This is a genomic window from Stutzerimonas sp. KH-1 (assembly GCF_054483855.1).
Window position 1 is genome coordinate 1062077 of record NZ_CM137011.1, and the last position, 228148, is coordinate 1290224.

At 64.0% G+C, this 228148-nt stretch carries 203 protein-coding genes and 2 tRNA genes (2 of these 205 cut by a window edge); 121 read left to right on the plus strand and 84 right to left on the minus strand.

The window, feature by feature from the left end; genetic code table 11:
* From ACX1DW_RS05210 to ACX1DW_RS05225, 4 genes are all read left to right on the plus strand, one after another.
* A protein-coding gene (locus ACX1DW_RS05210) for an SPOR domain-containing protein (RefSeq protein ID WP_458993382.1) crosses the window boundary here: on the plus strand, window positions 1-341 show its 3' portion. It extends 274 nt beyond the left edge of the window; 341 of the gene's 615 nt are visible here — the last part of the coding sequence; its start codon lies off the left edge, out of view; its stop codon occupies window positions 339-341.
* Between the two features lie 97 nt (window positions 342-438).
* Window positions 439-984, plus strand: coding sequence for a CvpA family protein (locus tag ACX1DW_RS05215; RefSeq protein ID WP_458992935.1), 546 nt, complete (start codon window positions 439-441; stop codon window positions 982-984).
* Between the two features lie 68 nt (window positions 985-1052).
* Entirely contained in the window at window positions 1053-2558 is a 1506-nt protein-coding gene (gene purF / locus ACX1DW_RS05220) for an amidophosphoribosyltransferase (RefSeq protein ID WP_102841363.1), read from the plus strand.
* A gap of 42 nt (window positions 2559-2600) precedes the next feature.
* Entirely contained in the window at window positions 2601-3812 is a 1212-nt protein-coding gene (locus ACX1DW_RS05225; protein ID WP_458992936.1) for an O-succinylhomoserine sulfhydrylase, read from the plus strand.
* 97 nt (window positions 3813-3909) lie between these two features.
* On the opposite strand, the gene gspD is transcribed toward ACX1DW_RS05225, so the two are convergent.
* Window positions 3910-5850 carry a type II secretion system secretin GspD gene (gene gspD, locus ACX1DW_RS05230; RefSeq protein WP_458992937.1) on the minus strand — a complete coding sequence of 647 codons (1941 nt, stop codon included), beginning with the start codon at window positions 5848-5850 and terminating at the stop codon, window positions 3910-3912.
* Window positions 5851-5853: 3 nt separating this feature from the next.
* A complete protein-coding gene (locus ACX1DW_RS05235; protein WP_458992938.1) occupies window positions 5854-6489 on the minus strand; it encodes a type II secretion system protein N in 636 nt (211 codons plus the stop codon).
* A 254-nt stretch (window positions 6490-6743) separates the two neighbouring features.
* Here ACX1DW_RS05235 and ACX1DW_RS05240 point away from each other — a divergent pair.
* The 5 genes from ACX1DW_RS05240 to ACX1DW_RS05260 all read left to right on the plus strand — a co-directional run bounded on the left by ACX1DW_RS05240 (window position 6744) and on the right by ACX1DW_RS05260 (window position 9115).
* Window positions 6744-6819 (plus strand) — tRNA-Val (locus ACX1DW_RS05240).
* Between the two features lie 37 nt (window positions 6820-6856).
* Window positions 6857-6933 (plus strand) — tRNA-Asp (locus tag ACX1DW_RS05245).
* A 625-nt stretch (window positions 6934-7558) separates the two neighbouring features.
* Complete coding sequence (locus ACX1DW_RS05250) at window positions 7559-8101, plus strand: c-type cytochrome (protein WP_458992939.1); 543 nt, start codon at window positions 7559-7561, stop codon at window positions 8099-8101.
* A gap of 13 nt (window positions 8102-8114) precedes the next feature.
* Window positions 8115-8570, plus strand: a complete 456-nt coding sequence (locus ACX1DW_RS05255; protein WP_458993383.1) for a DUF305 domain-containing protein — start codon at window positions 8115-8117, stop codon at window positions 8568-8570.
* Window positions 8570-9115 (plus strand): hypothetical protein, encoded by a 546-nt coding sequence (locus ACX1DW_RS05260; protein ID WP_458992940.1) that lies wholly within the window; start codon window positions 8570-8572, stop codon window positions 9113-9115. Before ACX1DW_RS05255 ends, ACX1DW_RS05260 begins: the two co-directional genes overlap by 1 nt.
* Before the next feature lie 131 nt (window positions 9116-9246).
* Here the strand turns inward: ACX1DW_RS05260 and ACX1DW_RS05265 are convergent, their stop codons facing one another.
* Both ACX1DW_RS05265 and fdhF read right to left on the minus strand, forming a co-directional pair.
* Window positions 9247-9729, minus strand: a complete 483-nt coding sequence (locus tag ACX1DW_RS05265; protein ID WP_102841357.1) for a DUF1641 domain-containing protein — start codon at window positions 9727-9729, stop codon at window positions 9247-9249.
* Window positions 9729-12692: a formate dehydrogenase subunit alpha gene (gene fdhF, locus ACX1DW_RS05270; RefSeq protein ID WP_458992941.1), complete on the minus strand. Its 2964-nt coding sequence runs from the start codon at window positions 12690-12692 to the stop codon at window positions 9729-9731. Before fdhF ends, ACX1DW_RS05265 begins: the two co-directional genes overlap by 1 nt.
* Before the next feature lie 260 nt (window positions 12693-12952).
* Between fdhF and ACX1DW_RS05275 the strand changes: the two genes are divergently transcribed.
* The 12 genes from ACX1DW_RS05275 to ACX1DW_RS05330 are packed head-to-tail and all read left to right on the plus strand — an operon-like array spanning window position 12953 to window position 24780.
* Window positions 12953-13609 carry a cytochrome c3 family protein gene (locus ACX1DW_RS05275; protein WP_161612493.1) on the plus strand — a complete coding sequence of 219 codons (657 nt, stop codon included), beginning with the start codon at window positions 12953-12955 and terminating at the stop codon, window positions 13607-13609.
* Window positions 13610-13612: 3 nt separating this feature from the next.
* Window positions 13613-16573 (plus strand): TAT-variant-translocated molybdopterin oxidoreductase, encoded by a 2961-nt coding sequence (locus ACX1DW_RS05280; protein ID WP_458992942.1) that lies wholly within the window; start codon window positions 13613-13615, stop codon window positions 16571-16573.
* Entirely contained in the window at window positions 16570-17958 is a 1389-nt protein-coding gene (nrfD, locus tag ACX1DW_RS05285; protein ID WP_458992943.1) for an NrfD/PsrC family molybdoenzyme membrane anchor subunit, read from the plus strand. Before ACX1DW_RS05280 ends, nrfD begins: the two co-directional genes overlap by 4 nt.
* Window positions 17951-18478 carry a quinol:electron acceptor oxidoreductase subunit ActD gene (locus ACX1DW_RS05290; RefSeq protein WP_458992944.1) on the plus strand — a complete coding sequence of 176 codons (528 nt, stop codon included), beginning with the start codon at window positions 17951-17953 and terminating at the stop codon, window positions 18476-18478. The genes nrfD and ACX1DW_RS05290 overlap by 8 nt, the downstream gene beginning before the upstream one ends.
* Entirely contained in the window at window positions 18475-19038 is a 564-nt protein-coding gene (locus tag ACX1DW_RS05295; protein ID WP_458992945.1) for a c-type cytochrome, read from the plus strand. Before ACX1DW_RS05290 ends, ACX1DW_RS05295 begins: the two co-directional genes overlap by 4 nt.
* Window positions 19035-20036, plus strand: coding sequence for a hypothetical protein (locus ACX1DW_RS05300; protein ID WP_458992946.1), 1002 nt, complete (start codon window positions 19035-19037; stop codon window positions 20034-20036). The genes ACX1DW_RS05295 and ACX1DW_RS05300 overlap by 4 nt, the downstream gene beginning before the upstream one ends.
* The gene (locus ACX1DW_RS05305; RefSeq protein ID WP_125869496.1) at window positions 20033-20464 is read left to right on the plus strand and encodes a hypothetical protein; all 432 of its coding nucleotides are present in this window, start codon (window positions 20033-20035) and stop codon (window positions 20462-20464) included. The genes ACX1DW_RS05300 and ACX1DW_RS05305 overlap by 4 nt, the downstream gene beginning before the upstream one ends.
* On the plus strand, window positions 20461-21264 hold the full coding sequence (locus tag ACX1DW_RS05310; RefSeq protein ID WP_458992947.1) for an SCO family protein: 804 nt from the start codon (window positions 20461-20463) through the stop codon (window positions 21262-21264). The genes ACX1DW_RS05305 and ACX1DW_RS05310 overlap by 4 nt, the downstream gene beginning before the upstream one ends.
* Window positions 21257-22258, plus strand: a complete 1002-nt coding sequence (coxB, locus tag ACX1DW_RS05315) for a cytochrome c oxidase subunit II (RefSeq protein WP_458992948.1) — start codon at window positions 21257-21259, stop codon at window positions 22256-22258. The genes ACX1DW_RS05310 and coxB (ACX1DW_RS05315) overlap by 8 nt, the downstream gene beginning before the upstream one ends.
* A complete protein-coding gene (locus ACX1DW_RS05320) occupies window positions 22255-23880 on the plus strand; it encodes a cytochrome c oxidase subunit I (RefSeq protein ID WP_133456939.1) in 1626 nt (541 codons plus the stop codon). Before coxB (ACX1DW_RS05315) ends, ACX1DW_RS05320 begins: the two co-directional genes overlap by 4 nt.
* Window positions 23867-24514, plus strand: coding sequence for a cytochrome c oxidase subunit 3 (locus ACX1DW_RS05325; RefSeq protein ID WP_458992949.1), 648 nt, complete (start codon window positions 23867-23869; stop codon window positions 24512-24514). The genes ACX1DW_RS05320 and ACX1DW_RS05325 overlap by 14 nt, the downstream gene beginning before the upstream one ends.
* Window positions 24511-24780, plus strand: coding sequence for a hypothetical protein (locus ACX1DW_RS05330; RefSeq protein ID WP_110777372.1), 270 nt, complete (start codon window positions 24511-24513; stop codon window positions 24778-24780). Before ACX1DW_RS05325 ends, ACX1DW_RS05330 begins: the two co-directional genes overlap by 4 nt.
* Window positions 24781-24914: 134 nt before the next feature.
* Here ACX1DW_RS05330 and ACX1DW_RS05335 read toward each other — a convergent pair whose 3' ends face one another.
* The 12 genes from ACX1DW_RS05335 to ACX1DW_RS05390 all read right to left on the minus strand — a co-directional run bounded on the left by ACX1DW_RS05335 (window position 24915) and on the right by ACX1DW_RS05390 (window position 37129).
* On the minus strand, window positions 24915-25277 hold the full coding sequence (locus tag ACX1DW_RS05335; protein WP_458992950.1) for a hypothetical protein: 363 nt from the start codon (window positions 25275-25277) through the stop codon (window positions 24915-24917).
* A gap of 35 nt (window positions 25278-25312) precedes the next feature.
* The gene (locus ACX1DW_RS05340; RefSeq protein ID WP_110777369.1) at window positions 25313-25669 is read right to left on the minus strand and encodes a hypothetical protein; all 357 of its coding nucleotides are present in this window, start codon (window positions 25667-25669) and stop codon (window positions 25313-25315) included.
* 52 nt (window positions 25670-25721) lie between these two features.
* The gene (locus tag ACX1DW_RS05345; RefSeq protein ID WP_458992951.1) at window positions 25722-26927 is read right to left on the minus strand and encodes a hypothetical protein; all 1206 of its coding nucleotides are present in this window, start codon (window positions 26925-26927) and stop codon (window positions 25722-25724) included.
* Between the two features lie 113 nt (window positions 26928-27040).
* Window positions 27041-29533, minus strand: coding sequence for an outer membrane beta-barrel protein (locus tag ACX1DW_RS05350; RefSeq protein ID WP_458992952.1), 2493 nt, complete (start codon window positions 29531-29533; stop codon window positions 27041-27043).
* A 419-nt stretch (window positions 29534-29952) separates the two neighbouring features.
* Complete coding sequence (locus ACX1DW_RS05355; protein WP_458992953.1) at window positions 29953-30504, minus strand: cytochrome b; 552 nt, start codon at window positions 30502-30504, stop codon at window positions 29953-29955.
* Between the two features lie 200 nt (window positions 30505-30704).
* Window positions 30705-32138, minus strand: a complete 1434-nt coding sequence (locus ACX1DW_RS05360; protein ID WP_458992954.1) for an ATP-binding protein — start codon at window positions 32136-32138, stop codon at window positions 30705-30707.
* Complete coding sequence (locus ACX1DW_RS05365; protein WP_156246027.1) at window positions 32132-32791, minus strand: response regulator; 660 nt, start codon at window positions 32789-32791, stop codon at window positions 32132-32134. Before ACX1DW_RS05365 ends, ACX1DW_RS05360 begins: the two co-directional genes overlap by 7 nt.
* Window positions 32792-32853: 62 nt before the next feature.
* Window positions 32854-33504 carry a tetratricopeptide repeat protein gene (locus ACX1DW_RS05370; RefSeq protein ID WP_458992955.1) on the minus strand — a complete coding sequence of 217 codons (651 nt, stop codon included), beginning with the start codon at window positions 33502-33504 and terminating at the stop codon, window positions 32854-32856.
* Window positions 33501-34337, minus strand: coding sequence for an SDR family oxidoreductase (locus ACX1DW_RS05375; RefSeq protein WP_133456949.1), 837 nt, complete (start codon window positions 34335-34337; stop codon window positions 33501-33503). The genes ACX1DW_RS05370 and ACX1DW_RS05375 overlap by 4 nt, the downstream gene beginning before the upstream one ends.
* Window positions 34324-34995: a TenA family transcriptional regulator gene (locus ACX1DW_RS05380; protein WP_458992956.1), complete on the minus strand. Its 672-nt coding sequence runs from the start codon at window positions 34993-34995 to the stop codon at window positions 34324-34326. Before ACX1DW_RS05380 ends, ACX1DW_RS05375 begins: the two co-directional genes overlap by 14 nt.
* Window positions 34996-35010: 15 nt before the next feature.
* The gene (locus ACX1DW_RS05385) at window positions 35011-36456 is read right to left on the minus strand and encodes an AMP-binding protein (RefSeq protein WP_458992957.1); all 1446 of its coding nucleotides are present in this window, start codon (window positions 36454-36456) and stop codon (window positions 35011-35013) included.
* Window positions 36440-37129: a thermostable hemolysin gene (locus tag ACX1DW_RS05390; protein WP_458992958.1), complete on the minus strand. Its 690-nt coding sequence runs from the start codon at window positions 37127-37129 to the stop codon at window positions 36440-36442. Before ACX1DW_RS05390 ends, ACX1DW_RS05385 begins: the two co-directional genes overlap by 17 nt.
* A gap of 237 nt (window positions 37130-37366) precedes the next feature.
* On the opposite strand from ACX1DW_RS05390, the gene ACX1DW_RS05395 reads away from it, so the two are divergent.
* On the plus strand, window positions 37367-38317 hold the full coding sequence (locus ACX1DW_RS05395; RefSeq protein WP_458992959.1) for an SdiA-regulated domain-containing protein: 951 nt from the start codon (window positions 37367-37369) through the stop codon (window positions 38315-38317).
* 204 nt (window positions 38318-38521) lie between these two features.
* A complete protein-coding gene (locus ACX1DW_RS05400; protein WP_458993384.1) occupies window positions 38522-38893 on the plus strand; it encodes a hypothetical protein in 372 nt (123 codons plus the stop codon).
* Window positions 38894-38951: 58 nt separating this feature from the next.
* Here ACX1DW_RS05400 and ACX1DW_RS05405 read toward each other — a convergent pair whose 3' ends face one another.
* Both ACX1DW_RS05405 and ACX1DW_RS05410 read right to left on the minus strand, forming a co-directional pair.
* Window positions 38952-39686: a phosphatase PAP2 family protein gene (locus ACX1DW_RS05405; protein ID WP_208218183.1), complete on the minus strand. Its 735-nt coding sequence runs from the start codon at window positions 39684-39686 to the stop codon at window positions 38952-38954.
* Between the two features lie 38 nt (window positions 39687-39724).
* A complete protein-coding gene (locus ACX1DW_RS05410; RefSeq protein WP_458992960.1) occupies window positions 39725-41683 on the minus strand; it encodes an LTA synthase family protein in 1959 nt (652 codons plus the stop codon).
* Between the two features lie 103 nt (window positions 41684-41786).
* Here ACX1DW_RS05410 and ACX1DW_RS05415 point away from each other — a divergent pair, with 103 nt between their 5' ends.
* The 5 genes from ACX1DW_RS05415 (at window position 41787) to ACX1DW_RS05435 (ending at window position 47670) form a co-directional block, all read left to right on the plus strand.
* Window positions 41787-42470, plus strand: a complete 684-nt coding sequence (locus ACX1DW_RS05415) for a response regulator transcription factor (RefSeq protein WP_208218186.1) — start codon at window positions 41787-41789, stop codon at window positions 42468-42470.
* Window positions 42460-43728 carry a sensor histidine kinase gene (locus tag ACX1DW_RS05420; protein WP_458992961.1) on the plus strand — a complete coding sequence of 423 codons (1269 nt, stop codon included), beginning with the start codon at window positions 42460-42462 and terminating at the stop codon, window positions 43726-43728. The genes ACX1DW_RS05415 and ACX1DW_RS05420 overlap by 11 nt, the downstream gene beginning before the upstream one ends.
* Window positions 43729-43809: 81 nt before the next feature.
* Window positions 43810-44487, plus strand: coding sequence for a class I SAM-dependent methyltransferase (locus ACX1DW_RS05425; protein ID WP_208218190.1), 678 nt, complete (start codon window positions 43810-43812; stop codon window positions 44485-44487).
* Between the two features lie 2 nt (window positions 44488-44489).
* On the plus strand, window positions 44490-45209 hold the full coding sequence (locus ACX1DW_RS05430; RefSeq protein ID WP_458992962.1) for a lipopolysaccharide kinase InaA family protein: 720 nt from the start codon (window positions 44490-44492) through the stop codon (window positions 45207-45209).
* Between the two features lie 325 nt (window positions 45210-45534).
* Window positions 45535-47670, plus strand: coding sequence for a putative bifunctional diguanylate cyclase/phosphodiesterase (locus ACX1DW_RS05435; protein WP_458992963.1), 2136 nt, complete (start codon window positions 45535-45537; stop codon window positions 47668-47670).
* A gap of 11 nt (window positions 47671-47681) precedes the next feature.
* On the opposite strand, the gene ACX1DW_RS05440 is transcribed toward ACX1DW_RS05435, so the two are convergent.
* Together ACX1DW_RS05440 and ACX1DW_RS05445 are read right to left on the minus strand one after the other, a co-directional pair.
* On the minus strand, window positions 47682-48014 hold the full coding sequence (locus tag ACX1DW_RS05440; protein WP_200594243.1) for a protealysin inhibitor emfourin: 333 nt from the start codon (window positions 48012-48014) through the stop codon (window positions 47682-47684).
* 9 nt (window positions 48015-48023) lie between these two features.
* The gene (locus ACX1DW_RS05445; protein ID WP_458992964.1) at window positions 48024-49067 is read right to left on the minus strand and encodes a M4 family metallopeptidase; all 1044 of its coding nucleotides are present in this window, start codon (window positions 49065-49067) and stop codon (window positions 48024-48026) included.
* A gap of 197 nt (window positions 49068-49264) precedes the next feature.
* Here ACX1DW_RS05445 and ACX1DW_RS05450 point away from each other — a divergent pair, with 197 nt between their 5' ends.
* Genes ACX1DW_RS05450 through ACX1DW_RS05460 form a run of 3 tightly spaced genes read left to right on the plus strand, consistent with a single transcriptional unit; the run spans window position 49265 to window position 51879 of the window.
* Entirely contained in the window at window positions 49265-50704 is a 1440-nt protein-coding gene (locus ACX1DW_RS05450; RefSeq protein WP_458992965.1) for a cytochrome ubiquinol oxidase subunit I, read from the plus strand.
* A gap of 3 nt (window positions 50705-50707) precedes the next feature.
* Entirely contained in the window at window positions 50708-51715 is a 1008-nt protein-coding gene (gene cydB, locus ACX1DW_RS05455) for a cytochrome d ubiquinol oxidase subunit II (RefSeq protein ID WP_102841329.1), read from the plus strand.
* Window positions 51715-51879: a DUF2474 domain-containing protein gene (locus ACX1DW_RS05460; RefSeq protein WP_458992966.1), complete on the plus strand. Its 165-nt coding sequence runs from the start codon at window positions 51715-51717 to the stop codon at window positions 51877-51879. Before cydB ends, ACX1DW_RS05460 begins: the two co-directional genes overlap by 1 nt.
* Before the next feature lie 306 nt (window positions 51880-52185).
* Here the strand turns inward: ACX1DW_RS05460 and ACX1DW_RS05465 are convergent, their stop codons facing one another.
* Both ACX1DW_RS05465 and ACX1DW_RS05470 read right to left on the minus strand, forming a co-directional pair.
* Entirely contained in the window at window positions 52186-53223 is a 1038-nt protein-coding gene (locus ACX1DW_RS05465; protein WP_063543447.1) for an AraC family transcriptional regulator, read from the minus strand.
* Window positions 53220-54233 carry a carbon-nitrogen hydrolase family protein gene (locus ACX1DW_RS05470; RefSeq protein WP_458992967.1) on the minus strand — a complete coding sequence of 338 codons (1014 nt, stop codon included), beginning with the start codon at window positions 54231-54233 and terminating at the stop codon, window positions 53220-53222. Before ACX1DW_RS05470 ends, ACX1DW_RS05465 begins: the two co-directional genes overlap by 4 nt.
* 191 nt (window positions 54234-54424) lie before the next feature.
* Between ACX1DW_RS05470 and ACX1DW_RS05475 the strand changes: the two genes are divergently transcribed.
* The 5 genes from ACX1DW_RS05475 to ACX1DW_RS05495 all read left to right on the plus strand — a co-directional run bounded on the left by ACX1DW_RS05475 (window position 54425) and on the right by ACX1DW_RS05495 (window position 60538).
* A complete protein-coding gene (locus tag ACX1DW_RS05475; RefSeq protein ID WP_458992968.1) occupies window positions 54425-56455 on the plus strand; it encodes an oxidoreductase in 2031 nt (676 codons plus the stop codon).
* Window positions 56456-56492: 37 nt separating this feature from the next.
* Window positions 56493-56915: a nuclear transport factor 2 family protein gene (locus ACX1DW_RS05480; RefSeq protein WP_110777341.1), complete on the plus strand. Its 423-nt coding sequence runs from the start codon at window positions 56493-56495 to the stop codon at window positions 56913-56915.
* A 195-nt stretch (window positions 56916-57110) separates the two neighbouring features.
* Window positions 57111-58469 (plus strand): chromosome partitioning protein ParA, encoded by a 1359-nt coding sequence (locus ACX1DW_RS05485; protein ID WP_125869472.1) that lies wholly within the window; start codon window positions 57111-57113, stop codon window positions 58467-58469.
* Window positions 58470-58474: 5 nt separating this feature from the next.
* Window positions 58475-59422, plus strand: coding sequence for a 1-aminocyclopropane-1-carboxylate deaminase/D-cysteine desulfhydrase (locus tag ACX1DW_RS05490; protein WP_458992969.1), 948 nt, complete (start codon window positions 58475-58477; stop codon window positions 59420-59422).
* Window positions 59423-59440: 18 nt separating this feature from the next.
* The gene (locus ACX1DW_RS05495; RefSeq protein ID WP_458992970.1) at window positions 59441-60538 is read left to right on the plus strand and encodes a cyclic nucleotide-binding domain-containing protein; all 1098 of its coding nucleotides are present in this window, start codon (window positions 59441-59443) and stop codon (window positions 60536-60538) included.
* Window positions 60539-60542: 4 nt separating this feature from the next.
* Here the strand turns inward: ACX1DW_RS05495 and ACX1DW_RS05500 are convergent, their stop codons facing one another.
* Entirely contained in the window at window positions 60543-61937 is a 1395-nt protein-coding gene (locus ACX1DW_RS05500; protein ID WP_458992971.1) for an MATE family efflux transporter, read from the minus strand.
* A gap of 121 nt (window positions 61938-62058) precedes the next feature.
* Between ACX1DW_RS05500 and pdxB the strand changes: the two genes are divergently transcribed.
* From pdxB to ACX1DW_RS05540, 8 genes are all read left to right on the plus strand, one after another.
* Window positions 62059-63204: a 4-phosphoerythronate dehydrogenase PdxB gene (gene pdxB, locus ACX1DW_RS05505; protein ID WP_200594223.1), complete on the plus strand. Its 1146-nt coding sequence runs from the start codon at window positions 62059-62061 to the stop codon at window positions 63202-63204.
* Window positions 63205-63291: 87 nt separating this feature from the next.
* Complete coding sequence (gene dnaX, locus ACX1DW_RS05510) at window positions 63292-65316, plus strand: DNA polymerase III subunit gamma/tau (protein WP_213918236.1); 2025 nt, start codon at window positions 63292-63294, stop codon at window positions 65314-65316.
* 19 nt (window positions 65317-65335) lie between these two features.
* Window positions 65336-65662 (plus strand): YbaB/EbfC family nucleoid-associated protein, encoded by a 327-nt coding sequence (locus tag ACX1DW_RS05515; RefSeq protein WP_008567825.1) that lies wholly within the window; start codon window positions 65336-65338, stop codon window positions 65660-65662.
* 80 nt (window positions 65663-65742) lie between these two features.
* Complete coding sequence (recR, locus tag ACX1DW_RS05520; RefSeq protein ID WP_102841319.1) at window positions 65743-66342, plus strand: recombination mediator RecR; 600 nt, start codon at window positions 65743-65745, stop codon at window positions 66340-66342.
* 145 nt (window positions 66343-66487) lie between these two features.
* Window positions 66488-67477, plus strand: coding sequence for an ABC transporter substrate-binding protein (locus tag ACX1DW_RS05525; protein WP_063543425.1), 990 nt, complete (start codon window positions 66488-66490; stop codon window positions 67475-67477).
* Between the two features lie 100 nt (window positions 67478-67577).
* Entirely contained in the window at window positions 67578-68324 is a 747-nt protein-coding gene (locus ACX1DW_RS05530; RefSeq protein WP_102841318.1) for an ABC transporter ATP-binding protein, read from the plus strand.
* A complete protein-coding gene (locus ACX1DW_RS05535; protein WP_102841317.1) occupies window positions 68321-69094 on the plus strand; it encodes an ABC transporter permease in 774 nt (257 codons plus the stop codon). The genes ACX1DW_RS05530 and ACX1DW_RS05535 overlap by 4 nt, the downstream gene beginning before the upstream one ends.
* A 9-nt stretch (window positions 69095-69103) precedes the next feature.
* A complete protein-coding gene (locus ACX1DW_RS05540; protein ID WP_458992972.1) occupies window positions 69104-69805 on the plus strand; it encodes a type 2 periplasmic-binding domain-containing protein in 702 nt (233 codons plus the stop codon).
* A 29-nt stretch (window positions 69806-69834) separates the two neighbouring features.
* Here ACX1DW_RS05540 and ACX1DW_RS05545 read toward each other — a convergent pair whose 3' ends face one another.
* The 4 genes from ACX1DW_RS05545 to hemN all read right to left on the minus strand — a co-directional run bounded on the left by ACX1DW_RS05545 (window position 69835) and on the right by hemN (window position 73278).
* The gene (locus tag ACX1DW_RS05545; protein WP_458992973.1) at window positions 69835-70443 is read right to left on the minus strand and encodes an SCO family protein; all 609 of its coding nucleotides are present in this window, start codon (window positions 70441-70443) and stop codon (window positions 69835-69837) included.
* 28 nt (window positions 70444-70471) lie between these two features.
* Window positions 70472-71020 (minus strand): adenine phosphoribosyltransferase, encoded by a 549-nt coding sequence (locus tag ACX1DW_RS05550; RefSeq protein ID WP_063543415.1) that lies wholly within the window; start codon window positions 71018-71020, stop codon window positions 70472-70474.
* Window positions 71021-71048: 28 nt separating this feature from the next.
* Entirely contained in the window at window positions 71049-71783 is a 735-nt protein-coding gene (gene fnr / locus ACX1DW_RS05555) for a fumarate/nitrate reduction transcriptional regulator Fnr (protein WP_003301790.1), read from the minus strand.
* A 112-nt stretch (window positions 71784-71895) separates the two neighbouring features.
* On the minus strand, window positions 71896-73278 hold the full coding sequence (gene hemN / locus ACX1DW_RS05560; protein ID WP_458992974.1) for an oxygen-independent coproporphyrinogen III oxidase: 1383 nt from the start codon (window positions 73276-73278) through the stop codon (window positions 71896-71898).
* A gap of 203 nt (window positions 73279-73481) precedes the next feature.
* Here hemN and nadE point away from each other — a divergent pair, with 203 nt between their 5' ends.
* Window positions 73482-74306, plus strand: a complete 825-nt coding sequence (gene nadE, locus ACX1DW_RS05565; RefSeq protein WP_102841313.1) for an ammonia-dependent NAD(+) synthetase — start codon at window positions 73482-73484, stop codon at window positions 74304-74306.
* Window positions 74307-74323: 17 nt separating this feature from the next.
* Here nadE and ACX1DW_RS05570 read toward each other — a convergent pair whose 3' ends face one another.
* From ACX1DW_RS05570 to ccoN (ACX1DW_RS05625), 12 genes are all read right to left on the minus strand, one after another.
* The gene (locus tag ACX1DW_RS05570; protein WP_458992975.1) at window positions 74324-75040 is read right to left on the minus strand and encodes a sulfite exporter TauE/SafE family protein; all 717 of its coding nucleotides are present in this window, start codon (window positions 75038-75040) and stop codon (window positions 74324-74326) included.
* Entirely contained in the window at window positions 75033-75245 is a 213-nt protein-coding gene (gene ccoS, locus ACX1DW_RS05575; RefSeq protein WP_063543407.1) for a cbb3-type cytochrome oxidase assembly protein CcoS, read from the minus strand. The genes ACX1DW_RS05570 and ccoS overlap by 8 nt, the downstream gene beginning before the upstream one ends.
* A gap of 92 nt (window positions 75246-75337) precedes the next feature.
* The gene (locus tag ACX1DW_RS05580) at window positions 75338-77752 is read right to left on the minus strand and encodes a heavy metal translocating P-type ATPase (protein WP_458992976.1); all 2415 of its coding nucleotides are present in this window, start codon (window positions 77750-77752) and stop codon (window positions 75338-75340) included.
* A gap of 7 nt (window positions 77753-77759) precedes the next feature.
* Window positions 77760-78260 carry a FixH family protein gene (locus ACX1DW_RS05585; RefSeq protein WP_133456978.1) on the minus strand — a complete coding sequence of 167 codons (501 nt, stop codon included), beginning with the start codon at window positions 78258-78260 and terminating at the stop codon, window positions 77760-77762.
* A gap of 12 nt (window positions 78261-78272) precedes the next feature.
* Entirely contained in the window at window positions 78273-79685 is a 1413-nt protein-coding gene (gene ccoG / locus ACX1DW_RS05590) for a cytochrome c oxidase accessory protein CcoG (protein ID WP_110777320.1), read from the minus strand.
* Between the two features lie 137 nt (window positions 79686-79822).
* Entirely contained in the window at window positions 79823-80740 is a 918-nt protein-coding gene (ccoP, locus tag ACX1DW_RS05595; protein WP_102841308.1) for a cytochrome-c oxidase, cbb3-type subunit III, read from the minus strand.
* The gene (locus ACX1DW_RS05600) at window positions 80741-80926 is read right to left on the minus strand and encodes a CcoQ/FixQ family Cbb3-type cytochrome c oxidase assembly chaperone (RefSeq protein ID WP_003301805.1); all 186 of its coding nucleotides are present in this window, start codon (window positions 80924-80926) and stop codon (window positions 80741-80743) included.
* Window positions 80927-80932: 6 nt separating this feature from the next.
* Window positions 80933-81544, minus strand: coding sequence for a cytochrome-c oxidase, cbb3-type subunit II (ccoO, locus tag ACX1DW_RS05605; protein WP_063543403.1), 612 nt, complete (start codon window positions 81542-81544; stop codon window positions 80933-80935).
* Window positions 81545-81556: 12 nt separating this feature from the next.
* On the minus strand, window positions 81557-82984 hold the full coding sequence (gene ccoN, locus ACX1DW_RS05610) for a cytochrome-c oxidase, cbb3-type subunit I (protein ID WP_110777315.1): 1428 nt from the start codon (window positions 82982-82984) through the stop codon (window positions 81557-81559).
* Window positions 82985-83336: 352 nt separating this feature from the next.
* Entirely contained in the window at window positions 83337-84272 is a 936-nt protein-coding gene (gene ccoP, locus ACX1DW_RS05615) for a cytochrome-c oxidase, cbb3-type subunit III (RefSeq protein ID WP_133456979.1), read from the minus strand.
* 92 nt (window positions 84273-84364) lie between these two features.
* Window positions 84365-84976: a cytochrome-c oxidase, cbb3-type subunit II gene (ccoO, locus tag ACX1DW_RS05620; protein WP_102841306.1), complete on the minus strand. Its 612-nt coding sequence runs from the start codon at window positions 84974-84976 to the stop codon at window positions 84365-84367.
* Between the two features lie 13 nt (window positions 84977-84989).
* Entirely contained in the window at window positions 84990-86414 is a 1425-nt protein-coding gene (ccoN, locus tag ACX1DW_RS05625; protein WP_110777313.1) for a cytochrome-c oxidase, cbb3-type subunit I, read from the minus strand.
* Window positions 86415-86476: 62 nt separating this feature from the next.
* Between ccoN (ACX1DW_RS05625) and ACX1DW_RS05630 the strand changes: the two genes are divergently transcribed.
* On the plus strand, window positions 86477-87163 hold the full coding sequence (locus tag ACX1DW_RS05630; protein ID WP_458992977.1) for an alpha/beta family hydrolase: 687 nt from the start codon (window positions 86477-86479) through the stop codon (window positions 87161-87163).
* Between the two features lie 50 nt (window positions 87164-87213).
* Here the strand turns inward: ACX1DW_RS05630 and ACX1DW_RS05635 are convergent, their stop codons facing one another.
* A complete protein-coding gene (locus tag ACX1DW_RS05635; RefSeq protein WP_133456981.1) occupies window positions 87214-88782 on the minus strand; it encodes a methyl-accepting chemotaxis protein in 1569 nt (522 codons plus the stop codon).
* Between the two features lie 358 nt (window positions 88783-89140).
* Window positions 89141-91816: an aconitate hydratase AcnA gene (gene acnA, locus ACX1DW_RS05640; protein ID WP_458992978.1), complete on the minus strand. Its 2676-nt coding sequence runs from the start codon at window positions 91814-91816 to the stop codon at window positions 89141-89143.
* 174 nt (window positions 91817-91990) lie between these two features.
* Here acnA and rlmM point away from each other — a divergent pair, with 174 nt between their 5' ends.
* Entirely contained in the window at window positions 91991-93040 is a 1050-nt protein-coding gene (rlmM, locus tag ACX1DW_RS05645; RefSeq protein WP_230724942.1) for a 23S rRNA (cytidine(2498)-2'-O)-methyltransferase RlmM, read from the plus strand.
* 72 nt (window positions 93041-93112) lie between these two features.
* The gene (gene tusA, locus ACX1DW_RS05650) at window positions 93113-93364 is read left to right on the plus strand and encodes a sulfurtransferase TusA (protein WP_063543387.1); all 252 of its coding nucleotides are present in this window, start codon (window positions 93113-93115) and stop codon (window positions 93362-93364) included.
* A 29-nt stretch (window positions 93365-93393) separates the two neighbouring features.
* On the opposite strand, the gene ACX1DW_RS05655 is transcribed toward tusA, so the two are convergent.
* From ACX1DW_RS05655 to coxB (ACX1DW_RS05670), 4 genes are read right to left on the minus strand one after another with little or no spacing between them, the layout of a single operon-like run.
* On the minus strand, window positions 93394-94197 hold the full coding sequence (locus ACX1DW_RS05655) for a cytochrome c oxidase assembly protein (RefSeq protein ID WP_110778998.1): 804 nt from the start codon (window positions 94195-94197) through the stop codon (window positions 93394-93396).
* A gap of 41 nt (window positions 94198-94238) precedes the next feature.
* Window positions 94239-94598: a hypothetical protein gene (locus ACX1DW_RS05660; RefSeq protein ID WP_063543383.1), complete on the minus strand. Its 360-nt coding sequence runs from the start codon at window positions 94596-94598 to the stop codon at window positions 94239-94241.
* Complete coding sequence (gene ctaD, locus ACX1DW_RS05665) at window positions 94598-97126, minus strand: cytochrome c oxidase subunit I (protein WP_133456985.1); 2529 nt, start codon at window positions 97124-97126, stop codon at window positions 94598-94600. The genes ACX1DW_RS05660 and ctaD overlap by 1 nt, the downstream gene beginning before the upstream one ends.
* Window positions 97123-98013 (minus strand): cytochrome c oxidase subunit II, encoded by an 891-nt coding sequence (gene coxB, locus ACX1DW_RS05670; protein ID WP_208218228.1) that lies wholly within the window; start codon window positions 98011-98013, stop codon window positions 97123-97125. Before coxB (ACX1DW_RS05670) ends, ctaD begins: the two co-directional genes overlap by 4 nt.
* Before the next feature lie 147 nt (window positions 98014-98160).
* Here coxB (ACX1DW_RS05670) and ACX1DW_RS05675 point away from each other — a divergent pair, with 147 nt between their 5' ends.
* Window positions 98161-98640: a DUF2231 domain-containing protein gene (locus ACX1DW_RS05675; protein ID WP_003301826.1), complete on the plus strand. Its 480-nt coding sequence runs from the start codon at window positions 98161-98163 to the stop codon at window positions 98638-98640.
* A 102-nt stretch (window positions 98641-98742) separates the two neighbouring features.
* On the opposite strand, the gene ACX1DW_RS05680 is transcribed toward ACX1DW_RS05675, so the two are convergent.
* On the minus strand, window positions 98743-99156 hold the full coding sequence (locus ACX1DW_RS05680) for a CopD family protein (protein WP_102841297.1): 414 nt from the start codon (window positions 99154-99156) through the stop codon (window positions 98743-98745).
* A 118-nt stretch (window positions 99157-99274) separates the two neighbouring features.
* Window positions 99275-100126, minus strand: a complete 852-nt coding sequence (locus ACX1DW_RS05685) for an ion transporter (RefSeq protein ID WP_161612419.1) — start codon at window positions 100124-100126, stop codon at window positions 99275-99277.
* 189 nt (window positions 100127-100315) lie between these two features.
* On the opposite strand from ACX1DW_RS05685, the gene moaA reads away from it, so the two are divergent.
* The 9 genes from moaA (at window position 100316) to ACX1DW_RS05730 (ending at window position 113076) form a co-directional block, all read left to right on the plus strand.
* The gene (gene moaA, locus ACX1DW_RS05690) at window positions 100316-101311 is read left to right on the plus strand and encodes a GTP 3',8-cyclase MoaA (protein ID WP_125886587.1); all 996 of its coding nucleotides are present in this window, start codon (window positions 100316-100318) and stop codon (window positions 101309-101311) included.
* 234 nt (window positions 101312-101545) lie between these two features.
* Window positions 101546-105034 (plus strand): chromosome segregation protein SMC, encoded by a 3489-nt coding sequence (smc, locus tag ACX1DW_RS05695; RefSeq protein ID WP_458992979.1) that lies wholly within the window; start codon window positions 101546-101548, stop codon window positions 105032-105034.
* Between the two features lie 182 nt (window positions 105035-105216).
* Window positions 105217-106050, plus strand: coding sequence for a cell division protein ZipA (gene zipA / locus ACX1DW_RS05700; RefSeq protein ID WP_458992980.1), 834 nt, complete (start codon window positions 105217-105219; stop codon window positions 106048-106050).
* Between the two features lie 289 nt (window positions 106051-106339).
* On the plus strand, window positions 106340-108715 hold the full coding sequence (gene ligA / locus ACX1DW_RS05705; protein WP_458992981.1) for an NAD-dependent DNA ligase LigA: 2376 nt from the start codon (window positions 106340-106342) through the stop codon (window positions 108713-108715).
* 403 nt (window positions 108716-109118) lie between these two features.
* Window positions 109119-110306, plus strand: coding sequence for a flagellin (locus ACX1DW_RS05710; protein ID WP_458992982.1), 1188 nt, complete (start codon window positions 109119-109121; stop codon window positions 110304-110306).
* 77 nt (window positions 110307-110383) lie between these two features.
* Window positions 110384-110743 (plus strand): flagellar protein FlaG, encoded by a 360-nt coding sequence (locus ACX1DW_RS05715; RefSeq protein ID WP_458992983.1) that lies wholly within the window; start codon window positions 110384-110386, stop codon window positions 110741-110743.
* A 66-nt stretch (window positions 110744-110809) separates the two neighbouring features.
* Window positions 110810-112228, plus strand: coding sequence for a flagellar filament capping protein FliD (gene fliD, locus ACX1DW_RS05720; RefSeq protein WP_458992984.1), 1419 nt, complete (start codon window positions 110810-110812; stop codon window positions 112226-112228).
* 121 nt (window positions 112229-112349) lie between these two features.
* Window positions 112350-112736: a flagellar export chaperone FliS gene (gene fliS / locus ACX1DW_RS05725; RefSeq protein ID WP_458992985.1), complete on the plus strand. Its 387-nt coding sequence runs from the start codon at window positions 112350-112352 to the stop codon at window positions 112734-112736.
* A 46-nt stretch (window positions 112737-112782) separates the two neighbouring features.
* Window positions 112783-113076 carry a flagellar protein FliT gene (locus ACX1DW_RS05730; RefSeq protein ID WP_458993385.1) on the plus strand — a complete coding sequence of 98 codons (294 nt, stop codon included), beginning with the start codon at window positions 112783-112785 and terminating at the stop codon, window positions 113074-113076.
* A 123-nt stretch (window positions 113077-113199) separates the two neighbouring features.
* Here ACX1DW_RS05730 and ppnP read toward each other — a convergent pair whose 3' ends face one another.
* Together ppnP and ACX1DW_RS05740 are read right to left on the minus strand one after the other, a co-directional pair.
* Window positions 113200-113481 (minus strand): pyrimidine/purine nucleoside phosphorylase, encoded by a 282-nt coding sequence (gene ppnP / locus ACX1DW_RS05735; protein ID WP_102841286.1) that lies wholly within the window; start codon window positions 113479-113481, stop codon window positions 113200-113202.
* 76 nt (window positions 113482-113557) lie between these two features.
* Window positions 113558-113899: a DMT family protein gene (locus tag ACX1DW_RS05740; RefSeq protein ID WP_267932701.1), complete on the minus strand. Its 342-nt coding sequence runs from the start codon at window positions 113897-113899 to the stop codon at window positions 113558-113560.
* Between the two features lie 129 nt (window positions 113900-114028).
* Between ACX1DW_RS05740 and ACX1DW_RS05745 the strand changes: the two genes are divergently transcribed.
* Complete coding sequence (locus ACX1DW_RS05745; protein WP_247655434.1) at window positions 114029-114280, plus strand: YkgJ family cysteine cluster protein; 252 nt, start codon at window positions 114029-114031, stop codon at window positions 114278-114280.
* Window positions 114281-114419: 139 nt separating this feature from the next.
* Here the strand turns inward: ACX1DW_RS05745 and gltA are convergent, their stop codons facing one another.
* Window positions 114420-115691, minus strand: a complete 1272-nt coding sequence (gene gltA, locus ACX1DW_RS05750; protein WP_017245263.1) for a citrate synthase — start codon at window positions 115689-115691, stop codon at window positions 114420-114422.
* A gap of 360 nt (window positions 115692-116051) precedes the next feature.
* On the opposite strand from gltA, the gene sdhC reads away from it, so the two are divergent.
* The 16 genes from sdhC to htpG all read left to right on the plus strand — a co-directional run bounded on the left by sdhC (window position 116052) and on the right by htpG (window position 134314).
* Window positions 116052-116426 (plus strand): succinate dehydrogenase, cytochrome b556 subunit, encoded by a 375-nt coding sequence (gene sdhC, locus ACX1DW_RS05755; RefSeq protein WP_037000587.1) that lies wholly within the window; start codon window positions 116052-116054, stop codon window positions 116424-116426.
* Window positions 116420-116788, plus strand: a complete 369-nt coding sequence (gene sdhD, locus ACX1DW_RS05760) for a succinate dehydrogenase, hydrophobic membrane anchor protein (RefSeq protein WP_003302393.1) — start codon at window positions 116420-116422, stop codon at window positions 116786-116788. The genes sdhC and sdhD overlap by 7 nt, the downstream gene beginning before the upstream one ends.
* Window positions 116789-116791: 3 nt before the next feature.
* Window positions 116792-118564: a succinate dehydrogenase flavoprotein subunit gene (sdhA, locus tag ACX1DW_RS05765; RefSeq protein ID WP_013982596.1), complete on the plus strand. Its 1773-nt coding sequence runs from the start codon at window positions 116792-116794 to the stop codon at window positions 118562-118564.
* Window positions 118565-118574: 10 nt separating this feature from the next.
* Window positions 118575-119279 (plus strand): succinate dehydrogenase iron-sulfur subunit, encoded by a 705-nt coding sequence (locus tag ACX1DW_RS05770; RefSeq protein ID WP_013982597.1) that lies wholly within the window; start codon window positions 118575-118577, stop codon window positions 119277-119279.
* Between the two features lie 292 nt (window positions 119280-119571).
* Window positions 119572-122403 (plus strand): 2-oxoglutarate dehydrogenase E1 component, encoded by a 2832-nt coding sequence (locus tag ACX1DW_RS05775; RefSeq protein ID WP_063543357.1) that lies wholly within the window; start codon window positions 119572-119574, stop codon window positions 122401-122403.
* Window positions 122404-122474: 71 nt separating this feature from the next.
* Window positions 122475-123698, plus strand: coding sequence for a 2-oxoglutarate dehydrogenase complex dihydrolipoyllysine-residue succinyltransferase (gene odhB, locus ACX1DW_RS05780; RefSeq protein ID WP_063543355.1), 1224 nt, complete (start codon window positions 122475-122477; stop codon window positions 123696-123698).
* 94 nt (window positions 123699-123792) lie between these two features.
* Window positions 123793-125229: a dihydrolipoyl dehydrogenase gene (gene lpdA / locus ACX1DW_RS05785; RefSeq protein WP_063543353.1), complete on the plus strand. Its 1437-nt coding sequence runs from the start codon at window positions 123793-123795 to the stop codon at window positions 125227-125229.
* A 193-nt stretch (window positions 125230-125422) separates the two neighbouring features.
* Window positions 125423-126589 carry an ADP-forming succinate--CoA ligase subunit beta gene (sucC, locus tag ACX1DW_RS05790; RefSeq protein WP_003294782.1) on the plus strand — a complete coding sequence of 389 codons (1167 nt, stop codon included), beginning with the start codon at window positions 125423-125425 and terminating at the stop codon, window positions 126587-126589.
* A complete protein-coding gene (gene sucD / locus ACX1DW_RS05795) occupies window positions 126589-127473 on the plus strand; it encodes a succinate--CoA ligase subunit alpha (RefSeq protein ID WP_161612432.1) in 885 nt (294 codons plus the stop codon). The genes sucC and sucD overlap by 1 nt, the downstream gene beginning before the upstream one ends.
* A 228-nt stretch (window positions 127474-127701) precedes the next feature.
* The gene (locus ACX1DW_RS05800) at window positions 127702-127866 is read left to right on the plus strand and encodes a hypothetical protein (protein ID WP_156245983.1); all 165 of its coding nucleotides are present in this window, start codon (window positions 127702-127704) and stop codon (window positions 127864-127866) included.
* Window positions 127863-129185: a branched-chain amino acid transport system II carrier protein gene (brnQ, locus tag ACX1DW_RS05805; protein ID WP_102841279.1), complete on the plus strand. Its 1323-nt coding sequence runs from the start codon at window positions 127863-127865 to the stop codon at window positions 129183-129185. Before ACX1DW_RS05800 ends, brnQ begins: the two co-directional genes overlap by 4 nt.
* A gap of 98 nt (window positions 129186-129283) precedes the next feature.
* Entirely contained in the window at window positions 129284-130009 is a 726-nt protein-coding gene (locus ACX1DW_RS05810) for a DUF599 domain-containing protein (RefSeq protein ID WP_063543347.1), read from the plus strand.
* A 57-nt stretch (window positions 130010-130066) separates the two neighbouring features.
* Window positions 130067-130528 carry a PaaI family thioesterase gene (locus ACX1DW_RS05815; RefSeq protein WP_102841278.1) on the plus strand — a complete coding sequence of 154 codons (462 nt, stop codon included), beginning with the start codon at window positions 130067-130069 and terminating at the stop codon, window positions 130526-130528.
* Window positions 130525-130968, plus strand: coding sequence for a PaaI family thioesterase (locus tag ACX1DW_RS05820; RefSeq protein WP_063543343.1), 444 nt, complete (start codon window positions 130525-130527; stop codon window positions 130966-130968). The genes ACX1DW_RS05815 and ACX1DW_RS05820 overlap by 4 nt, the downstream gene beginning before the upstream one ends.
* Before the next feature lie 68 nt (window positions 130969-131036).
* Window positions 131037-132275, plus strand: a complete 1239-nt coding sequence (locus tag ACX1DW_RS05825) for an MFS transporter (protein WP_102841276.1) — start codon at window positions 131037-131039, stop codon at window positions 132273-132275.
* A 119-nt stretch (window positions 132276-132394) separates the two neighbouring features.
* Window positions 132395-134314, plus strand: a complete 1920-nt coding sequence (gene htpG, locus ACX1DW_RS05830) for a molecular chaperone HtpG (protein WP_208218247.1) — start codon at window positions 132395-132397, stop codon at window positions 134312-134314.
* A 59-nt stretch (window positions 134315-134373) separates the two neighbouring features.
* Here the strand turns inward: htpG and ACX1DW_RS05835 are convergent, their stop codons facing one another.
* Window positions 134374-134808, minus strand: a complete 435-nt coding sequence (locus tag ACX1DW_RS05835) for an OsmC family protein (RefSeq protein ID WP_063543339.1) — start codon at window positions 134806-134808, stop codon at window positions 134374-134376.
* A 330-nt stretch (window positions 134809-135138) separates the two neighbouring features.
* Here ACX1DW_RS05835 and ACX1DW_RS05840 point away from each other — a divergent pair, with 330 nt between their 5' ends.
* From ACX1DW_RS05840 to sstT, 4 genes are all read left to right on the plus strand, one after another.
* The gene (locus tag ACX1DW_RS05840; protein ID WP_458992986.1) at window positions 135139-136032 is read left to right on the plus strand and encodes an amidohydrolase family protein; all 894 of its coding nucleotides are present in this window, start codon (window positions 135139-135141) and stop codon (window positions 136030-136032) included.
* 66 nt (window positions 136033-136098) lie between these two features.
* Complete coding sequence (locus ACX1DW_RS05845) at window positions 136099-136572, plus strand: DUF3859 domain-containing protein (RefSeq protein ID WP_458992987.1); 474 nt, start codon at window positions 136099-136101, stop codon at window positions 136570-136572.
* Between the two features lie 307 nt (window positions 136573-136879).
* Window positions 136880-138487, plus strand: a complete 1608-nt coding sequence (locus tag ACX1DW_RS05850; RefSeq protein ID WP_458993386.1) for a methyl-accepting chemotaxis protein — start codon at window positions 136880-136882, stop codon at window positions 138485-138487.
* A 177-nt stretch (window positions 138488-138664) separates the two neighbouring features.
* The gene (gene sstT, locus ACX1DW_RS05855) at window positions 138665-139903 is read left to right on the plus strand and encodes a serine/threonine transporter SstT (RefSeq protein WP_125921235.1); all 1239 of its coding nucleotides are present in this window, start codon (window positions 138665-138667) and stop codon (window positions 139901-139903) included.
* Window positions 139904-139970: 67 nt separating this feature from the next.
* Here sstT and fabB read toward each other — a convergent pair whose 3' ends face one another.
* On the minus strand, window positions 139971-141188 hold the full coding sequence (fabB, locus tag ACX1DW_RS05860; RefSeq protein ID WP_011913036.1) for a beta-ketoacyl-ACP synthase I: 1218 nt from the start codon (window positions 141186-141188) through the stop codon (window positions 139971-139973).
* An 11-nt stretch (window positions 141189-141199) separates the two neighbouring features.
* The gene (gene fabA, locus ACX1DW_RS05865) at window positions 141200-141715 is read right to left on the minus strand and encodes a 3-hydroxyacyl-[acyl-carrier-protein] dehydratase FabA (protein ID WP_003285418.1); all 516 of its coding nucleotides are present in this window, start codon (window positions 141713-141715) and stop codon (window positions 141200-141202) included.
* Between the two features lie 410 nt (window positions 141716-142125).
* Here fabA and ACX1DW_RS05870 point away from each other — a divergent pair, with 410 nt between their 5' ends.
* The 8 genes from ACX1DW_RS05870 (at window position 142126) to ACX1DW_RS05905 (ending at window position 148430) form a co-directional block, all read left to right on the plus strand.
* The gene (locus ACX1DW_RS05870; protein ID WP_156245976.1) at window positions 142126-143148 is read left to right on the plus strand and encodes an NAD(P)H-dependent glycerol-3-phosphate dehydrogenase; all 1023 of its coding nucleotides are present in this window, start codon (window positions 142126-142128) and stop codon (window positions 143146-143148) included.
* A 20-nt stretch (window positions 143149-143168) separates the two neighbouring features.
* Window positions 143169-143516, plus strand: a complete 348-nt coding sequence (locus ACX1DW_RS05875) for a DUF4389 domain-containing protein (RefSeq protein WP_049339644.1) — start codon at window positions 143169-143171, stop codon at window positions 143514-143516.
* Window positions 143513-143971: a phosphohistidine phosphatase SixA gene (gene sixA, locus ACX1DW_RS05880; RefSeq protein WP_063543327.1), complete on the plus strand. Its 459-nt coding sequence runs from the start codon at window positions 143513-143515 to the stop codon at window positions 143969-143971. The genes ACX1DW_RS05875 and sixA overlap by 4 nt, the downstream gene beginning before the upstream one ends.
* A 70-nt stretch (window positions 143972-144041) precedes the next feature.
* Entirely contained in the window at window positions 144042-144473 is a 432-nt protein-coding gene (locus tag ACX1DW_RS05885; RefSeq protein WP_049339648.1) for a hotdog fold thioesterase, read from the plus strand.
* Between the two features lie 131 nt (window positions 144474-144604).
* Window positions 144605-145417 carry an alpha/beta fold hydrolase gene (locus ACX1DW_RS05890; protein ID WP_156245974.1) on the plus strand — a complete coding sequence of 271 codons (813 nt, stop codon included), beginning with the start codon at window positions 144605-144607 and terminating at the stop codon, window positions 145415-145417.
* The gene (locus tag ACX1DW_RS05895; RefSeq protein WP_458992988.1) at window positions 145414-146271 is read left to right on the plus strand and encodes an alpha/beta hydrolase; all 858 of its coding nucleotides are present in this window, start codon (window positions 145414-145416) and stop codon (window positions 146269-146271) included. Before ACX1DW_RS05890 ends, ACX1DW_RS05895 begins: the two co-directional genes overlap by 4 nt.
* A gap of 196 nt (window positions 146272-146467) precedes the next feature.
* On the plus strand, window positions 146468-147271 hold the full coding sequence (locus tag ACX1DW_RS05900; RefSeq protein WP_049339651.1) for a DUF4892 domain-containing protein: 804 nt from the start codon (window positions 146468-146470) through the stop codon (window positions 147269-147271).
* An 85-nt stretch (window positions 147272-147356) separates the two neighbouring features.
* Complete coding sequence (locus ACX1DW_RS05905) at window positions 147357-148430, plus strand: AI-2E family transporter (RefSeq protein ID WP_458992989.1); 1074 nt, start codon at window positions 147357-147359, stop codon at window positions 148428-148430.
* Window positions 148431-148464: 34 nt separating this feature from the next.
* On the opposite strand, the gene ACX1DW_RS05910 is transcribed toward ACX1DW_RS05905, so the two are convergent.
* Window positions 148465-149454 carry a patatin-like phospholipase family protein gene (locus tag ACX1DW_RS05910; protein ID WP_125876869.1) on the minus strand — a complete coding sequence of 330 codons (990 nt, stop codon included), beginning with the start codon at window positions 149452-149454 and terminating at the stop codon, window positions 148465-148467.
* Window positions 149455-149636: 182 nt separating this feature from the next.
* Between ACX1DW_RS05910 and selD the strand changes: the two genes are divergently transcribed.
* The 7 genes from selD to ACX1DW_RS05945 all read left to right on the plus strand — a co-directional run bounded on the left by selD (window position 149637) and on the right by ACX1DW_RS05945 (window position 157187).
* Window positions 149637-150671 (plus strand): selenide, water dikinase SelD, encoded by a 1035-nt coding sequence (gene selD / locus ACX1DW_RS05915; protein WP_458992990.1) that lies wholly within the window; start codon window positions 149637-149639, stop codon window positions 150669-150671.
* A complete protein-coding gene (gene mnmH / locus ACX1DW_RS05920) occupies window positions 150671-151777 on the plus strand; it encodes a tRNA 2-selenouridine(34) synthase MnmH (protein ID WP_458992991.1) in 1107 nt (368 codons plus the stop codon). Before selD ends, mnmH begins: the two co-directional genes overlap by 1 nt.
* 28 nt (window positions 151778-151805) lie before the next feature.
* Window positions 151806-152084 (plus strand): hypothetical protein, encoded by a 279-nt coding sequence (locus ACX1DW_RS05925; protein ID WP_011913049.1) that lies wholly within the window; start codon window positions 151806-151808, stop codon window positions 152082-152084.
* Between the two features lie 271 nt (window positions 152085-152355).
* Window positions 152356-153273 carry an AAA family ATPase gene (locus ACX1DW_RS05930; RefSeq protein ID WP_102841263.1) on the plus strand — a complete coding sequence of 306 codons (918 nt, stop codon included), beginning with the start codon at window positions 152356-152358 and terminating at the stop codon, window positions 153271-153273.
* 34 nt (window positions 153274-153307) lie between these two features.
* The gene (locus ACX1DW_RS05935; protein WP_133457023.1) at window positions 153308-154270 is read left to right on the plus strand and encodes a DUF58 domain-containing protein; all 963 of its coding nucleotides are present in this window, start codon (window positions 153308-153310) and stop codon (window positions 154268-154270) included.
* Entirely contained in the window at window positions 154267-156267 is a 2001-nt protein-coding gene (locus tag ACX1DW_RS05940) for a transglutaminase TgpA family protein (protein ID WP_458992992.1), read from the plus strand. Before ACX1DW_RS05935 ends, ACX1DW_RS05940 begins: the two co-directional genes overlap by 4 nt.
* A gap of 122 nt (window positions 156268-156389) precedes the next feature.
* A complete protein-coding gene (locus tag ACX1DW_RS05945; RefSeq protein ID WP_063543307.1) occupies window positions 156390-157187 on the plus strand; it encodes an acyl-CoA thioesterase in 798 nt (265 codons plus the stop codon).
* A 60-nt stretch (window positions 157188-157247) separates the two neighbouring features.
* On the opposite strand, the gene ACX1DW_RS05950 is transcribed toward ACX1DW_RS05945, so the two are convergent.
* Window positions 157248-158354 (minus strand): glutaredoxin family protein, encoded by a 1107-nt coding sequence (locus ACX1DW_RS05950; protein WP_458992993.1) that lies wholly within the window; start codon window positions 158352-158354, stop codon window positions 157248-157250.
* 249 nt (window positions 158355-158603) lie between these two features.
* Here ACX1DW_RS05950 and ACX1DW_RS05955 point away from each other — a divergent pair, with 249 nt between their 5' ends.
* The 9 genes from ACX1DW_RS05955 to ACX1DW_RS05995 all read left to right on the plus strand — a co-directional run bounded on the left by ACX1DW_RS05955 (window position 158604) and on the right by ACX1DW_RS05995 (window position 167537).
* Entirely contained in the window at window positions 158604-159059 is a 456-nt protein-coding gene (locus tag ACX1DW_RS05955; protein ID WP_063543303.1) for a hypothetical protein, read from the plus strand.
* Between the two features lie 60 nt (window positions 159060-159119).
* Entirely contained in the window at window positions 159120-159557 is a 438-nt protein-coding gene (locus tag ACX1DW_RS05960) for a YqaA family protein (RefSeq protein WP_011913057.1), read from the plus strand.
* Between the two features lie 67 nt (window positions 159558-159624).
* On the plus strand, window positions 159625-160683 hold the full coding sequence (locus ACX1DW_RS05965; protein WP_458992994.1) for an AraC family transcriptional regulator: 1059 nt from the start codon (window positions 159625-159627) through the stop codon (window positions 160681-160683).
* A gap of 276 nt (window positions 160684-160959) precedes the next feature.
* The gene (locus tag ACX1DW_RS05970; RefSeq protein ID WP_267932721.1) at window positions 160960-161727 is read left to right on the plus strand and encodes an SDR family NAD(P)-dependent oxidoreductase; all 768 of its coding nucleotides are present in this window, start codon (window positions 160960-160962) and stop codon (window positions 161725-161727) included.
* An 11-nt stretch (window positions 161728-161738) separates the two neighbouring features.
* Window positions 161739-162923, plus strand: a complete 1185-nt coding sequence (locus ACX1DW_RS05975; protein WP_458992995.1) for an acetyl-CoA C-acyltransferase — start codon at window positions 161739-161741, stop codon at window positions 162921-162923.
* A 10-nt stretch (window positions 162924-162933) separates the two neighbouring features.
* The gene (locus ACX1DW_RS05980; protein WP_458992996.1) at window positions 162934-164073 is read left to right on the plus strand and encodes an acyl-CoA dehydrogenase; all 1140 of its coding nucleotides are present in this window, start codon (window positions 162934-162936) and stop codon (window positions 164071-164073) included.
* Window positions 164074-164200: 127 nt separating this feature from the next.
* Window positions 164201-165820, plus strand: a complete 1620-nt coding sequence (locus tag ACX1DW_RS05985; protein ID WP_458993387.1) for a long-chain fatty acid--CoA ligase — start codon at window positions 164201-164203, stop codon at window positions 165818-165820.
* A 74-nt stretch (window positions 165821-165894) separates the two neighbouring features.
* Window positions 165895-166977 (plus strand): CaiB/BaiF CoA transferase family protein, encoded by a 1083-nt coding sequence (locus ACX1DW_RS05990; RefSeq protein WP_458992997.1) that lies wholly within the window; start codon window positions 165895-165897, stop codon window positions 166975-166977.
* Window positions 166978-167318: 341 nt separating this feature from the next.
* Entirely contained in the window at window positions 167319-167537 is a 219-nt protein-coding gene (locus ACX1DW_RS05995; RefSeq protein WP_458992998.1) for a hypothetical protein, read from the plus strand.
* An 866-nt stretch (window positions 167538-168403) separates the two neighbouring features.
* Here the strand turns inward: ACX1DW_RS05995 and ACX1DW_RS06000 are convergent.
* The 5 genes from ACX1DW_RS06000 to ACX1DW_RS06020 are packed head-to-tail and all read right to left on the minus strand — an operon-like array spanning window position 168404 to window position 173950.
* Window positions 168404-169555 (minus strand): acyl-CoA dehydrogenase family protein, encoded by a 1152-nt coding sequence (locus ACX1DW_RS06000; protein WP_044315572.1) that lies wholly within the window; start codon window positions 169553-169555, stop codon window positions 168404-168406.
* A 38-nt stretch (window positions 169556-169593) separates the two neighbouring features.
* Window positions 169594-170688, minus strand: coding sequence for an enoyl-CoA hydratase/isomerase family protein (locus ACX1DW_RS06005; protein WP_458992999.1), 1095 nt, complete (start codon window positions 170686-170688; stop codon window positions 169594-169596).
* Window positions 170689-170690: 2 nt separating this feature from the next.
* Entirely contained in the window at window positions 170691-171581 is an 891-nt protein-coding gene (mmsB, locus tag ACX1DW_RS06010) for a 3-hydroxyisobutyrate dehydrogenase (protein WP_458993000.1), read from the minus strand.
* A gap of 36 nt (window positions 171582-171617) precedes the next feature.
* Window positions 171618-172391: an enoyl-CoA hydratase gene (locus ACX1DW_RS06015; RefSeq protein ID WP_313474059.1), complete on the minus strand. Its 774-nt coding sequence runs from the start codon at window positions 172389-172391 to the stop codon at window positions 171618-171620.
* Between the two features lie 47 nt (window positions 172392-172438).
* Complete coding sequence (locus ACX1DW_RS06020; protein ID WP_458993001.1) at window positions 172439-173950, minus strand: CoA-acylating methylmalonate-semialdehyde dehydrogenase; 1512 nt, start codon at window positions 173948-173950, stop codon at window positions 172439-172441.
* Window positions 173951-174107: 157 nt separating this feature from the next.
* Between ACX1DW_RS06020 and ACX1DW_RS06025 the strand changes: the two genes are divergently transcribed.
* Window positions 174108-174998 (plus strand): LysR family transcriptional regulator, encoded by an 891-nt coding sequence (locus tag ACX1DW_RS06025; protein ID WP_126189007.1) that lies wholly within the window; start codon window positions 174108-174110, stop codon window positions 174996-174998.
* A gap of 118 nt (window positions 174999-175116) precedes the next feature.
* Here ACX1DW_RS06025 and ACX1DW_RS06030 read toward each other — a convergent pair whose 3' ends face one another.
* The 4 genes from ACX1DW_RS06030 to ACX1DW_RS06045 all read right to left on the minus strand — a co-directional run bounded on the left by ACX1DW_RS06030 (window position 175117) and on the right by ACX1DW_RS06045 (window position 182515).
* Complete coding sequence (locus ACX1DW_RS06030; protein ID WP_208218289.1) at window positions 175117-175470, minus strand: YgaP family membrane protein; 354 nt, start codon at window positions 175468-175470, stop codon at window positions 175117-175119.
* A gap of 66 nt (window positions 175471-175536) precedes the next feature.
* Complete coding sequence (glgP, locus tag ACX1DW_RS06035) at window positions 175537-178047, minus strand: alpha-glucan family phosphorylase (protein ID WP_267932730.1); 2511 nt, start codon at window positions 178045-178047, stop codon at window positions 175537-175539.
* Between the two features lie 71 nt (window positions 178048-178118).
* The gene (locus tag ACX1DW_RS06040) at window positions 178119-179216 is read right to left on the minus strand and encodes an endonuclease/exonuclease/phosphatase family protein (RefSeq protein ID WP_267932731.1); all 1098 of its coding nucleotides are present in this window, start codon (window positions 179214-179216) and stop codon (window positions 178119-178121) included.
* Between the two features lie 179 nt (window positions 179217-179395).
* A complete protein-coding gene (locus tag ACX1DW_RS06045) occupies window positions 179396-182515 on the minus strand; it encodes a transglycosylase domain-containing protein (protein ID WP_267932732.1) in 3120 nt (1039 codons plus the stop codon).
* A gap of 192 nt (window positions 182516-182707) precedes the next feature.
* Here ACX1DW_RS06045 and ACX1DW_RS06050 point away from each other — a divergent pair, with 192 nt between their 5' ends.
* The 3 genes from ACX1DW_RS06050 (at window position 182708) to ACX1DW_RS06060 (ending at window position 184626) form a co-directional block, all read left to right on the plus strand.
* On the plus strand, window positions 182708-183505 hold the full coding sequence (locus tag ACX1DW_RS06050) for an AraC family transcriptional regulator (protein ID WP_267932733.1): 798 nt from the start codon (window positions 182708-182710) through the stop codon (window positions 183503-183505).
* A gap of 195 nt (window positions 183506-183700) precedes the next feature.
* The gene (locus tag ACX1DW_RS06055) at window positions 183701-184318 is read left to right on the plus strand and encodes an AzlC family ABC transporter permease (protein WP_458993388.1); all 618 of its coding nucleotides are present in this window, start codon (window positions 183701-183703) and stop codon (window positions 184316-184318) included.
* Window positions 184315-184626, plus strand: a complete 312-nt coding sequence (locus tag ACX1DW_RS06060; protein WP_063543273.1) for a hypothetical protein — start codon at window positions 184315-184317, stop codon at window positions 184624-184626. Before ACX1DW_RS06055 ends, ACX1DW_RS06060 begins: the two co-directional genes overlap by 4 nt.
* Window positions 184627-184631: 5 nt before the next feature.
* Here ACX1DW_RS06060 and ACX1DW_RS06065 read toward each other — a convergent pair whose 3' ends face one another.
* Entirely contained in the window at window positions 184632-185306 is a 675-nt protein-coding gene (locus tag ACX1DW_RS06065) for a TIGR04211 family SH3 domain-containing protein (protein ID WP_102841241.1), read from the minus strand.
* 451 nt (window positions 185307-185757) lie between these two features.
* On the opposite strand from ACX1DW_RS06065, the gene ACX1DW_RS06070 reads away from it, so the two are divergent.
* The 4 genes from ACX1DW_RS06070 (at window position 185758) to ACX1DW_RS06085 (ending at window position 190826) form a co-directional block, all read left to right on the plus strand.
* Window positions 185758-188163 carry a PAS domain-containing protein gene (locus ACX1DW_RS06070; RefSeq protein WP_458993389.1) on the plus strand — a complete coding sequence of 802 codons (2406 nt, stop codon included), beginning with the start codon at window positions 185758-185760 and terminating at the stop codon, window positions 188161-188163.
* 131 nt (window positions 188164-188294) lie between these two features.
* Window positions 188295-189623 (plus strand): TrkH family potassium uptake protein, encoded by a 1329-nt coding sequence (locus tag ACX1DW_RS06075; RefSeq protein ID WP_152481224.1) that lies wholly within the window; start codon window positions 188295-188297, stop codon window positions 189621-189623.
* A complete protein-coding gene (locus ACX1DW_RS06080; RefSeq protein WP_152481225.1) occupies window positions 189613-190317 on the plus strand; it encodes a potassium channel family protein in 705 nt (234 codons plus the stop codon). The genes ACX1DW_RS06075 and ACX1DW_RS06080 overlap by 11 nt, the downstream gene beginning before the upstream one ends.
* A 119-nt stretch (window positions 190318-190436) precedes the next feature.
* Entirely contained in the window at window positions 190437-190826 is a 390-nt protein-coding gene (locus tag ACX1DW_RS06085) for a GFA family protein (protein ID WP_017244987.1), read from the plus strand.
* Window positions 190827-190829: 3 nt separating this feature from the next.
* Here the strand turns inward: ACX1DW_RS06085 and ACX1DW_RS06090 are convergent, their stop codons facing one another.
* The 5 genes from ACX1DW_RS06090 to ACX1DW_RS06110 form a co-directional block, all read right to left on the minus strand.
* Window positions 190830-193178 carry an FdhF/YdeP family oxidoreductase gene (locus ACX1DW_RS06090; protein WP_152481226.1) on the minus strand — a complete coding sequence of 783 codons (2349 nt, stop codon included), beginning with the start codon at window positions 193176-193178 and terminating at the stop codon, window positions 190830-190832.
* On the minus strand, window positions 193175-193972 hold the full coding sequence (gene fdhD, locus ACX1DW_RS06095) for a formate dehydrogenase accessory sulfurtransferase FdhD (RefSeq protein WP_267932734.1): 798 nt from the start codon (window positions 193970-193972) through the stop codon (window positions 193175-193177). Before fdhD ends, ACX1DW_RS06090 begins: the two co-directional genes overlap by 4 nt.
* A 107-nt stretch (window positions 193973-194079) precedes the next feature.
* On the minus strand, window positions 194080-194967 hold the full coding sequence (locus ACX1DW_RS06100; RefSeq protein ID WP_267932735.1) for a LysR family transcriptional regulator: 888 nt from the start codon (window positions 194965-194967) through the stop codon (window positions 194080-194082).
* Between the two features lie 50 nt (window positions 194968-195017).
* Window positions 195018-196055: an AraC family transcriptional regulator gene (locus tag ACX1DW_RS06105; protein ID WP_267932736.1), complete on the minus strand. Its 1038-nt coding sequence runs from the start codon at window positions 196053-196055 to the stop codon at window positions 195018-195020.
* Window positions 196056-196062: 7 nt separating this feature from the next.
* Window positions 196063-196977, minus strand: coding sequence for a GGDEF domain-containing protein (locus ACX1DW_RS06110; RefSeq protein WP_014596579.1), 915 nt, complete (start codon window positions 196975-196977; stop codon window positions 196063-196065).
* Window positions 196978-198021: 1044 nt separating this feature from the next.
* Here ACX1DW_RS06110 and ACX1DW_RS06115 point away from each other — a divergent pair.
* The 7 genes from ACX1DW_RS06115 (at window position 198022) to ACX1DW_RS06145 (ending at window position 208830) form a co-directional block, all read left to right on the plus strand.
* Complete coding sequence (locus tag ACX1DW_RS06115; protein WP_267932737.1) at window positions 198022-200505, plus strand: TonB-dependent receptor; 2484 nt, start codon at window positions 198022-198024, stop codon at window positions 200503-200505.
* A gap of 76 nt (window positions 200506-200581) precedes the next feature.
* Window positions 200582-202498, plus strand: a complete 1917-nt coding sequence (locus ACX1DW_RS06120) for a phytase (RefSeq protein WP_267932738.1) — start codon at window positions 200582-200584, stop codon at window positions 202496-202498.
* A 69-nt stretch (window positions 202499-202567) separates the two neighbouring features.
* Window positions 202568-203281: a protein TolQ gene (gene tolQ / locus ACX1DW_RS06125; protein ID WP_267932739.1), complete on the plus strand. Its 714-nt coding sequence runs from the start codon at window positions 202568-202570 to the stop codon at window positions 203279-203281.
* Between the two features lie 11 nt (window positions 203282-203292).
* On the plus strand, window positions 203293-203754 hold the full coding sequence (gene tolR / locus ACX1DW_RS06130) for a protein TolR (protein ID WP_267932740.1): 462 nt from the start codon (window positions 203293-203295) through the stop codon (window positions 203752-203754).
* Window positions 203754-204563: an energy transducer TonB gene (locus tag ACX1DW_RS06135; protein WP_267932741.1), complete on the plus strand. Its 810-nt coding sequence runs from the start codon at window positions 203754-203756 to the stop codon at window positions 204561-204563. Before tolR ends, ACX1DW_RS06135 begins: the two co-directional genes overlap by 1 nt.
* Window positions 204564-204591: 28 nt before the next feature.
* The gene (locus ACX1DW_RS06140; RefSeq protein WP_267932742.1) at window positions 204592-206553 is read left to right on the plus strand and encodes a PhoX family protein; all 1962 of its coding nucleotides are present in this window, start codon (window positions 204592-204594) and stop codon (window positions 206551-206553) included.
* Between the two features lie 312 nt (window positions 206554-206865).
* Entirely contained in the window at window positions 206866-208830 is a 1965-nt protein-coding gene (locus ACX1DW_RS06145; RefSeq protein ID WP_458993002.1) for a UvrD-helicase domain-containing protein, read from the plus strand.
* Here the strand turns inward: ACX1DW_RS06145 and ACX1DW_RS06150 are convergent.
* From ACX1DW_RS06150 to ACX1DW_RS06170, 5 genes are all read right to left on the minus strand, one after another.
* Window positions 208827-210548, minus strand: coding sequence for a protein kinase domain-containing protein (locus tag ACX1DW_RS06150; protein ID WP_458993003.1), 1722 nt, complete (start codon window positions 210546-210548; stop codon window positions 208827-208829). The two genes, ACX1DW_RS06145 and ACX1DW_RS06150, sit on opposite strands and share 4 nt — an antisense overlap.
* Before the next feature lie 59 nt (window positions 210549-210607).
* Window positions 210608-211420 carry a formate/nitrite transporter family protein gene (locus tag ACX1DW_RS06155; protein WP_102841223.1) on the minus strand — a complete coding sequence of 271 codons (813 nt, stop codon included), beginning with the start codon at window positions 211418-211420 and terminating at the stop codon, window positions 210608-210610.
* A 69-nt stretch (window positions 211421-211489) separates the two neighbouring features.
* The gene (gene nirD / locus ACX1DW_RS06160; protein ID WP_054094951.1) at window positions 211490-211873 is read right to left on the minus strand and encodes a nitrite reductase small subunit NirD; all 384 of its coding nucleotides are present in this window, start codon (window positions 211871-211873) and stop codon (window positions 211490-211492) included.
* On the minus strand, window positions 211873-214431 hold the full coding sequence (gene nirB / locus ACX1DW_RS06165; RefSeq protein ID WP_458993004.1) for a nitrite reductase large subunit NirB: 2559 nt from the start codon (window positions 214429-214431) through the stop codon (window positions 211873-211875). Before nirB ends, nirD begins: the two co-directional genes overlap by 1 nt.
* A 388-nt stretch (window positions 214432-214819) precedes the next feature.
* Window positions 214820-215578: an SIR2 family NAD-dependent protein deacylase gene (locus tag ACX1DW_RS06170; protein ID WP_267932747.1), complete on the minus strand. Its 759-nt coding sequence runs from the start codon at window positions 215576-215578 to the stop codon at window positions 214820-214822.
* Window positions 215579-215893: 315 nt separating this feature from the next.
* Between ACX1DW_RS06170 and ACX1DW_RS06175 the strand changes: the two genes are divergently transcribed.
* Window positions 215894-217222: an oxygen-independent coproporphyrinogen III oxidase gene (locus ACX1DW_RS06175; RefSeq protein WP_458993005.1), complete on the plus strand. Its 1329-nt coding sequence runs from the start codon at window positions 215894-215896 to the stop codon at window positions 217220-217222.
* Window positions 217223-217230: 8 nt separating this feature from the next.
* On the opposite strand, the gene ACX1DW_RS06180 is transcribed toward ACX1DW_RS06175, so the two are convergent.
* Genes ACX1DW_RS06180 through ACX1DW_RS06220 form a run of 9 tightly spaced genes read right to left on the minus strand, consistent with a single transcriptional unit; the run spans window position 217231 to window position 226607 of the window.
* Window positions 217231-218727 carry a methyl-accepting chemotaxis protein gene (locus tag ACX1DW_RS06180; RefSeq protein ID WP_458993006.1) on the minus strand — a complete coding sequence of 499 codons (1497 nt, stop codon included), beginning with the start codon at window positions 218725-218727 and terminating at the stop codon, window positions 217231-217233.
* A gap of 28 nt (window positions 218728-218755) precedes the next feature.
* Window positions 218756-220045 carry a class I SAM-dependent methyltransferase gene (locus ACX1DW_RS06185; protein WP_458993007.1) on the minus strand — a complete coding sequence of 430 codons (1290 nt, stop codon included), beginning with the start codon at window positions 220043-220045 and terminating at the stop codon, window positions 218756-218758.
* The gene (locus ACX1DW_RS06190; RefSeq protein ID WP_458993008.1) at window positions 220032-220847 is read right to left on the minus strand and encodes a DUF1365 domain-containing protein; all 816 of its coding nucleotides are present in this window, start codon (window positions 220845-220847) and stop codon (window positions 220032-220034) included. Before ACX1DW_RS06190 ends, ACX1DW_RS06185 begins: the two co-directional genes overlap by 14 nt.
* A complete protein-coding gene (locus tag ACX1DW_RS06195) occupies window positions 220844-222091 on the minus strand; it encodes an NAD(P)/FAD-dependent oxidoreductase (protein WP_458993009.1) in 1248 nt (415 codons plus the stop codon). Before ACX1DW_RS06195 ends, ACX1DW_RS06190 begins: the two co-directional genes overlap by 4 nt.
* Window positions 222092-222093: 2 nt before the next feature.
* The gene (locus ACX1DW_RS06200; RefSeq protein WP_200599695.1) at window positions 222094-222861 is read right to left on the minus strand and encodes an SDR family NAD(P)-dependent oxidoreductase; all 768 of its coding nucleotides are present in this window, start codon (window positions 222859-222861) and stop codon (window positions 222094-222096) included.
* On the minus strand, window positions 222858-223286 hold the full coding sequence (locus ACX1DW_RS06205) for a nuclear transport factor 2 family protein (RefSeq protein WP_458993010.1): 429 nt from the start codon (window positions 223284-223286) through the stop codon (window positions 222858-222860). Before ACX1DW_RS06205 ends, ACX1DW_RS06200 begins: the two co-directional genes overlap by 4 nt.
* Entirely contained in the window at window positions 223283-224713 is a 1431-nt protein-coding gene (phrB, locus tag ACX1DW_RS06210; protein WP_458993011.1) for a deoxyribodipyrimidine photo-lyase, read from the minus strand. Before phrB ends, ACX1DW_RS06205 begins: the two co-directional genes overlap by 4 nt.
* On the minus strand, window positions 224710-225645 hold the full coding sequence (locus tag ACX1DW_RS06215) for a MerR family transcriptional regulator (protein ID WP_458993012.1): 936 nt from the start codon (window positions 225643-225645) through the stop codon (window positions 224710-224712). Before ACX1DW_RS06215 ends, phrB begins: the two co-directional genes overlap by 4 nt.
* A 2-nt stretch (window positions 225646-225647) precedes the next feature.
* A complete protein-coding gene (locus ACX1DW_RS06220; RefSeq protein WP_458993013.1) occupies window positions 225648-226607 on the minus strand; it encodes a YbgA family protein in 960 nt (319 codons plus the stop codon).
* A gap of 315 nt (window positions 226608-226922) precedes the next feature.
* On the opposite strand from ACX1DW_RS06220, the gene ACX1DW_RS06225 reads away from it, so the two are divergent.
* Together ACX1DW_RS06225 and hemH are read left to right on the plus strand one after the other, a co-directional pair.
* A complete protein-coding gene (locus tag ACX1DW_RS06225; RefSeq protein ID WP_102841209.1) occupies window positions 226923-227825 on the plus strand; it encodes a TIGR01777 family oxidoreductase in 903 nt (300 codons plus the stop codon).
* A gap of 82 nt (window positions 227826-227907) precedes the next feature.
* Window positions 227908-228148 carry the beginning of a ferrochelatase gene (gene hemH, locus ACX1DW_RS06230; RefSeq protein WP_208218342.1) on the plus strand. 785 nt of this gene lie beyond the right edge of the window, so the window shows 241 of its 1026 coding nt (coding positions 1-241); it begins with the start codon at window positions 227908-227910; its stop codon lies beyond the right edge, outside the window.

The window sequence follows — 228148 nt, forward strand, 5'->3', positions numbered from 1 at the left end:
CTCCGGTCGAGCCGCTTGCTCCGGCTGATCCTGCTCCGGCTCCTGCGCCAGCGGCACCAGCGGAGCCGCAGAAGCCGGAGCCGCGGCTGGACAACAATAACCTGCCGGTCAGCTGGTCGATTCAGCTGGCAAGCCTATCCAATCGCGCGAGTGCGGAAAGCCTGCAGCAGACGTTGCGTTCGCAAGGCTACAACGCCTATATCCGCACCGCTGACGGGATGAATCGCGTCTTCGTCGGGCCGCTGGTTGAGCGCAGCGAGGCGAACCGCCTTCGCGATGTGCTGCAGCGTCAGCAGAAACTCGATGGCTTCGTGGTGCGCTTCAAGCCCGAAGAGGGTTGACCTGTAGGGCCGCCTGTCGCCGTTTGATCGGTGTCGCGATCAGCACACCAGCGTTGACGCAACCAGTGCGTACCCGTGGCGCCTGCGCTCTGCTAAAATGCGCGGCCTTTCCCCCTTTGTAGAAGACATCGTGGCATTCACCTGGGTCGATTGGACCATCATTGCCGTCATCGCTGTTTCCAGTCTGATCAGTCTCAAGCGTGGTTTCGTCAAGGAAGCGCTATCGCTGGTCACCTGGATCATTGCCGGCGTGATCGCCTGGATGTTCGGCGGCGCCTTGTCTCACCATCTGGCCGAGTTCATCAGCACGCCCTCGGTGCAGGTTATCGCAGCGTGTGCCCTGTTGTTCGTGGCGACCCTGCTGGTGGGCGCGCTGGTGAATTTCCTGATCGGCGAGCTGATCAGGGTGACGGGGCTGTCAGGGACCGATCGTTTTCTCGGAATGGTATTTGGCGCCGCGCGAGGTGGTCTGTTGGTGGTGGTGCTAGCAGGGCTGCTCAGCCTGGCGCCGGTCCAGCAGGATGCCTGGTGGCGCGAATCGGCATTGCTGCCGCATTTTCTACTGATCGCCGATTGGTCGAAGAACCTGATTCTCGGGTTCAGCGGCCAGTGGGTCGCCGGTTCGCTCAACCCGGCCGGTTGAGTATTTTTCCCGGATGCTCGGTCTGCCTGCGCATTCGGCCAGCTTGTAATAACTGAGGGGTTCCTTGCATGTGTGGCATTGTCGGCATCGTCGGTAAGTCGAACGTCAATCAGGCGCTGTATGACGCGCTTACCGTACTGCAGCACCGCGGCCAGGATGCAGCCGGTATCGTGACCAGCCACGACGGTCGCCTGTTTCTGCGCAAGGACAACGGCCTGGTGCGCGATGTATTCCAGCAGCGCCACATGCAGCGCCTGGTTGGCAACATGGGCATCGGCCATATCCGTTACCCCACAGCCGGCAGCTCCAGTTCGGCCGAAGCCCAGCCGTTCTATGTAAACTCGCCGTACGGCATCACCCTGGCGCACAACGGCAACCTCACCAATGTCGACCAGCTGACCAAGGAGATCTACGAGTCGGATCTGCGCCACGTGAACACCAGCTCAGATTCCGAGGTGCTGCTCAACGTGTTCGCCCACGAACTGGCCGTGCGCGGCAAGCTGCAGCCGACCGAAGAAGACGTCTTCGCCGCCGTTAGCAAGGTTCACGAGCGCTGCCGCGGTGGTTACGCGGTGGTGGCGATGGTGACCGGTTATGGCATCGTCGGTTTCCGCGACCCGAATGCGATTCGCCCAATCGTTTTCGGCCAGCGCCACACCGACGAAGGCGTCGAGTACATGATCGCTTCGGAAAGCGTGTCACTCGATGTGCTCGGCTTCACCCTGATTCGCGACCTGGCGCCGGGTGAGGCGGTGTACATCACCACTGACGGCAAGCTGTTCACCCGCCAGTGCGCGGACGCGCCGAAGCTCGCGCCATGCATCTTCGAGTACGTCTATCTGGCGCGTTCCGACTCCCTGATGGACGGCGTTTCGGTGTACAAGGCGCGTCTGCGCATGGGCGAGAAGCTCGCCGACAAGATCCTGCGCGAGCGTCCCGATCACGACATCGATGTGGTCATTCCGATTCCGGACACCAGCCGCACCGCGGCGCTGGAGCTGGCCAACCGGCTCGGCGTGAAATTCCGCGAAGGATTCGTCAAGAACCGCTACATCGGCCGTACTTTCATCATGCCCGGCCAGGCTGCACGCAAGAAGTCGGTGCGCCAGAAGCTTAATGCCATCGATCTGGAGTTTCGTGGCAAGAACGTCATGCTGGTGGACGATTCCATCGTGCGTGGGACCACCTGCAAGCAGATCATCCAGATGGCCCGCGAAGCCGGGGCGAAGAATGTCTACTTCTGCTCGGCGGCGCCGGCGGTGCGCTACCCCAACGTCTACGGCATCGACATGCCCAGTGCCCACGAGCTGATCGCGCACAACCGCACCACCGAGGAAGTGGCCGAACTGATCGGTGCCGACTGGCTGGTCTACCAGGATCTGGAGGATCTGATCGATGCGGTAGGCGGCGGCAAGGTCAAGATCGAGAACTTCGATTGCGCAGTGTTCGACGGCAACTACATCACAGGCGATATCGACGAGGCCTACCTGCAGAAGATCGAGCAGGCACGCAACGATCTGAGCAAGGCCAAGACCAATGCGGTCAGCGCGATCATCGATCTGTACAACAATTGATCCATGCCGGTGCGGCAAAGCTGCGCCGGCTGAGGCAAGACTATGACCATTGAATGGGAAGCCGGACGGCTCGATAGCGATCTCGAAGGGGTCGGACTCGATACTCTCGCAGTGCGCGCTGGCCAGCGCCGCACGCCGGAGGCCGAGCATGGTGAGCCGTTGTTCTTCACCTCCAGTTACGTGTTTCGCAGCGCCGCCGACGCGGCTGCTCGCTTCGCCGGCGATGTGCCGGGCAACGTCTACTCGCGCTACACCAATCCGACCGTACGGGCATTCGAGGAGCGTATCGCCGCGCTGGAGGGCGCCGAGCAGGCCGTCGCCACCGCTTCCGGGATGGCAGCGATCCTCGCCACCGTGATGAGCCTATGTTCGGCTAGTGACCATGTACTGGTTTCGCGCAGCGTGTTCGGCGCCACCGTCTCGCTGTTCGAGAAGTACTTCAAGCGCTTCGGTGTACAGGTCGATTACGTGCCGCTCACCGATTTCGCTGCATGGGAATCCGCCTTCAAGGAAAACACCAGGCTGGTGTTCGTAGAATCGCCATCCAATCCGCTGGCTGAGCTGGTGGATATCGCTGCGTTGGCGGAACTCTGCCATGACAAGGGCGCCATGTTGGCAGTGGATAATTGCTTCTGCACGCCGGTGCTGCAGCAGCCGCTGAAACTGGGGGCCGATATCGTCATCCACTCGGCGACCAAGTACATCGACGGCCAGGGCCGCTGCCTTGGCGGTGTGGTTGCGGGGCGCAGCGAGCAGATGAAGGAAATCGTCGGCTTTCTGCGCACGGCCGGGCCGACGCTCAGCCCGTTCAATGCCTGGGTGTTTCTCAAGGGCCTGGAAACCCTACGCCTGCGCATGCAGGCCCATTGTGCCAGCGCTCAGATACTGGCCGAATGGCTGGAACAGCAGCCGGGCGTCGAGCGGGTGTTCTACGCTGGCCTGCCGAGCCATCCACAGCACGAGCTGGCCAAGCGCCAGCAGAAGGGCTTCGGCGCGGTGCTGAGTTTCGAAGTGACCGGAGGCAAGGCGGGCGCCTGGCGATTCATCGACGCCACCCGGCTGATCTCGATCACTGCCAACCTGGGCGACAGCAAGACCACCATCACCCATCCCGGCTCGACCACCCATGGTCGCCTGTCGGCCGAGGATCGCGCGACCGCGGGCATCAGTGACAGCCTGATCCGCGTTGCGGTGGGGCTGGAGGACGTGGACGATCTCAAGGCCGACCTGGCCCGCGGGTTGGCTGCACTCTGAGCCACCGCACCATCCCATGGCGGCGCCGTTCGACTGCCGCTGTGGGGTTGGTTGCCTCATCCCCTGCTGAACACGCAACGCCGCCAGGTGCCGTCGTTTACTGACGTAGATCGATGGCCGGTGCGGGCTCGCCTCGGCCATCGAACAGCTGCGTAGGATTGGCCGGAAGGATGGTCGGACTGGCCGAATCGGTCTCGATCACCCGGATATCGCTGTACTTCTTCCCGGACAGCGCGGCGAGCCCGGCGCGATCGCGTATCACCGTCGGCCGCAGGAAGACCATCAGGTTGCGTTTGACGTGAGTCTCCTGCGTGGAGCGGAATAGCGCGCCGAGGAGGGGGATATCACCGAGCAGCGGTACCTTGGCGTTGGTGCGTGTCACGTCGTCCTGGATCAGGCCCCCAAGGACGATAACCTGGCCATCCTCGGCGAGGATGGTGCTCTTGATCGAGCGCTTGTTGGTCACCAGATCGACGGCCTGTGCCGTCAAACTAGCACTCGGGGCGATGGACGATATTTCCTGCTCGATCTGCAGGCGCAGGGTGGCCCCCTCGTTGATGTGCGGTGTGACCTTGAGCGTCACACCGATGTCCTGGCGCTCGATGGTGGTGAACGGGTTGTTCGCTCCAGCCGAGTCGGTGGTGTAGGAGCCGGTCTGGAATGGCACGTTCTGGCCGACCAGGATCTCCGCTTCCTGGTTGTCGAGGGTCAGCAGGCTGGGTGTCGACAGCAGATTGCTCTTGCTGTTGGAGGACAGTGCGGTGATCAGGGCACCAAAACTGCGCGTACCGACGCCGATGATCGCGCCGTCTGGCAGCTCGCTGGGGATTTCGTTCTCATTGATCGCATTCAATACGCTTCCGACCGAAATGCCGGTGTTGCCGAAGCTTACGCCGCCGGCGCCGCCAGTACTGCCGCGGGCGTCAATGGCCCACTGCACGCCGAGCGCATCGGTGATGTCGCCCGAGACTTCGACGATGGCCGCCTCGACCATGACTTGCGCGCGCGGAACGTCCAGCTGCCTGACGATGCTTTCCAGTGTACCGATCAGCTCGGGATCGGCCAGCAGTACCAGCGCATTCAGGCTTTCGTCGGCACGAATCAGGATGTTCTGCGACCGCCCGGTGCCGCCGCCAGCCTCGCCAGTGTCCGGGTTCTGCAGGCCTTCGGAGATGTCGCCAAGTGTTTCGGCAAGGGATTTCGCATCGTTGTGGCGCAAGCGGATGACGCGAGTATTGGCCGAACGGGTGGCTGGCGTGTCGAGTGACTGAGCCAGTGCGGCGAGTTTGCCCCGTGCCTCGCGTGGGCCGATGAAGATCAGTCGATTGGTGCGCGAATCGGCAATGATCTGCACGCCCGGTGCACTTTTCGCTTCGCCACGGATCATCGCATTACGTAGGACTTCGGCAATATCGACCGCCCAGCCATGGCGCAGGTTGAGCACGCTGTAGTCGTTGCTTTCGGCCTGGTCGAGCTGGTCCACCAGATCCTGTATGCGCGCGATATTGGCGCTGCGATCGCTGATGATCAGCGCGTTGGCCGATGAAACGGCTGCGAGATGGCCGTACTGCGGAACCAGTGGGCGGATCAGGGGAATCAGCTCGGCGGCGGAGGTGTGTTGCACCTGGATTACCCGGGTCTCCAACTGGTCGCCGCCGGTCGGCCCACCGCCGGCTTCCGCCTTGGCTTCGGCGTTCGGTATGACCCGCGCGACATCACCTTGAGTCAGTACGCTGAATCCATGCGTCGCCATTACCGAAAGGAACAGCTGATAGACCTCGCTCAGCGACAGGGTCGCATTGGATACCACGCTGACCTGGCCCTTCACTCGCGGATCGACGATGAACGTCTGGCCACTGAGCTGGCTGATCTGATCAATGAACGCGCGGATGTCGGCGTCCTTGAGGTTGATGGTCCAGCCGTCTTGCTGATTCGGACTCGGTTCGATACCCGGTTCGGCTGCGATCAAGGGCAGCGGGGCGGCCAGCAGGCCGGTGGCTAGCAGGGCAAGCAGTGAGCGCGAGAAAGGCTTCGGCATCGGTCAATCGTCTTCCATGGGCTGGTCGTTGGAGGGTGCGGCGTCAGGCTGGATGACGGCTTCTTCCAGCTGCTGGCGCAGGGCGTCCATCTGTTGCTGCATCAGCTGCGACTCGTCCGTCGCGAGTTCGCCATTGGCTGTTTCTTCCTGATAGGTTGGCTCATTCGGAACGTAGGCAGGCGATCGAGTTTCGGGAAAATGCAGCACCTCTACGGTACCGTTGCGCAGCAATTCCACATGGTTGGGATAGACCTTATGCAGGGTCACGCCATCCTGCAGGTCCTGTCCCTGCCAGTACAGCTTCGGTGGCTGCCCATCGACCTGGACGATGGCGCTCGATCGCTCTGGCTCGATGTGCACGAAGCTGCCACGCAGGGTGAAACCGCTGGCGGCTGCCGAAGGCGCATAGGCGTCGGAGGGAGCGGCCGAGCCGAACAGGATCTCCAGCCGCTGCATGTCTGGTCCGCTCGCGCCGCCGACGTTCTGCTCATAGATATCTGCCGGCGCTGGCGCACGGCTCAGATCCAGCCACTGCTCGAGCCGGGTGGCCAGGTAAACGGCGTAGATACAAAGGAGCACGATGCTGGCAAGCAGTGGGACGTGTTGACGGTAATTGCGCAGTTTTCCCGGCAATGGCAAGCGAAATACTCCGTGGCGCTCTTGTTGTAGGTTCCCTGGGCGCGGGGCTGTTGTCAGGCGTTACAGCATTTCTAGATCACTTTTGACGATACCGCAGCCGAAATTTCAGACAGTCCGGGTGAGCGGATGGTGCCCGAACAAAGTTACAAAGCGATGCGGCAGTCTCAGTTGACCACGCTTTGGTAAAAAAAATTCAATGCTGCTGTTGACTTAGCTTAGGGGGGTGAGTAAATTGCGCGCCTCGCAAGGCGATCGGCTGATTAGCTCAGCTGGGAGAGCACCTGCATCACACGCAGGGGGTCGGCGGTTCGATCCCGTCATCAGCCACCAACCTTTGTGAGATTTCGGACGAAAGTCCGGCCGACGCGCAGCGGTAGTTCAGTCGGTTAGAATACCGGCCTGTCACGCCGGGGGTCGCGGGTTCGAGTCCCGTCCGCTGCGCCATATTACTCAGTTCACTTCCTTTGGACGTGATGAGACAAAAAAAGCTGCCCTAGGGCAGCTTTTTTTGTGTCCGCCGTTTGGCCCTTGCGTAATTCTTGCGGCAGATCTCTTTTATCGGCAGTGCTAGCATCGGCGGCGTATGGCCATCAGGGCCAGCGTGTAACCATCGTTGCGCTCGAAGTGGCTGGCCGCGGCAACCAAAAAGATCCAACTCAGCTACCGAGCACTCTATCGATGCCGCTGCCGCTGTCTGCGGACTCCACAAAATCGGTTTGAGCAGCGCTCAGTTCGATGAATGGTGCGTCTCTCGTCAACAGCACGCCCATGATCCAGTCCGTCCGTCTTGGCTCTGAAAGATCGCGGTCTCACCGGTTATAGCGTACGGCTAATGGCGCCGCCGGGTCTCGCTCGATCAGACAATACAGCCCTGCAGCGATCAGTCTGCACATAATTCAAGAATATAGATAGTCGACTAACTAGAAGATCGGTTAGAGCTGACCAATAGCGTTTAGCCTCACCTGCCTAGATTACTTTTTTGTAAGGTAACTATTTGTTGGCAACTATGCGCCGTGTTGTTTTGTCTATGCCTCAGGCGCCGCTGATTAACCTAGAGGCATAATTACTTATGCATAAACCTCAGAGCTCGTTGCTAAAAGGCTTAGTGGTTGGGCTTGTATTGGCCGCTTTGTTTGTTTTGTCGCTGGTATTGCTAGTTGCATATACCGGCGCATACAACGTGGCCGCTTCTCAGAATCACTCACCCTTTGTTCGCTGGGTATTGACCACCACCATGGAGAACTCAGTGGCAGCCAGAGCGGAGGACCTGGACGTGCCGGAACTCTCCGAGCAGCAGATCGCCGCCGGTGCAGAGCATTACAAGGCGATGTGTCAGCACTGCCATGCAGGCCCAGGCGTGGAACGAGCCGAGTGGGCTCGAGGCCTTTTACCGCAACCACCGCATCTCGTCGAGGAGGCCGCACATTGGCAGCCGAACGAGGTGTTCTGGCTGATCAAGCATGGCGTGCGTATGTCGGCGATGCCGGCTTTCGGCGAAACGCATGACGATAAAGAGCTCTGGAATATCGCCGCTTTCGTGAAACAGCTGCCTGGCATGTCTGCCAGCGAATATGCCGCGCTAGGTCAGCAATCAGGTACGCACGGGAACTGAAAGGAAAACGATGATGCAGATGTCTTATTGGCGCTTCGCCGCCATGATCGCAACTTCTACAGTCGTCATGTTCGGCTTGATGTATTTGAATACTTACGCATTCGAACATGTATTTTGGAGCGAGACCCGCGCCTGGATGGCACTGTTGATGGGTGCTGTCATGGCCGTCATCATGCTGAGTTTCATGCTGAGCATGTATCAGAAAAAGCGGATCAATATCGCTATATATATCGGCAGCGTCGTTGTATTTGCCCTGGCGCTCTGGTTGGTCCGTAGCCAGGCTACCGTTGGTGATGCCGAATATATGAAAGCCATGATCCCCCACCATTCGATTGCAATCATGACCAGCGAGCGCGCGCAAATTACTGACCCGCGGGTTCGCAAACTGGCCGATGAGATCATTGCGGCTCAGCGTCGTGAAATATCGGAAATGAAGTATCTGATCAACGAACTTGAGAGGGTCGACTGATGCGTCTTCATCTGCACCGGAGCGGCCAGGGTTCGCTCGCTTGTAAATTGCTTGTACCTCTCGCGGTTCTGTCGCTGGCCGCCTGTGGCGATCCCGCGCCTGGAGAGGGTGTTGAAAAGCCGCTGATGAGCGACCCGTCACCGAAGATGGTCGGTGCGCGTGAAGCGGTGGGCACGCCCGACATCCCAACCATCGATCCGCAGACGCTTGACGCTGCCGAAATCGAGAAGGTGCTGGGTGTAGGCCCGCGGTGTGCTTTCGCCTACACAGCGGAAAGCAAGTCCGTGGCTGTTTTTCAGGTGACTGGCGATAACGCCGGCCAAGGGGTGGTGAAGATCCATGGCCGATTGGTAAAGCTTGCGGGGCATGAGGCTGAAGTCGGTGGTTTCACACTGAGTGGTGACGGTATGTCGGTCAGAATCGAGCCAGCGGGCGAAGGGGGCGATTCAAGGCCGGCCGAACAGCGTGAGGCCGACATGCTATTCGAGCTGGAGCAGGGCCTGCACGTCGGTTATCGTGGCTGGTATCGCTGTACCAGCCCCTGACCGATGCCAGCCCGCGATCGGTACCAATGCCAGCCAGCCATACCTGCAACGAGCAGCAGGCGTTCACCAAGCACCGGCTGCTCGCTTGTGTTCGAGCGGTAATGGCCAGTAACGGCCATAGCCGCTTCGCCTCATTGCTCGGTCTGCTTGCCACTGAACCTGGTGATCGGTTTTTCCGCGTCCTTGTCCAGACCGCCCGCGAAGCTCTTGAGCCCCTCGATGATGGGCATCAGCGCCGCCCACAGTTCATCGTCGTGGAGCATCTTGTAGGCGCCGGTAACGCCTGGCGCCTCGTCGTGCTTGCCGTCGGGTTTGTAATGCCCGACGGCATGGAAGGCCTCTTGGAAGGCAAACACCACTTTGCAGAATTGCGCGGGCTCGATGCGCGACAGCGCCATGCCGAGGATCGACAGGTTCTGCACGGCATTGAGCGAGCCTTCTTTGCTCATCCCATCGACCAGTACCTTGAGCACGCGGTCATGCGAGCCCGCCAGGTCGTTGGCAAAGCGCAGCACGCCACGCTGGTGCAGGGTTTCGAGCAGGGTATCGAGTTCCTCGCGCGCGCTGGGGCCGATCGGCGTCGGCTTGACGTCGTAGTTGATTCGCTGGGCCATCAGAATCTCTCCGGATGCGGGGCTTGGGCGGGCGGGGCGATGTAGTCGTCGCGGTACCACTTCACCTCGACGGGCACTCCTTCGTTGGGGGTGCGCTTGGCGTGGCGGAAGCTGTTGGACGGCAATGGCGGTTCGCCTTTTTCGGCCAGCACTTCCAGCTTCACCGCGGTTTCCTTGTAGGCCGGCGTGTTCACGTCGGGATCGTGGTGCTCGCCGGTCAACAGGTTGAGGCCAGGCTTTCCTTGGTGGATGGGCATGAACAGCGTCTTGCCGGCGACTCGCTCGGTCACTGTGGCACGCACCTCCACCGAGCCGCGGCGGGAGCTGATCTTCAGCCAGGTGCCGTCCTCGATGCCGCGCTCGGCGGCCAGTTCCGGGCTGACCTCGACGAACCAGTTCGGCGCCTGCGACCAGATGCGTGGGCCGCGCCCGGTCTGGTTGGTGGCCTGGAACTGCTCGAGCATGCGGCCGTTGTCGAGCATGATGTCGTACTCGTCGTCGGCGGCTTCGGCCGGCTCCTTCCATTCCAGCGGAAACAGCACGGCCTTGCCGTCGTCGGTGTGGAAGCGCTCGGTGTAGAGCAGCGGTGTGGTGCTGCCGTCGCTCTGCATGGGCCAGAACAGCGATTGCCAGCCTTCGAGCCGCTCGTAGCTGATGCCCTGGAACATGGTCGCGATGCCGGCCGCTTCGTCCATGATCTGGCTCGGGTGGCTATAGCCCCAGTCATGCCCCATGCGTTTGGCCAGATCGGTAAAGATCTGCCAGTCCGGGCGGCTGTTCCCCAGCGGCGGCAGCACCTGGTAGAAGCGCTGGATGCGCCGCTCGGTGTTGGTGAAGGTGCCGTCCTTCTCCACCGAGGGGCAGGCCGGCAGCACCACGTCGGCGAACTCGGCGGTGCGGCTCATGAAGATGTCCTGCACCACCATGAACTCGAGGTGTTCGAAGCCACTGTGGACGTTCTTGCTATCGGCGTCCGAGAAGGCGGTTTCCTCGCCGATGATGTACATCGCCTTCACCTCGCCTTCGTCGGCCTTCTGCACCATGGTGAAGTTGTCGTTGCCTTTCTCCAGCGGCAGGTGATCCTTTGGCACGCCCCAGGCCGCGGCCCACTTGTCGCGGTTTTTCTCCTCGGTGACCTTCTCGTAGCCGGGGTACATGTTCTTCAGGCAGCCGAAGTCGCTGGCACCCTGCACGTTGTTGTGGCCGCGCATCGGGTAGCCGCCGGTGCCGGGGCGGCCGTAGTTGCCGGTGACCAGGAGCAGGTTCGACAGCGCCGTGCTGGTATCCGAGCCGTGGCTGTGCTGGGTGATGCCCATGGCCCAGAGCAGGCAGACCGAGTCGGCCTGGCCGATCAGCTCGGCGGCCTCGATCAACTTGTCCTTGGCGATGCCGGTGACCTCGGCAGCGAACTCCATGGTGAAGGGCTCGAGCGACTTCCGGTATTCCTCGACCTGATTGACCCGCGCGCGCAGAAATTCCTCGTCTGCATAGCCGTGGTCGAACATGTAGCGCGACAGCGCCGAGGCCCAGACCAGGTCGGTGCTCGAGTTGGGCCGCAGGTGCAGGTCGGCACGCTCGGCCATCTCGTGGCGGCGTGGGTCGAACACCACCAGCTTCTGCCCACGGTGCTTCTTCTGCGCCTTCAGTTTGGAGGCGATCACCGGGTGGTTCTCGGACAGATTGCTGCCGACGATGACGATCAGGTCGGCCTTTTCCATGTCCTCGATGGTGCCCGAATCGCCGCCATAGCCGACGGTGCGGAACAGGCCCTTGGTCGCCGGGTTCTGGCAGTAGCGCGATGAGTTGTCGACGCTGTGGGTGCCGATGATCGCGCGGGCGATCTTCTGTGTCAGATAGGCCTCTTCGTTGCTCGCCTTGCTCGAGCCGATGAAGCCGATGGCGTCCGGCCCGTGGGTGTCGCGGATCTGCAGCAGGCGATGGGCGACCAGGTCCAGCGCCTCATCCCAGCTCGCTTCGCGGAACTGGCCGTTCTCGCGGATCAGCGGCGTGGTCAGGCGTTTCGGGTCGTTGACGAAGTCCCAGGCGAACTTGCCCTTGATGCAGGTAGAAATGCCGTTGGCCGGGGCGTCGACCACCGGCTGCACCTTGAGGATGTGCCGGTCGCGTGTCCACATCTCGAACGAGCAGCCCACGCCGCAGTAGGTGCACACGGTCTTGGTGCGCTTGATTTCCGGCTGGCGCCAGTGCATGTCCATCTTCGAGAGGGCCGTGATCGGCCGCGCGCCGATGGTCTCCTCGAGCGTCTTGACCATGTCGATCATCGGCCGCTTGACGTCCTGCGGCAGCGCAGTGAAGGGGCCGGCGTCCGGCTGCATGGTCTTTTCCAGCAGCGCGTTGCACGGGCATACGGTGACGCAGTGGCCGCAGCTGACGCAGCTCGACTGGTCGATCGGCTTGCCGCCGTCCCACAGCACGCGGGGGTGCTCCATGGTGAAGTCGATCGACAAGGTCTCGTTGACCTCGACGTTCTGGCAGGCCTCGACGCAGCGCCCGCAGAGAATGCACTGGTCCGGATCGTAGGTGTAGAAGGGGTTGGAGTGGTCCTTCTCGTACGGCTTGCGCTTGAATTCGTAGCGCTGGATCGGCGGATTGATCTGCGCGTAGGTGTTGTGCAGCGTGCAGTCGCCGGTGTTGTGCTCGCACAGCGTGCAGTACAGCTCGTGCTTGGCCACCAGCCGGTCCATGCCTTCCTCGCGTGCGGCCTTCGCCTCGGCGATCTCGCTGGTCACCTGCAGGCCGTCGCGTGCCTTGAGCGTGCAGCCGCGCACCAGTTCGCCGTCGACCTGGACCCAGCACACGTCGCAGGTTTGTGGTGAGCCGAGCGCCCTGTGGTAGCAGACGTGCGGCAGGTCGATGCCATGCTTGGCGAGAAAGTCGATCAGCGGAGTGTCGGCCTTACCGACCAGGGCTTTGCCGTCGTAATGGATCGTGCAGTCGCTCATCAGGCCTCCGTCTTGTCGCGGTGGTAGGGCGGGCCGGCGTTCCCTGGCCTGTTGCCGGCACGGTCCGGCGCTTCCTGTCGGCGCTCATTCCGCCGTGGGTGCGGCGGTCGAGGCTAGTTGTTGTCCATAGCTGACTGACCGGCCTCTGGAAACGTTCCCGCCGATTGTATGGATTTGGCCGTGGCGTTGAACTCATGCCGTGCGCACGGGCCAGAAACAGACGGATACAAAAACCAAACGACCCGGATCCCGTTCGTCTGATGGCCCAGCTCTTCCCGCGTTCTGCCGACATGTGGCTGCGCCTGGTCCTGCTCCTGTTGTTCCTGGGGCTGGTCGGGGTTTTCGTCGCGTTCGTCATAGTGTCGCATTCGTCCTATGTCACCGGCGTGGGGCTGACGGTGGATCAGCCTGTGCCCTTCAGCCACGAACACCACGCCGGCGCGCTACAGATCGATTGCCGCTACTGCCACGACAATGTCGAGACGAGCGCCGTGGCCGGCCTGCCACCAACGCACACCTGCATGAGCTGTCATTCGCAGTTGTGGACCGGCGCCGAGATGCTCGCGCCGGTGCGCCAGAGCCTCGCGCAGGGCGAGCCGCTGCACTGGAACCGGGTCAACGAGCTGCCGGACTACGTGTTCTTCCACCACGGTGTGCACGTGAACGCCGGCGTCGGCTGCGCCGAATGCCATGGGCAGGTCGACAGCATGCCGCTGATGCGCAAGGCCGAGCCGTTCAGCATGAGCTGGTGCTTGGACTGTCATCAGGATCCGGCGCCGCGGCTACGACCGCGCGCCGCAGTGACCGACATGAGCTGGCACTACGCCGGTAACCGGCGCGCCCTCGGTGAGGCGCTGATGCGCAAGCGACGCATCGCCGAGGGCGACCTGACCCACTGCTACACCTGCCACCGGTAAGCCATGGACATTCGAGACGACGCCAACTCGCAGCACCGCACACCACTCGACTGGACGGCCATCCGTGCGCGTCTGGAAAACGAGCGCGGTCCGCGCTACTGGCGCAGCCTCGAACAGTTGGCCGACGAGCCGGCGTTCGCCGAATTCGTCGAGACCGAGTTTCCCTCGGTTGCGCCGCAGATGGACCGTCGCCGCTTCCTCCAGGTGATGGGCGCCTCGCTGGCAATGGCCGGCCTGGCCGGCTGTGGCAAGCCGGAGAAGGGCGTGCCCTATGTCCGCCAACCGGAAAAACTCATCCCCGGCGAGGCGCAGTGGTATGCCAGTTCGGTAGCCTTCGCCGGCTACGCACAGCCGGTGCTCGGGCGTACCCACGTCGGCCGTCCGACCAAGCTCGAGGGCAACCCGCAGCACCCGGTCAGCGGCGGCGCCAGTACCGCCATCATCCAGGCGATGATTCTTCAGCTGTATGACCCGGACCGCTCGCAGGTGCCACGCTTCAAGGGTGTCGACACCACTTGGGACAGCTTTCAGCACGAGGCCAGCGGCGTCGCCGAGCGCCTCGATCAGCAGCGCGGCCGTGGCCTGCACCTGCTGCTCGGGGCCAGCAGTTCACCGACCGTGCAACGCCAGCTCGGCGACCTGTTGCAGCGCTGGCCCGAGGCCCGTTTGTATCGCTTCGAGCCCTTCGAAGGCGACGGCTACCGTGCCGCCGAGCGTGCCTTCGGCCGGCCGCTGGAAACCCATTACCGCTTCGATGCGGCCGAGTGGGTGCTGAGCTTCGAGCACGATTGGCTCGGCACGGGGCCGCGCGAGCTGCCGCACGCCGTGCGCTGGGGTGAACGCAAGCGCGCCGCAGCGAAGGGGGAGGGGGAGGCGCGGCTGCTGATCGTCGAATCGGTGCCGACGCTGACCGGCGCCAGGGCCAGCGAGCGCAAGCGCATCGAACCCGACGAGCTGCCGCGTTACCTGCAGGCGCTGGCGGCCGCGCTCGGCGAGGGGCGCGGTCCCGCCGAGCCATTGCCGGCCGAACGTCAGCGCTGGATCGAGGCCGTCGCCCGCGGGCTCGAGGCGCGGCGCGGCCGTTGCTTGATCACCGCTGGCGAGCGGACCCCGCTGGACGTACAGGCCGCCGTGCACCGGCTCAACGCGCGGCTCGGCAATGTCGGCCATACGCTCGATTACAGTGAGCCGGTGCTCTGGCTGGAGGCCGGCGGGCAACGTCTGGCCGAGCTGCCGGCGCTGGTCGAGGCGATGCATGCCGGCCAGGTCGAGACGCTGCTGATGCTCGACTGCAACCCGGTAAACACGGCGCCGGCCGACCTCCCCTTCGCCGAGGCGCTCGACCGTGTCCCGTTGCGCATCCATGCCGGGCTCTATTACGACGAGACCGCTGCCTTCAGCCACTGGCACCTGCCGTTGACCCACGACCTCGACGGCTGGCACGACGGCCGCGCCGCGGATGGCAGCGTCTGCCTCGGCCAGCCGCTGGTGCGCACCTTCTACAGCAGCCGCACGCTGTCGGAGATCCTCGCGCTGCTGCAGGGCGATCTCGACCCGAGCGGCCGCGCCGAGCTGCGCAAGACCTGGCAATCGCTCGACGAAAGCGCCTGGCGCCAAGCCCTGGAACGCGGCTTTCTGCCCGACTCGGAACTGCCGCCGGTGAAGGTCGATGCACGTCCGCTGGCTTGGGGCGCGCCGCCCGCCGCGGCCGAAGGCCTGTCCCTGCGCTTCCTGCCCGACCCCTGCGTGTGGGACGGTCGGCTGGCCAACCTCGGCTGGCTGCAGGAGCTGCCCAAGCCGATCACCAAGCTGACCTGGGACAACGTCATCGGTGTTGCGCCAAAGCTCGCCGAGGAGCAGCGGCTTTCCAACGGCGACGTGGTACGGGTCACGCTGGGCCAGCAGGTGATTGTCGGCCCTGTGTGGATCATGCCCGGCCACGCCGAGCGCACGCTGAGTCTGTACGCCGGCTACGGCCGCTCCCGTGCCGGGCGGGTAGGCGATGACCAGGGTTACGACATCGCGCCGCTGCGCACGGCTGACGAACCCTGGCTGCGCCGCGGCGCAACGCTGGAGAGGACCGGTGAGTACCTGCCGCTGGCGACCACCCAGCCGCAGCACGTTCCGCACGGCAAGCAAATCATCAAGAGCGAGCCACGCGAGGCGGCCTACCGCAAGGTCGCGGCAAAACCGACGTACCCGGCCGAGCCGCGCAAGACGCTCTACCCGTCGACGCCGCCGAGCGAACCGGTGTGGGGCATGACCATCGATCTGGACCAGTGCATCGGTTGCAACGCCTGCGTGGTTGCCTGCCAGGCTGAGAACAACGTCCCGGTGGTGGGCAAGGAGCAGGTCGCCATCGGCCGCAACATGCACTGGCTGCGGGTCGACCACTACTACCAGGGCGACCCGGCCGAGCCGGAGTCCTCGGCCTTCCAGCCTGTGCCCTGCATGCACTGCGAGCAAGCGCCCTGCGAGGTCGGCTGCCCGGTCAACGCCACCGTGCACGGCCCGGACGGGCTGAACGAGCAGATCTACAACCGCTGCATCGGCACCCGCACCTGTTCGAGCTACTGCCCATACAAGGTGCGCCGCTTCAACTGGTTCGACTGGACCGGCGACGACGAGCCGTCGATCCAGCATCAGCGCAACCCCAACGTCACCGTGCGCTCGCGCGGCGTCATGGAGAAGTGCACCTACTGCGTGCAGCGCATCAGCGAGGCCGGGATCGCCGCGCGCATCGAAGACCGGCCTGTGGCTGACGGTGAGGTACAGACCGCCTGCCAGCAGGCCTGCCCGACTCAGGCGATCGTCTTCGGCGACCTGTCGGACCCCGTCGCGCGGGTGCGCGAGGGCCGCGACACCCAGCGTCACTATGCCTTGCTGGAAGAGGTCGGCACGCGACCGAAGACCACCTACCTGGGGCTGGTCGAGCTGCCGAAGGTCGTGGAGGACAACTCATGAGCCACGCCGAGCTCGACCCGCGCTATCCGGGTGCTGACACGCCGCATTTCCTGCCGCGCCAGCTGCCGCTCGGCGAGGTGTCTGACCGTGTGCTGACCATTCCGGTGGATTTCGCCCGCTATCGCCGCGCCTGGTGGGCGCTGTTCATCGTCAGCTGCCTGCTGCTGGGGTTGTTCGTCGCCTCGGCAGTGGTGGTGCTCTGGCGTGGCGTCGGCGTGTTCGGCAACAACATCCCGGTCAACTGGGGCTTTCCCATCCTCAACTACATGTGGTGGCTGGGGATTGGTCATGCCGGCACCTTCATTTCGGCGATGCTGCTGCTGCTCAACCGCCCGTGGCGCAATTCCCTCAACCGCCTGGCCGAGCTGATGACGATCATGGCGGTGGTCTGCGCCGGCATCTACCCGATCCTGCACCTGGGCCGGCCGTGGCTGTTCTACTGGAGCGCTCCCTACCCGAACACCATGGAGCTGTGGCCACAGTTCAAGAGCCCGACGGCCTGGGACTTGTTCGCCGTGCTCGGTTACCTGTTCGTCTCGCTGATATTCATCTACATCGGTGCCATTCCGGATTTCGCTTCGGCTCGCGACCACGCCCGCAAGCGCCGCTACAAGGTGTTCTACGGCCTGCTGGCGTTCGGCTGGCGTGGCGCCTCATCGCACTGGGCACACTGGCGCCGGGCCTACCGTTTCGTCGCGCTCCTGGCGATTCCGCTGGTGTTCGCAGTGTCCAGCGGCTACTCCTTCCTGCTCGATCTGGCGCCGGAAACCGGGTGGCACTCGACGGTGTTCCCGCCGTATTTCGTCGCTGGTGCGATCTTCTCCGGCTTCGCTCTGGTGATCGTGATCGCGCTGGGCCTGCGACGCTTCTTCGGCTGGCACCTGCTGATCACGCGCAAGCACCTCGACGTGCTCGGCGTGCTGTTGCTGGCCAGCGGCTGGATGACCGCCTACGGCTATTTCGCCGACACCTTCATCGCCTTCTATTCGGGGAAGGAGCATGAGATCACCGTGACGATGGAGCGGCTCAGCGGGCCGATGGCCTGGAGCTGGTGGACGGCGATCTTCTTCAACCTGATCTGCCTGCAGGCGCTCTGGTGGCCGCAGGTGCGGCGCAACGGCAAGGCCTTGCTGGCGATCGCCGTCGGCGTGCTCATTGGCATGTGGTGCGAGCGCTGGATGCTGATCGTCGTGCCGGCGACCCGCGACTACCTGACCTCGTCCTGGCAGAGCTATAGCCCGACGTTCTGGGACTGGTCGCTGTTCATCGGTACCTTCGGCCTGTTCCTGGTGCCGTTCTGCCTGTTCATGCGCCTGTTGCCCATGATCTCGACCTTCGAGGTGAAGGAGGCGCTGCACCGCTATCGGGGAGACGGCGATGACTGAGCGCTGCTACGGCCTGCTCGCCGACTACGCCCATCCCGAGCGGCTGCTGGAGGCCGCCCGCGCGGCCCGCGAAGCCGGCTACACCCGGCTGGAGGCGTACAGCCCGTTCCAGCTGCCCGAACTCGAGCCGATACTCGGCCAGCGCAACAACGGCGCCTACTGGGCCGGCATCCTCGGCGCGCTGGTCGGCGGCGGGCTGGGACTGGCCATGCAGCTCTACGCCAACTGGAGCTACCCGCTCGATATCGGCGGCCGGCCGTTGATCGCGCTGCAGGGCTTCGCGGTGATCACCTTCCTGCTAACGATCACCGGCGGGGCAATCGGTGCGCTGCTGGGGTTGCTGGTGCTCTGCCGGTTGCCGCTGCTGCACCATCCGTTATTCGAGATGGAGGCGTTTCAGCGCGCCACGGACGATCGCTTCCTGCTCTGCATCCGCGCCGACGATCCGCTGTTCGACCCGGTCGGCACTGCCCTGTGGCTCGCTGAGCGCGCGGTGTCGGTGAGCGAGGTGCCCGCATGATCACGTACCGCTGGCGCCACGACGTCCGCTACTGGGTCGGCCTGTGTCTGACCGCTTCGATCCTCGCGCTCGCCGGTTGCGACCAGATGGCCCGGCAGCCGCGCGCCGATGCGCAGGAGGCGAGCCAGTTCTTCCCGGACGGCAAGGTCAACCAGGCGCCACCACTGGGCACGGTCGCCCGCGGCGAGCTGGCCTGGGAGGCGGTGCTGACCAGGCGCCCGCCGCTGACGGCTGCGCTGCTGGCACGTGGCGAGGAGCGCTACCGCATCAACTGCATGCCCTGCCATGGGCTGGCCGGCGATGGCCTCGGTACCGTGGTCAACCGCGGCTTCCCGCAGCCGCCGGATTTTGCCGAGGCGCGCTTGCGGCAGGCGCCGGATCGGCATTTCCTCGAGGTGATCGAGCACGGCTACGGCGTGATGTACAGCTATGCCGCGCGGGTCGCACCGGCCGATCGCTGGGCGATCGTCGCGCATATCCGCAGCCTGCAGCTGGCCCGGCACGCTGTAGCCGCGGCGTTGCCCCTGGCCGACCGCCAGGCGCTGGAGACGCAGCCATGAGCGGTCGAAATCCGCGCTCGCTGGCCTGGTCCGCGTTCGCCCTGGGCGTGCTGGGCGTTGGCGTCGGGCTACTGTGGGCTCCGCGCGACACCCTGGCGGCCTGCGTCGCCAGTGTGCTCGGGCTTGCCGGCCTTCCGCTCGGCGGGTTGGCGCTAGGCCTGGCGCTGGCGCCTGTCAGCGGCTGCGCGCGCGACCAGCTCTGGCCCTGGACACTGGTGGCGAGCCGGGCCATGCCGGCGCTAGTGCTGATGGTGCTGCCCGGCCTGCTCGGCGCCGGGTTGATCTACGAATGGATGCACCAGTACAGCAACGGCTTTCGCGCGCTCTGGTTGTGGTGGCCGAGTTTCGTCGTGCGTGGCCTGCTGTACGTTGCGCTCTGGTGGGCGCTGGCGCGCTGGCTGTTGCCGACCACCTTGCGTAACCCCGCCGGCGCCGGGCTGGGGCTGATCGCGGTGGTGTTGAGTGTGTCCTTGGCCGCGATGGATTGGGCGCTGTCGATGGCGCCGCATTTCGCCTCGAGCATCTTCGGCCTGCTCTGGCTCGGACGGCTGCTGCTGTCGGGCATCGCCGCCTGCATCCTGCTGTGTCTGATGGCTGGTGCGTCGCGCCCGGGCGTGCTGCGCGGGCTGCTTTGCGCCGCGACGCTGGCGTGGATCTACCTGCATTTCATGCAGTACCTGATCGTCTGGTACGGCAACCTGCCGGAGGAGGTGCACTGGTACGAGGCGCGTGGGCGCGAATGGCCGCTGTTGACCTGGCTGGTGGCGCTGCAGAGCCTGGTCTTCTTCGCGACCTGGTGGCCATTTTCCGGACGGCACCGACCGCTGACCGTGCTCGCTGCCGCCACGCTGCTGCTGGGGCTGGCCGAAGGTGCCTGGCTCAGCCTGGCCAGTCTGGCCGGGCTGAACGCGCTCTGGGTTGGGCTGGCCATGGTCGCCGCGGTGGCCGCGGGCGCAGGGGCGATGGCCCTGCAGGTCCTGCCGAGGAGGTCCGCATGAGCGTGCCGGTCGATCCACGTTCGCGCGAAGACGGTTTCGAGCATCAGGATGCCAACGTCAAGGTGCTGCTGGTGATCGGTTTTGGTCTGCTGGCGACACTGGTGGCCGGGCTGCTGGGTGTCGGCATGCTGATTGGCTACTACAACTCAGAACCCGAGGCACGGGTGACTGCGCTGGAGCGCGACACGATCATCCCGCCTCGGCCGCGCCTGGAAAGCGACGCGCACCGCAACGCCAAGCGGGTCATTGGCGAGGCGGAGGAGCGCCTGCGCCACTACGCCTGGGCCGACCGCGACGCCGGCATTGCGCGCATTCCGCTGGATCGCGCGCGTGCGCTGCTGCTCGAGCGCGGCTGGCCGGCGCCGGTGGAGGCTCGCGGCGACGAAGACATTCGTTTGCAACAGGCCAAGCGGAGGGCCGAGCCATGACGACCCGCCTGCTGCTCGCCGCCTGGCTGCTGACGCTGGGTCTGATCGCACACGCCGACGAGCCCTTCGATCCCTTCGCCGCCGCCGGCATCGATGCTCGCCCCGGCGCGCAGGTGCCGCTGGACACGCGTTTCACCGACGACAGCGGCACCCCGGTGACCCTCGGCGATTTGCTCGACGGTCGGCCCGCGGTGCTGGTACCGGTCTATTACAACTGCCCGAACGTCTGTGGCACGCAGCTGGCTAGCCTGTTCAATCTGCTCAGTGCGGTGCCCTTCGAGCTTGGCGGGGATTATGTGCTGATCGTTTACAGCTTCGACCCGCGCGAGACGCCGGCTGATGCCCGCGCTGAGCGCGACAGGCTGGCCAGGCGCTGGCCGCGGCTTGCCGGGTCGGATGCGGTCCATCTGCTGACCGGGCCGGAGACATCGAGCGGCCGCGTCAGCGAGGCGCTGGGTTTTCGTTACCGCTGGGACGCGCAGATTGACGAGTACGCCCATGCCTCGGCGGTGGCCGCGCTGAGCCCGGCCGGCGTCCTGGTGCAGTGGCTCTACGGGCTCGGCTATCAACCCAACGACCTGCGCCTGGCGCTGACCGAGGCAGGGGAAGGGCAGGTGGGTAATTTCAGCGATCAGCTCCTGCTGCTCTGCTACCACTACAACCCTCGCACCGGTGGCTATGACAACTGGGTAATCGGGGCGCTGCAGGTCGCCGGTACCGGCACGGCGGCGCTGTTGCTCGGTTTCATCGGGTTGTCGCTATGGCGCGAACGGCGCAAGCGGGAGGCCGGCGATGAATGAGTTTGTGCGCTTGTGGCCGCAGACGGCCTCGGAGCATGCGCACAGCATCGACGCGCTGGTCTGGTCGTTCACCGGAATGATGACGATCTTCGTGGTGCCGGTGTTCGTGCTTACCATCCTGTTCGCCATCCGCTATCGCAAAGGCACCAGGGTGCCGCGCGACCACCGCCCGCGCGGCAGCATGAAGGTGGAGATGACCTGGATCGTGCTGCCCTTCATCGGTTCGATGATCATCTACCTAGTCTCGGCCAAGCTGTACTACGAGGTACGCACGCCGCCGGTCGATGCGATGGAGATCCAGGTAGTCGCCAAGCAGTGGATGTGGAAGTTCCAGCACCCCGGCGGGCAGCGCGAGATCAATACGCTGCACGTGCCAGTGGGGCGCCCCGTGCGGCTGAACATGATCTCCCAGGACGCCATCCACAGCCTGTATTTCCCGGCCCTGCGCATCAAGCAGGACCTGCTGCCCGGGCGCTACACGCAGCTGTGGTTCAACGCTACCGAGGCTGGCCGCTATGAGGCGTTCTGCGCCGAGTACTGTGGTACCGACCATTCGAAGATGCTCGCCACACTGATTGTGCAGCCGCCGCAGGAGTACGAGCGCTGGCTGTCGCAGGCCGGTGTCAGCGAGTCGTTGGCCGAGCAGGGCGCGGTATTGTTCCGCCAGTTCGGCTGCAGCGGCTGCCACGGTCCGGCCTCGGTGGCCAAGGCGCCGAATCTGCAGGGACTCTACGGCCGCCGGGTAGCGCTGGACGACGGCAGCTCGGTACTCGCCGATCAGGCCTACATCCGCGACAGCATCCTGTTGCCGCACAAGCACATCGTTGCCGGTTACGAGCCGATCATGCCGAGCTTTGCCAACGTGATCGATGAAGAGGGTGTACTGCGCCTGACCGCATACATCCAGTCGCTCGGGCAGGTCGGTGAAGGCGGGCAGGGCGAACCGCATGCCGACAGCCCACGCAGTCCGACTTCAGAGGAGATGCAGCCTTGAGCCAGAAGAACCCTGCCGCCGACCGCGCGCCCAGTTACCTCGCCGACGAGCACGGGTTGCGTACCTGGCTGCTGACCACCGACCACAAACGCATCGCGATTCTCTACCTGATCGGCGTCACCGCGTTCTTCTTTCTCGGCAGTCTCGCCGCCAGCCTGGTGCGTATCGAGCTGGTCACACCCGAAGGCGACCTGCTCAGCGCCGATGGTTACAACCGCGCCTTCACCCTGCATGGCGTGGTGATGGTCTGGTTCTTCCTGATCCCATCGATCCCGGCGGTGTTCGGCAACTTCCTCATCCCGATCATGATCGGCGCAAAGGACATGGCTTTTCCCAAGCTCAACCTGTTCAGCTGGTACCTGCTGGTCGGCGGCGGGATATTCACCCTGTACGCGCTGCTGGCTGGCGGCGTCGATACCGGCTGGACCTTCTACACCCCGCTGTCGACGATGTTCAGCAACGGTCATGTGGTGGCGGTGATCCTCGGTGTGTTCATCGTCGGCTTCTCGTCGATCCTCACCGGCTTGAACATCATCGTCACCATCCACACCCTGCGCGCGCCGGGGATGACCTGGTTCCGCCTGCCGCTGTTCTGCTGGTCGCTGTACGCCACGTCGGTGATCCTGGTGCTGGCTACGCCGGTGCTGGCGATCACGCTGCTGCTGGTGGCGGGTGAACACCTGTTCGGCATCGGAGTGTTCGACCCACGCCTGGGCGGCGATCCGCTGCTGTTTCAGCACCTGTTCTGGTTCTACAGCCACCCGGCGGTGTACATCATGATCCTGCCGGCGATGGGCGTGATGAGCGAGCTGATCACCGCGGCGGCGCACAAGCGCATCTTCGGCTACAGCTTCGTCGCCTATTCGAGCCTGGCGATCGCGGTGATCGGCTTCATGGTCTGGGGCCATCACATGTTCGTCGCCGGGCAGTCGATGTACGCCAGCATGGTGTTCTCGCTGCTCAGCTTCCTGGTCGCGATCCCCTCGGCGATAAAGGTCTACAACTGGACTGCCACGCTCTACAAGAGCAACCTGACCATCGATGCGCATTTCCTCTATGCGCTGACCTTCATCGGCCTGTTCGTCATCGGCGGCATCACCGGCCTGTTTCTCGCACTGCTGGCAGCGGACGTGCATGTGCACGACACCTACTTCGTGGTCGCCCATTTCCACTACATCATGGTCGGCGCGGCGGTCGCCGGCTTCTTCGGCGGGCTGCACTTCTGGTGGCCGAAGATGACCGGGCGGATGTACTCGCAGCTGTGGGGCAAGATCGCCGCGGTGATGATCTTCTGCGGCTTCAACCTGACCTTCTTCCCGCAGTTCCTGCTCGGCTATCTCGGCATGCCGCGGCGCTATCACGGCTATCCCGAGGACTTCCAGTTCCTCCATGTGCTGTCCTCGACGGGGGCGGCGCTACTGGCGGTTGGCTACGTCATGCCGTTCTTCTATCTGCTTTGGTCGCTACGCTATGGGCCAAAGGCGTCGGATGATCCCTGGGAAGCCGCCGGGCTGGAATGGCGTACTTCCTCGCCACCGCCGAAGCACAATTTCCTGCAGACGCCGATCGTCGATTTCGAAGCCTACGACTATCCGCCCGAGGCGACTCATGGACGTGCGTGAGCAGTACCTGGCCGAGCCCTACCAGACCGCTGCCCAGCAGCGGGAGGCGAGCTTCCTCGGCATGTGGTTGTTCCTCGCCACCGAAATCATGATGTTCGGCGTGCTGTTTCTGGTCATCACCTACTACCGGCTGCAACATCCCGCCGCGGTTGGCGAGGCGGTGCAGCACCTACATGCCGTTCTGGCCGGTTTCAACAGTATGCTGCTGCTGACCGGCAGCCTGTGCATGAGCCTGATGGTGCAGGCTTCGCGGTTGGGCCATTACCGCCGGGTACAGCAATTGCTGTTGTTGACGGCGTTCTTCGGCCTGACTTTTCTGGGGGTGAAGGCATTCGAGTACGGCTGGGAATATCGCGAAGGGCTGCTGCCAGGGACGAGTGAGGCATCGCCACTCAGGTCAGAGGCTGCGCGGCTGTTCATGAACATCTACTTCTTCAGCACGGCTTTGCATGCGGTGCACGTGAGCGTTGCCGTGCTGATCGTGCTGGGGATGGTGTTGCGCATTCATTTCGCTCACATGAAGCTGCCACAGCGGGCCATCACGCTGGAAATGGTCGGTCTGTACTGGCATCTGGTAGACATGGTCTGGATCTTTCTCTACCCCTCGCTCTATCTGGTCGGGAGGGCGATATGAGAACAGGCAAGCTAGTGCTGATCTATGCCGGTTTGCTGGTGCTGCTGGCCATTGGCGCGACGATAGCCATCCGGTATCCACAATGGGCATATGTCGCGCTGGCCTGTGCTGCCGGACAGGCCGCGCTCGTGCTTTTCGGCCTCGCTCAACTCGGCACACACTCGCCGTTGGTGCGCTTCTTCGCGCTAGGGGCAGGCTTCTGGCTGGTGTTGATGTTTACCCTGTCGCTGTCCGATCTGCTCACCCGCTCTGGTGCTGCTGTCTAGTCGCAAACGACGACCGTGTGTCTTACGCCGGTCACGTCGGGGCGCGATGGAATGAAGTGGGCAGGGCTCGAGCTGGTGCTCATCCTGCACCAACGGCCGGGCCAGCAGCCTGCTTGGCCCGGTTGTCGGTTGGTTCAGCGATTAGGTCCCTTGCCCGCGCCAGGGCCCATTCCACCACCGGCGCCACTGCCCATGCCTCCGCCCATGCCTCCGCCCATGCCACGTGCAGGCGGATCTTCCGGCAAGGTCACGCCACGCTCCTTGGCCCGTTCGCGCATCTGCTCGTGGTGCTGCGCACGGATCTGCTCGCGCTCTTGCTGTGTCTTGGCCTCACGCATGCGGTTGCGGTATTCGAGGCGCTCCTGCTGAGTCATGATCTGCGATCCGTATACGCGCTCTCCGTCTGCGCCAGATCCTTGGCCGCCGGCCGACTGAGCCATGGCTATGCCGGATACCAGGGCGAGCGAAAGGCCGATCGCGAGTTTGCTGCTTTTCATGTTTATCTCCTCATTTGGATGTGACCGGCGACGTGTCAATGCGAGTGTTCTTCATCGTCGGTGTGGTGGGACGATTCCTCATCCCGGGGTTGGCCACCCATGTACTTCGGCCCCTTGCCGCGACCACTGTCGAACACCTTGCCCTCCAGCGCCTTGCTGCCGCCTGGACCGCCGGTGTGTCCGGAGTGGCTGTCTTCCTCGTGGGTCTGATCGCTGTGGCTGCTGCCATGGTCGCGGCCACCGCCATATTTCGGGCCCTTGCCCTTGCCGCCAGAGCTGTGGCTGCTGTCGTGACTGGAGTGGTCGTCGGCTGCGACCAGCGGGCCGCTCACTCCGCTCAGCGCCAGGGCCATGACTGCCGCCAGCACAGCGGTTTTGTTACGAACGCACATAGTGCTCTCCTGGCGTGGAGCCGGCTGGCCCCAGGGCCAGCCGGTCCATGCCTTACCTGACTTCGTTGTCGTGGACGAACTCGATGACCTGCAGGTAGTCGTTGGCCGCCGCGGCGAAATCATCGGCGCCGCCGTCGCTGGTCGGGTCGGTCCAGGTAGTGCCGCCAAATACCGCGTCGTACAGGTTCACCAGAGTTGGCTTGTAGACATCGTCGGCGGGATCGTCCGGGTCGCCGGCATCCAGCACCAGCACGGTGGCGGTGGCATCGGACCAGGTCGCGGCGCGGTCGTACTGGTAGTCCGAGAAGTCGTAGTAGGTCGTGCCGGAATTGATGCCGAGGATCGAGTTCATGTAGACCAGCGTGTCGACGCTGATGGTGCCGGTCTTGTCCCCTGCCGCCGCGAGCAGGGCCGCCGGGTCGAAGCCTGCTGGCAGGGTCACGCCCGGTAGCGTGCCGCTGGTCATGTACTTGTCGTACAGCGCCAGGTTCTCCAGCGGCGAGTCGATGGTGGTACCGTTGACCGTCAGCCGGCCGGTTGAGTCGATGGCGATCACCGCGCCATCGGCGGTCAGCTTGCTCAGCGCTTCGTTCAACGCGTGGTCGAGCACCTTGCTTGGCGAACGGCCGACGCTCAGGCGGCCCAGTTCGACTTCGCCAGGGACAACGTCGTAGGTGGTGTCGCCAACTGTCACCGAGGTCAGCAGATCGCCTTCCTCGTTGCGCGGGATGGCGACCAGCTTGCCATCGGCGTCCGTCACGGGAACCAGCGCGCCGGTGCTGTCGTAATAGAACGCCACGACCAGCTCATCACCATTCGCATCTTCCAGCGGAACGCCATTCACGTCGCGCAGCAGGATGTACATGTCGCCGTACAGGTCGCCTTTCTTCGTGCCGGCGCCGAACGGTTTGCCACCGCCGCCAGCCTTGCCGCCTTTCACACCGGCCCATTCGGGGCGGTCGCTATCTTCTTCGGCGGCTGGGTCGACACGGAATATCTTGTCGACTGCACCATGCCCGCCACCCATGCGCGAGCCGCCCTGGCCTTTTTCGCCGCCGCCACCCTTGCCGGCCTGACCGCCACGGCTGCCGTGACTATCGCTGCCACCCTTGCCGGAACCACTGTGTTCGGCGGCCACGCTCGACGAGACGAAGCTCAGCGACAGTGCGCTTGCAACCACCAGCGGAGCCGCGAGTGCGACCACGAGCGCCCCGCTGGCGAGTCCGAACCTGTTGCGTTTGAACTGACTGTTTGACATGACATTGCTCCTTTTCTTGCGGGGCCGGTGCTCCAGGGCGAGTGCGCAACGAAGGCACCGGTGCTGCGGTTGCATCCTGACGGCTGATCACGTTTCCGCCGTCGGCGATGTGCTCAGAAGCGGAAGCCGAGTCCCATGCGGAACAGGCTCTCGCGGTTGTCGAACTCCATCTCGTCCGGGTTGCCATGCCCGGTCCTGAAGCCATAGCTGTCGTAGTCGGTACGGGTGTAATCCAGGCGGGCGAAGGTCTGCTGGGTCAGCGGGATCTCCGCCCCGATGCCATACCGCATGCCGTTGACCTGATAGCTGCGGTCGATATTGGCGTCCGCGTTATCGCCCTTGGCCCAGGTGGTATTGAAGCGCGCACGCATCGGGCCGACGCGCCCATAGAGCAGGGTGCCGTTGGGCAGGCTGTAGCCCAGGCGCAGCGCCAGGCCGTAATCGCTCTTCTTCTCGGCGGAGAAGTCACGGCCACCTTCACCGCTGGTTTCGCGGTTGTGCGACCACTCGGTCCGGCCGGTATCGACCTCCGCCTCGATGCCGGCATACCAGCGGCCAAAGCTGCGGCCATAACCGGCGAAGAAGCCATAGATGCCGCCCATGCCGCTGAAGTCGCCGTTGTAAGCCTGCGACAGCGGTGCGGCCCCGCTTTCAGAGTGATAGCCCTCGAGCCGCGAATCCAGACTGCCGTGCCCGGCATGCGCACCGACATAGAAGCCTTGCACGGCCGGCTGCAGCGGGACCGGCGAGGCTGCCGCGGCAAAGCGCCAGCCGACGCCGAGTCGGAACTGGCCTTCCTCATTGGCGAAGCGTTCTGCGGTGCGGCCGTCGTCGTTGACGTAGGCCACGTCGTAGGCGTCGTAATCGGTATAGGCGTACTCCATGCGCAGGAACAAGCGTTCGCCGGCCGGCAGATCGGCGCCGACGCCGAGCCGCGTGCCGTCCTGCCGGTCATCCTGCGCACGGGCCGCTGTGGCCTGCTCGTTGATCGTGTAGTAGGAGTCGAAGCGGGTGCGCACCCGGCCGACGCGCAGGTACAGCAGCGAGCCGTTGTTCACCACGTAACCGCCACGCAGGCTCAAGCCGTAGCTGTCATCCCGGTCGAGAGAAGTGGTGCGCGCGTCTGCCTTGTCCTTGCTGAACGACCAGCGCGCACGGCTCTGCTCGAGCTCGGCTTCGATGCCGGCATACCAGCGCTCGAACTGCCAGCCATAGCCAAGGAACAGCGCCTCGCCGAGCCCGGAGGCACCGAACTGGCTGACATCGCTGCCGCCATCCCCGCGGGGGCCTGACGTAGTACTGGCCAGCGGGCCGTGGCTCAGTGCGGCGCCAGCGTAGGGGCCGCTGAACAGCCCTTCGAGCGGCAACGCGGCCAGCAGCAGGTCCCCAGCGGAGCGTTGCAGCGCCTGGGCGGGCAACTGATAGGTCTTCGAGCGTCCCGGCGTATAGCCGACGCTGAAGGTCACCTGGCTGCGACTGTACTCACCGTCCAGATCGTCCGAGTTGCGGTCGATGACGCGCACGTCGCCGCCAACATAGACGGTGGTCGAGACGTAGTAACGCAGCCCGGCGCCAGCATCGATGATCTTGTCCCGCCGCTCGTAGCTCTGATACTCACTGTCGGTGTAGGTCGCGTGGCCCACCGCCGACAGGCGACTGGTCAGTGCCCGCTCGACCTCCAAACCATAGGCGGTATCCAGCGACGCCGCCGCGTACACGCCATCGTCACTGACGGTGGTCTCCTCCAGCGAGCGATCGATGAAGCCGGTGACGCGGGTGGTGGGCGTCGGCCGCCAACTGGCCAGTGCGCCGAAGTAGGGCTTGTGGATGTCGGAGAAGCCGGAATGGTCGAAGCGCTGCTTCAGCATGCCGGCGAATACTTCCCCAGTGAAGCGCTGCTGCGGATAGGTCACGCGCAGGCCAACCGCGGCCCGGTAGCCATCCGAATCACGGTTGAACGTCGTTCCGTTGATGGATTTGTCGTAGCGCCGATGATCGGTGGCGTACTGGACGAACGGCTCGTGGTTGGCCGTCAACGCATAGCCGGCGCGCACGCCCAGGGAACTGAGGTCATGCTTGCGGTCGTCGTTGTCGATGCGCGCGCCGGCGAGTGTTCGTGCGCTGAAGTAGTCGTAGCGGTCGTAGGTGCCGCCGCCGCGCAGGCGCAGACGGCCGATTTCGCTGGCGACGCCCAGGTAGGCTTCATCGTGCTCGTAACGGGTCGGCTCGCGTTGCAACTCTGGTCCGGCAGCGCCAGGAACGAAGCGGTCCTCGTGGTCGCGGGTGTGACGTACGCCGCCAAATACCCGAGTGTGCTCGCTCAGCTCGCGGGTGCCGTCAAGACCCAGCCAGAAGTCCTCGACATCTTCGGAACTGGCGTCCTGATAGCGGTCGAGGTCAGCGCCAAGATCGACGCTCAGCTCGTGCCGCTCCCAGTCCGATTGCAGTAGCAGCGACGGTGACAGGGTGAAGATGGTGTCTTCGGCCTCGTCGGTGCGCTGGGCGTAGATGTTGTCGTCGCGGGTTGCCGAGAGCACGACCTGAGGCAGTGCGACGAACGTGCCGATGGGCAGGCCGGGAAACTCGCGCGTATCGGTCTTTTTCACCGATGCAGCGGTAGGTGCAGGAGTTGATGATGGCTCAGGTGCGGCGCTTGCGTGCATCACAGAACCCGAGCTGAGTGCTGCCAGCGTCAGGACAAGTTTTCGGCCCATAGGACATCCTTACCTACCTAGAAAACAAACGGCTTTCGGGCGATCCGGCACGCTGTGTGCGCCTTCTATCCGATGTTTGCCTAACTCAGAAAATAGGCCGTAATCCCCGAAACACTTTGATTTCGGTCAATCAGGAATCGGGATTTTGCGGGGAAGAAAATAAACCTTTGGTTGCTGGAAAACGGGCTATAAGCGACGCGACCCAAGCCTGTCGGTCAGGGGGGCGAAGGCGGTTTCCTGTTTGCTCGTTGATTTGTGACCGGATGAGAACGCCCAGGCAGCTACAGTTTTTGGGCGTTCTGATGGGCAGGTCAGGATCGCGGCGAAGACGGCAGCATCCGCTGTAACGTCCCGTCGCGGCGTACGTACTGATGGAACAGCGCGGCCGCGGCATGCAGCCCGATCAGCCAATAGCCGGCTACCGCCAACGCTTCATGCAGTTCCTTGAAATCGCCGGCCAGATTCTTGTCCGCACCGATCAGTGCCGGCAGCTCGAGGCCGAAGAAGGGAATCGGCTTGCCCGCCGCGCTCAGTGTCAGCCAGCCCAGCAGCGGCAGGCCGATCATCAGCGCGTAAAGCCCCAGGTGCATCAGTCTGGCCAGGACGTGTTCCCAAACCGCGCCGGCAAGCGCCCTGGGTGCCGGATGCAGCCAGCGGCCAATCAGCCGCAGCCAGACCAGCACGAATACCGTCATGCCGAGCATGAAGTGCCAGTGCTTGAGCAGTTCGCGCGGTTCGCTGCCCTTGGCGAAGTTGCCCTTGAGTTCGATGGTGGCGTAGACCGCGGCAATCAACAGTAGCATTAGCCAGTGCAGGGCGATGCTCAGTCGGCCGTAGCGCGCCAGTGGGATGGAAGCAGCCATTTTCACGCACTCCGTGTGGGGATATGGCGGCAGTCTAGGGCGCCTGGCTTAAGCGAACCTTAGCGAGCTGCCGCGTCAGCTGCGGCAGGCTGTCACGGTATCTGCGGAGCTGTGGGCAGGACGTGGATGGCTTCGGCCATCCACCCTACGGACGGTTTCTGATGCAGCGGGCTCGCGACTCCAGCACCGCCGCGCGGCACCTATTCCGCCACTGGCTGCGGCTGGCGGGGCAGGTGCACGCTGACCTGCAGGCCGCCCAGGGGCGAGTCGGCCAGTTCGATGCTGGCACCGTGCAGCTCGGCGATACGCGCGACGATGGCCAGACCCAGCCCCGCGCCCTCACCGTCGCTCTGGCGGTAGAAGCGCTCGAACAGCTTGTCCCGTTGTGTCACTGGCACGCCTGGGCCGGAGTCATCCACCCGCAGCGTGACAGTGGTCGCGTTGGCCTGGAGGCCTACCTGGATCTGGCCGCCCTCCGGCGTGTACTGCAGGGCGTTGCCGACCAGGTTCTGCAGCAGCGTGGCCAGGCTCGCCGCATCGCCGCTGAGGTGGGAGTCGGCCTGCTCGCCGGCCTCCAGCGTCAGTTCCTGGCCGCGTGCCAGCGCTAAAGGCGTCAGCTCGGCCAGGGTTTCACGACACAGCGGCAGCAGATCGATGTCTGCCAGGCTCAGGCGCTGGGCGCTTGGCTCCAGGCGCGCCAGGGTCAGCAGTTGGGTGACCACCCGGGTGGTGCGGTCGACGCCGGCGATCAGCTGTTCGAGGGCCTGCTCGCGTTCGCCCTCGCTGGCAGCCTGTTGGGCATTCTGTGCATGGATGCGTAGCACCGCCAGCGGCGTGCGCAATTCGTGGGCGGCGTCGGCGATGAAGCGTTTCTCGCGTTCCAGCAACTGGTTGACCTGCTGCAACAGGCGGTTCAATGAGGCTGCCACCGGCTCCAGTTCCTGTGGCAGCGGCGCCAGCAGCAAGGGCGCGAGGTTGTGTGGGGCGCGGCTCTTGAGCAGCTGCGCCATGCGTGCCAGTGGGCGCAGGCCCCAGCCCACCGCCAGCCAGATCAGCAGCGCCAGCAGCGGCAGGCCGATCAGGTCGGGCAGCAGGCTGCGGCGGGCGATCTTGCCGACCAGTTCGCCGCGCACATCGCCGCGTTCGCTGAGCAGAATCCACAACCCATCCTCGCGGTCCTCCAGCAGGAACAGGCGCCAGGCGTGACCGTCCAGCAGCACGTCGTGGTAGCCGGCGGGCAGTCGTGCGAAGTTCGGCGCATCGCCGAGCCCGGCGAGCAGCTGCTGCAGTGCGCCATCCGGGGCGCCGGCCGACTGCAACAGGGGGCTGCCGTCGGCGGCATACACCTGAAAGCCCAGCTTGGTCTCGTAGTCGTGGCCGGGTACGCCCTGGTCGCGGCGTGCGTTCACCGCGGCATTGAGCGCCGCCTGCAGCGCACCGCGGGCCTGCGGGTCCATCTCGCGGCCGACCAGCCCCTGCACCAGCCGCGCGCTCTGCGCCAGCTGGGCGTCGAACAGCTCCTCTATCTCATGACGGGCGTCGCGGTAGCTGCGCCAGGAAATCAGGCTCAGCGAGATCAGCAGAGTGCCGAGCAGCAGGGCCAGGGTGCGCTGGCGGATCGAGCGCTTCAGCATTTGTCCACCAGATAGCCGACGCCGCGTACGGTGCGGATCAGCTCGGGAAAGAACTTTTTGCGCAGATGATGGATGTGCACCTCCAGCGCGTTGCTCTCGACTTCCTCGTCCCAGCCGTAGAGCACCTGCTGCAGGCGATCACGGGTCAGCACGCGACCGGGCTGGGCGATCAGCTCGTGCAACAGGACGAACTCCTTGCGCGGCAGGTTGATCGGCGTGCCCTGGTAGCTGACCTGCTGATTGACCGGATCGAGGCGAATCCCGCGGTATTCCAGCACCGGCTCCGGCCGGTTGAAGCTGCGCCGGAGCAGGGCGCGCAGGCGTGCCTTGAGTTCGGCGACATCGAAGGGTTTGACCAGGTAATCATCGGCGCCGGCATCCAGCCCGGCGATGCGGTCGTCCGTGGCATCGCGGGCGGTGAGCACCAGCACCGGCAGCGGATTGCCGGCGGCGCGCAGGCGCTTGAGTAGCTCAAGCCCGTCCAGCCGCGGCAGACCGAGGTCGAGGATGGCCAGCTCAAAGCTCTCGTGGCTCAGTGCATGCAATGCGCTGGCCCCGTCCTGCAGCCAGTCGACCGTGTAGCCCTCGGGCCTGAGCGCGGTGCGGATGCCCTCGCCAAGGGCGCGATCGTCTTCCACCAGCAGAATGCGCATGTCGTTCCTGTCGTCTTGAAGGGTTCGCGGCATTGCTGTGCATTCAACGCCGCCGCCGCCGGTTATTCCAGATTTTCCTTGACCTGCGCGAGCAGCGCGCGAGCTTCGTCGCGGCGCCCGGCATCGGCGACTTCACGACCGGGGCGTGCTGGCGCGGCGAGCGCTTTTTCCAGCGCCGTGCGCGCTTCGCCGTAGCGCTTCTGGCGCAGCAGGAAATCGCCATGGAAATAGTTCGGGTCAATGCCGTTCGGGTTCAGCGCCAGTGCCTGCTGGAACAGCGCCTCGGCCTTGTCCTCGTCGCCGAAGCCGATCGGCCAGCCGGGCACCTGATAGTAGAGGCTGGCCAGGCTGGTGTAGGCCGAACCATCCAGCGCGGTGGCGTCGAGCTCGATGGCCTTTTCGAATTCGGCCTTGGCCTGTTTGACCAGTGCCAGCGCGCCGAGCCCGCCCTTGGCGCCGGCCCAGGTACTGAGCACGATGCCGTGCCAGATATGCAACTCGGCGGCGTTCGGCTCGGCGGCCACGACCTGCTTCGCCTCGTCGGCGAGTTTGGCGAAGGCGGCTTCGCGCTTTGCCTCTGGCGTCTGGTAGTTGATCTGCGCCCAGTGCGTCTGGATCTGGCGCAGTGACGATTCACCGGCCGCACTGAGGGCGAAGGAGAGTTGGCTGGCGAGGGCCAGCATCAGGGCGCAGAGGCCGAGCAGAGGCTTCATGGGTGTTCTCCGGTGGAGGTGGGTTGTGATGCCGGTGGCAGCGGTTGTTCCGCGCGGGCGAAGCGCTTGACCACCGGCAGCTGCTTGCGCAGCGCCAGGTCGACCAGGCGCGGCAGCAGGCCGTTGAGGCGCACGAAGAGTTTTTCCGGCCAGCCGAGGTAGAGCTCTTCGCGCTCGCTGACGATGGCGCGCAGGATCTGCTCGGCGACCTCGCGGGGGTCGTCCATTTCCACCTTCAGCTCGTCGTTCATCGCCACCACCTGGGCGCTGTTCATGGCCGTGCGGGTGGCGCGCGGAGCGATGTAGAGCACCTTGATCTGGCTGTCGGCCAACTCGCGGCGCAACGCCTCGGAGAAACCGCGCAGGGCGAACTTGCTCGCGCAGTAGGCGGCGAAGCCGGGAAAGCCGATCGAACCAAAGGTCGAACCGAGGTTGACCAGCAGCGCCTGTGGTTGCTGGCGCAGCAGCGGCAGCAGCAGGTGGGTCAGCTGTAGGGTGGCGGTGACGTTGAGTTCGATCAGCCGGGCGATGGCATCCTCGCTCTGGCTCTCCAGCAGGCTGAACTGGTTGATCCCGGCGGCATTGACCAGGCAGTTGAGCCCGCCGAAGCGCCGCGCGGCGTCCAGCACCAGCTGTCGTCCGTTGCGCTGGCTGAGGTCGGCCGTGACCAGGCTGATCTGCGCGGGATAACGGCGGGCCAGGGTTTCCAGGGCAATGCTGCCGCGCCCCACCAGCAGCAATTGCGCACCCTGGGCACAGAGCCGCTCGACCAGCAGCTGGCCGATACCGCCGCTGGCACCGGTCAGCAGGATGCGCGCGTCACGCAGTTGCATGGTCGTGCTCCGCTGTGGTCAGGCTGCGGAAGATGTCGCCGTAGAGGCGATAGACCACGCGGGCGGTGTGCACCACCGCGGCCTTGTCGTCCTCGTTGTCGAGGCGGTTCATCAGCTTCTTGAAGAACTCGATGTGCTCCAGGTCCAGGCTGCCGTGGGAGGTCAGGTAGCTGAATGCCTTGGCCGGCAGCTGGAGTTTGTCCTGCAGCACGCCGGCGGCCTGGGTGGCGAGGGCGATGCTGGTGCCTTCCAGCACGTTGACCATGCCGAAGAAGCTCGCCGGGTTGTGCCGGGCGATGCGGTCGTAGACATAGGCGACCATCAACTCGGTAGGCAGCGCCGGCTGACCGTGGCGCACCGCCTCGGCATCGCCGCCGCAAGCGCGAATGTCGTTGAGGATCCACTCCTGGTGGCCGATCTCTTCCTCGATGTATTCGGCGATGGCCTCGCGCAGCCATTCCAGTCGCTCTGGCAGGCGCGCGCCACAGGCCATCAACAGCGGTACGGTGTGCTTGACGTGATGGTAGGCCTGGGTGAGGAAAGCGATGTACTGCTCAAGGGTGGCGCTGCCGTCGAGCGCCGAGTGGATGATCGGCGCGGCCAGCAGGTATTCGCGTTCGGCGCTGGTCTGGTGTTGCAACTGGTCGAAGAAATTCATGGTGAACCTCGAAAGTCAGGACTGAAGGGCGTTGATCGCCGATTGGTAATGGTTGAAGAGGGCATTGCGGCGCAGGCGGCCGTTGGCGGTGGCCAGGCCGTTGCTGACGCTGAATGGCGCATCGGCACGCAGCCAGCGATGCACGCGGGCGTAATCCGGCAGGCCGGCATTGACCCGCTCGACCGCCGCCTGCAGCTCGGCGTCGCCGAGCCCGGGATCGCGCGGCACCAGCACGGCGACGTTCTGCGCCAGCGCCTCGCCGTGCAGCCAGGCCTGGGCGATCGGCGCCTGCTGAACCAGTTCGGCCTCCACCCATTCCGGGTTGACGTTGCGCCCGTAGGCGGTGACGAACTGGTGCTTCTTGCGTCCGTGCAGCGTCAGGAAACCGTCCTCGAAATGGCCGAGGTCGCCGGTCGCCAGCCACTCGCCGGCCTGTCGCGGCTCGCCGAGGTAGCCGAGCATGTGCGGGCCCCGGACCAGCACCTCGCCGTCGTCGGCCAGGCGCAGCTCGACGTGCGGCAAGGGCCGGCCGACCGTGCCGATGCGCCGTGCCTCCGGCGTGTTCAGGCAGACCACCGAGGCGCATTCGGACAGCCCGTAGCCTTCGTACACCGGCAGCCCGAGGTGCCCGGCGCGTTCCAGGAGTTGCGGCGCGACGCGGCCGCCACCGACGGCGATGAAACGCAGCGAAGTCGGCAATGGCACGCCCTGTTCGGCCGCACTGACCAGCGCCAGCAACAGCTGCGGCAGCAGGATCAGGCTATGCGGCTGGGTCTGGTTCAACGTGGCGAGCAGGCGCGGAAGGTCGAAGCCGGCTGCACCGCTGAAGCCGATCTCGGCCATTGGGCGCAGCTCGACCCGGGCACCGGCCAGCAGCGGCGCGTAGAGCCCGGCGATGTTTTCCAGCAGTGTCGCCAGCGGCAGCACGCACAGGTGTTGCCGCACTTCACACGGCAGGCTGGCCTGCCACAGGCTTTCGGCCACCGCCAGCTGCGCCTCGGCATCCAGGCAGACGCCCTTGGGCTGCCCGGTGGTGCCGGAGGTGTAGGTGATCTTCAGCGTGCCGTCGGGCACCGGCGTGACGGTGTCCAGCTGGCGCAGGTGCAAGCCGGCTTCACCCGGCTGGAAGCCGCAGCGCTCGCTGAGCGGGCTGCTGGCGCCGATCAGGCAGTCGATGCCGGCGTGGTTCAGCACATGCTCCTGCTGCGCCGGGGAAAAGAACCCCGGCAGCGGCACGCAGATCAGCCCGGCGCGCAGCAAGGCCAGATCCCACAGCGCCCACTCCAGGCCGTTGTCAAGCGCCAGGGCGACGCACTGCACGCCGAGCTGTTGCAGCTGACTGGCGCGTGCGGCCACCTCGTGGCGCAATTCGGCGTAGCTCAGTTGGCGCGGACCTTCGCCCAGGGCGATGCCGCTGTGCCGTTCCAGGGTTGTCCAGAAGCGTTCAGCTGCAGGCTGCATGCGGCACCTCCGAGGCATCGAACAACGGCTGGTAGCCGAGCCGGGCGTAGATGCCCAGCTGCATCAGGCGCTGGTGGCCGGGCAGGATCTCACCGGCCATCAGCTGCGGGCGGCTGGCGTAGTAGCTGCCCCAGTCGGCCAGCTCGTCGCCCATTCGCGTCGGGTCGGCCGGCCCCAGTGGCAGCGGCTCCAGCGCCAGGCGCTGGAAGCTGTTGAGCAGCGCTGGCGTGCCGGTGAACACCACCCAGCGAAAGCCCTGAGCGACCAGCAGGTCGGTCAGCGCGACGATCAGCAGCCGCGCCGAGGCATTGCCAAAGGCCGCCAGGTTGCCGACCTCGACAATCTCCTCGCGCGGCACCGGGCGGCCGCTGCGGCGGGCAACGGCCTGCTCGATCGGTTCGTCCAGATAGCGTTCGAGAAACAGCGGTCGGCGTTGCGCGCTGCGCAGGCCGACCGCGCCCTGCACCTGGCCGCCGTCGCCATGCAGGCCGAGCAGGCAAGGCATGAAGTGGCGCACCCGCGCCCCGTAGTGCTCGGCGAAACGCTGGCGAATGAAGTCTTCCAGGGCCAGCCGTCGCGGGTCCTCGCCGGCCTGCGTCAGTTGCAGGCAGAGCGATGGCTCGCGGCCGATGCGGGCCAGTATGTCAGTGTGATCAACCCAGGGCAGTTCCATCGGGGAACCTCGGTTAGAAGCCTGGGCCGATTGTTGGTGGGCAAACTTAAGGCAGTCTTAAGTCGCCGAAGCCGTCAGAACGCTGACATTTTCTTCACATTCGCTGGGCTATGGTCGCGGCGCTCGGGATCGAGCCACCGGTGCTCCAGCTGCGCCAGAGGCCCATCGAACGCTGGCCGGCCGACCACCGAAGCAGCTATCGCAAGCAGAGCGAGCCGCGAAGAGGAAGGCCAGCAGATGCAGATTCATCCATACTCCGCGCCACGTCCGGCCACAGGCTCGGGCCGCCATTACCGGCTGTTCGGCCTGCTCGCATTGCTGTTGATCGGCCTGGGCGTGAGCATCGCGTTGCACTGGAACGAGCGGCTGTACTTCCACCTGACTCACCAGTTGAACGTCCGCGCGTTTGACCCGGCGCTGCGCTGGCTGCCGGGCTACCGGGTGGCCATCGATGCCAGGCCTATCGAGGGCATCAGCCGCAACCTCTCGGCAATCACCTATGACCGCGACCTCGATCGCCTGCTCGGCGTGGTCAATGGCGGGCCGACCGAGATCGTGGCACTGAGCAAGCGCGGTGAGCTGCTCGAACGCTACCCGCTGGAGGGCTTCGGCGATATCGAGGGGCTGACCTACATGGGCGATGGGCGGGTCGCGGTGTCCGACGAGCGCGCCCAGCAGATCAGCGTCTTCCAGCTGCCGACACTGCCGCGCAGCATCGACGTTTCCGAGGCGAAGTTCTTTTCCCTGGGCATCAACCTCAACGGCAACAAGGGCTTCGAGGGGGTGACCTACGATGCCGTGGGCGACCGCCTGTTCATCGTCAAGGAACGCGACCCGCGCCAGCTCTACGAGGTCCGGGGCGTCGCCGCCAGCCTCGACGGCCAGTTGCAGCTGGCCGTTCACGATCGCAGTGACTGGATCGCCAGTCAGGTGTTCGCTACCGATCTCTCCGACATCCATTTCGATGCCGAGACCGGTCACCTGATTCTGCTCAGCGACGAGTCGCGGCTGGTGATGGAGCTCGGTGCCGACGGCCGCATGCTCAGCTACCGCAGTCTCAACGGCCTGTTCAGTGATCTGAAACGCTCCGCGCCGCAGCCCGAGGGCGTGACCCTGGACAACGACGGCACGCTGTATGTGGTCAGTGAGCCGAATCTCTTCTACAGCTTCCGCCGCGAAGAGGGCTAGGCCGCAAAGGTGTCGGAGCGACGGGCGGGGAGACTGCCTACGCGTCTTCACGAACCCTTCACGTGGGTTTGACGAATCCCTGACGACTGTCGACGCAGACTGCAATCGTCACCCTGGCGGCGCCGTCGCGCCGGTGATTCTCTCCTTTATGCGTCAGGTGCCCCAATGTCCTCTCGTTCGTCTCCTCGCGCCAGCCGGCGCCGCGTGTCCTCACGCCGGCGCGGTGCGTTGCTCGCCGCGCTGCTCGCCGCGTTCTCCCTCAATGGTTGCCAGAGCGCCCCTGGCCCTCTGGCGGGTGACGGCTATCCGCCGGAGTACGCAGAAGGCTTTCGCGCGGGCTGTACCAGCGGGCGTCAGGCTGCCGGTGCGCTGGCGCAGTTTCGTAAGGATGTACCGCGCTACATGACCCAGCCGCTGTATGCCGAGGGCTGGGACGACGGCTACCGGCAATGCCAGGCGATGCAGGCCAGCAGTGGTGGGCTGGATAGCTGGCGCAGCAGCGCGCTGGAGCGCGAGCGCGACCGCGAATGGCGGCGCCATATCGACCAGGCCAAAGCCCAGGCATTGCGTCACTGAGCTGCTGCATGTCGGTTCGCGGTCGAGACTGCTCCCACGCCTGTGCAGGGCCTGTTCGTTAAATCGCCGGTTCGGCCAGGGTGATCGGCTGCGCCGCCGGGCGGTAGAGCAGCAGCCGATAGCAGGTCAGGCAGATGGTCCAGTCGAACAGCAGCGTCCAGAGGTTGTGCGAGAGAAAGTGTGCCCCCTGCATGACCCGCCCGAGTGAAAGAATCAGACCCAGGCCCAGGGCCAGCCAAAGAGCGTAGCGCGCCAGCCGCGGGCGACCGTCACGCAAAACGAAGAACAGCGCCAGCAGCGAGAAGCCCGCCGAGGCATGGCCACCTGGCCAGCAGCGCCCGGGCTTGAGCGTCGGCACGCGTTCGGCCAGCAGTGAAGTAAAGGTCTCGCTACCGCCGAAGTCGGTCAGGCTCCAGGGGCAATGCACGCCAGTGAGCGTCTTCAGCGGAGTGACGATGCTGGTGGAGATGCCCAGCGCCAATACCAGATAGCCTAGAGGGCGACGCCAGCGCGCCAGGCGCGTCGGCAGCAGGCTGAGCAGGAAGCCGGCGATGGCCAGCACGCCGATGGCGATCACCGCTTGCTTGACACGGTCATGCAGAAAGTCTTCGAGCAGCCAGCTGTGCCGGCCGACGAAGCCGACCCCAGGTTCATAGAACAGTCGGGAAACGGCAAAATCAAGCTGAGTCGGATCGCCGATCAGCAGCGCCAGCATCACTATGGCCGGCACGGCGAAAGCGAGGGCGAAGTTGAAAGGGCGGCTTTGGCCGGAACGGTCGGGTAGAGCGGGCATCGGATCTCCAGATGCGCCCGTGCAGGGCGCCGGTCGGGTTAGCGTTGGCTGAGCTGATTGCCGTGCGGCGCGGGTGTCTGCCAGCTGAGCAGGCCCTGGCTGTAGTCATGGCTGGCGCCCTGGTAGTAGGCGATGTCGCGCTGCACCAGCGGGTCGGTCAGTGGTGCCTGGGATTCGCGGCTCGAACGCAATGCCTCGTCATGGCGACGCACCTGCAGACGGGGGCTGAGGATTGCCAGGTCGCGGCCGTCGAACAGGCCCAGGTGCTGGTAGTTGCCGATCAGCGCGCGGCCCGGAGCGGCGTCCTCGCGCAACAGGTTGCGGCCGAAGAACGTCGACACGTAATCCATGTTCAGCAGGCCGAGCAGGGTCGGCGCCAGGTCGATCTGGCTGGCCACGCCGGAGAACTCGCGCGGTTCGATCAGGCCAGGCGCGTAGACGAACAGCGGAATGTGGTAGTTGGCCACCGGCAGGTCCTGCGAACCGGCGCTGCCGGCGGTGTGGTCGGCGACAAAGACGAACAGGGTGTCCTTGAACCAGGGCTTGCGCCGGGCCTGCGCGAGGAACTGGCCGATGGCGTAGTCGGTGTACTTCACCGCACCTTCGCGGCCCTCGCCGGAGGGGATGTCGATGCGTCCGTCCGGGTAGGTGTAGGGACGGTGATTGGAGGTGGTCATCAGCTGCAGCAGGAACGGCTTGCCGGCTGAATGGTCAGCATCGGCCTCGCGCATGGCCAGCGCATAGAGGTCCTCGTCGGCCATGCCCCAGGCATTCTTGAAGTGAATGTCCGCCTCGTCGGCGCTGCTCTGGTCGACCACACGGTAGCCGTTGCCGCCGAAGAAGGCGCTCATGTTGTCGAAGTAGCCGCGCCCGCCGTAGAGGAACACGCTGTCGTAGCCCTGCGCGCCGAGCTGCTGGCCGAGGCTGGCGAAACCGCTCTCGCGACCGATGCGCTTGACGATCGAGCGACCCGGGGTCGGCGGCACGGACAGGGTGATCGCTTCCAGGCCTCGGTCGGTGCGCGTGCCGGTGGCGTAGAAATTGGTGAAGGTCAGGCTCTGCTTGCGCAGCTCGTCAAGGTTGGGGGTTAGCCCGCGCGCGCCGCCGAAGCTACCCAGGTACCTGGCGCTGAGGCTCTCGATGGTCACCAGCACGACGTTCAGATGGCGTGGCTGGCCGGGGTTGTCGATCGCCCGGCGGATGTCCAGCGGGTCTTGACCGAGGAAGCGAGCATTCGGCTCGGCGACTTCCTGGCGCAGGCGGTTGCCGATCTCGTTGTCGGGCAGCGTGGCGTAGAACTGCGGGTAGTCCAGTTCATTGTTGCGAAAGGCGGCAAAGAACTGGAACGGGCCGTTGCTCGCCAGTTCGCGCTGGTAGGCATTGCCGCCGCTGCCGCGCGGAAAGTCCTGGCCGACGACCAAGGCGCTGGCCAGGGCAACGCCTGCCAAGCCCGCCAGTGCCGCGGCACTGCCGCGCCAGGACAGGCTCGGCGCGTTCAGCGCGCGGCTGATCGGCCGCTGCAGGGCAAGATCGATCAGCAAGGCCAGCACGGCGATCAGGCTCAGCAGGGAATAGACCGGGTAGGACTCCATGATGTTGTGGATCACCTCGTCGGAATAGACCAGGTAATCCACCGCGATGAAGTTGAAGCGCACGCCGAACTCGTCCCAGAACAACCACTCGGCCAGCGCGGTGAAAAGCATGACGTACAGGCTCAGCCCAACCAGCAGGCGCAGACCGAAGCGATGGAAACGGTTGGCCCACAGGCGGCGGGGGCAGAGCAGTACATAGAGCGCCAGGGGCGCGGCGGCGAAGGCGAGGAAGGCGAGGTCGTAGACGGAACCTTCCAGGTAGATTCGCAGCAGGTCCAGAGGGCCGGCGGTCGCTTCCTGCCAGTGTGCCGCGAGCAACACCGAGCGGGTCAGCAGGAACACTCCGAGCCAGAGGCCAAGGAACAGGAGGAGGTAACGAAGCTGAGCATATCGGGGGAAAGGCATCGTATGATCCAGGGCTGAGGACGAACGCGGCGCAGTCTGCGAGCGCGTCCGTGAGGCCTTCGTCAAGAAGCCGTGAAAAAAACGTCATAGCAGCGAAACCCATATGCGTATCCTGGTCATCGAAGACAACCGTGACATTCTCGCCAACGTGCTCGACTACCTCGAGCTCAAGGGCTACGTGGTCGACTGCGCGCAGGACGGCCTCAGCGGCCTGCACCTGGCCGCCACCCAGGACTACGACCTGATCGTGCTGGACCTGATGCTGCCCGGGATCGACGGTCTGCAGGTGTGCAAGCGCCTGCGCGAAGACGCCCGGCGCGACACGCCGATCATCATGCTCACCGCGCGCGATGCGCTGCCGGATCGCATCAAGGGGCTGGAGGCCGGCGCCGACGACTACCTGGTCAAGCCCTTTGCACTGTCCGAGCTGGTCGCGCGGATCGAGGCGATCCTGCGGCGCTGCCAGGGATCGCGCCGGCGTCAGCTGCAGGTGGCCGATCTCTGCTACGACCTGGATACCCTGGAAGTCAGCCGCGCCGGCCAGCCGATCCGGCTCAACCCGGTGGGTCACAAACTGCTGGCCCTGCTGATGCAGCGCAGCCCGGCGGTGGTGCGCCGCGACGCGCTGGAAGAGGCGCTCTGGGGCGATCATGCCCCGGACAGCGATGCTCTGCGCAGCCATATCCATCAATTGCGCCAGGCGCTGGACAAGCCGTTCGCGCGGCCGCTGCTGCATACCGTTCATGGCGTGGGCTTCCGCCTGGCGGAGGACGGCGATGCTCGCTAGATTGCCGTTCGCCCGGCGTATCGTCATCGCCTTCACGCTGATGACCTTGCTGGTCAGCGGCGTGTTCTCGCTGGGCATCGTTGCGGTGGTCTACTTCGTCGAGTCGCAGTTGGTGACCGAGGAGCTGAGCCGCGAGATGGACATCGTCCTGTACGAGGACCTGCCCAGCGGGCGCCCGCCGCGACTCGATGCCCAGACACGCTTCTTCAGCACCGCGCTGCCGGAGCATCCGTTGCCCGAGGGTTTCGCGGCGCTGGCGGAAGGCTTTACCGAAGTCGTGCGCGGTAAAGAGGCGTACTACGTCTATGTGCGCGATCTGGATGGCGAGCGCTACGTGCTGATGGAAAACCAGAACGAGTTCGAAGAGCGCGAGAACGCCCTGTTCAACACCGTGCTCGCCGGCTTCGTGCTCAGCGTATTTGGCGCCTGGCTACTCGGCCGGCTGATGGCGGACAGGGTGATGGCGCCGGTCAGCCGGCTGGCCTTGCAGGTGCGCCATCGCGACCAGTTGCACCCGCTGGCGCCGCCGCTGGCGCTGCAGTACGTCGATGACGAGGTGGGGCATCTGGCCTCCGCTTTCGACAGCACCCTCGGCCAGCTGCGCCAGACCCTGGAGCGCGAGCGGCTGTTCACCGCCGACGTCAGCCATGAACTGCGCACACCGCTGATGGTGGTGCTGGGGGCCTGTGAACTGCTGATTGCCGGCAACCTGCCCGAGCGTTCGCGGCGTCAGGCCGAGCGCATCCAGCGCGCCGCCGAGGAAATGCAGGCGCTGGTCGATACCTTCCTGTTGCTCGCGCGGGCCCGTCCCGATCAGCACGAGGTATTCGGCGGCAGCGCCGACCTGGCTTCGGTTGCCCTCGAGCAGAGCGAGCGCTGGGCGCCGCCGATACGGGAGAAGGGATTGGCCTTCGAAGTGGTGTACGAGGGGGAGGACGAGCACACCTACAACCACACGCTGCTCGGCACGGTGATGTCCAACCTGCTGCGCAACGCCCTGCACTACACCGATCACGGCCAGGTGCGGCTGGTACTCGAGCGCGGCGGCTTTCGCGTCGAGGACAGTGGGATGGGCATCCCTCCGGATCAGCAGGAGCGCATGTTTCAGCCCTTCGTCAGGGGCGCCGAAGGGCGGGGCGAGGGCCTCGGCCTGGGCCTGTCGCTGGTGCGGCGAATCTGCGCGCACCAGGGCTGGACGGTCGAGGTGCAGGGTCGCGAACCCCGCGGCAGCTGTTTCAGCGTCCGCCTGGAGCCTTGACGCTTTTTTCACATCCCTTTGACGGCCCCTTGATGTCTGGCCGGTTAGTTTGGCGCTCCGTCTTCCATCGGAGCGCCCGCCATGCCGACATCGAGTCCCATCGAACTTGAGTTTTCCCGCAAGTACGACCGCCAGCACGCCTACGAATACCTTCACAAGCATCAGGACGGTCTGGCCCGGCGCTTGTCGCACTGGCGTGACGAGCAGATGGCGCGGCGCGCGCTGAAAATCGCCGGCGAGCCTGATCTGGTCCTCGATCTGCCCTGTGGTGCCGGGCGCTTCTGGCCGCTTTTGGCCGAGCACCCGAGCCGGATGATCTTCGCTGCGGACAATTCCGCAGACATGCTGGCCATCGCCGAAGCCGCGCAGCCGCTGGAGGTGGTTCAGCGGGTCGAGACCTTCCAGACCTCGGCCTTCGCCATCGATATGGGCGACAACGCGGTGGACAGCATCTTCTGCATGCGCCTGCTGCACCACATCGCCGACCCGGCGCATCGCCTGGCGATGCTGCACGAATTCCATCGGGTCACCCGTGACACACTGATCGTCTCACTGTGGGTCGATGGCAACTACAAGGCCTGGAAGCGCAAGCGCCTGGAGCGCCGCCGGCCGGCGAAGGACAACCAGAACCGTTTCGTCGTCGCGCGCTCGGTGATCGAGGCGGAGTTCGCCGAGGCCGGTTTCGACATCCTTGACCGCAATGACTTCCTCCCAGGCTATGCCATGTGGCGCGTCTACGTGCTGCGCAAGCGGGGTTGAGCATGAGCCGACCACTTGTACTGCCGGCGCGCGAGGCGCGTACCAGCAACTTCCAGCGCTGGTGGAGCACCCAGGGCGAATGGGTCGAGGAACCCAACCAGCGCCGCGACGGCGAAAGCGGCGTGCAGCGGATACGACTGCGTGATCCAGAGCAGCCGCTGCTCTACTGCAAGCGCCAGATCGGCCACTTGTATCGCTCGCTGCTGCATCCGTTCGGCCGGCCCACGGTGCTGCGCGAACTGCAGGCGCTGCTGGCCTTCGGCCGCCTCGGCGTGCGGGTACCGGAGCTGGTCTACTGCGGCACGCGACAGCAGGTCGGCCAGTGGCAGGCGCTGCTGGTGACGGCAGAGCTGCAGGGTTTCGTCAGCCTGGAGGATTGGTATCTACAGAATCTGGGACAACGCTTCGGTCCGGCGGTCCAGGCGCGCATGCTCGTGGCCGTAGGGATGACCCTCGCGCGCATCCATCAGGCGCACTGGCAGCATGGGTGCTGCTATCCCAAGCACATCTTCCTGAAGGTCCATGGTGAAGGCGATGTGGCGCGGGTGGAGGTGGCCTTGCTCGATCTGGAAAAGAGCCGGCGTCGGCTGCGTCGCCATGCTGCGGCCCGGCATGACCTGCGCCAGCTCCGGCGTCATTGCGCAGCCATGGCCGAACAGGACTGGCAGCAGCTGCTGACCGCCCACGCCGCATATCGCCAAGGCCCCTGCGATCGCATCTGAGCCGCGGCTGGTGTCACTGCTCGTCAGTCTGGTGGCCCTAGGCATGACACAGCCCGCAGCCACTCGGGTTTCCGAAGCGGCGAGTGGCACAGGTTGTGGCTGTCTGTCTTGTGCCTGAAATCGGTGCGGTTGCCTGCTGTGATGCATCTTGCTGGTGCACAGGGCCAGGCAAACGGCGGGCTCGGATTGCGGGTGATGGCCAAGTGCCCTGTGGTGGAGCGTTTCTTGCTGTGCGTGGGCTTTCTGCCTTTTCCTGCCGACCGGCTCTGCGAGCCTCTCGCGTGCGCGCTGAGACCTGGCGGCAGGACCTTCGTCAAGACACGCAATGACCCAAGAATCTTCAGCCGCAACCAATCGTCCAGGCAGCCTGCTCAGTTGCGAGGTGCTCGATCGCCCTCGTGTTCTCGACACGCTGGTCAACAACCTCGAAGGCATGGCCTATCGCTGTCGCAACGATGCGGCCTGGACCATGATCTTCGTCAGCCAGGGCGCGTTGGGACTGTGTGGCTACCGTGCAGCCGATTTGGTCGACGAGGCCTGCATCAGCTGGGAGCAGATCACCCACCCGGACGACCGCGCACGGGTGCGGCGGGCTGTCGATGCGGCGATCATCCGCCAGGGGCGTTTTTCGACGCAGTACCGGATACGCACCGCCGCGGGCAACCTGAAGTGGGTCCTCGAACGCGGAGTGGCCGTGCCGAACGAGCAGGGCGAGATAGTCATTGAGGGGTTCATCGAGGACATCAGCGCTCAGCGCGCGGTGCTCGAGGCGCTGGAGCAGGCGGAGCTGCGCTACCGAAGCATTTTCGAGAACGCCTCCGAAGGTATTTTCCAGTCGACGCGCGATGGCCGTTACCTGGCCGCCAATCCGGCGCTGGCGCGCATCTACGGCTATGAAAGTGCCACCGAGCTGGTCGCCGACCTGGCTGACATCGAGCGTCGTCTGTATGTCCAGGGTGGGCGCCGCGAGGTGTTCTGCCAGCTGATGGAGCAGCACGGTGAGGTGCTGAATTTCGAATCCGAGGTCTATCGGCGTGATGGCGTGCGGATCTGGATATCGGAGAACGCCCACGTGGTGCGCGGCGCCAACGGCGAATTCATCTGTTATGAAGGGACGGTGCAGGACATTTCCGAGCGCAAGCATTACCAGCAGCAGCTGGAGCGCCAGGCCAACCATGACCTGCTGACGGGGCTGCCCAACCGCATCCTGCTCAATGACCGCATCGATCAGGGGCTGGCCCGTGCGGCGCGACTGGGCTACTACCTGACGCTGGTATTCATCGACCTGGACAATTTTAAGTTCATCAACGACGGTCTTGGCCACGTCGCCGGGGACGAGTTGCTCAAGAGCATTGCCAGGCGTCTGTCCGGGTGCCTGCGAAGTTCAGATACGGTGGCGCGCGTTGGCGGTGACGAGTTCGTCCTGGTGCTCAGCGACCACTATCGCGTCAGCACGGTGATTTCTCTGCTCGAACGCGTGCTGAGCGAGATTCGTCGCCCGGTCACGCTTGCCGGTCGCGAGTTCCAGATCGGTGCCAGCCTGGGCGTGGCGATGTTCCCGGATGACGGCGAGGATGCGCAAACGCTGCTCAAGCACGCCGATATCGCCATGTATGCGGCGAAGAAGCGTGGCCGTAACACGTTCCAGTTCTTCATTCACGACCTTAATCGGGTCGCGGATGAGCGCTTGAATCTGGAAGCGGCGATGCGCATCGCACTGGAGCGAGACGAATTCTCCGTGCACTACCAGCCGAAGGTGGATGCCTCGTGCCGCATCGTTGGCGTCGAGGCGCTGGCACGCTGGACCCATCACGAGCTGGGCGTGATCGGCCCTGATCGCTTCATCGCCGTGGCCGAGGAGAGCGGGCTGATCATGCCGCTGACCCTGGCCATACTGCGCCAGGCCTTCAATGCCGCGCGGGCCTGGAACGAGGGGCGCGCAGTACCCTTGCTGATCGCGGTGAACCTGTCGCCGCTGCTGTTTCTCGGTGACGACGTGGTCGAGCGGGTTGCCGCGGTGCTCGACGACGCGGGGCTACCGGCGAGCCAGGTCGAGCTGGAGATCACCGAGACCGTCTTTCTCGGCGACGGCACGCGCGCGGTCTCGATACTCGCCGAGTTCAAGGCGCTCGGCTTTCGCTTGGCCATGGACGATTTCGGCACCGGCTATTCGTCGCTCAGCTACCTGCGGCGTTTTCCGCTGGACATCATCAAGATCGATCGCTCGCTGGTCACCGGGCTTGAGCAGGAGGAGGAAGTGGCAATGATCGCCCGTGCTGCCATTTCGCTGGGCAAGAGCCTGCACAAGACGGTGGTGGCAGAGGGTGTGGAGAACCTGCCGCAGTTCGACTACCTGCGTCGTTACGGCTGCGACGAGTTCCAGGGCTATCTGCTGTCGCGCCCGCTGCCGGCCGAGCAGCTGACCGCCCTGCTCGAGGGCGGCGGAACCATCGAGCTGTGAGCGTGCGGCTGTCAGTCCGACTCGCCGGGAATGGCACCATCGCGCCATAGCTGCACCAGTTCCTGCGGCGCGCGATCCTCGGGGATCTGCAGAACAAGCTCGGCGTCGGCATCTTCGCGGCGGTAGTGCAGTTCGACCCGAAAGAAGCGCTGATCACCAGCGCCAACCGTCTTGCTGGCTATCGGCAGGCATCGCTCCAGTACCGCACAGAGGGCCTGGCGCTGTGCGGCATCACAGCCGGTAAAGGCGATCTGGCGCGGCCGGGCAAGCCCTGGGGCAGCGACAAGGCCTCCTTCGCGGGTCAAGCGCAGTGAGGTATCGGGTCCCAGCGGCGGCATCTTCATCTCGTCCCCTCACCGTTGCAGCACACCGACTTCGAGCCAGGCCTGCTGCAGCGCGTCGACCTGCCTGGATTGCCGGCCGAACGAGCGGGCGGCGTGGCGCAGCGTTGCATTGGCGAACGTCACGAAGTCGGCATCGTTCGGCAATTGCTTGTCGCAGATGGTGTCGTACCAGATGCGTCCGGCCTGTTCCCAGGCGTATCCGCCAAGCGCAGTGGCGGCCAGGTAGAAGGCACGGTTGGGAATGCCCGAGTTCAGATGCACGCCACCATTGTCCTGGCGGGTTTCAATGTAGTCGCGCATATGTGCCGGCTGCGGATCGCGGCCGAGCAGCGGGTCGTCATAGGCGGTGCCGGGATTGGCCATCGAGCGCAGCGCCACGCCGTTGACCTTGTCGGTCAAGAGTTCGGCGCCGACCAGCCAGTCGGCTTCGGCGGCCGTCTGGCCAAGCGCATGCTGTTTGGTCAGTACGCCGAACACATCCGACACCGATTCGTTGAGCGCCCCCGACTGGTTGAAGTAGACCAGCGCCGCTTCGCTCTCGATCAGACCGTGGGCCAGCTCGTGAGCGACCACGTCCAGCGAACGGGTGAAACGCTGGAACAGCTCGCCATCGCCATCGCCGAAGACCATCTGCTCGCCGTTCCAGAAGGCGTTCTCATAGCCCTGGCCGTAATGCACGCTGCCGATCAGCGGCATGCCCAGGTCATCGATCGAGTCACGCTGGTACACCTGCCAGAAGAATGCATAGGTCTGGCCAAGCGCCGCATAGGCCTCGTCCACGGCGGGGTCGCCGGTCGCCGGCTGGCCTTCACGACGCCGCAGTGTGCCGGGGAGCTGCATCTGCTGCTCGGCATCGTGGATGCGTCGTTGCGGATGGCCGGGCGTGCGTAGCTCGCCCAGCTCGGCGATGGCGGTGGGACGAGGCGGCCCGGGGTTGGGCAGCAGGCTCAGCACATGACCGAGCGTTTCGCGGGCACAGCCGCGCAGATAGGGCGAACCGTGCTCGATGATGCGATCGAGGATGTAGGGCGGAATGAACGAGCGGATCTGCACCGGCGGAACTCCTGGCTGACGCGGCTAAGCACAGCATAGCTTCGGCCTGTGCGCCTGGCTCGACCGTCGATCACGCGGTCGTAGCGACATGCCGCGGCGATCAGGCTGCACCCTTGGCGCGATCTGCTGTCACTTGTGCTGGATCCCGTAATCGCCGTCACAGACGACGCGGGCGGTCATCTGACGAGGAGTTGCCCATGTTCGGATTGGAAGCGCTCGAGCTGGCGCGTGTTCAGTTCGCTTTCACCATCACCTTTCACATCATCTTTCCCGCGATCACCATCGGGCTTGCCAGCTATCTCGCGGTGCTCGAGGGCCTCTGGCTGAAGACCAAGCAGGAGGTCTACCGCGACCTTTACCACTTCTGGCTGAAGATCTTCGCCGTTAACTTCGGCATGGGCGTGGTTTCCGGCATCGTCATGGCCTACCAGTTCGGCACCAACTGGAGCGCTTACTCGGAGTTCGCCGGCAGCGTGACCGGGCCGCTGCTGACCTATGAGGTGCTGACGGCGTTCTTCCTCGAAGCAGGCTTCCTGGGCGTGATGCTGTTCGGCTGGAACCGCGTCGGCCCGCTGCTGCACTTCTTCTCCACCGTCATGGTCGCGGTCGGCACTTTGATTTCGACCTTCTGGATCCTTGCCTCCAACAGCTGGATGCATACCCCGCAGGGGCACGAAATCATCGATGGCGTGGTGGTGCCGGTGGACTGGCTGGCCATCATCTTCAACCCGTCGTTCCCGTATCGTCTCGCGCACATGGCCGTTGCCGCCTTTCTCGCCACGGCGTTCATCGTCGGCGCTTCGGCGGCCTGGCACCTGCTGCGCGGCAATGACAACCCGGCAATCCGCAAGATGCTCTCGATGGCGATGTGGATGGCATTGCTGGTGGCCCCGGTGCAGGCGGTGATCGGCGACTTCCATGGCTTGAATACCCTCGAATACCAGCCGGCGAAGATCGCCGCGATGGAAGGGCATTGGGACAATTCCGAAGGCGGACCGACGCCGCTGCTGCTGTTCGGCTGGCCGGACATGGAGGCCGAAGCAACCCGCTACAAGATCGAGATTCCCTATCTCGCCAGCCTGATCCTCAATCACAGCCTGAGCGAGCCGATCCCGGCGCTGAAGGACTTCGCGCCCGAGGATCGACCGAACTCGACCATCGTGTTCTGGACGTTCCGCGTCATGGTCGCGCTGGGGCTGCTGATGATCGTCACCGGCATCTGGAGCCTGTTGCTGCGTCGTGGTGACCGGCTCTACCGCTCGCGAGCGTTCCTGCGGATGGCGCTGTTGATGGGGCCGTCCGGGCTGATCGCCATTCTCGCCGGCTGGTACACCACCGAGATCGGCCGCCAGCCCTGGGTGATCTACGGCGTGATGCGCACCGCGGACGCCGTTTCCAACCATGGCGCCGGGCAGCTGGGGCTTACTCTGGCGATGTTCGTAGTCGTTTATTTCGCGGTGTTCGGTGTGGGCATGGTGTACGTCCTGCGGCTGGTGACAAAAGGCCCGGTGATCAGCGAAGGGCGCGAGAAAGGAGCGGGCGGTCCGGGGGAGGCGCGCACGCCGATGCGCCCGCTGTCCGCCGCGGACGAGGCCATCGCTCACGAGCAAGGCGATCAACTGGGCGAGAGGAACTGAGCCATGGGCATCGATCTTTCATTGATCTGGGCGGTGATCATCATCTTCGGAATCATGATGTACGTGGTGATGGATGGTTTCGATCTCGGCGTCGGCATCCTCTTTCCGTTCGTGCGGGACAGCTCCGAGCGTGACGTGATGATGAACACTGTTGCGCCGATCTGGGACGGCAACGAGACCTGGCTGGTGCTCGGCGGCGCAGGGCTGTTCGCCGCCTTTCCACTGGCCTATTCGGTGGTGCTGTCAGCGCTCTACCTGCCGATCATCTTCATGCTGATGGGGCTGATCTTCCGCGGCGTGGCCTTCGAGTTCCGCTTCAAGGTCACGCGCGAACGCCAGCACATCTGGGACCGGGCATTCATCGGTGGGTCACTGGCGGCGACATTCTTTCAGGGCGTCGTGCTGGGTGCGTTCATCAGCGGCCTGCCGGTGGAAGGACGCGCCTATGCCGGTGGCGCGCTGGACTGGCTGACGCCGTTCTCGCTGTTCTGCGGTCTGGCGCTGATCGTCGCCTATGCGCTGCTTGGCTGCACCTGGCTGATGATGCGCACGGCTGGTGATCTGCAGCGGCGCATGCATGACATCGGTATTCCACTCGTTTGGGCGGTGCTGGCTGTGACCGGTATTGTCAGCCTGTGGACGCCGCTGACCCATCCCGACATCGCCGAGCGCTGGTTCAGCATGCCCAATCTGCTGATCTTCATGCCGGTGCCGATTCTGGTGCTCCTGTGCGCATTCGGGCTGTTGCGTTCAATCCAGCGCTATGCCAACTACACGCCGTTCCTGCTCACGCTGGCCTTGATCTTCCTTGGGTACAGCGGGCTGGGCATCAGCCTGTGGCCGAACATCATCCCGCCTTCGGTGAGTATCTGGGAGGCCGCCGCGCCTGCCGAAAGCCAGGGCTTCACGCTGGTTGGCGCGCTGCTGATCCTGCCGTTGATCCTGATGTACACGGCCTGGAGCTACTACGTGTTTCGCGGCAAGGTCAGCGCCGAGGACGGGTATCACTGATGGTCCGTCGCTCGGAGGAGTCGCCGCGCGCCGGCGAGCAGAAGCCGCTGTGGCAGCGCATGGCCTGGCTGGTGGCGATCTGGAGCGCCAGTGTGCTGGCGCTTGGGGTGGTCGCGTGGTTGCTGCGGCTGGCGATGAGTGCAGCGGGGCTGGCGACACCCTGAGCTGCGCCACGCTGGGGCAGCTCCCGCCGCGCATGGCGCGCTATAGGGCGCGACTTGGCAGCATGACGGCAGTGGATGCGCTTAGATGGCTGTCATCTCTACTTCATCGGCTGGCTGTAGCGTGGCTGGCATGAACCTTGATGGTTCATCCGCCAACCGCCCAGACAATGCAGACGATCAGGAGTCTACCGATGGACGATTATCAGGACGAGCTACTGGAATGGCATGCGGCCGAACAGGACCATCCCGATTCTGCCGAGGATGCCGTCGAGCTCTGATGGCTCGCCCGAGACGCGTGTGTGCCGGTCAGCCGCCCCGACGCTGGGTGCGACGATAGTCACCGGGTGTCTGTCCGCTCCAGCGCTTGAAGGCGCGTTGAAACGCCTCCGCGGACGAGAAACCGAGCAGCCAGGCGATCTCGCCGAAGGCCGATTCGGTATCGCGTATGTATGCCATCGCCAGGTCGCGCCGGGTGTCGTTGAGAATGGCGCGGTAGCTGCTGCCTTCATCGGCCAGCTTGCGACGCAGCGTCCAGGCCGGCATCTGCAGGCGTGCCGCGATCTGCTGCAGGTCCGGCTCCTGACCCTTGAGCATGGGCCCGAGAATCTGCGTGACGCGCTCGCGCAGGCTGCGGGTGCGGGTACGCCGCTCCAGCTCGATCTCGCACAGTTCCAGCAGATGCCGCCAGGTGCCGGGACAGTGTTCTGGGTTGCGCAGGGCCAGCGTGCGCTGATCCAGCTGCAGCTGGTTGGCCTCGGCGCCGAATGTCACCGGGCGGCCGAATAGCGCTTCGTAGCGGGAGGCGTAATCCGGCGCATCGAATTCGATATGGATCGCCGTCGGCAGCAGCGGTTGGCCGCATAGCCGCTGCAGCTGGGTGACCCAGCTGGCGAGCACGGTATCGACGACGAACCGGTTGTAGGCGTTGTACGGGCTGATCGAATAGAAGCGCAGCCAGGCGCCGGTGGCGTCCTCGTGGAAGCTCGAGCTGCCACGATAGTTGGATGCGTACAGCGGTTCGTAGCGGATCAACGCGCGCGCCGCTTCACGTACGGTTGGCGCTTGCGCGGCGGTCAGGCCGGCAAGCCCGAGGTGGCTGGGCTTGCGCAGACGGCCCATCTCCAAACCTAGCGCGGGGTCGCCCGCCAACTGAATGGCGGCATGACCCAGGCGCATATAGCGCGGAATCGACAGTCGTGCATGGGGTTCGGCCAGGCGCTCGGCGTCTAGCCCATAGGCGAGCAGCAGGGGTTGCGGGTCGTGGCCATGCAGCTGCAATGCTTCGCTCAGGCTGTGCAGGAAGCCGACCGACAGGTCGCCCAGGCGTATGCGCTGCACTGTCATCGGCCGCTGTCGAGCCAGAGGTTCTTGACCCGCACCGGCACGCCATGCCCCGGCGGCGCCGGGCGACGCGGCGAGCCGAGCAGGTTCCAGGGCACGGCGAGTGTATGCACGGCCATGCGCGGCCGGTCATCGAAGCCGTTTTCGAGCGCACCCTGGCAAGCGGAGTGCGGATCCGCCAGGGCGCCGGGTAACGCGAGCAGCCTCGCTTCGGCAGGTGGGCGGTGCAGGTAGGCATCGCACCCGAGCATTACCGCCATCGGACCTGCTGGCGTGGCGATCGGGCGCCTGGGTTCGGGTATCGGGGCGACGCTGTAGCGGCGTTCGTAGCGACTGAGTGCATGTTTGTACTGCAGCGTTCCCAGGGGCTTGCCGCGGCCGTCGAATGTCAGGCTGACCTGGCGTAGCGGGCCATCACCGATTCTGAGGCGATCATTTTCCAGGTACGGTTCTGGCAGCACGATCGAGCCCGCCACCAGGGTGATGCCGAATTCCCGGGCAAGGCCACCGAAGATTGCCTGGTAATCCTCGGCCATCTGCCGCGCCTTCAAACGCAGTACGGCGCCGGTACGGCGGTCGTCACCCTGATTGCCGGTCAGTGCGCGCAGATAGCTGCCCGGATTGCTCAGTGCCATCCACTGCATCGCATCGCGCAGCGTGCGGGCTTGCTGCACTTCCGGCTTCTCTCCCAGAGCGAACAAGCCGGTGCCGACATGCTCCGGCAGCACGACGATGGTTCGTTCGCTCAGCATTCCGGCTTCGGCAGCCTGGCGGAGATACGTCCTGAACTTCAGCTGCAGCCGGTCGCGGCTCTGATAGTCGGCCGGTTGCAGGCGCGTTTCGATGCCCAGCAGGTTGCCCCCGGTACCCGCTTGACCCTGGCTTTCGATGGGCAGGGTGCGCAGATCGGAGAGCAGCGGGCCGCTGCGTCGGTCATGGGTCCAGTCGAGGTAGACCGCGAGCGAGACGCCGACGAGGATCAGCAGCAGGGCTAGTTTGAGCGAGAGACGCATGAGCAGGCGATGAGCAGGGATGGACGGCGTCAGCCTAGATAAAGGTGCTGCGGTTGCCAAGCGTTTTGCGCTGAATGATCAGAAAGTTGTCACTTATGATCATTGAGCGTGGCGTATGGGCTGTTTATCGTCGCTGCATATCCGACCGCAGCCCCAAGAGGCTCGGCACCGACAATGATGAGGACACACCGATGACCGCCTTCCCGCATCTGCTGGCTCCGCTCGATCTGGGCTTCACCACGCTGCGCAATCGCACCCTGATGGGCTCCATGCACACCGGCCTGGAGGAGATGCCCAACGGTTTCGAACGCATGGCGGCGTTCTTCGCCGAGCGCGCCCGTGGCGGCGTCGGCCTCATCGTCACCGGTGGCGTAGGTCCCAACGAGGAAGGTTCGGTGCGCGCCGGTGCGGCCAAGCTGTCGACACCGGAAGAGGCCGAAGAGCACAAGATCGTCACCCAGGCCGTGCACGAGGCTGGCGGCAAGATCTGTATGCAGATCCTGCATGCCGGTCGCTATGCCTACAGCCCGCAGTTGGTGGCGCCGAGTGCGATTCAGGCGCCGATCAACCCGTTCACCCCGCGCGAGCTGGACGAGGAGGGCATCGAGAAGCAGATCCGCGATTTCGTCAATTGCGCGAGTCTCGCCCAAAGTGCCGGCTATGACGGCGTCGAGATCATGGGATCGGAAGGCTACTTCATCAACCAGTTCCTGGTCGCGCACACCAATCACCGTACCGACCGCTGGGGCGGCAGCTACGAGAACCGCATGCGCCTGCCAGTGGAGATCGTGCGTCGAGTGCGCGAGGCGGTCGGGCCGAACTTCATCATCATCTATCGCCTGTCGATGCTCGATCTGATCGAGGGTGGCAGTGTCTGGGAAGAAGTGGTGCAGCTGGCCAAGGCCATCGAGCAGGCCGGCGCCACACTGATCAACACCGGCATCGGCTGGCACGAAGCGCGCATTCCGACCATCGCCACCAAGGTCCCACGTGCCGCCTTCACCAAGGTCACTGCCAAGCTGCGCGGCGAGGTTGGCGTTCCGCTGGTCACCACCAACCGCATCAATACGCCGGAAGTGGCCGAGCAGGTGCTGGCCGAGGGCGACGCCGACATGGTCTCCATGGCGCGACCGTTCCTTGCCGACCCTGAGTTCGTCAACAAGGCCGCTGCGGGCCACAGCGAGCGGATCAATACCTGCATTGGCTGCAACCAGGCCTGCCTGGACCATACCTTCAGTGGCAAGCTGACCACCTGCCTGGTAAACCCGCGTGCCTGCTATGAAACCGAGCTCAACTACATCCCCACCACGACGGTGAAAAAGGTCGCGGTGGTCGGCGCCGGTCCGGCGGGCCTCGCCGCAGCGACCGTTGCAGCGGAGCGCGGACATCAGGTGACGCTCTTTGACGCTGCCGGTGAAATCGGTGGCCAGTTCAACGTCGCCAAGCGCGTGCCGGGCAAGGAAGAGTTCTACGAGACCCTGCGCTATTTCCAGAACCGCCTGGAGGAAACTGGGGTCGAGGTGCGCTTGAACACTCGCGCAACGGCCGAGACACTGCTGGCGGGCGGTTTCGACGAGATCATCCTGGCCACCGGTATCGTGCCGCGCACGCCGGAGATTCCCGGAATCGACCATCCGAAGGTGATTGGCTATCTCGATGCGATCCTCGAACGCAAGCCGGTCGGTCAGCGCGTGGCGGTGATCGGTGCCGGTGGCATCGGCTTCGATGTGTCGGAGTACATCACCCACGACGGTCAATCCACCAGTCTGGATCGCGAAGCGTTCTGGAAGGAGTGGGGCATCGATCTCGGCCTATCGGCACGTGGCGGCATCGCCGGCATCCAGCCAGCTCCGCATGCACCCAAGCGGCAGGTCTACTTGCTGCAGCGCAAGAAATCCAAGGTTGGTAACGGCCTGGGCAAGACCACCGGCTGGATTCACCGTACCGGCCTGAAGAACAAGCACGTGCAGATGCTGAATTCGGTCGAGTATCTGCAGATCGACAATGCCGGGTTGCACATCCGGGTTGGCGAGGGCGAACCGCAGGTGCTGGCGGTGGATACGGTCATTCTCTGCGCCGGTCAGGAGCCGCTACGCGAGCTTCAGCAAGGGTTGGAAGCGGCTGGCGCCCGGGTGCACCTGATCGGTGGCGCCGACGTGGCAGCCGAACTGGATGCCAAGCGCGCGATCAACCAGGGTTGCCGTCTGGCTGCCGCGCTCTGAGCTCATCCTGACCTGACCACTCCACGGGAGCACGCATATGGAAAGCAAGATGATGCTGCAGCCACAGGCTGCCGAATGCCTGCAGGCCTGGCACGCGATGATCGCCCAGCGCGATCTGAGCCGGTTGCCGGAACTGCTGCACCCGCAGGCGGTGTTTCGCTCGCCGATGGCGTACAAGCCCTACGAGGGCGCGGCGGCGGTCAATCTGATTCTCAACACCGTGCTGCAGGTATTCGAGGACTTTCGCTATCACCGTGAACTGGTCAGCGCCGAAGGCAGCGACGTCGTGCTCGAGTTCAGTGCCAGGGTAGGGGATCGTGAGCTCAAGGGAATCGACATGATCCGCTTCGACGAGGCGGGCAAAATTGTCGAGTTCGAGGTCATGATCAGGCCGATGAGCGGCCTGCAAGCGCTGGGCGAGGAAATGAAACGCCGTCTTGCGGCCTACCGCGTCGGGTGATTTAGCTAAGCCCATCGCAAATCCGCGGGCGTCGCGCTCTACGGCGCCCGATGCGCAGAATGGCTGCCAACCCAGTCACATTGCCTGCGCGTGCATTTCCCCTAAACTGGCGAAACCTACGGAACCACGGCGACGGATCGCCGCGCGTTCCGCCAATCGCCGGCTCGCCGTTGCGAGCGATAAAGGAAGCCGAGCATGCAGAACAAACCGCAGATGGTCGAAGCCGTGCTGTTCTTCAATGAAGGCGCCATCTGCAAGGAAATGCTGTATCCCGAATTCGAGGCAGTGCTGGACGGAGTGGTCGCGCTCCCCGAGTTCGCCGATCGCCAGATGCGCGCGGTCTACGTCATGATCAACCCGCGGTTGCAGGTTCGTGCCGCGGTGTTCTTCTGCCTCGACTTCAATGACGATGGTTCCGCGGACTCTGGCTGGAACATTCCATTGCGGCAGCTCGCCGAGCGTACCGGCAGGGGGCCGGACATGGGGGCGGGGCCGATTCGCCTGGCCTGCCGCAGCCAGTGCCCGGTGTCCTGGCACCAGATGCACATGTGGGACCCCAAGGTAACCGCCGAGCGCAATGACCTCGCCGTGTTGCGCGAGACCATCAAGCGCAACCAGCTTGGCCTCCTGGTTGATGATGATGCGCCCCAGGCAGTGCCTGCTGAGCGTTTGCAGATGGTCGCCGAGGACACCTGGTATGCCGCCGAGGCGGCAAAGGAAGCGGCGACCCGGCGCTCCGAAGCTCATGAGCGGGAGCAGCGGCAGAAGGCCGCGCTGCTGATCAAGCAGCAGCGTCAGCGTATCGCCAATCTGGAACGTTTGCGCGAAGAGGAAACGCTCAAGGCGAGCGCTGCGGCGGAGAAGGAGCGCAAGCTGCTGCAGGATGAAATCCGCTCGTTGCAGCAGCAACTTCAGCAGCAGACCGATATCAATGCCAACCTGCATGCTCAACTGACTGCACAAGGCGAAAGTTTCCAGAAAGCGCGTGAGGAGATGAGCAAGCAACTTCGCACGCTGGAGGCGAACGGGCGCGTCGAGGTCAGTGCCGCTCGCGAGCAGTTCGAGCATGAGGCCCAGGCGCGCATCGCCGCGGCTATCGCCGAGTACAAGGAGCAGGTCGCGATCCGCGATGTCGAACTGGCTTACCGCAACGAGCTGGACGCGCAGCTCGAAGACGAGATTCAGCGGCTCAAAGGTGAATGTGAGGAGCTGCGGCTAAGCGGCGATCGCGTACTGGAGGAGCTGTCGCGTCAGGGCGTGGTATTCATGGCCTATCACCCTGGAGCGGGCCACCTGACTATCGCCTTGCAGGACTTGGCTCGATACCGCGCTAACCCCATGGCTTATGCCGCAGCCAAGTGCTTCGTTTCCGAAGAACAGTACCGCCAGTGGCTGGATCATTATCAGAAGCCGGCCTGTGTAGCGACGCTTGCGAGCGGTGAGCGCTGTGCCATGCCGCTGGACAAGATCGATTCGCCGAGCCGCTTCGTGATCGGTGAATCCAACTGCTGTGCCCGTCACCGGAAGGAAGACCGGCAGCGCACCGGTAGCTGAGCCACTTGTCTGGTCCGATTTCACCCGAGCTGGATGCACCGCTGCGTTTGCAGCCGCTGTCGTTGGACTGGCTGCAGGCCGCCGGCGTGGAGGCCGTGGTGCTGCGGCTCGATCTGGTGGATGCCGAGCTGTCGGGTAACAAGTGGTTCAAGCTCGTCAAGCATCTGGAGGCTGCTCAACGCAGTGGAGCGGGCGGCCTGATCAGCCTTGGCGGAGCTCATTCCAACCATCTTCATGCGCTGGCGGCTGCCGGTCGCCGCTTCGGCCTCGAGACGGTCGGGTTGCTGCGCGGACATGCACAGGACACGCCTACCGTCATCGATCTGCAGACGTTCGGCATGCGTCTGCACTGGCTGGGCTATGGCGGTTATCGGGCGCGCAATCTCCCCGACTTCTGGCACCACTGGCAGGAGCACTATCCCGGTTACTACTGCATTCCCGAAGGTGGTGGCGGCTTGCTCGGTGCGCTGGGCTGCGTGGATCTGGTCGGCCGGTTGCGTTCGGCACTGGACCAAGTGGGTTGGCACGATTACGACGCGGTCTGGCTCGCCGCCGGCACCGGCACGACGCTGGCCGGGATCGCCATCGGCGAGGCGGGACGGCACCGGGTATTCGGCGCGCTGGCCGGTCCGCCCTCACATGCGGTCGATAGCCGTGTAGCCACGTTGCTGACAGAGGCCGGCGCAACAGAGGCCGACTATCACCTTCTGGATGCGAGCCGCGGCGGTTTCGCTCGGTTCGACAGGGAGCTCGCCGGTTTCATTCAGCTGACCGAGCGTGAATCGGGTATCCCTCTGGATCCCGTCTACACTGCAAAGGCGATGATGGCATTGCGCCTTTATGTCGAGCGCGGGTATTTTCCATCGGGCACACGCCTGGTGTTCGTTCACACCGGCGGGTTGCAGGGCTGCCGCGCTGCCCAGGCGCAGCTGGAACGGCTGTTGGATGGATAGAGCTTTGGATTTGTCAGGATGAACAAACCGCTACACCCCGATCAGCTGCGTAATCTGGTTCCGCTGAATGAGTTGTCCACCCGTCAGCTATGGGACCTGCGTGCCCGTCTGCAGCCTGCGGTCCTGTCCGCAGGGCAGGTATTCGAGCGAGGGCAGGGCTCGACACGCGATTACCTGCTGACGGGGCGGCTGCTGCTGGTCGATTGCGATGGTCTGGAGTCGCTCCTGCTCGAAGGCAGCGCGGAGGCGTCGCATAGCCTTTCGCCAAACCTGCTGCGCGAGGTGCGCGCGGTGGATGACTGTCTGATGCTGTCGATCGATAGCCATGAATTGGATCGTCTGCTGTCCTGGCGTCAGGCCCTGCAGGATGTGCTGTTGGAGCTGTCTTCGGATGACGAGGTGGGCGACTGGCTCGAGCGGCTGCTGGACAACCCGTTGTTCGCTCAGGTCCCGCCAGCGAACATCCGCAGCATGCTGAGTCGACTGGTGAGCATTGACGTCGCGGCGGGCCAGACCCTGCTGAACGAAGGTGATGTCGGCGACTGCTGCTATTTCCTCAAGAGCGGTCATGCCCAGGTACTGAAGAACATCGACAGTGGCCAGCAGCTGCTCGCCGAGCTGGAGCCCGGCGCCTGCTTCGGCGAGGAGGCGCTGCTGGAGGAGCGGGCACGCAATGCCAGTGTCGTGATGATCGAGGACGGCTGCGTGTTGCGCCTCGACCGGTCCGACTTCATCGAGTTGCTCAAGGCGCCGGTCGTGGCTGAGGTCGAGCTGGAGCAGGTGGCCGATCTGCTAGGTTGCGGCGCCCAATGGCTGGACGTGCGACCGCTGGATGACTACGAGCGGGGGCATGCCATGCAGGCGCTGCATATGCCCTTGCATCTGCTACGTCTGAAGACCCGTCTTCTCGACCCGCGACGCACCTACCTGTGCTATTGCGAAAGCGGCAAGCGCAGCGCCAACGCCGTGTTTCTGCTGACCCAGCTTGGCTTTACCGCCTACGCATTGCGTGGTGGGCTCGATGCGCTCGATGCCGAAGATCGCGATGCGCTGCTCTGGGAGTGCGGTACCGGTTACCTGGCGCGATCCGATGGTCGCATCGAGCGCAGCCTCTGATCCGTCAGGCTGCGCCTCGGCGCAGCGCCGTATGGCGACGAATCTCCCGGCGAGCGCTGCGCGCCAGTCGCACGCTGAGCAGCAGTGCGGCGCAGCTCAAGCCGGCGATCAGACCCTGCCATAGACCGCTCGGCCCGCTCGCCGGGCCAAGGTGATCGGTCAGCCCCAGCAGATATCCGACCGGCAATCCGATGCCCCAATAGGCGAACAGCGTGTAGACCATGGTCATGCGGGTGTCCTGATAGCCGCGCAATGCGCCAGCCGCGGTGACTTGCACCACATCCGAGAACTGGAACAGTGCTGCATAGAAGAACAGGCTGGCGGCGACTGCGATCACCGCCGGGTCCGGAGTATAGATTCGTGCGATCTGCTCGCTGAACAGCAGCATGGCGCTGGCCGAGAAGCAGGCATAGACCAGCGCCGCGGCGATCCCTACACCAGCGACGAAACGGGCGTCCCGCGGGGCGCTGCGACCCAGCTCCTGCCCGATGCGCACGGTTACCGCCATACCCAGCGACAGCGGGATCATGAAGATCAGCGAGGTGAAATTCAGTGCGATCTGGTGCCCGGCAACCACCGTCGCACCGAGCGCGCCGATCAACAGCGCGATCACCGAGAAGATGCTCGCCTCGGCGAACACGGCGATGCCGATGGGGACGCCGACCGACAGCAGCCGACTGAGCATCGGCCAGCGCGGCCCTTCGAAGTGGGCGAACAGCTGGCTCGCCTGGTAGGCCGGCGCGCGCTTCACCCAGAGGCTCATCGCCGTCAGCATGAATAGCATCACCAGCGCCGTGGAGACGCCACAGCCGACGCCGCCCAGTGCCGGCACGCCGAGCTTGCCGTAGATGAAGATGTAATTCAGCGGGATGTTCAGCAGCAGGCCGAGGATGCCGATGACCATGCTCGGCCGTGGGTGACCCAGGCCATCGCTGAAGCAACGCAGCACCTGATAGAGCGCCACGGCTGGGAAACCGCAGGCGACGGCGCGCAGGTAGGCCATGGTCGGGTCGATCAGCGCGGGTTCGACACGCATCAAGTGCAGCACCGGCTTGGCGTTCCACATCAGCAGCGCACTGATGATGCCGATACCCACGCCCATCCACAGGGCCTGGCGCACCAGCGGGCCGATTTCGGCATGCTGACCGGCGCCGAAGCGCTGGGCAACGTTGGGTGTGGTGGCCAGGGTGATGCCGCTGACCAGCAGGTAGACCGGCACCCAGATCGAGTTGCCCAGCGCGACGGCAGCGAGATCATGCGGGCTGACACGGCCCGCCATCACGGTATCGACGAAACCCATGGCGGTGCTGGCCAGCTGGGCAATCATCATGGGTAGGGCGAGGGCGAAGAGGGTGCGCAGTTCAAGGCGGACCCGTCTGAGACGCAGCTCAGTGGGCATTGCGAGGCGTTCCGGTTGTATACAAGAAACGCGCTAGTCTACGCCGGGTCGTCGTACTCAGGAAGGCGGCAAAGCAGTGGCGGGCCGTCTAGAATATGCTTCCCCCAACCGGAGCCATGCCATGCACATCCTTGCCGACGAAAATATTCCGCTGGTCGATGAGTTCTTTGCCGGTCTCGGAGCGATTCGTCGCATGCCCGGCCGCAGTATCAACCGGGCGGCGCTGGAAGGCGTGGATGTGCTGCTGGTGCGCTCGGTGACGCGGGTCGACCGCGAATTGCTGCAAGGCACGGCGGTGCGCTTCGTCGGCACCTGCACCATCGGCACCGACCATCTGGACATCGACTATTTCGAGCAGGCTGGCATCGATTGGGCCAGCGCGCCAGGCTGCAATGCGCGGGGGGTGGTCGATTATGTGCTGGGCGGCCTGTTGGCGTTGGCCGAGGTCAGCGGCGAAGCGCTGGCGCAACGTCGTTTCGGCGTGGTGGGCGCCGGCGAGGTAGGCGGGCGCTTGGTCGAGGTGCTGCGGGGCCTCGGCTGGGACGTGCGCGTCTGCGACCCGCCGCGCCAGGCGCGCGAAGCGGGCGGTTTCGTGTCGCTGGACGAAGTGATCGCCGAGTGCGATGTCATCAGTCTGCACACCCCGTTGAGCATGAACGGCGACTGCCCGACCTTTCATTTGTTCGACCGGCAGCGGCTGAGCAAGCTGCGACCGGGCGCCTGGCTGATCAACGCCAGCAGGGGGGCGGTGGTGGATAACGCGGCCTTGCGTGATCTGCTACTGCAGCGCCCGGACCTCGAGGCGGTACTGGATGTCTGGGAAGGCGAGCCGCAGGTGGACGTCGAACTGGCTGATCTGTGTCGCATCGCCACGCCGCATATTGCCGGTTACAGTCTGGACGGCAAATTGCGCGGCACGGCGCAGATCCATGCGGCCTATTGCGCTACACGCGGCCTTGAGCCGACCGTCCAGCTGGCGCAGCTGATGCCGGGTGCTGCGCTGACCGAGCTGACCTTCGCCGCATCGGCAGAGCCGGCCGAGATGCTGGCAACGCTGTGCCGGGCAGTCTACGACCCGCGCCGCGACGATGCCGACTTCCGCCGCAGCCTCGTCGGCGACGACGCGCAGCGCCGGACAGCGTTCGATCTGCTGCGCAAAGGCTACCCGACGCGCCGCGAGATCGACGGGCTCGCCGTGCGGATAGAGGGGAACAACCGAGCGCTGGAAACGGTTGTCAGCGCGCTCGGTGCCCGCTTGCTGCACTAGCTTGCAGATCGGGCGTAGCTCGGATGCAATTTCCATCCTGCTCCGCTAGCATTACCCGTCCTCTGCCTAGTTCCCCGCGATGGTGTTATGAGTTATCAGGTTCTTGCACGTAAATGGCGTCCGCGCTCGTTCCGCGAAATGGTCGGCCAGACGCATGTGCTCAAGGCCCTGATCAACGCGCTGGACAACCAGCGTCTGCACCATGCCTATCTGTTCACCGGTACCCGCGGCGTCGGCAAGACGACGATTGCGCGGATCATCGCCAAGTGCCTGAACTGCGAGACCGGCGTCAGCTCAACACCCTGCGGCCAGTGTTCAGTCTGCCGGGAGATCGATGAGGGGCGCTTCGTCGACCTGATCGAGGTGGACGCCGCGAGCCGCACCAAGGTCGAGGACACGCGCGAACTGCTGGACAACGTGCAGTACGCGCCGAGCCGCGGACGCTACAAGGTCTACCTGATCGACGAAGTGCACATGCTCTCGTCGCACTCTTTCAACGCGCTGCTAAAGACCCTCGAAGAGCCGCCACCCCACGTCAAGTTCCTGCTTGCGACCACCGATCCGCAGAAGCTGCCGGTGACCATCCTGTCGCGCTGCCTGCAGTTCTCGCTGAAGAACATGCCGCCGGAGCGAGTCGTGGAGCATCTGACCCATGTGCTTGGCGTCGAGAACGTGCCTTTCGAGGAAGATGCGCTGTGGCTGCTCGGGCGCGCCGCGGACGGCTCGATGCGCGACGCCATGAGCCTGACCGACCAGGCGATCGCATTCGGTGAGGGCAAGGTGCTGGCCGCCGATGTGCGGGCGATGCTTGGCACGCTCGATCACGGGCAGGTCTACGGCGTGCTGCAGGCGTTGCTCGAGGGCGACGCCCGGGCGCTGCTCGAAGCCGTTCGCCATCTTGCCGAACAGGGCCCGGATTGGGCCGGTGTACTGGCGGAAATGCTCAATGTGCTGCATCGCGTTGCCATCGCCCAGGCGCTACCGGATGCGGTGGATAATGGCCAGGGCGATCGCGATCGGGTGCTGGCACTGGCCCAGGCGCTGCCAGCCGAAGATGTGCAGTTTTATTACCAGATGGGGCTGATCGGCCGCCGCGATTTACCGCTGGCACCCGATCCGCGCAGTGGCTTCGAAATGGTTCTGCTGCGTATGCTGGCGTTCCGTCCGGCGGATACGGATGACGCGCCGCGAACATCGCTAAAGAATTTGGGAATCAGCCCGGCCACAGCTGATTCCAAGCCTGCAGCGGTGGCCGATACCGCTGCTCCCGGCGTGTCGCCTGTTCCTAGTTCCGCTCCAGAGGCTCCTGTCGCCTCAGAGATGCCGGTGTCTGCTGCTGTGGTGGCGGCCACCAGCCCTGTCGAGCCGCCGGCCGCAGTCGCTCCTGAGCAGCCCGCCGCGGCAGAGCCACCGGCACCGTCAGCGATTGAAGATCTGCCGGTGCCAGTGGTCGATGTGCCCTGGAACGAGCCGCCCGAGGTGGCGCCGGTGGCCGTCGAGTCCGATGCCGTTCAGCCGGAGCCAGCGCTGGACGGTCCGCCTGATCATGTGGCCGCCGTGGTCCAGGTCGAAGAGCCTGACGATGACGAGCCGCCGCTGACTGATGAAGACTATTTCGAGGTGGAGAACCAGGCCGAGGCGTACCTCGAAGAATTGCAGCAGGACGAGACCGAGCAGCAGGAGGCCGAGCCTCTGCCCGCGGTGGAGCCTGCCACCGGGCTGGCTGCCGAATGGCTGGAGCTCTATCTCAAGCTCGGTCTGTCCGGCCTGACCGGCAGCATCGCAGCCAACTGCACGTTGATTTCGGTGGAGGGCGATCGCTGGCTGATGCACCTCGACCCGGCCCAGAGTGCCCTGTTCAACCCGACGCAGCAGCGCCGGTTGAACGATGCGTTGAATCAGTACCACGGGCGTACGTTGCAGCTCGATATCGTGCTGCAGAAGCCCGAGCAGGAAACGCCGGCGCAGGCCGCACAGCGTCGTCGCGCCGAGCGACAGCGCGCCGCTGAACAATCGATTCATGCGGACCCGCTGGTCCAGCAGTTGATGCAGCAGTTCGCCGCGGTGATCCGCGAAGGCACCATCGAACCCGTAGAACACTCAGAACCCTGATCGAATTGAGGTGATACCCATGATGAAAGGTGGCATGGCCGGCCTGATGAAGCAGGCGCAGCAGATGCAGGAAAAGATGCAGAAGATGCAGGAAGAGCTGGCGAACGCCGAAGTCACTGGCCAATCCGGTGCCGGCCTGGTCAGCGTGGTGATGAACGGCCGCCATGACGTCAAGCGCGTCAGCCTCGATGACAGCCTGATGCAGGAAGACAAGGAAATCCTCGAAGACCTGATCGCTGCGGCCGTCAACGATGCGGTACGCAAGATCGAGCAGAACAGCCAGGAAAAGATGGCCGGCATGACCGCTGGCATGCAGCTGCCGCCGGGCTTCAAGATGCCGTTCTGATCCATCAGGCAGGTCCCACCCGGGCCGTTCCGCTTGCCAGGTAGCGGCCCGCTTTTCCAGTGATTCAAACCGAGACGCTCATGAGCTTCAGCCCGCTGATTCGGCAACTCATCGATGCCCTGCGCATTCTTCCTGGCGTCGGGCAAAAGACCGCACAACGCATGGCGTTGCAGTTGCTCGAGCGCGACCGCAGCGGTGGCCTGCGCCTGGCGCAGGCGTTGACGGCGGCGATGGAAGGGGTCGGCTACTGCCGGCAGTGCCGCACGCTGACCGAAGACGACCTCTGCCCACAGTGCGCTGATCCGCGGCGCGACGATTCGCTGCTTTGCGTGGTGCAGAGCCCGGTGGATGTGTTCGCGGTCGAGCAGACCGGCTTTCGTGGACGTTACTTCGTGCTCAAGGGGCATCTGTCTCCACTCGATGGCTTGGGTCCGGAAGCCATTGGCATCCCCGAGCTTCTGGCGCGTGTTGCGGACGGCGCGTTCACTGAAGTCATCCTCGCGACGAACCCCACGGTGGAAGGGGAGGCGACGGCGCATTACATCGCGCAGATGCTGATTCCCAAGGGGCTGACCATCAGCCGAATCGCCCACGGCGTTCCGCTGGGCGGCGAACTGGATCTGGTCGACGGCGGAACCCTCGCCCATGCCTTGGCCGGCCGCAAGACGATCAGCCTATAACCTGCAGCATTGATGATATGCCACCTCGGTAGTGCCGTTTCCCGTGTGATTCAGGTACAGTTCTAAGCCATTAACGTTAGATAACTAAAACGAATATAGTCCTTCGTTCTGGTTATATGTACTGGCTATTCGAATCGAGGTCGAAATGAAAGCAAAGCATTGGCTGGTTCCGGCTCTGCTGTTGCTGAGCGCGTTTGCTCAGGCGCAGGAGAAGTTCAAGGTTGGCTACATCCGCGTGATGGACGATGCCCAGGCCATGGTTGCACATGAGGCTGGCTTGTATAAGAAGCACGGCCTTGATGTCGAGCTGATCGAGTTCAGCTCCGGTACCGATCTGATCAAGGCGATCGTTGGCGGGCAGTTGGATACCGGCGTGCTCGGCTTCACCAATGCGGTAGCCTGGGCTTCCAAAGGCGCAGATCTCAAGGTCGTGGGCGGTGCTCAGCAGGGCTACCACTCCATCGTGGCGCTTGAGGGTTCGGGCATCGAGAAGGTTGCGGACCTGAAGGGCAAGATCCTTGCCTCCCAGAAAGAAGGAAGCACGGCCGATGCGGTGCTGCGCGGCGTGACATTGAAAAGCGCAGAGCTCAAGCCGAGCGACGTCAACATCATGGGTGTCAGCCCGGCCGTTGCGGTGCAGTCGCTGGTCTCCGGACGTGTCGATGCCGCCTTCCTGTTCGAGCCATACGATCGCATCGCGCAGCTGGTTGCACCGGTTCAGCAGGTCTACGAGATCGGTGAAGTGTGGCCGTTCCCGTGCATGGTTGTGATCACCTCCGGCGACACCCTGGCCAAGCGCAAGGACGCCGTCTGGAAGTCGCTGGATGCTCAGCGCGATGCCATCGAGATGCTCGACAAGCAGCCAGCCGAGGCAGCCAAGCTGATCGCCGACTACTTCATCGCCGAACCGACGCTGAAAACGCTCAAGCGTGGTGAGCTCGCTCGCGAGGTGGTGATCGAGGAGGCGATCGGCACCCAGACCTTCAGCGCCAAGCTTGGCCAGGACGATCTGGCGCGCATTCAGGAGCTGGCGGACATTCTGCAGGAGCTCGGTTCGCTGAAGACCCGCGATGGCAAGCCGTTCGACACCAGTGCCATCGTCGATCTGTCCTGGCAGGAAGCTCGCCAGCTCTGATCGCTCCCTCTGTTTGGTATCACACGGACCCGGCCTTGCGCCGGGCCGTTTGCATCGCCCGCATTGCCGGGCAATTTCGTTTCTGGATTTGCGGATTTTTATGCAACTCAGGTTTGAAGAAGTAGACAAGCGCTTCGGGCAGCTCGAAGTCATCAAGGGGTTCAGCGGCGAGTTCGCCCAGGGCGAGCTGGTTGCATTGGTCGGGCCTTCAGGCTGTGGCAAGTCGACCCTGTTGCATCTGGTTGCGGGGCTGGAGAAGCCCAGCGCTGGCCGCGTGCTTGCCGATGGCAAGCCGATCACCGAGCCGAGCCCGCGGCGAACGTTGGTGTTCCAGGAGCATGCGCTGTATCCCTGGCTCAGCCTGCAGGGCAATGTGGCCATGGCGCTCGAGCTGCAGGGCGTGGCCAAGGGCGAGGCCTTTGAGCAGGCGCGCGTCTGGCTCGAGCGTGTCGGGCTCAATGGCTTCGAGCACTACTATCCGCACCAGGTTTCCGGTGGCATGCGCCAGCGTACCGCCCTGGCCCGGGCTTTTATTGCCAAGCCCGAGGTGCTGTTGCTGGACGAGCCGTTCGGCGCCCTCGATGCACTGACTCGCATGGCGCTGCAGGATGTGCTGCGCGAGCTGATCGAGGAGCATCAGCCGACCGTGCTGCTGGTTACCCATGACGTCGATGAAGCCCTGTATCTGGCCGATCATGTGCTGGTGTTCAGTGCGCGGCCGACTCGGGTGCTCAAGACGTTCAATTTCACCCATTGCGAAAAAAGCCACGACCTGTCGGACTTCGCTGCCGAGCGTAAGGAAATCCTCAGCCTGCTGGGCATCAAGACGGAGGTAGCGCACCCATGAGTCAGGCTCGTCGTCTAACCGGCCCGAAGAAATACCTCGCCGTCGTTCTGGCCATCCTGTTCATTCTGCTGATCTGGCAGGTGGCGGCCTGGAGCCTGCCTGCGTTCCTCATGCCGGGTATCCCGACCGTCGTCGAGCGTCTGATCACCACGATCCAGCAAGCGGAGTTCCGCGAAGGCCTGTACGGCAGCATGAGCCGCCTGGGCAGTGGTTATGGTTTCGCCTTGCTGTTCGGCATCGGTTTCGGTCTGGTTGGGGGCGTACTGTTCTTCTTCCGCGAGATCCTGCGCTCGGCCATTGTCATCCTGCAGTCGATTCCGTCGATCGCCTGGGTGCCGCTGTTCCTCATCGTGATGGGCTTCGGCAACCTGCCGATCATCGTCGTGGTGGCGCTGGCGGCGTTCTTCCCGATGGCGCTTTCGGTGATGAATGCCACCGAGAGCGTGCAGCCAGTGCATGTCTCGGCCGCACGGGTGATGGGTGCTTCGCGTTGGCAGCTGCTGCGCCGCGTCTACCTGCCGGCGGTGATGCCAGAGCTGATCACTGGTGCCCAGCTGGCCTTCGGTAATGCCTGGCGTGCACTCATCTCCGCCGAGATGCTGATCGGTTTCGGTCAGGGCCTGGGTCGCTCGTTGGCTTACTCCGGGGAGATCGCCGATATGGTGGGGGTCATGATGAACATCCTGGTGATCGCCATTCTCGCGACCCTGATCGATCAGGTGGTGCTGGAGAAGTTCAAGCAGCGAATGCTGCGCTACCAGTACGTCTAGGATTGGCCCGTGCCTGCTTCGTCACGCATCGTTCTGTGGCTCGCCTTGCTGGTGCCAGCTGCGTCCTTGGCCGAGCCGCTGCCGATAGCGCTGCCCGAACACCGTGTACTCTCGAGTAGCGAGACGGAGAGTTTCGAGTCGGCGCTGGCCGAGCAGCTCGGCGCCGAGCTCGGGCGTCCGGTGCAGCTCGTGGTGTCGGAAGGAGAGGCCGCCGTGCGCATGGATGCCAGCCTGCCGCGTGGCGCGAGTGCCTACTATCGCGCCGTGCCTGCCGCGCTCGTCGCGACCGAGGCGGGGCCCGCCGGCTGGGCCGATCTTCACGGTCAGCCGGTCTGCGTCAGCAATGCAAGCCCCTATGCGCCACTGCTGCGCCAACGCTTTGCGGCATCTCCGCGGCAGTATCCCAGCACAGCGCACGCACTTATCGGCCTAAAGCTCGGCGAATGCGTGGCGGTGGTCGAGGATGAAGGCTTACTGACGGAGCTGGCCACCTTGCCGGAATGGCGTCGCTACAAGCGACTGCTGCCTGCGCTGGGCAACGCCGAGCGGCAGCTTCGCCTGGTTGCCGACGACACCAAGCTACAGCAGGAGCTCGACGCGCTCATCGCTCGCTGGTCCGCGGACGGCAGCCTGGCGGAACTGACACGGCAGTGGATCGATGAGGTCGCCTTTCAGGCCTATGTGCTGGCCGACACTCTGGATTGCCACTGATCGCCTCGCAGTCAACATCAGCGGCTTGTTCAGTGCTCGGTATCGACGATCCGCGGTAGCGCTCGCTGCAGTCCATCGAGCATGAGTGGGGCGCGAATGTGCCCACGCAGGGCGCCGTCGGGGCCCACCAGCGCCAGATTGCCGCTGTGGCTGACGCTGTAGTCGCCCTGAGTCTCGTTCGCCGGCACGAACGGCAGGCCGAGCGCCCTGGACAGCTGCTGTAGTTGCTCCATTTCGCCGGTGAGGCCGCTGAAGCCCGCGCGGTAGTAATCGAGATAGGTCTTCAGCTGCTGCGGTGTATCGCGCGCAGGATCGGCAGTGATCAATACCAGCTGCAACCGCTCGCGGGTATCGCTCGGTAGCTGGCCGAACAGTCGGCGCATGTCGCTCAGCGTTGTCGGACAGATGTCCGGGCAGGCGGTGAATCCGAAGAAAAGAATATGCCAGCGTCCCTGCAATGACCGGGTGTCGAACTGCTGGCCATCCTGGTCGATCAGCGTTAGCGGAGGTATCACACGCTCACGCGGCAGCAGCAGAACATTCGCCTCATCCAGCAGGGCGTCACGGTCCAGTGCCAGTGCTGGTGTGGTCCAGGCAAGCGCAAGAATCAGCAGGCAGCGCCAGAGAGTCATTGGCACAGCGGCTCCTCGTCGAGGCCGTAACTGATCAGCGGTCGCTCAGCGCGAAAGCGGTCAGGGTAAAGGTCGGAATGCCAATGTCCTGCAACTTCTGCGATCCGCCGAGCTCGGGCAGGTCGATGATCGCAGCGGCTTCATGGATGCTGGCTCGCATGCGTCGCACCAGCTGGGCAGCGGCGAGGAGGGTGCCGCCGGTGGCGATCAAGTCATCGAACAGCAGTACCGAATCGCCTTCGCACAGGCTGTCGGCATGGATCTCCAGGTGCGCTTCGCCGTATTCGGTGCAATAGGCCTGCGACAGCACGTCTGCGGGCAGTTTGCCCTGCTTGCGGAACAGCACCAGTGGCTTGTTCAGCTCATATGCGAGGATCGAACCGATCAGAAAACCGCGGGCGTCGAGTGCGCCGATATGGGTGAAGTCGGCTTCCACGTAGCGCTGGATTAGGCTGTCAGCCACCATGCGCAGCGCTTTCGGCGACTGGAAAAGAGGGGTGATATCGCGAAAGATTACGCCCGGCTGCGGAAAATCCGGCACCGGGCGGATCAGGGTCTTGATGCTGAATTCGTCGAAGATCATCGGGTTACTACTCCAAAGACTCGGTGACTCAGACGTCCATGGCACCGCCGGCGAGGGCGCACAGTCCGATGGAATCCAGAATGCGCACCTCCTTGCCCTCGGCTTCGAGCAGGCCGTTCTGCTGGAAGCGGGTGAATACGCGGGATACGGTTTCGACCGCGAGGCCCAGATAATTGCCGATCTCGTTGCGCGACATGGGCAGGCGGAACTGGTTGGCCGAGAAGCCCCGCGCACTGAAGCGCGCCGAGAGGTTGATCAGGAAGGTGGCGATGCGCTCATCGGCGGTCTTCTTCGACAGCAAGAGCATCATCTGCTGATCGTCGCGGATCTCGCGGCTCATGATACGCATCAGCTGGCGGCGCAGTTGCGGCAGCAGCACGCTCAGTTCATCGAGTCGCTCGAAAGGAATTTCGCATACCGATGTGGTTTCCAGCGCCTGGGCCGTGACCGGGTAGCTTTCCGTGTCCATGCCCGACAGGCCGACCAGCTCGCTGGGCAGGTGGAAGCCGGTGATCTGCTCCTCGCCGCCATCGGTCACGCTGAAGGTACGCAGCGCCCCGGAGCGCACCGCGAACACCGAGCTGAACACGTCGCCCTGGCGGAACAGTGTCTCGCCTTTCTTCAACGGGCGTCCGCGCTTGACGATGTCGTCCAACGCGTCCATGTCCTGCATGTTCAGGGACAGGGGCAGGCAGAGCCCGGAAAGGCTGCAATCCTTGCAGTGAGCTTGCCGCTGCGCACGGACCTTGATCGACTCGGACATAGAGGGCTTCCTGGAAAACCGGGTTATAGCGCGCAAGGTTAACTCAGCTTGTCGACCATAGCCAATCGGCGCGAGGGTCGCAGGGGCTTCGAGACAGGTGGTTCTGGGAAGGCTAGATCAAGTGCGATTGGCCACGGACGGCGTCTTCGGGCAAGTAGTGATCGAACAGCATGCAGATGGAGCGAACCAGCAGGCGCCCGGCAGGCTGGATGATCAGGTGGCTGTGCGTCAGTTCGAGCAGCCCGTCCGCCGCCATTTGCTCGAGAATTGGCCAGGCTTCGGCGAAGTACGTCCTGAAGTCAATGCCATAGGCATGTTCGACAGCGGTGAAGGACAGTTCGAAGTCGCAGATCAGTGACTGAATGACGGCACGGCGGATGCGGTCGTCCTGGCTGCAGCGTAAACCTCTGGCTGTCGCTAATTGACCGAGATCCAGTTGATGCTGATAGTCGGCGATATCCGCGCTGTTCTGGCAGTACAGGTCGCCGATCTGGCTGATTGCCGATACGCCGAGACCAATCAGATCGCAGTGGCCATGGGTGGTGTAGCCCTGGAAGTTGCGCTGCAGGCTGCCGTCTTCCTGTGCCATTGCCAGCTCGTCGTCAGGCAGTGCGAAGTGATCCGCTCCGATGTAGCGGTATCCCGCATCGGTGAGCTGCTCGATGCTGCGCTCGAGCATGGTCAGTTTATCGGCCACGGACGGCAGGTCGGCCTGGTCGATACGTCGCTGTGGGGTGAATCGCTCGGGCTGGTGCACGTAGTTGAACAGGGACAGGCGATCCGGCTGCAGCTCGATTACGGCCTCGACCGTTCTGGCAAAGCGGTCCGGGGTCTGCAATGGCAGACCGTAGATCAGATCGATGTTCAGTGAGCGGTACTGTAACGTGCGGGCCGCATCGATGATGGTGCGGGTCTGTTCGAGGGTCTGCATGCGGTTAATCGCGCGCTGCACGTCAGGGTCCAGATCCTGGACGCCGATACTGAGGCGATTGAAGCCAAGTTCTCTGAGCAGACCGATGGTTGGCCAGTCCGCTTCGCGGGGATCGATTTCGATGCTGAAATCCCCGTGATCATCGTCCTGCAGATGGAAATGCTGGCGCAGGTGGCGCATCAGCCTTCGCAGTTCGTCATGACTGAGAAACGTGGGGGTACCGCCTCCGACGTGCAGCTGCTCGACGACCTGCTCCGCGCTCAGGTGGCAGGCGATCAGCTCGATCTCCTTTTCGAGACGCTCCAGGTAGGGGAGAGCACGGCCCCGGTCCTTGGTGATGACCTTGTTGCGACCGCAGTAGTAGCAGGCGTTGGCACAGAATGGCAGATGCACGTACAGCGACAGCGGATGCACGGCCAGGCGGCTGCTGCGCAGCGCGTGAAGGAGGTCGAAGGATCCGATCTTGTCGTTGAACTGGGCCGCTGTCGGATACGACGTATAACGCGGGCCAATCTGATCGTAACGACGGATCAGGTCGGCATCCCAGCGAATGGAGTCGAGCATGTGGTGTTTCCGGTCATGACAGCGGTCGCTGGATTCTAGGGGGAGCGCCTGGCACCGGACTTGACCTGTATCAAACTTGGTCTGACCCTAGCCAGCGGTACCAAATCGATGCCTCCGGGCGCGAAGATTCCGCCGCAGCCGTGGTCGGACATTACATCGAATCGTATTGATCAGCAGAGCCTCACAAGGCCAAGGAGAGTTTCATGCACAGCCGCCAGCAAGAAATTGCAGCTGCGCTCAACGTCTGCGCACCGTTTAGCGGGCCCGAGGCGATTCAGACCGAAATCGACCGACGCGTGGCCTTCATCCAGCGCTGTTTGCGTGAGTCTGGAATGAAGACGCTGGTGCTGGGCATCAGTGGCGGGGTCGACTCCACGACTGCCGGGTTGCTGGCCCAGCGCGCGGTCGAGGGCATGCGGGCGGCTGGCGAAGGAGATTACCGATTCATTGCGGTTCGTCTGCCTTACCAGGTCCAGCATGATGAGCATGAGGCGCAGCTCGCCGTGGACACGATCAAGCCGGACGAATGCCACACCGTCAACATCGGTACAGCTGTGCTTGGTCTGGCTGCAGCGACCGAGGCCCTCGAACCGCTGAGTCCCGAGCAGCGCGACTTCGTGCTGGGCAACACCAAGGCGCGCATGCGTATGGTCGCGCAGTACACCATTGCCAATGCCCGGCAAGGGCTGGTCATCGGGACCGATCATGCTGCGGAGGCGGTGATGGGCTTCTTCACCAAGTTTGGCGATGGCGCTTGTGATCTGACGCCGTTGGCGGGGTTGGTGAAGGATCAGGTGCGCCAGCTGGCCGGGGCTCTAGGTGCGCCGGAGCAGCTGGTTCACAAGGTGCCCACCGCTGATCTCGAGGAGCTGTCCCCAGGCAAGCCCGACGAAGCGGCACACGGCGTGACCTATCGCCATATCGACGACTTTCTGCAGGGCAAGCCAGTGCCAGAGGAAGCGGCGCGCATCATCGTCCAGACCTACGACAAGACGGCGCACAAGCGCCAGCTACCCAAGGAGCCTTGAGGCACACTGGCGATTGACTAATGCGAGTGGCTGCCATTCGACGCAGCCGAGCCATGCCCCATCAGCCACTGCTGATGCGGGCCGGGCATGGTCCAGATGCCGAACAGAATGACCATGATGCCCCCGGCGACACGTACTCCGCGCTTGCGCAGCAGCGTCGTCAAGCGTTCTGCGGCGAGGCCGGTGGCAAGCAGTACCGGCCAGGTGCCGATGCCGAACGCCAGCATCAGCATGGCACTGCCCAGCGCATCACCCTGGCTGGCCGACCACAACAATGTGCTATAGACCAGCCCGCACGGCAGCCAGCCCCAAAGCGCGCCCAGAATCAGGGCTCTGGAAACGCTGGTCACAGGCATCAGGCGACTGGCAACGGGCTGGATGTGCCGCCAGAGGCCGCGGCCGAGGGCCTCGACGCGAGTCAGCCCGCTCCACCAGCCAGCCAAGTACAACCCCATGCTGATCAGCAAAAGGGCAGCGATGACCCGCAGCGTCATTGCCGCGGGGCTCTTTGCCACGGCCCAGCCGGCCAGGCCGATGAGGAAGCCGGCAAGCGCATAGCTCAATACGCGGCCCAAGTTATACGCGATCAGCAGACGCAGACGCCGGGCGCGCTGCTCCGGCGGGATGGCCATGGTCAGGGCACCCATGAGGCCGCCGCACATGCCGAGACAGTGACCACCGCCGAGCAACCCAAGCACCCAGGCGGATAGCAGCAAGGGCGCCAGCTCATTCACCTTTGCGTTGCTCCTGCTGCTGCTCGTCGGTTTCCTGAGGGCCTCCGCTGGACGGCCGTTGCGGCTCTTCATCATCGAACAGGATGCTGTGTGCCGGTCCGTCCAGATCGTCGAACTGGCCGCTGTCCACCGCCCAGAAGAACACCCAGATTGCCAGAGCCACCAAGACCACTGCGACAGGGATCAGGATATACAAAGCCGCCATCGGGACCTCCATGCGCTGAAGCGAAAGCCTTCAGCGCGGAAAAAATGCGTGGCCAGTACCTCGCGTGCATCGAGGTGTCTGAGCCGCATGTGTCAGCCGAGCGCCTTGGGTAGGCGGGTCAGCCGAAGTGCGTTCAATACCACCAGCAGCGAGCTTGCCGACATGCCCAGTGCCGCCCAAAGCGGAGTGACCCAGCCTATCGCGGCGAACGGCAGGATCAGGCCATTGTACAGACTCGCCCAGACGAGGTTTTCGATGATGATGCGCCGGCTGCGGCGTGCAACCTCGAACGACTGCGCCAGGCTGCCAAGACGGTTCGAAAGCAGCACCGCGTCAGCGCTGGTCTTCGCCAGATCGGTAGCCGAGCCCATGGCAACACTGATATCGGCAGCGGCCAGAACTGGCACGTCGTTGACGCCATCACCGAGCATCAGCACCCGATGTCCTTGTGCCTGCAGTGCTTGCAGTCTGGCAAGCTTTGCCGCGGGGGTCAGGCCGCCCTCGGCCTGGTCGATGCCCAGCTCGGCAGCGATCTGGCCAACCATCGGTGAGCTGTCGCCGGAAAGCAGGAGCGTCTTCCAGCCACGACCCCGGCAGGCATCGAGCAGCGCTGGTGCGTCGTCACGCAGCCGGTCGTCCAGCACCAGCCAGGCGAGTGGCCCGTGGTCATCGCCGAGCAACAGCCATTGCCCCATTTCTCCGGGAATCGATGGGGGTGGATTACCGTAGCCTTCTGCCACGAAGCTCGGCTGGCCAATACGCAGCACGCGTCCGTCGACGCTGCCCACAAGGCCGAGGCCTGGCACGGTTTCGACCGACTCCGCTGGCAACGGCGCACGTCCGAAGGCGCGGGCGATCGGATGCTCGGAGCGGTTCTCGAGGGCGGCGGCCAGCGCCAGGCATGCATCGGCATCGAGGGCACCGAGGGGGTGTATGGCGCTGAGCGTGAGGCGCCCCTCGGTCAGGGTGCCGGTCTTGTCGAACACCACTGTGTCGATCTGATTGAGCCCCTCCAGGACGTGCCCGCGAGTCAACAGCAGGCCGAGCTTGTGAAGGGTTCCGGTTGCCGTGGTGAGGGCGGTAGGGGTCGCCAGCGACAGCGCGCATGGGCAGGTCGCCACCAGCAGCGCGAGAACGATCCAGAACGCCCGTTGCGGGTCGATCTGCCACCAGACCAGACCGACAACGGTAGCCACGACCAGGACCACCAGCAGGAACCACTGTGCAACCCGATCGGCCAGCTCTGCCAGTTTCGGTTTGTCCGCTTGTGCCCGCTCCAGCAGCCGGACGATGGCGGACAGGCGGGTGTCGTCTCCCAGCGCCTGGACTTCGATGGTCAACGGACCTTCCACATTCAGGGTGCCGGCAGTGACGGCATCGCCTGCACCTCGTGGCAGCGGCAGATACTCGCCAGTGAGCAGTGATTCATCGACGCTGGATTGACCGCTGACGATCGTGCCATCCGCTGGAATCAGTCCGCCAGGTTGCACCAGCACCTGATCGCCCAGTTGCAGTTCGCTGAGCAGAATACGGCTGCTATGGCCCTGCGCATCAAGCCTCAGGCACGAAGCCGGCAGCAGGTTGACCAGCTGCGCGGTGGCGGCTGCGGTCCGCTCGCGGGCCCTTCGCTCAAGATAGCGTCCAGCCAGCAGAAAGAGGGCGAACATGCCGACCGCATCGAAATAGAGTTCCCCCTGGCCGGTGATCGTCGACCAGATGCCTGCGACGTAGGCACCGCCGATGGCCAGCGACACGGAAACGTCCATGGTCAGATGACGGGTGCGTATGTCGCGCAGCGCCCCCTTGAAGAAGTCCGTGCAGCAGTAGAAGACTATAGGGGTCGTCAGCAGCAGGGCGGTCCAGCGCAGGGTGACGAAGAAGCTCTCCGACAGGTCGAGATTGAACTCGGGCCACGTCGCCATGGTGGCCATCATCACCTGCATCCACAGCAGACCGGCGACACCGAGCTGGCGCAGCGAGCGGCGATTCTCGTTAGCCAGGCGTTCAGCGGCCTCATCGGCGCGGTAGGGATGAGCGGCGTAGCCAATGCGACGAAGCTCGGCCAGCAGCTCGCTGAGCGGCAGCTCCGAGTCGCTCCAGCGCACGTTCAGTCGGTGGTTGGACAGGTTGAGGCTAGCCTCGGCAACGCCCCTGACGTTGCGCAGATGGCGCTCGATCAGCCAGCCACAGGCAGCGCAGCTGATGCCCTCGATCATCAGAAACGTGCTGGCCAGGTCGCCCTGGTGCTGGACAAATGGTTGTTGGACGTCCTGGCGATCGTACAGCGCCAGTTCTTCGCCGAGCTCCTGCGGAAGTGCCTGGGGATTGATCGCCGTACCGCTGCGGTGCTGGTAGTAGCTTTCCAGTCCGCCTTTGACGATGGCCTCAGCGACTGCCTGGCAACCCGGGCAGCATAAGGCCCGCGTCTCGCCCAGCAGGCGGGCCTGGAAGTGGCTGCCGGCCGGAACCGGCAGACCACAGTGGTAGCAGGGAGTAGGCGTTGCCATCTGTGGCTCAGGGCTTCAGTTCGAGCGCGCGGCCGGTTTCGATGGTTTTTTCCTCGTATAGACGCCAGTCCTGATCACCTTCGCGACCAAGCAGTTCGATGAAGCGTCGCCCGGTTACCGATTCCTGCATCTGCCCCTGATAAAAGCCGTCACCCTGCGGCTGCAGGATGATGCGGCGATCGCGCTCGGGTTGGGTTGGCGAGAGCAGGTTGAGAATAAGCTGTTGGGGGCGACTCGCGCCGCTGAGCTGCACTTCTGCCAGCCCGCGCTCGTCGTTGAGGACGAGGCGGGCGTGCATGTCCAGTCGCTCGGCCAGTTTCTCGCGTTCCAGCGACTGGTTGATGCCCTTGCCGGCATCGTAGTAATTGTCAGCGACAAGGGTATCGGCGTTGCGGATCGCGATGGTCAGCAGCGAAAGGCCGAGCACGACGGCGATCAGCAGGATCGCGATGACGAACCAGGCCCAGAACTGGGTATACCAACGCGTTTGTTCGTTGTCAGAGCGCATGTATTACCTTGCTTAGCGGATGCTCGGGCCGATGAAGCGGCTATCGGCATCGTCGTTAATCGATTCGTCGTCCGCCGAGCGGATATGGAAGACGATCTCGTTGGTGCTCGAGGGCAGCTTCTCGGGCGCGATGGACAGCTCGACCGGGATCGTGACCAGTTCGCCTGCCTCGGCGCGCACTTCGCTGCGCCCCTCATAGACCAGGCCGTCGAGGCCGGACGCTTCGATGACGAAGGTCTGCTCGCGCTGAGCCTTGTTCATCACCTTCAGGGTGTAGACGTTTTCGATGTTGCCCAGCTCGTTCTCACGGTAGAGGACGCGGTCCTTCAGAACATCCAGCTTCACCAGCGGCCGATCATACACGGCATAGGTGAACAGGCTCATCATCGCCAGCAGCGCGACCGCGTAGCCGATCAGGCGCGGACGCAGCAAGTGGGTCTTCTGTCCGGAGAGGTTGTGTTCGGTGGTGTAGCTGATCAGCCCGCGAGGGTAGTTCATCTTGTCCATGATGGCATCACAAGCATCGATGCAGGCCGCGCAGCCGATGCACTCGATCTGCAAGCCATCGCGGATATCGATGCCCGTCGGGCAGACCTGCACACACATGGTGCAATCGATGCAGTCGCCAAGACCCATCGCCTTGTAGTCGGCGTCCTTCTTGCGCGGGCCGCGTTTTTCACCGCGGCGCGGATCGTAGGAAACGATCAGCGTGTCCTTGTCGAACATCACGCTCTGGAAGCGAGCATAGGGACACATGTAGATACACACCTGCTCGCGCAGGTAGCCGGCGCTGCCGTAAGTGGCAAGGGTGAAAAAGCCGATCCAGAACGCCGCCCAGCCATTGACGTTGAGGGTGAGCAGATCGGGCACCAGCTGACGGATCGGCGTGAAATAGCCGACGAAGGTTATGGCGACCAGGATGCCGACACCCAGCCAGATCGCATGCTTGGCCAGCTTGCGGAAGAACTTGTTGGCGCTCATCGGCGCCTTGTCTAGCTTCATTCGCTGGTTACGATCACCCTCGGTGACCTTTTCGGCCCACATGAACACCCAGGTGAACACGCTTTGTGGGCAGGTGTAGCCGCACCAGACGCGGCCGGCGAACACGGTGATGAAGAACAGGCCGAAGGCGCAGATGATCAGCAGCCACGACAACAGCATGAAATCCTGGGGCCAGAACGTCGCCCCGAAGATATGGAATTTGCGGTCCGGCAGGTCCCACCAGACAGCCTGACGGCCGTTCCAGTTGAGCCACACGGTTCCAAAAAAGAGGACGAACAGTACGGCGCCGCCTACGCGTCGCAGGTTGCGGAATACACCGCTGAAGGCTCGGGTATAGATCTTTTCACGCGCGGCATAAAGGTCGGCTGACGCTTCAGCCTTGGACGGGGGGGTTACATCACGAACGGGGATCTGCTCAGTCATCGAGTGCGTACCACGGCGGAAGGTGGGTGTCCTGGCCGATACGTGCCGACCAGGATCATTTTTCTGTCCAGCTGCGAATGGTACGCCCGGAGCGTTGGGGTCAGGTGCGACAGGTCGTCACCCCCGACCCTTGTGGATCACTGCTCCGGTTGCTGCGACAGGCTGTAGACGTAGGCTGCCAGCAAGTGCACCTTGTCGTTGCCAAGGATTGCTTCCTGAGCCGGCATGCGGCCATTGCGACCGTAGCGCAGGGTCTGCTGGATCTGGGCGAAGCTGGAACCATACAACCAGACATTGTCGGTCAGATTCGGCGCGCCCATGGCTGCAACGCCCTTGGCTTCCGGTCCATGGCAGACTACACAGTTGGTGGCGAAGATTTTTTGACCCTGCTCAATGTCGACGCTGATACCCTCTGGGGTATCACGGCCGGAGAGGCTGCGAACATAGCCAGCCACGTTGCGAATGCCTTCTTCGCCGATCACGTCCTTCCACGCCGGCATTGCGGCCTGACGGCCGTGCAGGATGGTGGTCTTGATGGTTTCCGGCTCACCGCCCCACAGCCAGTCGTTGTCGGTCAGATTGGGGAAGCCATAGGCACCCTTGGCGTCGGAGCCGTGGCAGACCGAACAGTTCGAGGCGAACAGGCGGCCACCCATCTTCAACGCCTGGGGATCGGTGGCCACTTCTTCTACCGGCATGGCGGCGTACTTGGCATACAGCGGGCCGTACTGCTCCTCGGCCTTGTCCATTTCGCGCTGCCACTCCTTGACCTGCGTCCAGCCGCCCTCATAACCAGGCAGGACGCCTTTCCAGTTGCCCAGGCCGGGATACAGGGCGAGATAGCCGAGCGCGAAGATGACTGTGCCGACGAACAGCATGAACCACCAGCGCGGCAGCGGATTGTCGTATTCCTCGATGCCGTCATAGGAATGGCCGACGGTTTCTTCGGTGCTGTCGGGGCGCTGCCCCTTACGAGTTGCCAGTAGCAGCCAGACCAGCGCGGCAATGGTGCCGAGGCTCAGCAGGGTGACGTACCAACTCCAAAACGAGGTCATTTATTTCTTACTCCTGGAAGCTTCTTCATCACGCTTCTTGGCGTCGGTCTCGTCGTCCGCGAAGGGCAGGTTGGCGGCTTCGTCGAAGCTGTTCTTGCGTTTGCTGCTGTAAGCCCAGAGCACCACGCCGATGAAGGCGACGAATACCAGAATTGTGCCCAGGCCGCGAAGAGTCCCGATTTCCATCATGCGTTACCGTTTGTTGGTGAGTGCAGTGCCGAGTACCTGCAGATAGGCGACCATGGCGTCCATCTCGGTCTTGCCCTTGACGGCATCCCGGGCACCGGCGATGTCTTCGTCGGTGTAGGGCACGCCGAGGGTGCGCAGAGCGGTCATCTTCTTGGCAGTGTCCTTGCCGTCGAGGGTGTTCTCGACCAGCCACGGGTAGGACGGCATCTTCGACTCGGGCACGACGTTGCGCGGGTTGTACAGGTGCGCACGGTGCCAATCATCGGAGTAGCGGCCACCAACGCGGGCCAGGTCCGGACCGGTGCGCTTGGAGCCCCACAGGAACGGATGGTCGTAGACGCTTTCGCCGGCCACGGAGTAGTGGCCGTAGCGCTCGGTCTCGGCGCGGAACGGGCGCACCATCTGCGAATGGCAGCCGACGCAGCCTTCACGGATGTACAGGTCACGGCCTTCCAGTTGCAGCGCGGTGTAGGGCTTCATGCCCTCGACCGGCTCGTTGACGGCGTCCTGGAAGAACAGCGGAACGATCTGGGTCAGACCACCGATGCTCACCGCCAGGATCATGAACAGGGTCAGCAGACCGATGTTCTTTTCAAGTATTTCGTGGTTCTTCATCTATCCGTTTCCTCAAGCGATCTGCGCGGCAGCGTCGTACTGGGCTGGCTTGGCGACACGCACGGTGCGCCAGGTGTTGTAGGCCATCAGCAGCATGCCGGTGAGGAAGAAGGCACCGCCCACGGCGCGGACGATGAAGCCTGGGTGGCTGGCTTCCAGCGCTTCGACGAAGGAGTAGGTCAGCGTGCCGTCTTCGTTGATTGCGCGCCACATCAGGCCCTGGGTAATGCCGTTGACCCACATCGAGGCGATGTAGAGCACGGTGCCGATGGTGGCGAGCCAGAAGTGCGCATTGATCAGGCCGATGCTGTGCATCTGCTCGCGACCGAATACTTTCGGGATCAGGTGATACATGGAACCGATGGTGATCATCGCTACCCAGCCGAGGGCGCCGGCGTGTACGTGGCCGATGGTCCAGTCGGTGTAGTGGGAGAGGGCGTTGACGGTCTTGATCGCCATCATCGGACCTTCGAAGGTCGACATGCCGTAGAACGCCAGCGAGACCACCAGGAAGCGCAGGATCGGGTCGGTGCGCAGCTTATGCCAGGCGCCCGAGAGGGTCATCATGCCGTTGATCATGCCGCCCCAGCTCGGAGCCAGCAGGATGATCGACATCACCATGCCCAGGCTCTGCGCCCAATCCGGCAGCGCGGTGTAGTGCAGGTGGTGCGGGCCGGCCCAGATATAAAGGGTGATCAGCGCCCAGAAGTGGACGATCGACAGGCGATAGGAGTACACCGGACGCTCGGCCTGCTTCGGCACGAAGTAGTACATCATGCCCAGGAAGCCGGTGGTCAGGAAGAAGCCCACGGCGTTGTGGCCGTACCACCACTGGACCATGGCGTCGGTCGCACCGGAATAGATCGAGTAGGACTTGAACAGGCTTACCGGCATTTCCAGGTTGTTGACGATGTGCAGCATCGCCGTGACCAGAATGAAGGCGCCGAAGAACCAGTTACCCACATAGATGTGCTTGGCCTTGCGCTTCATGATGGTGCCGAAGAACACCAGCGCATAGCTGACCCAGACGATCGCCAGCAGAATGTCGATCGGCCACTCCAGTTCCGCGTATTCCTTGGAGCTGGTGTAGCCCAGCGGCAGGGTGATGACCGCCAGCACGATCACGGCTTGCCATCCCCAGAAGGTGAAAGCGGCGAGGCTGTCGGAGAACAGTCGCGCCTGGCAGGTGCGCTGGACGACATAGTAGGACGTGGCGAACAGCGCGCTACCACCAAAAGCGAAAATCACCGCGTTGGTGTGCAACGGTCGCAGGCGGCCGAAGCTGGTCCATGGTAGGTCGAAGTTGAGTGCGGGCCACACCAGCTGCGCGGCGATGAAGACACCCAGACCCATCCCAATGATTCCCCATACCACCGTCATGATGGCGAATTGGCGAACCACCTTATAGTTATAAGCAGTCTCACTTATTGCTGTGCTCATGCAAGGCTTCCACGCTAATGGCATTTTCGAAGGCAAAAACGGCGGCAAGTATGGAGAAAGCAGGGGGGCAATGCAAACGACGCCAAGGCTCCTTTTGCTCTCCAAACCCCTGATTTCAAGCGTTTTCCATGCTCTGCCAAGGGGCTTTTACGCGCCAGGCCGGCGCGCAGGAATGGTGACTTCGCCTTATGGTTCTAGGCAGGGCGGCGAGTCGAAAGCAAAGCTTAGGAGGGCAAGCGAAGAGGGGAAAGGGCGCTGGTCAGCTCGCGATGCGACAGATGGTCGCAGCGCTCGGGAACTTGCTTGGGAACAAGGTGGGAAGGGCGGTACGAGTGTACCGCCCTTTAATGACTCACTGCTTGGCGAGTTGTTCCGGTTTTTGCGACAGGCTGTAAACGTAGGCGGCGAGAAGGTGAACCTTGTCGTCACCCAGATACTGCTGCTGAGCAGGCATCTGGCCATTGCGACCATGGCGGATGGTCTGCTGCAGCTGGGTCAGGCTTGAGCCATAGATCCAGCCGGAAGCATGCTGCAGATTCGGCGCGCCCAGCGCCGCCATGCCTTCACCACCTTGGCCGTGGCAAACGGCGCAAGTCTGTGCATAGACCTCTTTGCCTTTGCCCAGATCGGCGTCGGTGCCCTCGGGCAGCGGCAGGCCGGCGAGCTCCTTGCGCACGAAGGCGGCGACGTTCTTCACGCCTTCTTCGCCAATGGCCTGGCCCCAGGCCGGCATCGCGGCGATACGGCCGTTCAGGATGGTGGTCTTGATCGAAGCCGCATCACCGCCCCAGCGCCAGTGGTCGTCGGCCAGGTTCGGGAAGCCCAGGGAGCCCTTGGCGTCGGAGCCATGGCAGATGGCGCAGTAGTTGGCGAACAGACGGGCACCCATTTTCACGGCCTGCGGGTCCTGTGCCACTTGCTCCACCGACATGGCAGCGTACTTGGCGAAGATCGGGCCGTACTTCTCGTCGGCTTGCGAGACTTCACGTTCCCACTGCTTCTCCTGAGTCCAGCCACCTTCGTAACCCGGCAGGACGCCCTTCCAGTTGCCCAGGCCCGGGTAGAGCACGAGGTAAAGGATGCCGAACACCAGGGTGCCGATGAACAGCAGGAACCACCAGCGGGGCAGCGGGTTGTCGTATTCCTCGATGCCGTCGAAGGCATGACCCATCGTCTGGTCCGTGGTGCCGGCGGACTCGCCCTTGCGGGTGGCGAAGATCAGCCAGAACAGAGCGACGATGGTGCCCAGCGTCAGCAGGGCGATGTATCCACTCCAGAAAGTGCTCATGTGCTACTCCTGGACAGCCCGAGCAACTCTGGCTGTCCGCGATTGAAGTCCCTGACGGCTGGTGTGACAGCCGTCATTTTTCTAGGCTGTGATTAGCGCTTGTTGGTCAGAGCCGTACCCAGTACCTGCAGATAGGCGACCATGGCGTCCATCTCGGTCTTGCCCTTGACGGCATCCCGGGCACCGGCGATGTCTTCGTCGGTGTAGGGCACGCCGAGGGTGCGCAGAGCGGTCATCTTCTTGGCGGTGTCCTTGCCGTCGAGGGTGTTCTCGACCAGCCATGGGTAGGACGGCATCTTCGACTCGGGTACGACGTTGCGCGGGTTGTACAGATGCGCACGGTGCCAGTCGTCGGAGTAGCGGCCGCCAACGCGGGCCAGGTCCGGACCGGTGCGCTTGGAGCCCCACAGGAACGGATGGTCGTAGACGCTTTCGCCGGCCACGGAGTAGTGGCCGTAGCGCTCGGTCTCGGCGCGGAACGGGCGCACCATCTGCGAATGGCAACCGACGCAGCCTTCCTTGATGTAAATGTCACGGCCTTCCAGCTGCAGCGCGGTGTAGGGCTTCATGCCTTCGACCGGCTCGTTGACGGCGTCCTGGAAGAACAGCGGGACGATCTGGGTCAGGCCACCGATGCTCACCGCCAGGATCATGAACAGGGCCAGCAGGCCGACGTTCTTTTCTAGTTTCTCGTGCGATTTCATTTACCTAGGCTCCTCAGGCGATCTGCGCGGCAGCGTCGTACTCGGCGGGCTTGGCAGCCTGCACGGTGCGCCAGGTGTTGTAGGCCATCACCAGCATGCCGGCGAAGAAGATCGCACCACCGATCATCCGCACCACGAAACCGGGGTGACTGGCTTCCAATGCTTCGACGAAGGAGTAGGTCAGCGTGCCGTCGTCGTTGATCGCGCGCCACATCAGGCCCTGGGCGATACCGTTGACCCACATCGAAGCGATGTAGAGCACGGTGCCGATGGTGGCCAACCAGAAGTGGGTGTTGATCAGGCCGACGCTGTGCATCTGGGCGCGACCGAACACTTTCGGGATCAGGTGATACAGCGCGCCGATGGAGACCATGGCAACCCAGCCGAGGGCGCCGGCATGTACGTGGCCGATGGTCCAGTCGGTGTAGTGGGAGAGGGCGTTGACGGTCTTGATCGCCATCATCGGACCTTCGAAGGTCGACATGCCGTAGAACGCCAGCGAGACCACCAGGAAGCGCAGGATCGGGTCGCTACGCAGTTTGTGCCAGGCGCCCGAGAGGGTCATCATGCCGTTGATCATGCCGCCCCAGCTCGGAGCCAGCAGAATCAGCGACATCACCATGCCCAGGCTCTGCGCCCAATCCGGCAGCGCGGTGTAGTGCAGGTGGTGCGGACCGGCCCAGATGTAGACGGTGATCAGTGCCCAGAAGTGGACGATCGACAGGCGGTAGGAATACACCGGACGCTCGGCCTGCTTTGGCACGAAGTAGTACATGATCCCGAGGAAGCCGGCGGTGAGGAAGAAGCCCACGGCGTTGTGGCCGTACCACCATTGGACCATGGCATCGGTCGCCCCGGCGTATACCGAGTAGGACTTCATCGCGGTGACCGGCATTTCCAGGTTGTTGACGATATGCAGAATCGCCACGGTCAGGATGAAGGCACCGAAGAACCAGTTGCCGACGTAGATGTGCTTGACCTTGCGCGTCGCCAGCGTGCCGAAGAAGACGATCGCATAGGCCACCCAGACAATGGTGATCAGGATGTCGATCGGCCACTCCAGTTCCGCGTACTCCTTGGAGCTGGTGAAGCCCAGCGGCAGGGAGATCGCGGCGAGCAGGATGACCAGCTGCCAGCCCCAGAAGGTGAACGCGGCCAGTTTCGGCGCGAACAGAGTGGTCTGGCAGGTGCGCTGGACCGAATAATAGGACGTCGCGAACAATGCACAGCCACCGAAGGCGAAGATCACCGCGTTGGTGTGCAATGGGCGCAGACGACCGAAACTGGTCCATGGGAGGTCGAAGTTCAGGAAAGGCCAGGCCAATTGTGCTGCGATGAAAACGCCGAGCCCCATCCCGACGATTCCCCACACCACCGTCATGATGGCGAATTGGCGGACCACCTTGTAGCTGTAGGCGGTACTGGTTGCTGTGTTCATGTATGGGCTTCCATCCACGGGTAATGAGCAGTTTTTTCTTTCTAATAGAAAGCGGGGCAAGGATGGGGAAAGGGCAATCTGCCGGTATTGACGCGGGTCAATACACACAAAGTGACAAAGGGTATCTCGTCAGGTGGAACCGGCCGCAGGATGACGCCTGGGCGAGCCTGATCCTGGCGCATGGCGCCGGGGCACCGATGGACAGTCCGTTCATGGAGGAAGTAGCCGTACGCCTTGCCGCACGCGGGGTTGCGGTATGCCGCTTCGAATTCGCCTATATGGCCGCGCGGCGCCTGGGTGCGAGCAAAAGACCACCCAGCCCGCAGGCGCAGCTGCTGGCTCAGTGGCGGGAGGTCCATGCCGAGGTGCGACAGCAGGCCACAGGACTGCTGGCCATCGGTGGCAAGTCCATGGGTGGGCGAATGGCCAGCCTGCTGGCCGACGAGCTGGGTGTCGACGGTCTGGTGTGTCTGGGCTATCCGTTTCACCCGGCCGGAAAGCCGGAGAAAACGCGCACCGTCCATCTGGAGAAATTGCTCACGCCTACGCTGATCGTACAGGGCGAGCGTGATGCGCTGGGTAACCGCGCGACAGTCGAGCAGTACCCGCTGTCAGCTGCCATCAGCTTGCACTGGCTGGCCGCCGCCGACCACGATCTCAAGCCGCTGAAGCGTTCCGGTCTGACGCATGATCAGCACATGAACGCCGCGGTCACGGCAGTGGCGACGTTTCTGCGAGACTTGGCCTAGGCTTCAGGCCCGGTCGGCCGCCCAACTGGCTGACCGGGCGGGTTACCCGATCAGCGGTTGAAGCGCTCGACCAGCGAATACTGGCCCTCGGCCGTTGCGGTCAGCGCTTCGCTGAGCAATGCCGAGCTGCGCGCGTCGCCGGACGTCTGATCGGCCAGGCGGGCGATGGTGCTGACGTTCTGGCTGATCTCCTCGGCCACTGCGCTCTGCTCTTCGGTGGCGGAGGCGATCTGGGTGGTCATGTCGATGATGTTGCCCATCGCCTCGTTGATTCCACTCAGGGCCTGGTCTGCCTGGATCATCTGCTCGACGCCACGGGCCGCGTGCACACGGCCTTGCTCGGTCGTCGACACCGCATGCTGAGCTTGCGATTGCAGCTTCTCGATCAGCTGGTGGATTTCGCCGGTGGCTGCCGCGGTACGTTGCGCCAGCTGACGCACCTCATCGGCGACCACCGCGAAGCCGCGGCCGCTGTCACCGGCTCGTGCGGCCTCGATTGCAGCGTTGAGCGCCAACAGGTTGGTCTGGTCGGCGATGCTCTTGATCACATCGACCACGCTGCCGATGGCCTCGCTGTCGCTTGCCAGCTGGTTGACCGACTCGCCGGCTTTGCTGACCGATTCCGATAGCTGCTGAATCGCCTTGCGGGTGTCGGCGGTGACTTCGCGCCCGTGAACGGTCAGCCGGCTGGCTTCACGCGTGGCGTCGGCTGCCAGCGCGACGTTGCTGGCCACTTCCTGCGTCGTTGCGGCCATCTCATTGATCGCCGTGGCCACCTGCTCGGTTTCCTGATGTTGCTGCGCCAAGCCGTTGGCGCAATTCTGCGCCAGGGTATCGGCCTGTTTGGCCTGGCCCTGCAGTTGCACCGCCGTGTCCTGCAGGCGGGTCAGGCAGGTCTTCAGATGCGCCTGCTGGCTGAGCATCGCCATTTCCAGCTGGGCCTCGACGCCTCGGCTATCGGTGTACATGCAGGCGATAAGCGGGTCGCTGGTGGTCTCTTGAGCAAGCTGCATCAGGCGCCGCAGACCGCGCTGTTGCCAATGCAGCCCGGCAAGCCCGAGCGGAACGGACAGCAGCGCGGCCGCGACGAATCCGATCGCGTGATCGAAGGAAGCGCCTACCAAAAAGCCGACCTGGCTGACGAGGATGAACGGCAGCCATTTCTTCAATACCGGAAGCCAACTATTGCGGCGGGGCACACCGCTCTTGCCGGCGTTCAGTCGGGCATATAGCGCTTCGGCCCGTTGGACCTGCTCGCGGCTCGGCTTGGTCCGCACCGATTCATAGCCGGTTACCTGGCGTTGCTGATCCAGGATCGGCGTGACGTAGGCGTTGACCCAGTAGTGATCACCGGTCTTGCGCCGGTTTTTCACGATACCCATCCACGGCTTGCCCTGCTTGAGGGTTACCCACATGTGTTCGAACACCGCGGGCGGCACATCGGGATGGCGCACCAGATTGTGTGGCGCTCGAATCAGCTCGTCGCGGCTGAAACCGCTGACTTCGGCGAAGATGTCATTGCAGTAGGTGATCTGGCCTTTCAGGTCGGTGGTCGAGATGAGGCGCTGCTGATCGGGGAAGGCATACTCACGCTGGGTTACGGGCTGGTTGTTACGCATCGACTTTCACGCCTGGCATAGAAGTGTTCTCGGAATGACGCACCTGACCTTTATAGTTTTAATTCGGTCTCAGGCTGACCAATGGGTCGGCCGTAGCGTGGCGATCTTGAGGGAAAAAGCTGATTCAAGAATCAGCTTTGTCGATACAGGCGACTGGCGGACGTCGGGGCTTAATCTTTCTGCAATGCTTTTCCGGCAATGTCGGTGCATGTCCGGACGCTGCGCTCGAGAAGGCTGCGGCGACCAGTTCAGGGAGCCGGACCCGTGCATGGAGGCCCAGGTGGCTGGAGATTCGATGCCAAGGGAGTGGCTGACGCCGGTGCGAAAGGACTTCGCACCGGCGTTTTTCTTTCTGCGCTCAGCTGCCGATCAGTTGGCGCAATACGTAGTGCAGGATGCCACCGGCCTTGAAGTAATGGACCTCATTCAGCGTGTCGATCCGGCTTAGCACCTGGAACGAATCACGCGAGCCGTCAGCTCGCTCGACGTCCACGGTAAGCAGCTGGCGAGGCTTGATGTCCGCGCCGAGCCCTCGGATCGACAACTTCTCCGTGCCATTGAGGCCCAGCGACTGGCGCGTCTGCTCGCCGACGAACTGCAATGCCAGCACGCCCATGCCGATCAGGTTGGAGCGGTGAATGCGCTCGAAGCTTTCGGCGATGACCGCCTTGACGCCGAGCAGGTTGGTGCCCTTGGCGGCCCAGTCACGGCTGGAACCGGTACCGTATTCCTTGCCGGCGATCACCACCAGCGGCACGCCTTCGGCCTGGTAGCGCATGGCAGCGTCGTAGATCGAGAGCTTTTCACCGCTCGGCTGGTAGAGCGTGTTGCCGCCTTCCTCGCCGCCGAGCATCTCGTTCTTGATGCGGATGTTGGCGAAGGTGCCGCGCATCATCACTTCGTGGTTGCCACGGCGCGAGCCGTAGGAGTTGAAGTCATCCGGCGCCACGCCCAGCGATTGCAGATACAGGCCGGCTGGAGAGCTGGCCTTGATATTGCCTGCGGGCGAAATGTGGTCGGTGGTGATGGAGTCGCCGAACAGGGCGAGTATTCGCGCGTTCTCGACATCCGCAGGCGGCGTCGGGGGCTGGCCGATATCTTTGAAGTACGGCGGGTTCTGTACATAGCTGGAGCCGGCGTTCCACTGATAGGTGTCGCCGGCGCTGACCGGGATTTTCTGCCAGTGCTCGTCACCGCTGAATACGTCGGCATAGCGGCTGCGGAACATCTCGCCGTCGATGCGTGCCACCGCTTCGGCGATTTCGGCGCTGCTTGGCCAGATGTCCTTCAAATACACCGGCTGGTTCTGCCCGTCGTAGCCTAGCGGTTCGCGATCCATGTCGATTCGCGTGGTACCGGCCAGGGCGAAGGCCACCACTAGCGGCGGCGAGGCCAGCCAGTTGGCTTTGACCAGCGGATGCACGCGGCCTTCGAAGTTGCGGTTGCCGGACAGCACCGACGACACGATCAGATCGTTGTCGGTGATCGCCTGGCCGATGGCGTCCGGCAGTGGCCCGGAGTTGCCGATACAGGTGGTGCAGCCGTAGCCCACCAGGTTGAAGCCGAGCTGGTCCAGATAGCGGGTCAGCCCGGCCCGCTCGAGGTAGTCGGTGACCACCTTGGAGCCCGGCGCCAGCGAGGACTTGACCCAGGGCTGACGTTTGAGGCCGCGCTCCACTGCCTTCTTGGCGACCAGGCCGGCGGCCATCAGCACGTTCGGGTTAGAGGTATTGGTGCACGAGGTGATCGCTGCGATCACCACTGCACCATGCTTGAGCTGGAAGTTTTCGCCTGCGACCGGCACCGCGCTATCCGCCTGAGCCTGGCGCCCGGCGGTCTCCAGCAGCAGGTCGAAGTTGGCGCCGATGTCGCCGAGGGTGACCCGATCCTGCGGACGCTTGGGACCGGCCACCGAGGGGCGTACCTGGCTGAGATCGAGTTCCAGCGTGGCGGTGAACACCGGGTCCGGCGAGTCGCTGTCACGCCACATGCCTTGCGCCTTGCTGTAGGCCTCGACCAGCGCGATACGCTCTTCGTCGCGGCCGGTCAGACGCAGGTAATCGATGGTGATCTGATCGACCGGGAAGAAGCCGCAGGTGGCACCGTATTCGGGTGCCATGTTGCCAATGGTCGCCCGGTCGGCCAGCGGCAGGTGATCCAGACCCGGGCCGTAGAATTCGACGAACTTCCCGACCACGCCGTGCTTACGCAGCATCTGCGTCACGGTCAGCACCAGATCGGTGGCGGTGACGCCTTCGTTGAGCTTGCCGCTCAGGCGGAAACCGATCACTTCGGGAATCAGCATCGACACGGGCTGGCCAAGCATCGCCGCTTCGGCCTCGATGCCACCCACGCCCCAGCCCAGCACGCCGAGGCCATTGATCATGGTGGTGTGCGAATCGGTGCCGACCAGGGTGTCGGGGTAGGCGACGGTTTCGCCGTTCTCTTCGCGGGTCCAGACCACCTGGCCGAGGTACTCCAGGTTGACCTGGTGGCAGATGCCGGTACCCGGCGGCACCACGCTGAAGTTGTCGAAGGCCTGCTGGCCCCAGCGCAGGAACTCGTAGCGTTCGCCGTTGCGCTGCATCTCGATCTCGACGTTCTGTTCGAAGGCCTGGTCGCTGCCGAAGCGGTCGACCATCACCGAGTGGTCGATCACCAGGTCCACCGGCGACAGCGGGTTGATCTTCTGCGGATCTCCCCCAGCCTTGGCCACGGCATCGCGCATGGCGGCGAGGTCGACCACGGCCGGTACGCCGGTGAAGTCCTGCATCAGCACACGGGCGGGGCGGTACTGGATCTCCTGCTCGGAGCTCTGCGTCTGTAGCCATCGCGCCAGCGATTGGAGGTCTTCACCGCGTACCGTCTCGCCGTCTTCCCAGCGCAGCAGGTTTTCCAGCAGCACTTTCAGCGAGGTTGGCAGGCGGCTGATGTCGCCCAACTGGGCGGCCGCTTCGGGGAGGCTGTAGTAGTGGTAGGTCTTGCCGGCAACCTCGAGGCTGCGGCGACATTTCAGGCTATCCAGGGAAGGCATTCCTCATCTCCTTGTGCCCACACGGTGAGGGGCTGGCTGATGAACGAGCTTTGAAACTAGCCCTTGGGCAGGTGTTTCGCTACTGCACTGGACCGGGCGATGCGGGCGAGGGTTCCCGCGGTCGGCTATGATGCGCCGCTTTGGTCTAGGCCATACCGCTGACAGGATTCGAACATGAACACATTGTTGCTGCATTGTCGTCCCGGTTTCGAGGGTGAGGTGTGTGCGGAAATCAGTGAGCACGCCGCCATCCTCGAAGTCGCTGGCTATGCCAAGGCGCGGCCCGACAGCGCCTGCGCCGAGTTCATCTGCAGCGAACCTGGCGGTGCCGAGAAGCTGATGCGTCGGCTACGCTTCGCCGAGCTGATCTTTCCGCGGCAGTGGGCGCGTGGCGAGTACGTGCAACTGCCGGAAACCGACCGGATCAGCGTGCTGCTGGCGCATCTGGCGAGCTATCCGGTATGCAGCAGCCTATGGCTTGAAGTGCTGGATACCAACGATGGCAAGGAGCTCTCCAACTTCTGTCGCAAGTTCGAGGCGCCGCTGCGCAAGGCGCTGATCAAGGCCGGTCGCCTCGACGAAGAGGGCAAGGGGCCGCGCCTGCTGCTTACGTTCAAGAGCGGTCGCGAGGTGTTCGCCGGCATCGCCGAGGCAAACAACAGCGCGCTGTGGCCGATGGGCATCCCGCGCCTGAAGTTTCCGCGCCAGGCGCCCAGCCGCTCGACGCTCAAGCTGGAAGAGGCCTGGCACCATTTCATCCCACGCGAGCAATGGGATACACGACTGGCGGCGGGCATGACGGGGGTCGATCTGGGCGCGGCGCCGGGCGGCTGGACCTGGCAACTGGTCAACCGGCATATCAAGGTCAGCGCGGTGGACAACGGGCCGATGAACGCCGACCTGATGGATTCCGGGCTGGTGGAGCATTTTCGCGCTGATGGCTTCACCTTCCGCCCGAAAAGGCCGGTGGACTGGATGGTCTGCGACATCGTCGAGAAGCCGGCGCGCAACGCCGCGTTGCTGGAAACCTGGATCGGCGAGGGCCTGTGCCGCGAGGCGGTGGTGAACCTCAAGCTGCCGATGAAGCAGCGCTACGCCGAGGTCAAGCGCCTGCTCGAACGTATCGCCGACGGGCTGGCCGAACGTGGCGTCAAGGCCAGCATCGGCTGCAAGCAGCTGTATCACGACCGGGAAGAGGTGACCTGTCACCTGCGCCGCCTCTGATCGTCGATCACCTGCGGATGACCTGTCCGCGCGCTTGCGCCACAATGCACGCCTGTTTTCCGGAGCCCACTGATGAGCCAATCAGCTGAAATGACTGTCGACGCTGTGCTCGACGCCACCGGCCTGAACTGCCCCGAGCCAGTGATGATGCTACATAATAAGGTGCGCGACCTGGCTGGCGGGGCGATGCTCAAGGTCATCGCCACCGATCCCTCGACCCAGCGCGACATTCCCAAGTTCTGCGTGTTCCTCGGCCATGATCTGGTCGAACAGCAGCAAGACGCAGGCACCTATCTCTACTGGATTCGCAAGAAAGTCGACTGACGTCGGCAGACGTGATGCCTGGCTGAGCCTTAGGTATCCGGGGCAGCGGCTCGCGTGTTCTGCCGCCGCCACATGCGGGTCAGCCAGCGCCAGGCGATCCAGCCGCCGCCGATCAGATAGATCAACCCGCCCGGCACCCACATGATCAAACCGGCCAGCTGCTGGTCTTCCACTGAGCGGCCTTCACCGTAGAACGACACGCTACCGAAGGTGAGCAGGGCGCCCAGCAGACCGGTGTGCATCAGCGTCAGCAGCACCGCCATCAGCGCCTGTGGCACCTGCTTCGGATTCGCGCGCAGCGCCGACCACCAGAACAGCCAGCCGGTGAACAGGAAGCATGCATGCTCGAAGGCGTGCCACCAGAGGTCGTCCAGCGCCAGCACATAGAGCTTCGGTGTGTGCCAGATCCAGATCACCGCGCCATGCAGCAGCGCCAGCAATGTGGGGTAGCGCCCGGCACGCAGGATGCCGGTCCACAGTGGCTGGGCGAAGCGCCCGGTGACCCCGCGCCACTGCGGCAACGGCCGGGCCAGCGCCCACAGCGGGGCGATCACGATGATGAACAGCATGTGCTGGGTCATGTGCCAGGCGGTGCTGGTTTCCGCCCAGTCGTCGATGGGGCCGAACACTGAGAACACCACCAGCAGCATTGCCGCGTGAAAGCAGAGGGCTTCATGGCGCCGCGGCGGCACCTTGCGCCCACCGAGCAGGTACAGCAGCCAGGCCGCAGCCACCAGCAGGGCGGTCAGCAGCAGGGGTGCGCGGTCGAGCAGATGGGCGTCGAACAGGCCGTGGGCAAGCGCGGGCATGGGCAAGCCGAGGCTGATGGTCATCGCCAGTAGGGGTGAAAAAAGCCAGCGCTTGGTTCGGGTGGTCACAGGCATGGCGGTATCTGCAGCAGCGGAATACCGACGAACAGCGTGGCGAGGGCGGCGATGAAGTGAATGCCCGCCGCGATCTTGGTAACGAACTGCTGCCGCTCGTTCAGCGCCTCGGGTGTGCGCGACAGGCGCCAGAAATAGCGCGCCATCCACAGCAGCAGCGCAAGAGTCAGCACAGTGAGCACGCCGAGGCTGGCATTCAGCCAGTTCCACACGCCCTGGGCCGGGTCGGGCGGGCTGAGTTTGCAGATCACCGCCTGGCCACCATACATGGCTATGAACCACAGGCTCCAGATGATCAGGCCGATCGGGATCTGGATCGGATGGTAGGGCGACGTTCGCGCGTATTTCATCAGACACCTCCCCAGGTCGCAGGGAACAGCACGATGGCCGCGTAACTGACCCACAGCACGCCGAGGTTGTAGTACCAGAGCTGCTCGACCACCACCGGTTCGTAGGGCGCCTTGTCGCCGACATAGCCGAGCTGTACGCGCCAGGCCTGCAGGATGGTGAGCACTGCGGCCAGCGAGCAATGGATCAGGCTATAGGCCAGCATCACGAAGATCACCGCATCATGCGCGGTTTCGGTCGGCGCCAGCCCGGCGCTCAGCATCAGCCACAGCAGCATCGCCGACTGCGTCAATGCCAGCAGCCCCAGCCATGCCAGCTGCGACATCAAACTGCTGTGCGGGCCGGCCCGCAGGCGCTTGATCAGGCGGTGCAGCCAGAGCGTGCCGGCGCTCAGCAGCAGCGTGCTGGCCAGCATCAGCCAACCGTTGAGCTGGCTCTCCGGCACCTGCCATTGTGGCGAAACGGTCCACAGGTAGAACCAGCCGAACAGCAGCGACAGATACAGCGCGCCGTTGGCCAGCAGGGTTACGCCCATGCCCCACAGGCCCGGCCCGTCGAACGTGCGTGAATGCAGCGGCGGTTCGCCGGGCTGGGTATGGGCATCCGGCGCGGCCGCTGGATGCGCGCCGTTCTCCCAGGACCAGCGAAAGAGCACGACCAGCGTCGCCACGGTCGCGCCCAGCGCGACCCAGTAGAACTTGTTCAGCAGGCTCAGGCAGAGCACCGCGAGGAACACCGATGCGATGAACGGCAGCCAGCTGTTGCCCGGCAGGTGGATGATCTCACGCACCTTGCCGGTCAGCGGGTCGCTGCCCCAGGTTTCCCGTCGGCCATGATCGATTACCGTCAGTGCGTGCTCACCGCGGGCAACGCTGTCGGGCAGGTCCGGGTCCTTCCAAAGCGGGTGGCGATCGGTCACGTCCGGCAGGCTGACGAAGTTGTAGGCGCTCGGTGGCAGGCTGGTGGCCCACTCCAGGGTATCCGCGTTCCACGGGTTCTTCGGCGCCGGAACGCCGAAACGAAAGTGCAGGACGATATCCAGCAGGATGGTTGCCACGCCCACCGCCATGATGAAGCTGCCGACCGAGGACACCAGGTTGGGCATGTCCCAGCCGAGGCCGGTGTCATAGGTATAGACCCGTCTCGGCATGCCGATCAGGCCGGTCCAGTGCATGATCATGAAGGTGACGTTGAAGCCGATGAAGAACAGCCAGAAGCCCCAGCGGCCGAGCTTGGCCGAGGGCATGCGGCCGGAGAAGTGCGGCAGCCAGTAATACAGCCCGGCCATCAGCGGGAAGACCATGCCGCCCACCAGCACGTAGTGCATGTGCGCAACCACGAAATGGGTGTCGTGCACCTGCCAGTCGAACGGCACCAGTGCCAGCATCACGCCGGTCAGCCCGCCGGCGACGAAGACGATGAGAAAGCCCACCAGCCAGAGCATTGGCACCTTGTATACCGGCTTGCCGAGCCAGAGCGTCGCCAGCCAGGCAAAGATCTGCACCCCGGTGGGGATCGCCACCAGCATGCTCGCCGCCGAGAAGAACGCTGTGGCCAGCTGCGGAATGCCGACCGTGAACATGTGGTGCACCCACAGCCCGAAACTGATGAAGCCGGTGGTCAGCACGCCCAGCACCACCCAGCGGTAGCCCACCAGCGGACGCTGGCAGAACACCGGGATCAGCGTCGAGACGATTCCCGCGCCCGGCAGGAAGATGATGTACACCTCGGGGTGACCGAACAGCCAGAACAGGTGCTGCCAGAGCACCGGGTCGCCGCCCCGGGCGACATCGAAGAATGGCATACCGGCCGCGCGCTCCAGCTCCAGCAGAATGGAGCCGAGGATCAATGGCGGGAAGCCGACTACGATCATCATGGCCATCACCAGGATGTACCAGGCGTACAGCGGCATCTTGTGCAGCGCCATGCCGTTGGTACGGGTGCGCAGGATCGACACCACCAGCTCGACCCCCGCCGACACCGCGGATATCTCCACGAAGGTGATGCCGAGCAGCCAGAAATCCGAGTTCACCCCCGGCGTATGCGCTGAACTGGACAGCGGCGTGTACATGAACCAGCCGGCCTTCGGCGCGATGTCGAGGAAGATGCTCGACAGCAGGATCAGCCCGCCGAACAGGTAGCAGTAGTAGCCCAGCGCCGATAGCCGCGGAAAGACCAGGTCGCGGGCGCCGATCATCTTCGGGATCAGGTAGACCGCCAGCCCCTCCATCATCGGCACGGCGAAGAGGAACATCATCACCGTGCCATGCATGGTGAAGACCTGGTTGTAGACGTCCGGCTCCATCAGCTCGTAGCCGGGCAGCGCGAGCTGCGTGCGGATCAGCATCGCCAGCAAACCGCCGACGAGGAAGAAGAAGGCGCCGGTGACCAGGAAGCGAAGGCCGATGCTGGTGTGGTTGACGATGGTCAGCGCGCGCCAGCCGCGCGGGTTGCCCCAGACCTCGTTGAACTGGTCGTGCAGCTGGTCAGGGTCGGTGGCGGGCGCGCCAGTGTTACGGGTCGGGGTCATGGAGCGAGCGTCTCCAGCCAGTCGGCAAGCTGGCCGAGGGTTTCTTCGGGAATGTCGTCGTGGCGGGGCATGGCAATGCCGTGCTTGATGCTCTGATGATCGCTGAGCCAGCGGCGCAGGCCTTCGGCGTCGTTGGCAATCACTCCGGCACCCAGCGTCGGGCGGGTCGCCAGGTCGCTCAGATCCGGGGCGCGATTGCCGTCACTGACACCGGCGACGCGGTGGCACTGCCCGCAGCGCTCGTCGAACACCTGGCCGGCGGCGCCGCCCGGCGGCTGGTGCTCACGCCCGGTGCGGGCCTCGATCCAGCTGGCGAACGCATCGGCTTCCAGCGCTTCGACATGCAGGATCATGTGCGCGTGCTGGCTGCCGCAGAATTCAGAACACTGCCCGCGGAAGACGCCAGTCTGCGCCGCCTGCAGGCGCAAGGTGTTGGTTCGCCCGGGGACCATGTCCAGCTTGCCCCCCAGGCGCGGCACCCAGAATGAGTGGATCACGTCGGCGCTGGTGACCTCGACGTCGACGGGGCGGTCCACCGGCAGGATGAATTGGTTGGCCGTCACCACGCCGCTTTCCGGATAACGCACCTCCCACCACCACTGATGGCCGATCACCTGAACCCGCAGCGGCTGTTCGCCCTCGACCGGCAGCGGCAACATGCTGCGCCCGGTGGGAATGCCGAAGGCCAGCAGGGCGATGATGCTGACGGTGGGCAGAACGATACCGCCGCCGATGACCCAGCGCCGATTGATGCGCTTGGCCTCTTCGGCACTGTGGGTTTGCGGGCGGCGCAGCATGGCGTAGATCCACAGCACGCTTACGGTCAGCAGCACCACGACGGAGAAACCGAACATAGCCCACCAGACGTTCGCTACGTCGCGCGCCATCGGCCCGGCCGGTGAAAGCGCCGATTGCGGTCCGTCGCAAGCAGCGAGCAAAGGAACTGCCAGCGCCAGTGTGGTCCATTTGAAAGGGTTGCCGTCTCGCCTCGTCGCACGTACGGCTCGTTTCACTTCAATGCCTGGGAGGGCTGGATGGCCATAGAACGCGAGTCCATCAATAGCAACGCCGCCATTGGTGGCCATCCGCTGCACCCGATGATGATCCACTTTCCGGTCGCCGCGCTGATCGGGCTGGTGCCGGCCGACCTGGCCTACTTGTGGACACTCGACGAGTTCTGGTGGCGCGCAGGGTTGTGGCTGTCGGGCGTCGGCGCGATCGGCGGCTGGATCGCCAGCATTGCCGGCATCATCGACCTGGTTTCGGTCCAGCAGATCCGCCGCAAGGTCACCGCCTGGTGCCATGCGATCCTCGCGGTGATGATGCTCTCGCTGGCCTCGTTGAACTGGCTGCTGCGCTACCAGGGCTTGGATAGTGGAGACGGCGACGCGATGTGGGGGCTGTATCTCTCGCTGCTCACGGCCGTGCTGATTTCCCTGGCCGCTTTCCTTGGCGGGCGGCTGGTCTACGAGCACGCGGTCGGTGTGGATCTGGATGGCGAGCAGGCGCCCTGAGCCGTCGCAACGACGTGCCGGAGACGGCCAGCTCGGGCAGGCGGGATGGGAATGGTCGAGGCGGGCCGGGCGATCGGTCATGCGAGGTGGTCATTCCTTGAGTCAGAAGGGTTTGGCCAGTACCAGCCACAGGGTCAGGGCAATCAGAACCGGCACCAGTACTCCCAGCGCCATGCATTGGTATGTGACGCCACGCTCCGGCTGGCGTTCGATGCGCAGCACCAGCACGCCGCACAGTGCGTGACAGAGCGCCATCCCCGTTACCGTCGTGAGTTTCAGGATCAGCCAGCCGGCCAGGGTGCCGTCGCGCAGGAACAGCGCCGTGCCGGAGCCGATGGCCAGCAGTGCGGCGGGGGTGCTGATGAGGGTAAAGACCATGCGGGTAAGATGGGCATGGTCGCGATAGAAGAGCTGGTCGCTGCGCTTGGTGCCGGCGGCGATCAGAGCCGGCAGATACAGCAGCGAGCCGCACCAGCAGAGCAGAGCGGCGAAGTGCAGCAGTTTGAGCAAGGGCATGCCGGTCTCCATCCTGCCTGATGCGAATCTGAGGATGTGACAGCCCTGCTGGTGGGCAGTTCGGGTGTAATCAGCGAGGTGGCCGCCGCGCGTACGGGTGGGCGCGCGGTCGCTGCGCTCAGTCGGCAGTGTCCTGCTGCTTCGGCTCGAACAGTTGACTGCCGCAGCGGCTGCAGAACGCCGCATTGGGTTCGTGGGTGAGCTTGTCGCAGGTAGGGCAATTGTGGCGCAGGCTGTCCTGGCGCATGGCGTTGGCCAGCTCGGCGGTGAAGATACCGGTCGGTACCGCGATGATCGAATAACCGGTGATCATCACCATCGTCGCCAGCGCCTTGCCCAACGGGGTATGCGGAACGATATCGCCGAAGCCGACAGTGGTCAGGGTGACCACAGCCCAGTAGATGCTTATCGGAATGCTGGTGAAGCCATTGCTTGGCCCTTCGATCACATACATCAGCGTGCCGTAGACGATGATCAGCGTGGTCACGCTGAGGAGGAAAACGATGATCTTCTGCCGGCTGCCCTGCAGCGCCACGAGCAGAAAGTTGGCCTGGCTGAGGTAGGGGGTGAGCTTGAGCACGCGGAAGATCCGCAGCATGCGTATGACGCGAACTACCAGCAAATACTGGGCGTCGGGCAACAGCAGCGCAATGAAGGCGGGCAGCACCGAGAGCAGATCGACCGCGCCGTAAAAGCTGAAGATGTACTTGCGTGGTTCGGGGTGGGTGTAGATGCGCAGCACGTACTCAATGGCAAAGATCGCGGTGAAACCCCACTCCAGGGCGGTCAGCAGCTGGCCGTGCCGTTCGTTGAACGAGGCGATGCTGTCGAACATCACCACGATCAGGCTGGCGAAGATGATCACCAGCAGCCAGGTATCAAAACGCTTGCCGGCCGGGGTATTGGTGAAAAAGATGATGGTGTATAGCCGCTCACGCCAGCTCATCGTTTTCAGGGAATCGTTGTCCATTCGCAGTGGTCTCTCGCACGGGTGGCAGATTTCGCGGTCACCTGCCAAATCGGTCCATTAAAGCATTGCGTTGCGGCGACTGCATGTCGCGTGGTGGCGTTGCAGCTGCGCCATTGGTAACGTCGCTTTGCCTGAATCGTACTTAGCGCATAGTCTGACTACAGGCGCATCCAGCAGTTGGAGAGTTCCATGCCCGATTCCCAGTTGGTCGATCCATTCGGCCGGCGCATCACTTACCTGAGGTTGTCGGTAACCGACCGCTGCGATTTTCGCTGCACCTATTGCATGAGCGAGGACATGGTCTTTGCCCCTCGCGCGCAGATTCTCACGTTGGAAGAACTCTATGCGGTGGCCGACGCCTTTATCAGTCTGGGCGTCAAGCGCATTCGCGTGACCGGTGGCGAGCCGCTGGTGCGTAAGGGGCTGACCAGCTTGCTGGCGCGCCTGGGCGAGCGCAGCGAGCTGGAGGATCTGGCCATCACCACCAACGGCTCGCAGTTGCCAAGCCTGGCTGCATCGCTGCACGAAGCCGGCGTCAAGCGGCTCAACATCAGCCTCGACTCGCTCAAGCGCGAGCGTTTTGCCGAGCTGACCCGGCGTGACCGGCTCGATCAGGTGCTCGAAGGAATCGAGGCTGCGCGCAGCGCCGGCTTCAAGCGCATCAAACTCAACAGCGTCGTGCAGAAGGGCCGCAACGACGACGAGATTCTCGATCTGGTGGAATTCGCCATCGAGCGCGGGCTGGATATCAGCTTCATCGAGGAAATGCCACTGGGCAGCGTGTCCAGTCATCAGCGGCAGATCACCTTCTGCTCCAGCGACGAGGTGCGTGAGCGCATCGAGGCGCGCCATACGCTTGTGCGCAGCAGCCATGCCACGGGTGGCCCTTCGCGCTACTGGCAGGTGGCAGGCAGCGAGACGCAGGTCGGCTTCATCTCCCCGCACAGCAACAACTTCTGCGGCAGCTGCAACCGTGTGCGCATCACAGCCGAGGGCAAGTTGGTGCTGTGTCTTGGCCACGAGGGCGCGCTGGATCTGAAGAGCCTGATGCGCCGCTATCCGGGTGACAGCGAGCGCTTGCGCAATGCGCTGGTGGATGCCCTGCAGCTCAAGCCGGAAAAGCACCACTTCCGCACCGACGAGCAAGTCCAGGTGGTGCGTTTCATGAGCATGACCGGCGGCTGAGACCGTTTCGTCGTCCATTCACCGAATGGCGCTTCATTCCTGTGTTCCTCCTGTCGCCATAGAGCATGGCGAGGTGCGCGGCTGCGTTTCTGTGCGCCGACGCGCTGCGAGACAGCCGGGGCGCCGTGATAAGCTTCGCGGCTTCTTGCCAGTAGCCCAATCGATGCCAGGAATCCCGATGCTCATGGCGACTCCGCTTGTTCGTTTTCCCGCTGATCGCCACGGATAGGCCGCATGCGACTGAAAAGCATCAAACTCGCCGGCTTCAAGTCCTTCGTCGATCCCACCACGGTCAGCTTCCCCAGCAACATGGCGGCGGTGGTCGGCCCGAACGGCTGCGGCAAATCCAACATCATCGACGCCGTACGCTGGGTCATGGGCGAAAGCTCGGCGAAGAACCTGCGCGGCGAGTCGATGACCGACGTCATCTTCAATGGCTCCAACACGCGCAAGCCGGTGACCCAGGCGAGCATCGAGCTGATCTTCGACAATTCCGATGGCACGCTTACCGGCGAGTACGCCGCCTTTGCCGAAATCTCCATCCGCCGTCGCGTCACCCGTGATTCGCAGAACACCTACTTTCTCAACGGGGTGAAGTGTCGGCGCCGCGACATCACCGACATCTTCCTCGGCACCGGGCTCGGGCCGCGCAGCTATTCGATCATCGAGCAGGGCATGATCTCCAAGCTGATCGAGGCCAAGCCGGAGGATCTGCGCAACTTCATCGAAGAGGCGGCCGGCATCTCCAAGTACAAGGAGCGCCGGCGCGAAACCGAGAATCGCATCCGCCGCACTCACGAGAATCTGGCGCGCCTGACCGACCTGCGCGAAGAGCTGGAACGCCAGCTCGAACGCCTGCACCGTCAGGCGCAGTCGGCGGAGAAGTATCAGGAATACAAGGCCGAAGAGCGCCAGCTCAAGGCGCAGCTGTCGGCACTTCGTTGGCAGGCCTTGAACGAGCAGGTGGGCCAGCGCGAGCAGGTCATCGGTGATCAGGAGGTCGCCTTCGAAGCGCTGGTGGCCGAACAGCGCAGCGCCGATGCGAGCATCGAGCGCCTGCGGGACGGTCACCATGAGCTGTCCGAACGGTTCAATCAGGTGCAGGGTCGCTTCTATTCGGTCGGCGGCGACATCGCGCGCGTCGAGCAAAGCATCCAGCATGGGCAGCAGCGCCTGCGTCAGTTGCAGGACGATCTGCGTGAGGCAGAACAGGCGCGCCTTGAGACCGAGTCGCACCTTGGCCACGACCGCACGCTGCTGGCCACGCTCGGCGAGGAGCTGGCGATGCTCGAGCCGGAGCAGGAGCTGTCCGACGCTGCTGCCGAGGAGTCTGCCGCCCAGCTGGAAGAAGCCGAATCCGCCATGCAGGCCTGGCAGGAGCAGTGGGAGCGCTTCAACCAGCACAGCGCCGAGCCGCGCCGCGCCGCGGAAGTGCAGCAGTCGCGCATCCAGCAGCTGGAGCAGAGCCTTGAGCGCCTGGCCGAGCGGCAGCGCCGTCTGGATGACGAGCGAGCGTTGCTGGCGGCCGACCCGGAAGATGTCGCGATCCTTGAGTTGGACGAGCAGCTTGCCGCTAGTGAGCTCGAGCTCGAAGCATTCGCCGCGGCGGGCGAAGCGCTCAATGAACGTCTTGAGCAGTTGCGTGAAGAGTTGCAGCTGGCGACCCGAACCCAGCAGCAGGCGCAAGGTGAACTGCAGCGCCTGAATGGGCGAATCGCGTCGCTGGAGGCGTTGCAGCAGGCGGCGATGGAGCCGGGTAAGGGCGTCGCTGAATGGTTGCGCGAACAGGGGCTGGAGCAGCGCCCGCGGCTGGCCGATGGGCTGCGCGTCGAGCCAGGCTGGGAACTGGCGGTGGAAACCGTGCTGGGCGCGGATCTGCAGGCGGTGCTGCTGGATGATTTCGCCGAGGTCGAGCTTGCGGGCTTCCAGCAGGGCGAGCTAAACCTGGCCAACGCGTCGCTTGGCGGTGTCCGCTGCCCTGGCAGTCTGCTGGAACGGGTCGAGTCGGCGCAGGATCTTTCGCCATGGCTGGGCCGCGTGCGGCCGGTCGAATCGCTGGAGCAGGCACTGGCCGCGCGCGCGTCGCTGGTCGAGGGCGAGAGTGTGGTCAGCCGCGATGGCTATTGGGTCGGCCGGCATTTTCTGCGTGTGCGTCGCGCGAGCGAGGCAGAGTCCGGCGTACTGGCGCGCGGTCAGGAGCTGCAGCGCTTGCTGGCCGAGCGTGACGAGCGCGAAGCGAGCCTGGCGACGATGGAGGACCGAATCGCCGTGCTGGGCGGCGAGCAGTCCCGTCTGGAAGGCGAGCGCGAACAGCAGCGTCGTCAGCAACAGGAAGAAGCACGCAAGCATGGCGACCTCAAGGCCAAGCTGTCGGCCGGCCAGGCACGCCTGGAACAGCTGGCGCTGCGCCGTCGTCGGCTGGACGAGGAGCTGGCCGAGCAGCAGGAACAGCGCGAGATCGAGACCGAACAGCTGGGCGAAGCGCGCCTGCAGCTGCAGGAAGCGCTGGAAGCGATGGCGCAGGATACCGAGCAGCGCGAGACGCTGCTGGCCAGCCGCGATGGCATCCGTGAGCGGCTCGATCGTATTCGCCAGGAGGCGCGGCAGCATAAGGATCATGCCCACCAGCTGGCGCTGCGGGTCGGTTCGCTCAGGGCGCAGCACGAGTCGACGCGCCAGGCTCTGGATCGGTTGGAACAGCAGTTCGAACGCGCCATCGAGCGCCGCGAGCAGCTGACGCTGAACCTGGAGGAGGGTGAGGCACCGCTGGAAGAGCTGCGCATGAAGCTCGAAGAGCTGCTGGAGCGGCGCATGGGCGTCGAGGACGAGCTCAAGCATGCGCGTCTGGCGCTGGAAGACGCCGATCGCGAACTGCGCGATGCCGAGAAACGCCGTACCCAGGCCGAACAACAGGCGCAGTTGCTGCGGGGGCAACTGGAGCAACAGCGCCTGGGTTGGCAAGAACTGAGCGTCCGGCGCAAGGCGCTGCAGGATCAGCTGCACGAGGACGGCTACGACCTGCACGGCGTGCTCGCCACGCTAGCCGGCGACGCCAGTGAACAGGCCTGGGAAGCTGAGTTGGAGCGCTTGGCTCAGCGTATCCAGCGTCTGGGGCCGATCAACCTGGCGGCGATCGACGAATATCAGCAGCAGTCCGAACGCAAGCGCTATCTCGATGCGCAGAACGACGACCTCGTCGAAGCGCTGGACACGCTGGAAAACGTCATCCGCAAGATCGACCGTGAAACCCGCAACCGCTTCAAGGAAACCTTCGACCAGATCAACAGTGGCCTGCAGGCGCTCTTTCCGAAAGTGTTCGGCGGCGGCAATGCTTATCTGGAACTTACCGGAGAAGATTTACTCGATACCGGGGTGGCGATCATGGCGCGTCCGCCCGGAAAGAAGAACAGCACCATTCACCTGCTTTCCGGCGGCGAAAAGGCATTGACTGCGCTGGCGCTGGTGTTTGCGATCTTCCAGCTAAACCCGGCGCCGTTCTGCATGCTGGATGAAGTCGATGCGCCACTGGACGACGCCAACGTCGGCCGTTATGCGCGACTGGTCAAGGAAATGTCGGAGAAAGTGCAGTTCATCTATATCACCCACAACAAGATCGCCATGGAAATGGCCGATCAGCTCATGGGTGTGACGATGCATGAACCGGGTTGTTCACGGTTGGTGGCAGTCGATGTCGAACAGGCTGTGGCACTGGCCGAAGCATGAGGATTAAGCCGCGCATTTGAGCGTTTTTGATACTGAAGAGCCCATAAAAAGAGAACTACCGCACGGTGCAAATTTACCGTTCGTCGTGCTAGCTTAGGGCACAATTTTTACGATGCGCTGAGAGCAGTCCCAGGTGACCGCTTGTTGCGTCTTTATCATCGAATTCAGAGGTTAATGCATTAATGGATATCGGTCTGCGCGAGTGGCTGATCGTCATCGGCATCATCGTCATTGCCGGCATTTTGTTCGACGGCTGGCGTCGCATGCGCGGTGGCAAGGGCAAGCTGAAATTCAAGCTGGACCGCAGCCTTTCCAACCTTCCCGATGTCGATGATTCCACCGAGCTGTTAGGGCCGGCTCGCGTGGTGGATCGTGAGCATGAGCCTTCGCTGGACGAAGCCGACATGCCGCCGGTGAGCGCCCGCCAGTCTGGTCGCGACGTGGGCAAGAAGCGCCGGCATGGCGAGCCTTACCAGGGCGATCTGCAACTGAGCACTGACGAGCCGGTGCCGACCCTGCTGGATCCGGTCGTCGGCGACGCGGACGATGTCGAGGCGCAGCCGGCGAAAGAGCAGGCACCGGTGGAAGAAGTGCTGGTCATCAACGTCATCTGCCGCGATCCGCACGGCTTCCGTGGCCCGGCATTGCTGCAGAACATCCTGGAAAGCGGCCTGCGCTTCGGTGAGATGGACATCTTCCACCGCCACGAAAGCATGGCCGGGAACGGTGAGGTGCTGTTCTCCATGGCCAATGCAGTCAAGCCCGGCACCTTCGATCTGGACGATATCGATCATTTCACCACGCCGGCCGTGAGCTTCTTCCTTGGTCTGCCGGGGCCGCGTCATCCCAAGCAGGCCTTCGATGTCATGGTCGCCGCGGCGCGCAAGCTGTCCCAGGAGCTCAACGGCGAGCTGAAGGACGACCAGCGCAGTGTGCTGACCGCCCAGACCATCGAACACTACCGCCAGCGCATCGTCGAGTTCGAACGCCGACAGATGACCATCAAGCAACGCTGATAACTCACCGCACCGGGCCTCGCGCCCGGTGTTGCGTTTGATTGGGCAGGCTCGCTTTCACTGGCCTGCCTCCTCGCTCTGCAGACTGTCGTAGGGTGGGCTTCAGCCCACCGGCACTTCGCTTCAGCGCATCGTCACGCAACGCTGCCTGCCCAGCCCGACCCCAGCCAACAGAACCCGCAGACCTGCCTTCGGACTCGCATTCGGCTAGAATCCGACGCCTTCCATATCAACCAAGGCGCGCTGATGCGGTCTGAATCAGCACAGCCCCAGTCACGGCTCCGTCCCTATGCCTTCCGCCCAAACCGCCGCCGAGCGTATTGCCGAACTACGCAGCGAAATCGACGCCCACAACTACCGCTACTACGTGCTCGACGAACCCAGCGTTCCCGATGCGGAGTACGACCGCCTGTTCAACGAACTCAAGTCGCTTGAGGCGGAGCACCCGGAGCTGGTGACGCCCGAGTCGCCGACCCAGCGGGTCGGCGGAGCGGCACTGGCGGCGTTCGGTCAGGTGCGCCACGAAGTGCCGATGCTGAGTCTGGGCAATGCCTTCGAGGAGCAGGATCTGCTCGATTTCGACCGCCGCGTGCGCGAAGGGCTGGATCTGCCGGCGGGCGACCTGTTCGGCGATGACGCTGTGGTCGAGTACAGCTGCGAACCCAAACTGGATGGTCTGGCGGTCAGCCTGCTTTATGAGAACGGTCATCTGGTGCGCGGCGCCACCCGGGGCGATGGCAGCACGGGTGAGGACATCAGCGCCAACGTGCGCACCGTACGCAACATTCCATTGAAGCTGCATGGCAGTGGCTGGCCTGCGGTACTCGAGGTGCGCGGCGAGATCTACATGCCGAAGGCCGGCTTCGAAGCGCTCAACGCGCGACAGCTGGAAAGCGGCGGCAAACCCTTCGCCAATCCTCGCAACGCCGCTGCTGGAAGCCTGCGTCAGTTGGATTCGAAGATCACTGCCAGCCGTCCGCTCGAACTGTGTGCCTACGGCGTCGGCCGCAGCGACGGCGAACTGCCTGACACGCACATCGGTATTCTCCAGGCCTTGAAAGGTTGGGGTCTGCCCATCAGCCGTGAGCTGAAACTGGCCAAGGGCGTCGCCGAATGCCGCGCCTATTACGACGCCATCGGTGAAAAGCGCGACGCGCTGCCTTACGAAATCGACGGTGTGGTGTTCAAGGTCAACGCGGTCGCGCAGCAGCGTGAGCTGGGCTTTCGGGCGCGCGAGCCGCGCTGGGCCATCGCCCACAAGTTTCCCGCGCGGGAGGAAATCACCGAACTGCTCGATGTGGAATTCCAGGTCGGCCGCACCGGTGCGATCACCCCGGTCGCACGGCTAAAGCCCGTGCAGGTGGCGGGCGTTACGGTGTCCAACGCAACCCTGCACAACATGGACGAAGTTGCACGTCTGGGCGTGATGATCGGCGATACGGTAATCGTGCGCCGCGCCGGTGATGTCATTCCGCAGATTCTCGGCGTAATCGCCGAGCGTCGCCCGACCGATGCCCGCGCCGTGCATGTGCCGGAGCAGTGCCCGGTGTGTGGTTCTGCCGTGGAGCGGACCCAGCTGATCAAGCGCAGCAAGGGACGTGAATCGGTCAGCGAAGGCTCGATCTACCGCTGCGTCGGCCGGCTGGCCTGCCAGGCGCAGCTTAAGCAGGCGATCATCCATTTCGTGTCGCGCCGAGCGATGGATATCGACGGCCTGGGCGACAAGATCGTTGAGCAGCTGGTCGATAGAGGGTTGGTCAAATCGCCGGCGGATCTCTACTGCCTGACCCATGAGCAGGTCATCGATCTGGAAGGTTTCGCCGAAATATCCACGCGTAACCTGCTCAACGCCATCGATGCTAGTCGCAAACCGAATCTCGCAAGGTTCGTCTACGCCCTCGGGATACCAGACGTCGGTGAGGAAACCGCCAAATTGCTGGCACGCGCGCTGGGTTCCCTGGAGCGAATCAGCCGGGCATTGCCGGACGTGCTCGTCTACCTGCCTGACGTGGGGCTCGAAGTCGCTCATGAAATCCATAGCTTCTTCGAGGACGAACACAACCGCACGGTCATCGCGCTGCTGCGCGAACGCGGTGTCGAGCCGCAGGAGGAGGGCGAGGTACATCCTGAATTCGCAGGCTGCGCGACGCTGGCTGACCTGCTCGACCGGCTCAACATTCCTCATATCGCCCGCACGGGTGCGCAGCGCCTGGCAGAGCGCTTCCGCACGCTCGAGGCAATCATCGCCGCCGACTGGCTCGACCTGCGTCAGGTAAAGCGCCTCACCGAAAAGGCCGCACGCTCACTGCGCGACTACTTCGACAAACCCGAGAACACCGAACGCGCCCGCGCTATCGAAGCGCAGTTGCGGGATTTCGGTATGCACTGGGAGAGCGAGAGGAAATCTGCGGAAGGCCTGCCGCTGGCCGGGCAGACCTGGGTACTGACCGGCACGCTGGAAACCATGAGTCGTGATGAAGGCAAGGCGCGGCTGGAGGCTTTGGGGGCAAAGGTCGCCGGGTCCGTATCCGCCAAAACCAACTGCGTAGTAGCGGGCCCAGGCGCGGGCTCGAAGCTCACCAAAGCCAACGAACTCGGCGTGACGGTGCTCGACGAAGCGCAATTCCTCGAGTGCCTCGCTCAGCTTGGTTCGGCAAGTATGTAGCGCGTCAGCAACGCCTCATCCCGCGAGCTTCGCTGTCATACCCGCTCCCCAAATGGTTTCACCGAATCTGTGGGGGCGGCCTTGGCCGGGACGCGCCAGCAAAGCTCACCAGCAGTGAGCGAGCTCCCGTTGACGACGGGCCAGGGAAACGGCTTCAGCCATCCCCTAAAGTTTTCCCCGCTTCACCCGAAAAGCTAGTCAAGCAAGTCCGCAGTATGGATGTGCTGGCGTAGCGTTGGAGCGGTACCGGGCTCACGAAAAAGTTCGAATCTGCCCTAAAGCCAACCCAAACGGCGCCGATAAGCTAATCGAATGCGAACTCAATGGGTGCCTGGGCACAAGCCGGCCCGGAGTCGCAAGCTCAGGCAACCCTAAGTAACTAGCGCCTTTGGAGGCAAACACCATGGCTCTTACCGTCAATACCAACATCCCTTCGCTGAACACCCAGCGTAACCTGAACAGCTCGTCCAACGCGCTGGCCACTTCGATGCAGCGCCTGTCCACCGGTAGCCGCATCAACAGCGCCAAAGACGACGCCGCCGGCCTGCAGATCGCCAACCGCCTGACCAGCCAGGTCAACGGTCTGGGCGTCGCGGTTCGCAACGCCAACGACGGTATCTCCCTGGCTCAGACCGCTGAAGGCGCCCTGCAGCAGTCCACCAACATCCTGCAGCGTATGCGTGATCTGGCCCTGCAGTCGGCTAACGGTTCGAACAGCGATTCCGAGCGCGAGGCGCTGAACTCCGAAGTTGGTCAGCTGAAGAAAGAATTGGACCGGATCAGCAATACCACGACCTTCGGTGGTCGTCAGTTGCTGGATGGTACGTTTGGTACAGCTAGCTTCCAAGTAGGTGCCGCTGCGAACGAAATCATTAGCGTAAGCATCGATAAAATGAGTTCGAGTTCGCTGAAGGGTACTTACTTTGAAACTACGTCTACCGAGGCAGCGACAGCTCCGGCGACTGGTGCCGTGAAATCCGGAACACTAACGGCGACGTTCTCCGACGGTACGACTCAAGGTATAGACGTCGAATTTACTGGGACTGAAACTGCAAAAGAAGTGGCTGAGAAGGTTGCTGCCGCGGTAAACGACGCAAATATCGGCATCGGTGCATTTGTAAACAGCAGTGACGAAATTGAGTATGTGTCGAAGGCCGTAGATGACGGCACAGGCACGCTTGAAGCTCATGTGGATATTCTCGCGTTCGATGCAGCTTCCGCAACTGAGTTCGGTGATCTGGGCTTTGCCACTGGGACTATGGCCGCTGGCACAGCGGATGAGGTTGGCGAAATTGACATCACCACCTCTAAGGGCGCACAAAGCGCAGTCCTGGTTATCGATGATGCAATCAAGATGATCGACTCTCAGCGTGCCGACCTCGGTGCTGTGCAGAACCGCTTCGACAACACCATCGCGAACCTGCAGAGCATCTCCGAGAACGTATCTGCTGCTCGCGGCCGTATCGAGGACACTGACTTCGCTGCCGAAACTGCAAATCTGAGCAAGAACCAGATTCTGCAGCAGGCCGGTACTGCGATCCTGGCCCAGGCCAAGCAGCTGCCGCAGGCAGTCCTCAGCTTGCTGCAGTAAAAGCAGGAACAGGAACGGCGCAAAGGATGGGGAAGCGGCTTGGCTGCTTCCCCATCGATTCATTTACGAGGTGAATCATGGACGTCGCAAAAATGTCTGGAATGGCCATTTCTTCAGCCGCTTCAGGTTCCTCACCCAGTCTTCTTCGGGAGCCTGGGCTTTCGTCGTCCGGCCGGCAAGAGCCTGCGCCAGCCGACGAAGGGCGTGCAATGGGAGCGGAGGGGATCGGGGAAGTGGTGGATCGCCTCCGCTCGCAGGTTCAGAATCTGCAGCGGGATTTGAGTTTTAGTGTCGACGACTCGACGGGCGACGTGGTTGTGCAGGTCGTTGATGGCGAGTCGGGCAAGGTAGTACGCCAGATTCCTTCGGAAGAAATCCTGCGCTTGGCTGAGCGGCTTGACGAGATGCGTAGCCTGTTGTTCGAAACCAAGGCATAAGCGGCATGGTTCTTGATGGCAGGTTTGTTTCGCGACAGAACGTGATTTAATTGACGAGGTGAGGCTATGGCGGGCGTAACGGGCATTGGTTCCGGTATCGACATCGACAGCATCGTGGCTGGCATGGTGGCGGCCGAGCGCGCGCCGAAAGAGTCACAACTCAAGACGCTTGAGTCCAAGACCACCACGCGGATTACCGCCATCGGCACACTCAAAAGCGCAATCAGTGAATTTCAGACGGCGCTGGGTAACCTGAACAAGCCTGAGTTGTTCCAGGCCCGTGCTGCCTCTTCCTCCAATTCCGACCTGCTTTCGGTCAAAGCCGGGGTAACTGCAGGCGCGGGCAGTTATACGGTGGCGGTCACTCAGCTTGCCGCCGGCAGCAAGGTGGCGCTTCAGGCATTCCAGGATGACCCTGAGAACCCCATCAAGCTCGGAACCGGTACGCTGACGGTAAGCGTAGGCGGTACCGAGCTGCCCGCCATCACGGTGGACGACAGCAACAACACCTTGGCCGGCATTCGTGATGCGATAAACAAGGCAGGCGCGGAGAAGGGCGTTTCCGCCACCATCGTGACCGACGATGCCGGTTCCCGCCTGGTGCTCAGTAGTACAACTACCGGGGCGGGTGAAGACATCGCCGTCGCGGTGGGTGCGCCTACTGGCGATCTATCCAAGCTTGAGTTTGCTGGCGGTGTCGCGAAGCCGGGCGCTGATGGTTCGGCGGGCGTTATTTCGGCGGCCCAGAGTGCCCTGCTAATCGTTGACGGCCTCAGCGTTACCAGCAAGACCAACACGATCACCAGCGCCATCGAAGGGGTGACGCTGGAGTTGAAGGGTGAGACAGAAGCTGGAAAGCCGCTCACTGTGGGCGTGACGCTGGATGAAGCTGGGGTCAAGAAGCAGGTTCAGTCGTTCGTCGATGCGTACAACAAGTTAATCGGCGTGATTAACTCTCAAACCAAAGTCACGACGGTGGGAGATGACAAGGCCCCGGTAACCGGAGCGTTGGTGGGTGACGCTACCGCCCGTACGTTGCTTAATACGATTCGCAACGAATTGGTATCCGTGCAGGGCTCTGGCAGCATCCGCGCCCTCACCGATATTGGTATCACTACGCAGAAAGACGGTACGCTGAAGGTCGACGACGACAAGCTGGCTGCGGTGATGGATGGCAGTTTTGAAGCGCTTTCCGGCCTCTTCGCCGGGGAGAAAGGCCTTGCTACTCGGCTCGATGAGAAGCTTAAGCCTTATACGGAAACTGGCGGCATACTCGAGCAACGCAACAAGGTAATGACGGAGACGATATCGAAGATCGACAAACAGAAGGAAGATCTCGATCGACGCATTGCCTCGTTGCAGGAGCGTTTGTACAAGCAGTTCAACGCCATGGATATGTTGGTAGGGCAGTTGTCCAACACGTCTTCGAGTTTGTTGGCCTCGCTGGAAAACTTGCCTTGGGCTGCTAGCAACTCCAAAAAATGAATCAAGTTGAGTATGAAAAACCGCCGCCAGGCGGTTTTTTGTTTTCAGAACAAACTCAAGTCCTGCGCCAGACGACCGATAAACAGGCATGTGAGATCGATGTGGCAAGGGGCTCATCCAAATGAATGCTATGGCAGCAATGCGGCAATACCAGCAGGTTGGCGTAAAAGCCCAGGTTACCGAGGCCGACCCGCATCGCCTGATTCAGATGCTGATGCAAGGCGGTTTGGATCGTATCGCTCAGGCCAAAGGTGCGATGGAGCGTGAGGCTTTCGCTGAGAAGGGTGTGCTGATCGGCAAGGCCATCAATATCATCGGTGGGCTGCGTGATGCGCTGGATCAGGATGTTGGCGGCGAGCTGGCGGCCAACCTTGATCGCCTGTACGAATATATGACGATGCGCCTGTTCGAAGCGAGCCGACATAATGATGTCGACAAACTGAACGAAGTGGGCAGGCTTCTGGGTGAGATAAAGCTGGCTTGGGATCAGATCGCGCCCAAGGGCTGATCCACCTGAAGCTGACTTGTTTGCCTACCGTGTTTTCGGGGAAAAGATGTCGTTGAAGAAGCAAGCCTTTGCCGCTTTGGCGCAAAAGCTCCGCGGCGCACTGAGCGCAGGGGAGTGGGATGCGGTCAGCTCGCTGGATCATGAGTGCAGCGCGCTGGTGGCGTCATTGTGCGACGAAGATGCAGTTGATGCCGGGCTGCGTGCGGAAATCGACGCAGTGGCGGCTCTGTATGATGAGCTTCAGCAGGCTGGGCGCGCTGAGCGTGAGCGGCTGGCCGCGGAGCTGACCAAGCTGAATCAGGCCAAGCAGGTCAGCCGTGCTTACGGGTCGTTAGGCTAGGCGCCCGTCACGCTGGATCCTTCGCGCGGCGAAGCTGGGCGGTGAGGGTGCGCGTGGAGTAGGGTGGATGACGCTTCGCTCATCCACCGCGAACCCACCGTCTCCGGCAGTGCTCGCTGCGTCTCAGCGGTACTCGCACAGATACGCGGTGTCTACCTTGACCTTCAACTGAAATTTGCTGTTCGCCGGTACCGTGAACTGGCTGCCGCTGGCAAAGGTTTCCCAGGCATCGCTACCCGGAAGTTTCACGTCCAGGCTGCCAGCAACTACATGCATGACTTCCAGCTGCGCAGTACCGAATTCGTATTCACCTGGCGCCATGACGCCGATCGTGGCGGGGCCTTCAGCCATGTCGAACGCGATGGATTTGACGGTGCCGTCGAAGTACTCGTTAACCTTGAACATTTGGGTGCCTTTGCAGGATTGGAAAAGGGGCGCCAGTATGCCCAAGCGACTGGGCTGGCGTCACCTGGCATGTGTGCTAGCTGCGGAATATGAAGTACACGGCACCGATCAGGCAAAGCCCTGCCCATAGATAATCGAGCTTCAATGGCTGCTGCATGTACAGCACGCTGAACGGAACGAACACCATCAGGGTGATTACCTCCTGCATGATCTTCAGCTGGCCAATCGACAGCTCGGTATAGCCAATGCGGTTTGCTGGCACCATCAGCACGTATTCGAAGAATGCGATGCCCCAGCTGATCAATGCGGCGATAAGCCAGGGTTTACCGTTCAGGCTTTTCAGGTGGCCGTACCAGGCGAAGGTCATGAACAGGTTGGAGCAGCAGAGCAGGGCGGCGGTTTGCAACCAGACGGGCATGATGGTTGTGGGCTCGAAATGATGACGCGCTAGGGTATTTCCAAGCGTTTTCGCCTGCAATGATGCATCTGGTGCGTAACCTTCAGCCGGATTATTATCGCGCCCGTTTTTTCACTGAGTGGCAGTTTTATGGATTGTCGCCCCGGTTGTGGTGCCTGCTGCATCGCGCCTTCCATCAGCTCACCTATTCCCGGAATGCCGCACGGTAAACGCGCTGGGGAGTGCTGTGTTCAATTAAGCGCTGACTTTCTCTGTTTGCTGTTCGGTGATCCGCGGCGGCCGGCCGTGTGCTCGGCTTTTTCGGCTGACCCTGTTTGTTGTGGGGAAAACAGGGAGGACGCGATTCGTCTGCTTGGCTGGCTGGAGCAGGCGACGGCGTAGCGATAGTCTTGGGTTTGCTGCCTGGCGGTCCCGTTGTTCTGGCGGTTCCGGCTCGAAGCTGTGCACTACTAGCTAACGGTCATACGAAAAGCAAAAAAGGCTGCCCAAAGGCAGCCTTTTTCGTGCGCGGGATTGTCGCTTAACGCGGCAGGTCGCGCTTGGTGTGGCCGGTGTACAGCTGACGCGGACGACCGATCTTCTGGCCGGAGGCGATCATTTCCTTCCAGTGGGAGATCCAGCCGACAGTACGCGCCAGGGCGAAGATGACGGTGAACATGCTGGTCGGGATGCCGATGGCCTTGAGGATGATGCCCGAGTAGAAGTCCACGTTCGGGTACAGATTGCGCTCGGCGAAGTACGGATCGTTGAGAGCGATCTCTTCCAGCTTCATGGCCAGATCCAGTTGCGGATCGTTGATGCCCAGCTCGCCCAGAACCTCGTCGCAGGTCTGTTTCATGACCTTGGCGCGCGGATCGAAGTTCTTGTAGACGCGATGGCCGAAGCCCATCAGCTTGAACGGATCGTTCTTGTCCTTGGCCTTGGCCAGGAACTTCTCGACGTTCGACACGTCGCCGATTTCGTCCAGCATGGTGAGTACGGCTTCGTTCGCGCCACCGTGTGCCGGTCCCCAAAGGGCGGCGATACCGGCGGCGATACAGGCGAACGGGTTGGCACCGGTGGAGCCAGCCAGGCGCACGGTGGAAGTCGAAGCGTTCTGCTCATGATCGGCATGCAGGATGAAGATGCGATCCATGGCCTTGGCCAACACCGGGCTGATCGGTTTGATCTCGCACGGGGTGTTGAACATCATGTGCAGGAAGTTTTCCGAGTAGCTCAGGTCGTTACGCGGATACATCAGCGGCTGACCGATCGAGTACTTGTAAACCATCGCGGCGATGGTCGGCATCTTGGCGACCAGGCGCACGGCGGAAATTTCGCGGTGGTGCGGATCGTTGATGTCCAGGGAGTCGTGGTAGAACGCCGAAAGGGCGCCGACAACGCCACACATGATGGCCATGGGGTGGGCGTCACGACGGAAACCATTGAGGAAGGACTTCAGCTGCTCGTGAACCATGGTGTGGTTCTTCACGGTGCTGACGAACTGTGCCTTCTGCTCGGCGGTAGGCAGTTCGCCGTTCAGCAGCAGGTAGCAGGTTTCCAGGTAGTCGGATTTTTCCGCCAGCTGCTCGATCGGGTAGCCGCGATGCAGCAGGACGCCCTTGTCGCCGTCGATGTAGGTGATCTTGGACTCGCAAGAGGCGGTCGACATGAAGCCGGGATCGAAGGTGAAGTGACCCGTGGAGGTCAGGCTTCGCACGTCTATTACATCAGGCCCTACGGTACCGGTTAAAACGGGCAGTTCGACGGGGGCAGCGCCCTCGATGATCAACTGCGCTTTCTTGTCAGCCATGTATGGCCTCCTGTTTTGTGCTTGGAATCATCATGGCCCCCCACGCAGGGCCCGCATCACTATAGTGTGATAAACCGCAAAGTCAATTTGCGCGAACCCATGCCGTAGAGGGCTCTGCAGGGGGATGCGTACAGCTTGGGTGCACTGTTTACGGCATTTATATAGAGGTCGCTATCAGCCTTTAGTGGCACTTCACCACATTGTCATTAGTGACCTAACTGTTTATACTCGGACACCGACCGGCAGGGGCCTTACAGGCAGTATTCTGTAGGTTGTCACTCGTGGGTAGCGGGTACTGCTGCGTACTCTTCCCAACAACTTTGCCCTGCGCTCTGGGGCTCTCAAGTGTGAAAAAAAGCCGTGAAAAGCCAACGACCTGTAAACCTAGATCTTAGGACAATAAAACTCCCCATCACTGCTTACACGTCGATTCTCCACCGTGTATCCGGTGTCATCCTGTTCGTCGGTATCGCCTTGTTGCTGCTCGCGCTCGATACCTCGCTGTCTTCGCCAGAAGGCTTCGAGGAGGTTCGTGCGTACCTGGGTAGTCCTCTGGCCAAGCTGGTGAGCTGGGCGTTGCTGTCCGCACTGCTGTACCACCTGGTGGCGGGTGTTCGTCACCTGATCATGGATTCTGGCCATGGTGAGACGCTGGAAGGCGGCAAGCTGGGCTCGAAAATCGTTATCGTCGTATCGGCGGTGCTGATCGTTCTGGCGGGAGTGTGGATATGGTAACCAACGTCACCAACTTTTCGCGCTCGGGTCTGTATGACTGGATGGCGCAGCGCGTTTCTGCAGTGGTTCTTGCGGCTTATTTTCTGTTCCTGCTTGGGTACCTGATTGCGAACCCAGGGCTGGAGTATTCCCAGTGGCACGAGCTTTTCTCGGCCAACTGGATGCGAATCTTCAGCCTGCTGGCTCTGGTCGCCCTGAGTGTGCACGCGTGGGTAGGTATGTGGACGATCTCTACTGACTACCTGACCAACATGGCGATCGGTAAGTGGGCTACCGGCGTTCGTTTCCTGTTCCAGGCGGTGTGTGGCATTGCCATGTTCACCTTCTTCGTCTGGGGCGTGCAGATTCTTTGGGGTATCTGATTCATGGCTAATATTCGTACGCTTTCCTTTGACGCCATCATCGTTGGTGGCGGTGGCGCCGGTATGCGCGCGGCGCTGCAACTGTCCCAGTCCGGTCACAAGACTGCTGTGGTCACCAAGGTCTTCCCGACTCGCTCGCACACCGTTTCCGCGCAGGGTGGCATCACCTGCGCCATCGCTTCGGCCGACCCGAACGATGATTGGCGCTGGCACATGTACGATACTGTCAAGGGTTCCGACTACATCGGTGACCAGGACGCTATCGAGTACATGTGTTCCGTAGGCCCTGAAGCGGTGTTCGAGCTCGAGCACATGGGGCTGCCGTTCTCTCGTACCGAGCAGGGTCGCATCTATCAGCGTCCGTTCGGTGGGCAGTCCAAGGACTTCGGTAAGGGTGGTCAGGCCGCTCGTACCTGTGCCGCTGCAGACCGTACCGGTCACGCACTGCTGCACACTCTTTATCAGGGCAATCTGAAGAACGACACCGTATTCCTCAACGAGTGGTACGCGGTCGACCTGGTGAAGAACCAGGACGGCGCAGTCGTTGGTGTCATCGCCATCTGCATCGAGACCGGCGAAACCGTCTACATCCGCTCCAAGGCTACCGTGCTCGCTACTGGCGGCGCTGGTCGCATCTACGCATCGACCACCAACGCCCTGATCAACACCGGTGACGGTGTCGGCATGGCGCTGCGCGCTGGTGTGCCGGTGCAGGACATCGAGATGTGGCAGTTCCACCCGACCGGTATCGCTGGTGCCGGTGTACTGGTAACCGAGGGTTGCCGCGGTGAAGGTGGCTACCTGATCAACAAGCATGGCGAGCGCTTCATGGAGCGTTACGCGCCGAACGCGAAGGACCTGGCTGGTCGTGACGTCGTTGCACGTTCGATGGTCAAGGAAATCCTGGCGGGCAACGGTTGTGGTCCGGATGGCGACCACGTGATGTTGAAGCTGGATCACCTGGGCGAAGAAGTGCTGCACAGCCGTTTGCCTGGTATCTGCGAGCTGTCGAAGACCTTCGCTCACGTCGATCCGGTCGTCGCACCGGTGCCGGTTGTTCCGACCTGCCACTACATGATGGGTGGTATCGCCACCAACATCCATGGTCAGGCGATTACTCAGGACGCCAACGGCAACGACAAGATCATCGACGGTCTGTTCGCTGTCGGCGAAGTGGCCTGCGTATCCGTGCATGGCGCCAACCGTCTGGGCGGCAACTCGCTGCTCGACCTCGTCGTGTTCGGCCGCGCTGCCGGTCTGCACCTGGAGAAGGCGCTGAAGGAAGGTATCGAGCACCGCGGTGCCAGCGAAACCGATCTGGATGTTGCGCTTGGGCGTCTGGCTGGTATCAACGAGCGCAGCACTGGCGAAGACGTTGCTCCGCTGCGTAAGGAGCTGCAGAGCTGCATGCAGAACTACTTCGGTGTATTCCGTACTGGCGAATACATGCAGAAGGGTATCGCTCAGCTGGTAGATCTGCGTCAGCGTATCGCCAACGTCAAGATCTCGGACAAGAGCCAGGCGTTCAACACCGCGCGCATCGAGGCGCTTGAGTTGCAGAACCTTCTGGAAGTCGCCGAGGCTACTGCAATTGCCGCGGAGCACCGCAAGGAATCCCGTGGCGCCCATGCTCGCGAAGATTTCGAAGAGCGTGATGACGAGAATTGGCTGTGCCACACCCTGTACTTCCCGGGTGACAAGCGCGTTGCCAAGCGTGCCGTGAACTTCGCTCCGAAGACCGTTCCGGCATTCGAGCCCAAGGTTCGGACTTATTGAGGTCGCCGATATGTTGCAAGTGAGTGTTTATCGCTACAACCCCGATCAGGACGAAAAGCCGTTCATGCAGGACTTCCAGGTCAATACCGAAGGTAAAGACCTGATGGTTCTGGACGTCTTGGCTCTGATCAAGGAGCAGGACCAGGGTTTCTCCTATCGTCGCTCCTGCCGCGAAGGCGTGTGCGGTTCCGACGGGATGAATATCAATGGCAAGAACGGTCTGGCTTGCATCACCCCGCTGTCCTCCGTGGTCAAGGGCAACAAGCTGGTCATCCGTCCGCTGCCAGGTCTGCCGGTCATTCGTGACTTGGTCGTCGATATGAGCATCTTCTACAAGCAGTACGAGAAAGTGCGCCCGTATCTGATGAACGATACGCCGCCGCCGGCTATCGAACGACTGCAAAGTCCGGAAGATCGCGAGAAGCTGGACGGTCTGTACGAGTGCATTCTGTGCGCTTGCTGCTCGACCAGCTGCCCGTCGTTCTGGTGGAACCCTGACAAGTTCCTCGGTCCCGCTGCGTCGCTGCAGGCCTACCGTTTCCTGGCCGACAGCCGCGATACCGAAACCGAGAACCGTCTGGCCGGTCTGGACGATCCGTTCAGTGTGTTCCGCTGCCGCGGTATCATGAACTGCGTCGACGTTTGTCCGAAGGGATTGAACCCTACCAAGGCAATCGGTCACATACGCAACATGCTGCTGCAGAGCGGTACTTGATGACACCCCGGTCGGGAAAGGTTATGCGCTAGCCTGGAACGGCCGGATTGCTTTACCCGTGACACCTGCGGCGCCGAAGTCGAAGCTCGGCGCCGTAGTTTTAGTAGGAATCCCAGCTCACAAAGCCGGGATTTCACTCTGAAAATTTGATGACCAGCAGGAGCATCCGGGTTGTGCCCGGGAACTATCTGCGCGGTCCGTAGTGGCTTTACCTGAGTCGCTGCTTCAGAACTTGGGAAGTCATGCTGCGGTTTCCACGCTGGTGGTGTCTCCTTATCGAAGGTGACCAGACATGCAAGAAAGCGTAATGCAGCGCATGTGGGACAGTGCCCACCTATCCGGTGGTAACGCTGCCTATGTGGAAGAGCTTTATGAGCTCTACCTGCACGATCCCAACGCTGTGCCCGAAGAGTGGCGCACTTACTTCCAGAAGTTGCCCTCCGGTGGCAGCGCTTCAGCCGATGTATCGCATTCGACGATCCGCGACCACTTCGTTCTGCTGGCAAAGAACCAGCGCCGTGCTCAGCCTGTCTCCGCAGGTGCTGTCAGCAGCGAGCATGAGAAGAAGCAGATCGAAGTCCTGCGCCTGATCCAGGCCTACCGAGTGCGCGGCCATCAGGCAGCACAGCTCGATCCGCTTGGCCTGCAGCAGCGCACCGCCCCCGCTGACCTGGCGATCAACAACTACGGTCTGACCGACGCCGATCTCGATACCGTATTCCGCACCGGCGACCTGGCCATGGTCAACGGCCAGGCCACTCTGCGCGAAATCGTCAAGGCTCTGCAAGAAACCTATTGCCGCACCATTGGCGCGGAATACATGCACATCGTCGATTCCGAGCAGCGCAGCTGGTTCGTCCAGCGCTTGGAAAGCGTGCGTGGCCGTCCGGAGTTTTCGCCGGAGATCAAGAGCCACCTGCTCGAGCGCCTCACCGCTGCCGAAGGTCTGGAAAAGTATCTGGGTACCAAATATCCGGGCACCAAGCGCTTCGGTCTGGAAGGTGGCGAGAGTCTGATCCCGCTGCTCGATGAGATCATTCAGCGCTCCGGCTCCTACGGCACCAAGGAAATCGTCATCGGCATGGCCCACCGTGGCCGTCTGAACGTACTGGTCAACACCTTCGGCAAGAATCCGCGCGACCTGTTCGACGAGTTCGAAGGCAAGAAGGTCGAAGGCCTGAGCTCCGGTGACGTCAAGTATCACCAGGGCTTCTCGTCCAACGTGATGACCCCAGGTGGTGAGATCCACCTCGCCATGGCGTTCAACCCGTCGCACCTGGAGATCGTCTCTCCGGTGGTCGAGGGTTCGGTACGCGCTCGTCAGGACCGCCGCAACGACCCGGTTGGCGACAAGGTTCTGCCGGTCACCATCCACGGTGACGCCGCCGTCGCCGGTCAGGGTGTGGTGATGGAAACCTTCCAGATGTCGCAGACCCGTGCCTACCGCACCGGTGGCACCATCCGCATCGTGGTCAACAACCAGGTCGGCTTCACCACCAACAAGCAGGAAGATGCTCGTTCCACCGAGTACGCGACCGACGTGGCGAAGATGATCCAGGCGCCGATCTTCCACGTGAACGCAGACGATCCCGAGGCAGTGCTGTTCGTCACCCAGCTTGCCGTCGACTATCGCATGCAGTTCAAGCGTGACATCGTCATCGATCTGATCTGCTACCGTCGTCGTGGCCACAACGAAGCGGACGAACCAAGCGGTACCCAGCCGCTGATGTACCAGAAGATCGCCAAGCAGCGCACCACCCGTGAGCTGTACGCCGATTCGCTGATCCAGACCAAGGTGCTCGATGATGAGCGCGTCCAGGCAAAAGTCGACGAATATCGGACTGCGCTGGACAACGGTCTGCATGTGGTCAAGAGCCTGGTCAAGGAGCCGAACAAGGAACTGTTCGTCGACTGGCGCCCGTATCTGGGGCATGCCTGGACTGCGCGTCACGACACCAGCTTCGACCTGAAGACCCTGCAGGATCTGTCCAACAAGCTGCTGCAAACGCCTGAAGGCTTCGTGGTGCAGCGCCAGGTTTCGAAGATCCTCGAAGATCGCCAGAAGATGGGCGCCGGCGCGCTGGCCATCAACTGGGGCTATGCCGAGACCATGGCTTACGCGACGCTGCTGTTCGAAGGCCATCCGGTGCGTATCTCAGGTCAGGACGTCGGTCGCGGTACCTTCTCGCATCGTCACGCAGCGCTGCACAACCAGAAGGATGGCAGCACCTATATCCCGCTGCAGCACCTGTACGAAGGCCAGCCACGTTTCGATCTGTACGACTCCTTCCTTTCCGAGGAAGCGGTTCTCGCGTTCGAATACGGCTACGCCACCACTACGCCGAATGCGCTGGTGGTCTGGGAAGCGCAGTTCGGTGATTTCGCCAACGGTGCCCAGGTCGTGATCGACCAGTTCATCACCAGCGGGGAGCACAAGTGGGGCCGCCTGTGCGGTTTGACCATGCTGCTGCCGCACGGCTATGAAGGGCAGGGGCCTGAACACTCCTCCGCGCGTCTGGAGCGCTACCTGCAGTTGTGCGCCGAGCACAACATCCAGGTCTGCGTACCGACGACTCCGGCGCAGGTCTACCACATGCTGCGTCGCCAGGCGATTCGCCCGCTGCGCAAGCCGCTGGTAGCACTGACGCCCAAGTCGCTGCTGCGCCACAAACAGGCCATATCGACTCTGGAGGAGCTGACTCAGGGCTCGTTCCAGACCGTGATTCCGGAGATCGATCCAATCGATCCGGCCAAGGTCGAGCGCGTCATCATGTGTAGCGGCAAGGTCTACTATGACCTGCTGGACAAGCGCCGGGCGGAAGGCCGCGAAGACATCGCGATCGTCCGTATCGAACAGCTCTACCCGTTCCCGGAAGAGGATCTGGCCGAAGCGCTTGCGCCCTACCAGAACCTCAAGCACATCATCTGGTGTCAGGAAGAGCCGATGAACCAGGGCGCCTGGTACTGCAGCCAGCACCATATGCGTCGTGTGGCGACAGCGCACAAGAAGGAACTGTTCCTTCAGTACGCGGGTCGTGATGCTTCTGCGGCGCCTGCGGTCGGGTACGCCTCGATGCATGCCGAGCAGCAGGAAAAACTGCTGCAGGACGCCTTCACCGTTTAACCCATTCGTGCGAGAGGCCGCGAGCGTTCGCGGCCTCGATGTAGAAACCGAATCAATAGGACCCCTGAATAATGGCTATCGAGATCAAAGCCCCCACATTCCCGGAATCGGTCGCCGACGGCACCGTTGCCACCTGGCACAAGCAGCCGGGCGACGCGGTTAAGCGTGATGAGCTGATCGTCGACATCGAAACCGACAAGGTGGTCATGGAAGTACTGGCCGAAGCTGACGGCGTGCTGACCGAGATCGTCAAGAACGAAGGCGATACCGTGCTCAGCGGCGAGCTGCTCGGCAAGCTGGAGGCGGGCGCCACTGCGGCCGCTGCACCTGCCCCGGCTGCCGCCCCCGCTCCGGCTGCCGCTCCGGCCCCTGCCGCCAGCGCCAGTGGCGAAGAGCCGATTCTCGCCCCTGCTGCCCGTAAGCTGGCCGAAGAGAATGGCATTGACCCGAACAGCATCCGCGGCACTGGCAAGGACGGTCGTGTGACCAAGGAAGACGTCGTCGCCGCCGTCGAGGTCAAGAAGTCCGCCCCGGCTGCTGCTGCCAAGCCTGCTGCTCCGGCTGCTGCCGCGCCGATCTTCGCCGAGGGTGATCGTGTCGAGAAGCGCGTGCCGATGACCCGCCTGCGGGCCAAGGTCGCCGAGCGCCTGGTCGAAGCCCAGTCGTCCATGGCCATGCTGACGACGTTCAACGAAGTCAACATGAAGCCGATCATGGAGCTGCGCGCCAAGTACAAGGACCTCTTCGAGAAGACCCACAACGGCGTGCGTCTGGGCTTCATGTCCTTCTTCGTCAAGGCCGCAGTCGAAGCACTCAAGCGCCAGCCGGGCGTCAATGCCTCCATCGACGGTAACGACATTGTCTACCACGGTTATCAGGACATCGGCGTCGCCGTCTCCAGCGACCGCGGTCTGGTGGTTCCGGTGCTGCGCAACGCCGAGCACATGAGCCTGGCCGAGATCGAGGGCGGCATCAACAACTTCGGCAAGAAGGCCAAGGCCGGCAAACTGACCATCGAAGAGATGACCGGCGGCACCTTCACCATCTCCAACGGTGGTGTGTTCGGTTCGCTGCTGTCGACCCCGATCGTCAACCCGCCGCAGACCGCTATCCTTGGCATGCACAAGATCCAGGAACGTCCGATGGCCGTTAATGGTCAAGTGGTCATCCTGCCGATGATGTACCTGGCGCTGTCCTATGACCACCGCTTGATCGACGGCAAGGAAGCAGTGACCTTCCTGGTTACCATGAAGGACCTGCTGGAAGACCCGGCCCGTCTGCTGCTGGATATCTGATAGAAACGCCCCAGGCTGCAGTTGGCGGGTCTGGCGAAAGCCGTCCCTGCTGCCTGCAGCCTTTGGCTTTTAGCTGCTTTTAAGAGGATTCGTAATGAGCCAGAAATTCGACGTCGTCGTCATCGGTGCCGGCCCTGGCGGCTATGTGGCCGCCATTCGTGCAGCCCAGCTGGGTCTGAAGACCGCGTGTATCGAAAAGTACCAGGGCAAGGATGGCAAGACCGCTCTGGGCGGTACCTGCCTGAACGTAGGCTGCATTCCTTCCAAGGCTCTGCTGGACAGCTCCTACAAGTTCCATGAAGCCCACGAGAGCTTCAAGGTGCACGGCATCAGCACTGGCGAAGTGGCCATGGACGTTCCGACCATGGTCGCGCGCAAGGACCAGATCGTTAAGAACCTCACCGGTGGTGTATCGGCCCTGCTGAAAGCCAACGGCGTGACCGTTTTCGAAGGTCATGGCAAGCTGCTGGCCGGCAAGCAGGTCGAAGTTACCGGCCTGGACGGCAACGTACAGACTCTCGCTGCCGAGAACGTCATCCTGGCTTCGGGTTCCACCCCGGTGAACATCCCGCCGGCGCCGGTTGATCAGAAGGTCATCGTCGACTCCACCGGCGCACTGGATTTCCAGAGCGTGCCGGGCAAGCTGGGCGTCATCGGCGCCGGTGTGATCGGTCTGGAGCTGGGTTCGGTCTGGGCCCGCCTGGGCGCTGAGGTCACCGTCATCGAGGCCATGGACAAGTTCCTGCCGGCCGCTGACGAGCAGATCTCCAAGGAAGCGTTCAAGGTCCTGTCCAAGCAGGGTCTGAAGATTCTGCTGGGCGCGCGCCTGACTGGCTCGGAAGTGAAGGGCGATCAGGTGACTGTCAACTTCACCAGTGCCGAAGGCGAGCAGCAGATGACCTTCGACAAGCTGATCGTTGCGGTCGGCCGTCGTCCGGTCACCACCGATCTTCTGGCTGCCGATGCCGGCGTCGACATGGATGAGCGTGGCTTCATCTTCGTCGACGACCAGTGCGCTACCAGCGTTCCGGGCGTATACGCCATCGGTGACGTGGTTCGCGGCGCCATGCTGGCCCACAAGGCCTCGGAAGAGGGCGTGATGGTTGCCGAGCGTATCGCTGGCCACAAGACCCAGATGAACTATGACCTGATTCCGTCGGTCATCTACACTCACCCGGAAATCGCATGGGTCGGTAAGTCCGAGCAGGCACTGAAGGCCGAAGGCGTTGAAGTCAACGTCGGTACCTTCCCGTTCGCCGCCAGTGGCCGTGCCATGGCTGCCAACGACACCGCCGGCCTGGTCAAGGTCATCGCCGATGCCAAGACCGACCGCGTGTTGGGCGTGCATGTGATGGGCCCAAGCGCCGCCGAGCTGGTTCAGCAGGGCGCCATCGGCATGGAGTTCGGCACCAGTGCCGAAGACCTGGGCATGATGGTGTTCTCGCATCCGACCATGTCCGAAGCGCTGCATGAAGCGGCCCTGGCAGTGAATGGCCACGCCATCCACATCGCCAATCGCAAGAAGCGCTAATCGGTTTAGTGCTGTACCCGGGGCCCGACGTATCCAGCGATACGCCGGGCCTTTTGCAAACTGCAGGTTCGAAAGGATTGCAGGTCGCTGAGAGGTATCGTGAATTCGCAGATAGTTTTCAGCGACTTGTGAGGGAGGCACGGCGGTTCGTCGTGCCGTAAATGCGCCAATACCAAAACAGACGGTAGAAAGCATGAATCTTCACGAGTACCAAGGTAAACAACTGTTCGCTGAATACGGTCTGCCCGTGTCCAAAGGCTATGCGGTAGATAGCCCGAAGGAAGCAGCGGAAGCCTGCGACAAGATCGGCGGCACACAATGGGTGGTCAAGGCCCAAGTGCATGCCGGTGGACGTGGCAAGGCGGGTGGCGTAAAGCTGGTTCGCAGCAAGGATGAGGCCCGGGCGTTCGCCCAGCAGTGGCTCGACAAGCGTCTGGTGACCTACCAGACCGATGCCAATGGTCAGCCGGTCAGCAAGATCCTGGTCGAGGCGTGCACCGATATCGACAAGGAGCTCTATCTGGGTGCCGTGGTCGATCGTGCCAGTCGCCGGATCGTCTTCATGGCCTCCACCGAAGGCGGCGTGGACATCGAGAAAGTCGCTCACGACACGCCCGAAAAAATCCTCAAGGCAACCATCGACCCGCTGGTCGGCGCGCAGCCGTTCCAGGCGCGCGAACTGGCGTTCCAGCTGGGCCTCAAGGGTGACCAGGTCAAGCAGTTCGTGCACATCTTCGTCGGTCTTGCCCAGCTGTTCCAGGACTACGACCTGGCACTGCTCGAAGTGAATCCGCTGGTGATCAAGAAAGACGGCAACCTGCACTGCCTGGACGCCAAGATCAACATCGACAGCAACGCCATCTATCGCCAGCCGAAGCTGCGCGACATGGCAGACCCATCGCAGGACGATCCGCGCGAGGCGCATGCCGCCAAGTGGGAACTGAACTACGTGGCGCTCGATGGCAACATCGGTTGCATGGTCAACGGTGCCGGCCTGGCGATGGGCACCATGGACATCGTCAACCTGCATGGCGGTGCACCGGCGAACTTCCTCGACGTGGGCGGTGGCGCCACCGAGGAACGGGTGACCGAAGCGTTCAAGATCATTCTCTCCGACAGCAATGTCGCTGCCGTTCTGGTGAACATCTTTGGCGGCATCGTGCGTTGCGACATGATCGCCGAGGGCATCATCGGTGCCGTGCGTGAAGTGGGCGTCAAGGTGCCTGTTGTGGTTCGTCTGGAAGGCAACAACGCCGACTTGGGCGCCAAGATGCTGAGCGAGAGCGGTCTGAACATCATCGGCGCGAGCAGCCTGACCGATGCGGCCATTCAGGTTGTCAAAGCCGCGGAGGGCAAGTAATGAGCGTACTGATCAACAAGGACACCAAGGTCATCTGCCAGGGCTTCACCGGCTCGCAGGGCACGTTCCATTCCGAGCAGGCGATTGCCTACGGCACCAAGATGGTCGGTGGTGTAACGCCTGGCAAGGGTGGCACGATGCACCTCGGGCTGCCGGTGTTCAACACCGTGCGCGAAGCGGTCGAGGCGACGGGCGCCGATGCGTCGGTCATCTACGTACCGGCACCGTTCTGCAAGGACTCCATCCTCGAAGCGGCCTTTGGTGGCATCAAGCTGATCGTCTGCATCACCGAAGGCATTCCGACGCTGGACATGCTCGAAGTGAAGATCAAGTGCGACGAGCTTGGCGTGCGGCTGATCGGGCCGAACTGCCCGGGCGTGATCACGCCCGGTGAGTGCAAGATCGGCATCCAGCCGGGGCACATCCATATGCCCGGCAAGGTCGGTATCGTCTCGCGTTCCGGCACGCTGACCTACGAAGCCGTGAAGCAGACCACCGATGCCGGTTTCGGCCAGTCGACCTGCGTCGGCATCGGCGGTGACCCGATCCCGGGGTCGACCTTCATCGATATCCTCAAGCTGTTCCAAGACGATCCGCAGACCGAGGCCATCGTCATGATCGGCGAGATCGGCGGTTCGGCCGAAGAGGAGGCTGCCGCCTTCATCAAGGCCAACGTGACCAAGCCGGTGGTGTCCTACATTGCCGGTGTCACCGCTCCGGCTGGTAAGCGCATGGGACATGCGGGGGCGATCATCTCTGGCGGCAAGGGTACTGCGGAAGAGAAGTTCGCTGCCCTGCAGGACGCAGGCGTGAAGACCGTACGCTCTCTGGCCGACATTGGCAAAGCACTGGCAGAAGTGACCGGTTGGGCGATGAAAGCCTGACCGGACTCCAAGCGCCCGGGCAATCGCCGGGCGCTTGGATTCGAGACGTACCTCGTTGTGCCGCCGCGGCGCAACGAGTTCCATCTGTTCGCGCGATTGGCTTTCCTTCGCGCAGGCCGAGCGACAATTTTTCGCGGCCGATGCTGACGTTCCGGTCAGCATTCATCGGCGCATCGTGGCATCATTGCCGCTCATTCATACGTTTGTTCGTTTCACAAGAGCGACAGCGTGCAAGAAGAATCCGGCCCAAACGGCTGGATGATGTTTCCCCTTATCCCTGAAGGAAACCCGCACTCCATCATTCAGGCCGATATGAATCGTCGTTCCGTCGCGCTCGTGAGCTGCGCCGCGTTCATTGGTTGCCGTCATCTTCTGGTAGTTTTTCCCGCATGAATCGTTTGAAAGGTTTTGACCTGCTGGCACTTGGCTTTATGACGTTTGCGCTGTTCCTGGGCGCCGGCAATATCATCTTCCCCCCCAGCGCCGGCATGGCTGCAGGTGCATTCATCTGGCAGGCGGCGCTTGGCTTCCTGCTGACCGGGGTCGGCCTGCCGCTATTGACGGTTGTCGCGCTGGCCCGCGTCGGCGGTGGCATGGACCGCCTGACCGCTCCGCTCGGCAATGTCGCAGGCACCGTTCTCGCAGTGGCGGTCTATTTGGCAATCGGACCGCTGTTCGCCACACCGCGTACGGCTGTCGTTTCGTTCGAGATGGGTATCGCGCCGTTCAGCGGTAACTCGGGCATGCCGCTGTTTCTCTATACGCTGGTCTTCTTCGCGGCGATGCTGTTCCTGGTGCTGAACCCGGGGCAGCTGGTCAATCGCATCGGCAAATTCATCACCCCCGTATTGCTGTCGGCATTGCTGGTACTAGGCGGTGCTGCGATCTTCGCTCCAGCGGGTGAGGTGGGCGCCGCGACCGAGGGGTATCGGGCGTCACCGCTGATCAAAGGGTTCCTCGAGGGTTATCTGACCATGGATACGCTCGGTGCGCTGGTGTTCGGCATCGTGATCGCCACCGCCATCCGAGACCGTGGCGTGACCGAGCCGGCCCTCGTGACCCGTTATTCGATGATCGCCGGCGTGATTGCAGCCATCGGCCTTTCGCTGGTGTATCTGGCTCTGTTCTACCTTGGCGCGACGAGCCAGGGGATCGCCGCCGGCGCCGAAAACGGCGTACAGATTCTCACCACCTACGTGCAACACACCTTCGGCACTCCAGGCAGTCTGCTGCTTGCGGTCGTCATCACTCTGGCCTGTCTGACAACTGCGGTAGGCCTGACCACGGCCTGTGGCGAGTTCTTCAGTGCCTTGCTGCCGGTGTCCTATCGCGCCGTGGTGATCGTCTTCGCACTCTTCAGCCTGTTGGTGGCCAACCAAGGCCTGACTCAGTTGATTAGTGTGTCGGTCCCGGTGCTGGTTGGACTTTATCCGCTCGCCATCGTGCTGGTGGCGTTGAGTCTGCTTGATCGCTTCTGGCTGTCGGCACCGCGGGTCTTCGTGCCGGTGATGGCAGTAACGCTGGTCTTCGGTGTGGTCGATGGCCTCGCCGCGGCCGGGCTGGGCGGCTGGGTCCCGCCTCTGTTCAGCCAGTTGCCGTTGGCCGATCAGAGCATGGGCTGGTTGGTTCCGGTCTTGCTGATGCTGGTGCTGGCAGTTGTTACCGACCGGCTGCTGGGTCGTGCCGAGCGTGTGCAGTCGGGCATGAAGTAAGCGTTGCGCTGCAACGCCGCTGGCGATCAGGCGGCGCTGCAGCGCTATCGTCGGGAGCGCTGCTGGCTATAATCACGCAACGTTTCCGAGGGTGTGCCATGAGCTTGTCCGATCCAAACCTGCCTCATCTGATCGCTGTGCTGTGGTTCATCCTGTGCTGGGTCGGTTATACCCGTTATGCCAGCTGGCGGGCGCGGGACACAGCCTGTCTGGCAAGCGTGCTGCATCTGTACCGGGAGGACTGGATGCAGCGGCTGCTGATGCGTGACAACCGCATTGCCGATGCCAATGTCATCGGCAATCTCGAGCGCAACGCCTCCTTCTTTGCGTCCAGTACGCTGATCATTCTCGCTGGCATTCTGACTGCATTGGGTGCGTCGGATCGCGCGGTCTCGCTGCTCGCCGATCTGCCGTTTGCGCAACCGGTCAGCCGCGGGCTGTCCGAGATCAAGCTGCTGTGTCTTGCAGTGGTCTTCGTCTACGCGTTCTTCACGTTCAGCTGGTGCATGCGCCAGTACAACTTCGCCGCCGTGCTGGTTGCCTCCGCGCCGATGGTGGGGGAGCGCAACGTCAGTGATCAGGAGCGAAGAGCTTTCGCCGATCGGGCGGCACAGGTCATTTCCATGGCCGCCAACCAGTTCAACTTCGGCTTGCGTGCCTACTACTTCGGCATGGCGACGCTTGCCTGGTTCGTTCATCCCTGGTTCTTCATGCTCGTCACGGCCGGCGTGGTGCTCATTCTCTATCGCCGGGAATTCCACTCCGACGTGCTCGAAGTCATGGTGTTCACGCCAACTTCGCCAGCCGAAGCGCCCAGGGAATAGGGCACGGGACGGGTGAGGCGGTATCATTCGCGGCTGATCCAACCGTCGAGAATTCGAATGAGCGATAGCCAGATACTCGAGCGCACCCAGCGCTTTCTGTCAGTCCTGCGGCACTGCCAGGTTCTGGGCCTGCGTGTCGAGCATGCCGACAGCCGCGGACTCACCTTGCGCCTGCCTTACAGCGAAAAGATCATCGGCAACCCGGAGACCGGAGTCGTTCATGGCGGCGCGATCACTACGCTGATGGACACCACCTGCGGGATTTCCACAGCCTGCGCACTGCCGGAACTCGAGGTCTGCCCGACGCTCGATTTGCGCATCGACTACATGCATCCGGCTGAGCCGGGGCACGACATCTTCGGTTTCGCCGAATGCTACCGCGTTACGCCGACGGTAATCTTCACCCGGGGCATCGCCTACCAGCGCGATATCAATGAGCCCATTGCCCACGCGGTGGGAACCTTCATGCGTATGGGCAAGGGCGCCCAGGGTGTGTTTGGCTCGGAGGGAAAGGCATGAGCGATTTCAACCTCAGCGAGCTGGTTCAGAAAGCGCACGCGACCAATGACTACAACTCGCTGATCCAGTTGGTGCCCTATGCTCGCCTGATCGGCATCGAGTGCCTGCGTCTGGGCGACGAGATGGTTTTCCGACTGCCGCAGAACGAGAGCAACATCGGCAACCCGCTACCGGCCATTCATGGCGGTGTCATCGCAGGCTTCATGGAGCATGCAGCGATGCTGCACCTGCTGATGTTCATGGGGGCGCCACATTTGCCCAAAATCATCGACTTCTCGATAGATTATCTGCGTGCCGGTCACTATCGTGACACCTTCGCCGCCTGCCAGGTCTGGCGCCAAGGCCGCAGGGTCGCCAATGTCGCGATCACCGCCTGGCAGACCCGTCAGGCCGAGCCCATCGCCACCGCCCGCTGCCATTTCAAGATCGACGAGCCCTGACGCATTCGTCAGGGTGGCGGCGTTGCGGTGCGCGGCGTCACCTTGTGCGATTGCGTGAAGGAACTCGAATGGAAGCACTGTTGATTCTCGGCGGCCTATTGCTGGTGTTCGCCGGTTTCGTCTGGCTGATCAGCCAGGCATTCGCGACGAGCCTGTTGTGGGGGATTGGCAGCTTGCTGCCGCCACTGACGCTGGCGTTCGTGTTCAGTCATTGGCGTGCTGCACGTAGGGCCGTGGTGCTTTCCTGTCTCGGGGTGATCCCGTTGGTGGTCGGGTTGTCGTTGCTGGCCAGTCGCGATGCTGACCGCCTGGCAGCGATCTTCAGCCTGCGCTGGCTGCCGACGCAGGTTCAGCCCGAGCTGAGCATGAACATCAAAGGACAACTCAATGGTCGGGCATTTGCGCCGCAACAGGGCGAATTCATCAATGGTGTGCTGACACTGCGCGAAGGGCGGGGCTTTTTCGCCCGGCAGGAAGTCATCGTACGGCTGCGCGAGCCGGTTGACGGCGCCCTGCGCGTCGATGTGCTGCCCGACGACGCCGGACCATTACCCGAAGTCGAGATAGCCTGGCTCAGCCGCGACCGGGAATTGCCCGAAAGTCGCCGTCTCGACCGTGGCTATACCCTGCATCTCGATCTGGAACCCGTCGCACCGAACAAGCTGAGTGGCGATTTTCACCTGGTCCTGCCCCCGCATTATCAGACCAGCCTCAACGGCAACGTCGAACTGTTTACCAATCGGCTGCGCTACCGCAACGGCGAGGTCGATCGTCGGCACGATTCACAGGATACGCTGGCCTTTGTCATCGAGGATTACCTGCAGCGTCGCCACGCCAGTCGCGATGTCTCGATACAACCGCTGCCGACGTTGGCGCTGCCTGCCGATGAGCTTGAGGTAAGTGTTCAGGCTACGGTCAAGGGCGAGGCGCAGGGCTTTACTCTACATCTGGTCAAGGATGCGCAGGGCTGGCAGGTCAGGGGCGACGATTATCCTGCCCTGACTGCCGACGTGATCGCGCCGGCCGCTGCCCGCGATGAAAGCCCCGCCGCCGTGAAGGCCATCCCTGTCACCGCCAAGGATCGTCATCCGGGGTTTTCGCTGGAACGGTTGTTGCGCGATCCGGCTCGCTACCAACAGATGCTGGTCCGCGCGCATACCGAACGTGGCGGGGTTGCCGAGGGTCGCTTCCTGGGGCTGGACAGCGAAGGCAAGCTGATCATTCGGCGGGTCATCCGCGGGCCCGGCGAGGCCAGCTACAACCTGGCACCGGGTGAGATCGTACTACTCGAACTGGTCGAGCCATGACCCAGGGGCGGTGCAAGACACGCGCCGCCCGCCCTTGAAATCCATCGTCGTGCCCCCATCTGCCTGACATCGCCGCAGCCGCGGTCCGAGCCATTGAGATGATGTGGAGTTCGTAGACGATGAGTGTGGAGACTCAAAAAGAAACCCTGGGCTTCCAGACCGAAGTGAAGCAGCTGCTTCATCTGATGATCCATTCGCTGTACTCGAACAAGGAAATCTTCCTTCGCGAACTGATTTCCAATGCTTCCGACGCTGCTGACAAGCTGCGCTTCGAAGCACTGGCCAAGCCGGAGCTGCTCGAAGGTGGCGCCGAGCTGAAGATCCGGCTTTCCTTCGATAAGGAGGCCAAGACCGTCACCCTCGAAGACAACGGCATTGGCATGAGCCGCGAGGACGTGATCGCGCATCTGGGCACCATCGCCAAATCCGGCACTGCGGATTTTCTGAAGAATCTCTCCGGCGACCAGAAGAAGGACTCGCACCTGATCGGCCAGTTCGGTGTGGGCTTCTATTCGGCATTCATCGTCGCCGACAAGGTCGACGTTTACAGCCGCCGCGCCGGTACTCCGGCGAGCGAAGGTGTGCACTGGTCTTCGAAGGGCGAGGGCGAGTTCGAAGTCGCCACCGTCGATAAGCCCGAGCGCGGCACCCGCATCGTCCTTCACCTGAAGAAGGGTGAAGAAGAGTTCGCCGATGGCTGGCGCCTGCGCAATATCGTCAAGAAGTATTCCGACCATATCGCCTTGCCCATCGAGTTGCCGAAGGAGCCCCTTTCTTCTCTGGAGAGCGACGAAGAGAAGGACAAGCCGGCGGAAACCGAATGGGAAACGGTCAACCGTGCCAGTGCCCTCTGGACCCGTCCGCGCAGCGAAGTGAAGGACGAGGAATATCAGGAGTTCTACAAGCACGTCGCTCACGACTTCGACAACCCGCTGTCCTGGAGCCACAACAAGGTCGAGGGCAAGCTGGAGTACACCTCGCTGCTCTACGTGCCGGGTCGCGCGCCGTTCGATCTGTACCATCGCGAAGCGCCCAAGGGCCTCAAGCTCTACGTTCAGCGCGTGTTCATCATGGATCAGGCCGACGAGTTCCTGCCGCTGTACCTGCGTTTCATCAAGGGTGTGGTGGACTCCAATGACCTGTCGCTCAACGTTTCGCGCGAGATCCTGCAAAAGGATCCGGTAATCGACTCGATGAAGTCGGCGCTGACCAAGCGCGTGCTGGACATGCTGGAAAAGCTGGCGAAGGACAAGCCGGAGGACTACAAGAAGTTCTGGTCGCAGTTCGGCCAGGTGCTCAAGGAAGGCCCTGCGGAAGATTTCGCCAACAAGGAGAAGATCGCCGGCCTGCTGCGCTTCGCCTCCACCAGCGATGCGTCCGGCGAGCAGTCGGTATCGCTGGCCGATTATCTGGGTCGGGTGAAGGAAGGCCAGGACAAGATCTACTACCTGACCGGCGAGAGCCATGCACAGGTCAAGAACAGCCCGCACCTGGAGGTCTTCCGCAAGAAGGGCATCGAAGTCCTGCTGCTCACCGACCGCATCGATGAGTGGCTGATGAGCTATCTCACCGAATTCGATGGCAAGCAGTTCGTTGACGTGGCGCGAGGCGATCTGGATCTGGGCAAGCTGGACTCGGAAGAGGACAAGAAGGCCCAGGAAGAGATTGCCAAGGCCAAGGAAGGGCTGATCGAGCGTCTCAAGGGCGCGCTGGGCGACGAGGTCGCCGAGGTGCGAGTCTCGCATCGCCTGACCGACTCGCCAGCCATTCTTGCCATCGGTGAGCAGGATCTCGGCTTGCAGATGCGTCAGATCCTTGAGGCGAGCGGGCAGAAGGTGCCGGAGTCCAAGCCGATCTTCGAGATCAACCCGCAGCATCCGTTGATCGAGAAGCTGGACGCCGAGCCGGACGAAGATCGCTTCGCCGATCTTTCACACATCCTCTTCGATCAGGCCGCACTCGCGGCGGGAGACAGCCTCAAGGACCCGGCTGCCTATGTGCAGCGTCTGAACAAGCTGCTGGTCGAACTTTCGGCCTGAGCCGCTGCTGCGAGATGAAAACGGCCCGTCAACGACGGGCCGTTTTCATTTCCTTCCGTTCAGACCAATACGCTGACCAAGCGAGTGCCATGGGTGAGGTTGTCGGCGACCGGACAACGTTTTTCGATCTGCTCCAGCAGCGCCTGTTTGCCCTCCCGGTCCAGATCGGCGTCGATCTCGACCTTGACGCGCAGCTCCTGGAAGCCAGGGCGGACGTCCGGGTCGCGGCCGAGCAGGCCGGCGGGGTCGTAGTCCGCTTCGATCTCGAAGCGCATGCCGCGTAGTTCGATCTTCTGCTGATGAGCGATGAACCGGCCGATGGTGCCGAAACAACCCGCCACTGCGGCCATGATGGCTTCCAGTGGAGTGGGGCCGAGGTCCTGACCAGCCGCGTTCTTCGGCTGATCCATGATCAGGCGGTGGTTGCCGCACTCGACCTCGATTGCCATACCTGCATTCAATTGTCCGCGTGCGCTGATGGTCTTCAGAGCCATGAAAACGTGCCTCGCTCAGTTAGGTGATCAATCAAACGCGGCAGAGTGGCCCGCGTTTCTGTTCCAGGCATGCTAGGGCGCTTTGCCCTGGCCGGCCTTGATGTTTGTCAAATACGGTGGGGAGTATTGGCGCTGTGTCACGGATGAACGGTCGAGCCTGGCGGCGGTCTATTCGCTGCCTGTCCGGAGGACCACGCTTTGCCAAAAAAACGACCCGCCCTGTTGCTCGCTCTCTTTCTTTGTTTGCCGCTGGCTTGTGCTCAAGCGCGAGATTACCGCTACAGCGACGCACACCTGCATTACGTGGATTTCTTCCAGGAGACCGACGGCATGCAAAAGCTGCTCAAGGCGATGGACGCCGGCGGCATCGATCACGTCATGATCAGCGGTATTCCGGTAGCGAAGAAGTGGCACGAGAACGAGCCCAAGCGTCCGCGTTACTACGCTGGGGATGATGCGCCGGTGTACTGGTACAGTGCCACCGATGTGCTGGTCGCCGCAGCCCTTGAGGAGCTGGATGAGGAGCAGCGCAAGCGCTTCCATCCTTTCCTGTCTGGCTTCAACCCCAATGACAAGAACGCTGACGCCCATATCCGGCGCATGCTCGAGCTGCATCCGGGACTCTGGCAAGGGCTGGGGGAGGTGTTTACGCGTCACGATGACGTAACTGCCCTGACCGAGGGCGACACACCGCGGGCCAACAACGAGGCGCTGACGAGGGTCTACCATCTGGCGGCCGAGTTCGATCTGCCGGTGCTGCTGCATTCGAACATCACCTCCAAGCGCGAGCGCAATCCGCTCTATCTCACCGAGCTGGAGGAGCCGCTGCGCAATCACCCGCATACCCGCTTCATCTGGGCCCATGCTGGCACCAGCATGGAGCTTCATCGGCATCAGGAGAAGCTGGAGTTTCTGTACGATACGGTCAGCCGATTGCTCGGCGACTATTCCAATCTTTACATCGACCTATCCTGGACGATGCTGCGTCCTTACCTGCTGGACGAGCAGGGCAATCCGGACCCCAAATGGGTGGCGCTGGTCGAGCAATATCCGGATCGCTTCGTGATCGGTTCGGACGTGGTGGGACGTTTCGACAGCTTGGCCCCGGGTATGCAGGCATTCGAGCCGTTCCTCGATGCACTCCCTGAGTCGGTGGCGCAGGGCGTCGCTCGAGACAACTTCCTTGCCCTGTTGCCGCGCAAGCGGCAGCAGCAACTGCGCTGATCGTCACGCTGCTGTCATCGTTGCGTCATAACCTGCCGGCTCCGTAATCCATCAAGGAGCAGGTACATGTCGTTAGTCCGTTTGGCGTTGGCCGTGGCCGTGCTGGGAATGAGTGCGCCGCTTGCACAAGCCGACGTGCAGGTGATGGGACCAGTGGAATATGGTCTGTTCGAAACAACGAAAGAGGATTTCCAGCCCGGGGAGCGCGTTCTGACACGACGCGATCAGTCGATCCGCCAGACCACCGAGATTCCCGCGAAACTCGGCAGCAAGTTCGGCCTGCGTTACCGCCTGGTGGGCAAGCAGGCTGCTGATATGCCGTTGACGTTGCTCTATCTGACGCCAGGTGTGCAGACGCCCGACGGCAAACGGCACGACAAGTTCGAAGTGGTCCAGGCGCTGGTCCCTGACGTGGAGCAGGATGTCATGGCATTCGAATTCACCGAGCCCCACGAAGTAGTGCCTGGCGAGTGGCGGATGATGGTGTTCCAGGGAGATCGCAAGCTGGCCGAGCAACACTTCACGGTACGCGAGCAGTAGTGGCTAATCGCAGTCGGACCGTTAGTCGATTAGGACCCTCGGGGCGTTCATTGGCGGCAGGATTCGGGTGAGCGGCTTTGCCTTTCGATGATGCAGCAGGCCACGCGCGTGACGCTGCCTCATTTCATGGAGCATGTAGCCCCGTGTCCATTCGCTCGTTCACCTAGTGAACGTCCCCGCTGGTTTCGGTTGAGATCGGTTATCGTTCGATAAACATATTTCTTTGCCTGGCGTCAAGTGATGCGTCAATCGAACCGATATACGGTTTATCTACCGTAATCACGAGGGTCGCGTCATGTTCAGACAAATGAGAATTGCCACGAGGGCAGGCTTGGGATTTGGCGTCGTCGCACTGTTTGTCTTTCTGTTGGGTGCGTTTGCGTTGTCCCGAATAACAGTAATGGAAGACGAAGCTGAACACGTTGACCAGCAACTCCTGCCGACCATTCAGTTGCTCGGTCAGATCAATCAGCGGTTTCTGATGATTCGTGCAGGAACGTTGCGATTGCTGATCGTTGAACCGGGTGAGCGGAACGCAGGGGCGGCTGGGCTCGATGCGGTGCGCAAGACGCTGGCCGAAGAGCGCCAGGAGCTGGATCGGCTGATCGCCAGCGTGGAGGGGAAGGCTTTGCTTGCGGCGTTCGATCAATCGCTGGCGCGCTACGAGGGCTTTCAGCGCAAGATGGTAGAGCTAACCTTGGAGGGCCGCGTGGATGAGGCGATCAGCCTCACCCGAGGCGAGCTCAACGAACACGCGCTCAAAACTTCCCAGGCGGTCGCCGACCTGATCGATCTCAACCGCAAGGCCGCCAATGCAGCTAGCGCTCATGCCCTCGATGTGGCGGACAATGCCTTCCAGGGCGTAGTCGTTGCGATCGTTCTGGCGCTCATTGCCACCGTCGTGCTGGCGATGTTGTTGACCCGCAGCATCGTGCAACCACTGGCGGAGGCGGTGAGCGTGGCGGAAGTCATTGCCGGTGGTGACCTCACTCGTGGCATCAACTTCGTCGGGAATGATGAACCCGCGCGCCTGCTCGTCGCGCTTCAGGCCATGCAGCAAAGTCTTCGCGAGACCATCCAGGGTATTTCCCACTCCTCCAACCAGTTGGCTTCGGCGGCGGAAGAGCTCAACGTCGTGACCGAAGACTCTACCCGTGGCTTGCATCAGCAGAACCACGAGATCGAGCAGGCCGCCACCGCAGTCAACGAAATGACCACCGCGGTGGATGAGGTAGCGCGCAATGCCGTCGCGACGTCCGAAGCCTCGCGCGAGTCCGACGAGACGGCGCAGCATGGTCGCCAGCAGGTCATCCGCACGGTCGAGTCGATCGACCTGCTGGCGGGCGACGTAACCCAGACGGCCGCCGAGGTGGAGCGGTTGGCAGGCCAGGTACGCGATATCAGCAAGGTGCTGGACGTGATTCGCTCCATCGCGGAGCAGACCAACCTGCTGGCCCTCAACGCGGCTATCGAAGCGGCGCGCGCCGGTGATGCTGGACGGGGGTTCGCCGTGGTTGCCGATGAGGTGAGGGCTCTGGCGCACCGCACACAGCAGTCGACCGCGGAAATCGAGCAGATGATCGGCGATGTACATCAGGGCACCGACAAGGCGGTGCATGCCATGCAGGCGAGCAATGAGCGCGCCAGGACCACGCTGGAGCTGGCGCGGGCAGCCGGTGAGGCGCTCGATGGCATCGCCAGCGCGATCAGCCAGATCAGCGAGCGCAACCTGGTGATCGCCAGTGCGTCGGAGGAGCAGGCTCAGGTCGCCCGAGAGGTTGATCGCAATCTGGTGAACATTCGCGATCTGTCGCTGCAATCTTCAGCGGGTGCAAACCAGACCAGTGCAGCCAGTCAGGAGCTGGCACGCCTGGCGATCGACCTGAACAATCTCGTGGCACGCTTCCAGGTCTGATCCCGAGGGCGCTCGCCAGGGCGCCCTTTGTTCTTCAAGCGCTTCGAGCCGACTACTTCGCCCACCCGTGACAGCTCAATGCTGGGCATGGGCGGTCCAGCGGCGTACCATCCCGCGTTTTTCCATGGCAGGAACGGTCCGTTCGGGGTCGTTCTTTCCCAGCTGCGAGATGCGCCTATGTCCGATATGCCTCGAATCGTCCGCTTCATCAGTCGCACCAGTCTGGTACTCCAGATCGTCATCGGATTGGTCGTCGGAGCGTTACTGGCGCTCTTCCTGCCGGCTGCCGCCAAATCGGCCGCGCTGCTGGGCGACCTGTTCGTTCAGGCGCTCAAGGCCGTAGCGCCGGTTCTGGTATTCGTGTTGGTGACTTCGTCACTGGCCAACCACAAGCGCGGTCAGCCCACCCACATACGGCCCATCATCGTGCTTTACGCGCTGGGTACGCTGAGTGCGGCGGCGGTTGCGGTGCTGGCGAGCTTCCTGTTTCCGACCTCGCTGACGCTGGTAAGCGAAGCAACTGACGTGATACCGCCGTCCGGGGTAGGAGCGGTCCTCAATACGCTGCTGTTCAATATCGTCGACAACCCGGTGCGTGCGCTGCTCAATGGCAACTTCATCGGCATCCTGGCGTGGGCAATCGGTCTCGGCTTCGCCTTTCGCCATGCACAGGACAGCACGCGGCGGCTGATTGGCGACCTGTCCGATGGCGTCACGCTGATCGTCAAGGTGGTGATCCGCTTCGCGCCGCTCGGTGTGTTCGGCCTGGTCGCCGGTACGCTGGCCGATTCGGGCTTCGATGTGCTGCTGGGCTATGTCCGGCTGCTGCTCGTGCTGGTGGGCGCCATGCTGTTCATGGCGCTGGTGATGAACCCGCTGATCGTGTTCTGGCAGATTCGCCGCAATCCCTATCCGCTGGTACTCACCTGCCTTCGTGAGAGTGGCATCACGGCCTTCTTCACGCGCAGTTCGGCTGCCAATATTCCGGTGAACATGCAGTTGTGCCAGCGTCTCGGGCTGCACAAGGACACCTACTCGGTGTCCATCCCGCTGGGTGCGACCATCAACATGGGTGGGGCGGCAATCACCATCACGGTGCTTACGCTGGCTGCGGTCAATACTCTCGGCATTCAGGTGGATATCGCCACGGCGGTGCTGCTGAGCCTGTTGGCGGCGGTCTGCGCCTGCGGGGCCTCGGGTGTCGCCGGCGGCTCGCTGCTGCTCATTCCGCTGGCCTGCAGCCTGTTCGGGATCTCCAATGACCTGGCGATGCAGGTCGTGGCGGTCGGCTTCATCATCGGCGTGGTGCAGGACTCGGCAGAAACCGCGCTGAACTCGTCGACTGACGTGCTGTTCACTGCAGCCTCCTGTATCGCCCATGGCGATATCGACGAGGGTGCTGAGCGGCGCGTCTGAATCAACTGATCGCGGAAACAAGAACGGCGCCCTAGGGCGCCGTTCTCATGTGTCGCTTGCTGCTGGCTCAGGCCTTGTAGCGGCGCAGTACCAGCGTGGCATTGGTGCCGCCGAAGCCGAAGCTGTTGCTCATGATCGTGTCGATCTGAGCGTTCTCGCGGGTTTCGCGAAGGATCGGCATGTCGGCGACTTCCGGGTCCAGCTCGTCGATGTTGGCCGAGCCGGCGATGAAGTTACCTTCCATCATCAGCATCGAGTAGATCGCTTCGTGAACGCCGGCGGCGCCCAGCGAGTGGCCGGACAGGCTCTTGGTCGAGCTGATGGTCGGGACCTTGTCGCCGAACATGTTACGCACGGCCTTGATCTCGGCCACGTCGCCCACCGGGGTGGAGGTGCCGTGGGTGTTGAGGTAGTCGATCGAGCCCTCGACGGTGGACATCGCCTGCTGCATGCAGCGCAGGGCGCCTTCACCGCTCGGTGCGACCATGTCGTAGCCGTCGGAAGTGGCGCCGTAGCCGACGATCTCGGCGTAAATCTTGGCGCCGCGCTTGAGGGCATGCTCCAGCTCTTCGACCACCACCATGCCGCCGCCGCCGGCGATGACGAAACCGTCACGCTTGGCGTCGTAGGCGCGCGAGGCCTTTTCCGGGGTTTCGTTGTACTGGCTGGACAGGGCACCCATGGCGTCGAACAGGCAGCTCTGGCTCCAGTGCTCCTCCTCACCACCACCGGCGAAGACGACGTCCTGCTTGCCCATCTGGATCTGCTCCATGGCATGGCCGATGCAATGCGCGCTGGTGGCGCAGGCCGAAGCGATGGAGTAGTTGATGCCCTTGATGCGGAACGGGGTGGCGAGACAGGCCGAGACGGTGCTGCTCATGGTGCGCGGCACGCGGTATGGGCCGATGCGCTTGACGCCCTTGTCGCGCAGGATGTCGATGGCTTCCATCTGATTGATGGTGGAGGCGCCACCCGAGCCGGCCACCAGGCCGATGCGCGGGTTGGAAATGTCATCCAGGCTGAAGCCGGCGTCCTTCACCGCCTGCTCCATCGCCAGGTAGGCGTAGGCGGCAGCGTCCCCCATGAAGCGCAGGACCTTGCGGTCGATCAGCTCTTCGAGGTTCAGGTTGACGGAGCCGGAAACCTGACTGCGCAGCCCCATGTCCGCGTAGGACTGGTTGAAGCGAATGCCGGGGCGGCCGGCGCGCAGGTTGCCGGAGACGGTCTCTTTGTCATTGCCCAGGCAGGAAACGATACCCAGGCCAGTGATCACGACGCGACGCATGCGGATGTCCTTCAAAAGCTGTCGGTAGAGGTGAACAGGCCGACGCGCAAGCCTTCGGCACTGTAGATCTCGCGGCCATCAACGCTAACGGTGCCGTCGGCGATACCGAGAATCAGCGAGCGGTTGATGGTGCGCTTGATGTGGATGTTGTAGGTGACCTTCTTCGCGGTCGGCAGCACCTGACCGAAGAACTTCACTTCGCCCGAGCCGAGGGCGCGGCCGCGGCCAGGGTTGCCCTGCCAGCCGAGGTAGAAGCCGACCAGCTGCCACATGGCATCGAGGCCCAGGCAGCCGGGCATGACCGGATCGCCTTCGAAGTGGCAGGCGAAGAACCAGAGATCAGGGTTGATATCCAGTTCGGCGACCAGCTCGCCCTTGCCATACTTGCCGCCCACTTCGCTGATGTGAACGATACGGTCGACCATCAGCATGTTCGGCGCAGGCAGTTGCGCATTACCGGGACCGAAGAGTTCGCCGCGGCTGCAACGAAGCAGGTCTTCCCGAGTAAAGGCGTGTTGTTTGGTCATGCGTATTCCTCAATGGGCCCCGTACAGAGGGCTTTGCTGCTTACATACCGGGCCCAGAATTCGAAGGCCTGATCATCAAGACTAGTCATAGACTGCCGTGTTGTGGCTAAAGTCACAGCCTGGCAACAGCGACGCCACTCATGCCATATCTGTGGCCGAAGGGCGCAAAGACAGAATTGGGCGGCTACTTTAACACTCCTGAGCTACTAACGAGGACCTTGCGACAGCGTGTCCTCTATAGACAATCGTTGCAGTGACGGTTGCCTATTGCTCGAAAATACGTATCTCAGCGGCGCAGACACGGCGCTAAGTCGATGATTTGTCGGGGTTTGGCTTTGCGCTGGTGGCCGCCAGCATGAAACGTATAATGCCCGTCACTGCCATTGCGAATGGCTCATAACGGAAACCACATGACACAACAGCAATCCATCGCGGTACTCGGCGGCGGCAGTTTCGGTACCGCGATCGCCAATCTGCTGGCCGAGAACGGGCATCACGTCCTGCTCTGGATGCGCGATGCACAGCAGGCCGAGTGCATACGTACGCAGCGGCAGAACCCTCGGTACCTGAAGGGCGTCGAGGTTCTGCCGCAGGTGGAGCCGACCACGGATCTGGCGTCGACCCTTGAAGCTTGCGAGCTGGTTTTCGTCGCGCTGCCCTCCAGCGCCCTGCGCCAGGCGTTGCAGCCGTTCGCCGCACAGCTGGGCGGCAAGATGCTGATCAGCACCACCAAGGGCATCGAGGCGGACGGTTTCACGCTGATGAGCCAGATTCTCGAGCAGATTGCGCCGCAGGCTCGTATCGGCGTGCTGTCTGGGCCGAACCTGGCTCGTGAAGTGGCCGACCATGCCCTGACCGCTACCGTCGTGGCGAGTCAGGACGAGGCGTTGTGTCGCAGCGTACAGCAGGTCCTGCATGGTCGTACCTTCCGCGTCTACGCCAGTTCCGATCGCTTCGGTGTCGAGTTGGGCGGGGCGCTGAAGAACGTCTACGCGATCATGGCCGGCATGGCAGCCGCGCTGGGCATGGGCGAAAACACGCGCAGCATGCTGATCACCCGGGCCCTGGCGGAAATGACACGCTTCGCGGTGAAGCTGGGGGCCAACCCCATGACCTTTCTCGGCCTGGCCGGTGTCGGCGACCTGATCGTCACCTGTACTTCACCCAAGAGCCGCAACTTCCAGGTGGGCTATGCGCTTGGCGAAGGATTAAGCCTGGACGAGGCGGTTTCACGCCTGGGCGAAGTTGCCGAAGGCGTGAACACCATCAAGGTGCTCAAATGCAAGGCCGAGGAACTGCAGGTCTACATGCCGCTGGTCGCGGGGTTGCACGCCATTCTGTTCGAGGGTCGTACGCTCGATCAGATCATCGCCATGCTGATGCGCGGTGAGCCCAAGACCGACGTGGATTTCATTTCAACCGACGGATTCTGAACCGAGCTCCAGGAGACTCCATGAACCAATCCAATCAGGCGACGGACCGGGAATCCTTGATTCTACGAGCCGTCTGGATGCTGATCTTCTTCTTCGTCTGGCAACTGGCCGAACTGGTGCTGCTGGTCGTGGTGGTCCTGCAGCTGGTGCTGCGTCTGGTCAAGGGTCATCCGGACGCCAGTCTGCAGGGCTTCGGTGACAGCCTCAGTCAGTACGTTGCGCAGATCGGGCGCTTCGCTACTTTCAATACCGAGCAAAAGCCCTGGCCGCTGTCCGACTGGCCGGCACCGAGACCGGCTGACGTCGAGCTGACACCGCCGGCACCTCCCGCAGCGCCGGAGCAGCCGAAGGAGGGACCGGCACCATGAGGCTGTGGTTGTTGCGTCATGGTCACGCCGAGCCGAACGCGCGCACCGATGCCGAGCGCAATCTGACGGAGGGTGGGCGTCGAGATGTCCGGCGCAGCGCTACCTTTCTGCGAGGCAAACCGCTGCAGACGATCCTTGTGAGCCCGTACCGGCGCGCGCAGCAGACTGCGGACGAGGTCTGCGCGGCGCTGGGCTTCAGCGGCCAGCGCGAAACCGTGGACTGGGCCACGCCCGAGTCGGATCTGCAGGAGGCCCTGAGAGCGCTCGATTCGCGTGGCGAGCACGATCTGCTTCTGGTCACCCACCAGCCCTTCGTCGGCAACCTGGCCGGTTGGCTGGTCAACGGCCACTATGGCGATCCGCTGCCGATGGCAACTGCATCGCTGGCGGAGCTCGAAGGCGAGGCGATCGCCGGCGGGCTGATGCGACTGGTATCGCTGCACGACGTTGGTTAGGGTTGCTGCTGCTCACCTCGCCGCTCCGTGTGAGGTGAGCTAACGACAATAACCATCAGGAGCACGTCCCTTGAGCATCTGGCACCGTCAGCCCGACCTGGAAGCACTGCATAGCACGCGCAAGAACACCATCAGCGAATTGCTGGATATCCGCTTCGAATCGTTCGACGAGTCATCGATCACGGCAAGCATGCCGGTCGATGCCCGCACCCATCAGCCTTACGGCCTTTTGCATGGTGGTGCTTCGGTCGTCCTGGCCGAGACCCTCGGTTCCATGGCCAGTTATCACTGCATCGATACCAGCAAGTTCTACTGCGTCGGGCTCGAGGTGAACGCCAACCATCTGCGCGGCTTGCGCAGCGGTCGCGTCACAGGTGTGTGCCGACCGGTGCATCTGGGGCGCTCCACTCACGTCTGGGACATCCGCCTGAGTGGTGAGGACGGCAAGCCCAGCTGCATTTCCCGGCTGACCGTCGCAATCGTGCCGCTGGAAAGGAACTGAGCACGGGGCGGGTCGCCATTGCGGCCTGCTGATTGGCCTGAATGCCCTTCATTCGGCAGGACTATGGCGATTGCTGCCTGCCGGGGCCTGCCGGACAATGGCGATCCAGTCCGTCCGGCAACACTTTCTTCATGACGCAACGCATCTTCTTCGCCCACGCCAACGGCTTTCCTTCGGCGACCTATCGCAAGCTGTTCGAGGCGCTCGCGCCGGAATATCAGGTCACGCACATGGATCGTCACGGTCACGATCCGCGCTTTCCGGTGGATGACAACTGGAACAACCTGCTCGAGGAACTGTTCGAGCAGCTCGAACGTCTGCGCGAGCCGGTCTGGGGTGTGGGACATTCCTTTGGCGGCATGCTGCACTACCGCGCGGCATTGTTGCGGCCCGACCTCTATCACGGGGTGGTCATGCTCGATTCACCGTTGCCGACCTGGTTCGACCAGACCGTCATCTGGGCCGCCAAGCGCCTGGGCTTCATCGACCGACTGACCCCGGCTGGCCGTACGCTTGGACGTCGCGAGCAGTTTTCCAGCGCCGAGGAAGCGCGTGCCTACTTCGCCGGCAAGGCTTTGTTCAGCAGCTTCGACCCGGAATGTCTGGAAGCCTATATCGAACATGGGTTGGAGCCGACAGGGCAGGGAATGCGTCTGCGCTTCGATCCGCAGACCGAAATCAGCATTTACCGCAGCGTGCCGCATCTCACGCCGGGCTGGCCGCCGGCACTGAGGATTCCACTGGCCATGGTGCGTGGCCGCGAAAGCCGCGTGGTGCTGCCGCATCACGGCTACCTGCTGCGGCTGATGGCGCGTGGCGAAGCGCATACGCTACCCGGTGGGCACATGTTCCCGTTCGAGCGGCCGCAGCAGACCGCCGAGAAATTGCGCGAGCTGCTCGGCCGCTGGGGTGCGCAGCTGGAGCTATCCAAGGGGGCGGCATGAGTGTCCTGTTCGAAGAGGTCCGACTGAGCCTGCCTCACCTCGAGGTAGCGGCCCACCTGTACGGGCCTGAAGATGGTCAGCCAGTGATTGCCTTGCACGGCTGGCTGGACAACGCGGCGACCTTCACCCGGCTTGCGCCGCGCTTGCAGGGGCTGCGCATCGTTGCGCTCGATTTGCCAGGTCACGGCCATTCCGACCATCGTCCGGTCGGGGCCAGTTACAACATCTGGGACTATGCCCACGACGTGCTGCAAGTCGCCGAGCAGTTCGGCTGGAAGCGTTTCTCCCTGCTCGGACATTCCATGGGGGCGATCGTCTCGGTCCTCCTGGCCGGTGCGTTGCCCGAGCGGATTGAGCGGCTGGCGTTGATCGATGGTGTGATTCCGTACACCGGCGAAGCGGACGAAGCACCGCAGAAGCTGGGTGCGGCGATCGAGGCGCTGCTGGCGGTCGATGACAAACGCAAGCCGGTCTATGCCACCTTTGATCAGGCCGTTGCTGCGCGTATGAAAGGCGTTGGTGCGGTCAGTCACGAGGCTGCGCAGCTGCTGGCTCAGCGCGGGTTGATGCCGGTGCCGGGAGGTTACACCTGGCGCACCGATGCGCGCCTCATGTTGCCTTCGGCGATGCGCCTGACACGCGCCCACGCCCTGGCGTTCGTCGAGCGGGTGGCGTGTCCAGCCAGCCTGGTGCTGGCAGAGGGCGGGTTGATGACCCAGCCAGAGCTGCGCTCGCTGGTCCAGGGGCTACCGTTCGCCGTTCGCGAACTGCCCGGCGGGCATCATCTGCATCTGGACGACGAAGCCGGCGCCGAAGCGGTCGCCTCGCTATTCAACACGTTCTTTCAGGCGTAGCAGCTGCACACCTCTGCAATACTCTCTCGTAAAGCCTCGCTTGACTTGTTTTTGGCAAGTGGTGAGGCTGGCAGCGGCGCTGGCTGGCCAGCGCGTTCATGCGGGCTGTGAGCTGATCGGTCCTCGGCCGGCGTCATTGTTCCAGGCTGGCTATTCATCGATGTCAGTCTCGTGCCCATGTCCATTGAGGAGTGTTATGCGAAGTGCATGGATAGTGGCATCGGTACTGTTCGCTGGTGCAGCGGGGGCCGCCGATATCCCCGGCAGTGCCGATCTGGATACGCTTTCCCGATTTGCTCAGGCTCAGATCGTCGATTATCGGCAGGGGCAGGTGCAGGAACGCGTCTATCCGCAGGATTCGATCCGCCGGATCAGCGGCAAACTGCGTATGGCTGCACAAGTCACCGTTTCTGGCGAACTTACGGCCATCACTTACCTGCTACCAGCTACGCACGCCGGTATCGAAGCGTTCACCCAGGCCCGGGGCGAACTCTTGCGCCAGGGTGCTGAGCTGCTTTTCTGGTGCGAAGGGCGCGAATGTGGTTCCAGCAGCCTCTGGGCCAACGCCATTTTCGGCAAATCCATGCTTTACGGGCCCGAGGGCCAGCAGGCCTACCTGTTGGCACGTTTGCCGGAGGTCGATGGCCGCCTGGTCGCGCTCTACGGTATTACCCGTGGCAATGGCCGGCCCTATCTGCATGTGGAGCAGCTTCGGCCGGAACAACCGCTGGGGGAGGTATTGCCCACCGCGGCGACCCTGTTGCGGCAATTGCGCAGCACCGGTGAGCTGCAATTGCCTCGTCTTGCCGATGAGCCGACGGCAGAGTGGGGCGGCATCCTGGCCAGCATGTTGCGCCTGGACAGTACCATGCGCATCAGCCTCGCCGGACGCGGTGCGGTAGCCTGGCGCGAGGCGCTGATCGTCGAACGCATTCGCCCCGGACGGCTCGAGGTGGATGATTCCGAGCAGGCCGGTCTGCTCATCAGGCTATTGCGCTGACGCCCTGGAGCGGCTGCAATAGCCGATCTCTGCGCGCGTGCTGATAGTCAGCACGCGCCGCTCCTCTCGATAGAGTACCTAGTGCATGCTCAACAATGATCGCTTGTTGGTGCAGATTCTGCTCCTCGGCCTGCTTGCGGCTTGCCTGTGGGTGCTGGCTCCGTTTGCTTCCGCCTTGTTCTGGGCTGCCGTGCTGGCTTTCGCCAGCTGGCCGCTAATGCGCCTGCTGACCCGCTGGCTGAACGGCAACGCCACGCTTGCCGCTGGCTTGCTCACCTTCAGCTGGATGGTGCTGGTGGCCGTGCCGCTGGTCTGGCTGGGGTTCAACATCGCTGACCAGGTTCGCGATGCAAACGCGTTACTGCATGATCTGCAGGTCGAGGGCCTGCCGCCTGCGCCGACATGGCTGGGTGAGCTGCCCTTCGTCGGCGATACACTGGTGAGCTTCTGGAACACTGTGGATGAGCAGGGTACGGCTCTGATCGCCAGCATCCGCCCCTACATCGGTCAGGTCGCCAACTGGCTGCTGGTGCGCAGTGCGCGAATCGGTGGCGGCATGCTTGAGCTGGCACTTAGTCTGGTGCTGGTGTTCTTCTTCTACCGCGACGGCCCGCGTCTGTCGGCCTTCGTGCACAGTCTGTTGCACCGGCTGATCGGCGATCGCGCGGATCATTACCTCGAACTAGTGGCCGGAACGGTGCAGCGCGTGGTCAACGGGGTGATCGGGACCGCCGCGGCGCAGGCCATTCTGGCCTACATCGGCTTTCTCATCGCCGGCATCCCTGGTGCGCTGGTACTGGGGCTGCTGACCTTCGCCTGCAGCTTCATCATGGTGCCGCCGCTGGTCTGGGGGCCGGCGGTCGCCTGGCTGGCCTGGCAGGGCGACTACGGCATGGCGGTGTTCCTCGGCGTCTGGGGCATGTTTGTCATTAGCGGCGTGGACAACGTGCTCAAGCCCTATCTCATCAGCCGGGGCGGCAACCTGCCGCTGGTGGTGGTGCTGCTCGGGGTATTCGGCGGCATCCTGGCCTTCGGCTTCATGGGCCTGTTCCTCGGTCCGACGCTACTCGCGGTCGCCTACAGTCTGCTCGGCGACTGGCTGATCAAGGAGGTGCCGAAGATGCCGGCCCACGAGTCGACACAGCTTCCAGGCGAGTAGCGCGAGTCGGTCGGCCCGTAGCGTCAGGCAGCGCTCACTGCTCCTCTTCGTAACGCACCAGCGCGTCATGGGCGACGATGCGCCCGAGGGCGATCAGCTCGGGCGCCTTGTAGAACTCGTAGAAGCGACAGGCGCGCTTGGGGATGTTGACCAGCACGTTGGGCGGGTAGCCGGCGATCTTGTACTGCGCCAGCGATGACTGCATGACGTCGAAACTCTGGTTGATCAGCTCCAGCAGCGACGCCGGGCCGGTCACGTCGATCACCGTCGAGCCCTCTGCCGAACGCGGCGCGCCGCGGCTGGTTGGCGCCGCCGGCGGCTGATCGCCGCGGGTCAGTTCGCCGGCACGGATGTCTTCGATCTGCTCGGTCAGCTCGGCTTCGTCCTTGCGCCAGAACGGGATGTGCGAGCTGATCGAGGTCATGAGCGAGTCGAAGCGACCCGGGCGCTCGATCTCCGGCAGCGGGTACTGCTTGTGATTGTTGGCGTTGAGGTTGACCGCGATGATCATGTCGCAATGCGCCGAGACCACCGGGACGATCGGCAGGGGATTGAGCAGGCCACCGTCGACCAGCATGCGGTTGCCCTGCATGACCGGCGTGAACAGGCTCGGGATGGCCGCGGAGGCGCGCATCGCCAGTTCCAGGCTGCCTTCCTGAAACCAGATCTCCTGCTGATTGGTCAGGTCGGTGGCGACCGCCGTGAAGGGAATCGGCAGATCCTCGATGCGGGTCTTGCCGACCATGTCGCGGATGCGGCCGAAGACCTTTTCGCCGCGGATCGCGCCGAGACTGAAGCTCGGGTCGACCAGGCGCAGCAGATCCAGATAATCGAGGCTTTCGATCCAGCTGCGGTACTCGTCGAGCTTGCCGGCTGCATAGATGCCGCCGACGACCGCGCCCATTGAACAGCCTGCAATGCAGGCGATCTCATAGCCTCGTGCCTCCAGCTCCTCGATCACGCCGATATGCGCATAGCCCCGTGCGCCACCTGATCCCAATACCAGTGCAACTCTCTTACTCATGCGTATCTCCCTGTGGCACTCGCGATAGCTTCGTGCCTGGCCGGCAAGCCTGCAAGGGCTGATCGGGGCCTCGCCACGCTCGAGCCTGTCGTTGCATGCCCGAATCCGGCGGCAACCGGCGAATCTACAGCGGCCTTTGCTACAATCGCCGCCCGTTTGTGCATGTGCCACGAGAGAGCCCGATGAGCGAACCGATCCGCCTCACCCAGTACAGTCACGGCGCCGGCTGCGGCTGCAAGATATCGCCCAAGGTGCTGGACGTGATTCTTGCCGGCAGCGGTGCGCAGAACCTCGATCCGCGCCTGTGGGTCGGCAATGCCTCGCGCGATGACGCGGCGGTGTACGGCATCGACGAGGAGCGCGGCGTGGTCTCGACCACCGACTTCTTCATGCCCATCGTTGACGATCCCTTCGACTTCGGCCGCATCGCCGCCACCAATGCGATCAGCGATATCTATGCCATGGGCGGCGACCCGCTGATGGCCATCGCGATCCTCGGTTGGCCGGTCAATGTGTTGCCGCCGGAAGTCGCCCGAGAAGTGATCGCAGGTGGCCGTGCCGTCTGCGATGCCGCCGGCATTCCCCTGGCTGGCGGGCACTCGATCGATGCGCCTGAGCCGATCTTTGGCCTCGCCGTCACCGGTCTGGTGAACAAGCGCCAGATGAAGCGCAACGACACCGCTACCGCCGGCTGCAAGCTGTACCTGACCAAGCCGCTGGGCATCGGCATCCTCACCACCGCCGAGAAGAAGGCCAAGCTGCGCAGCGAGGACGTCGGCTTGGCCCGCGACTGGATGTGCACGCTGAACACAGCCGGCAGCCGCTTCGGCAAGCTTGAAGGCGTTCGTGCCATGACTGACGTGACCGGCTTCGGCCTGCTTGGCCATCTGGTGGAGATGGCCGATGGCAGCGGCCTGACCGCGGAGATCGAATACGCCCGCGTACCGCGCCTGCCTGGCATCGAATACTACCTGGAGCAGGGCTGCGTACCGGGTGGCACCCAGCGCAATTTCGACAGCTATGGGGAGCGCATCGCCGCGCTCGACGAACGTCATAAACCACTGCTTTGCGATCCGCAGACCAGTGGTGGCTTGCTGGTCGCCGTGACGCCGGAGGGCGAGGCGGAGTTCCGCTCGGTCTGCGCCCAGCTCGGCCTAGCGCTGGAGCCGATCGGCCAGCTGGTCGCCGCGCGTAGCCATGCGGTCGAGGTACGTTGATGCGCGGCGACACGGAGAATTATCGCGAGCTGTTCCTCAACGACGTCCCCATGATGGATGCCCGTGCGCCGGTGGAGTTCGGCAAGGGGGCCTTTCCCGGCGTGGTCAATCTGCCGCTGATGAATGATGTGGAGCGGCAGAAGGTTGGCACCTGCTACAAGCAGCACGGCCAGAAAGCCGCCATCGAGCTGGGCCATCAGCTGGTGTCCGGCAAGACCAAGGCCGAGCGGCTGCAGGCCTGGGCGGACTTCGCCCGAGCTCATCCGGATGGCTACCTGTACTGCTTCCGTGGCGGTTTGCGCTCGAAGATCGTTCAGCAATGGCTGAAGGATGAGATGGGCATCGACTACCCGCGGGTAGTCGGCGGCTACAAGGCGATGCGCCACTTCCTGCTGGAGACCATCGACCAGGCCGTCGAGCAGTGCGCTTTCGTCCTGGTGGGCGGCATGACCGGTACCGGCAAGACCGAAGTGCTGGCGCAGCTGGATAACAGCCTGGACCTGGAAGGCCTGGCCAATCACCGTGGCTCCAGCTTCGGCAAGCGCGCCACGCCGCAGCCCTCGCAGATCGATTTCGAGAACGCGCTGGCGATCCGCCTGCTGAAGATGCGCGCGGCAGGGATCGAAAGCTTCGTGCTCGAGGACGAGGCGCGTCTGGTCGGGCGCTGCTCCATCCCGCTGCCGCTGTTCCAGGGCATGCAGCAGTTTCCGTTGATCTGGCTGGAGGACAGCCTGCAAGGCCGGGTCGAGCGCATCCTCAAGGACTACGTGATCGACCTGTGCGCCGAGTTCATCGCCGAACAGGATGAGAACGGTTTCGCTGCATTCGCTGAGCGTCTTCAGCAAAGTCTGGTCAATATCAACAAGCGGCTCGGCGGGGAGCGTTATCAGCGCCTGGCGCTGCTGATGGATCAGGCGTTGGCGGAGCAGGCCCGCAGCGGTGCGGTCGATCTGCATCGCGCCTGGATCGAGGCGCTGCTGGGCGAATATTACGACCCGATGTACGCCTACCAGCGCGAAAGCAAGGCCGAGCGGATCGAGTTCGCCGGTGACCAGCCGTCCGTGGTCGAGTATCTGCGTAACCGTAAGGCGCGCAACGCGCCGTAACCCTGAATGGCACATGAGGGATGATGCGATGAAAACCTGGCTGACTTTGCCTTTGCTGGTTGTGCTGCTGGCCGGTTGTGCCGGCAAGACCGCTTACCGTGACAGCTGCGCCGCGGAGCTGGATGCCGCATGGAAGGAGCAGAGCCTGGCGGAAGCCGAAGGCTTTGCCGGCACCGTGAGCTATTCCAAGGCCATGGCGTTGCTGACCGGCGCCAAGACCCAGCAGCAGTTCGAAGCCTTCCGCGGTTGCACGCAGAAGGCGCAGAAGGCGCGCTTCTATCTGCGCGAATCCCGCGCCGGACGCTGAGCTCCAACATGGGCCGGCCCGCTCGGGCCGGCTATGCTTGCGCAAGCAGGCCCGGCCGTTCCAGCCCTGCAACTGGCTGAAGCAGTGGCCACTGCTCTGCGCATGACTCTCCCACCCCCCAGCGTTCCTTCGGCATCGCTTGCCGTAGTGCTGAGCACACAGCTGCACACCTTCCGGCTGCATATCACAAAGTCGTCACCGGGCGTTTCCAGCGCTTTGCCTGGCTGCTTGCGGCAAGTAGCATCGCTGGAGGACGAACCAAGGAGAGTCTATGCGCACCCGATTGGACGCCTGCCTGCAAGCAGTCAATGAAGTGTTGCTCGGCAAGGAGGCGCAGGTCCGGCTGGCCATGGCCTGCCTGCTGGCCCGCGGTCACCTGCTGGTGGAGGACATGCCCGGGATGGGCAAGACCACCCTGAGTCATGCCCTGGCCAAGGTGCTGGGCCTGGAATTCCAGCGCATCCAGTTCACCTCCGACCTGCTGCCAGGCGACATTCTCGGCACCTCGGTGTTCGACAAGGACAGCGGACAGTTCGTCTTCCATCCCGGGCCGATCTTCGCCGAGCTGGTGCTCGCCGACGAGATCAATCGCGCCACGCCGAAAAGCCAGAGCGCCCTGCTCGAAGCCATGGAGGAGGGCCAGGTCACCATCGAAGGGGCGACACGCCCCTTGCCCGAGCCGTTCTTCGTCATCGCCACGCAGAACCCGGTGAGCTCTGGCGGCACCTTCGCGTTGCCGGAGTCGCAACTGGACCGCTTTCTTATGCGCGTCTCCCTGGGCTACCCCGCCAAGGCGGCTGAAAAGTCCCTGTTGCTGGGTGAATCCCGGCGCGATCTGCTGACCCGACTCGAACCGTTGCTGCAGCACGACGAACTGCGGGCAATCCAGGATGCAGTCGGCCATGTGCGGGTCAGCGATGCCCTTGTCGATTACGTGCTGCGTCTGGTGGAGGCCACGCGCACTCAGCCGCAGTTCGCCTGGGGGCTGTCGCCGCGCGGCAGCCTGGCGTTGCTGGCGGCCGCCCGCGCCTGGGCATTCCTCGACGGGCGCGACTACGTGATTCCGGAGGATGTGCAGGCGGTGCTGCCCACCGTGGTCGGCCACCGCCTGCGCGAGCGCGCGGATGCCACCGGTCACGGCGGTGGTGCGCTGGTGCAATGGCTGCTGCGCGAGGTGCCGGCGCTGTGAGGCAGCTGTCCGCGCCGTACTGCGGGCGTCCGGCGTGAGGCTGCTACCGCGCTTTCGCGACCGCTGGCTGCTGCGGCGCATACCGCCGGCTTCCAGCGTGCGGCTGAACCAGCGGCGAATCTTCATCATGCCCACGGCGGTGGGGCTGACGTTCATGGCTGCGCTGCTGCTGATGCTGCTCACCGCGATCAACTACCAGAACAGCCTGGCCTATGGGCTGACATTCCTGCTCGGCTCCCTCTATCTGGTCACCATCCTGCACACCTGGCGCAACCTTGCCGGGCTGGTATTGCAGGCCGGCGGCACCACGGCGGCATTCGTCGGCGAGCAGGCCTTGCTGCGCGTCCGCCTGGAAAGCCAGGGGCGTGCCTATCAGGCCGTTGCGTTGGGCTGGCCGGGGAGCGGATTGCGCCTGGTCGACGTTCCGGCTGGCGGCACCGTCGAGGTCGAGTTGAGCCTGCCGACCCGTCGCCGCGGTTGGTTGCGACCGGGCCGGGTGCGGGTGGAGAGCCGTTTCCCGCTGGGGCTGCTGGTGGCCTGGAGCTGGATCGACCTGGAGCTGGCCGCGCTCGTCTACCCGCGGCCGTCGGCAGCCGAGCATCCCCAGGGCGGCAGCGCGCCGGAGACCGAGGATGAAGGCGTGCTGACGCGGGGCTCGGGCGTCGACGACTATCAGGGCTTGCGGGCCTGGCAGCCGGGCGATCCGCGTCGACGCCTGCACTGGAAGGCCTATTCGCGCGGCCAGGGCCTGCTGGTGAAGGATTTCGCCAGCCTGCTCGGTAACGATCCGCTGCTGGATTTCGACGCGCTTACCGGCGATACCGAGCAACGGCTGTCGGTGCTCTGCCACTGGGTAATCGACCTCAGCGAAAAGCAGCAGCCGTTCGCGCTGCGGCTGCCGGCCGGCTTGTTCGGCCCGGACAGCGGCCAGGCGCATCGAGATGCCTGCCTGCGTGCGCTGGCGCTGCACGGTCTGGCTGATGGGGACGATGCATGAGTGCGAAGCCGGGTATTCCACGCAACAGCCTGATCTGGCTGCTGGTGGCGCAGGTGCTGGTGATCCTGCCGCATCTCACCCATCTGCCGCTGTGGATCATCGGCCTGTGGCTGGGCTGTGCGGGCTGGCGAATCCAGATCTTCCGCATGCGCGCTCGTTACCCGCGCAGCTGGACCAAGGCACTGTTGATGATCGGGGCGGGCTTCGGGGTGTACTTCTCCCGCGGCAGCCTGGTTGGGCTCGAGGCCGGTGTGGTGCTGCTGATTGCCGCATTCATCCTCAAGCTGGTGGAGATGAGTACCCGCCGCGATGCGCTGGTGCTGATCTTTCTCGGCTTCTTCGCGGTGGTGACCAGCTACCTGTTCGAGGACAGCCTGCTCGCCGGGCTCTACAGCCTCCTTCCGGTCACTTCATTGCTCGCCGCGATGATCGGCCTGCAGCAGAGCAGCCTGGTGACGCGGCCGTGGCCGACCGTGCGGCTGGCCGGCGCGCTGCTGTTGCAGGCCGTGCCACTGATGCTGGTGCTGTTCCTGTTCTTTCCCCGCCTGCCACCGCTGTGGTCGCTGCCGCAGGCCGGTGACAGGGGTACGACCGGACTGGCCGACCACATGGCGCCTGGCGATATCGCGCGGTTGGGGCGCTCGGCGGAACTGGCGTTTCGTGTCAGCTTCGACGGCGAGATTCCCCCTCGCGACCAGCTCTACTGGCGCGCGGTGACCTTCGAGCGTTTCGATGGCCGGCGCTGGTCGCAGTCCTACGCATCCAACGTGCCGCAGGCACCGGAGTGGCAGGCGCTGGGCGACCCGCTCAGCTACAGCGTGGTCATGCAGCCCAGCGGCCAGCCCTGGCTGTTCGCCCTGGACGTCGCGCAGGTGGCGTCCGCCGAGGCACAGCTGATGGCGGATTTTCATCTCCAGCGCCGCCAGCCGGTGAACAAGCCGCTGATGTATCAGGCGACCTCCTGGCTGGACGCGCGTCGCGAAGCGACCAGCGCACCGGCGAGCCTCGGGCGCGCATTGCAGCTGCCGGAGCAGGGCAATCCACGCGCTCGCGCCTGGGCCACCGAGCTACGGCACTCTGCGCAGGAGCCGCAGGCGATGGTGGAAGCGCTGTTGAAGCACTTCAACCGCCAGCCCTATCACTACACCCTGGAGCCGCCGCCGGTGGGGAGCGATATCGTCGATGACTTCCTGTTCCAGACCCGCAGCGGATTCTGCGCACACTACGCCGGTGCCATGACCTTCGTGCTGCGTGCGGCGGGCATTCCGGCGCGCGTGGTGGCCGGCTACCAGGGCGGTGAGGTCAACCCGGCGGGCAACTACCTTTCCGTTCACCAGTTCGACGCCCACGCCTGGGTCGAGTACTGGATCGCCGAGCGCGGTTGGGTCAGTGTCGACCCGACTTTCCAGGTCGCGCCCGAGCGCGTCGAGCAGGGGCTGGAGCAGGCCCTGGCCCGCGAGCAGAGCTTTCTCGCCGACGAACCGATGTCACTGCTGCGCTACCGTGACATCGGTTGGATGAACACCCTGCGCCTGCGCTGGGACAGCCTCAATTACGGCTGGCAGCGCTGGGTACTCAATTATCAGGATGAGCAGCAGTCGCAGATGCTGCAGCGCTGGTTCGGCAAGCTCGACGGCCAGGCGCTCGGTCTGGGCCTGGTCGCCGTGCTCGGGCTGCTGACCGGAATACTGGCGCTCGTGCTGTTCAAACCCTGGCGGCGGGAAAAGGATGTTCAGCAGCGCCAGTTCGATCGCTTCGAACGCCTGCTGGCACGCCAGGGCATTCGCCGCCTCAAAGGCGAGGGCGCGCGCAGCTTCGCCGAGCGGGCTGCCGCCGAGCTGCCCGAACAGGCGCCAGCCATTCGCGCCTTCGTCAGGCTGTACGAGGCACAGCGCTATGCGCAGCAGCCCGGAGCGGGGGACGAACTGTCGCGTGCCCTGACCACTGTCCGACGTGCCATGCCCTGGCGTCTCGCTGCCCCGTCGCGGCGTTCCTGACATTCGTTCATTGCCGGCATGGATGATTCGGCATTTCATCCGGCTGCTTCTGCCAGACAGGGTCGCGCGGCCCACCATGCGCCTTTAACATCGCCGGCATAACGAACGATAACGAGGTGGATATGGAGCTTTGCGAGCTGCTGCAAGCGGTGCGTGACAATCCCGAGAGCGTAGTTGTGCCGGCCAGTTGGGGGCAGGGGCGTGCGGGTTTCGGCGGCCTGGTCGCAGCGCTGGTCTTCGAGAGCATGCGTGCCAAGGTGCCGGAGGGGCGCCCGCTGCGCTCGCTGGCGATCACCTTCGTCGGTCCGCTGGCAGTGGACAAGCCCGCAAGCTATGAGGCCGAAGTGCTGCGTGAGGGCAAGGCGGTGAGCCAGATGCTCGGCCGGGTGATGCAGGACGGCCAAGTGGTCACCATCGTTCAGGGCAGCTTTGGCGCGCCGCGTAGCTCGGTGATCGATGTGCCGGCCGAGCCCGGTCCGTCCATGCCGCCAGTGGAAGCCTGCCAGGAGCTGCCCTACGTACCGGGCGTGACGCCGGAGTTCACCCGCTACCTGGCGATGCGCTGGGGCATCGGTGGCTTGCCGTTCAGCGGCAACGCTTCCCGCCAGATGGGCGGCTGGGTGCGCCAGCGTGGCGATGTTCCTCGCGAGCCGATGACCGAGGCGCACCTGCTGGCGCTGGTGGATGCCTGGCCGCCCGCCGTGCTGCCGCACCTCAAGAGCTTCGCGCCGGGCAGCTCGCTGACCTGGACCATCGAGTTCATCCAGCCGATGCCCGTGCTCGACAGCCATGAATGGTGCATGTACCGCGCCGAGATCGAGCATGCCCGCGACGGTTACGGCCATTGCGCCGCCGCGCTGTGGTCACCATCCGGCGAGCTGATCGCCCTGAGCCGGCAGACGGTGACGGTGTTCGGCTGAGGCCGCGCCGCCGGGCGGCAGTGTCTGGATGAAGCAGATTTGCCGCCCACTCGCAGGCTGCTAGCGCAACCATTCCGGCCGCAGCAGCATGACGACTCCCAGCACCAGCATTACCGCGCCGCTGACCAGCTTCAGCGTCGCGCCGGATCGTTGCGTGAGCTTGCGGCTGCTCAGTGCGAGCACCGCGACGGTCACCATCAGCGCGTCGTCGGCGATATAGCCAAGGATGTAGAGCCCGAGATAGGCATGATGGGCCAGCGCGCCCAGTTGCTGCTGCGCCAGTACGGCGGTGTAGATCGCTGGCAGCCCGGCGGTGCACAGCAGCTCGACGAAATTGACCACCAAAGCCAGCGCCGCGACGCCGCCGAGAGCGGGCCATAGCGATTGGCTCTGCAGAATCCGACGCATCCGTGCATAGAGCCCGGGTTTGGCGGAGGCCGGTATCGACAGCGCGAAGCCGCCGGCAGGCCGCAGGCCGTCACGCAGATTGATGAGGCCGATAAGCACCGCCAACAGTGCCAACCCTGCGAGCAACCAGGACGACAGGCCGACCAGCAGGAACAGGTTCAGCCAGGCTGCCATGAACAGGTAGTACACCGCGCCGCTGACCAGCACGAAGGTACCGGCGATCAGCGCCATGCGGTGGCGATCGCGCAGGCGGACCAGCAGCGACAGCAGGAACAGCAGGACCCACATGGCGCACGGGTTGAATCCGTCCAGCAGGCCGAGGGCAAGGGTGAAAAGCGGCAGGCCCAGACGTTCCAGGCTGAGGTTGCCGAACAGCCTGCTCTCCAATGTGGTGGGTTGCGGCACCGACTGTTCGACCAGCGCGATCAGCTGCGCGCCGCTGTGCTCGGCATCATCGAAGCCGACCAGCAGACGCTCGCCGATCACGAAGGTTGGAACTGCCGGTGGCCAGCTACCGGCTTCACGAGATAGTCGCAGCAAGTCGGCGCGGGCCGAGGGGTCACGGTCCACCTCGCGGAGGCGAATCTCCAGCTGCGGGTGCCTTTCGGCCAGTTCGACGAGAAAATCCTTGGCCGCGCTGCAGTGCGGACAGCCGTCGCGTACGAACACTTCCAGCACCGGCGGGTTGGCCAAGGCATAGGTCGGAGCCGCTGTGCCCAACAGGAATAACAGAAGGCTGCGCAGCAAGATCTGGAACATGAGCATGCATCCATGAATCCCGCCGCTGGTGGCGAGCGGGGCTGCTGATGAAGGCAAGATCGTCGGTCGTGCGGGTCCGCTCGGCAATGATCTGTAGCAAGGTTGGGCGCTGCTGCGGGTCGCGCCGAGACAGGCTGAGCTAATCTCTTAACCAGGGTCATGGCAGAGAGCCTGAGCCGTGGACAGACTCGAGCGACAGCAGGCCGATCGGCGCCGTGCTGTTTGCCGCCACACAGGGGAGACTTGGCGATGAAGATCGAGCGATTCGAAGACCTGATCGACTGGACACGCGATACCCACGCCATGCTCGCCCGCTGCATGGCTCGTTGTTCCGACAAGCACGAAGAGACCCGTGCCAAATGGCTGCTGGTCTATCTCGCCGATCACGAGCGAGTACTGGCTGAAACGGTCGACAAGATCGAGAAACATGCCGATCCGAAAGCGCTGCATACCTGGATCTACGACTACCTGACGCGCAATCCGGTGCTGCGCAACCAGGCCTGCAAAGCCTACGACACCATGAGCGTGGAGGAGATATCGCTGGATATCTTCACCATCCACAACCAGGTCATCGACCTCTACCGCTCCCTCGCGCGTCGGGCCGAGATCGACGGTGCGCGCAACCTGGCCGAGGACCTGCTGCAGCTCGAGGAGCACGAGACGATGCGCCTGGCGCGCCAGGTCAGCCGCATCCACGAGATGTAAGCGCAGACCTGTTTCGAGCATACTGCCGCACCACTCAGAGACTGCTTCACGGGACGGTGGATGTTCGAGCTTTCCGGCTATCTCGGCCTGTTCCTGGCAGCCTTCGGCGCTGCGACCCTGCTGCCCATGCAGTCCGAAGCCGTGCTGGCCGGGCTGCTGCTGACCGAACGCTATGCCGCATGGGAGCTGGTGGCACTGGCGAGTCTGGGCAACGTACTGGGCTCGCTGGTGAACTGGCTGCTGGGCCGTTATGTCGAGCACTTTCGTCACAAGCGCTGGTTCCCGGTCAACGAGCGTCAGCTGGCGAGGGCGCAAGCCAGCTATCACCGCTACGGCCGCTGGACCCTGCTGCTCAGTTGGGTGCCGATCATCGGCGATCCGCTGACCCTGGTGGCCGGGGTGATGCGCGAGCCGCTGTGGAGCTTCCTGCTGATCGTCAGCCTGGCCAAGACCGGTCGTTATCTGATGGTAATGGCGCTCACGCTCGGCTGGATGTGAGGCGAGGGCTGACAGACGCAGCGGCTTGGCCGATCATGGCGGGCATCGATGGAGGAACCCGAGCCGCATGATCACCGAAGCGCAATTGAAGGCTGACAAGGCGGTCACCGCTAGCCGCGACAGTATCAGCGTGCGGCTGGTGGTCGAGGCGCTGCGCGGCTTCCTGCAATTGGGGCTGACCGCCGAGCAGCTGCTGGAACAGATCGGTCTCGAACCCGGCTGCCTGCGAAACCCCGATGGGCGCATGGATGTGCGCGACTATTCGCAGCTCTGGCTGCGTCTGGCACGGCGGTTCGATGACGAGTTCTTCGGCATGGACCCGCGACGCCTGCGCTCGGGCAGCTTCGTCTTTCTCAGCCGCAGTTGCATGCAGCAGCCGACGCTGGAGAAGGCTCTGGTGCATGCGCTGGAATTTCTCGGCCTGGGTCTGGAAAACCTGCGCGGCAAGCTGATCCGTAGCCAGAGTCTTGCCGAAGTGGTGTTGCGCGAGCGCAACGCCGAGCCGGCCCGGGCGTTCTGCTACTTCACCTACTGGATGCTGCTGCACGGGCTGGCCTGCTGGCTCGTGGGACGGCGCATTCCCTTGCTGGCGGTGGAGCTGCGCTGCGCCGAGCCGGATTACACCGACGACTACCGGGTCATGTTCTCCGACAACCTGCGCTTCGCGCGTCCCTCGACGCGCATCATCTTCGCTGCCGAGGTGCTCGATCTGCCGATCCGTCGCAGCGAGGCGGAACTGCGCAGTTTCCTTGCCGAGGCGCCGGCCAACATTCTGGTGCGCTACCGGGACCATTCCAGCCTGGCCAGTCGCATCAAGCAGCACCTGCGAAGCCTCCCCGCCGAACGTTGGCCGGACAGCGAGACACTGGCGCAGGCACTGTGCATGTCGGCCTCGACGCTGCGGCGCCGTCTGGCAGAAGCGGGGCAGCCTTACCAGGCCATCAAGGACGGCCTGCGTCAGGAAATCGCCACCGAGTGGCTGGCCGACGCCAGCGTCAGCTATGGCGAGATTGCCGAGCGCCTGGGATTTGCCGATGTCAGCTCGTTCTACAAGGCCTTTCGCAAGTGGACCGGCATCAATCCGGGGCACTACCGCAATCTGATTCTCGCGCCGGCTCGCGGCTGACCATGCGTTTGGTGGGCTGAAGCCCACCCTGCAAGCCCCCGAGCGCCGCGCCTGCACGAGGCTTCAGCTCACCATACGCAGCTGAACCCCGCGCTTGTAGGGTGGGCTTCAGCCCACCACCTCTTCTGCCCAGTCCCCTGGATGCGATGTACTCGCTTTTTGCCATTGGCCAAAACGGTCAGGCAGGTTGAATAGATCGACCATTGCCGCCCGCCCGTCGCTGTCCAAAGATGATCCCGGCTTCGAACCCCATAACAACAAGCACGGGAGAACGCCATGCGGATTCAGGACAACGTATTCCTTATCACCGGCGGCGCGTCCGGCCTCGGCGCCGCAGCTGCGCAGGCGCTGGTCGAGGCGGGCGGCAAGGTGGTTCTGGTCGATCTCGACGAAACGGCCGCACAGGCTACTGCCCACGCACTGGGCGCGAACGCGTTCAGTGTGGTCGCCGACATCCGCGACGAGACGGCCGCCCGCCACGCCGTCAGCGCTGCGCGCGAGCACTTCGGCGCCCTGCACGGGCTGGTCAACTGCGCCGGCGTCGCCGGCGGCGAAAAGGTCCTCGGCCGCAACGGGCCGCACAGTCTGGACAGCTTCAGCCGCATCGTCGGCATCAACCTGATCGGCAGCTTCAACATGCTGCGCCTGGCCGCCGAGGCGATGGCCGAGAACGCGCCGGACGAAGGCGGCGAGCGCGGCGCGATCATCAATACGGCCTCGATCGCCGCCTTCGACGGCCAGATCGGCCAGACCGCCTATGCTGCGTCCAAGGGCGGTGTGGTCAGCCTGACATTGCCGGCCGCCCGCGAGCTGGCGCGCTTCGGCATCCGGGTGATGACCATCGCCCCCGGCGTATTCGAGACGCCGATGATGGCCGGCATGACCCAGGAAATCCGCGACTCGCTGGCTGCCGGCGTGCCATTCCCGCCACGTCTGGGGCATCCGGCCGAATACGCCGCGCTGGTGCGGCACATCTTCGAGAACAGCATGCTCAATGGCGAGGTGATCCGCCTCGACGGTGCCTTGCGCATGGCCGCTAAATGAAGGAAGCAGAAATGAAAGATGATCCGATCGTAATCGTCAGCAGCGCACGCACGCCCATGGGCGGCTTTCAGGGCGACCTGCAGGGCATGACCGCCTGGCAGCTCGGTGCTGCCGCCATCCGCGCGGCGGTGGAACGCAGCGGCCTGCCGGCCGAGAACGTGCAGGACGTGCTGATGGGCTGTGTGCTACCTGCCGGCCAGGGGCAAGCACCGGCGCGCCAGGCGGCGCTGAGCGCCGGGCTGACCCGCGCCACGACTTGTACCACCGTGAACAAGATGTGCGGCTCGGGCATGCAGACTGTGATCATGGCCCACGATCAGCTGCTCGCCGGCAGCGCCGATATCGTTGTCGCCGGCGGCATGGAAAGCATGAGCAACGCACCGTACCTGCTCGATCGCGCCCGTGGCGGCTACCGCATGGGCCACGGCCGGGTGCTCGACCACATGTTCCTCGATGGCCTGGAAGATTCGTTCGACAAAGGCCGGCTGATGGGCACTTTCGCCGAGGAATGCGCCGACGCCTTCGGCTTCAGCCGCGAGGAGCAGGATGGCTACGCGCTGGAATCGCTGCGCCGCGCCCAGTCGGCCATAGCCGAGGGGCGTTTCGCCGAGGAGATCGTCACGCTGGAGGTCACCCAGGGTAAACAGCAGCGGCAGATTCGTGACGACGAGCAGCCGCCCAAGGCGATGCCGGAGAAGATTCCCGGCCTCAAACCGGCCTTCCGCGAGGGGGGCACGGTGACCGCGGCCAATTCCAGTTCGATCTCCGACGGCGCCGCTGCGCTGCTGCTGATGCGCCGCTCCGAGGCCGAGCGCTGGGGCCTGCAGCCGCAGGCGGTGATCCACGGTCACGCGGCGTACGCCGATGCGCCGAATCTGTTCACCACCGCGCCGATCGGGGCGATCCGCAAGCTGATGGAGCGCACCGGTTGGGCCATCGATGAGGTCGATCTGTTCGAAATCAACGAAGCCTTCGCCGTGGTCACCATGGCCAGCATGCGCGAGTTGGGCCTGGATCACGCCAAGGTCAACGTCAACGGTGGCGCCTGTGCGCTCGGGCATCCCATCGGTGCTTCGGGCGCGCGAATCCTGGTGACGCTGCTTTCCGCGCTGCGAGCGAGGAATCTGCGCCGCGGCGTGGCGGCGATCTGCATCGGCGGCGGCGAAGCCACGGCCATGGCCGTCGAACTGATCTGAGGAGGCGCCCATGCTGCCCAATGAAGATCAAAACGCGATCGCCGAGATGGCTCGCCAGTTCGCTCAGGAACGGCTGAAGCCTTTCGCCGAACAGTGGAGTCGCGAGCATCGCTATCCCGCCGAGGCAATCGGCGAGATGGCTGCGCTCGGCTTCTTCGGCATGCTGGTGCCGGAGCAGTGGGGTGGCAGCGACACCGGCTACCTGGCCTATGCCATGGCATTGGAAGAGATTGCCGCCGGTGACGGCGCCTGCTCGACCATCATGAGCGTGCACAACTCGGTGGGCTGCGTGCCGATCCTGCGTTTCGGCAACGACCAGCAGAAGCGCGACTTCCTCGGTCCGCTGGCGCGCGGCGAGCAGATCGCCGCCTTTGCCCTCACCGAACCTCAGGCCGGTTCCGATGCCAGCAGCCTGCGCACCCGCGCCCGGCGCGACGGTGATCACTACGTGCTCGATGGTGCCAAGCAGTTCATCACGTCGGGCAAGCATGCCGGCACGGTGATCGTTTTCGCCGTCACCGATCCGGACGCCGGCAAGCGCGGTATCAGTGCCTTTATCGTGCCGACCGACAGCCCGGGCTATCAGGTGGTACGGGTCGAGGACAAGCTCGGCCAGCACGCCTCGGATACCTGCCAGATCGCCTTCGAGGATCTGCGCGTGCCGGTGGCCAACCGGCTGGGCGAGGAGGGTGAGGGCTACCGCATCGCCCTGGCCAACCTGGAGGGCGGCCGCATCGGCATCGCCGCCCAGGCGGTGGGCATGGCCCGCGCTGCCTTCGAAGCGGCGCGCGATTACGCCAGGGAGCGCGAAACCTTCGGCAAGCCGATCGTCGAGCACCAGGCGGTGGCCTTCCGCCTGGCCGACATGGCGACGCAGATCGCCGTGGCGCGGCAGATGGTCCATCACGCTGCGGCGTTGCGCGAGGCCGGTCGGCCGGCATTGGTGGAGGCCTCGATGGCCAAGCTGTTCGCCTCGGAGATGGCGGAAAAGGTTTGCTCGGCAGCGATCCAGACCCTGGGTGGCTACGGCTACCTGTCCGACTTCCCGGTGGAGCGCATCTACCGCGACGTACGGGTCTGCCAGATCTACGAAGGCACCAGCGACATCCAGCGCCTGGTCATCTCCCGCAACCTCGGAGGATCTGACTGAGCACCGCTGCGCCGCCCGCGTGCCTGAGGCGGCCAAACGAAGAACCATGCCGGTAGAACGCCGTTTCCTCGACCGGCACGTCGACAATAAAAACAAGATAGAGGTAGGAAACATGCAACCAGGTTTGATGCAGAACGCCCCCCTGCTGATCAGCGGCATCCTCACCCACGCCGCCCGTGCCCACGGCGACCGCGAAATCGTCTCGCGGCTGGTCGATGAACCCCTCTGGCGCTACGACTACGCCGGCCTTGCGAACCGCGCCGCGCAGGCGGCAAGTATGCTGCGTGCGCTGGGCATCGGCCCCGGCGACTGCGTGTCGTCGCTGGCCTGGAACACCCATCGTCATTACGAACTGTTCTTCGCCGTACCCGGCATCGGCGCGGTGCTGCACACCGCCAATCCGCGGCTGTCGGATGAGCAGATCGTCTACACCATCAACCATGCCGGCAGCCAGGTGCTGTTGTTCGACAGCAGCTTCGCCGCCTGCGTCGCCCGTCTGCGGCCGCGGTTGGGCAATATCCGGCATTTCATCGAACTGGCCGCGCAACCTTCGTCCGGTCTCGAAGGGGTGATGGGCTACGAGCAGCTGATCGCCGTCGAACAGCCGCTCGCCTGGCCGCAGTTCGACGAGAACGCCGGTGCGGTGCTGTGTTACACCTCTGGCACCACCGGCGACCCCAAGGGCGTGCTCTACAGCCACCGCTCGGTAGTGCTGCACGCCATGGCGGCGGGGCTTTCCGGTGCGTTCGGACTGTCCGCCTTCGATTGCATCATGCCGTGCTCATCGCTCTATCACGGCACTGCCTGGGGCATCCCGTTTGCCGCGGCGATCAATGGCTGCAAGTTCGTCCTGCCGTGCGACAAGATGGACGGCGCCAGCCTGCAGGAGCTGATCAAGAGCGAGGGCGTCACCCTGTCCGGCGGCGTGCCGACCATCTGGACCATGTACCTCGCCCATCTTGAGCGCAGCGGTGAGGACTCCGGCAGCCTGGCGCGTTTGGTGATCGGCGGGTCCGCGGTGCCGCGGGCCATGGCCGAGACCTTCCAGACCAAATACGGCGTGGCGGTCTGCCAGCTGTGGGGCATGACCGAGACCAGCCCCCTGGGCGTGGTGGCGACGCCGACGCCCAAGCTGGCCGAACGTGGCCAGCAGGCCACCAACGACACCATCTGGACGCGCCAGGGGCGCCTGCAATTCGGTATCGAACTCAAGATCGTCGACGAGGAAGGACGTGAGCTGCCGTGCGACGGCGTCAGCTCCGGCAGCCTCAAGGTGCGTGGCCCATGGACGGTAGAACGTTACTACCGCAGCGAGAAAAGCGCGCTGGATGCCGAAGGATGGTTCGACACCGGGGATATCGCCACGCTGGATGCCGATGGCTTCATGCGCATCACCGATCGCAGCAAGGATGTGATCAAGTCCGGTGGCGAGTGGGTCAGCTCCATCGATATCGAGAACGTGGCCGCGGCCTGCCCGGGCGTGAAGGTGGCGGCAGTGGTAGGGGTGTTCCACCCGAAATGGGAGGAGCGCCCGCTACTGGTGGTCGAGCCGCACAGCGATGCCGAGATCACGGTGGAGCAAATCCTCGCCCACCTGGAGCCGAACATCGTCAAGTGGTGGATGCCTGACGCGGTGATCTTCGACGCGGTGCCGCTCACCGCCACCGGCAAGATCGACAAGAAGGTCCTGCGCGAGCGTTATCGCAATCATCTGGTCGAGAACCAGCCCAGCGTCGTCAACCAGTAACGCCTGTTACCCCGACGCGCTCCGTGCTTCGGCGCGGGGCGCGTCCGCGCGCGTGTGAATCGAGGAGATAGATCATGAACGAACATGACGATACCCGTAGCGGCCCGCTGTGCGGGCTGCGCGTACTGGAGTTCGCCGGCATCGGCCCCGGCCCGCATTGCGCCATGCTGTTGGCCGACATGGGCGCCGAGGTGCTGCGTATCGAGCGCGAAGGTGGCAATGGCTGGCCGAACCCGGTGGTCGATCGTGGACGCAAGACGCTGACCCTCGACATCCGCAGTGTGGCGGGACGAGAGCGCAGCCTGGCGCTGGCCATGGACGCCGACGTGCTGATCGAAGGCTTCCGCCCCGGGGTGATGGAGCGGCTGGGGCTGGGGCCGGACGAGCTGCTGGCGCGCAATCCGCGGCTGGTCTACGGACGCATGACCGGCTGGGGGCAGAGCGGCCCGTTGGCGAAGGCCGCTGGGCACGATATCAACTACATCGCGCTGACCGGCGCGCTGGCGGCGATCCGTGGCGACAGCGGGCCGGCCATCCCTCCGCTGAATCTGGTCGGTGATTTCGGTGGTGGCTCGCTCTACCTCGCCGTCGGCATTCTCGCCGCATTGTGGGAGCGCGAGCGCTCAGGGCAGGGGCAAGTGGTCGATGCGGCCATCGTCGACGGGGTGTCGTCGCTGATGACCTTCTTCGCCGGCTTGCTCCCGAGTGGACGGATCGACCTGCAGCGTGAGCGCAATCCGCTGGCTGGAGCGGCGCCGAACTATCGCTGCTACCGTTGCGCGGACGGCCGCGAAATCGCTATCGGCCCGCTGGAACCGCAGTTCTGGCGCGAGCTGCTGGAGCGCATGGACGCACCAGAAGCGCTGTGGGCGGGCTGCGCCGATCAGGCCGAGTGGCCTGCGCAGGGCGAGTTGCTGGAGCGGCTGTTCGCGACCCGCACCCAAGCCGAGTGGTGTGCCTTGCTGGAGGGCAGCGACGCCTGTTTCGCGCCCGTGCTGGAACTGGCCGATGCGCCGCAGCATCCCCATCTGCGCCAGCGCGGGGTCTATCAGGAGCTCGATGGGATGGTGCAGGCGGCGCCGGCGCCGCGGTTTTCACGAACGCCAGGCAAGGCGCGGCGGACGCTCAGATGCGAGCCGGAAGCAGGGTGGGATTGACCGGATGGCCAGCGGCGAATCGCTGCCGACGGCTAAGCGCCAAGCAGCTGCATCGTGTAGGACCAACAGAACAAGTTCTTTTTCCAGTCCGCGTTTCGTCTGATGCTCTATGCGAGGTCGGCGTTTATTGGACAGTTAGTCAAGAAAACGATTCCCCCATATATAACGTTGATGTCGGTACACAGTAGGAAGTAATGAACTGGATACGACCAAGGTCTCGACTGGGCGCTGGAACAGGCGTTGTAGACGTGCCGCACGTCGGTTGAAGTTGCACGGCTGGGTCAGCGGACTACTATCAAAACCGAGGCTGCTTATTACAACAAAAACGGGGAGTCAAACGTATGAATAACAATGCCGAACAACAAGTAGTTGCACTTGAATTGTGCCGTTTCCTTGCTCACTGTCTCGCCGCGATCGTTGTCGTGGGGATGCTTTTCGTGGGGCTGGTGGAAACCTGGCACGCGGCCTTCAACATTAGTGTCGCTCCACTGCTGGCCATCGCGCTCTGCGATTATCTGGCCAGATCCAAGGAAACTGCTGTTCTGACAGCAGACGCCTGATACGACCCAGGCGCTAACCAGCCGAAGAACCTACCTATGCCAATCGAGCGATCGACACCCTGACGGTGACCACTGTCGGGGTGTCCTGCATTGCGCGTTCGAAGCTGCCGCAGCTGTTACTGGAAACCCATCCAAAGGTGTTACTCCTTCCGTACGGTGTAACGGTTCGCTGAGGCGGGCGGTAACGAAAGGGCGTTTCGGCAGCCTGCTACGATTGGCTGATTTCAGCTAACCTATTGAAAAATAAGCATATCGTAAAACTGGCACGGGGAATGCTTTCCTATGGGCACAACAAAAACAAGAAAGCACACCCCATAACAAGAACAACACGTAGCGACTCCGACACAATAAAAACAAGCAGGTGGGAGACGTAGCAAACTGATTCTTTTGGAGAGGAATTGCCCGACAGGTTTCCTGTCGACCGGACCGAGAACAACAAAACTGCCTTGAGGCAGCTCCAGAACCGGTTGAGCCCGTGAGGGTAGTGGCAACATCAGCGACCAAAATAATCCGTTTGTTCTTTGTGTCCCGAATGGGACTGCTATGCGGACGATGTCCGATCGGGCTGCCAACAAAAACAACAAGCCCGTCAGCAGAAGAAGAACAAAGCAACACGCCCTGAAGGGGAGCCTAACGGCTCCCCTTTTTATTGGCCGCAGTTAAAGGTTGTTGCGAATTATCGGCGTGGCGGAGGCGGGATTGGTGGGCTGAAGCCCACCCTACAAGTCCGTAGACGCTTAGGTGGGAGTCCGGCGTTGCATTGGTGTATGCACCGTAGGGTGGGCTTCAGCCCACCAACAATCGCCGCAAGGAGCAAGCGCTCCTGATCCCAGCAGCTTCACGCCCCCAGCCTCGCGGCGTATCTACTAAAGCGCGTAGTTCGCCAGCTCTCGCGCGATCAGCAGGCGCTGAATCTCGCTCGAACCCTCGTAAATCTGCGTGATACGCGCATCGCGGTAGTAGCGCTCCACCGGGTAGTCCTCGAGATAGCCGTAGCCACCGTGGATCTGCACCGCCTGCGAGCAGACCTTCTCCGCCATTTCCGAGGCGAACAGCTTAGCCTGGGAGGCTTCGGACAGGCAGGGCAGGCCGGCGCTCTTCAACCGCGCGGCATGCAGGATCAAGAGACGCGCCGCATTCAGCTGGGTCTGCATGTCGGCGAGCATGTTGGCGATGCTCTGGTGTTCGGCGATCGGCTTGCCGAACTGCACGCGCTCGCGGGCGTAGAGCAGGGCCGCTTCGAAGGCCGCACGGGCGATACCCAGGGCCTGCGCGCCGATACCGATACGCCCGCCTTCGAGGTTCGACAGCGCAATCGCCAGGCCTTTGCCGCGCTCGCCAAGCAGGTTGGCCTGCGGGATTCGGCAGTCGCTGAGCGAGACCGCGCAGGTGTCGGAGGCACGGATGCCCATCTTGTGTTCGCTGCGCTCCACCGCAAAGCCGGGCGTGTCGGTGGGCACCAGAAACGCGGAAAGACCCTTCTTGCCGAGGTCCGGATCAGTCACCGCGAAGACGATGGCCAACTTCGCCCGCTTGGCATTGCTGCAGAACTGCTTGCTGCCGTTGAGCACCCACTGGCCATCCACCAGTTCGGCGCGTGTGCGCAGGTTGTGCGCCTCCGAGCCGGCCTGCGGTTCGGTGAGGGCGAAGCAGCCGATGGCGCGACCGCTGGCCAGTTCAGCCAGCCACTCGTCCTTCTGCGCCTGCGAGCCGTAATTCAACACCGGGCCGCAGCCCACCGAATTGTGGATGCTCATCAGCGCGCCGGTGGCGCCGTCGCCGGCGGAGATTTCTTCCACGGCCAGCGCGTAGGCCACGTAGTCGATGTAGCTCCCGCCCCATTCTTCCGGGACGACCATGCCGAGCAGGCCAAGCTCGCCCATCTGGGCGACAAGAGCGTCGTCGATCCAGCCGGCCTTTTCCCAGGCCTGTGCATGGGGGGCGATCTCGCGGCGGGCGAAGTCGCGCGCCATGTCGCGGATCATGCGTTGGTCTTCGCTGAGTTCGAGGTCATGCATTGCGCGGTCTCTTCTTGTTGTTGTGCTGCAAAAGAGGTTCAGGCCGTGGCGCTGCGGCGTGTCTTGCCGGTGGTGGCCTTGAAGCCGTCGAAGAACGCCTGGACGCGCTCCGGCGTGACCTCTGCCAGCGTCGGAGGATTCCAGCGCGGTGACTTGTCCTTGTCGATGATCAGCGCGCGCACGCCTTCCATGATGTCGCCCTTGGCGAACCATTGACGGTCCAGATGCAGCTCCAGGGCGAAGCAGTCGGCCAGCGGCAGATTGCGGCCGCGCCGCAGCATCTCCAGGGTGACGCACATCGCCAGGGGTGAGCGGCTGTCGAGCACCTTGAGTGTTTCGGCGGCCCAGTCGGTGAATTCGGGACGGTTCTCGGCTGCCAGCGAGGCACGAATCGATGCCACGTCCTGCTTGGCGAAATGCTCGTCGATGGCCTGGTGCAGCGCTTTGAGTTCGGAACCGGGCAGCCTGTTGGTGCCTAGTGTGGCCACCAGGGTGCGCAGCGCCTCCTGGGGATGGACCGACCAGCTCATGCGGTCCAGGCAGCGATCCAGCTCGGCAATCTGGTCGTGGCTGACGCACCAGTCCGCCAGGCCCACGTGCAGCGCATCGGCGGCGCGGATCTGCAGGCCGGTGACGCCCATGTAGGTGCCAAGCTCACCCGGCAGGCGCGAGAGGAAATAGCTGCCGCCGACATCCGGGAAATAGCCGATGCCGACTTCCGGCATGCCCATGCGCACGCGCTCGGTAACCACCCGCAGCGACGCGCCCTGGACCAGGCCCATGCCGCCGCCGAGGACGAAACCGTCCATCAGCGCCAGCAGTGGCTTCGGGTAGGCATGGATGTACTGATCGAGGGCGTATTCCTCCTCGAAGAAGGTTTCGTGCTCGGTGTCGCCGCGCTGGAAGCTGTCGTACAGCGAACGGATGTCACCGCCGGCGCAGAAGGCTTTTTCGCCATTGGCACGCAGTACCACGGCATGAACCTGCGGATCGGCAGCCCAGGCGCTGAGCTGCTGTTGCAGCAGGCGGACCATTTCCAGGGTCACCGCATTCAGCCCGGCCGGGCGGTTGAGGGTGAGGTGGCCGACGTGGTTGCGTACGGCGGCCAGCACGGGGCGTTCGGTTGCACTCATGGTCAGGTGTCCTTGCGGTACTGATTGATGATCGCCGAGAAGTCCAGGCCGCCATGACCCTGGGCGCTGAAGCTCTGGTAGAGCTGCTGGGCGAGGGCGCCGAGGACCACGGGCTGGCGCACCTGCTTGGCGGCCTCGGTGGCCAGGCCCAGGTCCTTGAGCATCAGGTCGCTGCCGAAGCCGCCGGTGTAGCCGCGGGAGGCCGGTACGTTGTCCAGCACGCCGGGGAAGGGGTTGTAGGTGTCCGAGCTCCAGCAGCGGCCGCTGGAAGTGTTGATCACGCCGGCCAGGGTCTTGGCATCCATGCCCAGCGCGACGCCCAGCGCCATCGCCTCGGCGACGCCGATCATGGAGATGCCCAGCAGCATGTTGTTGGCGACCTTGGCCACCTGGCCGTTGCCGGCTGCACCGCAGTGCACGATGTTCTTGCCCATGGCCGCGAGAATCGGTTGTGCACGATCGAAGTCCGCATCGCTGCCACCCACCATGAAAGTCAGGGTTCCGGCTGCTGCACCGCCGGTGCCGCCGGAGACCGGTGCGTCGAGCATCGGGTTGCCATGCTCGGCGGCAGCCTTGGCCACTTCGCGGGCGCTGTGCGGGTCGATGGTGGAGCAGTCGATCAGCATCACGCCGGCACGGCTATGGGCGATCAGGCCGTTCTCGCCCAGGTACACGCTCTTCACATGGGCGGCGGCCGGCAGCATGGTGATGATCAGCTCGGCGTTGCCCTGGGCGATGGCGGTCGGGGAGTCGACCGGCAGCGCGCCGGCGCCGACCAGGTTTTCGACAGCCGCGGCGTTGAGGTCGAAAACGCTGAGCTGGTGGCCTGCCTTGAGCAGGTTGTGGGCCATGGGTGCGCCCATGTTGCCCAAGCCGATAAATCCGATATGCATGGCGTGTTTCCTCTTGTTGTTATGGCCAGATGCGGCTCAGCGATTGGTGAACTCAGGCTTGCGCTTCTCGCTGAACGCGGCCATGCCTTCCTTCTGGTCGGCGGTGGCGAACACCGCATGGAACACTCGACGCTCGAAGCGGATGCCTTCGGCCAGCGTGGTCTCGAAGGCGCGGTTGACGCTTTCTTTGATCATCATGGTGGCCGGCAGGGATTTCTCGGCGATCACCCGAGCAGCCTTGAGGGTTTCCTCCAGCAGGCTCTCGGCCGGGAATACACGGGCGACCAGGCCGGCGCGCTCGGCTTCGGCGGCGTCCATCTGGCGACCGGTCAGGCACATGTCCATCGCCTTGGCCTTGCCCACTGCGCGGGTCAGACGCTGGGTGCCGCCAATACCCGGCAGCACGCCGAGGTTGACTTCCGGTTGGCCGAAACGCGCGTTGTCGGCGGCGAAGATCATGTCGCAGAGCAACGCCAGCTCGCAGCCGCCGCCCAGGGCGTAACCGGCGACGGCGGCAATCAGCGGCTTGCGGCGCGTGGCAATGCGGTCGGCTTCGGCGAAGAAATCATCAAGATAGATCTGCGGGTAGGACAGCTCGGCCATTTCCTTGATGTCGGCGCCGGCGGCGAAGGCCTTGGCCGAGCCGGTGAGCACGATGCAGCCGATCTGCGGATCGGCCTCGAGCTGGCCCAAGGCCTGGTTCAGCTCGCTGATCAGCTGCGCATTGAGCGCATTCAGCGCCTGCGGCCGGTTGAGGGTGATCAGCGCAACGCGATCCTGGATGTCGACGAGCAGGGTTTCGAATGTCATTTCAGCGTCCTTGAGGGCCGGCGCGTCCGCCGGCCCGGTGGGTGATGTCACTTCAGGTTGATGGTGGTGTTGACCGGGCCGCCGACCTCGTTTTCGTCGAACCAGCGCTCGGTGATGGTCTTGGTCTGGGTGTAGAACTGCACCACCTGCTTGCCGTAGGGGCCGAGGTCGCCGAGCTTGGAAGCGCGGGAGCCGGTGAAGGAGAACATCGGCACCGGCACCGGGATCGGTACGTTGATGCCGACCTGGCCCACGTCGATCTCTTCCTGGAAGTGCCGCGCCGCCGCGCCGGAGCGGGTAAAGATGGCGGTGCCGTTGCCATTCGGGTTGGCGTTGATCAGCTCGATGGCTTCGTCCATGGTCGCCGCCGCCATGACGCAGAGGACCGGGCCGAAGATTTCTTCCTGATAGATGCTCATCTCGCGGGTAACGCCGGAGAAGATCGTCGGGCCGACGAAGTTGCCCTTTTCGTAGCCGCTGACGCTCGGGTTGCGGCCGTCCAGCTCAAGCTTGGCGCCTTCGCGTACGCCGCGTTCGATCAGTCCGCTGACGCGATCCAGCGCCGCGCAGGAAACCAGCGGACCGACATCGGTGCCAGCCTCGACACCGGCGTTGACCTTGAGGGTCTGCGCCTTGGCTACCAGATCGGGAATCCAGGCCTGCGCCTCGCCCACCAGCACCACCACCGACAGCGCCATGCAGCGCTGGCCGGCCGCACCGAAGGCGGCACCGGCGAGGTTGTTGAGGGTCTGTTCCTTGTGCGCATCGGGCAGCACGATGGCGTGGTTCTTCGCGCCCATCATGCACTGAACGCGCTTGCCGGCCTGGCTGGCACGGTTGTAGACGTGGGTGCCGACCCTGGTCGAACCTACGAAGGACACCGCCTTGATATCCGGGTGGTCGCAGATCGCATTCACCGCATCGGCGCCGCCATGCACCACGTTGAGCACGCCCGGCGGCACGCCGGCTTCCAGCGCCAGTTCGCACAGGCGCATGGTGACCATCGGGTCCTGTTCGGACGGCTTGAGGACGAAGGTATTGCCGGTGGCGATGGCCATCGGGAACATCCATAGCGGGATCATCGCAGGGAAGTTGAACGGGGTGATGCCGGCGCAGACGCCCAGCGGCTGCAGCAGGGTGTAGGTATCGACGCCGGCGGCGACGTTGTTCGCCAGCTCGCCGAGCTGCAGGTTGCCGATACCGGCGGCGTGCTCGACCACTTCCAGGCCGCGGAACACGTCGCCCTCGGCATCGGCCAGGGTCTTGCCCTGTTCGGCAGTGAGGATCGCCGCCAGCTCCTTCATGTTCTCGCGGATTAGCTGCTGGTACTTGAGGAAGATGCGCGCGCGCGCGCCGATCGGCGTCTTGCGCCAGGTCTTGAAGGCTTTCTGGCCGCTGGCGACGGCGCGGTCGATTTCCTCGGCGGTCGCAAACGGCACGCGCGCCAAGACTTCCTGGGTGGCCGGGTTGACGACATCGCGCCAATCCTGAGTGGTCGATTCGATGAATTCACCGTCGATCAGCAATTTGACGGTAGGAATGGCGCTGGACGTTGTCATATGGCTCTCCGCCTGAGAAGGCACTGTTGTTGTTATGGCTCGCGGACGGCTGCGACCAGTTGCACCGAATGTAGCAATGCAAAAAACCACATTACAATGCGACCGACTGCAGAGTCGTTCTGCATAAATGCACAGGAACCTGCTGGAGGCGGCAACCATGGACTGGGACAATCTGCGCTATTTCCTCGAAGTCGCCCGAGCGGGGCGGCTGACGACTGCGGCGCGTCGGCTCGCGGTCGACCACACCACGGTCTCGCGCCGGCTGCAGGCGCTGGAAAAAAGCATCGGCCTACAGCTGTTCCTGCGCGAGCCGGGTGGCTACAAGCTCACCGAAGCCGGGCGCAACCTGTTGCCGCGAGTGGAAGCGATGGAAAGCGCCAGCGTGGCCATCGAGCATTCGTTGCCGAGCATGGGTGATGGCCTTTCCGGGCAGGTACGCATCGGCGCCACCGAGGGTTACGGCACGGTGATGCTCGCCGGCCAGCTCACCGGGCTCAGCCGGCGCTATCCGCACCTGAACATCGACCTGCTGGCGCTGCCGCGCGCGGTGCGCCTGTCGCGTCACGAGGCGGACATCGTCATCACCCTGGAACGCCCGGAGCGCGGGCCGTTCATCATCACCCGGCTGACCGACTACGTGCTGCGGCTGTATGCGTCGCCGGCGTATCTGGACGAACACCCGCCGATCCGCAGCCGCGAGGATCTGGCAGAGCACCGCTTCGTCAGCTACGTGGATGACCTGCTGTTCAGCAAGGAGCTGCTGTTTCTCGATGGCATCGCCGATCCCCGCTCGGTCGGCCTGCGCAGTACCAGCCTGCTGGCGCAGCAGGAAGCCGTGGCGATGGGGGCGGGGATCGCGATCCTGCCGGCGTTTTCCGCCGATGCCGATCCGCGGTTGCGACTGTTGCTGCCGGAAGAGGTCAGCTTTACCCGCACCTTCTGGATGCTGATGCCGATCGAGTTCAAGGACCTGGCGCGCATGCGCACCACCTGGGATTACCTGAAGGAAATGGCGCAGCAGAATCAGGGGCGGTTGCTGGGCCAGTAGTTATTGCTGGCCGAGCTGTCCAGAGAACCAGGGCGGTGCCGCGAGAGCGCTGGGATTGCGCGCCAGCCGTGTGGCGGCTGCGCGCAGGCGGCACATCATCGAAGCGCCGCCCGGTGGATCAGACGCGTGGCGTGGTGCGGCTTTCGTTGCCCATCGGCGAGCTGTCCGGGAGCGTTACGCTGTCGCTCTGAAAGTCAGGGCTATGTACTTCCGAATCCAGGGGCATATGGCTGTAGCGCTGGCTCGGCAACGCCGGCTTGCTTTCCATCTCGGCGAGCATGCGCTTGGCTTCGCAGCGTCCGCTGATACCACGCGCCAGCGCCATGCCGCCCATGGCCAGCTCCGCCAAGCCGATCAGCCCGCCCCGACGCAGTCCTTTGCCCATCATTACCAGCCCACCGGCAAGCGAGGCGGCGCGTTCCCAGCCGTGGACGTTCTGTGGGGCGGATTTGTCGAACAGTTGCTTCATCATCTGCGGCATCCTCGAAAGGCAAGTGGTTAATAGAGGACTGCGCCGCTGCGCTGGCGTTCCGGGCGTTCATCGCTGCCAGTGAATCAACCCCAGCTCCAGCGGCACAGACAACCCCAGTTGGCTGCCAGGGATGACCCGCGCAGTGTAATCCGCCGCCGAGCGGTCGGCAGGCAAGTGGCCGTGGTAACTGGCGAAAGCACCGTCGTGTTCGATGAGGGTGAGCGGATGGACCTCGGCGGGAGCTTCGCCCCGGCCTTCGGCATAGAGCTGCACGGCGATCTGTCGCGGTTCCAGATGGCCGAGATGCAGACGGACGTCGACCTGAAGCTGGCCGTTCTCACAGGTCCACTGCACCTCGCTGAAGGCCAGTTCATGCCAGTAGCTGCGCAGACAGGTGAGCTGGTGGGCCAGCTCGCTGGCCAGCGCCGAACCTTCGGCGCAGCGACGGCGAAAGGTCGTCGCCATGGGCAAGTAGTAGCGTTCGGTGTATTCGCGCACGGTTCGATCGGCGGAAAAACGCTCGACCAGCGCGCTCATGCTGCGCCGCATGCGTTGCACCCAGGCGGTGGGCAGGCCTTCCGTGTCGCGGGCGTAGAAGCTGGGGATCACCTGGGTTTCCAGCAGCGCGTAGAGCTGTTCGGCATCGACTGCGTCGTGTTCGGCAGGATGTTCGAGGCCGTCACCGACGGCCCAGCCGAGGTCGGCGGCGTAGGCCTCGGCCCACCAGCCGTCGAGCTGCGACAGGTTCAGGCCGCCGTTGGCCAGCACCTTCATGCCGCTGGTGCCGCTTGCTTCCCATGGCCGCCGTGGCGTGTTCAGCCAGACATCGACGCCTTGCACCATGTGCCGGGCGATGCGCATGTCGTAGTCCTCGAGAAAGACCACACGACCGGCGATGTCCGGTCGTGCGGCGAAGCGTTGCCAGTCGGAGAGCAATGCCTGCCCGGCGCGGTCGGCCGGGTGCGCCTTGCCGGCCACCAGCAGCTGCACCGGATAAGTCGGATGGCAGAGGATGCGCGCCAACCGCTCGGGGTCCTGCAGCAACAGGTTGGGGCGCTTGTAGCTGGCGAAGCGGCGGGCGAAGCCGAGGGTCAGATGCTCCGGATGCAGGCGCGAACCGGCTACCTCGATTTCTGCCGGTGAAGCGCCGTGCACGGCCAGGCTGCGGGCCAGATGGCTGCGCACGAAGCCGAGCAGTTCGTTGCGAGCATGCTGGCGGATCTGCCACAGCCAGCGGTCGTCGACCCGGGCCAGCAGTTCGTCCACCGAGGACGCGTCGGTGCCGCGCCAGGGAATCTCGTCGCCGTGCAATTCGTACCAGTGTGCTTCGGCATCCGGCGATACCCAGGTCGGCAGGTGGATGCCATTGGTGACGTGCCCGACCGGTACCGCCTCGAGCGGCCAGCGCGGATACAGCTCACGGAAGATGTAGCGGCTGGTATGGCCGTGCAGCTGGCTGACGGCGTTGACCGCGCCGGCACCGCGCGTCGCCAGGTAGGCCATATTGAACGGCTCGCGCGTGTCCTGCGGCTGCTTGCGGCCCATGGCCAGCAGCGTCTGCATGGAAATGCCCAGTTCGTACTCGGCATAGCGTTCCAGGTACTGGCTCACCAGTTCCGGCGGGAAGCGATCGAACCCGGCTTCCACTGGCGTATGGGTGGTGAACAGGTTGCCGGCGCGCGTCGCATTGAGGGCCACGGCGAAGGAGACCCGCTCCCGGGCCATATGGCTGCGCGCGCGCTCCAGCACGGCGAAAGCGGCGTGACCGTCGTTCAGGTGCAGCACATCGGGCTGCAGGCCGGCGGCTTCCAGCAGGCGCCAGCCGCCGATGCCCAGCACCAGTTCCTGACGCAGGCGCATTTCGTTGTCGCCGCCATAGAGTTCGCTGGCGATCAGCCGCGCCATGGGTGGATTGGCGGGGTCATTGGTATCGAGCAGCAGCAGGCGATTGAGGCCGACCCGGGCCTGCCAGCCGCGCAGCCAGATCTGCAGACCCGGCAGCTGTATGGCCAGCCTCAGAGGCGCGCCGCTGGCGTCATGCAGCGGCTCGATGGGCATCTGCCGGGTGTCGTTGACCGGGTACAGCGCCTGCTGTCGGCCGTCCGGGCCGATGCTCTGGCGGAAATAGCCGTGCTGCCAGAGCATGCCGACCGCGGTGACCGGCACGCCGAGGTCGCTGGCGGCCTTGAGCTGGTCCCCGGCGACGTTGCCGAGGCCGCCGGAGTAGATCGGCAAGGCTTCGCTGAGCATGTATTCCATGGAAAAGTAGGCGACTCGCGCGAGGCGTTCGCCGTACTGCTGGCTGGCGAACCAGGTTGGCTGCTCCAGCCGCGCCTGGCGCGCCTTGACGATGCCGTCCACTAGGCGGTGGCAGTCGACGCGGCGCAGCAGCGCCTCCAGCTTCTGCTCCGGCACTGTGCTGAGGATCAGGCTGGGATTGCGGGTCAGCGCCCAGAGGTCGTTGTCGATCAGCTGCCAGAGGTCATCGTTCTGGCTGGTCCAGCGAATCGACTGGTCGAAAGCCAGTTCGCGCAGGGTGTCGGGTGTGAGGGCGGGGCGATCGGATGCAGGTGCCAAAGGAACCTCTCTTCTGAACCGGTGAGCGCTGTCTCGTCCAGCATAGGCTTTGCGCATAGCGGGGATAACCCTCAGCGGCGTGGCCTGGCCTCGGGTTGTGGCACATCCTGCGATGTTGCCGGTTCTTCGGCTATGGTTTCGGCGGCCTGCCGCTGGTCATCACGATCAGCCTCTAGCCCTTGCTGCTCTTCAGTGTGCTTCGGGTCGTACTGCAGCTCCATGAACACCGGGAAATGATCGGAGCCGATGTCCGGCAGGCGCAGCAGGCGGACGAAACGGAAGTGCGCACTGTGAAAGAAGTGGTCCAGCGGCCAGCGCAGGAACCAGTGATGGGCATGGAAGGTGTTGTACATGCCGCGGCCCACGCGTGGGTCCAGCAGCCCGCTGATCTTGCGGAACAGCCGGGTGGTCGGCGACCAGGCCACATCGTTGAGGTCGCCGGTCACGATGATCGGATCATCGCTGTGCTGGATGCTTCGGGCCACCACCAGCAGTTCCACGTCGCGCTCGGTGGATTCGTCGTTCTCGGTGGGGCTGGGCGGCGCCGGATGCAGGAAATGCATGCGCACCGCGAGGTTGTCGCCGACACGCACCCGAGCATGCATGGAGGGGACGTCGTCTTCCACCAGATAGCACAGTTCCGGTTCTTCCAGCGGTAAACGTGAAAAGACGTGCATGCCGTAGAGGTTGTCCAGCGGACAGCGGATGCTGTGCGGATACTCCTCGGCCAGCTGCTCCAGCTGCGTTTCCCACCACTGGTCCGACTCAAGGGTCACCAGCACGTCGGGGCGATACTCGCGAACCAGCGCCAGCAGCCGATCAGACTGCCGGTTCGGCCCCAGCACATTGGATGACATCACCCGAATGCGCGGCCCTGTGGCGTCCGCCTTGGCCCGGCGCACCTCGTTGCGCCAGGGGCGTGTGTAGGGTACGACCCAGGCCAGCTGGTAGATCAGGCAGGCTACGGTCACGGCCGTCATCAGGCCATGCCAGGGTTGGCCATAGTCCAGCCACAGCACCTGCGCGAGCAGCAGCAGCGCCAGTAGGGCGCCCAGTTGCAGACGTGGAAACTCCCAGACCCGTATCCACCAGACGCGGTACCGACAGAGCGGCAGCAGCGTGACGAGTGCCAGGAGGCCTGTACTGGCCAGCAAGATTCCTTCGAGCATGGCGTTCTCTTGGTGATCGATCAGTTCGGCGAACCGGCTTTGCACTCCTGTGGGAGTGCAAGCGCCATGGCGTTCGACAGGCTGACAGGCGAAGCGTGCGGACGAGCGCGGGTTTGCATGTGCATCGGCGCGCTACGAGCTGCCGAGGGCTGAGCTGGTCGCCGGCGTTCCCCTGTGCGTCAGTGCTCGGCTGAAAGCATGCCGCTGGTCAGCGCCGGCAGATGCTCGGGCTGGCACAGGCTGTTCGCGCCTTGCAGGTACGGCTGCAGGATCGGCGCCATGCCCTTGAGCGTCTGTACCGGCAACGCCGAGGTAAAGCGGAAACTGTCGGCGGCGCGCCCCGGCACGTAGGCTGTCAGCGTGCCGAAGTGACGTGGCCCCAGGTAGAACACGAAGGTCGCGGTGCGGTTCAGCGCCAGCGAGCTGATCAGCCGTCCGCCGGCGCCGACGCTCTGGATGCGGTTGTCGCCGGTGCCGGTCTTCCCGCCGATGCGCAGGGGTGTGCCATCGTCGGTGACGAAGGTGCCTTGCAGACGCCTCGCCGTTCCGCCTTCGACCACATTGGCCAGTGCGTCCTGCAGCGCGCGCGCCACTTCCACCGGCATCACCCGCTGACCGTTGCCGGCGACGAACCCCAGGCGTGTCTCGTAGGGCGTGCCCTGCGCGAAGTGCAGGTTGTCGATACGCACGCTGGGCAGGCGGACACCGTCGTTGAGGATGATGCCCATCAGCTCGGCCAGCGCTGCCGGCCGGTCTCCGGAGCTGCCAAGCGCGGTGGCCAGCGAAGGCACCAGGTTGTCGAACGGATAGCCCAGGCGCTGCCAGCGGCGATGGATATCGGTGAAGGCTTCCACTTCCAGCATGATGCGGATGCGGCTATCGCGTGCGCTCTTGTGCCGGCTGCGGAACAGCCAGCCGTAGACTTCCTGGCGTTCGGCGCGGCTGTTGGTGACCACGTCGGACAGCGTCGCCTGCGGGTTGGCGATCAGGTAGCCGAGCAGCCACAGGTCCAGCGGATGGGTGCGGGCGATATAGGCCTGATCGGGCAGGCTGTAGGCGCCTGGGCCATAGCGCGTGTAGAGCTCATCCAGCTTCTTGTCGCTGAGATCGGCATCCGGCAGGTGCTGCTTGAGGAAGTGATCGAATACTTCGCGCTCGGCGTCCGGCATCAGGTAGCGATGCACGGCGGCCAGGCGTACGGGCGTCGGGCGCATGCCCTGAAGGAAGGTTTCGATCCGCTCGTTGGTGCTCTTGTTGCGGTACTTCTTCCAGAACCGCTGCAGGAACACCGAGCCCTCGCGGTCGGCGAAACGGGTCAGGTACTCCTGGCGGCGGGGGTCCTTGTCGTCTTTCAGCAGCTCGGCGCTGTTGATGGTCTCGTAAGTGCTGTAACTGACCAGATCGCGCATCAGGCGCACGAACGGCAGATTGATCGACTCGCGCAGCGATTCGCGCACCGTGGGAATACGGCCGTCGTCCTCGCGGCGGAAGTTGCCGAAACGGTGCATGCCGGCGCCGGTGAAGAAGCGCTCGGCCGGGCTCGCCGAGTAGCGGCGCTCCAGCGCGGCATCGAGCATGCGGTCCAGGCTGCGATCGCTGTTGGTTGCCAGGTAGTCGATGGCCCAGCGACTGAGATTGGCACGCGCATCGATCTTGCGCAGTTCGCTCGGGCTGAGCTCGGAATAGCGCTGGTGCAGCTCGGCGATGACTTCCAGGTAGGTAGTCAGTACCCGCAGCTTGGCGGTCGAGCCCAGCTCCAGCTTGCTGCCTTCGTTGATGTCGAACGGCTGGTGGGTGTTGTCGGTCTGCACGCGCACGCGGAACCCTTCATCGCCGCGCTCGAACAAGGTGAAGCTGTAGCGCACATCAGCGGTCTTTTCCGGCGAGAGCATGCGATCGCCAAACAGGCCGACCGATTCGGCGAAGGCAGGGTCGGCTAGGCGCACCAGGTATTCGCTGATCTGCCGCTGCAGGTCGCCCTGCAGCGGTGTGCTCGCCGTGAGGTCCAGCCGGTCGAGGTCGTACAGCGGCAGACTGAGCAGGCCGGCCAGGCGCATGCGCGCAACGGTGATCCCCTTGGTCGCGTCGACGGGACGAATCGCCACCTCACGGCTGGGGTTGTCGGCCACCACCCGCTGGGCAAGTGCCGCATCGCGCAGCGCCGGGTCGACGATGCCGCCATTGGCCAGCAGGCGGATGTGGCTGTCGGTCAAATCAGCCATCTCCTCGCGACCGGCGCCCAGGTAATACGACGGCCGGCGTTGGGCGATCAGCAACGAGAGCACCTGGCGCAGGGCGAGGCCGCGGGCCTGCGGATCGACCACGCTGACGGCACGCGGATCGAGCAGGCGGTTGACCTCGCGGAAGTCGGCGCCGAACCACAGCCGCAGGCCGTCGGCGATGCCGTGCACCTCGCCGTGCCCCGGCGCGGCGGAAAGCGGCACGCTGTTGAGGTAGTCACGCACGATGCGCTGGCGGGTGGCGAGCGTCTGCGGCCCCTCCCGGTAGGTCCGGATGCTGGCCGAGATCATCTGCCGGATCTTTTCTTGCGGGTCACCGGTGCGCCCTTCGGGGGAGTGCCGATACTTTTCCACCTGAGTGGCCAGGGTGCTGCCGCCCGCCGCCTGGCCGCCGAGGCCCAGGCGTTTTTCCAGCTGGCTGATGGCCGCCTTGGTGAAGCGCGGCCAGTCCACCGCCGGGTTGGCGTTCGGCCGGCTGGCGTCCAGCAAACCGCGGTCCTCGATGAACAGCAGGCTCATCACCACCAGCGGCGGAATGTCTTCGAAGCGCTCGTAGTACTGGCGCGGATAGCTGTTGGTATAGAGCGGTACGCCACGGCAGTCGTTGATCGTCAGCCCGGCCTGGGACTGCTCGGGGTAGGGCGGAAAAAAACCGCGGCTGGTGTAATCCAGCAGGGCGCGGGAGAAGCGGGCTTGCTCCTCGATGCGGAAATTGCGCTGCACCAGGCGCTCGATGAAGTACGGCAGGTCGACGTAACCCAGCCGGCGATCGAAGGGGCCATCCGTCGGGAACTGGATACGGGGGCTGGGCCCAGGTCGCACGCTGTAATCCAGATCGGCTGCGTAGCGACTCAGCCAATGGGATTGCCAACGAGAGCTTTCCAGCTCCTGCCAGCCAAGATAGCCGCCACCGGCCAGCAGAAAACCTCCGACAACCAGCGCCAGCCGCCGTGCTGTCTTGCGGCGGGATTTGGCTGAGTTACGGGATGAGGCCGGTGAGGGGGCGCGCTGATAACGCCCATCCTGGGATGTCTTGTCGGACCGCCATACTGCGCCCATGTGTGCCTGGCTTCCTAGCAGTGTCTGAGCAAAGCATAGTCGGCGCGTGGGGCTTAAGCGATGGCGGTTTGACGAACGGAGCGGCTCAAGAATGCGCCCGGGCAGCCTGCGATTGCCTGCCGCCGCAATCGCTCGCTACCGTAGCGCGGTCAACAATGCGACCGATGGATACCGGACGATGGCGCAATGCACATGAGCGACAAGGACTGGGTCAGGCGCCCGCACGAACCGGGACGGTTTGAGCGGCTGGAAGCCTATTTCGCCGGTTATGGGTTCGCTCCTCACCGGCACGATACCTATGCCATCGGCTGTACGCTGGCGGGCGTACATCGCTTCAATTACCGCAACTGTTCGCGCTACAGCCTGCCGGGCGACACCATCGTGTTGCACCCCGATGAACTGCATGACGGCGAGGCCGGCAGCGAGGCCGGTTTCCGCTACCGCATCGTCTACATCGAGCCCGCGCTGCTGCAGGGAGCGCTGGGCGGCCAGGCTCTGCCGTTCATCGACGAAGGCGTGTCCCGCGATCCGCGCATGCAACGGGCCGTCCGCAGCCTGCTGCAGAGCTTCGACAGGCCACTCGAGGGGTTGGAGGAAGAGGATGCGCTATACGACCTCGCTCAGGTGATGGCCGCGATCGCCGGGACAAAGGGGCGGCGCCGCAGTGTGGATTACCGTGCGGCCGAGCGGGCCCGGGATTACATCCACGAACTCCGGACCCAGCCCATCAGCCTCGATGAACTGGAACGGGTGTCGGGCCGCGACCGCTGGAGCCTGTCGCGGGATTTCCGCGCGCTGTATGGCACCAGCCCCTACCGCTATCTGACGCTGCGGCGACTCGACCGCGTGCGCCATCTGCTGCTTGGCGGAAGTGTGCCCAGCGATGCTGCGCTGATCGGGTTCTCCGATCAGAGCCATATGACCCGTCAGTTCAAGCAGGCCTACGGCCTTTCGCCTGGGCATTGGCTACGGCTGATACGCCGCGCCTGAGCCGCTTGGCTGCAAGATCGTGCAAGACGCCAGCGGGTGGCGGCGCCGAGACTGGGCGAAACAGGTGCTGAACAGTGGGGATTGCGGATGACAGAAGCAGCGGATGCATTCGACCGGCCTCAGGGCGGGCCTGCGGCTCGACTGCCGGCACTGAGACGGGCGCTACCGGTCGCGCTGTCGGTCATGCCGGTAAGCATGCTATTCGGCGTGCTGGCAGCGCGTTCCGATTGGTCGATGCTGGAGATACTGCTGGTCGGTCTGCTCGGTTTCACTGGCAGTGGCCAGTTCGCCGCATTGCCGCTTAGCGAGCATGGCGCGGATTTTCTCACGCTGTTGCTCGTCACGGCCTCTATCAATAGTCGCTATCTGCCCATGGCACTCAGCACCGTCGATCGCCTGCCGGACGGCGCATTCAAACGCGCCTGTTGCGCGCATATGCTCGGCGACGAGGCCTATGCCAGCGAGCGTGATGACGATTCGCCCGGCGTGGTGCTGCGCATTCGCCTGGTCATTTTTCTTGTCTGGGTGCTGGCGGGTGTACTTGGCGCTGCGCTCGGCGAGGTGCTGTCCGACAGCTGGCTCGGCGACGATCTGAACCTCGCGTTTCCGGCAAGTGCTGTGCTGCTGTATCTGGCCGCGTCACAGCTCAAGAACCGGATCGGCTCGTTGCAAGATGATTGGCGGGTGACGCTCATGCGAGTTGGGCTTGCTGCTGCTGGAGCGAGCGGATTGCTCCTGCTGCTGGGGCCGGTGTATTTCTGGGGGCCGGGCGTTCTGCTGGCGACCTGGCTGCTGGGCAGGAGCCGCGGATGAACGATGCGGCTCTGGTCACCCTTGCGGCGCTGGCGGTCACCAGCATGCTGGTGCGCGTCGTGCCGGCATTCGTCCGCTTCCCGCTGAGCGCACGAGGGATACACCTGGTCGGGCAGGTGATGCCAATGGCTGTGTTCGTCAACCTCGCCGTGTACGTCGTGTATAGCGAGATCAGCCATTCGCCCATCGCAGGCGGGCCGGCATTGATGGCCGTCGCGGTGCTCGCCCTGCATGGTCGGGTTGGGCTAACAGGCAGCACGCTGCTCGCGGCTGCCCTCTACTACCTGCTTGGCACTTACCTGGCCTGACCCTCTCAGAACCAGCGATCGTTGCGTTTGCGACCGCGGGTCAGCGACGGCAGGATCAGTCCAACCAGCAACCCGGCACCGGCGATGCTGCCGCCATAGATCATGTACTGCATGAGCATCTGCTTGTTCTCGTCACCGAGACGGGCCTGGGTAGCGCGCAGTTCGGACTGGGTTTCGGTCAGAGACGCTTCGAGCGCGGCGCGGCGGGCTTCGAGCTCGTCGATCAGCGCCTTGCGCGAATCGAGGGTCTCCTGCATGCCCTGTACCCGCAGTTGCCAGCTGTCATCGATGGTCTTGAGCTCTTCGCTCAGCTCAGCCACTTGTTGCTCGAGCTGCGGTAGGCGTTCGGCCTGGCCCGGGACTTCCTGCAACTCGCTGCTGGGAATCCAGACGGTTGAGCCCGACTCCGAGCGGACCTGGCTGTAGTCGCCCTGGGTGCTGATCAGTTCGACCTTTTGCCCGGAGGTCAGCGTACCGACGATGCGATAGCCATCGGTTGGACCGCTACGTACATAGGTGTTCAGGCTGTCGCTGACCCAGCGTGTGTTGTCGGTGGGCTCTTGGGAATGGGCCGGCCCGGCGACCAGCATGGCGCCGAATAGGCCGGCGCCGATCCACTTGCACGACCGGGAGGAGGTAAGGCGGGAAAGCAGGGCAGAAGGATGAAGAGATATGGGCATGAAGGATTCGCGATATTGAAATAAGAGTAAGTCCCGGGGCGGGGCACTGAGGTTGGCTGCACCTGGCCCTTTGGGGCGCTGTCGATACCGGACGACAGGCACGTTGGACACAGCCGGCGGGGCGGCGACCCTAGTCGGGAGCCCGAGACACAAGGCGCGGAAATCGAGCGCGCAGTCGCCGCTCCGTATGGCGCATCAGCTGAATGACAGCCGTTGCGGCGAAAAGTTCGCGCGCGCTGCGCCAGTCGATGAGCGGCTTTCGGCGATATCGGATGTGCAAAACCTGGCCTTTTTTGCTTTGATTGCCGCCACATTATGGGTAGCGGTTCGCCCTTGATCATGGATATCGACGAGGGGAACACTTCTGGAAAATCTTACCCGCGAGGAGCTCGTAGCTGAGGTGGTGCGCTTGCGCGCCAAGCTGAATGACAGCACCACCGATGATTCCGAAATGCGCTATCGCCTGGCAGCCAAGGCCACCCGTGATGCCGTCTGGGATTGGGATCTCGAGTCGGATCATGTGCTCTGGAATGAGGCGCTGGAACAGGCCTATGGGTATCCGCTGGCGTTTGTCGACACGTCCGGCCAATGGTGGCTGGAGCAGATCCACCCGGCGGATCGTGAGCGGATCAGGCGATCGATCCACGCGATCATCGACGGCGGTGGCACGACCTGGACCGACGAGTATCGTTTTCAGCGCCTGGATGGGACATACGCGGAGATCCTCGATCGCGGCCATGTGATTCGTACGGCACAGGGCCGGGCGGTGCGCATGATTGGCGCAATGCTCGATCTGACCCGCGTACGTGCCGCCGAAGCGGCGTTGCGCCAGAGCGAAGAGCGTTTCAGCGCGATACTGCAGACCATCGAAGCGGCCTTTGCCATCGTTCAGGTCAAGTTCGACGCCGATGACCGCCCCGTGGACTACCGCTTCGTCGAGGTCAACCCGGCTTTCGAACGCCAGACAGGCGTCGATCTGCGCGGCAAATGGGTCACCGAGTTCGCCCCGGAGCTGGAGCAGTTCTGGTTCGAAGCCTATGGCCATGTCGCCAAGACCGGTGAGCCGGCCAACTTCGAAAGCTACGCGCGAGCGTTCGAGCGCTGGTTCGACGTGCGGGCAGTCCGGGTCGGCGATCCCAGCGAGCGCCGGATCGCCATCCTGTTCAACGACGTTACCGAGCGGCGGGATGCCGAGAATCGTCTGCGCATCAGCGAAGCGCTGGCACGCGAGAACGTCCAGCGCGTCCAGCTGGCGTTGGCGGCTGGGGCGATCATTGGCACCTGGAACTGGGACCTGCAGACGGACCAGTTCACCGTCGATGACGGTTTTGCTCGCGCCTTCGGCCTCGATCCTAGGCTTGGCCGCGAAGGGCTCGGCCTGGAACAGGTCATCACGACGGTCCATCCGGAAGACAGAGCGGGGCTGCTCGCCGCAATCGACGAGGCTATTGCCCGCGGTGGGGCCTACGCACACCAATACCGAGTACGTCGCGCCGATGGTCGTTACTACTGGATCGAGGCCAATGGCCGTGTCGATCATGGCCCGGACGGCACTGCGCTGAGCTTTCCGGGCGTGCTCATCGATGTCGAGGACCGACGCTCCATCGAGGCCGAGCGTGACCGTGCCACTGCAGCACTGCGAGCGCTGAACGACACCCTTGAGCAGCGCGTCGCCGAACGGACGGCCGAGTTGATCCACGCCGAGGAAAAGCTGCGCCAGTCGCAGAAGATGGAGGCGGTGGGGCAGCTGACTGGCGGTCTGGCGCATGACTTCAACAACCTGCTGGCGGGCATCAGCGGCGCGTTGGAGCTCATGAGCATGCGGATCGCCCAGGGCCGGCTGAGCGATATCGACAAGTACATGCTGGCGGCCCAGGGCGCGGCCAAGCGTGCCGCGGCGCTGACCCACCGGCTGCTGGCGTTCTCCCGGCGGCAGACTCTGGATCCGCGGCCGCTTGACGTGAGTGTCCTGGTGGATGGCATGACCGAGCTGATCCAGCGCACGGTGGGCCCGAGCATCCTCGTCGAGACCATCAGCGCTCCCTTTCTCTGGCCCGTGTCGGTGGATGCCAGCCAGCTGGAGAACGCCATTCTCAATCTCTGCATCAACTCGCGTGACGCCATGCCAGACGGCGGACGCATCACCATCGAGACGGCCAATCGCTGGCTCGGGCCGGACGCTGCGCAGGCGCAAGAGCTGCCCGCCGGGCAATACCTCTCGCTGTCGGTGAGCGATACCGGCACGGGAATGACGCCTGGTGTGATGGCCAAGGCGTTCGATCCGTTCTTTACCACCAAGCCGATCGGTGAAGGCACAGGGCTCGGGCTTTCGATGATCTACGGTTTCGCCAAACAGTCGGGGGGGCAGGTGCGTGTCAGCTCGGAAGTGGGCCAAGGCACCTCGATGACCATCTACCTGCCGCGCTATCACGGTCAGGCAGGCGCCTCTGCCGCTACCCCGGGCCGCAGCGGCGCGACCCTGGCCGGAGCCTGTGCGACCATCCTGATCGTCGACGACGAACCGACTGTACGCCTGCTGCTGACCGATGTGCTTGGCGATCTCGGCTACACATTGATCGAGGCGGCGGACAGCCTCGCTGGGCTGAAGCTGCTGCAGTCGGATGTTGCGATCGATCTGTTGATCACCGATGTCGGGTTGCCGGGCGGAATGAACGGGCGGCAGATGGCCGACGCTGGAAGACAGGTCCGACCAGGTCTCAAGACGCTGTTCATCACCGGCTATGCGGAAAGCGCAGCCCTGGGCAACAGCTCGCTTGGGGAGGGCATGCAGGTACTGACCAAGCCGTTCGCGATAGAGATCCTCGCCGCTCGTGTACTGGAACTGCTCAGCAGCTAAGGCCGGGGCGGCCCAGGATGATTACTCGGCGGTGTTGAATATCCACGGCAATGCGCCTAGCCTCTCGCCCTGCTTTCCAGGGCCGCCGATTCCGATGGCTCTAACCTCTCGGTTCCGTCGGTGTGGATCGAATGAAATCACTGTTGCATCCGGGTCGGGCTGTCGCGCTCGTATTCCTGTTCGCCATCCTCTGTGGTACCGCTCTCCTGTCCCTGCCGGTCGCTCACGTGCAGAGCGAGCCAGTACCCTGGGTTACTGCATTGTTCACTGCTGTCTCGGCGGTCTGCGTGACCGGCCTGGTGGTGGTCGACACCGGCACCTATTGGTCGACCTTCGGCCAGGTGGTGATCATGGTGCTGTTCCAGCTTGGTGGCTTCGGCATGATGACCCTGGCGACCTTGCTGGGATTGCTGGTCAACCGTTCGTTCCGCTTGCGGGCCAAGCTGATCGCGCAGGCCGAGTCCCATGTACTGGGTCTGGGCGACATCAGCAGCGTGGCGAAACTGGTGCTGGTCGTCACGCTGGTGATGGAGCTGGCGGTCATGCTGCTGCTGACCCTGCGGCTGCATTTGTCGTACGGGCTTGGTTGGGGCGAGGCCGCCTGGAGCGGCCTGTTCCATGCCGTATCGGCGTTCAATAACGCGGGATTCTCCATTCATGGCGATGGCCTTGTGCGCTACGCCACCGATGAATTCATTCTGCTGCCGATCATGTGCGCCATCGTCATCGGCGGCATCGGCTTTCCGGTTCTCAACGATCTGCGCCGCAGGTGGTCGGACCCGCGTCACTGGTCGCTGCACACCAAGCTGACGCTGTCCGGGACGGCGGTGCTGCTGGTGGGCGGCTTCATGGCGGTGCTGCTGTTCGAGTGGTCCAACCCGGGTACGCTCGGGCCCATGGCCTGGGCCGACAAGCTTCTTTCGGCTGCCTTCGTTTCGGTCTCGGCGCGTACGGCCGGTTTCAATGCGCTCGATATCGGCGCGCTGACGCATGAAAGCTGGGCGTTGCACTATTTCCTGATGTTCATCGGTGGCGGCAGCGCCGGTACTGCCGGTGGGGTGAAGGTCGGAACCGTCGCCATCCTTGCGCTGCTGGTGATCGCCGAGATCCGCGGCAGGGCCGACACCGAAGCGTTCGGCCGCCGGGTCGGCAGTTCGGCCCAGCGCCAGGCAATCACCGTGCTGGTGCTGGGGAGTGCCATGGTCGTGCTGGGTACGCTGTTCATTCTTCGAGACACCGACATCCCGACGGACCAGGTCATCTTCGAGGTCATTTCTGCATTCGGTACCGTGGGACTCTCCACCGGTATCACCGCCGACCTGCCGGAGGCGAGTCAGCTCATGCTGACTCTGCTCATGTATGTCGGCCGGGTCGGCACCATCACCCTTGCGGCTTCACTCGCGCTGGGCGAGCACCGCATGCCATACCGCTATCCGGAGGAACACCCAATTGTTGGCTAAGTTGCTGTTTTCTGAGCAGTTCTCTTTTTCGAAAGGCGACAGTGTGGTGGTCATCGGGTTGGGGCGATTCGGCAGCTCGGTGGCGCGCTCACTGACGCGCCTGGGGCACGACGTGATGGGCATCGATCAGGCCGCCGAGCCCGTGCATGCCTGGGCCGATCTGCTGACCCATGCGGTGCAGGCCGATTCCACCAATGTCATGGCGCTGCGGCAGCTCGGCGTCGCCGATTTCCCCCACGCCATCGTCGGTATCGGCTCGGACATGGCGGCGAGCCTGATGACCATCATGGCGTTGACCGAACTGGGCATCAAAGACATCTGGGTCAAGGCGCTGACCACCGAGCATGGACAGATCGCGACGCGGATCGGTGCGCATCATGTGGTCTATCCCGAGGCGGACATGGGCGAGCGGGTTGCCCATCTGATCTCCGGACGGATGATGGACTTCATCGAGTTCGACGACGGCTTCGCCATCGCCAAGATACATGCGCCGGAACGCGTTCATAACGCGACGCTCGCCGCCGCCGGGGTGCGCGAGAAGTTCGGCGTAACCGTCGTCGGCCTCAAGCGCGCCAATGAGGACTTTCAGCATGCGACGCCCAGCACCCAGGTACTGCCAGGTGATCTGCTGATCGTCTCGGGGCCGACCCATGACATCCAGCGTTTCGCTGGCCAGGGGCGCAAGGGAAGCTGAAGCTGGTCTTCGTTAGTGCGGCAGCCGAGAGGCGACTACGCTTCTCGGGCGGTCGAGCCACGACCGTGCGCCCGCGACCCCTGGCGCGGAGCTCTCGGCACTGACGGAGGAGACACAAGGTGAATTCATTAAGCGGTGGCTGCCTGTGCGGCGACGTGCGCATCGTGACGGCGGGGCAGCCCTATCGAGTCGGCATCTGTCATTGCCTGGACTGCCGTAAGCACCACGGCGCGCTGTTCTACGCCGCTGCGGTGTTCCCGCAGGATGCGGTGACCGTTGAGGGCGAGACGGCCGAATACGCCGGACGGTACTTCTGCCCCCGCTGTGGCTCGTCGGTTTTTTCCCGCTTCGCCGATGAGATCGAGGTACACCTGGGCGCACTGGATGCGCCCGACCAGCTGACGCCGACCTACGAATGCTGGACCGTGCGCCGCGAAGCCTGGCTGCCAGCGTTTCCGCTCAACCGGCGCTACCCGCACGACCGCGACGACTCCAGTCGCTTCGAATGAGCGTCATTGCCCACTGGCGATCAGCGGCTGCCCGGTCTTCTGCGTGTTCGGCAGCACGCGAATCGCGATGAATTTCGAAGTCGGCGTGTGGCTGCGCTCGCCAAAGCTCTCCAGCGGCACCAGCGGATTGGTCTCCGGGTAGTAGGCGGCGGCCTGGCCGAGCGGGGTGTCGTAGGCGAGCAGGGTGAAGCCGCTAACGCGCCGTTCGATACCGTCGTCCCATAGCGAAACCAGATCGACCTGCTGGCCGGCTTCAAGGCCCAGGCGCTGGATGTCGGCGGGGTTGACGAACACCACCTCGCGCATCCCCCTGACGCCGCGGTAGCGGTCGTCCAGGCCGTACAGCGTGGTGTTGTACTGGTCGTGGGAGCGCAGCGTCTGCAGGATCAGGTCGGCACCGATGCCCGCCTGGCGCGCCCGCTCTGGCAAAAGGTCGGCCGGCAGCGCATGTGCCTTGAACTCGGCGCGGCCGCTGGCGGTGCTCCATTCCCGACGCGCGGCCGCGTTGCCCAGATAGAAACCGCCAGGGCGATGCAGGCGGTGGTCGAAGCCGGAGAAACCCGGGATGGTCGCCGCGATCAGCTCGCGGATTCGTGCGTAGTCCTCCACCAGCCATAGCCAGTCCACCGGGCGCTTGCCCAGCGTGGCGGCGGCGATACCGGCGACGATGGCGGGCTCCGAACGCATCTGCGTCGACAGCGGCTCCAGCTGGCCCCGGGAGGCGTGGATCATGCTGAACGAATCTTCCACGGTCACCGCCTGCGGGCCGCAGGCCTGGCGGTCGATGTCGGTGCGGCCGAGGCAGGGCAGGATCAGCGCATCGCGACCCATGGTCAGGTGGCTGCGGTTGAGCTTGGTGCTGATCTGCACGGTCAGCGCGCAGTTGCGCAACGCCTGGCGGGTGCGCGGGCTGTCCGGCGTGGCCTGGGCGAAGTTGCCGCCCAGGCCGATGAATACCTGCACCTCGCCGGCCAGCATGGCCTGGATGCATTCCACGGTGTTGTGCCCGGGCTGGCGGGGCATCGGCAGGGCGAAATGGCGCTCCAGCGCATCCAGTAGTGCGGCCGGCGGGCGTTCGTTGATGCCCATGGTGCGATCACCCTGCACGTTGCTGTGGCCGCGCACCGGGCAGGCACCGGCCCCAGGCTTGCCGAGGTTGCCGCGCAGCATCAGCAGGTTGGCGATCTCCTGGATGGTCGCCACCGAATGATGGTGCTGGGTGATGCCCATGGCCCAGCAGACGATGGTCCGCCCGGCGTCGCGGTAGATCGCGGCGGCCTGGCCGATCGCGTCGCGTTCGAGCCCGGACTGCTGCTCGATCTGCGCCCACGGCGTGGCATCGATCGCCTCCAGATAGGCATCGACGGCATGGGTGTGCTCGGCGATGAAGTCGCGATCGAACACCGCCGGTCCGCCGCTCCCCAGCGCTTCGCGTTCCCATTGCAGCAGGTACTTGGCGATGCCGCGCAGTACGGCCAGATCGCCGCCAAGGTTGGGGCGCAGGTAAAGGCTGTGGGTTGGCGCGTCCTGGTTGGCGAGCATCTCGATGGGCTTCTGCGGATGCTGGAATCGTTCCAGGCCCCGTTCGCGCAGTGGATTGAAACAGACCACCTGGGCACCGCGCTCCAGCGCCTGGCGCAGCGGTTCGAGCATGCGCGGGTGGTTGGTGCCGGGGTTCTGGCCAAGTACGAAGATCGCATCGGCGTGGTCGAAATCTTCCAGCGTTACCGTGCCCTTGCCGACACCGATGGATTCGGTGAGGGCGACGCCGCTGGCCTCGTGGCACATGTTCGAGCAGTCGGGAAAATTGTTGGTGCCGAAGCTGCGGCCGAACAGCTGGTAGAGATAGGCCGCTTCGTTGCTGGCCCGACCGGATGTGTAGAAGGCTGCCTGGTGCGGGCTGGCCAGGCCGTTCAGGTGTCGCGCGATCAGCGCGAACGCATCATCCCAGGTGATCGGCTGATAGCGGTCGCTGGCCGCGTCATAACGCACCGGTTCGGTGAGGCGTCCCTGGTATTCGAGCCAGTAATCGCTCTGCTCACGCAGCTGGCTGACGCTGTGGCGGGCGAAGAAGGCGGCATCCACGCGGCGGCGCGTGGCTTCCCAGTTCACCGCCTTGGCGCCGTTCTCGCAGAACTTCACCGCACCGGCCTCCGGCGAATCGCCCCAGGCGCAACCGGGGCAGTCGAAGCCGCCGTTCTGGTTGGTCTTGAGCATGGCGCGGATGTTCTTCAGCGCATTGCCGCTGCCGAGCCAGGCGCTGGCCACGCTGCGCAGGGCGCCCCAGCCGCCAGCCGGGCCGGCGTAGGGCTGGAAGCGGGTGGCGGGATGGAAGCGGGACATGCGGCTCATGGGTGACATCCGTTCTGGTCGGGCAGCGCAGGCGCAGGGCTGTAGACCCGCGGAGCGCTGTGGTGGGGCAGATGAATGAGGTTGAGGTGGTGCTGACGCGCCCACTGCACGGTGAGCTGAGTCGGTGCCGAGAGGCTGACCAGCGTGCCGATGCCGGCGCGCACGGCCTTGTGGATCAATTCCAGGCTGCAGCGGCTGGTGATCACGATGAAGCCTTCGCTCGGCTTGCGGCGTTGCAGCGTCAGCGCGCCGATCAGCTTGTCCAGCGCGTTATGCCGGCCGATGTCCTCACGGCAGAGGGCGATCTTTCCGTTTCCGTCGACATACAGCGCCGCGTGCAGCGCACCGCTGTCGCGAGCCATCAGCTGGGCGCTCGCAATGCGCTGGCGCAGCTCATGGAAATGCCCTTCGGGTGGCAGTGCTGTCGGCTGCAGCGGAACCAGCCGCGGCAGTGCCTGATCCAGCGCATCCACCCCGCAGAGTCCGCAGCCGCTGGTGCCGGCAAGCTGGCGACGCTGCTGCTTGAGTGTCCAGAACGCCCGCGGGCTGACCTGTACGTCCGCGCGGCGAGCGCTGCCGTCGCCGAGCAGGCGCAGGTCACGCAGGTCATCGAGTCGCTCGATCAGCCCGCCAGCGAGGCTGAAGCCGACGACGAATTCTTCCAGATCCTGCGGCGTCATCATCATCACGGCATGGTTCAGACCGTTGTAGCTGATGGCCAGCGCGCATTCCTCGGCCAACAGCGCAGCGCGTGCATCGTGCGGTTCGGCGGAATTCAGAGTGGCGTAGAGCATAGCGGCTGCCTGCGACAGGTCGACGCAGGCAGCCTAGGAGCGCCGGTGCCGGCCGTCCAATCGCTATGTCCGATGGTGTGATCGATGGCGTCGATCACAAGCACCTTTCATCGCAGTTGCAGCAGTTCGCGGGCCTCGTTGAAACAGGCCTCGCCCAGTGCGGATCGCGGCGAGTCGCGCCGCAGGATCAGCCCCAGCGGCGCCAGGGTGCTGGCATTGTCGATAGGCGTCAGCGTCAGCCGGCTGTCCAGGGCCTCGAGCCCGCTGTCGAGCGGCATGATGGCGCAGCACAGACCGGCGCCTACGGCCTGCAGCAGGTGATGTACGGCATCGGTCTGCAGCCGCGGCGCAAGGCTCAGGCCACGGCTGCGCAGCGCGTGGTCGATGGACTGGCGAAAGTGCATGCCGCCGGTCAGCAGGCCCAGGGGCAGGCCAGCCAGGGCCTCCCAGCTCAGCGAAGGGGCATCGAAGCGGAAATGGCGCTCGTCATGCAGCAGGCCCATGCGCGTTTCGCCCAGGGGCAGGCTGGCGAAGTGCGCGTCGTCGAGGCGCTCCAGATAGGACAGGCCGAGATCCAGCAGATTACGGCTGAGTCGCTCGAGAATCTGCTCGCTGCTGAGTGCGAACAGCTCGAAACGCAGGCTCGGATGGCGTTCGCCGAACGCCCGTACCAGCTGCATCGGGTCGAACCCGGCCAGCGGCACTACGCCCAGGCGCAGCGTGCCGACCAGCTGGCCGCGGCAAGAGGCGGCTTCGGCCAGCAGTCCGTCCTGAGCGGCCAGCAGGCTACGCGCCCAGGCCAGGATGCGCTCACCTTCGGGCGTGAAGCCTTCGAAGCGCTGGCCACGAATCACCAGCTGCAGACCGAGCTCGTCTTCCAGGGTGCGCAGGCGCATCGACAGCGTCGGCTGGGTGACGTGACAGCGCGCCGCCGCCTGGCTGAAATGCCGCGTTTCGTCGAGCGCCACGAGAAACTTCAGCTGCTTGATGTCCATGCCCGGTCCGTTTGCATCGAAGGTAGTGCGGGCCGAACCTTAGCATTTCCTCAGGGTGCGTCGAACAGTGGCTGCAGCCCGCTGGGCACCACGCCTGTCCAGCGCTTGAAAGCGCGGCGGAAATTGGTGGTGTCGTTGAAGCCCAGGTGCCGCGCCACAGCCTCGTTACCCAAGCCACAGGCCTGGTAGAGGTAGAGCGCGACGTGCTTGCGAACCAGGTCCAGTTGCTCCTGGAAATGCGTACCGTGCTTGGCCAGCTTGCGCTTGAGCGTCGCCGGGCTCATGGCGAACGCGACGGCGACGCGCTCGAGATTCAGCGGCTCGCGGATGTGCGCCTCCAGGTACTGGTAGAACGCATCGAGAAAGGCGCACGGCCCGTCCAGCGCATCGATCTGTTGCTGGCTGGCCTGCACCGCGACCTGGCCCACGGTGGTCGACGCCTCCGGCCAGGGCTGATGCAGGTATTCGCGCGGCAGGCTGAGCAGGGTCAGCTGGCGGTCGAACTGCAGCGCATCGCCCAGATGCACCCAGTACTGCTCGATGTGCCGCGGCTGCGCATAGGCGAACTGGAAGCGCCAGGGCAACCGCAGACCGGAGCCGCGTTTGCACAGCGCGACGATGGCGGTCAGGTGGGCTTCCACGAGAAAGCGCTGAAGCCGCCCGGTAGCGGCGCCATCGACCCAGTACAGATGAATCTGGTGCTCATCCAGCAGCAGCCTCGGGGCCAGCAACGGGCAGAGCAGGGCGCGGAACTGACAGAGGCGCTCCAGCGCCTGCTCGAGATTGCCGGCATTGGCCAGCGCCAGGCTGACTTCGCCGTAATGGCCGGGCAGCAGGCGCTGGCCGAAGAGGAAACTGCTGTCCGCTGCGCCGAGCAGGCGTTCCGCGTTGCCGATCAGGGTCAGCAACTGCGCCGGGCTGACCCGTGCACGGCCACTGGCGATGTCTTCGTAGAACAGCCCGCTGCCGCGCAGCAGCGCGTGGCTGTCGATGCCGCGCGACAACGCCAGGTCCAGCAGGACCGCCGGCTGGTGATGCGCGGCGATGAAGCGGCTATCCCACTCGTACCAGCGTAAGGAGCTGCTCATGGTCGTCTCAGGCGCAGCGCGGCAGTGACTGCTTGGCCTTGGCCAGCGCGAGGTTGAGGCGCTGGAGCAGCTGCTCGGCATCGTCGTCGAAGGCCATCACCACCGCGGTACTGGCGCTCAGATGCAGGCGTTCGCCATGCTGGCGCGTCTTGTGGGCGAGGCTGGCCACGGCGGTCTGCAACTCCTCGGCAAGCTGCCGCGCCTGCTGTTCGGCAGTATCCGGCAGGAGCACGACGAAGCGATCGCCGGCCAGGCGGCAGAGCAGGTCCTGATGACGAAGGTTGAGCACCAGCAGCTGCGCCACGGCCTGCAGCACCAGATCGCCCTCGGCCTGGCCGTAGCGCTGATTGACCCGGCTGAAGTCGTCCAGGTCGATCGCCAGCAGAGACAGCGGGCGCTGCTCCTCGTCGGCCTGGCGCAGGGTCTGATCGAGCTGCCGCCGCAGGTATTCGGCGGTGCTCAGCGGGGTGAGGTTGTCGAACAGCCGATGTTCGCGGAACAGCCGCTCGCGCTTGTGCATCTGCGCGTTGATGGCGCGTTGTTCCTGGTTCAGGTGGTAGATGCCGAAGGTCAGCAGCAACAGACCCACAGGCATTGGCGCGGTTTCCAGCCAGTTATCCCAGGCGATGCTGGCGGGGATCTGGATGAACTCGTCAAGCAGGTCCATCCACCAGGAAAAGCAGATGCAGGCCAGGCCCAGTGCGAGCAACCGCGTCACCCGGCCGGCCGGGCGGCTGTGCAGCAACATGACCAGCCAGGCGAGGGCGAGGGCGGCGCAACCTCCTTCGCCGACGACGTCCATCCAGTCGATCTCGCCCCAGGATTTGACCGTGCCGACGGCGAGCAGCAGCTGCAGGCCGACGTTGGCAGCCAGGGCGAGGCCGAGGAGGGTGAGGGTGTGGAGTTTGAGGAGGGATTTCATCGGGTCTCCGTGGCGGGTTCGCGCCAGTGCGTGAGGGCACGGAAACAGATGGATGTGACGGTTGGATGAATGGGGTGGGGGTTGAATTGGCTCAGGGGGTTTTTAATCTTTTGGGGCGTCAGACGAATTAGGGAGTTGCTTGATAGCTGGGTTTCGCCCTGCTGGGCGACCTACTTTTTCCAGTCGCGGAAAAAGTAGGCAAAAACGCTTGCCCCTGCATCCGGCCCCGGCTGCGCCGGGGTTCGTTCTCTACGCCGCCGCTCCGAGGGTCGCCGTACAAGGGCCTTCCATGGCCCTTTACGGCTCTCGCGGCATCCATGCCGCTCGCCCCTCTGCACGACGGCTCCGTTCACCCTTCTGAAGGGGCGATTGGATGTCGCCTGGGAGGCAGTGCAAGCAGAACAATGAGCGGTCCTATTAAAGGATCACTCGTGGTTTCTACGAGCATAAGAGCCGTGCTTTGGAGCTCTGCGTTACGTAGGTGAAGCATTTCTAGGCGCTGTCCACCCCAAAGGGGGTAGCTCTGCATGTACTTGCACAGACCACCAGGCAATACCGAATGCCCCTTTCAGGAGGCCGAATGGAATCGTTGCGTAGGGGAGCGAGCGGCATGGATGCCGCGAGAGGCGTAAAGGGCCATGGAAGGCCCTTGTACGCCGGCCCCCGGAGCGGCGATGGAGTGAGGGAAGTCGAGCGCAGCGAGACCCGGATGGCAGGGGCAAGACTTTTTGGTTCCTTTTGGCGGGGCCGGCCATCCGGGCGACTGCCAAAAGGAACTCGCGCAGCAGCGCGAAACAGATGGATCGGACCTCCCGAAAAATGGGTTGGTCCCCACAACTTGATCCCAGCGTGTCTGAGATAGGCAACTCGTATCCATACCGCTAAAAACAGGTCATATCAGCTCAACCCCACCTCCAAAATCCCCCAAACCCCATCTTTCCAACCCCTCCCCAAACCCCCTGTCACAGAACCGCCATATCCCCCACCTACCGTCCGCTGCAGTTCCGGGATGGACCCGGCAAACACCATTCGGGGGAATCGTTCATGAACACATACCGCAGCGGCATCCGCCATGCAGGATTCCGCATCAGCCTGCTGGCTCTGGCCGTCAGCGCCGGTTCGGCCTGGGCCGAGGAGCCGCTGGTCATGGAGCACGTCGAGGTCATCGGCCAGGCCGTCAGCATCGACGAGGCACTGAAGGACCAGCGCAGTTCCGACAGCGTCAAGAGCGTGGTGCATGCAGACGGCATCGGCCAGCTGCCGGATGACAACGCCGCCGAAGCGCTGCAGCGCATTCCGGGGATCTCGGTGGAGCGCGACCAGGGTGAAGGGCGCTTCGTCAGCGTGCGTGCCATCGCGCCGGATCTGAACAGCGTCACCATCAACGGCACCCTGGTCCCATCGCCGGAGAGCGATCGCCGTGCCGTGGCGCTCGACGTGCTGCCCTCGGAGCTGGTGCAGTCGCTGTCGGTGGTCAAGACGCTGACGCCGGACATGGATGCCAACTCCCTGGGCGGCACCATCGAGGTACAGAGCCTGTCGGCCTTCGATCATGACGGGTTGTTCTACAGCCTCAGCGGCGAGGGCAGTTATGACGACAACGTCGACAAGACCAGCCCGAAATTCTCCGGCGCCATCAGCGATCGCTTCAGCCTCGGCGATGGCGTCGACAATTTCGGCGTCGCCGCGGCCGTCAGCTGGCAGGAGCGCGACTTCGGCTCGGACAACGTCGAGACCGGCGGCAAGTGGGACTTCGCCGACGACGGCGCGCGGCTGGAGGAACTCGAGCAGCGCGACTACGAGATCACCCGCGAGCGCACCGGTTTCGGGCTGAACTTCGACTACAAGCCGGATGACGTCAGCAGCTATTACCTGCGTACGCTGTACAGCCGCTTCAAGGACACCGAAACGCGCAACGCCGCCGGCGTGGAGTTCGAGGACGCCCAGCTGCCTGGCGAAACCGGCGATGCCGAAGGCTGGCGCGAGCTGAAATCGCGCGAGGAAACCCAGACCATCCAGTCCTACGTGTTCGGCGGCGAACGCATGATGGGCCTCTGGATCCTGAGCGGACAGGTCGGCTACAGCCAGTCCCGCGAGCGCAATCCGGGTGGCATCTCCGGCGCGACCTTCGAAGGCGACTTCGCCGACGCCGGTTTCTCCAGCAGCCGCAAGCCGCGCCTGACAGTGGATTCTGCCTTCTACGATCCGGCTTCCTTCGAGCTGGATGAAGTGGAGTGGGAGAAGAGCGATACCCGCGACCGGGAGAAGAACATCCGCCTGGATCTGGCCCGCGACTACGACATCCAGGGCTACGCGGCGCAGGCCAAGTTCGGCGGCAAGCTCAGCCGCCGGCACAAGGACAACGACAGCGAGGTCTGGGTCTATGACGACTTCGACGACCTGACTCTGGCCGATTTCCAGGGTGGCAACGTCGACTACGCGCTCGGCCGCTTCGGCCCAGGCATCAGCGCCTCGGCCATCGAGGGCGCGATTGGCGGTCTGGATGCCAGCGAGTTCTACGACGAGGAGGAGTCGCGCATCAATGACTTCGACATGCACGAGGACATCAACGCCGCCTACCTGATGAACACCGTGGATATCGACCGCTGGCGCGTCATCGCTGGCCTGCGCTACGAAGGCACGCGCTTCAGCGCCAAGGGCACCGGCCTGCGCGACGGCCAGTTCGAGTCCATCTCCAGCAGCAATGACTACCACCACTGGTTGCCCGGCCTGCACCTGCGCTACCAGCTGACCGACGACACCATGATCCGCGCCGCCTGGACCAACAGCGTGGTGCGCCCGACCTTCGGCCAGCTGGCGCCCGGTTTCGTCATCGATGGTGACGACGCCGAGTTCGGCAACCCCGATCTCAAGCCGCTGGAGTCGATCAACTACGACCTTGGCATCGAGCACTACATGGGCCGCGCCGGCGTGGTGTCGGCGTACCTGTTCTACAAGGACATCGACAACTTCATCTACAACACCGATCTGGCCGGCACCGGCCAGTGGGCCGCGTTCGACGAAGCGCTCAGCTTCCAGAACGGCAGCAGCGCAAAACTCTACGGCCTGGAGCTGGCCTACTCGCAGAAGCTCGACTGGCTGCCGGCGCCGTGGAACGGCCTGTTGCTGGGCGCCAACGCCACCTTCAGCCAGTCCGACGCGGACATCGAGGGGCAGGGCATGCAGCGCAGCATCGACCTGCCGAACCACTCCGACACGGTCGGCAACCTGATGCTCGGCTGGGAAAACGACCGGCTCAACCTGCGCCTGGCTGCGAACTACAAGTCGGACTACCTGTACGAGGTAGCCGGTATCGACGACGAGGCGCACGACCTCTACGTCGACGACCAGCTGTTCGTTGACTTCAAGGCCGGCTACTTCATCACGCCGAGCCTGCAGCTGACCTTCGAGGCGCTGAACCTGACGGACGAGACCTACTACGTCTACAGCGGCCGCCACGCCTACAACGCCCAGTACGAAGAGTACGGCCCGACCTACAAGCTCGGCCTGACCCTGACCCACTTCTGACCCCTATGCCGCTCCGGTGCCCGCCGTTCCCCTTTACGGCCGGGCGCCGGCCCGCGGCAGCCTGAATGGATACACCATGAACGCATTACCCAAAACCCTGTTGCTCGGCCTGTGCATCGCATTGGCGGCCTGCCAGTCCACGCAACCAGATACGCCGGCGAAGTCGGCCCGGCTGAACATCAGCGAACCGCTGCTGGCCGGCCTCGAGTACGCCCAGCTGCTAGACGGCGACGCCCCCTGGGCCGGCGCCGACCGTGTGCAGGTCGATGACCAGGGCCTGCAGCTGCTGGACAAGGCCGGCAATACGCTGGCCCAGCACGCCGGGCGCTTCGAAGGCCTCGACCATCGCCTCGAGCGTCGGGGCCTGCTGCTGGCCACCGTGGAGCGCAAGCGCCAGCAGGCGATGCTGATCGGCCTGGATGACAACCGGACCTGGAGCCAGCCGCTGTATCTGCCGCGCACTACGTTCGCCATCGAGGGGCTGTGCCTGTATCGCGACAGCGCGCGCAACGACTTCGTATTCCTGCTCGGCGAGGAAGGTGTCGGCGAGCAATGGCTGGTGGGCAGCCAGGGCCGCCTGCTCGGTGAAGCACGGCGCGTGCGCGGGCTCAGCCTGCCGCCGCAGAGCACCTTCTGCCAGACCGATGACATGGCCGGGCAGCTCTACGTCAACGAGGAGAACGTCGGCTTCTGGCGCTACCCGGCGGATGCCGAGGCGCCGCTGCAGCGTGAGCCGGTCGATCTGGTCAAGCCGTTCGGCGCGCTGACAAAGGTGGCGGCTGGCATGGCGTTGGTGCCGGGTGGTCTGTTGGCCCTGGATGCCGAAGCGCCGGCGCTGCACCTCTATCGCCAGAGCGAATCGGGTTGGCAGGCGGACGGCGTGCTGCCGCTGGACGGCCTCGATGAGCCGGAACGCATCAGCGCGCGTCGCACCTCCGAAGGAGTCGAACTGCTGCTGGCGGACGAGCAGGGCCTGCATCGCGCCCAGCTGGCGTGGCAGCCACAGGCACTGCCGCATGCCGAACCCATCGTCAGTCTGGCGGCAGCGGTGGAGACCGGCCCGGTGCCCAGTCTGGGTGATGCCGCCGATGATCCGGCGATCTGGGTCCATCCGCGCGATCCGGCTGGGAGCCGCGTGCTCGGCACCGACAAGAAGGGCGGCCTGGTGGTGTACGACCTCGACGGCCGTCAGGTGCAGGACCTGCGTGTCGGCCGGCTGAACAACGTCGATGTGCGCAGCGGCTTCCGTCTTGGCAGCAAGCGCGTAGACCTGGCCGTGGCCAGCAATCGCGATCACAACAGCCTGCACCTGTTCGCCATCGACCGGGCGAGCGGGGTGCTCCGCGATGTCGGCGAGGTCGCCACGCCGCTGAGCGAAATCTATGGCCTGTGCATGTTCCAGGATCGCCAGGGCACCACCTACGCCATCGCCAACGACAAGGACGGCACCTTCCTGCAGTACCGCCTCGATGGCCTGTCCGGCCAGCCGCACGGTGAACTGGTGCGGCGCTTCAAGCTGGACAGTCAGCCGGAAGGCTGCGTGGCCGACGACCGCAGCGAGCGGCTGTTCGTCGGTGAAGAGGACGTCGCGGTCTGGGTGGTCGATGCCCGCGCCGAAGTGCCGGCGGTGTCGGAGCAGGTCATCGGTGTCGGCGGGCCGGTCTACGACGACATCGAAGGTCTGGCCATCTACCACGGCGAGCGCGGCGACTACCTGGTGATTTCCAGCCAGGGCAACGACAGCTACGTGGTGCTCGATGCCCAGGCGCCCTATGCCGTACGCGGCGCCTTCCGCATCGGCCTGAACGCCGAACGCGGCATCGACGGCGCGTCCGAGACCGATGGGCTGGAAGTCACCTCGGCTGACCTCGGCGGCATCTGGAACCGCGGCATGCTGGTGGTGCAGGACGGCCGCAAGCGCATGCCCGAAGGCACGCAGAACTACAAGTACCTGCCCTGGTCGGCGGTCGCCGATGCGCTGGGGCTGGATTGACGTCATCGCCCGGTAACCGACCCGCCATCCAATAGCAGCTGCCCCAGTCGGGGCAGGAGGAAACGATTCATGCAAACGACTCTCGAGCACATGTCCATCTGGGGCCTGATCAGCGAAGCCAGCCTGGTGGTGCAGGCGGTGATGATGATTCTGGTGCTGGCCTCGGTTTCGAGCTGGTACCTGATCATCCGTCGCAGTGTGGCGTTGCGCAGCGCCGAACGGCTGCAGCGCGGCTTCCTGCAGCGCTTTCGGCAGGGCGGCGATCTCGCCCAGCTCTATCGCGAAGGCCAGGCGCAGTCGTTGCCGGATGAGGCCGCGCTGCAGCGCATCTTCCTCGCCGGTTACGGCGAATTCGCCCAGCTGCAACGCCAGCCGGAGATCGCGCCGGATGTGGTGGCGCAGGGTGTCGAGCGCAGCCTCTACGTGGCCGTCGCCGAGCAGGAGGAGCGTCTGGAAAAGGGCCTGCAGTTCCTCGCGACCGTGGGTTCGGTGAGCCCCTATATCGGCCTGTTCGGTACCGTGTGGGGAATCATGAACTCCTTCCTCGGCCTGTCGCAGGTGCAGCAGGCGACGCTCTCGACCGTCGCGCCGGGCATCGCCGAAGCGCTGATCGCCACGGCCATCGGCCTGTTCGCGGCGATTCCCGCGGTGATGGCCTACAACCGCTTCGCTGCCCGTGGACAGACGCTGGTCGGCCGTTACTACGCCTTCGGCAACGAGCTACAGGCGCGCCTGCATCGGCGCCTGCATGCCGCTTCGCCCAACGTCGCCGCAGCCGCCTGAGGAGGACAGCCATGCTAGTCAGGCCACAGCACAAACACGGGCCCAAGGCGGAAATGAACGTGGTGCCCTACATCGACGTGATGCTGGTGCTGCTGGTGATCTTCATGGTCACCGCGCCGATGCTGGTGCAGGGCGTCAAGATCGAGCTGCCCAAGGTCGCAGCCGAAGCGCTGCCAGTGGAGAACGAGCGGCAGATCCTCACGCTCTCGGTAAAGGCCGATGGCGGCTTCTACTGGAACCTGGGCAGCGAGCTGGACATCGACAACCAGACCGACAGCGCCGTCGACCTGGCCGAGCTGCAGGCCAAGGTCGGCGCGATCATCGCCGAGCGCGGCGACACCCAGGTTTATATCCGTGCCGATGAGGCGGCGGACTACGGTCGTGTGGTCGCCGGTATCGCCGAGCTGCAGCGCGGCGGGGTGGTCAACCTGGGCCTGATCACCGAGGCGCCGGCCGGAGTCGAGCAGCCGTGATGATGACCTTCAGCACGCACGCCGCGCATGGCAGCGAAGTTGTCCCGCGCCAGTGGATGGGGCCGGCTGGGGCTGCATTGCTGACCCTCGGGATGCATGCCGGACTGTTCGCGCTGTTGCTCGGCAGTTGGTCGCCAGCGCTGCAAATGCCGGTCGCCACCCAGGTGATGCAGACCCAGCTGATCAGCCTGCCACCGCCAGCGCCGGTGCTGCCCGAACCGCCGGTCGCAGAGCCGGTCGTAGCGCCGCCGCCCCCCGTCGAGGTCGAAGCACCCCCACAGGTGCAGCAGGCCGACCTGGCCTTCAAACGCGCCGAACGGGAGCGCGAGGCCGAGCAGCAGCGCCAGCAGCAGCTGGAACGTCGGCGCGAGGAGCAGCGTCGCCGGGAAGAGCAGCAGCGTCGCCGGCAAGAGCAACAGCAGGAGCGCGAACGTCAGGCTGAGCAGGCGCGACTGGACGCGCAGCGCCGCCAGGCTGAGGCATCGGCACGCGCCGAAGCGGCTGAGCGCGCACGACAGGCTGCAGCGGCCGAGGCTGCCAGCCGGCAGTACCTGCCGATCGCCAAGAAGCCGCCGGTCTACCCGCAACGGGCGCTGGACGCCGGGCTGCAGGGTTCCTGCACGGTCAGCTACACGGTGGGCGTCGACGGGCGCGTGCGCTCGCCCGAAGTGGTCGGCGACTGCCATCCGCTGTTCATCCGCCCATCACTCACCGCCGCCAAGAGCTTTCGCTACCAGCCGCGCATCGTCGACGGCCGCGCGGTTGCCGTGCCCGACGTAAAGAACACCTTCCATTACCGCATCGAATGATGCCGTTACGACTCAGGAACCGTTTTCGATGAAACAGGATTTCACCGATTTTCACGCGAGCGTGGGCGCTCATGACGACCAACCGGTCAATCCGAGCGGCAACGTGCCGTTGCAGCAGGCGATCGATCAACGCCGGCGCGGGCTGCTCAAGGGTGGCCTCGGCCTTGCCGGCATCGCCTTTCTAGGCGGCGGGATGGCCGGCGCGCGAGCTGCAACCCGGAGCGATTCGCTGCTCGGCTTCGAAGGCATTCCGACCCAGCTCGACCCGCACTTCGACCGGGTCGAGGTGGCGCCGGGCTACAGCGCCCGGGTGTTCTTCTCCTGGGGCGATCCGGTGCATGCCGACGCACCCGAGTGGCAGCCGGATGCTAGCGACGATTGGCACGCCCAGGTCAAGCAGGCCGGCGACAACCACGACGGCATGCATTTCTTCCCGTTCCCCGACGCGCCCGACAGCCGTGGTCTCTTGGCCATCAACCATGAATACGTCAACCCGACGCTGCATCCCGACGGCATCACCGTGGTCGACGGCCAGCGCCCGCTGGAGCAGGTGCGCAAGGAGCAGGCGGCCCACGGGTTGAGCGTCATCGAGGTGCGCAAGGATGCGCAGGGCCAATGGCAGCGAGTAATGGATTCACCCTACAACCGCCGCATTTCCGGCATGACGCCGATGGCCATCGCCGGGCCGCTGGCCGGCCATGAGGCGATGCAGACCATGGACGACCCGGAAGGAAGGACGGTGCTCGGTACGCTTAACAACTGCTCCAGCGGGTTCACGCCCTGGGGCACCTATCTGGTCTGCGAGGAGAACTGGCACAACTACTTCGTCAACCACGACGCCGACGACCTTGCCGCGCGCGTCTCGCACAACCGCTACGGCATCGCTGGCAGCGGCATGAGCAAGCTCTACGGCTGGGGCACGGTCGATCCGCGTTTCGATGCCACGCCGAAGGCAGGCCAACCCCATGGCGGCTTCGTCAACGAGCCGCACCGGTTCGGCTGGGTGGTGGAGGTCGATCCGTTCGATCCGCAGAGCACACCGGTCAAACGCACCGCCTTTGGCCGATACTGCCGCGAGTGTTCGGTGCTGTCGCTGGGCGAGGACGGGCGCATGGCGTTCTACTCAGGCGACGACACCAAGGGCGAGTACGTCTACAAGTTCGTTCCCAGCGGCCGCTACGTGCCCGGTGCGGACGCGGCCAACCGCCGCTTGCTGGATGAGGGCACCTTGTATGTCGCGCGTTTCGATGCCGACGGCAGTGGCCAGTGGCTGGCGCTGCTGCACGGCGAGCATGGCCTGACCGCGGAAAACGGCTTCCCCAGCCAGGCCGAGGTGCTGCTCAATGCCCGCGCCGCCGCCGACCGCGCCGGCGCGACGCCGATGGACCGGCCGGAGTGGGTCGCGGTGCATCCCGATACCCGCGAGGTCTACGTCACCCTGACCAACAATGACGCGCGCGGCAGCAAGCAGCCGCTGGACAAGGCCAATCCGCGACCGTACAACCTGCACGGGCAGATCCTGCGCTGGCAGGAAGAGGGCCGCGACCCGACCGCCACGCGCTTCCAGTGGGAAGTCTTTCTGCTCGCCGGCGAGCGCCGCGGTTCGCGCGATGCCCAGGGCCGGCCGGTTGCCGCCAACCTGATCGGCACCATCGACGGCGACTGCTTTTCCTCGCCGGACGGGCTGGCCTTCGATCGTGACGGGCGCTTGTGGATCGAAACCGATTTCGACGATGACGAAGCGGTGATGCAGGCCATGGGCACCAATCAGCTGCTCTGCGCCGATCCGAAAACGCGCGAGGTGCGGCGTTTCCTGGTCGGCCCGCGGGGTTGCGAGATCACCGGCATCACCTGGAGCCCGGACTACCGCGCCATGTGGATCAACGTGCAGCACCCGGGGCTGAGCTTTCCGGCCAGCGACGGCCAGTCACGCCCGCGCTCGTCCACGGTGCTGATCACCAAGGATGACGGCGGCGTGATCGGCAGCTGACGATCACGCCGCCATCATCTGTTCAGGAGCCGCCACGCAGCTGCTTGAGTGCCTGGGCAGCGGAGCGGGCCGTCAGACGTAGTGGAGGTTTGCTGCTGGGTCCATCAGTAGCGATCCGTATCCGGTATGAAGACAGGGCAGGGCTGTCCAGGTGAGAGCTGGTTCAGCTCGGACAGCCGATTGCCCGAGAAGTCGTGCCGGCGAGGCAGGCGATTGCTGGCACCATTCGCTGCTGTTCGTCCTTGCAGCGGCAAGCGTACAGGGAAAAACCCGTACCATATCAACGATATGCAATGCCCACGGTGATTTCCGATGTTTTCTGCCGTCAAGCGTTACAGGGCTCTGGTCGTCGGGGTGCTGCAGCGCTGTTTTCCACGTACCTCGGCCCATCTGCGTGATGAGGACGAGCTGTTGTTTCGTCGCTGGGGCGGTGCGCCCGGCAAGGCGAACAAGGCCGCGGCCAGCAAACGCAAGGGCAAACCTGCAGCCAAGTCAAAGAGCACCTCGGAAGGACCGCCGCGTGCCGCCGCCAAGCCGCGCAAGGCGGCCGTTCAGGGCATCTATGCGGCTGCGCAACTGAAGGTTGAGGATGCGCAGGTCCAGGCGATGCGCGTCCGCGTCGAGCAGGCGGTGGCTGCCGGGATCATCAGCGCACCGTCGCAGGAGCAATGGGCGATGATCCTCAGCCGCAGCCCGGTGACGCGAATCTTCGCCGGCGCCGGCTCCGGCAAATCCACCACCTTGCTGCTGCGGGTGGTGTTCATGCTCTGCCATATGGGCGTCGAGCCTGGGCGGCTGACAGTCATTTCCTTTACCAATGCCTCCTGCGCGCAGCTGCGCGAACAGCTGGTGCGGGTGCTCGGCTTCTGGCAGGTGCCGTTCGATGCGCAGCAGGCGCGCCAGTGCGTGCGCACCTTCCATTCGGCCATGGCGCAGCTGGCGCGTGAGGTGCTGGCCCGGCCGGTGTGGTTCGAGCAGCTGGACGACAAGGCCGCCGCGGCGGACGAGCCGGACAACCCGCTGGCCACCGCACGCCTGCGTCCGGCGCAAGTTCGCCTGCTCAAGCAGGCCTATCAGCAGTGCTACGCCGAGCAGGCGACATTCCGCGAACGGGTGCATCGGCTGCTCGACTTGCCTGCGCCGCCAACCGAGAGCGAGCAGGGCAAGCGCGCTGCCCCGAAAGCGCCAGGGGATGCCTTCACCCTGGCCGGCGAGTTCACGCCACTGCCGCTGTACGAGGCCTTCTACGCCCAGGCTGGGTTTATCGAGAGCATCGGCATTCGCATCGACCAGTTGCAAGCGGCCAGATTGCAGTGCGCGTCGCGTGAAAAGGATTTCATCGAGGCGCTGGTGAGCTTCCATGGCTACTTCAGAGCGGCGTTGCGAGAGCAGGGGCTGCTGACCTTCAACGAGGCCTTTCAACAGCTCACCGAGCGCCTGGGCTCAGGCTCCGATATGCCAAAGGCCAGCCTTGCCCCGTTCGAGCACCTGCTGATCGACGAATTTCAGGACATTTCCCCGCAGATCGTCCAGTGGCTGCAAGCGCTGCATCGCCAGCTGGCGCGACAGAAGGTCGGCCCGAGTCTGATGGCCATTGGTGACGACTGGCAGTCGATCTACGGCTGGCGCGGCAGTTCGCCGGAGTTGTTCATGGACTTCGACAAGTACTTCCCGCGGCGTGGCGCCAAGGGCAGCGAGACGCTGCTGCTGGAGACCAACTACCGCTCCATCGAGCCGGTGATTCGCGATGGCGAGGCGGTGCTGGCCGGCGTGCAGTTCAAGCAGATCAAGACCAGCCGGCCATGCAAGCCGACGCAGCCCGGCGACCACGGGGTAAAGCTGGTCACCGGTTTCGAGCTGAACAAGGGCCTGCCGAAGCTGATCGAGGCGATCACTGCGCAGTGCGCCCATGTGGCCGAACGGCAAAGCCGCGAACGCACTGCCGTGCTGCTGCTCAGCCGGCGCAACGAGCCGCTGCGGACCATTCAGGCGCAGCTGGACCGCAAGCTGCCGGTCAAGGCCTACACCATCCACCGCGCCAAGGGATTGCAGGCCGAGGTAGCGATCATCGTCGACGACTGCGCCCCGGTGCAGCCGCACCCGCTGCGCAATGCGCTGTATGCCTACTCGGGTTTCTTCCGCAACAGCTATGACCAGGCCATGGCCGATGAAAGCCTGCGCCTGGGGTACGTGGCGATCACCCGCGGCGTCAGCCGGGTGTTCTGGTACACCCGCAAGCCTCAGGGTGCCACGGCACTGTTGCGCCAGCGCGGCTAGCGCAACAGCAGCGCGACGACTGTACCGGCCAGCAGCAGCGACAGGCCCTTCCAGAACAGCAGCGGATTGCGTTCCAGCAGCGGCAGGCGGGCCCGGTTGAGAAACGCCGGGTTGGGCTGGCGCAGCTCGAAGACGAACTCCGACAGTTCGGCATAGCGCCGCGCCGGGTCGGGATGCAGCGCCTTGCCCAGCACTTCATCGATCCACGCGGGGATATCGCGCTGCGCATGGCGCAGCGGCTGATAGCACAGGCGTTTCTGCGCTGCAGTGGTGCGTGCCCTGGCAACGTCGGCGCCGTAGGGCAAGCGACCGCTGAGCAGCTGATAGGCAATCACCGCCAGCGAATACTGATCCGAACGCGGCGTGCCGGCCTCGCCGAGGAAGTATTCCGGCGCGGTATAGGCGGCGGTGCCGAGCAGGTTGTCCTGCGTGCCCGGCGCATTGCGCTCGGCGAGCCCGGCGACGCGGGTCGAGCCGAAATCGATGATCTTCAGGGTGCCGGTGGCGTCGATCATCAGGTTCTGCGGGCGCAGGTCCTGGTGCAGCATTTCCAGGCGGTGGAAGGCGCGCAGGCCGCGGGCGATCTGCTCGACGATGCCGCGCACGGTTTCCAGGTCCGGCTGTGGATGGTCGAGCATCCACTGCGCCAGCGTCTGGCCATCGATAAATTCGCTCACCGTGTACAGGTAGCGGCGCTGCCGCGGTGGCGGGCAGGCCTTGACCACATGAGGATTGTCCAGGCGGCGGGCGATCCACTCCTCCAGCAGGAAGCGCTCCAGATAGGCCGCGTCGCCCCGCAGATCCATCGACGGCGTCTTCAGCACCACTTTGGCGCCGCTGGCTTCGTCGACGGCCAGGTGCACATGGCTGCGGCTGCTGATGTGCAGCTCGCGAACGATGCGATAGCCGTCGAACTGCATGCGCGGCTCCAGCAGTGGCGGCAGCGCCAGTTCGCCGAGTTGCCGCTGCACGTCGTCGACGGTCTGCTCCGGCAGGCTGTCGATGCGTACCAGCTGTGCGGTGAGGTTGTCGTCGCTGCCGTTGGCCAATGCCCGCTCGACGATCCGGCGCGCCGCCAGGTCGAGGTCGTCGTCATGCTCGGCGACGAGCTGCGCCGCATCCCGCGCGCCGATGTGCTCGTAGACGCCATCGGTGGCGAGCAGGAACAGATCGCCGACCGCCAGCGGCAGGGTGCGGTAGTCGATCTCCAGGTGCCGGTCGATGCCCAGCGCGCGGCCGAGGTAGCTGGTATCGGCCGACACGCGCACGCGGTGATCTTCGGTCAGCTGTTCGAGGCCGCCGTCGCGCATTCGATAGATGCGCGCATCGCCGATGTGGAACAGGTGCGCGCTGGCGGACTTGAGCACCAGCGCGCTGAAGGTGCAGACATAGCCGCGGTCGCGGTCATAGCGGTGCGGGCTGTGGCGGGTCTGCGCATGCAGCCAGGAATTGATCGCCACCAGCACCCGCTGCGCCGACTGCTTCACCGACCAGGCGTCGGAGGTGCAGAAGTAGTCGGAAAGAAAGCTCGCCACCGCGGTTTCGCTGGCGATATGGCTGACCTCGCTGCTGCTGATGCCATCGGCCAGTGCAACGGCGATGCCCTTGCTGGCGAGCTGGGCGTCAGCGGGCACGCAGGCGCCGTGAAAGTCCTGGTTGGCCGGTTTGCGTCCGCGGTCCGAATGCTGGCCGAGGGAAATGGCGAGTTGGCTGGGCATCTTCATCTGCGCAAAAGCCCCGGCGCGCATGCGAGCCGGGGCCTTCGTTCACTCCAGGGTCAGTAGACGGTGCGCTTGGGTGCGGTGCGCACATGGGTGGTGTAGAGCGTCAGGCCGGTGAAGGCCAGGCCGCCGACCAGGTTGCCCAGTGCGGTGGGGATTTCGTTCCACAGCATGTAGTCCATCACCGAGAAGTCGCCGCCCATGATCATCGCCGAGGGGAACAGAAACATGTTCACCACCGAATGCTCGAAGCCCATGAAGAAGAACAGCATGATCGGCATCCACATGGCGATGACCTTGCCGCTGACCGAGGTGGAGATCATCGCGCCGACCACGCCCATCGAGACCATCCAGTTGCACAGCATGCCGCGCAGGAAGATGGTCGCCCAGCCCGCTGCGCCGAACTCGGCGTAGCCCAGTGTGCGCGCCTCGCCGATGTGCGAGATCTTCTCGCCGATCGGCCCCGGCTCCGTGGAAAAGCCCATGGTGAAGACGAAGGCCATCATGAAGGCCACGGCCAGCGCACCGCCGAAGTTGCCCAGAAATACCCAGCCCCAGTTGCGCAGTACACCGCCGACGGTTACCCCGGGGCGACGGTCGAGCAATGCCAGCGGGGTGAGCATGAACACCCCGGTCAGCAGGTCGAACCCCATCAGGTAAAGCATGACGAAGCCGACGGGAAAGAGCATGGCGCCGATCAGCGGTGAACCGGTCTGCACGGTGATGGTGACGGCGAACACCGCGGCGAGGGCGAGGATCGCCCCGGCCATGAAGGCGCGGATCAGGGTGTCGCGGGTGGACATGAATATCTTCGATTCACCGGCGTCCACCATCTTGGTGGCGAACTCCGAAGGGATTATGTAGGACATGGCGGATGCTCTCGAGTAGTGGGCAGAAACTTGCAAGTTGTGGGTTGTGCCGCGTCGCCGGCGGCGGATTCAGGCGACGGCGATTTCCACGGCATCGCCATTGAGGCGCACCGGCCATACCCGCAGGCTTTGTTCGGGGTATTCCAGGCAGCTGCCATCGGCCAGGCGGAAGTGCTGCTTGTACAGCGGCGAGGCGATCACCAGCTCGCCCTTGAGGCTGCCGACGATGCCGCGGCCGATGACGTTGGCGCCGGACTTGGGGTCGCGGTTGTCGATGGCGAACAACTGTTCGCCTTCGGCGTTGTCAGGCAGGTGGAACAGCGCCACCTGGGCGCCTTCGTGCCAGGCCACTACACCGGAATTGGCGACCAGATCGGCACGGCTGCACAGTGCCTGCCAGGCCGCCGGGGCTGCGGAACGGGAGTCGAGACGAACGACGTTGGACTGGCTCATCAGAGCACCTCCTGGGTAAGTGGGATCAGGTGAAGTTCGCTGGCGCGTACCGGCCGACGCTGGCCGCGCTCCTTGACGAAATGGATGTCGGGGTCGCCGCGGCCGTCGTTGACGAAGGTGCGGAAGCGCTTGAGCTTTTCCGGGTCGCTGATGGCGTTGGCCCACTCGCACTGGTAGCTGTCGACCACGTGCTGCATCTGGCTTTCCAGCTCGGCGGCGAGATTCAGGCTGTCGTCGAGGATCACGGCCTTGAGGTAATCGAGGCCGCCTTCCAGGCTCTCGCGCCAGACCGACGTGCGCTGCAGCTTGTCCGCGGTACGCACGTAGAACATCAGTACGCGGTCGATGATGCGGATCAGCGCCTCGTCATCGAGGTCGGTGGCGAACAGCTCGGCGTGCCGCGGGCGCATGCCGCCGTTGCCGCAGATGTAGAGGTTCCAGCCTTTGTCGGTGGCGATCACGCCGATGTCCTTGCTCTGCGCCTCGGCGCATTCGCGGGTACAACCGGATACGGCGAACTTGATCTTGTGTGGCGCACGCAGGCCCTTGTAGCGGTCCTCCAGGCGCAGCGCCATGCCGACGCTGTCCTGCACGCCGTAGCGGCACCAGGTGCTGCCCACGCAGGATTTCACCGTGCGCAGGCTCTTGCCGTAGGCGTGGCCGGTCTCGAAGCCGGCGGCGATCAGCTCGCCCCAGATGTCCGGCAGTTCGTGCAGCTGAGCGCCGAATAGGTCGATGCGCTGGCCGCCGGTGATCTTGGTGTAGAGGTCGTATTTCTTCGCCACCTGGCCGATGGCAATCAGCCCCTCGGGCGTGATCTCACCACCCGGGATGCGCGGCACCACCGAGTAGGTGCCGTTCTTCTGCATGTTGGCCATGAAGGTGTCGTTGGTGTCCTGCAGCGGAATCAGCGCCGGATCGGTGATCGGCTGGTTCCAGCAGGAGGCGAGGATCGAACCCACCGTCGGCTTGCAGATGTCGCAACCGACATGCCCGCGACCATGCTTGGCCAGCAGTTCGGCGAAGCTCTGGATGCCCTCGACTCGGACGATGCCGTACAGCTCCTGGCGGGTGTAGGCGAAGTGCTCGCACAGGCTCTTGTCCACCGCCACGCCGCGCGCTGCCAGTTCGGCGTCGAACACCAGCTTGAGCAGGGCATTGCAGCCGCCGCAGCCGGTGGCCGCCTTGGTCGCGGCCTTGAGCTCGCCGAGGTCGGTGACGCCAGCGTCGACCTGGCAGCACACCGCGCCCTTGCTGACGTTGTGGCAGGAACAGATGGTCGCGCTGGCCGGCAGGGCGTCCGGGCCAAGGGTCGGAGCGCCCTCGGTCTGCGGCAGGATCAGCGCGGACGGATCGGCCGGCAGCTTGATGCCGTTCTGCGCGTACTGCAGCAGGGTGTCGTAGTAGCTGTTGTCGCCGACCAGCACCGCGCCGAGCACGGTCTTGCCATCGGCGGATACCACCAGACGGCGATAGCTGGCGGTCGCCTCGTCGATGAAGCGGTAGCTGCGCGAGCCCGGGGTCGCGCCATGGGCATCGCCGATGGAGCCTACATCGACGCCGAGCAGCTTGAGCTTGGTCGACATGTCGGCGCCGTAGAACGGCTCGTGCGGTTTCTCGGCCAGCTGCGCGGCGACACTGCGCGCCATGCTGTAGCCCGGCGCGACGAGGCCGAATACGCTGCCGTTCCAGCTGGCGCATTCGCCGATGGCGAAGATCGCCGGGTCCGAGGTGCGGCATTCGCTGTCAATGACGATGCCGCCGCGCGCGGCGATCTCTAGGTCCGCGACTCGGCCGAGGGCATCCTGCGGGCGGATGCCGGCGGAGAACACGATCAGGTCGGTTTCGAGAAACTCACCATCCTGGAAAACCATGCGGTAGGCGTGTTGCTCGCCGGCGACGATTTCCTGGGTGGCGCGCGACAGGTGCACACCGACGCCCAGCGCCTCGATGCGCGCCTTCAGCGCCGCGCCGCCGGCATCGTCCAGCTGCACCGGCATCAGGCGCGGGGCGAACTCGACCACGTGGGCTTCCAGGCCGAGCGACTTCAGCGCGTTGGCCGCCTCCAGGCCGAGCAAGCCGCCGCCGACCACCACCCCGCGGCGTGCGCCGCTGGCGGCAGCGCGAATGCCATCGAGATCCTCGAGGGTGCGGTAGACCAGTCGCGAGTTGCCCTCGGCACCTGGAATCGGAGGTACGAAGGGGTAGGAGCCGGTGGCGAGGATCAGCTTGTCGTAGGGCTGGCGACCGCTGCCGGTGACCACTTCCTTGCGCTCGCGGTCGATCTCCAGCACTTGCTCGCCCAGGTGGACCTTTACGCCGTGGCTGCTGTAGTAATCGGCATTGCACATCGCCAACGATTCGGCATCGCGGCCGCCGAAGTACTCGGACAGGTGCACGCGGTCGTAAGCGCGCTGGTGTTCCTCGCCGAAGACGTGCACGTCGTAGCGGGCGAGGGCGTCCTGTTCGATCAGCTGTTCGATGCAGTGATGCCCGACCATGCCGTTGCCGACAATGACCAATGTCTCGTGCTTGAGCGGGGTGACGGTTGAACTCATAGCCTTTCCTCTCGAGCGGCTGCGGCACGCGGCCGGCAAAACGCAAAAAGGCGCCTGGAGCTTGGGGTCAGCTCCAGGCGCCTTTGCCTGGTTTCAAATATGTGTGGGGGCGATTGGCCTGGCGTCGTTGCCTGCGTCACCCGGTCCCGTGCCTGCTGGCAGGCGGTCGTCGGTGACCGCCTGGGACGTGCTGCCGTGGTGGCAGCTGTTGCAAGGGATTTTGCAGGTTGCGTGCCAGCTGCGTTGGTGCACCGCTGCAGGCCACAGTTGGCGGGCCCGCGCGGGTTTGTCTGGGGGTTGATTCGCAGCCTGCCGCACGAGGCGGCTGAACCACTTCGGTGCGACAGGCGCTATACGCTCACTGCTTTGGGGCGATCTACATGCTGCCTTAGCTACCGAAGGCCTCGCGGAGCAGCTGCGGTAATGCCTGCCCGGCGGGCAGTGCGAGCAGGTGTTCGCGGCGGCCCTGCGGCGCGTCACCCTGCGGGTTGATATGCACCACCGTGGCGCCGGCGTCGCGTGCCCGATGTGGCACCTCGGCGGCGGGGTAGACCATTCCGGAGGTGCCGACCGAGAGCAACAGGTCGCAGTCTTGTGCTGCGGCGAAGGCGGCGCGCAAAGCATCATCCGGCAGGCTCTCACCGAACCAGACCACGCCCGGCCGCAGCGATCCGCTGCAATGAGTGCAGCGTGGCGGCTCGAGACGACGCCCGCCTTCCGGCTCGTCGGGCACGGGCAGCGGCTCGGCCGGCTCGCGAGCGCAGTCGAAGCAGCGCGGCCGGTGCAGGCTGCCGTGCAGGTGGATCACCTCGCGGCTGCCGGCGCGCTCGTGCAGGTCGTCGACGTTCTGCGTGATCAGCGTGAGCTGCGGCACATGGCGGGCCAGCTCGGCAATAGCCTGATGCGCCGGGTTTGGTTGTGCCTTGGCCACTTGCATGCGCCGCCATTCGTACCAGCCCCAGACCAGCGCGGGGTCGCGACGGAAGGCTTCCGCTGTGGCCAGCGCGGCGGGGTCGAAGCGCTCCCACAGCCCACTGAGCGCGTCGCGAAAGGTCGGGATGCCACTTTCGGCAGAGACGCCGGCCCCGGTAAAGACGACGACACGGGTCGCCGCAGCCAGCGCCGCGGGCAGCTCGGTTGCTTGCATGTTCGGCTCCTGTCAGCAGAGTAGGGCTACCAATACCACCTGCCGCGCGTTTCCCAAAGCCCGCCGGCCAGCGCCGAATGCGTGGGGTGTCGCCGGCTTTCTGACCGTCCGGCTGATGGTTGGCGCCATTTGTCACCTACTTGACGGGGGTCAACGCCGCCCGTAGCGGCTCACGGATGATGCGTCCAAGGCGGCCGTGAGCGTTGTTGCGCCGGCCTGAAACGCCACCACCGGCGTAGTCACCAGCTGTGGCAATGCGGCTGGCGATGAAACTTCAACGGCTGCAAAAGCGCTATTCGATGCCGGGAGGCTCTTATGCTTGGCTCAGTGAACTGGGACGACGGCCTGGTGCAACGTTACGGTCAGATCGGTCAGCTGCAATGCGGCTATCCGGCCGTGTTCGATTTCACCGACCGCATCGCGCCGCTGGACCTGCTACGCGCGCTGCGAGAAAGTCGGCGCGCCGGTCGGCCGTTGTCGCTGTCGGTCCGGCAGCCCGTCGGGTCAGCCCTGCCGGCCGACGATGCGGCTGCGTATCAGCTGAGCCTGCAGCATGAGATCGAACAGCTTGCCTGCCATGTCGGGCCGTCCCAGCAGGTCGAGCAGTTGCGCCTGTCTGTCGGCACGCTGGGTATCGCTGCGCTGCGCCGGCTGGTCGGCGTGCTCAAGGCCCGCTTCCAGCTGGCCGAGAGTGGCGCGGCCAGTTTCACTGCCGAAATCGAGTTGGCGCACGCCGACTGGCCATTGATCGGTGCGCTGCATGAGCTGGGCTTCAACCAACTCAGCGTCAGCGTTCCGGACCTGCGCGCCGACGACGGTGGCACGGTGGCCTACTTCCGCAGCTCCGCGCGTATTCGTGCGGTGATCGAGGCGGCGCACGCGCTGCACTATCGCTCGGTGAACCTGGATCTTGGCTACGGCCGGTCCTGGCAGACACCGGCGAGCTTCGCCCGCAAGCTGGCCTCGATCATCGAACTCGCGCCCGATCAGGTGACGATGTTCGATTACCGTGATGCCGCGCCGGTGGGCGGCAGCCGTCTGGGGTTGGCCTCGATTGCCGATACCCTGGCGATGTACCGGCATGGTGTCGAGCAGCTCAGCGCGGCCGGCTATCGCTACATCGGCCTGGGCAAGTTCGTTCTGCCGCATGATGACCTGGCCATGGGGCAGGAAATCGGCGTGCTGCACCACGACGTCGCCGGCTACACGCTGCACGGCGACTGCGATCATCTCGGCATTGGCATCAGTGCCATCAGCCGCATCGGCGAGCTGTACTGCCAGAACGCCGATACGCTTCCCGCCTATCAACGAGCCATCGAGCAGGGCCAGCTGCCCAGCGCCAGTGGGCTGCACCCGCTTCATCTGGACCGTCTGCACCGCGCGCTGTTCGAGCGCCTGGTCTGCACCTTCGAACTGGATTTCGCGGCGCTCGCCGCACAGCACGGCGTCGATGTCCGCCAGCGCTACGCGCGGCACTGGCCCGCGCTGCGGCGACTGCATGCCGATGGCGTGATCGAGCTGAACGACTACGGGCTGCGCATACCGTCCCATGCGCGCCTGCTGGTGGCCGCGGTATGTGCGGCCTTCGAACAGTTCGACGCCGAAGCCATCGGCAGCTCGGCCGGGCGCGGCTGGCACCGCTGAGAGCGGCCTCACTGCACGATGAAGCGGGCGCCCAGGCTTCCGAGACGGGCTGCCAGTACATGCAGCTGACGGCCATCGTTGTCCAGCTGACTGGCACCGTCAGCATTGCGCTCGGCGACCTGCTGCACGCTATGCAGGTGCCGACCGACATCGGCCGATACTGCAGTCTGTTGGTGGGTGGCCGCGGCGATCATCTCGTTCATCCGACTGATCGCTTCGACCTCGCTGGCGATAGCATCCAGTAGCGCGGTTGTCTGCTGGCTGCTGCTGACACAGCGGGCGACGCTTGCGCGGCTGTTCTGCATGGCCTCGGTGGCCTTGCGACTGCCGTGCTGCAGGCGGCTGATGATTTCCTGGATCTCGGTGGTGGAGGCAGCGGTCTTCTGCGCCAGGTTGCGCACTTCGTCGGCGACCACGGCGAAGCCGCGACCCTGGTCGCCGGCCCGTGCGGCTTCGATGGCCGCGTTGAGCGCCAGCAGGTTGGTCTGTTCGGCAATCGTACGGATCACTTCCAGCACCCGGTCGATCTGTGCCGATTGCGTGGCCAGCTCCTGCACCACGAGCTCGGTGCCTTCGATGTGTTCGGCGAGTGTGCCGATCTCGCTGCGCACGCCGCTCACTGCACTGCGCCCCTGGCCGGCCTGCTGGCTGGCGCCCTGCGCGGCCTGTGCGGCGCGGTCGGCATGGGCGGCGACATCATCGATGGCTACCGCCATCTGCCGCATGGCTTCGACGATGTAGGCGGTTTCGTCGAGCTGTCGGCTGGCACCGTCGCGAAGCTGGCGTGTCGCCTGGCTCAGGCTGGTGGCGGTGCCGCCGAGGCCGCCGGTGTCGCGTACCACCGCACCCACCAGGGCACCGAGCTGGTCGAGCAGCAGGTTGAAACGGCGCGCTACCGGCCCGCTGACTTCGCTGCGGTGACGCAGGTCGATGTGCTCCGGGTTTGCGCTGATGGCTCCGGCCGTGCTCAGCAGGGCATCGCCCTCACGGGCTTCGGCGTTGGCACGAATGGCCAGGTAGATCAGGATCGCGCTCTCCAGCACGACATAGAAGGCATGCAGGAATACCGCAGGCCAGCTGCCTTCGGGCATCAGGTACACGCCGGCACCTTGTTGCTGCAGGGCGAAGAAGCCGAGGTGATGCACGGCAATGGTCGCTGCCGCGACCACGATCGGCAGCCAGTCGCGGTAGTACACCAGGAACGCCAGCAGGGCGAAGATGCCGAAGTGCATTTCCAGCATGCCGTGGGCTTGGTTGATGTGCAGCGCGGCGAGCACCATGAACGCGGCGCCGATCAGGCAGCGCAGCAGGCGTGTGCCGGGAATGAGCAGGTACAGCGCGGTGAGCGCGATCCCGGTAAGGCCTCCGATCACCAGGGCCTGGGCCCAGTTTTCATAGAACACCGCGATCGCCAGGCCGTACGCCACCAGAAACCAGATGACGCCGAGCATGATGCGGTCGGCCTTGAGGTAATACGCTTGCAACGTGACGCTCTCGCTGCTCATGAAAGACTCCGGTAGGTAGGCGCAGGTGTTATCGGGTCTCGGCGCTGCTGCTTGACGCTACATAGAGCGGTTTCCGACGAGCGCCCGGTTTGGCCAGCAGCAGCTGCGCAGTACCGATGGCGCGCTCGAGGAAGCCGCCTTCGCAGTAGCACAGGTAGAACTCCCACAGCCGGTAGAAGTAGTCGTCGTAGCCGTGGCGCTCCAGCTCGCCGCGGGCGCGGCGGAAGTTTTCGTGCCAGAGGCGCAGGGTGCGTGCGTAGTGCTCGCCGAAGTCCTCCATGTGCAGCAGGTTCATGTCGGTGTCCTGCGACACCACGTTGAGCATGCGCTGCAGCGAGGGCAGGGCGCCGCCGGGGAAGATGTAGCGCTGGATGAAGTCGACGTTGCGCCGTGCCTGCTCATAGCGCTGGTCACGGATGGTGATGGCCTGCAACAGCATCAGGCCGTCGTCCTTGAGCAGCCGCGCGCACTGGCGGAAGTAGGTCGGCAGGAAGTCGTGGCCGACGGCCTCGATCATCTCGATGGACACCAGCTTGTCGAACTGGCCGTCGAGATCGCGATAGTCCTTCAGCAGCAGGGTGATGCGGTCCTGCAGGCCCTGTTCTTCGATGCGTCGCTGGGTGTAGGCGAACTGCTCGCGCGACAGGGTGGTAGTGGTCACGCGACAGCCGTAGTGGGTCGCAGCGTACAGCGCCATGCTGCCCCAGCCGGTGCCGATCTCCAGCAGGTGGTCGTCGGGCTGCAGGTCGAGCTTCTCGCAGATGCGCTCGAGCTTGTGCAGCTGTGCCTGCTCCAGATCCTGCTCGGGGCTGGTGAACATCGCCGCAGAGTACATCATGGTCGGGTCGAGAAACTGCTCGAACAGCTCGTTGCCGAGGTCGTAGTGAGCGGCGATGTTGCGTTGCGAGCCGCTGCGGGTGTTGCGGTTGAGCCAGTGCAGGGCCTTGATCACCGGCTGGCCGAACAGTGCCAGGCTGCCGCGCTCGATGTTGTCGAGCACATCCAGGTTGGCGACGAACAGGCGGATCACCGCGGTGAGGTCCGGGCTGTGCCAGTAGCCATGGATGTAGGCTTCGCCGGCGCCGATCGAACCGCGCGCGGCGATCAGGCCCCAGGCGGCACTGTCGGTCACATGGATGTCCGCCTTGAGCGGGCTCGCCAGATCACCGAACAACTGGCAGACATCGCCATCTTGCACGCGCAGCAACCCGTGACGCAGGTGCTCGAGCTGATTCAGCACGGTACGGCGCAGCAGGCTGCTGGCCAGGCCCACGCCGGCCAGCGGGCGGGCTTTGACGGTCAGGCTAGGGCTTTTCATGATGGTCTCCGGAGGGTTGCGTGACGGCCAGCCCGTAAGAAGTCGCGGCGGGCTGGTGGGTGAAGATCGGCGTGCGCTTGAGCAACAGGCGCAGGGCCTGCCAATAGATGGCCAGCAACGTCTTGCCGGTCATCCAGGGGAAGCCCAGCAGGTAGCGGTATACGGCGCCGCGGGTCAGCGCCTCGCGCTGCAGGCCAAGGGTGGCGTCGAACAGCTTGCGGTCGCCCTGCCAGTCCTCCATGTGCACGCCGATGCGCTGGCCGGGCGGGTTGAAGCGCATGCGGTATTCCAGGTCGCCGGGCAGGAACGGCGACACATGAAAGGTCTTGGCTACCGAGCAACGCAGGTTGCGATTGCCGCTGGCCGGCAGCACGTAGTGATAACGTTCACGCCAGGGCGTATTGCTGACTTCGCAGAGCACGGCAGTCAGCTGCTCCTGCTCGTCGAAGCAGTAGAAGAAGCTCACTGGGTTGAAGCACAGTCCCCAGCTGCGCGGCTGGGTCAGCAGGCGCACGGCACCGCTGACAGGTCGACCCAGCGCCTCGCTGACACGTTGGCGCACGGCATCGGCCAGGGCGATGCCCTGGCGGGTGTATTCGGGCAGATAGTCCTGCTCGCGGAAGGACAACGGCGCGAACCGACCGCGGCCGGTCAGGGCGGACAGACCGAGCACGGCGTCCTGCTCGGCGAGGTCCAGGTACAGCAATCCCATGCGGTAGCTGAACGCATGCACACGGGGCGCGAAGCGGCGATGCTGCACCCAGCCGCGGTACAGCGCGCTGTGTTCGATGACGCCGCTCACAGCATTTCTCCGAAGGCGCCGGCCACATGCAGGGCGCTGACCACGCCATCCTCGTGGAATCCATTGCCCCAGTAGGCGCCGCAGAAATAGCTGTGGTTGGCCCCGAGCAGCTCATCGGCGCGGGCCTGCGCTGCGACGCCAGCCAGGCTGAACTGCGGGTGATCGTAGGTAAAGCGCGCGAGGATCAGCTCGGGATCGATGGCCTGGGTCTGGTTGAGGCTGACGCAGAAGGTTTCCGGCGCCTCGATACCCTGCAGGATGTTCATGTTGTAGGTCACAGCGGCGGGCTGCTCGCTCGGCCCGCCGAGTCGATAGTTCCAGCTCGCCCAGGCGCGGCGGCGTTCGGGCAGCAGGCGGGTGTCGGTATGCAGCGCCACGTCGTTACTGGCGTACTCGAGCGCGCCGAGGATCTCCCGTTCGGCGCGGCTCGGCTCGGCCAGCAGGCGCAGCGCCTGATCGCTGTGGCAGGCGAAGACCACCTTGTCGAAGCGCTCGGCACCCGCGGGGCTGTGCAGCGTCACGCCATGGGCATCGCGCAGCACTTCGAAGACCGGGCAGTTGAGGCGGATATGCTCGCTGAAGCCCTTGGTCAGTGGTGATACATAGGCCCTCGAACCGCCCTCGATCACGTACCACTGTGGCCGCGCGCTGACCGATAGCAGCCCGTGGTTCTTGAAGAAGCGGATGAAGAACTCCAGCGGAAACGCGAGCATGTCTGCCAGCGACATCGACCAGATTGCCGCGCCCATCGGCACGATGTAGTGGTCGATGAAACGCTGACCGTAACGGCCCAGTTGCAGGTAGGCGCCCAGCGTCAGGTGCGGGGCGATGCGACCGTTGCGATAGTCATCCAGAGCTTCGCGATTGAAGCGCAGGATGTCGCGGATCATGCTCCAGAACGCCGGTGAAAACAGGTTGCTGCGCTGGGCAAACAGCGTGTTCAGGTCGTGCCCGTTGTATTCCAGGCCACTGATCGGGTCGCTTACCGAGAAGCTCATCTCGGTCGGTTTGTAGCTCACGCCCAGCTGGCTCAGCAGCTTGATGAAATTAGGGTAGGTCCAGTCGTTGAAGACGATGAATCCGGTGTCCACGGCATAGTCCTGCCCGTGCACGCGGACGTCGACGGTATGGGTATGCCCGCCGATCCAGCTGGCCGATTCGAACACGGTGACCTGATGCTGGCGGCGCAACAGGTGTGCACAGGTGAGGCCGGCAATGCCGCTGCCGATGATGGCGATCTTCATGCTTATCCTTCCTTGAGCTGCGAGCGGGCCATTCGCCGGCCCAGGGCGAGTTGCAGGCGCGCGGGCAGCAGTGAGAGCAGGCGCAGGCCGCCGATGAATACAGCGGGGAAGCTGATGTTCAGCGGGCGACGCTCCAGGCGCCTGGCGATATGCCGCGCGGCCTTTTCGACCGGCCAGCGCAGGGGCATCGGGAAATCGTTGCGGCGGGTCAGCGGGGTGTCGACGAAGCCCGGGCTGACCAGGGTGACATCGATCCCTTCGCCGGCGAGGTCCAGGCGCAGGGATTCGAGCAGATAACGCAGCGCGGCTTTCGAGGCGCCATAGGCGCCAGCCCGCGGCAACGGTAGCCAGGTGACCGAACTGCCGATGCCGACCAGTTGTGGCCGCACGCCCCGGCGCAACAGGGGCAGCGCGGCTTCGATGCAGTACCCGGCCGAGATCAGGTTGGTCTGAATCACGCGCTCGAGCAGAGCTGCTTCGAAATGCTGTACCTCGATGTACTCGCAGGTGCCGGCATTGAGGATCACGCTGTCCAATGCGCCCCAATGCGAATCGATGGCCGCGCCGATGGCACGTACCTGCTCGAGATCGGTGAGGTCGCCGGGGAGCGCCAGGACCTGCCCCGGATAGCGCCGGGCGAAGGCCTCGAGTGGTTCCGCGCGACGCGCCGACAGGGCCAGGCAATGACCAGCGGCCAACAGCTGGCGCGCAAGTTCCTGGCCGATGCCACTGCTGGCACCGGTCAGCCAGATACGGCGTGACAGGTTCATGCGAGTCTCCGCTGCAGCCAGCGTATGGCGCTGCCGAGCAGCGGCACATGCTGATAGATGAGCGCACCGGCATCGAAGTAGTCGCGGTGCCGCTCGACCTTGCCTTCGGCGTTCCAGCGCAACAGCGAGCAGCCTTCCAGGCTGATCAGCCGGCCCCGATTGAGCCGCGGATGGCGGTAACTCATGACCCAGCGCAGATAACCCTGGCCGTCTGCGACCAGATCATGGCCGATGAACTCGAAATGCAGCTGCTCGACGTTGGCGTACAGCTCGCTGAAATAGCGCTGCAGTTCATCCAGACCGCATACCTCGTGCAGCGGGTCGGTGAAATGCACATCAGCGCTGTACAGGTCCGCCAGGCGCTCGAGATTGCCCGCGTTCAGGCGGGCGAATTCTTCTGCGAAACGTTGCAGGAAGGCGCTCATGGCCGACCCTCCGGCAGGTTGCGGAAGGCATCCAGGGCGCGCGCGCGGCTTTTCCCCAGATCGACGATCGGCGTGGGGTACTCGATGACCCCGAACAGGTTGTGGTGCGTGGCCGGGCTGTGAATGTCCCGGCGGCTCAGGTGTTGCAGCTCAGGCAGCCAGCGACGCAGGAACTGCCCGTCCGGATCGAAGCGCTGCGACTGGCTGGTGGGGTTGAACAGGCGGAAGTAGGGCACTGCATCCGTGCCGGTGGACGCGCTCCACTGCCAGCCGCCATTGTTGGCGGCCAGGTCGCCGTCGATCAGGTGGCGCATGAACCAGCGCTCACCCTCACGCCAGTCGATCAGCAGGTTCTTGCTGAGGAACATGGCGGTGATCATGCGCAGACGATTGTGCATCCAGCCGGTTTCACGCAGCTGGCGCATGGCGGCATCGATGATGGGAAAACCGGTGCGGCCCTGCTGCCAGGCTTCCAGCTCGTACGGGGCGCGCCGCCAGGGCAGCGCCTCGGTTTCCGGGCGGAAGGCGCGGTGCATCGACACCCGTGGGTAGCCCACCAGGATGTGTTTGTAGAACTCGCGCCAGAGCAGCTCGTTGATCCAGGTCGTGGCACCGCTGGCGCCGCTGACCAGTTCGCCCTGGTTGTAGCAGAGCGCGGCATGCAGACACTGGCGGATGGAAATCACGCCGGCCGCCAGATAGGGCGAAAGCTGGCTGGTGCCCGGTTCGGCCGGCAAGTCGCGGCGCTGGTGGTATTGCTCCAGGTCGTCTTCGACGAACGAGGCCAGGCGGCGCTGGGCGAAGGTCTCGCCGGCCGGCCAGAGCGCGCGCAGATAATCGGTCGGCGGCGGGAAGCCGGCCACTGCCGTGGGTAGCGGATCGCTGACGATGGGCAAGGGTGGCTGAGCCGCCGGTCGCGGGATACAGAGCGGTGGCGAAACGCTCAGCCGCGCCAGGCAGGCCTTGCGGAACTGGCTGAACACCTTGAAGTAGCCGCCGGACTGAGTGCGCAGCGTGCCTGGCGCGAACAGCAGCTGATCCAGATGCCGACGCAGGCTGACGCCGGCGCCCTGCAGGCGCTCGGCCACTGCCTGGTCGCGGTGCTGCTCGTTGACGCCGTACTCGTCGTTGCAATGCACGCCCTGCACGCCCAGCTGCTGACAGACCCTGAGCAGGGCGTCGGGAGCCGCCGTCCAGTCGTCCACTTCACGAATCAGCAACGGCACGTTGAGTGCGTGCAGCTGCTCGGATAGCGCGACGAGGTTGCGCAGCCAGAAATCCACCTTGCACGGGGCGTCGTCGTGGGCGAGCCACTGGCACGGTGTGATCAGGTACAGGGCGACGGTCGGGCCGGCTGCCATCGCAGCGGCCAGCGCGGTGTTGTCGCTGACGCGCAGATCGCTGCGCAGCCAGAGCAGCTGGGTCATGATGAACGTCCTTCACTACCGGGCAGCAGGCCGGCTTCATGCAACTGCTGCAGTGCGCCGAGCGGGTGATCGGCCAGTAGCAGCTCGCGGTGGCGGCGCAGTTCAAGCGCGTGGATGTGGGCAGCCGGCCCGGTCAGCAACAGCGGCGCGGCACTATGTTCGAGCAGGCGTGGCAGTTGGCGCTGCAGGCAGTCGCCAGGCAGCGCCTTGCTGGCATGCAGGAGCACGCCGCGTGGCCGCATGCGCTCCAGCGCCAGGGACAATTCGGTCAGCGGAACCGGCCATTCCACGACATCCACCGGGCAGTCGGTGCTGGAAACCAGCCAGGCGGCTATCCAGAGATCGGGGCTGAAGGCTTCTTCGTCGAGGTTGACGATCAGTAGCGGCCGGCCGGCCTGCTGGCGGTTGTTGAAGTAGATGCGCGTGCCCAGCTTGCTGCGCAGCCAGGAGCTGAACATCGCCCGCTCCAGCGCGGCGCCGTACTGCCCCTGCCAGCGCAGGTCGAGCCGATCCAGCAACGGATGCAGCAGGTGTTGGCATAGCGTGCGTGGCGGATACAGCGCCATGGCGCGATTGAAGGCATCGTCCAGCTGCCGTTCGCTGAGGCGTTCGATGGCCTGCAGCAGTTCGTCCAGTAGCTCCGACCACTGGTTCGCCTGAGGCAGTTCCGGGGGCGTGCTGGTGTCCAACAGCGGCTTGATCTGGCTGACCGCCACGCCGCGGTTGAGCCAGGTGAGGATGTCGCGGATGCGCTGAATATGCGCCTCTTCGTACAGCCGATGGCCCTTGGCGGTGCGCAACGGCACGATCAGTCCGTAACGCCGCTCCCAGGCGCGCAGGGTCACGGCGTTGACACCGGTGATGCGGGCGACTTCGCGGATCGGCAGCAGGCCGTCCGCAGTCATCTGGCTCTGGTCCAGTGGTTCGGGCATGGTCAGATTCCGTTGCGCAGGCTGAGGCTTTCCGGGTGCGGTTGCAGGTAGGCCTGGCGCGCGATGTAGTGATCGGGATGGCGGCGGAAGTGGTGCTTGAGCAGCGTCAGCGGCACCACCAGCGGAATCACCCCGGCGCGGTATTGATCGATGAGGTGGCGCATCTCGCGGCGATCCTCGGAGCCCAGGGCATCCTTCAGGTAGCCGCTCAGATGCAACAGCACATTGCAGTGTGTGCCGCGGGTGGCAGGCTTCTTCAGCGCCTGCATCATCTGGCTGAAGTAGCGCGCGGCGAATTCGTCCAGATCGTGCTCGGCCAGGTTCGCCACCAGCCGGCCGAGGGCCTTGTACTGCAACGGATTGCTGGCCATCAGCTGGTACTTGTACCGGGAGTGGAAGTCGACGATGGCGCGGCGCGTCAGTCCACCGTGCAGCAGTCGCTGCCAGTCGGCGTAGGCGTAGACGCGGGTCAGGAAGTTCTCGCGCAGCACGGCATCGTTCAGCCGGCCGTCTTCCTCTATTGGCAGGTCCGGCCGCGCTTGCATCAGCGCCTGGACGAACACGCCGGTGCCGCCACCGGGCAGGGTATGGCCGTTGGCGGCATAGACCTTCACTCGCTCCATGCCGCAGGACGGCGACTTCTGCATCAGGATGTAGCCACTGATGTCGTGCAGCTGTTCGGCGATCTGCCGGCCATAGGCGGCCAGTGCATCGGTCACGTCCAGCTCGGGTCGAACGGTGCCTACCGCCCGCGGCGTTTCGGTGTCACCTACCAGCCGAATAGGCTCGCGCGGCGTACCGAGCCCAATAGCCACTTCAGGGCACACCGGCACGAATTCGAAGTGCTGTGCGAGGGTTTCGCTGCACAGACGCGATTCCTTGTGGCCGCCGTTGAAGCGCACCGGATTGCCCAGCAGGCAGGCGCTGATTCCGATCTTGGGCGTGGGGAGTGTGGTGTGCATGACGTACCTCACTTGTACAAACAGGATTGATGTACAACTTGAGGTCATCATATTGCAGGTGTTGTACAAGTCAATATCAGATGTACAAGTAACCTGTATTTCCTGTACAAAGTAACCATCGAACACGTCTGGAACCGCCGTCCCGTCTTCGCTGGAGCGATTTGGCGAGGGCCGGTCTTGATCGGAAGACGGGTCTTGAGGCGGCGAAAGGCAGGGGTGTGAGGGCTAAAGTGCTGTACGTTTGCCTTCGTCTGTATAGGTGTATGCTGAATGTAGCTGTCCGTTGGGCGCGGCTGCATCGCACAGGAGCTCACCATGAATATCTTGTTGACTGGCGGTACCGGACTGATTGGCCGAGCACTTTGCCGGCGCTGGTTGGCGGAGGGGCATCGACTGTGGGTCTGGAGCCGTACGCCGGATCGCGTCGCCCGGCTGTGCGGCGCCGAGGTCCAGGGCGTTGGCAGTCTTGAACAGCTCGACAGGGTGCCGCTGGACGCAGTGATCAATCTGGCCGGGGCACCGATCGCTGATCGGCCCTGGACCAAGTCACGCAAGGCGCTGCTTTGGGATAGCCGAGTGAAGTTGACCGAGCAATTGGTCGACTGGCTGGGCAAGCGTGAGCAGAAGCCGGCCGTGCTGATCTCCGGCTCTGCAGTCGGTTGGTACGGTGACGGCGGCGAGCATCGCCTGACGGAGGCCGATCAGCCGGTCACCGCGGATTTCGCCAGCCAGCTGTGCAGCGCCTGGGAGGAGCGGGCGATGGAAGCGTCGGTGCTGGGCATCCGCGTGGCGCTGGTGCGTACCGGGCTGGTCCTCGCTCGCGACGGTGGCTTCCTGAAACGGCTGCTACCGGCTTTCAGGCTGGGGTTGGGCGGGCGTCTGGGCAGCGGCCGACAGTGGATGCCCTGGATCCATATCGAAGATCAAATCGGTCTGATTGATTTTGTTCTGCGGCAGCCGACCGCTGAAGGCCCCTACAATGCCTGCGCTCCGGCGCCGGTGCGCAACGCCGACTTCACCCGCAGCCTTGGGCGGTGCCTGCATCGGCCGACGTGCTTGCCGGTGCCGGCGGTTGTGCTGAAGGCGACCCTCGGGGAGCTGGCGGGTTTGTTGCTCGGTGGCCAGCACGCGCTGCCGAAAAAGCTGCAGGACGAAGGCTACCGCTTTCGCTTCGCCGAGCTGGATCAGGCGCTTGCCGATCTCTTGACGCATCGCTGAACGCGGGTCCCTGTGTGAAAATAGCGCGCCTGCCGCTTGGAGCCGGGCGTCAATCCTAATCATCAGTCGTTGGAAAAGTTGCATGACAGAGCAGGCGTTGTTGTTGGTCAATCTGGGTTCGCCGGCCTCCACGGAAGTCGCCGATGTACGCCGCTACCTCAACCAGTTCCTGATGGACCCCTATGTGGTCGATCTGCCCTGGCCGCTGCGGCGCCTGCTGGTTTCACTCATTCTGATCAAGCGCCCCGAACAATCGGCGCATGCTTACGCCTCCATCTGGTGGCCGGAGGGGTCGCCACTGGTGGTGCTCAGCCGACGCCTGC

Coding starts and splice junctions, on each gene's coding strand:
- ACX1DW_RS06175 (WP_458993005.1), top strand. CDS start 215,894: ATGCTTGGCTCAGTGAACTGGGACGACGGCCTGGTGCAACGTTACGGT.
- ACX1DW_RS06075 (WP_152481224.1), top strand. CDS start 188,295: ATGAAATCACTGTTGCATCCGGGTCGGGCTGTCGCGCTCGTATTCCTG.
- ACX1DW_RS05600 (WP_003301805.1), bottom strand. CDS start 80,926: ATGGAAATCGGGACTCTTCGCGGCCTGGGCACAATTCTGGTATTCGTC.
- ccoO (WP_102841306.1), bottom strand. CDS start 84,976: ATGAAATCGCACGAGAAACTAGAAAAGAACGTCGGCCTGCTGGCCCTG.
- ACX1DW_RS05955 (WP_063543303.1), top strand. CDS start 158,604: ATGAAGATCGAGCGATTCGAAGACCTGATCGACTGGACACGCGATACC.
- ACX1DW_RS05740 (WP_267932701.1), bottom strand. CDS start 113,899: ATGCCCGTCTGGTTGCAAACCGCCGCCCTGCTCTGCTGCTCCAACCTG.
- recR (WP_102841319.1), top strand. CDS start 65,743: ATGAGCTTCAGCCCGCTGATTCGGCAACTCATCGATGCCCTGCGCATT.
- ACX1DW_RS06150 (WP_458993003.1), bottom strand. CDS start 210,548: ATGCCCAGCCAACTCGCCATTTCCCTCGGCCAGCATTCGGACCGCGGA.
- cydB (WP_102841329.1), top strand. CDS start 50,708: ATGGGCATCGATCTTTCATTGATCTGGGCGGTGATCATCATCTTCGGA.
- ACX1DW_RS06105 (WP_267932736.1), bottom strand. CDS start 196,055: ATGAGCAGCTCCTTACGCTGGTACGAGTGGGATAGCCGCTTCATCGCC.
- ACX1DW_RS05500 (WP_458992971.1), bottom strand. CDS start 61,937: ATGCCCACTGAGCTGCGTCTCAGACGGGTCCGCCTTGAACTGCGCACC.
- ppnP (WP_102841286.1), bottom strand. CDS start 113,481: ATGTTCAAGGTTAACGAGTACTTCGACGGCACCGTCAAATCCATCGCG.
- ccoP (WP_133456979.1), bottom strand. CDS start 84,272: ATGAGCACTTTCTGGAGTGGATACATCGCCCTGCTGACGCTGGGCACC.
- ACX1DW_RS05280 (WP_458992942.1), top strand. CDS start 13,613: ATGGACATTCGAGACGACGCCAACTCGCAGCACCGCACACCACTCGAC.
- ACX1DW_RS06225 (WP_102841209.1), top strand. CDS start 226,923: ATGAATATCTTGTTGACTGGCGGTACCGGACTGATTGGCCGAGCACTT.
- ACX1DW_RS05635 (WP_133456981.1), bottom strand. CDS start 88,782: ATGCGTAACAACCAGCCCGTAACCCAGCGTGAGTATGCCTTCCCCGAT.
- ACX1DW_RS05390 (WP_458992958.1), bottom strand. CDS start 37,129: ATGGAACTGCCCTGGGTTGATCACACTGACATACTGGCCCGCATCGGC.
- ACX1DW_RS05875 (WP_049339644.1), top strand. CDS start 143,169: ATGAACCAATCCAATCAGGCGACGGACCGGGAATCCTTGATTCTACGA.
- ACX1DW_RS05430 (WP_458992962.1), top strand. CDS start 44,490: ATGAGCCGACCACTTGTACTGCCGGCGCGCGAGGCGCGTACCAGCAAC.
- moaA (WP_125886587.1), top strand. CDS start 100,316: ATGCCCGATTCCCAGTTGGTCGATCCATTCGGCCGGCGCATCACTTAC.
- nirD (WP_054094951.1), bottom strand. CDS start 211,873: ATGAGCCAGTCCAACGTCGTTCGTCTCGACTCCCGTTCCGCAGCCCCG.
- ACX1DW_RS05415 (WP_208218186.1), top strand. CDS start 41,787: ATGCGTATCCTGGTCATCGAAGACAACCGTGACATTCTCGCCAACGTG.
- fliS (WP_458992985.1), top strand. CDS start 112,350: ATGAATGCTATGGCAGCAATGCGGCAATACCAGCAGGTTGGCGTAAAA.
- sdhA (WP_013982596.1), top strand. CDS start 116,792: ATGGCTAATATTCGTACGCTTTCCTTTGACGCCATCATCGTTGGTGGC.
- ACX1DW_RS05850 (WP_458993386.1), top strand. CDS start 136,880: ATGAGAATTGCCACGAGGGCAGGCTTGGGATTTGGCGTCGTCGCACTG.
- gltA (WP_017245263.1), bottom strand. CDS start 115,691: ATGGCTGACAAGAAAGCGCAGTTGATCATCGAGGGCGCTGCCCCCGTC.
- fnr (WP_003301790.1), bottom strand. CDS start 71,783: ATGTCCGAGTCGATCAAGGTCCGTGCGCAGCGGCAAGCTCACTGCAAG.
- ACX1DW_RS05930 (WP_102841263.1), top strand. CDS start 152,356: ATGCGCACCCGATTGGACGCCTGCCTGCAAGCAGTCAATGAAGTGTTG.
- fabA (WP_003285418.1), bottom strand. CDS start 141,715: ATGACCAAACAACACGCCTTTACTCGGGAAGACCTGCTTCGTTGCAGC.
- ACX1DW_RS05460 (WP_458992966.1), top strand. CDS start 51,715: ATGGTCCGTCGCTCGGAGGAGTCGCCGCGCGCCGGCGAGCAGAAGCCG.
- ACX1DW_RS06195 (WP_458993009.1), bottom strand. CDS start 222,091: ATGAAGATCGCCATCATCGGCAGCGGCATTGCCGGCCTCACCTGTGCA.
- dnaX (WP_213918236.1), top strand. CDS start 63,292: ATGAGTTATCAGGTTCTTGCACGTAAATGGCGTCCGCGCTCGTTCCGC.
- ACX1DW_RS05380 (WP_458992956.1), bottom strand. CDS start 34,995: ATGAATTTCTTCGACCAGTTGCAACACCAGACCAGCGCCGAACGCGAA.
- ACX1DW_RS06140 (WP_267932742.1), top strand. CDS start 204,592: ATGAAACAGGATTTCACCGATTTTCACGCGAGCGTGGGCGCTCATGAC.
- ACX1DW_RS05450 (WP_458992965.1), top strand. CDS start 49,265: ATGTTCGGATTGGAAGCGCTCGAGCTGGCGCGTGTTCAGTTCGCTTTC.
- ccoN (WP_110777313.1), bottom strand. CDS start 86,414: ATGAACACAGCAACCAGTACCGCCTACAGCTACAAGGTGGTCCGCCAA.
- ACX1DW_RS05260 (WP_458992940.1), top strand. CDS start 8,570: ATGCGTCTTCATCTGCACCGGAGCGGCCAGGGTTCGCTCGCTTGTAAA.
- ACX1DW_RS05310 (WP_458992947.1), top strand. CDS start 20,461: ATGACGACCCGCCTGCTGCTCGCCGCCTGGCTGCTGACGCTGGGTCTG.
- ACX1DW_RS05845 (WP_458992987.1), top strand. CDS start 136,099: ATGTCGTTAGTCCGTTTGGCGTTGGCCGTGGCCGTGCTGGGAATGAGT.
- ACX1DW_RS05405 (WP_208218183.1), bottom strand. CDS start 39,686: ATGCCCGCTCTACCCGACCGTTCCGGCCAAAGCCGCCCTTTCAACTTC.
- ACX1DW_RS06135 (WP_267932741.1), top strand. CDS start 203,754: ATGATGACCTTCAGCACGCACGCCGCGCATGGCAGCGAAGTTGTCCCG.
- ACX1DW_RS05985 (WP_458993387.1), top strand. CDS start 164,201: ATGCAGAACGCCCCCCTGCTGATCAGCGGCATCCTCACCCACGCCGCC.
- ACX1DW_RS05655 (WP_110778998.1), bottom strand. CDS start 94,197: ATGACCATCAGCCTCGGCTTGCCCATGCCCGCGCTTGCCCACGGCCTG.
- ACX1DW_RS05715 (WP_458992983.1), top strand. CDS start 110,384: ATGGACGTCGCAAAAATGTCTGGAATGGCCATTTCTTCAGCCGCTTCA.
- ACX1DW_RS06205 (WP_458993010.1), bottom strand. CDS start 223,286: ATGAGCGCCTTCCTGCAACGTTTCGCAGAAGAATTCGCCCGCCTGAAC.
- ACX1DW_RS06185 (WP_458993007.1), bottom strand. CDS start 220,045: ATGAAAAGCCCTAGCCTGACCGTCAAAGCCCGCCCGCTGGCCGGCGTG.
- tolQ (WP_267932739.1), top strand. CDS start 202,568: ATGCAAACGACTCTCGAGCACATGTCCATCTGGGGCCTGATCAGCGAA.
- ACX1DW_RS05630 (WP_458992977.1), top strand. CDS start 86,477: ATGGGGAAAGGGCAATCTGCCGGTATTGACGCGGGTCAATACACACAA.
- ACX1DW_RS05385 (WP_458992957.1), bottom strand. CDS start 36,456: ATGCAGCCTGCAGCTGAACGCTTCTGGACAACCCTGGAACGGCACAGC.
- tolR (WP_267932740.1), top strand. CDS start 203,293: ATGCTAGTCAGGCCACAGCACAAACACGGGCCCAAGGCGGAAATGAAC.
- ACX1DW_RS05275 (WP_161612493.1), top strand. CDS start 12,953: ATGGCCCAGCTCTTCCCGCGTTCTGCCGACATGTGGCTGCGCCTGGTC.
- ACX1DW_RS05375 (WP_133456949.1), bottom strand. CDS start 34,337: ATGCAACTGCGTGACGCGCGCATCCTGCTGACCGGTGCCAGCGGCGGT.
- ACX1DW_RS05440 (WP_200594243.1), bottom strand. CDS start 48,014: ATGAAGATGCCGCCGCTGGGACCCGATACCTCACTGCGCTTGACCCGC.
- ACX1DW_RS05815 (WP_102841278.1), top strand. CDS start 130,067: ATGAGCGATAGCCAGATACTCGAGCGCACCCAGCGCTTTCTGTCAGTC.
- ccoP (WP_102841308.1), bottom strand. CDS start 80,740: ATGACCTCGTTTTGGAGTTGGTACGTCACCCTGCTGAGCCTCGGCACC.
- ACX1DW_RS06115 (WP_267932737.1), top strand. CDS start 198,022: ATGAACACATACCGCAGCGGCATCCGCCATGCAGGATTCCGCATCAGC.
- ACX1DW_RS05410 (WP_458992960.1), bottom strand. CDS start 41,683: ATGCCTTTCCCCCGATATGCTCAGCTTCGTTACCTCCTCCTGTTCCTT.
- sdhD (WP_003302393.1), top strand. CDS start 116,420: ATGGTAACCAACGTCACCAACTTTTCGCGCTCGGGTCTGTATGACTGG.
- ACX1DW_RS05660 (WP_063543383.1), bottom strand. CDS start 94,598: ATGAAATACGCGCGAACGTCGCCCTACCATCCGATCCAGATCCCGATC.
- gspD (WP_458992937.1), bottom strand. CDS start 5,850: ATGCCGAAGCCTTTCTCGCGCTCACTGCTTGCCCTGCTAGCCACCGGC.
- odhB (WP_063543355.1), top strand. CDS start 122,475: ATGGCTATCGAGATCAAAGCCCCCACATTCCCGGAATCGGTCGCCGAC.
- ligA (WP_458992981.1), top strand. CDS start 106,340: ATGCCTTCCGCCCAAACCGCCGCCGAGCGTATTGCCGAACTACGCAGC.
- ACX1DW_RS05395 (WP_458992959.1), top strand. CDS start 37,367: ATGCAGATTCATCCATACTCCGCGCCACGTCCGGCCACAGGCTCGGGC.
- ACX1DW_RS05970 (WP_267932721.1), top strand. CDS start 160,960: ATGCGGATTCAGGACAACGTATTCCTTATCACCGGCGGCGCGTCCGGC.
- ACX1DW_RS05340 (WP_110777369.1), bottom strand. CDS start 25,669: ATGTGCGTTCGTAACAAAACCGCTGTGCTGGCGGCAGTCATGGCCCTG.
- ACX1DW_RS05965 (WP_458992994.1), top strand. CDS start 159,625: ATGATCACCGAAGCGCAATTGAAGGCTGACAAGGCGGTCACCGCTAGC.
- purF (WP_102841363.1), top strand. CDS start 1,053: ATGTGTGGCATTGTCGGCATCGTCGGTAAGTCGAACGTCAATCAGGCG.
- ACX1DW_RS05225 (WP_458992936.1), top strand. CDS start 2,601: ATGACCATTGAATGGGAAGCCGGACGGCTCGATAGCGATCTCGAAGGG.
- ACX1DW_RS05335 (WP_458992950.1), bottom strand. CDS start 25,277: ATGAAAAGCAGCAAACTCGCGATCGGCCTTTCGCTCGCCCTGGTATCC.
- ACX1DW_RS05435 (WP_458992963.1), top strand. CDS start 45,535: ATGACCCAAGAATCTTCAGCCGCAACCAATCGTCCAGGCAGCCTGCTC.
- sixA (WP_063543327.1), top strand. CDS start 143,513: ATGAGGCTGTGGTTGTTGCGTCATGGTCACGCCGAGCCGAACGCGCGC.
- ACX1DW_RS06025 (WP_126189007.1), top strand. CDS start 174,108: ATGGACTGGGACAATCTGCGCTATTTCCTCGAAGTCGCCCGAGCGGGG.
- ACX1DW_RS05980 (WP_458992996.1), top strand. CDS start 162,934: ATGCTGCCCAATGAAGATCAAAACGCGATCGCCGAGATGGCTCGCCAG.
- ACX1DW_RS05525 (WP_063543425.1), top strand. CDS start 66,488: ATGAAAGCAAAGCATTGGCTGGTTCCGGCTCTGCTGTTGCTGAGCGCG.
- selD (WP_458992990.1), top strand. CDS start 149,637: ATGAGCGAACCGATCCGCCTCACCCAGTACAGTCACGGCGCCGGCTGC.
- phrB (WP_458993011.1), bottom strand. CDS start 224,713: ATGACCCAGCTGCTCTGGCTGCGCAGCGATCTGCGCGTCAGCGACAAC.
- ACX1DW_RS05265 (WP_102841357.1), bottom strand. CDS start 9,729: ATGGCCCAGCGAATCAACTACGACGTCAAGCCGACGCCGATCGGCCCC.
- ACX1DW_RS05900 (WP_049339651.1), top strand. CDS start 146,468: ATGCGAAGTGCATGGATAGTGGCATCGGTACTGTTCGCTGGTGCAGCG.
- ACX1DW_RS05305 (WP_125869496.1), top strand. CDS start 20,033: ATGAGCGTGCCGGTCGATCCACGTTCGCGCGAAGACGGTTTCGAGCAT.
- ACX1DW_RS05420 (WP_458992961.1), top strand. CDS start 42,460: ATGCTCGCTAGATTGCCGTTCGCCCGGCGTATCGTCATCGCCTTCACG.
- nrfD (WP_458992943.1), top strand. CDS start 16,570: ATGAGCCACGCCGAGCTCGACCCGCGCTATCCGGGTGCTGACACGCCG.
- ACX1DW_RS05295 (WP_458992945.1), top strand. CDS start 18,475: ATGATCACGTACCGCTGGCGCCACGACGTCCGCTACTGGGTCGGCCTG.
- ACX1DW_RS05470 (WP_458992967.1), bottom strand. CDS start 54,233: ATGCGTCTCTCGCTCAAACTAGCCCTGCTGCTGATCCTCGTCGGCGTC.
- ACX1DW_RS06145 (WP_458993002.1), top strand. CDS start 206,866: ATGTTTTCTGCCGTCAAGCGTTACAGGGCTCTGGTCGTCGGGGTGCTG.
- ACX1DW_RS05535 (WP_102841317.1), top strand. CDS start 68,321: ATGAGTCAGGCTCGTCGTCTAACCGGCCCGAAGAAATACCTCGCCGTC.
- ACX1DW_RS05215 (WP_458992935.1), top strand. CDS start 439: ATGCGCGGCCTTTCCCCCTTTGTAGAAGACATCGTGGCATTCACCTGG.
- ACX1DW_RS05360 (WP_458992954.1), bottom strand. CDS start 32,138: ATGCTGAAGCGCTCGATCCGCCAGCGCACCCTGGCCCTGCTGCTCGGC.
- ACX1DW_RS05475 (WP_458992968.1), top strand. CDS start 54,425: ATGACCGCCTTCCCGCATCTGCTGGCTCCGCTCGATCTGGGCTTCACC.
- ACX1DW_RS05465 (WP_063543447.1), bottom strand. CDS start 53,223: ATGACAGTGCAGCGCATACGCCTGGGCGACCTGTCGGTCGGCTTCCTG.
- ACX1DW_RS05300 (WP_458992946.1), top strand. CDS start 19,035: ATGAGCGGTCGAAATCCGCGCTCGCTGGCCTGGTCCGCGTTCGCCCTG.
- ACX1DW_RS06065 (WP_102841241.1), bottom strand. CDS start 185,306: ATGCCCATATCTCTTCATCCTTCTGCCCTGCTTTCCCGCCTTACCTCC.
- rlmM (WP_230724942.1), top strand. CDS start 91,991: ATGAACACATTGTTGCTGCATTGTCGTCCCGGTTTCGAGGGTGAGGTG.
- ACX1DW_RS05530 (WP_102841318.1), top strand. CDS start 67,578: ATGCAACTCAGGTTTGAAGAAGTAGACAAGCGCTTCGGGCAGCTCGAA.
- ACX1DW_RS05770 (WP_013982597.1), top strand. CDS start 118,575: ATGTTGCAAGTGAGTGTTTATCGCTACAACCCCGATCAGGACGAAAAG.
- ACX1DW_RS05325 (WP_458992949.1), top strand. CDS start 23,867: ATGGACGTGCGTGAGCAGTACCTGGCCGAGCCCTACCAGACCGCTGCC.
- ACX1DW_RS06060 (WP_063543273.1), top strand. CDS start 184,315: ATGAACGATGCGGCTCTGGTCACCCTTGCGGCGCTGGCGGTCACCAGC.
- ACX1DW_RS05840 (WP_458992986.1), top strand. CDS start 135,139: ATGCAAAAGCTGCTCAAGGCGATGGACGCCGGCGGCATCGATCACGTC.
- ACX1DW_RS05330 (WP_110777372.1), top strand. CDS start 24,511: ATGAGAACAGGCAAGCTAGTGCTGATCTATGCCGGTTTGCTGGTGCTG.
- mnmH (WP_458992991.1), top strand. CDS start 150,671: ATGCGCGGCGACACGGAGAATTATCGCGAGCTGTTCCTCAACGACGTC.
- ACX1DW_RS05550 (WP_063543415.1), bottom strand. CDS start 71,020: ATGATCTTCGACGAATTCAGCATCAAGACCCTGATCCGCCCGGTGCCG.
- ACX1DW_RS05485 (WP_125869472.1), top strand. CDS start 57,111: ATGCAGAACAAACCGCAGATGGTCGAAGCCGTGCTGTTCTTCAATGAA.
- coxB (WP_458992948.1), top strand. CDS start 21,257: ATGAATGAGTTTGTGCGCTTGTGGCCGCAGACGGCCTCGGAGCATGCG.
- ACX1DW_RS06120 (WP_267932738.1), top strand. CDS start 200,582: ATGAACGCATTACCCAAAACCCTGTTGCTCGGCCTGTGCATCGCATTG.
- ACX1DW_RS06015 (WP_313474059.1), bottom strand. CDS start 172,391: ATGACATTCGAAACCCTGCTCGTCGACATCCAGGATCGCGTTGCGCTG.
- ACX1DW_RS05495 (WP_458992970.1), top strand. CDS start 59,441: ATGAACAAACCGCTACACCCCGATCAGCTGCGTAATCTGGTTCCGCTG.
- ACX1DW_RS06155 (WP_102841223.1), bottom strand. CDS start 211,420: ATGTCCTACATAATCCCTTCGGAGTTCGCCACCAAGATGGTGGACGCC.
- ACX1DW_RS05825 (WP_102841276.1), top strand. CDS start 131,037: ATGGAAGCACTGTTGATTCTCGGCGGCCTATTGCTGGTGTTCGCCGGT.
- ACX1DW_RS05820 (WP_063543343.1), top strand. CDS start 130,525: ATGAGCGATTTCAACCTCAGCGAGCTGGTTCAGAAAGCGCACGCGACC.
- ACX1DW_RS05745 (WP_247655434.1), top strand. CDS start 114,029: ATGGATTGTCGCCCCGGTTGTGGTGCCTGCTGCATCGCGCCTTCCATC.
- hemN (WP_458992974.1), bottom strand. CDS start 73,278: ATGCTCGACTCCATTCGCTGGGATGCCGACCTGATCCGTCGTTACGAT.
- ACX1DW_RS05730 (WP_458993385.1), top strand. CDS start 112,783: ATGTCGTTGAAGAAGCAAGCCTTTGCCGCTTTGGCGCAAAAGCTCCGC.
- ACX1DW_RS05890 (WP_156245974.1), top strand. CDS start 144,605: ATGACGCAACGCATCTTCTTCGCCCACGCCAACGGCTTTCCTTCGGCG.
- ACX1DW_RS06020 (WP_458993001.1), bottom strand. CDS start 173,950: ATGACAACGTCCAGCGCCATTCCTACCGTCAAATTGCTGATCGACGGT.
- acnA (WP_458992978.1), bottom strand. CDS start 91,816: ATGCCTTCCCTGGATAGCCTGAAATGTCGCCGCAGCCTCGAGGTTGCC.
- ACX1DW_RS05810 (WP_063543347.1), top strand. CDS start 129,284: ATGAGCTTGTCCGATCCAAACCTGCCTCATCTGATCGCTGTGCTGTGG.
- tusA (WP_063543387.1), top strand. CDS start 93,113: ATGAGCCAATCAGCTGAAATGACTGTCGACGCTGTGCTCGACGCCACC.
- ACX1DW_RS06110 (WP_014596579.1), bottom strand. CDS start 196,977: ATGAAATCCCTCCTCAAACTCCACACCCTCACCCTCCTCGGCCTCGCC.
- ACX1DW_RS05775 (WP_063543357.1), top strand. CDS start 119,572: ATGCAAGAAAGCGTAATGCAGCGCATGTGGGACAGTGCCCACCTATCC.
- ACX1DW_RS05365 (WP_156246027.1), bottom strand. CDS start 32,791: ATGCGCATTCTGCTGGTGGAAGACGATCGCGCCCTTGGCGAGGGCATC.
- ACX1DW_RS06005 (WP_458992999.1), bottom strand. CDS start 170,688: ATGAGTGCAACCGAACGCCCCGTGCTGGCCGCCGTACGCAACCACGTC.
- ACX1DW_RS05870 (WP_156245976.1), top strand. CDS start 142,126: ATGACACAACAGCAATCCATCGCGGTACTCGGCGGCGGCAGTTTCGGT.
- ACX1DW_RS06100 (WP_267932735.1), bottom strand. CDS start 194,967: ATGGACATCAAGCAGCTGAAGTTTCTCGTGGCGCTCGACGAAACGCGG.
- ACX1DW_RS06215 (WP_458993012.1), bottom strand. CDS start 225,645: ATGCCCGAACCACTGGACCAGAGCCAGATGACTGCGGACGGCCTGCTG.
- ACX1DW_RS05480 (WP_110777341.1), top strand. CDS start 56,493: ATGGAAAGCAAGATGATGCTGCAGCCACAGGCTGCCGAATGCCTGCAG.
- ACX1DW_RS06200 (WP_200599695.1), bottom strand. CDS start 222,861: ATGAACCTGTCACGCCGTATCTGGCTGACCGGTGCCAGCAGTGGCATC.
- mmsB (WP_458993000.1), bottom strand. CDS start 171,581: ATGCATATCGGATTTATCGGCTTGGGCAACATGGGCGCACCCATGGCC.
- ACX1DW_RS06050 (WP_267932733.1), top strand. CDS start 182,708: ATGAGCGACAAGGACTGGGTCAGGCGCCCGCACGAACCGGGACGGTTT.
- smc (WP_458992979.1), top strand. CDS start 101,546: ATGCGACTGAAAAGCATCAAACTCGCCGGCTTCAAGTCCTTCGTCGAT.
- fdhF (WP_458992941.1), bottom strand. CDS start 12,692: ATGAGCGACTGCACGATCCATTACGACGGCAAAGCCCTGGTCGGTAAG.
- fliD (WP_458992984.1), top strand. CDS start 110,810: ATGGCGGGCGTAACGGGCATTGGTTCCGGTATCGACATCGACAGCATC.
- ACX1DW_RS06090 (WP_152481226.1), bottom strand. CDS start 193,178: ATGAGCCGCATGTCCCGCTTCCATCCCGCCACCCGCTTCCAGCCCTAC.
- pdxB (WP_200594223.1), top strand. CDS start 62,059: ATGCACATCCTTGCCGACGAAAATATTCCGCTGGTCGATGAGTTCTTT.
- ctaD (WP_133456985.1), bottom strand. CDS start 97,126: ATGACCCCGACCCGTAACACTGGCGCGCCCGCCACCGACCCTGACCAG.
- ACX1DW_RS05250 (WP_458992939.1), top strand. CDS start 7,559: ATGCATAAACCTCAGAGCTCGTTGCTAAAAGGCTTAGTGGTTGGGCTT.
- ccoO (WP_063543403.1), bottom strand. CDS start 81,544: ATGAAGAACCACGAAATACTTGAAAAGAACATCGGTCTGCTGACCCTG.
- nadE (WP_102841313.1), top strand. CDS start 73,482: ATGCACAGCCGCCAGCAAGAAATTGCAGCTGCGCTCAACGTCTGCGCA.
- ACX1DW_RS05345 (WP_458992951.1), bottom strand. CDS start 26,927: ATGTCAAACAGTCAGTTCAAACGCAACAGGTTCGGACTCGCCAGCGGG.
- ACX1DW_RS05370 (WP_458992955.1), bottom strand. CDS start 33,504: ATGAAGCCTCTGCTCGGCCTCTGCGCCCTGATGCTGGCCCTCGCCAGC.
- ACX1DW_RS05945 (WP_063543307.1), top strand. CDS start 156,390: ATGGAGCTTTGCGAGCTGCTGCAAGCGGTGCGTGACAATCCCGAGAGC.
- coxB (WP_208218228.1), bottom strand. CDS start 98,013: ATGGCGCGCGACGTAGCGAACGTCTGGTGGGCTATGTTCGGTTTCTCC.
- sucD (WP_161612432.1), top strand. CDS start 126,589: ATGAGCGTACTGATCAACAAGGACACCAAGGTCATCTGCCAGGGCTTC.
- ACX1DW_RS05910 (WP_125876869.1), bottom strand. CDS start 149,454: ATGAGTAAGAGAGTTGCACTGGTATTGGGATCAGGTGGCGCACGGGGC.
- ACX1DW_RS05995 (WP_458992998.1), top strand. CDS start 167,319: ATGAATAACAATGCCGAACAACAAGTAGTTGCACTTGAATTGTGCCGT.
- ACX1DW_RS06030 (WP_208218289.1), bottom strand. CDS start 175,470: ATGATGAAGCAACTGTTCGACAAATCCGCCCCACAGAACGTCCACGGC.
- ACX1DW_RS05255 (WP_458993383.1), top strand. CDS start 8,115: ATGCAGATGTCTTATTGGCGCTTCGCCGCCATGATCGCAACTTCTACA.
- ACX1DW_RS05580 (WP_458992976.1), bottom strand. CDS start 77,752: ATGGCAACGCCTACTCCCTGCTACCACTGTGGTCTGCCGGTTCCGGCC.
- sucC (WP_003294782.1), top strand. CDS start 125,423: ATGAATCTTCACGAGTACCAAGGTAAACAACTGTTCGCTGAATACGGT.
- ACX1DW_RS05950 (WP_458992993.1), bottom strand. CDS start 158,354: ATGTTCCAGATCTTGCTGCGCAGCCTTCTGTTATTCCTGTTGGGCACA.
- ACX1DW_RS05990 (WP_458992997.1), top strand. CDS start 165,895: ATGAACGAACATGACGATACCCGTAGCGGCCCGCTGTGCGGGCTGCGC.
- ACX1DW_RS06070 (WP_458993389.1), top strand. CDS start 185,758: ATGCGCTATCGCCTGGCAGCCAAGGCCACCCGTGATGCCGTCTGGGAT.
- ACX1DW_RS05905 (WP_458992989.1), top strand. CDS start 147,357: ATGCTCAACAATGATCGCTTGTTGGTGCAGATTCTGCTCCTCGGCCTG.
- ACX1DW_RS06000 (WP_044315572.1), bottom strand. CDS start 169,555: ATGCATGACCTCGAACTCAGCGAAGACCAACGCATGATCCGCGACATG.
- ACX1DW_RS05290 (WP_458992944.1), top strand. CDS start 17,951: ATGACTGAGCGCTGCTACGGCCTGCTCGCCGACTACGCCCATCCCGAG.
- nirB (WP_458993004.1), bottom strand. CDS start 214,431: ATGAGTTCAACCGTCACCCCGCTCAAGCACGAGACATTGGTCATTGTC.
- ACX1DW_RS05515 (WP_008567825.1), top strand. CDS start 65,336: ATGATGAAAGGTGGCATGGCCGGCCTGATGAAGCAGGCGCAGCAGATG.
- lpdA (WP_063543353.1), top strand. CDS start 123,793: ATGAGCCAGAAATTCGACGTCGTCGTCATCGGTGCCGGCCCTGGCGGC.
- fdhD (WP_267932734.1), bottom strand. CDS start 193,972: ATGCTCTACGCCACTCTGAATTCCGCCGAACCGCACGATGCACGCGCT.
- fabB (WP_011913036.1), bottom strand. CDS start 141,188: ATGCGTCGCGTCGTGATCACTGGCCTGGGTATCGTTTCCTGCCTGGGC.
- ACX1DW_RS05425 (WP_208218190.1), top strand. CDS start 43,810: ATGCCGACATCGAGTCCCATCGAACTTGAGTTTTCCCGCAAGTACGAC.
- ACX1DW_RS05710 (WP_458992982.1), top strand. CDS start 109,119: ATGGCTCTTACCGTCAATACCAACATCCCTTCGCTGAACACCCAGCGT.
- ACX1DW_RS05975 (WP_458992995.1), top strand. CDS start 161,739: ATGAAAGATGATCCGATCGTAATCGTCAGCAGCGCACGCACGCCCATG.
- ACX1DW_RS06055 (WP_458993388.1), top strand. CDS start 183,701: ATGCTATTCGGCGTGCTGGCAGCGCGTTCCGATTGGTCGATGCTGGAG.
- ACX1DW_RS06045 (WP_267932732.1), bottom strand. CDS start 182,515: ATGGGCGCAGTATGGCGGTCCGACAAGACATCCCAGGATGGGCGTTAT.
- htpG (WP_208218247.1), top strand. CDS start 132,395: ATGAGTGTGGAGACTCAAAAAGAAACCCTGGGCTTCCAGACCGAAGTG.
- ACX1DW_RS05960 (WP_011913057.1), top strand. CDS start 159,120: ATGTTCGAGCTTTCCGGCTATCTCGGCCTGTTCCTGGCAGCCTTCGGC.
- ACX1DW_RS05835 (WP_063543339.1), bottom strand. CDS start 134,808: ATGGCTCTGAAGACCATCAGCGCACGCGGACAATTGAATGCAGGTATG.
- ccoN (WP_110777315.1), bottom strand. CDS start 82,984: ATGAGCACAGCAATAAGTGAGACTGCTTATAACTATAAGGTGGTTCGC.
- ACX1DW_RS05585 (WP_133456978.1), bottom strand. CDS start 78,260: ATGCGCTCTGACAACGAACAAACGCGTTGGTATACCCAGTTCTGGGCC.
- ACX1DW_RS05680 (WP_102841297.1), bottom strand. CDS start 99,156: ATGCCCTTGCTCAAACTGCTGCACTTCGCCGCTCTGCTCTGCTGGTGC.
- zipA (WP_458992980.1), top strand. CDS start 105,217: ATGGATATCGGTCTGCGCGAGTGGCTGATCGTCATCGGCATCATCGTC.
- ACX1DW_RS05355 (WP_458992953.1), bottom strand. CDS start 30,504: ATGGCTGCTTCCATCCCACTGGCGCGCTACGGCCGACTGAGCATCGCC.
- ACX1DW_RS06170 (WP_267932747.1), bottom strand. CDS start 215,578: ATGCAAGCAACCGAGCTGCCCGCGGCGCTGGCTGCGGCGACCCGTGTC.
- ACX1DW_RS05685 (WP_161612419.1), bottom strand. CDS start 100,126: ATGGACAACGATTCCCTGAAAACGATGAGCTGGCGTGAGCGGCTATAC.
- ccoG (WP_110777320.1), bottom strand. CDS start 79,685: ATGACTGAGCAGATCCCCGTTCGTGATGTAACCCCCCCGTCCAAGGCT.
- ACX1DW_RS06040 (WP_267932731.1), bottom strand. CDS start 179,216: ATGCTCGAAGGAATCTTGCTGGCCAGTACAGGCCTCCTGGCACTCGTC.
- ACX1DW_RS06220 (WP_458993013.1), bottom strand. CDS start 226,607: ATGCACACCACACTCCCCACGCCCAAGATCGGAATCAGCGCCTGCCTG.
- brnQ (WP_102841279.1), top strand. CDS start 127,863: ATGAATCGTTTGAAAGGTTTTGACCTGCTGGCACTTGGCTTTATGACG.
- ACX1DW_RS05895 (WP_458992988.1), top strand. CDS start 145,414: ATGAGTGTCCTGTTCGAAGAGGTCCGACTGAGCCTGCCTCACCTCGAG.
- ccoS (WP_063543407.1), bottom strand. CDS start 75,245: ATGGCGGCTTTGTATATCCTGATCCCTGTCGCAGTGGTCTTGGTGGCT.
- ACX1DW_RS05925 (WP_011913049.1), top strand. CDS start 151,806: ATGAAAACCTGGCTGACTTTGCCTTTGCTGGTTGTGCTGCTGGCCGGT.
- ACX1DW_RS05675 (WP_003301826.1), top strand. CDS start 98,161: ATGGCCATAGAACGCGAGTCCATCAATAGCAACGCCGCCATTGGTGGC.
- ACX1DW_RS05940 (WP_458992992.1), top strand. CDS start 154,267: ATGAGTGCGAAGCCGGGTATTCCACGCAACAGCCTGATCTGGCTGCTG.
- ACX1DW_RS06180 (WP_458993006.1), bottom strand. CDS start 218,727: ATGAGCAGCGAGAGCGTCACGTTGCAAGCGTATTACCTCAAGGCCGAC.
- sstT (WP_125921235.1), top strand. CDS start 138,665: ATGTCCGATATGCCTCGAATCGTCCGCTTCATCAGTCGCACCAGTCTG.